The organism is Archangium lansingense (assembly GCF_026626635.1).
GTDB classification, from domain to species: Bacteria; Myxococcota; Myxococcia; order Myxococcales; family Myxococcaceae; genus Archangium; species Archangium lansingense.
In genome coordinates this window covers 13572442-13758192 of sequence record NZ_JAPNKA010000001.1, presented here as the reverse complement: position 1 = coordinate 13758192, position 185751 = coordinate 13572442, and the positions used below count along the sequence as shown (strand labels likewise).

Here is a 185751-nt window from a genome sequence, read left to right as displayed (position 1 = left end):
GTACTTGAGCCCCACCTTGAACGCCCTCGGGTACGCCGTGAGCGCCGTGGTGAGTGAGTACTCGAACTCGCCCATGGTGGAGCCATCGGCCCGCTTCCAGCGCGACTCGTCCTTCTCCTGGTCCAGGTAGTTGATGTGGTGGCCCACCACGTGGTGCAGGAACCAGGCGTGCGACGTGACGCCCGTCTGGAAGCCGAACACCACCTCCAGCAGCCGGTTGGGCAGCGCGTAGCGGAACATCGTCAGGTGCTGGTGGTGGTGGTTCCACGCGCCGATCCACCCCTTGGGAATGATCCAAACGCCGAACCACAGGATGGGCAACCACCAGTTGCTCGCCAGGAAATACACCGTCAGGTCGAGCGCGAACACGCACGCGAACAGCAGGACGGGGATGCGATCCTCAGGATGTCGGAACAGGGTCATGCGCTTTGAGAAAGGGGCCGGAGGGGCAGAAGGTCCTCCAGTATACAGAACAGACCGGCTTCCCGGGATGGCTACCCGGAAAACAGGCTTCTCCCAGGGAGGGTGTCCAGCTCCTCGAAGAGGGAGAAGACGTCGGCGGAGACCCCTCGGTCATCCAATTGCTGTTCCGCGTCGAGCCCGTAACGCCGTGCGAGGTACTCCGTGTACGCACAGGCGAAGAACTCGTCCTCGTTCTGCTTCTGGTACTCGGAGCCAACGTAGCCGGCCCGCTCGGCCCGCCGGAGCAACCGCTGGACGCGGAAGCGGAGCGTGTCGGGTCCAGCAATGAGAACGAGGTGCGCGAACTCGTGGGCGAGCACCCACCCGCTCGCCCCGGGCGCCAGGCTCAATAGCCCCTCTACCTTCGCTACGGCCAGGTTCCCGTAAGTCACCCCATCCAGCGCCTCGAAGGTTCGATGGTCCCCCTCCCCCGCGCGCTCCTCGCGCAGCGGGGCCAGTTCGGGCACGTCCGAGACACGCACGTCCAGAGGGAGGAGCCGGGCGCGGAAGCCCCTCGCGGCCAGTCCCGGGAGGAACTGGCGCAGGGGAAGCACCGAGGCATGCACAACGCGGCGCTCCCGCGCTGTGAGCACCGGCCAATCCGGAAACACGCGCTCGAGCCCCTCCAGCGGGCTTACGTCGGGCAGGTGTTTCAAGCCCCCGAGGACATCCTGTTGGTCGAGCTCGAGTGCCATGCCCTTGCCGAGGAGCGGAGCGAAGTCGCCCGGAGCCAGCTCATGGGCCCGCTCGAAGTGCTTCACGGCGTCGCTGAACCGGCCCTCGCGCAGGGCCACCCCGCCCCGCTGAACGAGCCCCACGGTATCCGAGGCGTCCCCGCGTAGCCGCTCGTCCGCCAGCGCCCGCATCCGCTCCAACGGGAGCAGCGCGAGGCTGGGGGCCCGACACGGCGCCCCCACCATCTGGTGCGCCGCGAGCAACAGGAAGTTCACTCCCGCGCGCGCATCCAGCTTTCGCCGGCGCGCCGCGTCCACGATCAACGCCTCGTGGCCATGCAGGGAGGCGAGCACCTCTGAGTGGAGCGCTTCGAGCTCCACATACGCGTCATCGCGCACGGCCTGGCCATAGGGATCTCTGTGAATCATCTCCTCGTACAGCGCCATGGCCCGGTCCAGCGGGGGCAGAGCCTCCTGCAGACGCTCCTGGGCGAAGCGAGCCTTGCCGAGCAGACACAGGAGCCGCGGCTCCGGAGACTCCTCCCATTCCGCCAGGAGTTGCTCCGCCTCGGAGGCACGCTCCAGCGTGATGAGCTGATCCGCCAGCTCGGCCAGCACGTCGACGCGGCGGGGATGACGGACCCGGAGTGCGCGCAGCCGCTCGACAGACGAGCGCACCCGACCAGCCCGGGCCTCCATCCGAGCCAGCAGCCACGTGACATCATCGTCCTGGGGGGAGCGTGCCAGCGCATGCTGGAGCAACTCACACGCGAGCTCCGGCTCGTCCTCGTCGCAGTCCCTCGCCAGGTCCACCAGGGCGCTGGCCCGGAGCTGCTCGCCCACGCTGGAGACGAGGATGAACGCGTTCTTCCGCTCCCCGGCGATCAGCAGCCGGCGCACCTCACGCGAGAGCCACCACGAGCGAAACGCATCTCCCAGTCCCATGCTCGCTCACATGCCCGAGATGGTCCGCGCCCTCAAGTCCAGACCTACGGACGGGGCGGAACGGAGAGGCCGAAGAGCCGCCCGACTTCGCGGAAGAGCTTGTCGAAGGAATCCGAGCGTCGCGCCGCGGTCAGATCAAAAAAGCTCGTCAAGGCAGGCTGGTCGATCGTCTCTCGATAGCCATCCGACATCTGCTGGCTCAGCCAGCCCTTCGCGTCGCGGATGGCCTCGGGAGCAGCAGGCGGAGCGAGATCTCCAGGAAGTCCTCTGCGGCCACGAAGCGATTCCGCTGCCGTGAGGAACCAGGCTTCGTACTCACGCTTCGCGACGACCACCGAGATCTCGCGATCCGGTCGAAAACCTCTCGCCAGAGCGAGGAGCCTTGGCCCCAGCACACAGGGGAGATCATCATCGGCATCCAGAAGGAGGAGGATGCGCCCATCGTTCCCCACCTTCCGCGCCATGAACTCGATGGCGTGCTGGAGTCCCTCGTTTTTGGTGAGTTGCCCCCGGGAAACGCGATGCGGCGCCAGGATGGAAGGACTCAATGCTGGCGCCAGCTCTTGCAAAATCCTCCTCACGAGAAGGGGGGCCGAATGAACCTCGCCATGACCTTCGACGATGAGCCCGACCTTCATCCAGGCTCCAGTTCGAAGAGGCGAAGCTGCTTGGGTTCGGGAACTTCATTGAGATCCGGCGACAGCTGGTTCGTCTTCAGCAGCTCCCCAGCCGTGTAGAGCCGATCCTTGAGTGTGGAGCGCGTGGCCTCATCCAGAGGCGCAATCAGGGTCTTCCCCTGCTCGGCCATGACCGAGATGATCTCCTCGGGGGAGACATCGGACGCATCGAGGAGATCCGGGCTATGGCTCGTGACGATTACCTGAGCATGTCTCGAACCATCACGGAGGGCATCGCGCAGAATACCCGCCGCCGCGGGATGCAGGGCAACCTCGGGTTCCTCGATACCGACCACCCGCACGCGATCCACGACCCGCGCCTGCAGGAGTGCGACGAGAACGCCCAACGCGCGCAGCGTCCCATCGGACATGTTGATCGCCGGGAAGCGCAAGGGAACCTTGGCTCCCTCGACCTGCTGACGGAACTCCAGCGTCTCCATGTGCCCGACGCGTTTGGGCTCCACGCCTTCCAACCCCGGCACAATGCGGCTCAGGTACTCCTCGATGCGGCGCTTCGTGCTGCCGTCATCCAGCGTTTCCAGGCGCTCGAGCACGCTCGACAGATTGAATCCATCACGTGCGAGCAGCTCGCCCTTGTCGGGTGACTGAAGCGCTCGAATCTTGTCCGGGTTCAGGTTGTAGAACCCCATGTTCGAGAGCGCGTCGAACACAGGACGGAACTCCTGCAGACCCGCGGCGTTGACCAGATACAGGCGGTCATCCGAGCCTGGTGGCGCAACGGACGTAGGCTTGACGATGACCTCGCCTTCTCGCACGAGGTACTTCGCGTCCCCTACCGCACACTCCTCTTTCTGGACGACATAGTCGCCATGGGAGCGTGCGCCGACCTCGAAGGAGAAGTGCCCTACTGCGCCCTCGGGGAGTTGGAAATCGAGCCGGATACTGAAGTGGGTAGGATGACCGCTCGATCTCCGGCGCACCTCATGTACGCCTCCGCGATCGCGCAGTGCGTGCTCGAGCGACGTACGCAGCGCATCCGTGGTGAGCCTCAGTGCATCCAGGAAGTTGCTCTTCCCGGACCCGTTCGGGCCCACCAGAAAGGTGAGGGGTCCGAGCCGCACGTCACACGCGGCGATGCTGCGGTAGTTGCGTAGCTGTACCCGTGTCAGGAACGGGACGCGTTTCGCCGGCACATGGAAGAGGGAGGTCTGCCCGGGATTCTCAGGCGGTGGCATCAGGGCTCTCTAAAAGAGGGAGCGTAGACGAATGTGCGCAGCCCGCAAGCTTACGGGCAAGCGCACCTTCACCACCTGGTAACGGCGGTCATCCGCCCCTGCTCGCGCCTACCGGTCCAGCACCATCGTCCGGATGAAGCCCCTCGGGTGCCTCGCGTACGAGCGCAGGTGCATGGCCACGTCCACCATCCACGGCACCCAGTCCCCCGTGTCGATGACCGCGTCCACCGCCCGCTCCTGGTTGCGCGCGTACCACTCGCGCCAGTGCTTCACCTCGTCCGGCTTCAGCCGCCCCGACAGGCTCTGTGCCCTCAACAGCAGCTCGAAGATGCCACGGTGGCAGTAGATGTACTGGCCTCCCCCCTTCCACCCCAGCGCCTCCCTCGCCACCTCCCCCAGCCGATCCTCGTGCCCACACGCTGCCTCGTACACGAACAGCGGCAGCGGGCTCCCCCGGGCAATATCGAACCCCATCTGGCTGTAGAAGCGCGGATTGAAGTCGATGAGCAGCTGCTTCCCACCCGCCCGGATGAACTCCACCTCGAACGTGCCGTGGTAGCCCAGCTTCAGGCACAGCGCTCGCACCTTCTCCGCGAGCTCCGGCTCCACCGGCACCTCCTCGAAGCACAGGCCAATGCCCAGCTTGCGCGGACGCTGCAGCACCTTCAGCGCCCCGCGGGCCACGAACAGCTCGCCCGTCCGGTCCACGAAGCCGCTCAGGCTGAAGATGTTCTGCGCCGCCTCCGTGTAGAAGGCCTGCACCATCGGCCGGTTCGCCTTGCTGTCGTAGTCCAGCAGCTTCCGCCCGTACTTGTTGCGCTCCAGGAACTCGCGGTAGCGCGGCAACAGCTCGCTCGCGCGCTCCACCTGCGAGCCCTTCACGTGGCTCTCGAACAGAATCTGCGTCTGCGGCTTGAGCAGCACCGGGAAGCGCGCCTCGGCCGCCACCTTCTCCAGGTCCCCCTCGCCCTCGGGGAACCAGGTGTCCGGCACGTCCAGCCCCACGTCCTTGCACAAGTCATGGAGCCGCTTCTTGTTCAGCAGCCCGTAGATGACGTCCACGCCCGGCTGGTACATCCGGAAGTGCTTGCTCAGCTCCTCGCGGTGCAGGGCGAACAACCACGCCATGTCATCGCTCGTCGGGTAGAGCACGTGGCCGGGCTCGGCCTCGCCAAAGCGCCGCAGCCACTCCAGGAAGGCGTCCGAGTCCCCGACGTCCGGGCACTCCACCCGCCTCGTCACGTAGCGGCTCCAGCGCGCGGGCGCCAGCAGCTTGGACTCGGCCACGGTGACCGGTATCCCCAGCCGGCCGAGGCTGCGCACCGCAGCCAGCGTGCCGTAGTAGTCGGCCATCGTCAGCAGGATGGGAGGACGGGCCTGCGTCGTCATGATGTCGGATTCCTCGTGTCTCTCAGCCCGGGTTGACCGGGGTGCTCACCACCGGCTGCGCTTCCGCCGCCGGCTTCTTCCCGCGCCAGTCGAACCGGTCCTTCAGCTTCAGGAAGGGCTTCTCGAAGTAGCGGTAGCTCAGCGTCGCGAAGCCGATGCTCAGCGCCAGCGTCAGCACGTAGTACAGCGGCAGGTTGTGCGGCACCACCCGGCGCACGATGTTCAGCGAAATCATGTGCATCAGGTAGATGCCGTACGTGATGGAGCCCACGTAGCGCAGCCACTTGTGGTCGATGAGCGGCGCCAGCACGTGGTGGGGCCGGATGCACATCGCGATGACCATCAGCGTGAGCAGCAGCGAGGACAGCCACAGCGGCGTGTCGTAGTTGTAGATGGCGAAGAACACCAGCACCACCATCAACGGCACGCTCCACACCTGCCCCAGCACCTTCCACGTCCACTCGAAGGGCTTGGGGTAGTGCACCAGGTACGCCGACAGACAGCCCATGCACACCGAGATGGAGATGCTCGCCAGCATCCGCACCCAGAGGTGCTTCGTGTCCAGGTAGCCCGTCTTCGTCGCCCAGCCCATGAAGATGCCCACCACCAGCATCCCCGACATGAACACCACCGGCCCCCACGTGCTCTTGAAGTAGCGCACCACGAAGGGCCACAGCAGGTAGAACTGCTCCTCGGTGGCCATGGACCACGCGAAGTAGAAGATGATGCGGCCCTCTTCCAGGTTGATGAACCAGTTCGACGTGTACGTGAGGTAGTACTTCACGTTGTCGAAGAAGGCCCCGCGCACCACCATGTCCGTCTCGAAGAGAGAGACGAGCACGATGTAGAGCGCCGTCACCGCGTAGTAGAGCGGGAAGATGCGCAGCGAGCGCCGCGCGTAGAAGCCCTTGAGCGAGATGGTCCCCGTCTGGGCGCGCTCGCGCAAAAGCAGCGTCGTGATCAGGAAGCCGCTGATGGCGAAGAAGAGCGAGACGCTCAGGTAGAAGCGCCCCACCAGTCCCTCGCGAGCCTCCAGCACGTGGTAGAGCACCACCGCGAAGATGGCGAGGGCTCGCAGCCCGTCCAGGGCTCCGAAGGTCTTGGTGCGAAGGAAGGCCTGATGGGCGGTCTGGGCGGAGTCCATGGACGCCTTTAGGAACGCAGAATTCCCGACGCGCCACAAGGGTCACTCGGGAGGCGCGCTCCGGACGTACGGCTAGCGCACCGCTCGCCCGCCCGGCGGCTCGCCCGTCTCACCGGACCGGCGCACCTCCGCCACGTGCGCGAAGTAGATGGGGATGCCCAGTACGTAGCGGCTGAAGAGCCGCTTCGGCTCCACCGCCAGCCGGAACAGCCACTCCATCCCCACCTTGCGCATCACCACCGGCGCCCTCGGCACCTTGCCGCCGATGTAGTCCAGAATCGCGCCCCCATTCACGATGAGCACCGGGTGCGCGAGCAGCTCGCGCAGCTTCACCGACACCTCCTCCTGCTTGGGCATGCCCATCGCCATGATGATGAGCTCCGGCTTCGTCTCCTCCGCCAGCCGCAGGTACGTCTCCGGCGGCTCAAAGCCGTCATGGCACGCCACGATGTTCAGCCCCCACTCCTCCAGCTTGCTCCGCGCGTTGTCCAACCACGGCGAGCGCGTCCCGAAGAGCGCCACCCGCCTTCCCTTGTACGCACGGGCAATCTTGGGGATGAAGTCCGTGCCGTTCATGTTCAGCCCGTAAGGCCGCTGGAACGCCTTCAGCCCCAGCTTCACCCCAATGCCGTCGCGCAGCACCAGGTCCGAGCGCAGCAGCCCTTCCAGCATGCCTGGTTGATTCCACCCCAGGTTCACCGCGTGGGCGTTGAGGAAGGAGAGGATGAAGGGACGCGAGGGGCGGGTGAGCTCGTCGAGGAGCGCCTGCTCGGCCGCCTCGTCAGCAATGATGTGGACGCGGTTCATCAGCGCCATGAAGTTGCGCGCACGCTCGGACTTCGTGGCCTCCTGGCTCGCCATGCTTCCTCCTGAGGAGCCGGAGGATAGTGGACCCGGCGGGTGACCGGCAGCGGTTTGACAGGGGGGTGCAGCGCCGACCCGCGCCGGGTGTGCCCTGACCTCGCCGAGTGTCCTCGGCCAACAGGGAACCCCAACTGCTCCGCCAGATGGTGAACGGGTGGAAGAGACTTCCGGACAGTGGAGGACGGTGTCGTCGTGGCCCGTGTCTAGCTTTCGGAGTCCACGACGCAACGCAGTTCGTGCGAAGGACGGAGCCTTATGCAGGAGCTCAACTTCCTTCCGGCCCACCGGCTCGCGGCCTTGGTCCGCGCGCGTGAAGTGTCGGCCCGGGAGTTGCTGGAGGCCCACCTGTCTCAAGTGGCTCGGCACAACCCGCGCCTCAACGCGCTCGTCACCTTGGACGAGGAGCGTGCCCGCGAGCGCGCCCGCCAGGCCGACGAGGCCACCGCCCGCGGCGAGTCCTGGGGCCCCCTGCACGGGGTGCCCATCACCATCAAGGACTCCTTCATGACGGCCGGGGTGCGCACCACCAGCAGCTACAAGCGGCTGCGCCACCACATCCCCTCGCACGACGCCACCGTGGTGGCCCGGCTCAAGGCCGCCGGCGGCATCCTCCTGGGCAAGTCGAACCTGCCCACGCTCACACTGGATTTGCAGACGAGTGGACACCTCTTCGGCCGGGCCAGCAACCCCTGGGATGAGTCTCGCACCCCCGGAGGAAGCACCGGCGGTGGCGCCGTCGCCGTGGCCGCGGGCATGTCCCCCTTCGAGGTAGGCAGCGACCTGGGCGGCTCCATCCGCGTCCCCTCGCACTACTGCGGCGTCTTCGGCTTCAAGCCCACCGAGCACCGCGTCCCCATCTCCGGCCACATCCCCCCGCTGCCCGGCCGCCCCCGCGGCGTGCGCTACGAGGGCGCCGCCGGGCCACTCGCGCGCTGCGTGGAGGACCTGAAGCTCGGGTTGAAGCTGCTCGCCGGCCCGGATGATGAGGACTTCGATGTGCCTCCCCTGCCCGTCCGAGAGGTGCCCCCGCGCGAGCCACGCCACTACCGCATCGCCTGGACGGAGGACTTCGGCGGCCTGCCCGTCACCCGCGAGACGCGCACCGCCCTGGAGAAGCTCGCTCGCACCCTCGAGGGACTCGGCTGCCGTGTGGAGCGCGCTGCCCCCAAGGGCATCAACTTCGACGAGCTGTGGGAGGTGTGGGGCCGCGTGCTCGGCGCGGAGATTGGTGCAGAGATGCCGTTTCTGTTCCGCTTCGCCATCAGCGTGCGCTTCAACGCCATGCGCGGCGAGGCCACCCTCAACCGCGGCGTCATCCGCGGAATGCAGATTGAGATGCCCGAGTACATTGAAGCGCTCGCCATCCGCGACCGCATCACCGGGCAGGTGGAGTCCTTCTTGGCCGATTGGGATGCGTGGCTGTGTCCCGTCGCCGTCGGCCAGGCGTTTACCCATCGGCCCAGCGGCGAGTGGATTGAAGTGGATGAGCAGCGAGTGCCCTATATGGCCGGCACCGCGGGATATACGTCCGTGTTCAACCTCACCGGCCATCCCGTGGTGGTGCTGCCGCTCACGCAGCTCGTGGACTCGCCCCTGCCCCTGGGCATCCAGGTGGTCGGCCGCCGGTGGCTCGACGAGGAGCTGCTCGCCCTCTCCGAGTCCCTCGCCCATGTGACGGGCTCGTTCCGCAAGCCCCGGGGGTACTGAGGTTCTCTCCCCCCCATTTCCCCTCTCCCTCTGGGAGAGGGACGGGGTGAGGGTTTACGTGAAGAGGGTTTACGTAATGGGGACTACCCTCACCCTAGCCCTCTCCCAAAGGGAGAGGGGACATACACGGGTTCAATCCACGTGCGCGTCCGGGTCGCCCTCCCCGAGAGCCTCGAGCACCAGCTCCGCTGCCTTCTCCAACGCGTGTCCCGGCGCCAGCTCCTTCGCCACGAACAGCACCGAGTGCACCTTCTCCGCCAGCTCCCTCGTCCCCACCGTCTCCCCCTTCACCGCCTCCTCACACAGGTGCAGCGCCAGATCCACCAGCAGCAGCCTCCTCCGGTCCACCCACCCCTGTGACAACTTCGGGCTCGCGCCCTCTGGCTGCGCCGCGTACACGCGCTCGTGCACCTCCTTCAGCGCGCTCAGGATGGCGTCGCGGTGCTCTTGCTTCAGTCGGCTCTCTCGGGGCGTCCGGCGATCCTCCGGGTCCGCTTCGTTGCTCATGGAACTCTCTTCGGTACTGGGATGGGAACCCGGGGCGCTCGATACCCTCACCCCGTCCCTCTCCCGGAGGGCGAGGGGATATTGGGGGCACGGAGGCACATCGAGTGTCCTGGCAATGCGTCCTGGCGATGCGTCCTGGCGATGGCGTTCTACGGCGCCGCGGGCTTCGGGGTACCTACCGGCGCCGCGGCCGGCTTCGGGGCCTCGGCCGGCGGGGCCTCGGGACGCGGCAACACTCCCGGCACCTCCGCCAGCACGTAGCCCACCCACGCCACCGCTGCCGTGCTCTGCGCCAGTTCCTTCGGGTCCACCTTGTCCAGCGTGTCCGCCCACGAGTGGTGCACGTCGAAGTATCGGCTGCTGTCCACCCTCACCCCCACGAAGGGAACTCGCGCCGGAATCAGCGGCGAGATGTCCGCTCCGCCCGCGTCCCCTTGCAGGACGCTCCCCGCTCCCAGCGCGTCTAGCGGCTTCAGCCACGGGGCCACCAGCTCCGCTCCTCCAGGGCCCGCTCGCAGCGTCACCCCCAGCGGCTTGAAGCCTCCCGCGTCCATCTCCAGCGCCGCCACGTGGTTGGCCAGCTCTCCCGCATGCGCCTCGGCGTAGGCCTTGCCTCCTCGCAGCCCGTTCTCCTCGTTCGCGAAGAGCACCACCCGCACCGTGCGCCTCGGCGCCGGCTTCAGCTTCCCAATCAGCCGCGCCGCCTCCATCACCATCGCCACCCCCGCGCCGTCATCGTGCGCCCCCGTCCCCACGTCCCACGAGTCCAGGTGCGCTCCCAGCAACACCACCTCCTGCGGCTTCTCGCGCCCCTTCACCTCCGCCACCACGTTGAACGAGTCCGCGTCCGGCAGCGTCTGGCAGCCCAGCTTCAGCTCCACCTTCACCGGCCCTCCCGCCAGCAGCCGGTGCAGCAGCTCCGCGTCCTCCACCGACACCGCCGCCGCCGGAATCTGCGCCACGCCCTCGTCGTAGCGCATCGCCCCCGTGTGCGCCGAGCGCAGCGACGCCGTCGCCAACGAGCGCACCAGCATCCCCACCGCCCCCGACTTCGCCGCCACCGACGCGCCCCGCGTCCGCAGCCCCGCCGCCTTGCCGTAGTCCGCTGCCACCGTCATCGAGTGGTTGAAGAGGACAATCTTCCCCTTCACCTTCTCCCCCAGCGCCGCCACCTCCTCCAGCGAGCGCACCTCGATGACCTCCGCGGTGAGCCCCTCGGCCGGCGTGCCCACGCTCCCGCCCAGCGCCATGATGGACAGCGGGTGCGCACGGTGACGCTCCGAGCCCACCACTCGCGCGCTCTCTTCGCCTCGCACCCAGCGCGGCACCTTCACCGGCTCCAACCACACCTTCACGCCATCCGCTTCGAAGCTCCGCTTCGCCCATTGCACCGCGGCTTGCTCGCCCTCCGAGCCTGACAACCGCGGGCCGATGCCATCGGTGAGCTCAGCGAGCCGCGCATACGCGTGGCCCTCGGTGAGCGCTGCGCCGATGAGCCGCTCCGCCACCTGGGGCGAAGGGCCCGTCACGGGTGCAGGTGCTGGGGCCTTCGGCGCGGCGGTAAGCAGGGACAGGAGCGCGGCGGACAGAGGGAGGGCCGTGGGCACGTCGTGACTCCGGAAGAGAGGGGGGCCTGCACTCTCGTTCCGCGAGCGCTTCCTCGCAAGCACCACGGTGCACGGGTGAGCCCCCGCGCCCGGCTCCTCCCCGGCCAGACAGCCCGTTTCTTCCCGGGCCTTCACCACCGGTATGGGCTACTGCAAGCGGGCCCCGGACGCCATGAACGGCCCCCCACGGTCCCCCAGACGCCCGGGGCCCGCTCCTACTGCTTCTCCGCCGGAGTGCGGAAGGTGAGCACCGGGCACGGCGCCAGCCTCACCACCTTCTCCGCCACACTCCCCAGCAACAGGTGCGACATGCCCGTGCGCCCGTGCGTCCCCATGATGAGGAGCTCGTACCCGCCCTCACCCGCCACCCGCGCGATGACACGCGCCGGGTCTCCCGCTTCCAACAGCTGCTTCGAGTGCGGCACGTCCTTCAGGAAGGCCGTGAGCTGCTGGTCCGCGTGGTTGCGCAGGAAGGTGGACAGCGTCAGCTCCGGCTCGCTGCGCGTCATCACCACCATCTCGTCCCCCGCGTACTCGGACGGACGCCATACGTGCAGCACGTCCAGCTTCGCGTCGAAGCGCTGGGCGAACTGGTACGCGTACTCCAGGGCCTTCCTCGAGGTCTCCGAGAAGTCCACCGGCACGAGGATTCGCTGAATCTTGCTCATGGCTCTACTCCAGATCGGGTCTCCCCGCCCTGTGCAATGGCCGTTCCCACCCGGGCTCACTCGGAGGCCGCCCCTCGCGCGGCGCAAATGCTGCGCACGATTCACTCCCACGCAATTCCTGCACCTGTCCTCCGGATGGCCAGCCCGCGCGCGTGACGCTCCCCGCCCGCTACGCGATACTTCGCCGCCAGGAGGAGAAACGAATGCGCCTCTCCCACCACTTGTCCTGGCTGCTGCCCGTCCTCTTCATGGCTGGCTGCGAGCCCTTCGAGCCCTGGTTCGACTACGCCCCCGATGAGAAGCAGCTGCAGCACATCGGGCGCATGGACTGGAGCACGGAGCTTGGCCCCACGTATGCCCACTCGGGGGTCACCATCCGCTTTCGCTGCAACTGCACCGGCGTGGACGTGGCCTTCGAGGAGGACCCCGACGGCATCGGCGTCGAGCACAACAACTGGGTCAACATCATCGTCGACGGCAAGACCCAGGCGAAGGTGGAGATCCTCCCCGGACGCAACATCCTGCGCGGCGCTCGCAACCTCCCCCGGGGCGAGCACACCATCGAGATCGTCAAGCGCACCGAGCCCTTCGCCGGCCGGGTGAAGTTCCTCGGCCTCAGCCTCCAGGGCGTCCTGTTGGATCCGCCCCCCTGGCCCGAGAAGAAGATGGAGTTCATCGGCGACTCCATCACCTGCGGCTACGGCAATGAGGTGGACATCTACGCCCCCACCTATAGCGAGCCCAACACCGGCTACCACTCCAAGAACGAGGACATCTCCCAGGCGTACGGCTCGATCCTCGGCCGCCGGTTCAACGCCGAGGTGGTCACCACCTGCATCTCCGGCACCGGCGTCTACCGCAACCTCGACGGCACCACCGAGGGCAAGGCGTACCCCTACCTCTACAAGCGCATCTTCCCCGATTCCGAGAAGCCCGAGTGGAAGCCCGAGTGGTTCGTTCCCGACGTCATCGTCATCAACCTGGGCAACAACGACTTCAACTTCATGGTCGAGGGGACGCCCACCGCCCCACCCGCCGAGGAGTTCAAGGCGGCCTACAGGAAGTTCGTCCTGGATCTGGTCGGGTACTACCCCTCGACGAAGATCATCGCCTCCGTCGGGCCGATGATGAACGACAACTACCCGGAGGGGGCCGAACACTGGACCAAGATGCAGAGGTACGTCCGCGAGATGGTCGAGGGCCTGCAGGCCGAGGGGAAATCCAACGTGCAATACTTCGCCTATACCCCCATCGTCAGCGACCCGTACGGCGAGGACTGGCACCCCACCAACGAGGCCCACGCGAAGATGGCCGATGAGCTGGCCGTGCGCCTCGAGGAGATTGGTTTCTGACCTGCTGACAGGGGGGAACTCGGGGCCCGGGTACCCTCACCCTGTCCCTCTCCCGAGGGGAGAGGGGAAATGCTGGGGTGAGCGGATTCAGCGGATGAAACGCAGGAAGACGGAGGAGTCCGGCGGCACGGTCACCGGCCCGTGGCCGAAGTCCGTCGCTCCCTCGACTCTCGAGAGCAGCACCGCTTCGCCCTCGCGTGTCACCGCCAGCGACCCCGCTCGCAGCTCTCCCTCCGAGACGAGCCCTCGCGACCACTCGTGCCCCCCCGAGCCTCGGTAGAGCTTCACCACGAAGAGGTGATTGTCCGGCGTGCCTCCCTCTCGCCAGGGCAGCCTGGGCCCTCCCACGCTGTCTCCCGGCCGGTACTGGCCTGTCACCACCACCCGGTTCTCCTCGTCCACCGCCACTCCCGTGGCGCTCTCCCCAAAGTGGCGCATCCACAGCTCCCCACCCGTCGGGCTATACACCGCCACGAAGCCGTCCTTCCCCTCCGTCCTCTGCTTCCGTCCTCGGAAGGTGATGTCGCCTGTGTACTCGCCCACCACGAGGACTCGCCCCGGCTCCACCGCCACCCCCGTCGCCGTGCCCTCCGCTCCCGTCAGCCCTCGCGACCACACGTGGCCCATCTCCGGTGTGAAGCGCGCGATGAACGGGCTGCGCGGCAGTGTCGTGGAGATGGGGCTTCCTCCCAGGTCCACCTCGCCCTCGAAGAAGCCCACCACCGAGATGTGGCCGGTGGACTCCAGCGCCAGCGACGTCACCGACAGCCGGCCCCGGCGCACCACCGGGCTCAGCGAGTGCACCACGCCATCCGCCACGCCCACCCGGCCCACGAGCGCCGCGCCCAGCGGCTGGCCCTTGTCCAGGAAGTTCACCGCCGCCACGAGCTGCCCCCGGTGCTCGTCCACTGCCAGGGCCTTGGCCGGCAACAGGCCCACGCCTGGCAGCCCCGAGGTGCGCGACCACTGGTGCGTGCCATCCGGCGCGTATTTTGCCAGGAAGGGCCCCGGGGGTAACGGCTCGCCACCGAGGCTCAGCGTGGGCTCCCGGTGCTCCCCCGCGATGTAGAGGTTGCCCGCTCCGTCCGTCACCATCGCGGACACCGTGGGCCGCCCCCCGTTGTAGGTGGAAAAACCCGTGGACCAGAGGTGCGTGCCGTCCGGCGCGTACTTCACCAGCGCCAGTCCCGCGTCCCCCGGCAGCGCGCCGCCTCCCAGGTCCACCCCGCTCCGCTCGTATGTGAGCGAGGCGAAGGCGTTCCCTGTCCGGTCCACGCTCACCGTCCACCCGAAGACCGAGCCCTCCATCACGCGCACCTGACGTGTGGCGCCGCGGTCGACTCGCTTCTCTTGCGTGTGGAGCCCCAGGGGTCGCGCGGGCTCCGGTGTCTCCACCACCGCTCCACACCCCAATCCCAGACACACGGCAATCCCCATTCCCCAGCCGCGCCTCACGCCCGCCCCCCTCCGTCATGCCCGCGGTCTGCGGACCTCGCGAGCTTGTGCATACTCGGAGCGAGCGCCATCGTCTGGCGGGGTGGGAGTGATTACCGCATGCTGGCCCCCCTCCAGGCAGGCGAGCGTCACATGCTCCCGGAGGACGGAGACCCTCACCCCAGCCCTCTCCCAGAGGGAGAGGGGGCTTACACGGGCTCAACCTGGGGTCCGGATACCCTCACCCCGTCCCTCTCCCGAGGGGAGAGGGGATATTGCTTCGCCCCTCTCTTCCTCGGTGCTTCTTGTTCTTCTTTGCTTCTGGATGGGGGACCTTGCTCAGTCCTCGTGCGTGCTCACCGTCGTCGTCGGGCCCCACGCCTCCTGGCCCTCTCGCTCGAAGAAGAGCGGCTCCCGCTTGCGCGCCGCGCCTCCCACCTCGTTCAGCGACAGCGCGTCGTACAGCCGCCCGCCCACCATCGTGTACTGGATGGACGTGCTGTTCTTCAGGTCCTCCAGCGGGTTCTTCTCCAGCACCAGCAGGTCCGCCAGCTTGCCCTCCTCCAGCGAGCCGATGTCCCCGTCCAACCCCAGGTACTGCGCCCCCGACAGCGTCGCCGCCTTCAGCGCCTGCAGCGGCTTCATCCCGCCCTGCCCAAACATCCACAGCTCCCAGTGCGCCCCCAGGCCCTCCCGCTGCCCGTGCGCCCCCAGCTGCACGCTCACGCCCTTGTCATTCAGCTCCTTCGTCACCCGAGCGATCTGCAGGTGGTTGAACTCGTCGTCCGGCGCCATCACCGGCCTCCGACTCCGTGCGTCCACCACCCGCCTCGGCGCGAATGCCAAGAGCCGCTTGTCGTCCCACACGTTCGTCTTCTGGTACCAGTAGTTCTCACCCCACACGCCCCCGTACGCGACAATCAGCGTCGGCGTGTAGCCCGTCCCACTCCGGCTCCACAGCTGCTGCACGTCCGCGTACACCTTCGACACCGGCACCGAGTGCTCCACTCCCGTGTGCCCGTCCACCACCATCGTCATGTTGTGCTGGTAGAGCGAGCCTCCCTCCGGCACCACCATCATCTGCAGCTCGCGCGCCGCCTGGAGCACCTTCTGCCGCTGATCTCTCCGCGGCTGGTTGTAGCTCTTCACGCTGAACGCCCCCACCGCCTTCATCCTCCTCAGGTGCGAGCGCGCGTCCTCCAGCGTCTCGATGGGCGCACGGAAGGCCCCCGCCGCGCCGTACAGGATGGTGCCCGTCGAGTACACCCGCGGCCCCACCATCGCCCCGGTCTTCACCAGCTCGCTCGTCGCGAAGATGGATCCCGTGTCGTTCGACGGGTCGTGCACCGTCGTCACGCCGAACGCCAGCGACGACAGCAGCTTCCAGTTCTGCTCCGGCAGCACGCCCTCGTCCCCCATCGCCCCGTGCCAGTGCACGTCCACGATGCCCGGCATCAGCGTCTTGCCCTTGACGTCCACCACCTTCGCCCCCGCCGGCACCGCCACCTTCCCCCTCGGGCCCACCGCCACGATGCGGCTGCCCTTCACCACCACCACTCCATCCTCCAGGACCTCGTCCCCCTTCATCGTGATGACGCGGCCTCCCACCAGCGCCACCGTCCCCTCCGGCACGTCCGTCTTCGTCTGGAAGCCGATGTCCTGCCCCTTCTCCGGCACCTCCGGCAGCTTCTCCGGCGCTCCCTCCTGGAAGCGGAAGCTGTCCTTCAGCTCACGCGTGTACAGCTCCGGCCCCAGCGCCCAGTGCAGCTTCTTCCCGTCCCCCGACCAGTGCAGCCACTCGCCCGCGTCACGCGACACCTTCGCCACCGGCAACGCCTTGCCCTCGGGGCTCGCCACCGCCCCCTTCGCCCCGCGCGGCAGCGGCATGAGGAACGCGTTGAAGTTCTCCCGGAACGCCAGCCACTTCTCGTCCGGCGACACCCGGTACTCCGTCGCCTCGTCGCTCGTCAGGTGCGTGCGCTGCTCGCTCCCGTCCAGCCGGATGCTCTTCAGCGCCCGCTCGTCGTCCTTCTCCCGCTGCTCCACCGTCAGGAAGAACACCCGCTCCGCGCTCGCCCCGAAGTGCGGCTGCTCGCCGTCCTTCACCAGCCGCATCGGCGTGCCTCCCGCCGCCGGAATCACGAACAGCCCCTGCTCCCGGCTGTAGAGCCCCGTGCGCAGGTAACCTCCGCCCATCGCCCGGTACACGATGAAGCGCCCGTCCGGAGACAGCGCCGGCTCGATGTAGTGCCCCGGCTTCGCGCTCACCACCTTGCCCTCGCCGCCCGTCACCGGCACCACCCGCACCGTGCCCAGCTTCTCGTCGTCCCACGTCGTGTAGACGATGCTCTTTCCGTCCCGCGAGAATGCCGGGTACAGCTCCGTGTGCTCCGTCTGCTTCGTCAGCCGCTTCGGCGTGCCATTCGGCAAGTCGCGCACGTACAGATGCCCGAGCGCCTGGTACACCACCTTGTCTCCCTTCGGAGACACCTGCACCCAGCGCAGCATCTTCACGTGGAACTTCTCGGGCGCCACCGCCTGCGGGAAGCGCACCGCCTCGTGAATCGTCCGGGTGCCGCGCACGCGGAAGGGAATTGGCGTCACCTTCTTCGTCGCCACCTCAATCCGGTGCAGCTTGCCGCCCGCCCAGAACACCAGGGACTTGTTGTCCGGCGTCCAGGCCATCACCGGGTACACGCCGTGGATGGCCCACGTCTCCTGCATGTCCCGCTCGAGCCCGTCATACAGGGGCCGCTCGGCGCCGCTCGCCAGGTCCGTCACGTACAGCGTGCTCTTGCCGCGCACCCGGCGGATGAAGGCCAGCGACTTGCCGTCCGGCGACGGCGTCGGCCGGATGGAGCCGCCCGGGCCCGTCAGGAAGCGCTCCGTCTCCCGCGTGTCCAGGTCCAGCCGCTGGATGACGTAGATTTCCCCGTTCGGGTCCTTGTTGTACTCGAACACCTTCCCCGGCGTGATGTCCTGGCTGTAATAGACATACCGCCCGTCCGGAGCGAACGCCGGCTCGCCCACGTCCTTCTGATCATTGGGGCGCTCGGTGAGCTGCACTCCGTCACCGCCGGAGCGGTGGTACATCCAGATTTCCCCCGCGCCCAGCGAGCGCCGCGAGGTGAAGTGCTTGCGCGCGATGAGGAACTGCCCGTCCGGCGACCACGCGGGGCTGTTGAGCAGGCGGAACTTCTCCTGCGTCACCGCCGTGGGCTCGCTGCCGTCGCGCTTCATCACCCAGATGTTGTCGCCGCCACCGCGATCGCTCGTGAAGGCGATGGACTTCCCATCCGGGCTGTAGCGCGGCTGCATGTCCCAGGCGACGCCGCTGGTGAGCACCTTCGCCTCGCCACCGCCGATGGGCAGCGTGTAGAGGTCACCCAGCAGGTCGAAGACGAGCTCGTCGCCCTTGGGGCTCACGTCCAGGCTCATCCACGTGCCCTCGGTGACGTCGAGCTCCACCTGGGTGGCCGGGAAGCCGGGCGCGTTCACGTCCCACTTCTCCTCGGGCTTCTTCTCCTCGGGCTTGCCTGCGTCCTTCGTCGGCTGCGGGGCCTGGGGCGTGGGGGCCGGCGCCTGCGCGCGGGCGGACAGGGGCAACGCGCTCGTCAGCACGAGCGCGAGGCAACGGAGGCTCAATCGATTCACCGAGGTTCCTCGTCTGGCGGAATGGGGTGCGCAGCCTACCCCGGCGAGGACGCATGTGGAGTCCGTTGAAGCGGGCGAGCAGGCACCCACCGGAGGCCCCCAGTGCCCCTCCTGTTGATTCGAGCGGCGTGGAAGGGGAGGCTCTCGCCCTACCGCTCCTCCTCCCGGCGGCCTTGTTCGAGCAGCAGCATGCCCATGACCCCTCGCCAGAGCACGCCCCCTGAGCTGGGTTCTCCGCATCGCGCCCGGGTAGCCAGGGGGCTCATGTCGAGGCTCCGCATCGGTTGGCTGGGACGTGGCAGCCCGCTGGGCCGACAGTTGCTCGCCTCCATCATGCTCTTCAGCGCCGTGGTCAGTTGCATCGCCACCGCGGTGCAGCTCTTCACGGACTACCAGCGCGACGTCCAGGCCCTGGAGGACCGGCTCGAAGAAATCCACACCAGCTATGCCCCCGGCATCGAGGAGAGCATCTGGCTGCTCGACGAGGCCCAGCTCCAGGTCCAGCTCGAGGGCATCACGACGCTCCCCGGCATCGCGTTCGCACGGGTGGACAGTGCGATTGGCACCCACTACCTGGCCGGCAGCACGCCCGGAGCAAAGCGCGAGCTGACGCGCTCCATCCCGCTGTTCCGCGGAAACATGTACCTGGGGCTGCTCCAGGTGGGTGCCAGCCTGGAGGACATCTACGTCCGCCTCCAGAGCCGAGTGCTCATCATCCTGATGACCCAGGCGGTGAAGACCTTCCTGGTCGCCCTCTTCGCCCTGTTCATCTTCCATCAGCTGGTGACGCGACACCTGGCGACCATGGCCGCGTACGCGCGCGGCCTGCATGTGGAGCGCCTGGACATCCCCCTGAAGCTCGAGCGCAGGCCGCCCAAGGAGAACTCCCGCGATGAGCTCGATGACGTCAGCGCGGCCTTCAATGAGATGCGCGAATCGCTCCAGTGTGAGCTCCACGAGCGCCAGCGAGCCGAGCGGGCTTCCTTCTTTCTCTCCGAGGCCGGCGCGGTCCTCATGGAGTCGCTCGACCAGGAGAAGATCCTTCCGCGCATCGCCGCGCTGAGCGTCCAGACCCTGGCCGACTGGTGTGTCATCGACCTGCGCGAGGGAGAGAAGCTCCACCGGGTGGGGGGTGCACACATCGACGCGACGAAGCTGCCCCTGCTGGATGAGCTCCAGCGGCGCTACCCTCCCCTGCCCGACTCAAAGGCCCTGCCCGCCACGGCGATGAGGACGGGAAAGCCAGTCCTGGTCAGCCACGTCTCACCCACCGAGCTGCGCGCGCTGTGCGTCGACGATGCGCACTTCCAGCTCCTCCTGGAGATCGGACTCACGAGCTGCCTGTCGGTTCCTCTCATCTCCCGAGGGCAGGTGCTCGGTGCCATCACGCTCAGCCTGGCCTCACCGGAACGGAGCTATGGGCCCGCCGACCTGGAGCTGGCCCAGGAGCTGGCGCGTCGAGCAGCCATCGCCATCGAGAACGCGCGGCTCTACCAGCAGGCAGAGCGGGCCATCCGACTGCGAGACGTCTTCGTGTCCGTGGCCGCGCACGAGCTGCGCACGCCCCTGCTGCCGCTCCGGCTGCGTCTGCAGAGCATCCTGCGCAAGTCCGCCCGGGCTCCCTCCGCCCTGGACCTGGACTGGCTCGTCCGGGAGCTCACCGTCGCGGAGCACCAGACCTGGCGGCTCGGACAGTTGGTGGATCAGCTCATCGACGCCTCCAGTCTCAGCTCGGGCCAGCCGTTGGAGCTGCACCGCAAGCAGGTGGACCTGTGCGCGGTGGTGGAGGGCGTCCTCGATTCGATGCAGCAGCAGATCCACGCCAGTGGCAGCGAGCTCATCCGGAAGCTGCAAGGTCCAGCCGTGGGTGATTGGGACCCGCGCCGACTCGAGCAGACGGTGAGCCAACTGGTGCACAACGCACTGAAGTTCGGCCAGAGGAAGCCCGTCGAGGTGAGCGTGGTGCCGGGAGCGAAGTCGGTGCGCCTGGTGGTGCGCGACCACGGCCTCGGGATGCCCGAGGGCAATATGGCCCGCCTCTTCGAGCGGTTCTCACGTGGCGTGTCGGACCGGCATTACGGAGGGTTGGGCATTGGCCTCTATCTCGTGAAGCATCAGGTGGAGGCCCACGGTGGGACGCTCTCCGTCGAGAGCCAGCCGGGAGAGGGCTCCACGTTCACGGTGGAGCTGCCGGTGAGTGGAGCTGCTTGAACAGGGCCTGGAGGGAGAAGTCGTAGTGCTTCAAGGTGGGGTTGGCCACCTTCGAGAAGGCGCGAAAGTCGATCTTCTTCCAGCTCGGGTCACCGAGAAGGCGAAGGTGTTCGTCCACGTTGCCGCGCGTGATGGCGACCATCTCCGTGCGCCAGTCGAGCCGCTCGGCCGCGAAGTCCTTGCCATGGTGGTAGTCGTAGAGGAGCACCAGGGCCCATGCTCCCTGAAGGAGCTGTCCCCCGAGACTGGTCACCAGCTTTCCTTCACGCACGGCCTGGAGGGCCTGCGGTGTCCACCCGATGCCGCCCACCATGACATCCACTCCTGGACGGCGGCCTGCCTCCTCCAGTGCCTGCACGGCCCCCAAGGCCATCACATCGTTGGAGGCCCAGACGAGCTGGAGCTCGGGATAGCGGCGCAACAGCAGAGACACCCGGCGCTGGGCCATCGCCGGGTCCCAGACGATGACGTAGACCCCTTGGAGGAATTCGACGTCTGACAGCTCGGCCAGCGCCTGGTTGAGGCCCTCGGAGCGCTTCACCGCGTAGTCATCACTCCGTCCCTTGAGCGCAACGAGTCCCTTCCGACCCTCTGGCGGACCGGGTTGCAGGCCGTGAGCCGCGTCCCGCAGGAGGTGGGCGAGCCGATGACCGGCCGCCGTATCGTCCGGCACCATCTGGCCGAGCCAGGACTTGAAGTGCTGACGAGGCCCTCCGAAGCGAGTCTGCTCCTCGGGGGTCAGGCCGGTGATGATGACGAACACCGGGACATGGGCCTGCTCGGCGATCTCGAGGATTTGGACACCAATGCCACGGTGCATCGAGATGATGAGGTAGTTCGGCTTCTGAGAGCCGTTCACCAGCCGGCGTAGCAGCTCGAGGTTCTCTCCCGGCCAGTACGCCGCGTTGTACTGGTCGAGCTGGATTCCCAAATCATGAGCCGCGGCCTCCATGACCTCCGCGATGCTGCGCTGCATGGGATTGGACGGCGCCAGCATGTTGAGGAAGGCGACCCGCATCTTCCCGCTCGCTGCTGGAGGCGAGACCGGGGACGGGAGAACCTGCTGCGGGAGGGCCTGAGCCCTCGCCCCCGCCGGGAGCCAGAGGAACAGGACGACAACCAGGAACAGCGGTCGCGCAACGGACATAGGCAGACGTCCCCGCATCGATACGGCCGAGTGGAAGAGACCTGGGAGGGGCGCGCGCTCTTCGCAACCCGCCCGGCAAGGCATGTAGGCCGTCCGCCGGAACAGCGGTTAGCCCTCGAGGCCGTCGAAGAACTCGACCTCACCGGTGTCCAGTGAGTAGTCGGCGCCGACAATCAGCATCCCCTCCTCCTGGATGAGCCGCTCCAGCAGCCGGCTGCCATGGCGCAGGTGGGCGCACGACTGGCGCACGTTGGCGCGCACCGCCTCGTGCATCAGCCGGGCCTTGTCCACACCCGGGCCCGCGGCATGCACCACGCTCTCCACCGCGGGCCGGCACCGGTCCACGATGTCGTGGATGTTCTCCGACGGCGAGTCCACGTCGTGTTGGATGAAGTCCAGCGTGGCCTTGATGGCTCCGCAGCGCGAGTGGCCCATCACCACCGCCAGCCGCGTCCCGAAGGTGGCGGCCGCGAACTCCACGCTCCCCACCAGCGAGGGTGCCACCACATTGCCCGCCACGCGGATGACGAAGAGGTCTCCCAGGCCCTGATCAAAGACAAGCTCCGACGGCACCCGGGAGTCCGCGCACGAGAGGATGATGGCGTGCGGCCGCTGCCCCTCGGCCAGCGCCGCCCGCTCTTCCTCCGAATCATGGGTGCGCACGTGCTGGACGAAACGGCGGTTGCCCTCGCGCAGGAGCTGGAGCGCTTGCTCGGCAGGCAGGGGGGCGGGGGGAATGCCAGCAATGGTCATGGCTGAAAGCCTCTCCGTCATGCGTGGTGCCGTCCAGAGGGATTCGCACCGGACGGCCGCCGGTCCGCCACCTTCCTTGTCGCCGCTCGGGTGGGGATCTACCTCTCTGTATGCCATGGAGCGCGAATAGGGCCGAGCGTCACTGGGCAAAGCGCTTCTGGCTGGACGCGCTCGCCTGGCAAGGCACGGTGACACCGCTCGTGATGCCTCGGGTGCTGCTGTTCGGACTCTACGGTCTGCTCGTCGGGCTTGTGCATGAGGTGCTCGACTGGCGCGCCTTGGGCAGCGGGCCCGTGCAATTCACCGCCGCATTCCTCGCGCTGCTGCTGGTGCTGCGCACCAACGGGGGCTACGAGCGCTGGTGGGAGGCGCGCAAGCTGTGGGGCGGCATCGTCAACCAGTCGCGGAACCTGGCCATCGCGGGTCTGGCCTACGGCCCGAGAGACACGGAGTGGCGGGAGCGCTTCGTGCGCTGGACGGCGGCCTTCAGCCATGTGGCTCGGCGCAGCCTGCGCGGCGAACGGGAACTGTCCGAGCTGCTCCCCTTGCTGCGCGACCCAGACGCGGTGGACCGACTTGCCCGCGCTCAGCACATGCCCTCCTTCGTCGCCCAGATCCTCGCCGGTCTGCTGCGCGAGGCCGTCGAGCACGGGGAGATGGACCGCGTGGCCTTCCTCGCCGTCGACCGCGAGCGGGTACAGCTCATCGACCACGTGGGCGGGTGCGAGCGCATCCTCCGGACTCCCCTGCCGCAGGTCCACACCACCAAGCTGCGGCGCTTCATCGTCCTCTATCTGATGGCCCTTCCCATCGCTGTCGTGGGGACATGGTGGTTCCCCGGGCTGGTGACGATCCTCGTCGCCTACCCGCTCCTGGCCATCGACCAGATCGCCGTCGAGCTGGAGAACCCTTTCTCCCCGAGGAACCTCAGCCACCTGCCCCTCGGAGCAATCTGCGACACCATCCAGGGCAACCTGCTCGCGCTGCTCGCGGCCGAGGCCGTACTCCCGGTGTCACGGGATTGGGACTCGGCGACACGGTTCTCCCAGTCCCCACACACGGATGGATGACGGGCCCTCGATACTCGCGCTCCCAAGCGAACACCTCCGCCCCTCGTTAGAAGTAGGGTCAGCTCAGGCCCCCTCCCCTCTCCACATGTCCTCACATGTGTCCAGGGGCTCGGCAGCCCGGCTGCAAGACGGAGATGGCTCTTTGGGTCATGATGCATTGCGGTGTACAGAACAGTGTTCTTCTTGGACCTGGATCAACAACCTTCCTGTTTTTTCGAGGTTGTAATATTCTGTTCTCGTCACAGAACGAGGGCCTGACGTCGTCAGGGGGATGGCAGTGGAGAGCCTGAAGCGGTCCCAGCCGGAGCAGCAGGCTGCCCTACCGGAAACGGCGGGTGAGCGGCAGCCGGACGACCGCGCAGGTGAGCCCGACAACTTCGCGGACGTGCTGGAAGAGGAGCTCCTGCGCGCCCACGCGCGCATCACCGAGGGTGAAACCGAGCCCACCCGCGTTGTCGGCCCGCCCGTGCCCCTCGTCACGCCCGAGGAGGCCCAGCCCCTGCCCCGGGGTACCTCGGTGGGGCGCTACCTGGTGCTGGAGCGGCTGGGTGCCGGCGGCATGGGCGAGGTGTACGCGGCGTTTGATCCGCAGCTCAACCGCCGGGTGGCCATCAAGCTGCTGCTGCCCGGGGGCGAGGGGCTGGACGGAGGCGAGGCGCGCCTGCGGCTGCTGCGCGAGGCCCAGGCCATGGCCCGCCTGTCCCACCCCAACGTGCTGCCCGTCTATGACATCGGCGAGCACGGGGACCAGGTCTTCATCGCCCTGGAGCTGGTGGAGGGCAGCACGCTGCGGCAGTGGCTCAAGGAGCAGCCGCGCGGCCCGCGTGAGGTGGTGGAGGCACTCACCCTGGCGGGCCGGGGACTGGCCGCCGCTCACGCCGCTGGGCTCGTCCACCGCGACTTCAAGCCAGACAACGTGCTGGTGGGACGCGACGGGCGCGTGCTCGTCTTCGACTTCGGCCTGGCCTGCGAACAGGGCACCGGTGCCCCCGGCGCGCCCACCCCTGTGGACCTGGCGGAGCTGCTGCGCGCCGAGCTGCCCGCGGGCGCCGACAGCGGCTCCATCTCCGGCCTTCGCACGCGCGAGCCGCGAGAGACACCCGTCACGCGCCACGGCCTCATCATGGGCACCCCGGGCTACATGGCCCCGGAGCAGTACCGCCAGGAGGCTGTCACCTCCCGCGCCGACCAGTTCGCCTTCTGCGCCACGCTCTACTACGCCCTCTACCGCGAGCATGCCTTCGAGGGCAGTGGAGCCGCCGCGCTCGCCCGCAGCACGCTCGAGGGCCGCCTGCGCCCACCGCCTCGCGACGCGGGCGTGCCAAGCTGGCTGCGGCGCATCGTCCTCAAGGGCCTCAGCCTCCACCCCCAGGAGCGCTACGTCTCCATGGAGGCACTGCTGGATGCGCTCCATGACGACCCGCGCACCCGCCGCCTGCGCCAGGCCTTCGTCGCCGTGGCCGCCGCCTTCCTCGTGGCCGTGGTGGCCGGCGCCGTGGGCGAGTGGCACCAGCGCCAGGGCCTCTGCCAAGGCGTGGCCACGCGTCTGGATGGGGTGTGGGACGCGCCGAGCCAGGAGGCTGTGCGCAAGGCCTTCCTCGCCACTGGCACGCCCTACGCGGCCGATGCGTGGAACGGGGTGAAGGGCGCGCTCGATGCCTACGCCTCCCAGTGGGTGGCGGAACAGCGTGGCGCGTGCGAGGCCACGCGGCTGCACGGTAAGGCCTCCGAAGAGCTGCTCGCCGCGCGCACCTCCTGCCTGGAGCGCCGACGCTCGGAGCTCAAGGCCCTCACCGGAGTGCTCGCCGAGGCCGACGCCCTGGTGGTGGAGCGCGCCGTGGAGGCCGTGCGCGGCCTGTCCGAGCTGGGCCCGTGTGAGTCGGCGGACCCGCTCGCCGCCAGCGTGGCGGCGCCCGCGGATGCCCAGGTGGCCGCCCGAGTGGAGGGGCTGCGCGCCTCGCTCTCGCGCGCCCGAGCACTGCGCATCTCCGGTCAGTACGCGGCGGGGCTCGCCGTGGCCGCCCCAGTGGCCGCGGAGGCGCACACCCTGGGCTATCGCCCGCTGGAGGCCGAGGCCCTGTTGGAGCTGGGCCAGCAGCAGGTGGGCTTTGGCCACGCCGAGGCCGAGCGCACCCTCAAGGAGGCCATGTGGACGGCCGACGAGGTGCGGCTGGACGAGGTGCGCGCCGAGGCCCTGGTGGCCCTCACCCAGCACGTGGCCTACGACGCCGCGCGCGTGCAGGACGGCCATGACTGGTTCCGACAGGCGCGCGCCCTGCTGGTGCGCACCCACCGCCAGGGCCGCCTGCTGGCGGAGCTCGAGAGCGCGCACGGCCTGGTGTACGCCGCCCAGGGCGACGCGTCCGCCGCGGAGACCTCGCAGCGCAATGCGCTCGTCGCGCTGGAGAAGGTGGCCCCGCCGGAGAGCCCCGAGGTGGCCATGGTGCTGCGCCGGCTGGGCAACACGCTGAGCGCCCAGGGACGCCATGCCGAGGCTCTCGACGCGTACCAGCGTGCGCATGCGGCCTTCCGCCAGGCGCTCGGCGCCGAGCACCCCCGCGTGGGCAGCTCGCTGGTGAACCTGGGCACCACGCTCAGCGCGCTGGGCCGGAATGCCGAGGCGCTACAGCCACTGCGCCAGGGTGTGGAAATCGTGGAGCGCTCACTGTCTCCGCGCCACCCCTTCCGCGCCGTGGCGCTGGACGCGCTGGGCAGTGCCCTGTGGCGGGACGGGAAGACGGATGAGGCGCTGACGGTGCTACCGCGGGCGGTGGAGGGCGCGGAGCGGGCGCGCGGGCCGGAGCACCCGGACGTGGCCGCGCCGAGCAGCACGCTGGGCCTGGTGCTGGTGGATGCAGGGCGTCCCACCGAGGCGCTGCGTCACTTCGAGCGGGCACTGGCCCTGCGCGAGCAGGCGCTGGGGGCGCAGCACCCGGAGCTGGCCGTGCCGCTCACTGGCCGGGGCGAGGCGCTGCTGAAGCTGGGCCGCGCCACCGAGGCGCTCGCGCCGCTGGAGCGGGCGCTGGCCCTGCGCGAGACGCATGCAGTGGCACCGGTGGAGCTGGCCGAGACGCGCTTCGCCCTCGCCCGCGCGCTGTGGGACTCGCGCCAGGACACCGCGCGCGCCCGTGAGCTCGCCCAGAAGGCCTCGAGTGTCCTGGAGCAGCCCGGCACCGAGGCCCTGCGCACCCGCGTCCAGACGTGGCTCGCCGCCCGGCCGCCTCACGGGTAGCGCGCCCCTCCCCCACGGTGCGGATGTCGCGCGCTGCCAGGTAGCGAGCCCCGGAAGGCAAGCCAGAGCCCGGTCGGGGCCTGCCCACGTCTCAGGGGATGGATGGGTTGTTCACACTTCAGGAAGCTGGAATTCCTCTACCCGTGGAACTCCCCGGAAGATGTGAGCGACGTGTGAACAGCCGGGTCCTCTCCGAGGGGTCGATTTTCCATCACTTCCCCCGCATCCCAATCGCGGCTTGGGGGGAATCCCAGGCCAGCCAAGGAGCAATGCAATGCGTTCTCAGAAGAACTGGCATCAGTGGTTCGCCGCGGCGCTCGCCGTGACCCTCGCCCCCGTGACGTCGCTGGCCGAGGACCATGACCGTGACGACGCCAACGCCCGGCGTGAGTTCCGGGAGCAGTGGTACAACGAGGCCTACGGCAAGTCCGCGAAGAAGGCCAAGAAGGGCGGGCCGTGGTCCGCCGAGTTCCGCAAGTTCATGAACGACGCGGCGCGCAAGGAGCGTGAGCGCTATGCGTCGCAGCTCCCGGGCACTTCCACCCCCATCACCGCGGTGACCAACCCGAACGCGACCGTCGCCGCCACGGGCACCACCTGGGTGAACATCGGCCCCACCAAGGCCGACTACCTGGAGAACGGCAGCTACAAGCTGACCAAGACGGACGCGGGCCGGGTGCGCAACATCATCATCGATCCGACCAACACCAACACCCTCTACGCCGCCTTCTCGGGCGGCGGCGTGTGGAAGTCCACCGATGGCGGCACCACCTGGGCTCCCATCACCGAGACGCTGGGCAGCCTGTCCGTGGGCTCGCTGGAGCTGGATCCCAACAACAGCCAGACGCTCTACCTGGGCCTGGGTGACCCCTTCGACGGCACCGGCATCGGCCTGGTGAAGTCCACCGACGGCGGCGCCACGTGGATGAACCCGGTGTACCTGGGCAACGCCACCTCCATCACCGACCTCCAGGTGGTGCCTGGCAACAGCAACATCGTCCTGGCCACCACCAACGCGGGCATCTTCCGCTCGGTGGACGCGGGCGCCACCTGGACTCAGGTGAGCCTGAGCACCGGCTACACCGAGACCCCCTCGGGCTGGTCCATCGCCCACGCCGGCGGCACGAAGTTCGTCATCACCCTCGAGGCCCAGCCCTCCGCGGCCAGCGGCAACACGCAGGGCCAGGTGTGGGTGACGGCGGACAGCGGCGCCACCTGGACGCGCGCCACCGGAGTCACCGCGACCGTCGGCCTGGAGCGCATGACGGTGGCCACCGCGCCCTCCAGCCCCACCACCGTGTACGTGCTGGCCTCCGACCCCGGCGGCAACCTGGCGGACATCTTCAAGTCCACCAACGGCGGCACCAGCTTCACGGCGCTCGGCGCGGCCAAGAAGCGCTACTCCAATGGCAACACCGAGGCGCGCAACGTCAGCGCCCTCTTCAACACCCAGGGCTGGTACGACCAGATGCTCATCGTCCACCCTACCAACCCGAACCTGGTGTACTTCGGCGGCGCGCTGCACATGGCGAAGACCACCGACGGCGGGTCCTCGTACTCGCAGGTGTCCAACTGGCTGGGCCAGTTCTCGCTGCCCTACGTGCACGCGGACTTCCACGCCGCGGCCTTCAACCCGGCCGGCACCAAGCTGTTCGTGGGTAACGACGGCGGAGTCTTCACGACGACCGACGGCGGCGCCACCTTCAGCGACAGCATCAACGTGGGCATCGCCTCGCACCTCATCTACGACATCGGCAGCTCGGGCAACAACCGCAGCGCCGTCATCGCGGGCCTGCAGGACAACGGCACCCGCGTGCGCGTGGGCAGCGGCACCGTCTACAACCAGGAGCTCGGCGGCGACGGCTTCGGCTGCGACATCCACGCCACCAACGCCAAGCAGATGCTCGGCACGCTGTACTACGCCCGCATCTACCGCAGCACCGACGGCGGCCTGAACTTCGCCTCGGCGAGCACCGGCATCACCGAGAGCAACAACAGCAGCACCGCGCCGTTCAACACCGTGCTGCACTCGTGGAAGGGCGACGCGACGGGCAACACCGTCTACACCTTCGTGAACGCCAAGGTGTACAAGTCCACCAACTACGCCACCTCGTGGACCGCGCTCGGCACCACTGGCTTCCCCACGGACATCTTCATCCGCGGCATCGGCACGCGAAGAGCAACGCCAGCGTGGTGGGTGTCGTCGCCAACGCGGGCCGCGTGTTCCTCACCAACAACGGTGGCACGAGCTGGACGCAGGCCAGCGCGCTGCCCAACAACGGCCTGAGCACGAGCGACATCGAGTTCGACCCGACCGACCCCAACACCGTCTACGTGACGTCGGTCGCGCCGGACGGGACCAAGGCCCACACCTGGAAGTCCACCGACTTCGGCGCCACCTGGACGGTCATCGAGAACGGCCTGCCCGCTGGCGTCCCCGTCAACGCCCTCACCGTGGACCCGGGCAGCAACACCACGCTGTACGCCGCCACGCACCTGGGCGTGTACCGCTCCACCGACGCGGGCGCCTCCTGGACGCGCTTCGGCACCGGCATGCCGCTGGTCAACGTGACGGACCTCGAGATCCTCCCGGACTCGAGCCTCGTGCGCGCCGCCACCTTCGGCCGCTCCGTGTGGGAGCTCACGCCTTAATTCGAAACACCTCGCGCTGAAGTAACAGGGGTCCGGGCCACACCGCCCGGGCCCCTTCTCTTTTGCGGGGCCGCTACTCCGCGCAGGTGCCGCCGAGCCCGTTCTCGTCCGCGCCCTCACACGTCCCGGCGGCGCAGTCGCGGTCCTGGAAGCACGCCTCGCCCAGGCCGTGCTTCGGCACACACTGGCCATAGCGCGTGTTCGGCGTGAAGTGGTTGGAGCACGTCAGCGCCGTCTGGCACTCGGCGGCCTGCGAGCAGGGCTCCCCCTCCGCCTTCAGCGGGTAATCACAGACACCCTGGGGATCCTCCACCGGCCCACTCCGGGGCGGCGGCGGGAAGGAACACTCCAGCCCCTCGGGGCAGGCCGTGTCCGCGTCACACCGGTCCCCCACGCCCTCGTTGCACCCCACGGCGCCGAGCATCACCGCCCACAGCAGCCACGTCTTCACAGACTTCACAGGCTTCCCTCCAGCGCGAGCGTCACCGAGCGGCCCGGCGCATCCACCCCCGAGGCGTGGAAGCGGTACGAGGCGTCCGTGAGGTTGCGCAGCTCCAGTGTGGTGGTGAACCAGCGCCAGCGAGCCCCGGCCCGCAGGTGCACCGCTGCCCAGCCTGGCGTCCCCTGGCAGTCCGGCGACTCGGGGCACATGCGGATGTCCTCACGGTCCGCCGCGCTCAACCGTTCCTGATTCGCCGCCCACTGAAACACCCCCTCCACGAAAGCGAAGTCCACCGGCTCCCAGGTGGCGCGCACCAGCCCGTTGAGCGGCGGAGACTTGCTGAACGGCTCCGTCTGCGGCGGCGCCGCGGGCTCGAGCGGATCCAACCGCTTCTGCGTGGAGAAGACCCACGCGGCCTGCGCCAGCAGCGTCAGCGAGCGCACCGGCCGCACCTGCCCGGAGAGCTCCACCGCGTGCACCTGCGCGTTGTCCGCGTTCGTCCGCGCCAGGTACGGCAGCCCGTCCGGCGTGTGCGTCTCACCGTTGAACTGGGTGGGCACCGCCGTCACCATGTTGTCGATGAAGGTATAGGCATACACGGCCTGCACCCGCGCCACCTCGCCACGCTGGAAGCGCCCGCCCACCTCGGCGGTGTAGGAGAACTCGGGGACCAGGTCTCGGCCGGGCAGCACGAAGCCCGGGCCCTCGACACCCAGGCGCAGGTAGTCATCCACGTTGGGCGCGCGGAAGCCGGAGCCCAGGTTGGCGAAGAGCGTCACGTCCTCACTCGCCCGCTGCTGGAAGCCCAGCTCTCCCGCCACGCCCAGCGCCTGCTCGGTGGTGGCCGGCAGCACGGGGCTGCCCGGGAATTGCAGCGACAGCCGGTCGTCCTCGGGCAGGTGCGTGCGGTTGAGCTGCGCCCGCGCCCCCACGTGGCCCGTCGCGTTCGTCCCCAGGTCCATCTGGAAGAAGCCGAAGAGGCCCGCCGCCAGCGCGGTGGGCGAGCCCGGGTAGCGCGCCAGCTCCGGACGCGGCTCGAACTCCGCCGGCACGAGGATGGTGCTCCGGCTCGCCGCGCCCGTCACCTTGTCGTGGAAGACATCCGCGCCCACGCGCAGGCTCGCGTTGTTGAACGAGAGCGACCGCTCGCCCTCGGCGCGCAGGCCGAGCGTCCACACACTCGCGTCCTCGCGCTCGATGCGGTCGCGGGCGACACGGTAGCGGTCCGTGCGCTCGCTCTGCCGCAGGGCGCTCGCGTCCACGCGAATGCGGTGGAAGGGCCCCGCTCCGCTCACCGCGAGCTGGCCGTGGAGGAAGTCGCGCTCCTGCAACGAGAAGATGCGGAAGTCGCCGGGCACCGAGCGGTCCGTGCGCGGCGCGTCGCTCTGGCGCGCGGCCTGGTACTGGAGCTGGAGGATGGTGCCGGGGGACAGCCGCTGGCGCACCTTCACCGCCGCGTCGTACTCGGTGTAGCCGGTGTAGTGCTGGACGCCGATGTCCGCCCCGCCTCGCAGGTCATTGAAGTCCCGCCCCGTCACCACGCCGAGCGCCGCGGTGTTCTGCAGCTCCACGCCCAGGCGCAGACTGCCCTGGAGGCTCAGGTCCGCGCTGCCCCCCATGAGCCGCACGCCGGCCGGAAAGCGATTGCCGCCGCCCTCGGAGGCGAAGCGCGGCGTGAGGGTGAGCACGTTGACGACGCCACCAATGGCATCCGAGCCGTAGAGCACCGAGGACGGGCCGCGCACCACCTCCAGGCGCTCGACGAGGAAGGGGTCCACCGTGTTGAGGTACTGGTTGGGGCCCGCGCGCGTGACGGCGTTGTTGAGGCGCACGCCGTCCACGAGGATGAGCACCTGGTGGCCGAGCAGACCGCGGATGATGGGGTGGCCACCGGCGTGGTTGGTGCGCTGGAGGAAGATGCCCTCCTCCTCCATCAGCGCCTCCGGTGTGGAGCGCGCGGGACGGCGGGACAGCTCCTCGGCCGTCACCTCCGAGCCCACGCGCGAGGCGGGCATCAGCGGCTTGGGCAGGCTGGTGGACTGCACCAACGTCTCCCCGGCGGACTCACCGGACGCGTCCGGCTTCGCGGCCTCCGCGGGGGGCGAGGGCGGGGCCTCAGCGGGAGGAGGAGCCTCTGCCGGGGGCTGCTCCTGCGCCCCCGCGGGGAGAGCGTGGCACAGCAGGGAGAGGGAGCACGACCAGAGGAGAGCGCGCCGGGCGCGTGGAGGTTGACGCATGGTCAGGTGTCGCGTGGAGGTGGGGAGGAACGGCGGGCCAGCTTCGGGCCCCACCAGAGCCAGAGGCCCGAGAAGGAGAGCAGCAGGAGTCCAAGTCCCAGCACGGTGCTCACCGTGGCGCGGGAGGCCTCGCCGAGGATGGAGCCATCATGAAGGGTCTCGATGAAGTCCGAGGCCCGGCGGTCCACCGAGAGGACCCGGGCGGTGGTGAGGTCCACCTGCACCTCCCAGAAGCCCTCGCGGAAGAGGACCTTGGCCACGCCCTTGGAGGGACGCACGTCGAGCCGGTCGATGGGACCAGGAGCCGAGCCCAGGTGGTCGCGCAGCCCCGCCTCCGCGGCCGAGGAGATGAGGTGGAGCGGCTGCCAGTCCAGGGCCTCGAGCGAGGCCCCGCGCTGGAGGGGTGGCTGGAGCACGGCCACGTACTTCTTCCAGCCCAGGAGGATGCCTGTCAGGCTGCTGCTCAGGATGAGGAGCGTGAGCGGGACGCCCACCCAGCGATGCAACGGGCGCAGCCGGCGCAGCCAGACCACCACGCGCGAGGGACCCGGGCGGGGAGGAGCGGAGCTGGACGTGGGAGTGGGGGCCTCGGCTTCCGAGGGGCGGGGGACGCGGGAGGTCGACGGCATGGGAGGCGCGGAGGGAGGAGGAGCGCACGGCCCTGGCCTCGTCTCGGTCGCGCGGAACTATAGCGAATCGGGTGCGGGCGACCAAGGCGGCCTCCTTGCACCCCGGGAGTGGAAGCAATGACGGAGCGCAACGGGCGCGAGGCGTGGCCGCCGGAGCTCACCGAGCTGCTGCGCAAGGTGGACAAGCTGCGGCGCAGCGGGCGCCACACGGAGGCGCTCTCGCGCATGCGCCAGCTCACCGAGACGTACCCGCGGCAGGTGCGCGTGCTGCTGGAGATGGGGTTGACGCTCGGCATCTGGGGGAGTGCTCCCGCCGAGGCCCTGCCCTGGTACGAGCGCGCCCTGGAGCTGGCGCCTGGCCACGCCTCCGCGCAGCTTCACCGCGCCCTCTCGCTGGCCCGGCTGGGCCGTCACGCCGAGGCCGTGGCCGACTTCAATGCGCTGGAGGCCGGGAGCTTCCGCAAGGCGCTCGTCCTCCACATGAAGCGCGCCGAGTCCCTGGAGGTGCTTTGCCGGCACGCGGAGGCCGAGCGCGACTGGACGCTCGCGCTCGCGGAGGAGCCGGGCAATCCCTGGTTGCTGCACCAACGGGCCTCGGTACGCGCCCGGCTGGGCCGGCTGGAGGAGGCGGTGCGAGACATCACCGACTCGCTCGCCGCCTCCGCACGGGAGGGCGAGCCCGTGGACGCGGAGCTGCTGCGCGACCGGGGCGTGCTGCGCGCGCGCTTGGGTGACACGGCAGGGGCTCGCGCGGACTTCGAGGCGGGGCTCGCCGCGCTGCGCGAGGGAGACCCGCCTGGGCTCGCAGATGACTTGCGGAACAGGCTTCAGGAGCTGGCTTGACGCTTCAATCCCTGACGCCCTTTTCCTGTCAGGGAATGTAGATGCTCTGGCCGATCGACAGGAAGTCCGGGTTCGCTTGCAGCGACTGATTGGCGTTGATGAGGTCCTGCACGGTCACCCCCGCGCGGGCCGCGATGGAGCTCAACGTGTCACCGGACTGGACGGAGTAGTTCTGACCCCGGGTGACGGGCTGACCCGCGATCGGCGCGGAGCCGCCCACCGGATTCGTCGACGGGGTCCCGCCCGCGGCGACCGAGGGATTGTAGAACCCGACGCCCGAGGGGAGCGCCGCCTCTCCATCCGGCTCGGCCTCGACGGTGAAGGTCCGCAGGGAACGGTCGTTGTTCCCCGTCCCGCTCGCGTTCGCCTCGCTGATGGTGACGGTGTACGAGAGGAGGTCGCCGTTGGGATCTCCGGGAGGATCGTAGTTCGGAATCACATCCTCCACGTAGCCGACGTGTCCCAGGGAGCTGTTCGTGCTGCCGACGATGTCGTCGCCCGCCCCGGAATCCCAGACAATGAGCGAGCCCTCCGCCGGCACGCGGGTGTTGGTGGGAATCTCCTCGGCCTCGAGGAACGTGTCGGTGGGCGCGTTCGCCATCGCCAGGTTCTCGATGAGCCCCTTGTACTGAGGCATGTCGTGGATGTACCCGACACACTCCCGATAGGGGTCCGTCGCGCTGTGCGCGGGCGTGTTGTGAATCTGGAAGTTGGGATTGTCGATGGTGGTGTTGGGGCCCAGGGCGGGACCCTGCGTCCCCGTGGGGGCCGGTGCGCCCGAGTCCACCGGTGCATTCGGGTTCAGCGGAACGAACCCCACTCCGTTGGGGAGCGACAGGGTCCCGTCAGGGTTCCGGGACAACCGGATGTCGCGGAAGGGGACTCCGTTCTGCGTCCCGTCGTTGTCGTTCCAGTTCTGCTCGGCGACCCGGACCGTGACCGTTCCATCTCCGTTGTCCGTGACGCCCTGGACGACGCCCATGTGCCCGGCCTGATCCGCCTGGCCGACCGCTGAGTTCATGCTCCCAGCGTTGGGACCCCAGACCATGACATCGCCCACCTGGGGCACGGCAGTGGAGACGGAAGGCGTCTGCCCCGCCTGGATTTGAGCGATGACGCTCTCCAGCGCAGCCGCCGCCTCGGGGCCGAACTGCTCGAAGGTCGAGTGGAGCGCGTACTCGAACTCCTGGGTGGGATCGTAGGGATTCCGGGCCTCGGCAGCGCCCCCCGCCGAACCGGCCCCCGCGCCCGAGCCCGTCACGGGCACCTGGGCCGAGCCCATCCGCAGGAGGCTGGAGGCACTGAGCGTGTTCCCCTGCTGGGAGACCGGGAGCTGCGGAGCGCCGTCGAGGGAGAGTGCCCGCCGGGTGTTCCCCGCCGAGAAGCCGCTGGAGGAGCTGAAACCAGTTGCGGCAGAAGGTGTCTGGGGCCGCGGTGCGGAGGGCCTGGCCTGGGTTTCCGCGGTTCGAGGCTGGAGAACGGGCGTACCGGACTGGATTTTGAGGGCCATTCGCATGCTCCTTGCGCACTTGGGTGAAGTGGGCGGGGACTCCCAGTGTACCCGATTTCCCTGGAATTTACATATTGGGGCCAATGTATTTCCCGCCCGTACATGACGAGGCTTGCGGGAGGTGTCCTGCGGAGTCACTCATGCGGAGGTGACGGCTGAGGTGGTTTCGTGCTTGCCCTGGGGAATCGGCCCCTCCTAGCGTGGGCCGCGAGTGCGCTCCGGTTCCTGGCTCCTGTGCCTGTCCCTCCTGCTGTCCACCCCGGCCGCCGCCCGGCAACCCTCCGGCGGGCCCTCGCTCCGTCAACGAACGCTCGTGGCCCCCGCCCGGCCCGGCGAGGTGCCACCCCTGGTGCTGCACGTGGCGGCCGGCGTGCCCACGCTCCTTCAGCTCGAGGCGCCACTACCTCCGTCGACTCTGCGGCTACCGGTGGACGAGGCCCGCATCCGGCTCGTCGCGCTGGGCCCCGGCTCGTGGCTCCTCTTGCTCGCCACCTCCCTGCCCGAGGGCGAGCAAGTGCCGCTCACCCTGGAGGCCGGACCCGGTATGGAGCCCCTCCGCTTCACGCTCGTCACCCGGCCCGAGGTCGCGGACGTTAGGGTGCGCGTGGTGCGCGCCGGAGCCTCCACCGAGGACGCAGCCGCGGAGTCGCTGGCGCTCCACCTGCTCGCCACGCCGCCGTCCCGTGTCGCGCTCGACTCGCCTCGCGCGGTGGCGCTCGATGAGGGGAGCATCCGTGCGCGGGTGGAGTCCGTGCTCTGGATGGACCGGCGCTTCTTCTCCACCGCGTTCGTGAGGGACAGCCAGAAGCGTGCCCCGCTGTGGCGACTGGTGCAGGTGCGGCTGCGGGTCACCCTTGCGGACGGCTCGCTTCAGGAGTGGCCCGCCCGCCTCGTCTCCGGAGCACCGGGAGCCAGGGGCCAGCGCTACATCTTCACCGGCCTGCTTCCCGAGAGCGCCACGCACCTGGAGGTGGCGATGGACGGAGAGGACACCCCGGGCGGATTTCGCCCGCTTCCAGAGCAGGAGCTGCAGCCATGAGGAGACCGCGTCGCCCGGACCAGCTCCGCACGGGCCACCGCGTGCGGGACTTCCGCGTCGTGCGTCGGTTAGGGGTGGGAGGCTTCGCCTTCGTCTTCCTGATGGAGCGCGAGGGCCAGCGCTACACGATGAAGATGGCGGCCCGACCCGCTTCGGAGAAGGACCCGGACCAGGTGGATGCCTGGATGCGCCGCGAGGTGAGCTCGCTGGAGCACCTGCGCCACCCCCACCTGCTGCCCGTACTGGAGTGGGGCCGGTGGCCCGAGCCGGAGACGGGCTACGGCTACTACGTCACCCCCTACATCTCCGGAAGCACCTTCCACGTCTGGCGTTGGCGGGAGCGCGCCCCACTGGACCGGGTGGTGGGCGTGCTGTGTGAGCAATTGAAGACGCTGGAGGCCCTGCACGAAGACAAAATCGTCCATCGTGACGTGAAGGCAGACAACCTGTTGGTGAGGCAGGGGGATGACACGCCGTTCCTCATCGACTTCGGCACGGCGCACCTGCCCTGGGCCCGAGTGCTGACGGAGGGGCTCGCACCGGGAACGCTCTACTGCCAGCCACCCGAGGCCATCCTCTTCCTCGCGTCCCTGCTCTCAGAAAAGCCTCCGCCCCCGGGCTCACGGCTGGAGGCTCGGCCCACCGCCGACCTGTATGCCTTTGGCGTGCTCCTCTACGAAGCCCTCACCAACTGCCACCCCTTCAGCACCCGGTTGCCGCTGGACGAGTTGCTGCCCACCATCGCCTCCACGCCTCCGGTGGAGCCCGGGCAGCTCGCTCCCGAGATACCCGCCTCGCTGGGTGCATTGGCCCTGCGGCTGCTGGCGAAGGACCCCGGGCAGCGGCCCCAGAACGCCCGCGCCGTACGGGAGGAACTGGAGCGGCTGCGTGAGCAGGAGGGACGCTCGACCCCCTGGCAGGCTCCGGCGAAGCGGCCCTCGGAGTGCGCATGGGTGAGGGAACGGTTTCCGGACGTGGACATGCTGGAGGAGTCTCCCGAGTTGGAGCTCTCGGCCGCACGAGAGCTCCGCCCCGGTGAGACAGCACGGATGAGGAGCCGGTGGCCGGTGCGCCTCGTCACGCTGGCCATCGGGCTGGGGCTCCTCGGGATAGGGTGGGCACTCCTCCGCTTGACGCGGGCCCCTCCTCGGGAGGACGGCCCTCGCGCGGAGGCCACCGCGCCGGCTCCTCCGGCGCCTCCCGAGAAAGGAACACAGCCCGTGCCCTCCTCCCCTTCCGAAACGCCTCCCGCATCCTCCGAATCGACACCCTCGCGCCTGTGCTCCGTGCTCACCCGCTTGTTGGGAGGCGTGGCCGCCGCACAGCTCGCCGGGTGCGTCACCACGCCCACGCGACCCGACCCCGCCAGCTACCTCGCGCAGTGCCCTCCCGAGGCCATCGCCACTCCCGTCAAGCTGGGCTTCGATTCGCGGGAGAACGCCACGTTCCTGGAGACGGGCACTCCGGCCTCGAACGACCCGATCGAGGAGGGCGGCTCGATGAACGTCAAACCCGGCCCCGTCACGGCCACCATGTTCGCGGAGGTGAAGGGGAAGGAGGTGGAGACGAAGGTCACGGGCATGGCGGTGACGACACCGAACCGCCTCTACATCCAGTTCGACCAGATGCAGTTGCCGGACGGCACGTGGTGGCCCATCTGCGGCGTGGCGGTGGATGACTTCACATCCTACGGCGTGCCGACGCACGCGAAGGAGCCCATTCCTGGCTCGGTGGTGGACCCGGCGAAGGTGGACAAGAGCCCTGGCAACGTGGTGCTCAACGACCCGCGCTTCGAGACGGTGCTGCAATACCCCAAGGGCCACCCGATGCCGCGCCTCACCACGGCCCCGCCCGACTGGCTCTGAGGTTCCGGCCCGGGGCCGCTCGTGCTCCCGCTCCAAACCATCTGAAGCAGATTCCTTCAGGGGGGTCCTTGCAGGAAAGGACGGAGCCCCTTCCGGCCGCGCGGCGCGCCGACTGGTCCGACCATCGGACCAGTTGCTCCCGGGCGCCGCCGGAACCTCCCCCCTGAAAGGACCTCTGGTTCGGCTGGCTTGGAGAGGGGAAGAGTGACAAGACACCGTGAGCAGCACGCGCCATGACAGGGTCATCCACCGCTCAACACGTCAAGCTTCTCTTCCACCTCGAGCAGGACGAGGATGGTTATCCTCCCGCCAGCGCGGAAACGCTCTGGGCCATCACGGTGGGTGAGGGGCTCTACAAGATCGACAACATCCCATTCTTCGCTACGGGCGTCGCCGTGGAAGACATCGTCTCGGCGGAGTTGGAAGCGGGCCAACTCGTCTACAAGGATGTCGTCCACCCCTCGGGGCACAGCACGCTCCGTGTCGCCGTGTACAACCACGAAGAGGTGCCCAGGGTTCATGAACTCTTCAAGCAACTCGGCTGTGCGACGGAACAGAGCCATCTGCGTGGCCTGATTGCGATCGATGTGCCTCCCTCCGTTTCCTGGGATGAATTGCGGCGAGTGCTGGATATGGGCCGCGAGCAGGACCGGTGGGACTACGAAGAGGCCTGCCTGGCACGCTCCTGACGGCCCAAACGGGAGCATCCCAGGCTTGGTGATGGGCCGGCTCACACCAGGAGATAATGAAGTCCAGGTGCAGGCCTCGATTCATCGTCTCAGTGCGCGGAGCCGTCTCCGAACTCGTCGTGCAGTTGTTTGACGAGATCCGGGCGGTCAATGCTTTCCCACGCCTGTCGTGCAGCGGTGATGTGGCGACGGCGCTCCTCGGCGGATGGAGCAGAAGAGATCGAGCGCGGCCTCGTCGTCGAGCCGCGTCACCTCGATGGGAGGACGACTGCGTGGCACATAGGGTCGCTCCCCGCCTCGCACCGAGCCGACGAGCGCCAGCCCGGAAAGGTCACTCAGCTCGGCCAGCAACGCCTCCGTCCCCGAGCGATCCGCATGCCAGGGGGTCTCGACATTATCGAGGACGAGCAACGCTGGAGCCGATTGGAGCATCTGCTTCACGGCTCCCCAGAGGTCGGTCTCCGACTTGATGCCGAGAACCGCGGCCACGGCGCTCACCATCAAATCCCTGCTGTTGGCGCCATCGAGCCGGACGAAGTAGCGCCGGTTGCCGTACCGCCTGGCCACCTCGGGATGATGGTACGCCTGGATCGTGAGGGTGCTCTTGCCGATGCCCGGTGGGCCGAGCACCATCGTCGGACGGGGCTCCTCCTCCAGGACCGCCGCCACGAGCTGGCGCGTCAGCTCCTCGCGGCCGAAACAGTCCCCTCGGGAGGGGGCCGCCGGTGGCGCGCTCACCCTGGCGGGCGAGGCGGGAGTGCCCACGACAGCGGGGGCGGCGGGAGTGCTCACCCCGGTTCCACCCGGGGATGAGGCGAAGTCCTCGGGTCTGAAGAGCGGCCTCCGGGTCTGGTCCAGCTCCGCGAGTTCGCGCATTCGTGCGCCCGCCTTCTTCCAGATGGACTTGAAGGAGCGCTCGATCGCGGGCTCAGGGCCATGGCGGACGATGATGTCGTCGAACTCCTCTTCATGCTTCGGGTGCTTCTCCTCGTCGAGGAAGGCGACCTTGTAGGCGCCGTCCTTGACGCGCTTCACGGAGAGCCCTCCCGACTCGTAGCGCACGCTGCCCAGCTTCATCAGCCGGGCAGTCAGGAAACGGTTGAGGATGCTGGCTCGCGCGCTGAGCGGGAACGCGTCCCTGGCGTTGAGCACGGCCGTGGTGTCGCCTCGCAGGTCCTCACGCAGGCGCTCATCGAGCTTCTCGCAGCCGGGAAGCTTCTTGTACTCACTGAAGAAGTTCCGCTCCGGGAGCCGGCCCTTGCGGAACTCCTCCTCCAGTTCGAGCAGCTTCGCCTTCACCGCTCCCAGCGAGTCCTCCCGGAGATAACGCTGGATGATGCGCTCGTGGCGGAAGTCCCGAAGGCGGACGCGGAGCAGATCGATCAACCCCCCGTCTCCCGTGCCCGAGATGAGGTAGCGCCTGGGCGTGCTCGACGCGTGGAGGCGATCCAGGTTGTCGTCCTCCCAGTACGAGCGGGAGGGAGCCCCCTTCAGCGTCCGCTCCGTACCGAAGCCCACCGCCAGGAGGACGGCCTCGAAATCCCCCTCATCGAAGGAATCCGTGTTCCACGTGAGCCGGCGTGGGGCGCTGGACCCGGGGAGGAGCTGGAGCCGCTGAACGCGCGTGTGGACCTCGATGCCATACTTCTGTTTCAGCGGTTGCCATTGCGCGAGGAGCCGCTCCGCCACGTTGCCCGCGAGGTCCGCCTCCCAGTCGAGCACGGGAAGGTTGGCCTGCTCCTCCTCCGAGCCCTCCTCGGGCCAGTCGTAGAGGTGGGGGTGGAGCCAGCGCTGCCGGTTGTTGCGGAACATGGGCAGCAGATCGCTCGCCTGTTCGAACACGGTGACCCGAGCCCCACGGATGGCGGCCCCCGCGGCGGCCGTGAGACCGGCGGCGCCTCCACCGATGACCGCCAGCCTCGAGCCCGACTTCAACCGCTCCTCGACGAAGAGGGAGTGCACGAGGTTGAGCGCGCGAACCTGCTGCGTGTAGAGCGTGATGCGCCGCTCGAAGCATCCGAGGACGTAGACGCCGGCCTCCTCGCGTACGGCCATCTGCTGGAGGATGTCGCGTTCCGTGACCGTGGCCATGCACTCTCCCCAGGGGAGAAGCTAACAGCGGCTCCAGGCGGAGTGAACGGCCGTGGTACGAGAAGCCCAGGCGCTTCCCTCTTACTCGTCATGCCCCATCCGGCCGTTGCACCTCGGCTTCTCGCTCCTTGAACGACGGGCTCGAGACTCAACCGCATGAAATTCTACGAACTGGAGAGAGACCCGTCGCCCCGCTACACGGGCAACCTGAACGCTGCCCACAAGTGGGGGCTGCCCGGTGTGGAGCGCTGCTCTGTCTGCGATTTGCCGCCAGAGGAGTACACGATGGGCCAATACCCTTGCGTGGACCTGTCGGCTCTGCCACCCGAGGACCAGAAGAAGCTGCTGGATTCCTGGCCCGTTCCGCGTGAGGAGTTCATCCGGCTGCGTGAGCTGGTGCGGCCCCTGGCGCCTGCCTATGCCGTGCTGACATCGGGGGCGGTCTTCGGTCCGCTCCAAGGAAGTGGCCTGGGTTACTTCGGCCAGCTCGTCATGCAGAACCCCTGGTCCCTCTGCATGCGCCGCGAGGCCCTGGAGAAATTGCAGAGCGCGGGCGTGCGGGGCCTCACCGGCTGCCCCACCCAGGTGCGGATCCGCACCAAACACGCACCCGACCTGCGGGACATCCAGCTCGAAGTCCATGGGCGTTTCCACCCGGACTGCCTGCCGCCCCCGAATCCTCCGTGCCCCACCTGTGGCGTCGCCATGGGCCACAGCGTCCCGGACCCGTATCTGCTCGACGTCTCGTCGCTCCCACAACACGTGGACATCTTCCGGCTGGCCGATGCCTCGACGCGAATCATCGCCAACGAGCGCCTGGTGGACGCGGTGCGCCGCCTGGAGCTGGACGGCGTCGTCTTCAAGGAGTTGGAGGCCCGCTGAGCAACACCGGGCCAGGCACCAAACCGCCTCTACATCCAGTTCGACCAGACCGTCATGCGCAACTCCTTTCATTGGCGAGCGCGGCGGCAACAAGCTCCTGACTCGTTCGGAGGAGCTCGTCCTGATGCGCGACCTTGCCCGTGACCTCCCAAATCAACAGGCCCATCAAGGCGGTCCAGTCATTGCCTCGAGGAGGGTCCACCCAGACGGTGCACTCATCCACCCAGCGAACACGCGCTGCCCCGAGGAGCTCGAGAAAGCGATGGAATGGCACACAAGCCCAGGCCGTCTCCGACTCTCTCAACGCCACGTAATCCGACACCGGAAGCAAGGCCGGACCTGGAAGAGCGATCGTGTAGTGAGCCTCGTCCCTGAGCTCCCTGCCGAACATCATCACGTCTCTCTCGTGACAGGAGGGCGGCATCAACGAGTCCATGGCACTCGCCGACCACTTCGCAGTCCGTGGGAGCTTGACGTCCGAGGTCATGAGGCGAGGCCGCAAGGGCAGCTCACTCATGAGGCGTTCTTGCGCCCCCATCAGGACTTCGAGCAATTTCGGAACAGCTTCATCGGGATCGAGCTCGTTCCTACGAAAGAGCTTCGACAGGAACCCCTTCGGAGCCTGGGCTCCCGAGAGTCTCGACATCACCTGACGTCCGACGAACGTCCGCCGGAACGGACCCGACACCAGCGAGGCACCACCCATCTTCGCCATCTGGGACACGCCTAGAAACCCAGCGATGTTCTGGTCGTGGAACCACCCGGACGGCCACTTTTCGACCTCCTCTGGCGCGAACAGAAAGAGCCCCTCGAACCCTTCCGGTGCGGCAGGTGCCAGGCCCTCCGCGGGCTCGATGCCCTCGGGCGGCTCCTCGACATCGATGGGCATCCCCCGGGCCCGCGCCAACCGCACGGCGAGCTCCTGGGCAAGCGCCACATCATCGTCCGACGACAGGGTCATCAGCTTGATGTGCGCGGTCCCCTCCTCCTCGAACACGAAGACGCCCCTGGCAGGCCGTCCACGCCATGCGAGCCAACCGGGACCCTCTTCCGGCGCCAACTCCTTGAACTCCGCTCCTGCATCGCGAAGAAGCTGAGAGTCGGGCCCCCCTCCAGGAATGATGAACTCGAAGCTCATGAAGTGCCCCACTACCACATGCGGGGTCAGCTCCAACGGAGAGATCGAGACCTACCGAGCCCCCGAGAACGACCCGGGCAACATCGTGCTCGCGAGTACCCGGCGCAGAGTGCAGAGCACGTGGGACCGGCTCATCCCCGGCTTCTACACGCTCTTCGCCGAGGCCCTGAGCCTGCTCTTCTACGACCGGACCGCGGGGCTCCCCCAAGCAGGTACGGAGGAGGCGAGCGTGGCGCCTGAGGCAGCGGCCAGGAAGGAGCCGAAGTTGGAGCTGGACGGCGTCGTCTTCAAGCAGCTGGAGGTCCTGGAAAGAACGCCTCGGGGGTCTGAACGTCATGTGGGTTCCTGGTAGAACTGCTGCGCATGAAGCCCAGGGACAAGAAGCCGCGACTGGATCAGGACCGCACGGACCAGAGCCTTCGCCAGGAGAGGGAGAGGACCGACGAGGAGTTCAGCAAGAAGCAGGACTCCATCGAAGAGCATGCGGATGAGGTCGTCCAGAAGGCGAGGACCCACGTGGACTCATCGTTGAAGGTATCCCGGGCAAAAACGGATGAGAGGTTGGCGCAAAGCGAGGCACCGCAACAAGAGCGCCAGAGCGTCGCCAGCGAGCGGGTCCACGAGGACGCGGCCCTCCGGCACGAGCGGTCCATCTCGGACGAAAAGCTCCGCGAGGAGCGCGAGGCGCGTAAACGCGCCCTGGCGAGCCTCCTCCAGCTAGAACGAGAGACGACGGACCAGCACCTGTTGACCGAACGGGGGCGCTCAGATGAAGCCCTGGCGGCGCGCGACGACTTCCTGGGGATGGTGAGCCACGATCTGAGGACGCTGCTCGGGGGCATCGCCATGCGCGCGGCCATGCTCCTCAGGAACGCGGCCGACGATGAGGTCGGGCAGAGAACCCGCAAGGACGCGGCGAGCATTCAACACTTCACTGCTCGAATGAACCGGCTCATCGGAGACCTGCTGGACATCGTCAGCATCGAGGCAGGCAAGCTCACGGTGGAGCCTCGGCCAGAAGATGCGATCCTCCTCGTCCGGGAAACAGTGGAAGCCTTCCAGCCCACCGCGTCGGCCAAGGGCATCTCGCTCGATTCGGAAGTGGCCAGGGACTCACTGCTGGCCCGCTTCGACCATGATCGGATCCTTCAGGTGCTCGCGAATCTTCTGAGCAACGCCATCAAGTTCACTCCCGAGGGAGGCAGGATTTCGATTCGCGTCGAGCCCGTGGAAGAAGAAGTCCGGTTCTCCGTCACTGACACGGGCTCGGGTATCGCCGAGGACGATCTGCGGCGAATCTTCGAGCGCTTCTCGCAAGTCCTCGCGAGCGACAGACGCGGGCTCGGCCTTGGGCTCTACATCTCCAAGTGCATCGTAGAGGCTCACGGCGGAAGGATATGGGCCGAGAGCCAGCCGAAGGCGGGCAGTACCTTTTTCTTCACCCTCCCTGGGGCTCGGACCTCCGGGTAACTGTAGGCACGTGTTTCCCCATACTCCGGGCCAGGGAATGAGCCCCTGGCCCGGCGGGGAGGCAACTCAGCTCTCGGCAGAAGCGGACTGCTCCGCGGACGGCTGCTCCTCGCTGCACACCTGCGACGACGCATCGTCCTGCGCCACCGAGGCCGTCACCTCGGTGGGCTCGGCGCGACCAGCGCCGCAGACACCGTAGACCCCACAGGTCGTGATGCGACCGTAATAACAGGTATCACTGCAGCCCGCCCACTCGTCACAGACATCTTCGCAATCCGGCGGAAGGGCCGACGCGGTGTTGGGGGCGAGGGTGAGGAATGCGGCGGCAACCAGCAAAGACTTCAGAAGCTTGCTCATGGTTCCTCCTTCGGGGGGCCACCACGCTACGGTGAAGACATCCACACTTCAAGCAAAGACTTCACATACGTGGTTTCCGCCGGGTGTACCTCTTGTCTTTGATTGACGACCTAAGGAATACTCCCCGGAGGAACATTCCAATGGGCCAACACCCCTTCGTGGGCTTCCCCACCGGGAACACGGTCGGGTCCAGGAAGGGACGCACGGCCTCCAGCGAGTCGGAGAGCTCGCTCGCGGCATCGAGGACAATCCACTCGAGAATCTGGCGGCTGTCCTGAAGGCCCGTCTCGAGCAACTGCCTGAGCAGGAGGGGCGTGCAGTCCTGCGCACTCTCTCTCCGTGCGACACGTGCGAGCGCCTCGAGAAGCCGGGTGTGGAGTTCCATCCACGGGGCAGTCCAGGCGCGAGACCCGGCTCCTCGCTCCTGGCCGCACTCCGCGTGAGGAAATGGACGCCCCCCTGTGCTCGGCCGCCTTCGCATTTGAAGGGGCCCGCGGTGCTGTGAGACGTTCCGCCACGCCATGGATGACGTCACGCTCGCTTCCCTCAAGGCCGCGCTCGCCGCGAGCCCCGACAACGCGCCGCTGCGCGGGCTCGTGCTCAAGGCCCACCTGGACCGCAACGAAGTGAAGGAGGCTCGCGCCATCCTCGGCGACAGCGCCCCGGACCTCTTCTCCGAGCCGGATCGGCTCCACGCCGCCCGCACGCTCGTCCAGGCCGGCGAGCCCGAGCGCGCCCTGCTCTTCTGCGCCAACCACCCCTCCGCCGAGGCCGCCCTGCTGTCCGCCCGCGCCCTCGCCGCGCTCGGCCGCAAGGACGAGGCCCGCTCCGCCTACCAGCGCGCCGTCTCGCTCAACCCCACGCTGGAGGACCGCGACCTGCTCGCCCAGCTCACCGCCTCCGTGCGCGACGTGCAGCCCTCCGCGGCCGGCGGCCCCCGTCTGCGCGTCATCTCCAACGACGACACCGCCGCCAACGAGGTGGACCGCGTCCTCGCCCCTCCGCAGCCGCCCCTCACCTTCGCCGACGTGGGCGGCCTGGAGGAGATCAAACAGCAGATTCGCAAGCGCATCATCCTCCCCTTCCAGAAGCCCAGCCTCTTCGAGCGCTTCAAGAAGAAGGCCGGCGGCGGCATCCTCCTCTACGGTCCGCCGGGCTGCGGCAAGACGCTGCTGGCGCGCGCCACCGCCGGCGAGTGCGGCGCCACTTTCTACAACATCGCCATCTCCGACATCCTCGACATGTACATCGGCGAGTCGGAGCGGAAGCTGCACGCCCTCTTCGAGAAGGCCCGTCAGACGACGCCCGCCGTCCTCTTCTTCGACGAGCTGGAGGCGCTCGCCGCCAAGCGCCAGTTCAGCCGCGAGGGCACCAGCGCCAAGCTCGTCAGCCAGTTCCTCGCGGAGATGGATGGCTTCGCGCAGAACAACGCGGGGGTGCTGATTCTGGGAGCCACCAACACGCCCTGGGCCATCGACCCGGCCTTCCGCCGTCCCGGCCGCTTCGACCGCGTCCTCTTCGTTCCTCCGCCGGACGCCGTGGCGCGCGAGGAGATTCTCAAGCTCCTCATCAAGGACCGGCCCCAGGAGTCCAACCTGGACCTGGGCTTCGTGGTGAAGCACACCAGCGCCTTCTCCGGCGCGGACCTGGCCAACGTGGTGGAGACGGCCAGCGACTCCGCCATCGAGCGCTCGCTCGCGCAGGGCACCGAGGCCCCCATCACCTCGGCGGACCTCAAGGGCGCCCTCAAGGAGGTGAAGCCCACCGCGCTGGAGTGGCTCACCACCGCGCGCAACTATGCGCGCTACGCCAATGACTCCGGCCAGTACGATGAGGTCCTGGCCTTCCTCCAGGCCCACGGGAAATCCTGAGCATGAGCGCCACCTACCGCATCCTGGACGAGCCGCGCCCCGGAGCCCTGGGGCACCTCGTCGTCAATCCGGTGTTCCCCCTGCTGTCCCTCATGATGGCCGGGGCCTGGCTGGGAGTGCCGTGGTTCGTCTTCAACAGCTTCGCCATGGGCAGCACCACGCGCCGCAAGGAGACGGTGCTCGCGGTGCTGGTGGTGCCCGGGACGCTGCTGCTGTTCATGGTGCTCGGTACACTGTTGAAGATGGAGGTGCTGACGAAGTCCTCCATGCCCTATGCCCTGGTGGGCGTCATCGTGTGGAAGCTGGCCGTGGGCTACGCGCTCTACAACCTCCAGCAGCGCAGCTTCGCGCTGCACGAGTACTACGGCGGCGTGGTGCGCAACGGGGCGCTCGTCCTGGTGGCCAGCATCTTCCTGGGCTCACAGATTCTCATGGCGCTCACCGGCGGCACACCGCTGCTGATGGTGCTGCTCGGGTGACCTCATGACTGACTCTCCCTCTCACTCGTGGCGCCACTACGCGCTGCAGCAGCTCCACCGCGGGGACCACCGCGGCGCCATGGAGACGCTGCGCCGTGCCCTCAGCGAGGATCCGGAAGACCCGGAGGCGCATGCCCTGTTGTCGCTGGTGCTGCTGGCCCTCAAGCGCCCGCACGCCGCCGAGCACGAGGCCGGCATCGCCCTGTCGCTGGAGCCGTTGTTGCCCTTGGCCCATACCGCCGCGGCCTCGGCGGCCATGGCGCGCCGCCGCTTCAAGGACGCCGAGCAGCACCTCCACAACCTGCTGGAGCTGGAGCCTGACGATGCGGACAACCTCGTCCTCCAGGCCCGCTTCTTCGACCTGACGGGCCAGAAGGAGCGCAAGCGCGAGGTGCTGCAGCGGGCCATTGCCCTGGCTCCGGACGATCCGGACACGATGGTGGCGCTGGGCGAGGACGCACTGGAGCGAGGAGAGGTGAAGCGCGCCGAGCAGTGGGCCCGCGATGCCCTCACCGCCCGGCCCGAGTTCCAGGACGGACTGGTGCTCATGGGGCACGTGCACCTGCGCCAGGGCAGCATCGAGGACGCGCGCGAGCACGCCCTGTGGGCCCTGCGCCAGAATGCCACCGACGAGGGCGCGCTGCGGCTGCTGGCCAGCATCAAGGCGAGGCAGAGCCCGCTGCTCGGCCTGTGGTGGCGCTATGCCATGTTCATGGGCTCGCTGGGGGACACCCGGAGCACCCTCGTGCTGCTGGGTGCCTTCGTGGTCTACCGCTTCGCTACCCAGGCCACGAAGGACCTGGGCCAGCCCCAGCTCGCCTCCATCATCCAGCTCGTCTGGCTGGGGCTCGCCATGTACACCTGGGTGGGCCCCGCCCTCTTCCAGCGCATGGTGCGTCAGGAGTTGGAGACGGTGCGGTTGGATCCCCGCTTCTGAACCGCGCTCGCTCCGACCGTGGTGGTGTCCCAGCGCCCTAGCTGGTATCCACCTTCTCGTATGGCGAGCGACGACGCGTTCCCCGAAGACAAGCAGCAGATGATGGAGAGCATCAACCGCTTCATGAATGACTCCGTCCCGCACAACCACACGCTGGGCCTGAGCGTGGTGGACCTGGGGGCCGCGGAGGCCACCATGCGGCTGCCCTACTCGGAGAACCTGGTGGGCAACCCCGAGACAGGTGTGCTGCACGGCGGTGCGGTGACGACGCTCATCGACGCCACGTGTGGCATCTCCGTCTTCATGAAGATGGCGCGGATGGCGCGCATCGCCACGTTGGACCTGCGCATCGACTACCTGCATCCCGCCACGCCGGGGAAGGATCTGCTCGCACGCGCCGAGTGCTACAAGCTCACGCGCGCGGTGGCCTTCGTGCGAGCGCTCGCGCACCACGGTGACCCCAACAACCCGGTGGCCTCGGCGCAGGGCACCTTCATCATCGTGGAGGACTGAGCCATGGAGAGCACGCCCCCCAGCCCCCCCACCCGCATCGCCAACCTCCTGCGCCAGGTGCGCCACACGGGTGACTACCACCTGCTCACCGAGGCGATTCCCTACACGCGCTTCCTCGGCATCGGCGTGGAGAACACCACCGGTGAAGTGCTGTGCCGCATGCGCTACGCGCCCATGCTCATTGGCAACAGCTCCATCCCCGCGCTGCATGGCGGCACGCTCGGCGCGCTACTGGAGTCCGCCGCCATCTTCGAGCTGCTGCTGCGCACCCAGACGGACCGCGTGCCCAAGATCATCAGCATCACCGTGGACTTCCTGCGCTCGGGAAGGCCGCAGGACACGCTGGCCAAGGCCACGATTACGCGGCTCGGCCGGCGCGTGGCGAACCTGCAGGTACAGGCCTGGCAGGAGGATCGGAGCAAACCCATCGCCAGCGCCAACGCCCTGTTCCTGCTGTCGTGAGGACCGGTGACTCCCTCTCCCTCTGGGAGAGGGCGGGGGGTGAGGGTAGTCCCTGCGTGTAGACCCTCACCCTGACCCTCTCCCAGAGGGAGAGGGAATGGCGCTGGGAATGGCGCTACAGCTGCTGTCCATCGTGGCGCGCGGGTTGTGCCTGCCGCGCCTCCTCGGCGAGCGCCCGCAGCGTCTTCTCCGCGAGCTGCACGCCCCACTTCTCACCCACCTCCTTCGCCTCCTCCATCACCCGAGGCTGGGCCGCGAGGAAGCGCTTGCCCGCGGGCGACTCGTGGAAGGCGATGGCCGCGTCCAGGTCCTCCTCGGTGAAGTGCTTCATGTACACGGGCACCAGCATGTCCACGATGGACTCCTGCCGCGCCACCTCGCGGAACTTCTCCAGGAAGCCCGGCGGCACGCTCGTCGACATCTGCTCGAAGTGGCTCGTCATGATGTCCAGCATCTGCTGGCCCGTGTCCTCCGCCCCCGTGAGCGCCATCAGCCTGCGCACCTTCTCCTGTTTGCGCTTCGAGGCCTGGGCCTCGGGGCCAAACATCTTGTCGGCGAGCTCCCGGGCCTCGGCGTGATTGGCATCGGTGCGAGGGGCCTCGGAGGAAGCAGCCGTCGGGGCAGCGCTCGTGCCCGTGCTCGAGTGCGCGCAGCCCACCGCGAGGACCGCCAGGAGACACCACCGCCAGGACGCCAGGGGATTGATGGAGCGCAACGAGCAGCCCTCCACAGCGAGAGGACTCCCACGATAGTCCCCTCGCCCACGCGCCCGTAAAGGGGGGAGCCTCGGCTCAGTGTGGGGCCACCGACACGGTGTACTCCCGGCGCTCACCGTTCCGCATCCACACCAGCACCTTGGTGGTGCCCACCTCGAGCGGCTCGAGCCGCAGCGTGTCGTCGCCCACCACGGTCGCATCCACGACGCCGATGGCGCCCACCGCCACGCGCGTCACCCCGGGGAGCACGATCGCCGAGGGCGTACCCTTCACCAGCGAGAGCGGCAGGGACTCCTGCTTCGACGAAGCCACCGGCTCCCGCGTCCGCCACACCACGACGTCCGCCCCCGCGAGCAGCAGCCCCAGCCCCGCCACCACCGTCACCACCGGAAGCCAGCGTGGACCGGATGGACGGGATAGCGCCACCAGCATCGCATCCATGGAGGGGAAGCGTGCCTCCGGCTCCAGCGCCAGCCCCCGGTCGAGCGCGGCCCGCACATACCCTGGCAGGCGAGGGCCTCGCGGCATCGGCACCCGGCTCCAGCGAGCCTCTCCACGCACTCGTACGTCGAAGGGGCGAAGGCCATACAGCGCCTCGTGGAGCGCCACGCAGAAGCTGAACTGGTCTCCGCGAGCGTCCACCTCGCGGCCCGCGAGCTGCTCGGGGGACATGTACGCGGGTGTTCCTGGCACTGCTCCCGCGCGGGTGAGCGACTCACCTGTGTCTCCAGACGCGATGTCTCCTGGGAATCCCTCGTCCCCTCCGGCCCCGTGCCGCACCAGCCCGAAGTCCGTGACGCGTGGCCGCCCATCCGTGCCCACCAGCACGTTGGCTGGCTTGAAGTCCCGGTGCACCAGTCCCGCCCGGTGCGCCGCCGCCAGCCCCTCGCCCGCCTGGAGGAACAGGGAGAGCACCTCGCGCCACGGCCGCTCGCGCTCGCGCAGCCAGCCCGCCAGCGTGGGGCCCTCCACCCGCTCCATCGCGAGGAAGACACTCCCTCCCTCCGTCCCCATCTCGAACAGGGGCAGCACGTTGGGATGCGCCAACCGCGCCATCGCCTGGGCCTCTCGCACCAACCGCGCCCGGCCCTCGTCTCCGCCCCCACCCGGACGCAACAGCTTCAGCGCCACCGTGCGCCCCAACCCGGGGTCCCTCGCCGCGTACACCACGCCCATGCCGCCCTCGCCGAGAGGCCCCTCGACGACGTAGCGGCCCACCTGGGCCCCCGGAACCAGCGCATGCGCTCCGGGATGCATGGGCAGCGTGGGCGCGCCCGTGTCCAGGCACGTGGGAGCGCTCGAAGCACCCGGCCCCGAGACCTCGGCTGCCACCGCCGCCACCAACGCCCGGCACGCGGCGCACCCGTCCAGGTGTTGCTCCAGGCGCGGCGTATCCGCATGGGACAGCGCGCCCGAGGCGAAACCTGCGAGCACGTTCTCGTCCGGGCACCCGTCCGGCGCGCGGAACCTCGATTCCAGGGACATCGGGTCCCGATTCTCGCAGGCGCGCGCCGCCACGGGAAGCCACCGGGCCCGGCTCAGCCCTGGACGATGAGCGTGTACGCCTTGCGCTCCCCGTCCTTCGTCCACACCAGCAGGGTCGTCGAGCCCTTCGCGCGCCCGGAGATGCGGATGCGCGAGCCGCCCACCACGGAGACGTCGGCCGTACTCGAGTCCCCCACCGCGATGCGCACGAGCTCCTTCACCTCCAGGGTGTGCACCCCGCCCTTCTTGAGGCTGATCGTCTCAGCGGGGGCCTCGGCGCTGCCCTGGGCCGCCGGGGGAGCCGCCTCCTCCGCGCCCGCCACCGTGCCGAACACCGCCACCGCCGTCACAGCCAGCACTCCCATCATCTTCTTCACGTTCATGGTGTCCTCCGTTGTTCCTGCGTTCTGCCCGGATGACACCGGTGGCCGCGCGGTGTTGCACGGCGGCGCGAAAAAAAATCACGAGCCCTCGTTGCGCCCGGTGCTGGCCAGCAGCGAGGAGAGGCTCTGGTCGAGCTGCGCGGGCACGTCACGCAGCAGGCTGTGCAGCTCGCCGGAGGACAGGCGCAGGCGCTCGGCGAGCCGGGAGCGGGTGCCAGCGAGCACCTCCTCACGGGCGTGGGCCAGCCACCGGGAGACGGTGGACTTGTGGGTGCGGTACACGGTGCCAATGCGCTCCAGGCTCAGCCCCTCGACGAGGTGGAGACGCAGGACGGTGCGCTCGCGCGAGGGCAAGGCGGCGAGGGCCTCGGCGAGGGCGGCCTGGAAGTCAGCCCGGTGGCGCTGGCGCAGGTGCTCCAATTCGGGGTGGGTGCCCCCAGGGAGGGTGGCGTCGGCGAGGGCCTCCTCCTCGGCACGGGCCTGGCGTTGGGCGGTGCGGCGCAGGTTGAGGGCGGTGCGGACGGCGGCGGCGCGCAACCACGCGGCAAGAGGGCCCTGGCCCAGGTAGCCGGCGAGGCGGGGCGGCTGGCCCGCTTCGGAGGTGAGGAGCTTCTCGCGCAGCACCTGGCACACCTCGGAGGCAGCATCGGCGCCCGGGTGCACGCGTGCGACGGCGGCGGTCACCTTGGGGAGGAAGTGCGCGTCCAGCGCGGCATGGGCGGCGGCATCCCCGTGCACGCAGGCACAGGCGAGGAAGAGGTCCGCAACAGGGAGGGCGCGCAGGGTGCGCTCGGGCTCGGAGGCTGGGGCGAGACGCTCGGCGAGGTAGCGGAGGAAGACAGCGTCCTCGAGTCGCGCCCGGGGCCACGCCGCGCGGGCCGAGGCGAGCAGCTCGGAGAGCACCGACTCCAGCGAGGGCAGCTCCGCGTATGCGGTGCGGGCCTCGGACCGAAGGTGGGGGATGAGCAACCGGGCGAGCGAGGACGAGTGGGACATGGGGGGAGTGCGAAGCCGGCCGCGAATTACAGGCTGGAGCGGGGCCGCCCTCCCTTCTTACAGGGTCCGGGAAGGCGGTTTGAACCGGGAGCCACCGGAATCCTCCGGGTAGGGCGCGGACCGACCTTCGGGCTGCCGGGAGGAGAACAGCGGGAATGCTGGAGTGAGGACGGAGCTCTCGTCCCGGGGAACACCCTTGCCCGGACAGGCCCCGGCACAGCCCATGCTTGTACCTCCGGCGGACAGGGCTGGCGAAAGTGGTTCTCGGGGGCAGGGCCGGGGGTGGTGATGGGTGTGCGGGAGTTGAAGGAGCGAGCGCTGGACCTGTACTCGAGGCGGAAGTTCGCCGAGTGCGCGCGCACCTACGGGAAGCTGTTGGAGCTGGAGCCGAGGGACCCGCACCTCTACGTGCGCCACGCCGAGGCGTGGAGGCGAGCGGGAGACAAACAGAAGGCACTCAACTCTTACCGGACGGCGGCGGAGCTGTTGCTGCAGCTTGGGTGTGAGGCGCGAGCGCGAGCGGCGTTGAAGGTGGCGCTGGAGCTGGACCCGAGGGACAACGAGGTGGCGCGGGCCCTGGAGCAGCTATCTCCCGCACACGCGCAGCGCCAGGCAGTGCACGTGCCCCCACCGATGCCGCCGCCCTCGCGCATCCCCGAGCACAAGCGAGACATGGTGGAGCTGCACACGCGGCAAGCGAACGTCCCGGGGCGGCTGGCCCTGCCACCGTCTCCAGCCTCGACCTCGGAGCCCCTGCCGTCTCCGGCCGAGGTGCGGAGGCTGTCGGGGAACACGCTCGCGCTGAGGGCGGCGCCGGGGACGCGCTGGGTGGTGATCTCCTCGCGCACGCCGCTGACAGCCTACGAGGTGGACGACCTCGAAAGGGTGATGTCGCGGGAGTTCACGCTGGAGGTGACCGTCACACCCGAGGAGTGAGCCCCTCCGGCGGCCCGCTCGAGCAGTTCCACGGCCGCCGCCAGGGAATCCCTCTCACGGACCCGCTCGCCGACCCGGGCGGCGCGCTCGCGCATGGCGGAGTCCTCGCGGATGTGGATGAGCGCGCGCACCAGTCGCTCCACTCCGAGCTGCCCGCGGGTGAGCGAGGTCCCAATCCCGGCGGTGCACACGTAGTGCGCATTCATGAACTGATCCACCATGTGGGGAACGACGACCTGGGGAACACCCGCCCGAGTGGAGGCGGAGGTGGTGCCCGCGCCGCCGTGGTGGACGATGCCGGCCAGCCGGGGGAAGAGCTGCCCGTGGGAGAGCGGCCCCACCACCAGGACGTGTGAGCCCAGACTCTCACCGCCCAGGCCAGCCCAGCCCGAGGACAGCAGGGCGCGGCACCCGGCGCGCCGAGCGGCCTCGGCGAGGGTCAGACTGGTCCGCGCGGCGTCCGAGTCCGGCATGCTGCCAAAGCCGATGTAGATGGGGCGCTCCCCGTCGGCGAGGAACCGCTCGACCTCGGCGGGCAGGGGCCGGGGATCCTCGAGGTGGAAGGCGCCGACTTGAGGCACGGGGAGATCCGGCGGTGCCGGAGCCACCTCCGGGTCGGCGGCCAGCAGCGAGGTGTCAGGGGAGAAGACGTGGCGGATGGCACAGGGGACGGGAGGGAGCCCCTCGCTCTGGCGCCACGTGTTGAGCGAGGGGAGCAGGACGCGGTTGTAGATGGAACGGATGCCCGCCCAGCAGAGCCGGTTGAGCCAGCGCGGCGTCCCGGTGAGGGGAAGCATCACCGGCGGGTGCCAGACCGAGGGCAGGATCTGCGGCGTATACGCGACGTAGCGGTAAGGGACGTGGGCGGCCTCGGCGACACTGCGCGAGGTGAGCGTCGCCCCCGCGCCAACGACCAGGTCGGACCCGCGAGCCAGGGGACGGAGCGACTCCCACTCGGCGCGGACCCCCTCCGGGATGAGGCGGTTCATCAAACGGATGGCGCTCAACGGCCGGTGGGGCTGCAGCTCCGAGCGATGGCGTGTAATCAGCTGCTGGAAATCCATGCCCACGGGCGCGAAGGGCACCCCAAGGGCGCTGGCCTCGGAAGCAAAGGTGGGCGTGGCCGCCAGCAGCGCCTCGTGCCCGGCCCGGCGCAGCGCCAGGGCGAGCGCCAGCATGGGTTGGAAGTCACCACGAGTGCCACACGCCACGACGAGGATGCGCATGGGGCGGAAGTCTATCCGCCCCACCCAATTGGCCGTGAACCAGGCAGGCTAGAGGGTGGCGAAGTCCACCGGCTCCTGCTCGGTGGTGGGCTCCGGCTCGTGGGAGAAGAGCTCCTGCTCGGTGGAGACGTTCTGCTCGGTGGGCTCGAAGGCCTGCACCATGGCCTCACAGTGGTCGCTCTTGCGCTTGGGATGACAGTGGCGCACACCGTAGACGTGGTGGCAACCGCACGCATCCACCCGCTTCTTGCTACACACTGCGGGGTTGAACACCGGGGCCGTCTTCACGTCGACGGGTCCCGCGTTCACGGTGACAGCCACCAACAGCGCTCCGAGAATCCCCATCTCCCTACCCCCCTTGAAGCTCCGGAATAGGAATGGGAATTCTTCAGTGAAGGGGCAACTGCGGGCGCACTATGAACGACACCTGCGACACGCCAGCCGTGGATCGCTCGCAAGGCTGCCCGCTTGCTCTGTCCGTCAGCTTCCAATGGACGGTTCCGTCGCTGCCAACGGTTGAATGACTCCGGGAGAAATCGCCATGAGCTGGACGCAAAGGTTGGAGAAGGTCGCGGAGGGTCACTTCGTCCTGCCCAAGACCAAGACGATGCGGGTGGATGCGCACCTGTTCCTCTCGGACAAGCTGCTGTGGGGCGAGGGTCCCGAGCTGCCCGGCTTGGAAGAGGGCGTCTTCGACCAGGTGGTCAACGCGGCGTCCTTCCCAGGGGTGACGCGGGTGGCGGTGACGCCGGACTGTCACCTGGGCTACGGGGTGCCCATTGGCACGGTGGTGGAGACGGACGGCATCCTGCTGCCCACGGCGGCCGGGTACGACATTGGCTGTGGCATGGTGCAGCTCAAGACGACGCTGACGGCCGAGGACGTGGCGGACAAGGCGAAGCGCCGCCAGTGGATTGACGAGGTGACGAAGCGGATTGCGGTGGGCGTGGGGGCGTCACGGGTACAGAAGCAGCGGAGCGTCAGCGCGCGCACGTTCGCCGAGGTGGTGCGCCACGGGGCGAAAGCACTGGGCCGCAGTGCGTCCACGACGGAGCGCGACTTCATCCCGGTGGAGGATGACCGGGTGGACATCCCGGAGAAGGCCTACGACAAGCGGGACCAGCTGGGGAGCCTGGGCGGGGGCAACCACTTCACGGAGATGCAGGTGGACGAGGACGGCCGCGTGTGGGTGATGTTGCACACGGGGAGCCGAGGCTTCGGGTGGAACATCGCGAAGCACTACTTCGTGGAGGGAGCGGCGGCGCTGGGGCTGAGCAAGCGCAGCGAGGACTTCATCTGGCTGGACGCGGACAGCCGGCTGGGGCGCGAGTACTGGAACCTGCACAACATGGCGGCCAACTTCGCGGTGGCCAACCGGCTCATCATCGGCGAGGCGGTGTGCGCGGCGCTCGAAGAGGTGTTCGGCGGGACGGCGGACATCTACTACGAGATTTCCCACAACCTCATCCAGAAGGAGGCGGGGAAGTTCGTGGCGCGCAAGGGAGCCACGCGAGCGTTCCCGGGAGGGCACCCGGCGCTGCGCAAGACGCAGTGGGAGAAGACGGGACACCCGATTCTGATTCCGGGCTCGATGGAGACGGGCAGCGCCATCCTCTTCGCGGAGGAGGGGGCGGAACGGTCCATCTACTCGGTGAACCACGGCTCGGGACGGAGGATGTCGCGAGGCGAGGCGAGGCGGGTGCTGAACCAGTCCGAGACAGACCAGCGCATGGCGGAGGCGGGCATCCTGCTGAACACGCGGACGACGCCGCTGGACGAGTCCGGGCCCTGCTACAAGAACCTGGACGACGTGCTGGACACGGTGGAGATGGCGGGACTGGCGAAGGTAGACAAGCGCCTCAAGCCCATCGCCTGCATCAAGGGCGCGGACTGAAACCCAAACCGCTGTCCCCATACCCCTTCAGAGCCCCAACCCCTCTCCCTTCGGGAGAGGGACGGGGTGAGGGTACCCGAACCCTGGGTTGTTTCTGTGTCCGTGAGCCCTTTAGCTCGCGCTGTGCGCGGCCCAGGACAGGGCGTGGTGGGCCTCTTCGTCGTGAAGCTGGAGGCCAAGGCGCTCGAGGACAGGGGCCACATATAGGCGGAACAGGTTCTCGTCGGGCACCTGCCAGCCGGGACGGCCCTCTCCGCCACAGTCGAGACAGTGGGGCTCACCGAAGCAGGTGCACGCGCCACATGCGGCGGCGAACTCCGCATTGCGCTCGGCGACGGTCTCATAGGCGGCGAAATCCAAACGCCTGCGAGCCTTGCGACGCCGCTCGCCGCGCAACCGGCCCGCCCTCACGGCCTGATCCTCATTGGTCTGCATCCCTGCCGCGAACTGTCGAGCGTCCATCTGTCCTCCCTGGCGGAGTGAACTGCCCACGTCTTGCGCGTCCATGAGACCCCCTCCCCCCCCGTGCGGGGTGACAGCGCGACAGGCCGGAGCCGTCCGTCTCACCCAACGAACACAGGATAAAGGCTTCTTATGAAAAGCCATATCCCTGACCGTCGATTTGTGGGGTTTCTGGCCAGAAGAGACGTATGGTTTGCTCGTATCAAACAGATACAGTAGCGAGAGCCGGAAATAAGGCTCACCTTTTTTCCATGTCTTCCAATTATTTCACTCTCAAAACCCGAGCGCCGAAGAGCCGGCGCGAAAAGGGAGCATGCCGCGCGAGGTATCACCTCGGCCGTGCCTTGAGAGCCGCTGCGGCGGAGCCCTCTACGCCCCGGGTACGGGAGCGCCCCCACTCTCGGGGCAGGCAGGGAGGCCCGGTGGGCTCGTCGGCACCCGGGAGGACGCGCTAGAGTGGACAGCCGAGATGAACGCGCCGTCCACCGCCGCCGCCCCCACACCCTCCCGCGAGACCGAGCTCGCGCGTGCCGAGTCCGAGCTGGCCAGCCAGGAAGCACGACTCGGTGAGCAGCTCAGCCGAGCGGCTGCGGAAGCCGAGACCCACTCTCACCGGCTGATGGAGCTGCGGCAGCAGGTGGAGCGGGGATTGGCCGAGCGCCCAGCAGACGAGCATGTGCGAGGAGCAGGCGCGCGGCTCGAATCGGCCTCGGTGCACACGGGCTCCACGGAGGACGCGCGGGAGCGGGCGCTGTCGGCCCGGCACGAGGCGCTGGAGGCCCGGCGCCGGGGGCTGGAGGAAGCCCAGCGGGCGCTGCAGTCGCTGCAACACCTCAACACCCGGGCGCAGCAGGACCTGGCCGAGGCCGAAGCGGGGTTGAAGCGCTCGACGGAGGCAGCGGCGCGGGCCCAGCGGGAGAGGGAGGCTGCGGCGCGTCAGCGCGAGCGCGAGGCCACCCAGGCGAAGGCGGCGCGCCCGGTGGAGAGGGCGCAGGCGAAGGGGAACACGACGCAGGTGGATCCAAACCCGCAGGGCGCGCGGACACGGGTGCGGATGGTGGCGGCGATCGACCAGGGCAGCGACTCGAACTTCTTCACGGGCTTCACCACGAACATCAACGAGGGCGGCATCTTCGTGGCAACAGTGCAGTCGGTGCCGCGAGGAACAACGGTGGACGTGGACGTCCTGCTGCCGGGAACGCGGGCGATGCAGGTAACGGGGGTGGTGCGCTGGACGCGCGAGGTAAACGACAAGACGCCCGAGCTGATGCCAGGGCTGGGCGTGAAGTTCACCTACCTGCCGCCGGAAGTGACCTCGGTCATCTCGGACTTCGTGGTCTCACGCGAGCCGATGTTCTTCCCGGACTGAGGCACCACCAAACCCCTCGGTGTTCCCCAGTCCCCGACTCCGCCCAATTTCCCCTCGCCCTCCGGGAGAGGGACGGGGTGAGGGTGCCACGCGCCCAGAGTTGAACCCGTGAGCCGGCGGCTCAAGCGCTGCGCCAGCCCTCGAAGACCGTGAGAACGGCGGCGAACATCATGAGCCCGCCGACGAGCCGAGCAGCCGCGACGTTGGCGGCGGGATTGGACTCGAGCCAGCCGCGAGCGCGGTCAGCGACCAGAGCGATGGCGCCATAAACAACACACTGCGTCACCGCGATAATGGTGCCGAGCACAATGGCCTGAAGCCAGATGGGTCCGTACTCCGGCCGCACGAACTGCGGGAACACAGCGAGCATGAAGAGGTAGGCCTTCGGATTGAGGAGGCAGGTCAGCACTCCGCGGCGGAACGTGGCCGCGGGTGAGTGCTTCTCCCCGAGGGGAGTGGCCGAGAAGGCGGCGCCGCTCCTGAACAGGGAAACGCCAATCCACGCCACGTACAGGGCGCCGATCCACAGCAACACGTTGAACGCGGACGGCACGACCTTCAGCAGCACGGCGACGCCCGTCGCCCCAGCAGCCACGTGACAGACGCCACCGGCGATGATCCCCGCCACGGCGGAGAAGCCCGCTCTGCGACCACCCGTCAGAGAGCTGGCGAGGACAAACGCCATGTCGAGGCCCGGAAGGATGATGACCCCGAACACCAGGACGAAGAAGAGCCACAGATGAGCGGTCTGCTCCATGAAGAGGACTCCCGAAGAAAGAGATGACCCGTGGCCACGCTGGCGCGCGAGGCGGGGTGACGGAAAGCACGCTAGGGGGTAAATAGGGCGGAATCAGCCCTCATTCGAACCGAGCCTGTCCTCATGTCCCGCCCCACGACGCGCGTGCTCACCGTGCTCGAGCTGCTGCAGACCCACGGCCGGATGAGCGGCGCGGAGCTGGCGCGGCGGCTGGAGGTCGATCGCCGGACGGTGCGCCGCTACATCGCGATGCTGGAGGAGCTCGGCATTCCCATCACCGCCGAGCGCGGACGCGATGGCGCATACATGCTGGTGGCGGGCTTCAAGCTGCCGCCGATGATGTTCACCGAGGACGAGGCCCTGGCCCTATCGGTCGGACTACTCGCGGCGCGAGGGCTGGGGCTCGCGGAAGCAGCGCCCGCCGTGGCCAGTGCACAGGCCAAGCTCGAGCGGGTGATGCCGGCCAGCGTGAAGCGGCGCGTGCGCGCGGTGGACGAGACAGTGACGCTCGACCTCTCTCGCTCCACCGCACCTGGAGACAACGCCGCACTGGTTGCGCTGAGCGCTGCATCCCAGGCCCAGCGACGCGTGCGCCTGCACTATCGCGCGGCGGAACATGAGGAGACCGAGCGCGACTTCGACCCGTACGGCCTCGCCTGGCGAGGCGGGCGCTGGTACGCCGTGGGAATCTGCCACCTGCGCAACGGGCTGCGCTCGTTCCGGCTGGACCGAGTGCGGTCCGTGCAGCCGCTGGACGTGAGCTTCACCCGCCCGGAGGGCTTCGACGCACTGGAACACCTGACGCTGTCGGTTGCGACGCTGCCACGCGCGTTCGCCATCGAGGTGCTGCTCGAGACAGACCTCGAGACCGCACGGCGCGGAGTGTTTCCCTCGTTCGGCGTGCTCGAACAGGTGGCTGAGGGAGTGCTGCTGCGCGGCCAGAGTGATGACCTCGGCTGGTTCGCGCGGGAGCTGGCGCGGCTGCCCTTTGCCTTCGAGATCAAACAGCCGGACGCCTTGCGCGAGGAGCTCGCATCCTGCGCCCGACGATTGCTCCAGCAGGCCAGGGGCTGAGGCTGCATACCAGCTCGAGTGCTATAGACGCCGGCTCCCGACGAGGATTCCTCTCCCGAAGGGAGAGGGAGACGTCACAACGCCACGCCCACCTCGAGCAGGGTGAGTCCGTAGAGCAGTCCGAGCCCGGGCCGATCGGTGCCAAAGCCCACGCCCAGCTCCAATGCGGACACCTGCGCTCGCCCCAACGTGAAGCGCGCGGGCGCCAGCGTCAGTCCGAGCCCCACCGAGGGTCCCGGCACCGGCACGGCGTGCTCGGGTGTCAGGAAGTCCATCCTGTCTCCAAACAGGCCCGTGAGGCTCACCAGCGCCGCGGGCGCCCACCACCCCTGGCGCTGCACTCCCGCGCCCACTCGCACCGAGTACGCCGTGCCCAGGCCCGTGAGCGCACTCGCGTCCACCTGCAACAACCACCGTCCATCCACCGTGTCGCGCAGACCGAAGCCGCCGCCCACCCCACCGTGGGTGCGCGCCGGCGACAGGTACAGCGCCGCCCCCGAGCGCGCGTACAGCGAGAACTGGTGGCGTGAGGGCTCGGCCTCCTCATGCGGAACCGGCGAGGTGGCCAGGGCCGAGAGCACAAGCAGCGCGGAGACGCTCATGGCAGCGGCCCCTCCGCCCAGAAGGAGAGCCCGGCGGCGGACAGCCGGGTGACATCAGTGAGGAAATCCAGGTCGAGCGTGGAAGGCACGTCGGTGTCTCGGTGGTAGTTCGGGTTGCGGAAGTTGGCGGTGTCGGTGAGGAAGAGCGCGCTGTGGCCGGCCATCCAGAAAGGTGCATGGTCGCTGCGCATGAGGTTGCCCGAGGCAGGGCCGGAGCCGTCCTTCGGCGCCACCAGGCCCAACAGGAAGCCGTCGTACCCCAGCCGCGAGGAGATGGCGTACAGCTCCTCCAGCCGAGGACGGGACTGGGCGTTGGCCACCGCGGCGAGGAAGTCTCCCGTGTTGGGCATGGGCAGGCCCGGCAGGCCCTGCTGCGCTCCCGGGCGTGCATCCCTGTAGCCGACGCAGTCGAAGATGATCGACGCGACGATCTCCTCTCCCGGACGGGCCTGCACGTAGCGCGTGCTGCCCACCAGCCCGAGCTCCTCCAGGTCGAAGCCCACGAAGCGCACGGTGCGCGCGAAGCGCTTGCCCGCGGCCAGCCGCGCCATCTCCAGCATCGCGGCCACTCCCGAGCTGTTGTCGTCCGCGCCCGAGTAGTACGCGTCGTAGTGGGCGCCCACCACCACCACCTCGTCGGGGTGCTCGGCACCAGGCAACTCGGCGATGACGTTGATGGTGGGGAAGCGCTCATCCTCCGTCTCGTGCGTGCTGACGGTGTAGCCGAGCGCCTCGAAGCGCTCGCGGACGAGCTGCCGGGCCTTCTCCCGGGTGACGTGGCACACGGGTCGGCGCGTGGTGTCGATCACCGAGGTATCGAAGAGAGCGCAGTCCAGCGGGGTGTCGCTGTCATGGGCCTCGACGAGCGCCTCCACGTCCGTCCCCAGCCTGACCTTCTCCACACCCGCGGAGAAGTCCCCAGCGCGAGAGACGGCAGCGTCTTCGACGGAGGGCCGCGAGGCACAGGAGCTCACGGTGAGCAGCAGGAGCGCGGCGGACAGGGTCCTCACAGCGTCACCCCCAGGTGGACGAGGCCGAACTGCAGGCGCAGGGTAGAGCCGGGCTGGTTGAGCGCGGTGCCCCACTGCACCTCCAGGGCGCTCACGGTGAAGCGCTGAAACGCGAAGCGCAGGGGGGCGGCGTGCACGGCCACGTAGGCGGGCCCGAGCTGCATGGCCTGCTGGCGCGAGAGGTCATCCGGGAAGCCGCCCACGGGCGAGATGATGACGGGCAGGCCGCTCACCCCCAACTCGGGGCCCACGGCGGGCTGCCACCGCCCCAGCTTCGTGGAGAGCAGAGCGCGAGCATAGACCTCGACCGGGAGGTTGCCTCGGCCGGAAGGTGCCCAGCGCAGGCCGCCACCGAGCCGCCAGGAGCCAAGCTCGTACGCGTAGGCGGCCTCGAGACCCAACCGGGGAGCGGTGACGTTGTAGACGCCGCCGTTGGTGAGGGTGACGGCGGTGACGCCGAGGGACACATCGTGTCCGGCGGCTGCGGCACCGGGGAGGAGCGCGGCGGCGAGGAGCAACCAGGGACGCATGGGCGCGGACTGTACTCCGCCGCCCACGGGCGAGCGAGGATGCCTACGTCCCGATGAGGGCCACGGTGGCGATGAACTGGTGCAGCAGCCCGACCACGTACCGCGTGGGCCCGGAGATGAGCCCGCGGCCGAAGAAGACGACGGCGAGCAGCAGCAGGGGCCCGAGCGCGAGCACCTTCTGCCAGTGGCCCTGCAGCCGGTAGGGCAGGAGCCCCTCGACGATGCGGCTGCCATCGAGCGGCGGCACGGGCAGCAGGTTGAAGATGGCCAGACCCACGTTGGCCACCAGCATGATCTGCAGGAAGAACTCGAGCCCGGGGTTGGTGGGGAGGAAGCTCGGGTTGATGCGGAAGGTGATGCCGTAGATCAGAGCACTCAGCGCCGCCAGGATGAGGTTGGAGATCGGCCCGGCCGCGGCGGTGATCATCATGCCGGTGCGCATGGTGACATCGCGGCGGAAGCGCGTGGGGTCCACGGGCACGGGACGGGCCCAGCCAAACGGGATGCCCAGCAGCGGCAGCAGCAGCGTGCCGATCGGATCGATGTGCGCCATCGGATTGAGGGTGAGGCGCCCCTGACGCTCGGCGGTATCGTCTCCGAGGCGCCACGCACTCCAGGCGTGAGCGAACTCGTGCACGGAGAGCGACAGGACGAGCGGAATGAGCATCAACGCCCGTTGGAGCAAGGGGTTCGAATCCATGTGGTACCACCCAATAAAAGAAGGACGGACAGGGCGCCAGGAGAAGTAGACACGACTCCCCAGCAGGCAGCCAGTCGGCCCACCACTCCCCTGCTCCCCGTTCCACAGTCCCTGGCCTGTCCCCGGGCCGCACCCCACCTTTGCGGCGAACGGAGCCAGGGCCAGGCAGGGCTGGCCGAGGGCGGAAGGGAGCCGCGGGATGCGCGTCCACCACTTGAATTGCGTCACCATGTGCCCGCTGGGAGGGCGGTTGATGGATGGGCGTCGCCGGCCGAAGGGCGTGCCCGCAGCGCTGGTGTGCCACACCCTGCTGGTGGAGACGGAGCAGGGGCTGGTGCTGGTGGACACGGGCTTCGGGCTGGAGGACGTGCGCAACCCGAGGCCGCGGCTGAGCCCCTTCTTCCTGAAGCTGAACCGCCCGCGCTTCAACGAGGAGATGACGGCGGTGCGCCAACTCGAGCGCCTGGGCTTCAAGGCCGGGGACGTGCGGCACATCGTGCTGACGCACCTGGACTTCGATCATGCCGGAGGGCTGGACGACTTCCCGGCGGCGCGGGTGCACGTGATGGCGGCCGAGGCGGAAGCCGCGGTGGCGCAGGCAACGTGGCTGGACCGGCGGCGCTTCCGGCCGAGGCAGTGGAGCACGCAGCCGCACTGGATGACGTACCCCATGCCGCGCGGGGGCGAGCGCTGGTACGGCTTCGAATGCGTGCGCGAGCTGGCGGGCCTGCCGCCCGAAATCCTCCTCGTGCCGCTGGTAGGACACACGCTGGGGCACGCAGGCGTGGCGGTCCAGCTCGCCGACAAGTGGCTGCTGCACGCGGGCGACGCGTACTTCTTCCACGAGGAGCTGGACCCGCACCAGCCGCGGTGCACTCCAGGCCTGAGGGCCTACCAGGCGTTCATGCAGAAGGACGGCCGGCTGCGAAGAATCAACCAGGAGCGGCTGAGGGATTTGGTGCGCCTGCATGACCCAGACGTGCGCGTCTTCTGCGCGCACGACGCGGTGGAGTTCGAGCGCCTGGAGGAGGAGTCGCGCATCCGGGAGACCCTGGCCCCGAGTGGCCCGGCCCCGGTGGAACGGACGCCCGAGCTCCCCGAGCCGCCCGTGCCGCACATCCCGACGGTGTGAGCCCTCGGGCTACAGCTTGATGTTCTCGTGCTTCACCAGGGCGGTGAGCGCCTCGTTCCGGCGGCTCAATGCACCATCCCCGAGGGCTGTACGCTGGCATCCACTTCCCTGCTCGCCGAGGCGAGGGGCAGTTCGACGGTGAACGTCGCGCCCTCCCCCTCCCGGCTCTCCACGTGGACGCTGCCCCCATGCGCCTCCACCAACTGCCGGACAATGTAGAGGCCCAGCCCGAAGCCCTCCTTCTTCTCGCCCTTGGCCGGAGCCTTCTTGAAGCGCTCGAAGATGGTGCGCTGCTGCTCCGGGGGAATGCCCGGCCCCTGGTCACGCACGATCAGCCTCCCGTGGTCATCCGTGCGCTCCACGCGCAGCTCGATGGGCCGGCCCCTGCCGTACTTGAAGGCATTGGACAGCAGGTTCGTCAGCACCCGCTCCAGCCGCAGCCGGTCCCACCGCCCCACCACCCCCAGCTCCACGCTCAGCACCAGCCGGCACCCCATCTCCGCCGCCTGCTCGGCGTGCCGCCCCACCGCCTCGTGCGCCAGCTCCGCCAGGTCCACCTCCCCCACCTCCAGGTCCAGCTTCCCCGAGGACAGCCGCGAGAGGTCCAACAGGTTGTGCAGCAACCGCCCCAACCGCTGCGTGTGGCGCACCGCCGAGGTGAGCACCTCGCGCCGCTTCTCCGGGTCCGACGGGGGCGAGCGCTTCAGCTTGCCCAGCATGAGCTGCAGCGCTTGCAAGGGATTGCCCAGGTCGTGCGCCGCCACGCCGATGAGATCCAACGCGGCCTGGGCCTCCCGCAGCAGCCGCGCGTTCTCCAGCGAGAGCGCCGCCCGGCCCGCCAGCTCCTCGACGAACACCTGGTCCGTCTCCGTGAAGCGCCGATCCTCGCTATGGGACAACAGCATCATCACGCCCACCGCGCGCCCTCCCGCGCGCAATGGCACCGACAGGTACGAGACGGTCCCCAGCTTCTCGAAAGCCTCCAGCTCGTCGGCATCGCTGGACGCCTTCTTCCAGATCTCCGGCGTCACCTCGAAGATGCGCTCCGTCTTCCCCAGGTGCAGCGTATTCCACGCCCCATACGGCCGACCCGGCTTCGGCCCGCCACAGTGGCGAATGAGCTCCCAGAAGATGCGCTCCTTCTCCTCGGAGACGTGGATGATCGCATGAGGCTCCAGCTCGCCCGCGGGTGAGAGCAAGAAGAGCAGGCACCCATCCGCCAGCTCCGGCACCAGCAGCTGCGCCAGCGACACCACCGCCTGGTCCGGATCCTTCTCCGTGAGGAAGAGGCGATCTGCCTCGATGAAGAGGTGCTGGGCCCGCTCCAGGCGCTTGCGCTCGGAGCTGTCGCGCGTGAGCGCCGCGAAGCCCTCGAGCCGTCCGTCCGCACCACGCAACGCGGTGACGAGTGACTCGGCCCAGAAGCGCGAGCCGTCCTTGCGCAGCCCCTGGCCCTCCCACTCCAGCCGCCCCTCCCGCGCCGCCCACTCCAAGTCCTTGCGTGGCTGGCCCTCCGCCCGCGCCTCCGGCGTATAGAAGACCGACGCGCTGCGGCCGATGATCTCCTCGGCCCGCCAACCCTGGATGCGCTCGGCGCCGGGATTCCAGCTCACCACCCGGCCCTCCGGGTCCAACATGTAGAGGGCGTAGTCCTTCACCCCCTCCACCAACAGCCGGAAGCGCGCCTGGCTGGCCTGGGCCTCGTGGTGCAGGGGCCTCAGCGCGCGGGTGAGCACCCAGGCCAACCCCATCGCCACCAGCAGCCCCAGCGTGGCCACGAGGATGATGAGCCAGAAGGCCCGCTGCTCGGCCCGGTTGGCCTGCAGGGCCCGCTGGGAGAACGCGTCCTCCGTGTACCAGACCAGCCAGTCCAACACCTCGTACGTCTGGTGGCGGGCCGCGTCCATCCTCTCGCGGCGCGCCGCCAGCTCCTCCCCGGAGACGCCCCGCTGCCGGGCCTCCCTCAGCGCCCAGGTGGCGTCCTCGTGCTCCTGCTCGGCCTGGGCCAGCCCGTCCAACAGCCCATGCTCCTTCTGACCCTCCTCGCGCGAGCGCAGAGCCTGCAGCAGCGTCTGAAACAGGAGTCGGGCCTGCCGCTCCTCCTCCCGGTAGGACTCCGCCCCCGTCAACTCGTAGCTCTGCTGGCTGGCCAGCTTGTCACTGAAGGCCCGGTGCAATTGCTCCACCGCCACCCGGTGCCGCACACAGCTCTCGGAGAGCTGCTCGCTGCCGGTGAGCACCGAGCGCAAGGCGAGCGCGGTGATCGCCCCGATGGCCAAGGCGACCACCAACGAGGCGGCCAGTCCCACCGCGATGCGCCTCGCGAAAGACCAGGGACGCCTCAAGCTTCCCCTCCCCCACGCACACGAGCCAGATCCACCCATACAAAGTGGCGCCCTGGCGCACGTGCAGGAATCAGGGCCGCCGGGCAATGGGACGTTGGAAACCAGGCAACGCGCCTGCGCTCGGGGGCAGGCCCCACCGTTCACCACCTGGAGATACAGGCCCGGAGGACCCTTCCGCTCCGAGGGGAGCCGCCCCAGGTTGTGCCCCCAGGGCCTGGCGGGGAAGGCCGTCCCCTCTCCCAGCGGGAGAGGGGCATGCGCGCTCAGGTCTCGTAGGCCGTCTGCTCGAAGACGATGACCTTCCGAGACTGCGGGAAGAGGATGACGTTGAGCCGGAACCAGCCGGAGGCACCCGGAGCCACCAGGCGAGTGTAGTAGTGCGTCATCACCTGCACGTTCTCCACGCCATTGCCGTAGGTGGAGAGGATCTGCGCGTGCAGCGGCTGGAACTCCGAATACAGGTAGCCGTAGAGCTGGGCATAGGTGAGCGCGGTGCCCGCGTCGTAGCCGTACTCCTGGTACTCCTGGAAGCCAAACACCGCCGCGTCCGCCTGGGCCAGGGTGGGCTCACCCGAGTACGGCCAGGCGAAGTCGAACCGGCGCAGCGAGCCCGACGTGTAATGGTACGCGGCCTCGCCGGTGGCGAGCGTGGACTGGAGCTGCGAGGTGATGGCCTGCTCCGTCAGCGTGAGCTGGTAGCCCGCCGGAGCCGGAGCCAGCGTCGAGCACCCACCGCCCACGCAGCCCGTCTGCAGCCGGAACTGCTTGCCAGAGCCGCTGCCCGCGCTCACCACCACCAGGTACTCGCCCGGCTGCGTCAGCGGGACCGAGGCCAGCTTGCTGAGCTGCCCGTAACCGGCGTCGTCGTCCTGAGCCAGCACCGTGGTGCCGTAGCTGCCGGACGCGTTCTTCGGCCCGTACACGAAGAGGCCCGTGTCCAGGTACATGGAGCTGCCCAGGTGCGTCACCTCCAGGCTCACCAACGAGCTGGCCGGCACCTGCACCTTGAACGAGTAGTACTGGGGATTGGTGGTGAAGGACGTCTGCACCGCGCTGCCCAGGTTCACCGAGCCCAGGTGCGTGGTGGAGTCCAAGATGTTGCCGCTGGCCGGCGCGGGCGGCGCGTACAGCACGCCCTGGGTGTTCTCGCCCAGCTCCATCGCCTGCTCCGTCCCGGCCACGTCACCACCACAGGCAGCCAGCACGGCCACCGGCAGCACGAACAACGCCTCCATCAGCTTGCGACCCATCATCTTCCACCTCGGGGTTGGGGGGGCCCCGGGTGTGGCACGGTCAATCCTGCAATTCAAGCAACATTGGACAAAACCCATGATACTAGAACTATCAACCTATGCTCATCCGTGCTCGCGATCGAGCTTGTCGAGCAGGGAGCGAGCCTGGACGTCCTCGGCCTGGTGGGCCTGGACCTCGGCCACCTCTTGCCAGCGGATCCACCCCTGACTGGCGGCGTGGCGCGCGGCCGTCACGGTGTCGTCCACGGTGAGCATCTCGCTGCCGGCGGCGCGGATGTCCGCGGCGATGAAGGCGAGCTCCTTCTCGCGCCCCGCGCGGTGCCACACGTTGCGGATGTAGACGCAGCGGATGCGACCGGGGAACTCGCGCACGATGGTGCGGTAGTGCTCGGCGTCCTCCTGCCCGCTGTCACCAATGAGGATGAAGGGCAGCGACTCCAGCGTGCCCAGCAGCCCGCGAATCTTCTCCAGCTTGTGCCCGTGCCCGCCACCTGGCGCGAAGCCGGTGCGGCTCAGGCCCCAGTCGCGCAACAGCAGCGGCCCGGCGGGAATGCGGTGCAGCTGGAGGAACTCGTCCAGGTGCTCATAGAGGTTCCACGGGCTGGAGGAGACATAGAAGATGGGATTGCCCGCCGAGCCGGTGCTGCCCTGGTGGAGGGCCTCGTAGAAGGCGTCCACGCCCTCGAAGGGCAGACGCGTGCGGTGCTCGGTGAGGAAGAGCGTCCAGGCGCGCTTGAGGAAGTTGGTGACGTTGGTGACGATGACGGTGTCGTCGATGTCGCTGATGACGCCGAACTGGGCCTCGGAGCCGGCCACGAGCACGGGGGCACGCACCCGCGCCACGCCCTGGGGAGCGGGTGACAGCAGCTCCAGCTCCACGTCGTTCCAGCCCGCCGTCGTCCCGGCGGGAGGCTCCACCCACAGCTCGAGGAATCCCTCCTCGTCAGTGGTGCCCTCCCAGCGGTGGTCCGCCCAGCGCACCACCACCTGCGCCCGGGGAATCTCCACGGTGTTGTAGCGCTTCCACGAGGCGATGGCGCTGCCCAGCAGCGTGTGGCGCTTCCAGGGCGGACGCACATGCCGGTCCTCGAGCACACGCGCCTTGATGACGGCCTGCCGAGCTGTCCCATAGCCGCGATAGGGAAGGATGCGCGGCGGACGAGCCAGCCCCAGCTTGCGCCGAACGCGCCAGCCCCAGGATTCGACATGGTGCTCGACGTGGAAGGCGAGCCGGACGAGGGCGTTGGGTGGCTTCCGGGACATAGCCGCCGGAGTCTACCAGCGGCGTGGAGCACGGCTCGCCCGGATTGGTGGGGGGGTACCTCGAGCGAAGGCTCAGGAGGGTTGGCGCGCGAACAGCACGGTGGGATGGAGGAGCAACGCGGCGGCCTCGCGCACCGTCCAGTAGATGCGGTCGACGAGATTCATGTTGCGCTCGGTGAGGTAGGCGGGGCTGGTGACCACCTCGAAGCCATGGAGCCGGAAGTACTGGCGAGCACGCAGCAGGTGGTACGGGTCGGAGACAACCACCACGCGCCGGGCGCCGAGCGAGCGCAGCATGCCGGTGGAGAAGCGCGCATTCTGCTCGGTGGAGTGGCTCTGCTCCTCCAGGAGACACGCCTCCGCGGGGACGCCGAGCCGCACCGCGAGGTCGCGCATGACACGGGCCTCGGAGGGCGGGTTGACGCCCACGCCGCCGGAGAAGAGGAGCCGGGGAGCGAGTCCTTGGTGGTAGAGCTCGACTGCCTTCTCGATGCGAGCGCGCAGAGAGGGAGAGGGCTCGCCGCCGGGAAGCACACGCGCCCCGAGCACCACCAGGACATCGGAGGGGACGGCGCGCTCGTGCTGGCCAAAGCGGTCCACCACGAAGGCCATGCCGTAGAGGCCGAAGGTGGAGACACCCAGGCCCACGAAGAGCCATTTACGGAAGGGACCTGGCCCCTTCCTGAGAGCAAGCGGAGGCATCGCGCGCAGGCTACGCCATCGGCCGCCGCGTGTCCGGTCAGGGCAGGTTCGCCAGCGTGCCCCGGTCCGCGAAGAAGGCCCCGAGGAGCGTGGGAGGCTCGTACAGAGACTCGACCCGGAGTTCCGGCAGGGGGACGTCGGCCAGTTCCAGCGGGAAGGGCCGATAGCCGAACACCTGCTCGATGAGCCGGGCCAGCGTGCCCGCTGCGGCCTTCGCCTCACCGGTGGGGGAGAAGTCGGGTGGCGGCCGGGGGGAGGTGACATCGGGCCGCACCGTTTCCGTGGTCACGTAGACGAGGTACAGCGGCGCGAGGATGGAGACAGCCCCCACCACCCGGGTCACCACCCGTCCTCCATCCGGCAACGGCTGCTCCAGATACACGCAGCAGCGGGAGCAGGCATCCGCCGAGGGATACGTCACATCAGAAACAGGGTGCCCGGGGAACGTGGACCGCACAGCCCGCAGGAAATCAACCCACTCCTTCCAATCATCCCAGGCCTTATCCCGGAGTTCGCGCCACCGCTGGTACTCGGGCGTCCGTCGGAAGGCGGGTTCTTCCTCCTCGTCGTCCTCCCAGGGGGGATAGCCCGCCGGGTAGTAGTGCCGTGCAACGCGGATGAACTCCGCGGTCCGGGGATCGCTCATGGCCTCGGGACGTGGACGAGGCCTGGCCGGCTCCCGGCTCCCGCCCTGCTCTTCTAGAGGAAAATGCAGCTCGAAGCTCAACGAGACCCACTCTGCCCCGTGAGGTTTCAGCTCCAGGAACACCTGCATCGTGCGCGCCTCGGGGTGCACGGTGACATCAAAGGACCGGATGGCCTCGAGGTACTTGCCAAACCTCCCGGGGATTTCCTCATGCACCACTCGGCGGACAAACTCGGCACGCTGCTGTTCGTCCTCCATATCGAGGAGCACATGAAGCGAGCTGCCGAAATCAGGGTCCTCGAGCCTGTCACCACGTCGATTCCCGAGAAAATACGGAAGGTGCACCTTGAACGCACCCAGCCCAGGGTCTTTGAGGGCACCCACCTTGGGAAAGAGCTGAATGGGCCGCTTCTTGCCATCGGGACCGACGGCGTCGATGGGAAGAGGTTGCGTGAGGGCCTTGTACGTACTCGGCTTCTTCATTCAGTCACGGTCCGTGATGGCGGTCGGCGCGTCACTCATAGTCACAATGATAGGGCTCGTTGAAGTGCACGGTCTTCACGCCCTTCATCATGCACTGCCTCACCCGCGCACCTTTGAGCTTCTCGTCGAGCATCAGCACGTAGAGGTCCTTGAATCTGCGGCAGTGGATACCAAGCACTTCCCCCGGATGGGCTTGCGACAGAACCTTGTACATGGCCCGGTTAGCCATGGCTGCTGCCGCCTCCTGGGCAACCTCCAGAGAGATTTCTCCCTGAAATCTGTTATGCACCGGCACGCCAACCTCGAACTGGCAGACGCTAGTGGCTCCCGAGTCCCCCGCCGTGATTCGAGCGTGGATGCAGACCGCCCACCACCCACCCGGTTCATCCTCCGGCCCCGACTTCTCTACCACCCTGGTGAACTCGAAGTGCGCCGGGGTGATTCGGCCGGTGACGGTGTTGCGGCCAGTGGCACAGCCGGTCAGCCCCCCAGCCCCCAGCATCACGCCCACGAGTACCACCAGACGAGGAACCCGTGCGGCCAGCAAGCCCACCATTCGCTCTCTCCCAGGCTGGAACAGGTCTATTCTGTGGGGCAGACCGAAGCGGGGACAAGAGGGTTGCGTCCCCTCAGCTCACCCCGCCCGGCGGAACCGCGCGTACCGTTCTTCCAGGAAACGCTGTCCCGGTTGGTCCTCGATGCGCCGGGGCAGGTGGAGGTGCTGGCCTTGGAAGGCTTTCACCGCGTGCTCCAGTGTCGGGCCATCCCGCGTGTCGAGCAGTGACTTGGACAGCTCGATGACCCCATCGGGCCGGATGCCCATCAGGTCCGTGTCGAAGACTCCGTGATGCAACCGGCAGAGCGCCAGCCCATTGGGCACCACGGGTGCCCCCGTCTCCTCACGGTCCGCCACGATGTGCGCCGCATCCAGCAACTCCTCCCGAGGCAATCTGCACACCGCGCACCGCTTCTCGTACGCCCTCAGCACCTCCAGCCGGAAGCGCGCCTGATGCAGCCTCCGCTTCGTCTGCACCGTGACGTACTCGCGGCGGATCTCAATGGCCCTCGCGTCCGCCACCATCGGTACACGCTGCTCCCGCTCCGCCAGCGCGGCATCATCCACGGAGAGCGTGCACTCCAAACGCTCTCGATCGATGCCCCGGATGAAGATGGGCCAGAGGGGTTGGTAGATGCCCGGCTCGACGGCGAGGAAGTAGATCAGCGGCGTGGACGCCTTCCACGCCTGCTGAAGCAGCCGGTTGTCGTGATTGTCCGGGTCGTCCCCTCGCAACTTGTACGTGAAGACACCGTCCTCGCCCGCGGAGTCCTCGTAGGGCACGGGGCGGTTGCCCCGCGGGATGATGGTCTTGATGGAGAGCGCGGCGCCTCGCATCTCCTTCGGCCGGAAGATGCCTTTCGCCTTGGTGGCGAAGTAGAGGTGCTGGCCCTTGAACTCGAAGCCCTCCTGGATGGTGTCCCACCTCAACGTCGGCCCGTGGCGCGCCACCAGCCACTCCAGGGCCTGGAAGGCGGCGGCGCGGATTTCCCAATCTGGATCGACCGTGGGGAGGACCATCGAGGCCCGGCCAGGCTAACGGGCCAGTCCCCGTTCCACAACCTACCCCCCGGGTCCCCAGCGGGACAGGAGACTCGCCCGTGGGTCCGCTCTTCCACCCCGGGCCTTCGTCGCGTGGCGAGGGAGTGCCCTCCGGCTGCGGTCTTCCGCAACTGGTCCGACCATCGGACCAGTTGGTGCACCTCGCGGCCAGAGGACACCTGCTTCGAGCCCACTCTCTACTCCGGGAAGCGGCGGCCGGGGAGCTGGACGTACGTGTCCACCAGGAGTGTATCGAGAATGGCGGCATCGGGGCCGCGGTACACCACCTTGGCCGGATCGGCGAACTGGATGTTCGTGGGCATGCCGAGCTCGAAGTTCTTCACCCCGAGCTTCCTCCAGTTCCTGTTGTCCACGGCCACGGCACAGAGGGGTGATGGAACGCGACCGGGTGTCGGGTGGAGCGCATCGAGGTAGATGCGGTCGAACTCCATGTAGATGCGCCCCTGATACACCCTCGCCTCACCGGTCACCCAGTGGATCCTCCCGCCGGGAATCACTATCCATCCCTCCACGGGACCGCTTCTGAAGTTGATCACGTTTTCAATCGACCCGGCACCGACCTGGATGCCAGTCGCCAATTCGACATCCGTGAAGGGCTTCTTCTCGAAGCCCAGCTGCACGGCCGTCATGCGGGCCTCGGGAGGACACCGTTCCAGAAACCCCTCGGGGTCGGGGCGCACGGGCGCTCCCGTGCAGGCCAGGAAATGCACCGAGGCGGCACAGACCAGCGTCAGGGTTTCTCCAAAAGACTTCGGCGTGGAGAAGTGCAAGGCTTCGCATCCTTTCTCGAAGGGCGCTGGCGGAACCAGCGCGGTGGGCGCCGCGCCGGAACACACCGCCTCCAGGGCGGACGCGGACACCGTGCGGACGTGTCCCCACCCTATCCCGAGCAGCAGCAGGAAGAGGGCGAGCCCTCCGAGCACCCACTTCCACTTCCCGCGTGACCGCCCGGCCTCCCTCTCCGCATCGCCAGACCCGGACACCCGAGTGCCCTTCTCGGGTGATGAGGGCGGCTCCGCTGCCTCCCGGGCGCCACCCGCTTCCTCCTGCCCGGCCTCCACGGCTGGCACACCGTCCTCGTGCGTGGCGAAGGCATACGGCACCTTCCAGGGCTCCGTGTCCGCCTCGCTTTCCAACAGCCGCATCAGCTCCTCGTGGGCGGCCCTGGCGCTCGGGGGCCGTTGAGCGGGGTCCTTGGCCAGCAGCCGCATCACCAGCCCGCCCAGTCCCGGCGGTACACGCGGCTCCAACCGGCCAGGGTCCACCGGCGGGACGAGCTCGATGGCGAGCAAGAGCTTGTCCAACGGGAGGCGCGGGTTGAAGGGGTGGCAGTCGGTGAGGGCCTCATAGAGCAGGGCACCGAACGCGTACAGGTCCGCCGCGGGGCTCGCGGGGAAGTGCGCGCCCTGCTCCCACTCGCCCCCTCGCAGGAAGGCGGCGACCTCGGGCGGCATGTTGTGGAACGTCACCGGGGGCAGCTCCCGCGTCAGCGTGTACGCCCCAGGCAGGAACACCGCGCCGAAGTCGATGAGGAACGGCTTGTCGTCCCCGTCCCTCACCAGGACATTGTCAGGCTTGATGTCACGGTGGCACACGCCGCGCTCGTGCAGCTCCGCCATCACCAGGGCCAGCTCGCCCGCCACGCGGATGAACCGGCACAGCGGGGCCCGCATCGTCCAGCGCCACACGTTGAAGGTCGAGCCGGGAACGTAGTCGGTGACGAAGAAGAAGTGGCCTCCCTCCAGCTCCGGCCAGCGGCCCAGCTCGCGGACGGTCAGCAGGTTGGGGTGGCGGAAATGCCCCAGGGAGATCGCCTCGCGAAAGGCCCGCTCGTCCTCCCGGGCCTCGTCTTCATCACCCGGCGGGCGCGCCGCGATCTTCATCGTGTAGGACCGCCCTCCACTCTCCACCAGGAAGACGTTCGCGAAGCCACCGCTGCCCAGACGGCGCACCACCTTGTAGTGCCGCACCATGTCCCCGGATTGGAGCAGGTCCGGGTGGAAGGGCTTCGTCATGGAGGAAGTCTCCAGTCCTGGAGTTGCAAAGTCCGCGGGCCGTCCTCCTCCAACATCAAGGACAGACACCCCGCCCCTTCTGGGAGTCGGGTGGAGAAGGTATGGCGTTGCTCCTTTGAACCAGGCACGGAGGAGGTGCTGAAGATGGGCAGAGGCACTTCCTCCCCCGTGCGACCGGCCCAGCATCCTGCTTCCAACCGAACCCGGGTGAGTCGCCATGGAGGAGTGGCTAGACCTGTGGTCTCGATGGCCACGGTGACGAAGAGGCGTCCCCGATCCATCCGGAGAATGGATTCGATCCACCCCCGGACCGGGCCTGAGTGCATGCGCGTCTCACTCTCGTCAGGCATGACGAGCGCCAGCCCCGGGCCCGTGCCCCGCTCATGGCTGGCGAGCAACATCTCCGCCACCGTGCCCACCGCGTCCTCCTCGGGGGCCTCGGGCCTTCGGGCCTCGTGCGGCAGGAAGGACACCAGGGCCTGCAAGTCCACCTCGTCCTCCCGGGTGACGAGCGTCAGTGTCACGGTGCGGGGCTCGCCCGCCTCCGTCCGCCCCGTCACCGGCAGCAGCACGCGCTCGCCCCGCGCCAGGTCGCGCACGGGCACCACCACCAGGGAGCGCGCTCCCACCTGAAACACCCCGATGCGCCCGCTCAGCTCGGGCGTCAGCGTCGCTCGCGGTTCGAGCAGCCCCTCGAAGTCCACCAACGTGGACAGGCGCGCGGCCACGTACAGCACGGGCGGCTCTCCCTCCGGGGTGCCCGCGACGAGCACGGTCCCCTGCCTCGTCTCCCGCCCGGTGGCCGCAGTGGAGAAGAGGAGGACCCAGAGCAGGGCGGACCAAGGACGTGGGCTCACGCGGACTCCATGGGGAGGGCCGCAGGGTAGAGGAGCCCGCCTGCCCGGGCAAGGACTGCTCGACCTCGGCGGTCACTCCGTCACATGTGACTCGCGAAATCACCTCCGGGCCCATAGACTGTGTTCCATGTCCATGACCATCGACCGGTTCATCGAAGCGATTCGTCGCAGCCACTTCCCCAATCCCCCGGCCTCGCCAGAGCAGCTCCAGCACTTCGAGAAGCGCATGGGCTGGCGTCTGGATGAGGAGCTGCGCGCCTTCTACCTGCGCTCCAATGGCGCCGCGCTGTTCCGCCGGCCGGACCCGCCCTACCGCATTCTCTCTCTATCGGAGATCGTCCGGGCGCGGGTGGCCCTCTTCGGCGGCACCGGGGATGGCGACGCGTACGGTGCGGCATCCTGGTTCGTCCTCTGCTCCGTGCAGGACGGGGACTACGCCGCCATCGACGTGCGCCGCGCCGAACACGACCTCCACTCCCTCTTTGACTGCTCCCGGGATTCGCGGCCCGGCTCTTCCGGCTGCACGCAGATCGCCTGGTCCTTCTCCGACTTCCTCGAGCGAGCCCTGGACAGCGACGGCCGCGTCTATTGGCTGGCCAGGGGCTGGACACTCATGACCCCGCCGCGCCCGCCCACGCCCTCCCGGAGGAGGTGAAAGCGGTAAACGTTCCTGGTATCGGCCTGTACCCCGTCGAGGGGACGGGTAGGAGCCAGCCGAGCAGCCCCGGGTGGCCGCACGTGACCGCCGAGGTCATATTCTGGCTACCTATGGCTGAAGTCCACCCATCCCATCCCCCAGCGGAGAAGCTGCCCCTCCACGTCTTCCGTGAGGCCGTCGAGGCCCGGCTCGAAGACTGTTCCCCCGAGGAGCTGCGCGTTCTCCTCCGCGTCCTCGCCAGCCGCGTCCGGCCCTCCGAGCGGCTCGCCTTCCTGCAAACCCTCCGCGCTCCCTCGGACCCCAACGCCCAGGCCGCGTTCCCACACGCGCTGCTCGATGACATCACCGAGTTGGCCCACGCGCTCCCAGAGAAAGCAAAGGAATGGGAGGACTTCTGGACCGAGGACGATGTCCTCGGCCCCTACGCCGAGTTCCTCGAGCCCCTCACCGCCCTCTTCCAGCGCGCCCAGGAGTCCTCCGAGCGCGGCCAGTACCCGCTCGCCCGCAATGCCTATCAGGCACTCTTTTCCCTCCTCGAATTCGAGGACGACCAGGGCCGAGGTCTCCGCGCCGAGCACCTCTCTCAGGTGGACATCCCCGAGGCCCGTGCCCGCTACCTCCGCGCCGTCTATGCCGTCACTCCTCACGAGCAGCGGGCCTCCCAACTCCTGAAGGAGATGCGCTGGATGCGCGAGCTGCTTCCCCGAGGGCCTCGGCCCCTCATGCAGGAGTGGCTCGACATCTCCTCCGAGCCTCTGCCTGACTTCGACGCCTTCCTGCGCGACTGGAGCGCCCTCCTCCGACAGCAGGAGGACCCCGATGCCGAGGCCTGGTTGCGCGAGGCCATCCGCCTCTCACAGGGCACACGCGGGCTGCGCGAGCTCGCCTTCTCGGAGCCCTCTCGCCATCCTCGCGCCTTCGTGGATCTCCTCGCCGCGCTGGAGCGCGAGGGCCAGACGCAAGCCGTGCTCACCACCGCCCGTGAGGCCCTCGAGGCATTGCCCGCCGCCCTCCCCCTGCGTGCCACCGTCGCCAGCGTCCTCGCCTCCGCCGCCGAGCGGCTCGGCCAACCCGACACCGTGCGCTCCGCTCGCTGGGAGGCCTTCGTCTCTCAACCCACCCTCCCGCGTCTCCTCGACCTTCGAGACACCCGCCCCTCCGAGCCCGAGCGCGCTCCCCTCATGGCCCAGGCCGCCCGCCACCTCGAGGCCGTCCTCCAGCAGCCACGCCAGCTCTCAGGCTCCATGGCCGCGCCGCCCGGCGATGAAGACAGCTTCGAGGTCCTCGCTCACGCCGACCGCCGGCTGCTGGCTCAAGCCTGGTTGCTCGCTCATGACTGGGAAGCCGCCCATGCGCTCGCCGCGAAGGAGAGCGCGCTCGGCTGGACGTATGGCGACAACCCCCAGGGTCTCGTGGTGCCGGCCTTCCTCGTGCTCCTCTCGGGCCAGCCCCTGCACAAGCTGCCGCGCAACGTGGACGCGCTCTGGCACCAGGCGCTGGAGTCGGGCACCCAGGCCGGAGCCTGGTACTCGGACGACAGACGTCACAATGAGGCCCTCCGCGACCGCCTGGCGCGCACCTACGCCGAGGCCCTCCCCGCCATCTCACTGGAGCCCTCCGAGCGGGAGCGGCTGCGCGAATGGTGTCTGGAGCTCGCCCGCAAGCGCGTGAGCACCATCGTCAGCCGCCAGCACCGACGCAGCTACGCCAAGGCCGCTCAACTGCTCGCTGCTGGGGCCGAGGTCCTCTGGCTGCACGGCGAGCAGGCGCGCGGCAACCTGCTGCTCGCCGGCTTCCGGGAGAGCTTCCGCCGCCACCGTGCCTTCCAGGCCGAGCTAGATGCAGCTGTAGGCTCGCGCGCTCCCGCCCTCCCACGCTGAAATCCCGCTGGAGCCCTGCTCGTGGCACACTCCCGCCATCCGCATGCGCGCCCCTCCCCGCTCCACTCCCGTCCCCAACGGGTTCGACGTCCTCTACGGGGAGACCGTCCTGCACATGGAGTCCCGGGTGGCCCACGTCGCCACCACCGCCGGCGTCATCGCCACCGCGCTGGTGCTCGCCTCCATCGCCTCCGGCTCCTCCATCCCCCGCATCATCCTCGCCGCCACTCTCGGGTTCCTCGCCTGGTACACGTGCGTCGTGCTGCTCATGCGCACCGGCCGCTTCCGCCCGTGGATGCGCTATGCGTCCTCGCTCGTGGACGTGTCCATGGGCACCGTCGTCGCCCTGTTGGACTTGCACGTCAACGGCCCCGTCTTCGCCCTGTCCGCCGGCGGGCCCGCCCTCTACGCCATCGGCGTCGCCATGGCCACCCCGCGGCTCCAGCCCCGGCTGTGTCTCTTCTCCGGCCTCGCCGCCGCCTCCCAGCTCATCATCGTCGTCCAGTTCATCCTCCGGCCCGCCGCCTCTCCCGAGGCGCTCGCCACCGGCGCCTACGACTTCTACGTCACCCTCGCCAAGGCCATCTTCCTCGTCACCATGGGCGCGCTCGGCATGGTGGCCAGCGGCTCCATGCGCTCGCTGCTCCTGCGCCTCACCGAGAGCGCCGTCGAGCGCGAGCGCGTGCGCGGTCTGCTCGGCATGCACGTGAGCGAGCAGGTCATGGAGCACCTGCTCTCCGGCCGCATGCCCGAGGGCGGCGAGCGCCGTGCCGTCACCGTCTGCTTCACGGACATCCGCGGCTTCACCCGCCTCTCCGAGTCCCAGCCCCCAGAAGAGACGCTGCGCCTGCTCAACCTCTACTTCGGGCGCATGTGCGAAATCGTCGCCTCCCACGGCGGGCTGGTGAACAAGTTCCTCGGGGACGGGATGCTCATCGTCTTCGGCGCGCCCACGCACCAGCCGGACGACGCGCGCCGGGCCCTGGCCGCCGCACGCGAGATGCTCGCCGAGGCCTCTCGCATGCGCGAGCAGGGCGAGTTCCCCGACCTGCGCATCGGCGTGGGCCTGCACCGCGGCGAGGCCGTGGTGGGCAACGTGGGCGGCGCCCAGCGCCAGGAGTACACCGTCATCGGCGACACGGTGAATACCGCCTCGCGGGTGCAGGATCTCACCAAGGTGCTCGGCCGCTCCCTGCTGCTCTCCCGCGAGTGCCGCGAGGCCCTCGGCGAGGGCGAGGACTTCGAGCCGCTCGGCGCCCATGGGGTGAAGGGCCGGCTCCAGCAGCTCGAGCTCTTCGGCGTCCCCGAGCAGGACTCATGGCAGGCCGCGTGAACTGACGAGCAGCGGACACCCGTACCGCACCTCCGTCCCCTGTCCCCCCACGGCCCACCCGGAGCATGACTGCGCCCATGGCGGCGTGGCTTGGACCTGGCCGCCGGGGGGAAGACGCACATGGCCGAGACGCGCGTGGGTGGGGCTCGCATCCGTTACGACGACGTGGGGCAGGGAGAGCCCGCCCTGCTCTTCATCCCAGGTTGGTGCACCAGCCGCGAGGTGTTCCGCAAACTCGCCCCCTGGTGCTCCGTCCTCCACCGCGCGCTCGTCGTGGACCTTCCCGGCCACGGCGAGTCCCAGAAGCCTGGCCCCGACTTCGGCAACACCACCGTGGTGGACACCCTGCGCGCCGTCATCGACGCCAGTGGCGCGCGCCAGGTGATACCCGTGGCCCTCTCCCACGGCGGCTGGTGGGCCATCGAGCTGCGGCGTCAGCTCGGACAGCGCATCCCCGCCCTCGTGCTGCTGGACTGGCTCGTGCTGGAGCCGCCCCCGCCCTTCCTCCAGGCCGTCAAAACGCTCCAGTCGTCCCAGTGGAAGCAGGCCCGCGACGGCCTCTTCTCCTTGTGGCTGCAGGGCGTCAGCTCGCCGGAGGTCATCCGCTTCGTCCGCGACGACATGGGCTCCTTCGGCGAGGACATGTGGAAGCGCGCCGGGCGGGAGATTGAGAAGGTGTACGCCCAGTACGGCAGCCCGCTGCAGGCGCTCGCCACCCTCTCGCCCCCCGTCCCCACCCTGCACCTCTACTCCCAGCCGGAGGACAGCGCCTGGCTGGAGGCCCAGCGCTCGTTCGCCTCCTCGCACCCCTGGTACCAGGTGCAGAAGCTTCCCGGGCGCAGCCACTTCCCCATGCTGGAGCTCCCAGAGGAAATGGCCGCCCGCATCGGCCGGTTCCTCGATTCCGCGCTGGGCACCCGCCCTGAGGGGTTGGCTCCTACTCCCACTTGATTCTGCCCCCCTCGGAGAGTTAGTTAGTTAGCACTAGCTAACCAATCAACGAGTGGAGTCATGGCACGTCCCCGACAGGTCCTGGACGAGGAGATTCTGGAAGCGGCACGCGCGTGTTTCATCGAGCACGGAGTCTCGGTGAGCACGGAGACGATCGCCGCGCGTCTGGGGGTGTCTGGGCCGGCGTTGCTCAAGCGGTTCGGCAGCAAGCGGGAGCTGCTCAAGGCGGCGTTCTCCATCGGGAAGGCGCCGCCGTGGCTGCCCATGGTGGAGGTGGGTCCGGATGCACGCGAGCTGACGGTGCAGCTGCGCGAGGTGGCCGGGGCCATCGACACCTTCTTCCGGGCGATGGTGCCGGCCTTCGCGGTGATGCGCGAGGCGGGCATCACCCCCGAGGAGCTGCGGGGTGATGACAAGGAAGCGCCCGCCCCGGCGCGCACCTACCTGGCGCTCGCGGGTTGGTTCCGCCGGGCCCAGGAGCAGGGCCGGCTGCGCGAGGGAGACCCCGGCGTGATGGCCAGCCTCTTCGTGGCGGGCCTGCAGTACCGCTACTTCCTGGCGCACGTGACGAACGAGAGCGTCCCGACGGAGGCAGAGGTCCCCTGGTTGGAGCGCATGGTGGACATCTTCTGGCGCGGGGTGGCGCCAGGGGCCCAGGAAGGCGCGGCCTCCGCCGAGAAGACACGTGCCTCGCGGGGCAAGGGTGAGTCGAAGCGGGGCTGAGTGGATGTGACGGTGGCCCCTGGGGCTCGCCTCACGCATCTCGGCGCGGAAGACGCGGCCGTGCTCTTCACAAACGAGGTCGCAACCTGATTTGACCCGGCGGACTTCGACGGGTACGGTCGTCGTTGCTCATTCGAGCCCTGACGAGGGCGACCCGTACCAGGAAGGAACGACGGGCCGTGGAGGTGTTCCATGGCTTGGTTCGTCCTGATGCTCGCGGGTGTTCTCGAAGTCGTCTGGTCGCTCGGGCTCAAGTACACGCAGGGCTTCACACGTCCGGTTCCGAGCGTCATCTCCGGGACGGCCATCGTCGCGAGCATGGTCTTGCTCGCACGAGCCGCACGCACGCCGTGGCGTCGATCGTTGGCTTGAAACTGACATCGACCACGTAGCGGCTGCGTGAATTTCTCGAAGACCTACCTCCTCACGCCCGAGAAGGTCGTCGTCATTGTCTCTGGTGACTGGCACGGGCCCTAAGGAAAGAAGGCAGCATGAAGAACAAAGATGCGAGCACAAGCACGGACCTACCTCTCGCGAAGATCTCGTCCGCCGAGTCATTGCTCGTCGCGGCAGGACGCGACCGACGCCCGGGGGCGCCGCTGAACCGGCCGCCCGTTCCCGCCTCGAACTTCATCCTCGGCACCGAGCGCGCCTACTCGCGAGACGACGGCACGCCAACGTGGGAAGCGCTGGAGGAGATCGTCGGACTCCTGGAGGGAGGCCACACCGTCGCATTCTCCTCAGGCATGGCCGGTGTCGCCGCGGTCTTCGATCAACTGCGCGTCGGGGCGCAGGTCGTGCTCCCAGACGATTGTTACCAGGGCGTGGTCGGGCTCGCCGAACTTGGGAACCAGAAGGGCCTCTGGAGTCTCCGCAGGTTGGCCGTTGACGATACAGCCGGGTGGGTGCGGGCTTGCACGGACGCAGATCTCATCTGGCTGGAATCTCCGTCGAACCCATTGCTGACGGTGGCCGACGTGCGCACCATCTGTTCGGCCACCCGAAAGCCATCTGCCCTCTTGGCGATCGACAATACGTTCGCGACCTCCCTGAATCAGCGACCGCTCGACCTGGGCGCTGACGTCTCCTTCCAGTCGGCAACCAAGTTCATCGGTGGGCACTCGGACCTGCTCGCTGGGGTGGTCACCGTGAGACGTGACGATCTCCGCGCGGCCTTGCGGCGCTCACGTGAGCTGAACGGAGCCACGCCCGGCGCACTCGAGTCATTCCTCGCGGTGCGTGGTGCGCGCACGATGGCGCTCAGGCTCGAACGCGCCCAGGCCAACGCGATGATCCTCGCTGAGCGCCTGCATGCGCACCCTCGTGTCGCGCTTGTCCGGTACCCGGGACTGAGCAGCCACCCGACGCACTCGGTTGCGCGCGACCAGTTGAAAGGTTTCGGCACCATCATCTCGTTCGATGTTCGTGGCGAGGCCGCGGCGGCCGACAAGGTGTGTTCGCGGGTCAGTCTCATTCATCACGCCACGAGCTTGGGGGCTGTGGAGTCGACGATTGAACGCCGTGCAGGCATCCCCGGCCAGGAGCATCTGCCCCCATCGCTCCTCAGGTTGAGCGTCGGAATCGAGAATGTCGAAGAGCTCTGGGAAGACCTCGCAGCGGCCCTGCGAGACGAGTAGGTCGCAGCTATTCCAGATGTGACGCGGGCGCGCCTCACAGCGGCCGCGGCGGCAGGAAGATGATGAACTCGGTGCTGCGCTGAACGAGCGCCGAGTGCGGCACACTCTCTGGCGTCGTCAGCCCCAGTTCCTCGAACACCTGGAACCGGGCCACGTGGACATGGGCACGGTGGAGCCGCAGGCGCTCGTGCCACACGGAGTACGTGCCGGGCCTGCCGTCCCTCCGCGTGTAGAAGCCTCGCAAGGGGTGGGTGAGGACCACCGCGGTCTCCTCCTCGTCGCGGAAGCCATCCAGGCACCCCATGGGTGTCTCGGTTCCTACGAGCTCCAGCTCCGCCCGGCCCCACGTGCCCTGGGTGTCCAGACGGTAGTGCTCGCAGGGCCCGCCCTCGCCGGACCAGCGCGTCTGGAAGCGCATGCGCGCCGGGTGCCACGGGAGCTTCCAGAGGGAGCGCGGCACTCCCACCCAGAACGAGTCGAGCGATGTCCCGAAGAACCACACCGCGCGCTCGCCCCGGTAGCGCACATAGGCCCGGTAGTTGGTCTGCCCCATTCGCGCCCGGAAGAAGGGAGCGAAGCCGAAACGGAACTCCTCGTCCCGGAAGGGCACGGCCGAGACGAAGGCCACCCGGCGGCCGTCCTTCAACACGAACGTGTCGGGCTCGAAGTCCGGCGGCAGGTGACGCGCGAGCGCCTCGGGCGGCACCGCGTACGTGATGATGGCGAAGTCGAGCAGGAGCGTCGTCACGTCCCACGGGCCGCTCGCGGGGCGCGGCACGAAGGGAGACGGCGTGGGTATGTCTGTTCCGGGCGCCTCGGGCTGTGCGGTCATCTCGTGCCGGATGCTAATCCCCTTCAGCGAAGTGACCGAATGCTCCCTCTCCCTTCGGGAGAGGGGAAGGGTGAGGGTGTCCGAACCCGTTCTTCAACCCGTGGCACTCAGTGTGTGCACGGGGTTCAACCCGGTTTCACCCGATACCCTCACCCCGTCCCTCTCCCGAGGGGAGAGGGGAAATGGGCGCGGGAAAGGTGTCAGTGTCCCCAGGGGCACTCTCGCGAACCTACCTGAAAGGGATTAGCCCCGATGCGCCCGTTCGTCCTGCTCGTAACCCGCCCGGGCCTCCTCGGGAGTCTCGAGCAGGTAGCGCTGGCGCTGCTCCGGCGTCAGACAGCCCGTGACCGCCTCGCGCAGCAGGGCCTGCAGCCGGGCGGTTCCCACCGTCCAGAGGCGGAGCGTCCCGTCCTCCGACACGCAGAGCACCCGCTCGCCGTCCGCGCTGAATGAGTACCGAACCTTTCCTTCCTGCCCACCACCGAGCACCACGGGCTCCCCGGTGCCATCCGCCCGCCACACGCGGGCCGTCCCATCCTCCGAGGCCGTGAGCACTCGCTGCCCGTCCGCGCTGAACACCGCGCGCTCCACCCGTCCTGCATGGCCTCGGAGCGCGAGCGGCTCTCCAGTGCCATCCGCCCGCCACACCCGCACCGTCCCATCCCGCGACGCCGTGAGCACCCGCTGCCCGTCTGCGCTGAACGCCGCGAGCTCCACCTCCGCCTCCGGGCCCGCGAGCACCAGCGGCTCTCCGGTGCCATCCGTCCTCCACACCCGCACCGTCCCGTCCTCCGCCACGGTGACCACCCGCTGTCCGTCCGTGCCAAGTTCCGCGGACCTCACCCCGCCCGAATGGCCCGCGAGCACCACGGGCGCCTCCGCTCCCTCCACCCTCCACACCCGCGCCGTCCCATCCTGCGACCGGGTGAGCACCCACTGTCCGTCCGCGCTGAAGTCCGCGGACCACACCTCTTCTTCATGGCCTCGCAGCACCACGGGCTCGCCGGTGCCGTCCACTCGCCACACCCGCACCGCCCCTTCCTGCGACCGGGTGAGCACCCGCTGCCCGTCCGCGCTGAGCTTCGCGGGCCACAGCACCGCCAGGTAGCCCTGGAGCACCACGGGCTCTCCGATCCCATCCGCCCTCCACACCCGCACCGTCCCTGCCCGTGAGGCGGTGACCACCCGCTCGCCGTCCGGACTGAAGGCCCCAGCATCCACCTCGCCCTCGGGGCCCGCGAGCACCACGGGCTCTCCCGCCCCATCCGCCCTCCACACCCGTACCGCCCCGTCCTCCGACGCCGTCAGCACCCGCTGCCCGTCTGCGCTGAACTCCGCGCGCGTCACCCTTCCTACGTGGCCCGCGAGCACCACGGGCTCTCCAAAGCCATTCCACACCCGCGCCGTCCCGTCCTCCGACGCCGTGAGTACCCGCTGCCCGTCTGGACTGAACTCCGCCGAGCGCACCCCCGCCGCGTGGCCTCGCAGCACCACGGGCGCTCCCGTGCCATCCGCCTGCCACACGCGCGCCGTCCCATTCTCCGACGCCGTCAGAACCCTCTGCCCGTCCGAGCTGAACACCGCGCTCGCCACCGCTCCCGCATGGCCCTCGAGCACCACGGGCTCTCCTGTGCCGTCCGCCCTCCACACTCGCGCCGTCCAGTCCTCTGATGCCGTGAGCACCCACTCGCCGTCCGCGTTGAACTCCGCGCTCGCCACCGCTCCCACGTGCCCTGCGAGCACCACCGGCGCTCCCGTGCCGTCCGCTCGCCACACTCGCGCCGTCCCGTCCTCCGACGCCGTCACCACCTTCTGCCCATCCGCGCTGAAGGCCGCCGACCGCACCCCGTCCCCGTGGCCCCGCAGCACCACGGGCCTCCCCGCGCCGTCTGCCCTCCACACCCGCGCCGTCCCGTCCTCCGACGCCGTCAGCACCCACTGCCCGTCCGCGCTGAACTCCGCGCTCGTCACCCGTTTCCCATGGCCCCGGAGCATGACGGGCTCGCCCGAGCCATCCGCCATGGCCACCCGCACCGTGCCGTCCTCGGACACGATGAGCACCCGCTGCCCGTCCGGGCTGAACTCCGTCGGCCACAGCCGATCCTCGTGCGCCGCGAGCACCACCGGCTCTCCGCTCCCGTCCGCCCTCCACACCCGCACCCGCCCCTCCTGCGACGTGGTGAGCACCCGCTGCCCGTCCGCGCTCAGCTCCGCGGACCACACGCCTCCTTCATGGCCCGCGAGCACCACCGGCTCTCCCGTGCCGTCCGCCCTCCACACCCGCGCCGTCCCATCCTCCGCACCGGTGAGCACCCGCTCGCCGTCCGCGCTGAACACCGCGAGCTCTACCCGTCCCTCGTGCCCCGCGAGCACCAGCGGCTGCATCGCCCCCCGGTGCAGCGCCTCGAGGGCGCTCTGGTGCCACTCCGGCGCCGTCTCCGGCTCCGCCACCTCGCGCAGCACCAGCACCGCCAGCGCCAGGTCCCACTCCATCAGCCGCCGTGCCTGGAGCACCCGCGCCACGTCCCGCGCATACCGCGCCCGCTCGCGCTCCCGCGACTCGCCCTCGTTGGCTCGCGGCTCTCGCTTCCGATCCTCCCGCACCCACTCCACCAACCGGCCCCACCGGCGGATCAACGTCTCGTGCGCCAGCCGCAGCCACGGCTCCGGCGGCTGTCCCCCCTCCTCGCCCCGCACCACCAGCCGGTGCCGCACCAGTTTCTCCACCACCGCGTCGAACGCCGCGGCGTCCTCCTCCCGCTCTGGGCGCAGCAGCTTCAATCCCTCGCGCCGCGCGTGCGGGCTCATCTCCTCGCGCAAGTCCACCAGCCGCACCAGCAGCCGGCGAGCCTGGTGCCGCTCGGCCTCGGACAACGACTCGTAGAGCCGGTCCCCCGTGCGCGCCATCGCCCCCACCACGCCACCGAGCTCCTCGTATGCTTCCCGCGTCAGCCGGCTCCCCGCTCGCCGCTCCCACAACTGGTCCAACGCATGCTGCAAGAGCGGGAGTGCCCCCGGCTCCTGCTCCACGTCCCGCCGCAGCGCCTCCACCAGGCCCGGCTCCAGCTCCAGCCCCACCACACGCGCGGGCCCCTCGATGACGTCCGCGAGCTGCTCGGCCCGCAGCGGGCCCACGAAGAGCCGGTGCGCCGCCGAGTACACCACCGACTCCAGCTGCGGGCCCGGGTGGTCCACCCGCACGTGCTCGCAGCGCCCGAGCGCATCCACTCGCAGCGTGGCCACCACGAGCACCCGGAGCGCTTCGGTCCGCGTCAGCCTCCACAGCGCCCGCATGAGGGCCTCGCGCTCCTCCACGGTGGGCACCTGGGTGAAGAGCTCCTCGAGCTGATCCACCACCACCAGCAGCCACCGGTCCGGCCGGGCCTCGCGCAGCAGCCGCGCCTCCCAGAGGACCTCGGCGACCGTGGCCCCCTGGGCCGTGAGTGCCCCGCTCTGGCGATGCAGCCCCGACAGCAGCGCGCGCAGCCTGCCGAGCGAGCTGAACCGGCCCGGTCCCTCCTCCACCTCGAGCATCCGGGGTGCGCCAGCCTCGCCGGGGCGCAGCACGACGACGTCCCAGGGCTCACGCGCGTCCTCGTGCAGCCGAGGCACCAGCCCGGCCAGCACCAGCGAGGACTTACCGCTGCCCGAGGCGCCCACCACCACCTGGAAGCGCGAGCCCCAGCCCCCCATCGCCGCGCGCACGCGCAGCACCAGCTCGCGCTCCAGCTCACCGCGCCCGAAGAAGAAGCGGCGGTGCTCCGGCTCGAAGGCGAGCAGGCCCCGGTAGGGCCGGGCGTCGAGGGGGGTTGGGTTGGCCGCGAGGGGCTCGTTCCGCACGGCCGCAGTCTAGCAGCCGCAGGCCCCTGGCAGGGGACCTCTGGCTGTCCGGGTGGCGGGCGGGCAGGCGCGGTGATGCGCAGGTACACTCCGCGCATGGCCAACGATGCTCGTGACTACTTGCTCCGGCAGTTCGAAACAGCGTGGGCGCTCACCCAGTACCACCTCGAAGGACTCACCACCGAGGAGTGCTTGTGGCGCCCTGCGCATAAGGGATTGCACGTGCACAAAGAGCCTGAGGGTCGGTGGCGCGCCGATTGGCCCGAGAGCGAGGGCTATGACATCGGCCCGTCGAGCATCGCGTGGCTGTCATGGCACTTCGGCTTCTGGTGGTCCATGGTGCTCGACCACTCCTTCGGTGACGCGACGCTGTCCCGCGAGAACGTGGTGTGGCCCGGCACTGCCGACGGCGTCCGCGAGTGGCTCGGCCGGCTTCAGGGACAGTGGCGAGCGAAGCTCGAGCAGCTCACGGATGAAGACCTGCGCTCGACCCAGCGCACACGATGGCCCTTCCAGGATCGTCCGTTCGGCGACGTCGTCGCCTGGGCCAATGTCGAGCTCACGAAGAACGCCGCCGAGCTCGGCTACGCACGCTTCCTCTACGCTGTCCGTGCTCGCTGAGGCGGCCTCAGCGCTCCCTGCCCGGTAGACGCCACCGGAAGACCCGGCCCCCGGGCAGGCGCACTGCCAGCACCCTCCGCCTCGCCCTGCCCACCCGAGCTGTCTTCAGCACCACGCCCCACCGCGCCGACACTCCTCCCTCGTCCGTCAGCCTCCAGCGCAGCTCGAAGGCGAGCCACTCCTCCTCTGCTTCCGCCGGGAAGGCGCCCGAGGCACGCAGGCTCCCGGCGAAGCGCCGTCCATCCGCCAGCGGATTCGGCTCCACTCCCAACAGCGGGTTCTCCCGCGCCCAGCGCTCGAAGCGCGCCGCGAAGCCCTCACCCAACGCCGCCGCCAACACCGGCCACGTCCGCTGCACCAGCCTCCGGCGCTTCATCCCCAGCGCCTCGGCCGCCGCCCCCACCCGCTCCGCATCGAAGCCCGCTGGCACCGGCTCTCCCATTCCCAGCGCACGGGCCAATTCCGCCTGAGCCTTCGCCAATCTCTCTCGCGCGCTCATGGCGCCCCGCCCTCCCAGCGCGCCACGCCTCGCGCCAACGCCGCCCTCATCGCCTCCAGCTCCGCGCCCAACACCTCCGACGGTGGGAAGTGGTCATCCCACTCGAGCAGCGCTGGCACCGGCCCCACCCTCGCCGCGAGTGTCTCCAGCAGCGCTAGCGGACCCTCGGGCACCGCGTGCGCGTGCGTGTCGTGGTACAGGCCCCCTCGCTTCACCCCTCCCGCCACGTGCACGTACGCCAGCCGCTCGCGAGGCACTGCCGCCAGCACCGCCTCCGCGTCCGTCCCGTGGTTGAGCGCGTTCGCATACAGGTTGGCCACGTCCAGCAGTACTCCCACTCCCGTGCGCTCCAGTACGCCCGTCAACCACTGTGCCTCGGAGAGGGCCGCGCCGGGCCACTCGAAGAGGCTCGCCACGTTCTCCAGTGCCAGCGGCACCGGCAGCGCCGCCTCCGCCAACCGCACGTTCTCCGCCAGCACCTCCAGCATCTCCTCCGTGCGCGGCAGCGGCAGCAGGTGTCCGCTCTCCACGCCTCCCGCTCGCACGAATGCCAGGTGCTCGCTCACACAGACCGCGCCCAGCCGCTCGGCCAGCCGCGCCAGGGTGTCCAGCCGCTTCCGCTCCGGCGGCTCCGCGCTCCCCAACCCCAGTGACACCCCGTGCAACACCACCGGAACTCCCCGCTCCTTCAACCGCTTCAGGGGCTCCGGCAGCGTGCCCTTGGGGTCCAGGTGCTCGGCCAACACCTCCACGAAACCCACGCCCTGCGCCTCGTCGAGGTAGTGCGCCAGTTGCCGCCTCCACCCCAGCCCCACCCCCGCTGGCAGCTTCAATCGCCGCCCCCGCCACAACCGCCGCAGCCTCCGCCGCAGCCACCACCCCCGTCGCCTCCTCCGCTGTCACCCCCGCCCCCGCCCCCGTCCACGCTCCCGCCCCCGCTGCCCGGTGGCACCAGGTAGGCCCGCAGGTCCGCCATCCCCGCGGCCGCCAGCAGTCCCGTGCCGAAGAGCGCCACCGACATCGCCACGCTCGCGCTGTTCATCGTCCCCCACGCGCCATCGGCCTTCGCCGTCGTGCGCAGCGGCTCGTTGTCCTGCCGGAGCTTCGCCAGCGCCTTGTCACCCCTCCTCGAGCGCCGGGGCTTGCGCCCCAGCACCCAGAAGCCGAGCACCGCGCCGAGGACGAGCAGCATCAGCAGGAACCCCACCGGCCTGTCTCGTGAGATGCCCACCATCAGCTTCATCAGACCCAGGCCCAGCCCCGCTCCGAAGTAGAGCGCCATCGGGTACTGCCTGCACCGGGCCGCCACCTCGGGGTTCATCAGGAAACCTCGGCGGCGCAGCCCCTCCTCCAGTCCGTCCAGCTCCCTGTCCACCTTCTCGTGCAGCGTCGCGACCTCTCCCACCGGCGAGGAGAGCGCCGCGTGCACGGCGCGCTCGAAGGGCCCCGCGCTCGCGGGCGGCTGGCCTACCGCCCTCAGCACGCCTCCGTCCTCCCAGCGCAGCACCCCGTCATGCACCAGCGACGCCACCGCCGTCGTCACCGCGCTCTCCCGGTGCTGCAGCGCCGCCACCTGGTAGGGGTCCAGCTTCAGCTCGGCGCTCTGCGGCTCCTCCGAGGGCTGGTTCAACGTGGACTGCCACACCTTCGCGGCGATCAGCAGCACCACCACGTAGGGAATGTAAGCTGCCAGGAACTCCCCACCACTCCAGTCCAAGGGATTCACGACTTCCCTCCTCCGGGCCTTCGCCCTTCTTGGGTTTCGCTTTCCTCTGAAGCAATGACAGCCAGAGGTAACAGCTCCCCCTGTGACATCTCTGTGACCGGAGTGGGGCGGACCGGTGACTCGTGGCTCTCAGAACCGCACGGTATCCGAGGACCTGCGCAGGGAGCCAACCTGGGGCTCGGATACCCTCACCCCGTCCCTCTCCCGAGGGGAGAGGGGATGTGTCTCAGTCGCGGTGGCCCAATGCCTTGTCCAGGTTGTACGCCGCGCTGATGAGCGACAGGTGTGTGAGCGCCTGCGGGAAGTTGCCCAGCGCCTCTCCCGAGGGCCCCGTCTGCTCCGCGTACAGCCCCACGTGGTTCGCGTAGCCCAGCATCCGCTCGAACGTCAGGCGCGCCTCGTCCAGCAGCTCCGGCTTCGTCACGCTCGCCCGCGTCATCGCCTCCACCAGCCAGAAGGTGCACAGGTTGAACGTGCCCTCTCGCTGCCTCGACACCCCGTCCTCCGTCGCCTCCGCGTCGTAGCGGAACACCAACCCATCCGAGGTCAGCCCTCCCTGCGCCGGCGGCTTGCGGAGCATGTCCAGCGTCGACAGCATCCTCGGGTCCACCGGCGACAGGAAGAACACCAGAGGCATCAGCAGGTTCGCCGCGTCCAGCGAGCTCGTCTCATAGGACTGGATGAACGCGCCCCGCTTCGCGCTCCAGCCCTTCTGCATGATCTCCTCGAACATGACGTCGCGCGTCCGCAGCCACCGCGCTCGGTCCGCCGGGAAGCTGCGCTTGTCCGCCAGCCGGAGGGCCCGGTCCAACGCCACCCAGCACATCATCTTCGAGTACACGAAGTTCTGCGACCCTGCCCTCACCTCCCAGATGCTCTCGTCCTTGTCCTGCCAGTGGTCGCACACCCAGTCCACCAGCCGCCGCAGGTGCCTCCAGAAGTCATACGAGATGGGCGCTCCGTGCTTGTTGTACAGGTACACCGAGTCCATCAGCTCGCCATAGATGTCCAGCTGGAGCTGGTGCGCCGCCCCGTTGCCAATACGCACGGGCCTCGCGCCCCCGTACCCCGACAGGTGCAGCAGCACCTCCTCCTTCGGCACCTCGCCACCATCGAGCGCGTACATGAGAGGCAGCGGCGCACCGTCCGGCAGCTCCGCGATGCGCGCCTCCAGCCAGCGCATGAATGCACCCGCCTCCTTCTTGAAGCCAATGCGCAGCAGCGCGTACACCGTGAAGGCCGCATCGCGAATCCACACATAGCGGTAGTCCCAGTTGCGCACGCCTCCTGGTGACTCCGGCAGGCTGCACGTGGGCGAGGCGACGATGGCCCCCGAGGGCTCGAACGTCATCAGCTTGAGCGCCAGCGCCGAGCGCTGAACCACCTCGCGCCACCGCCCCGTGTAGGAGCACCCCGCGACCCAATGCCGCCAGTAGTCCACCGTGCCCCGGAACAACACCTCCGAGGCCTCGTGCCCCAACACCTTGTCATGGCACGAGTCCGGCGCGCCCTCGCGCAGGCCAAACACCGCCGATTGGCCCTCGCGCAGCGTGAAGCGCCCGCTGACGCGCCGCCCATCCGTCTCCAGCGGCACCGCGGTGGCCAGCGTCAGCTTCAGCGTCTCCGACACGAAGCTCGCCCCGCCGTGCATCATCCGCACATGGTGCGCGTCCCGCCCGAAGTTGAAGGCAGGCATGCACTCCATGAGGAAGGACATCTCCCCACGCACCACGCGGATGCGCCGCACCACCTCGCGCACCCGGCCCACGTGGCCCGCGCGAGTCATTGGCATGAAGTCCACCAGCTCGCCCACGCCGTCCGAGGAGTAGAAGCGCGTCACCAGCACGTTGCTGTCCGGCCAGTAGAACTGCTTGTGCACCACCCGCCCCACGTCCACCTCCGGGGCAATGCTGAAGTGCCCGCCCTTCTCCGGGTCCAACAGCGCCGCGAAGACACTTGGGCTGTCGAAGAAGGGGAAGCACAGCCAGTCCATCGTCCCGTCCGTCGCCACCAGGGCGACCGTGCGCAGGTCCCCGATGACGCCATGGTCCTCGATGGCCGGAGCTCGGGACGTCTTCTGCCCATTCATACAGGCTCCTCCCGCGCACACGGGCCCCGGCGTGGCGGCCCGTGGCATTCAGGAGATGTATGAACGGGAGAGACGGATTGGACCTGGGGAACAGCTCGTGCCCGCCCGGCTACTCCCCGGCCGGGTCACGCATCGCCCGCACCAGCGCCCGGGCCGGCGAGCCCCACTCCGCCTTCACGTTCAGCGGCAGGCACACCAGCTCGTGCACCCCCACCTTCACGTCGCTCAGGTCCAGCCCTTCGATGATCCACACTCCTGCCTCGCGCAGCAGTTGGTGCACGCTCACGCCGTCCGCGTGGAAGCCCGAGCGAGACACATAGTCCACGCCCACGCACGCCACCTGGCGCTCCACCAGCAGCCGCGCGGCCGCCTCCGACAGCCGCACGAAGTCCTCCCCGTGAGGCAGCTTCCACCACTCGCGCTGCGAGTTGCGCGTGCGCAGCAGCAACCGCTCGCCCGGCCTCGGCTCGTAATCGGCCAGCGAGTCGGCCCGGATGCAGTCCACGTCGTCCAGGTGCAGCACCCGCGCCCGGCCCACCGTGGCGCTCAGCGGCAGTCGCTCCATGTCCTCCAGGTCCAGCTCCGTGCTCGGCGGCGCCGTCACGTACGTCCCCATCCACGCCGCGCGCTTGAGCCACTCGGCCTGCTGCGCCGAGCTCTCCGGGAGCTCTGCCCTCAGTGCCGCGTCCTGTCCCTCCGACGGCTCCTCACCGAATGGCACCGAGATGTCCAGCCAGGCTCCCTCCATGTGCTTCCTCCTCTTCGGGACACGGGTGTCCGCTGGGGTTGAGAGACCCTCACCCTACCCCTCTCGCAGGGGCGAGGGGAAATTGCGCCAGCAAGCCCGGATGGCAGGCGGGGCGCCCGCTCAGGTGGAGTCGAACACGAGCTCGAACTCGTCGTCACCCTCTCAGGGGGAGAGACGCAGTGTCACCCGTTTCTCACCCTCGGGAAAAGACGATGACATCCTTGATGGGGCTCTCCTTCCGGCCCGCCACCACCTCGGCGTAGTCCTCCGGAGGGTGCCTCGCGGTGATGAGCCGCTCCAGCCCACCTGGCCACTTCGTGCGGAAGCGCCCGAGGTCCGCCACCGCCGCCTCGAAGTCCTCCGGCGCCGCGTTCACCGTGCCGAGCACCACCTGGTTGTTCATCACCCACTGCTTCATCAGCCCGCCCTCGTCCAGCTCCCCCTCCTCGCTGCTGGGCACTCCGGTGAAGACATACACCCCGTTGGGAGCCAGCGCCTTCATCAGCTCGAAGGCCGCGCTGGCCACGCCCGCCGCCTCGTACACCACGTCCGCCCGCCCCCGCTGCTTCACCAGCTCCTCCACCCGGTGCTGCTTGGAGGACACGTAGGGCACGCCCAGCGACTCGGACACCTCTGCCTTCGGGTTGGGTTTGGGCGAGCGCGAGTACATCGTCGTCTGGAAGCCCGCGCGCATCAGCAACATGGCGCCCAGTTGGCCCACCGGCCCCGCGCCCAGCACCACCGCCCGGCCCCCGCCCTTCTGCTCCCACGGCATGCGCGTCTGCACATGCACCACCTCGCGCAGCGACTTCTCGGCGATGGTGAGCGGCTCCGTCAGCACCGCCACGCCCCGCAGCTCGCGCGGCACCTTGTGCAGGTACTGTGCGTCCTCCACGAAGCTCTCCGCGCAGAAGCCGTGCGCCGCTTGAATCCCCCGCTCCGTGTACTCGCCCGTGACGCAGAAGTCCGGGTACCCCGCGCGGCACGGCGCGCACTCCGCCCGAGGGCACGGCCGGCGCACCCGCGGCACCACCAGGTCCCCGGGCGCGAGGTTCTTTACCTGCTCACCCACCTCCACCACCTCACCCAGACACTCGTGGCCGACGATGAGGTAGTCCTCCCCCTCGGGCGGCTGGCCGTGCTTGCCCTCCACCACCTCCTTGTCGGTGCCACACACCCCCACCTCCAGCGTGCGCACCCGAACCTGCGTGGGCGAGCGCAGCTTTGGCTCGGGCACGTCGATGACCTTCACCTCGTGGCTCTTGGGGAACACCGCCACCGCCTTCATCGCGCCACCTCCTGTGAGACCTGTCGATGCCCTGGATTCACCCCGCGTGCACCCGCCGAGGAGCCCGGAGCCCCGGTGGTGGACACTCGGAGAGGGCCGGGTGCGCACCGGTCAACGGAGGCAGGCGTGAGTTTGCGCGTGCTCCCCACCCGGGAGCGGGTCTATGACGAGGCCGTGAGCGATTCCGCGCCCTCCGTCACCCCCTCGCGCTCCCTGTTCATCGGAGCCATCAGCGTCCTGGCGCTGTCCGTGCCCTTCTTCATCTTCGGGCTGGTGTTCATGAACGTGAAGGCCCGCATCGAGTTCCAGTGCCAGCGGGGAGGGCCCTGTTCCCTGACCCGCATCGGCCTGCTCACGCGGGAAGAGCCCATCACCTTCACGATGGAGGAGATGCAGAGCGCTCGCGTCGAGCGGGACCGCAGTCCCCGGGGCGAGCAGCAGAACATCTACCGGCCGGTGCTCGTCACCACGCGAGGCGAGTTTCCCCTGTCGCACCACTGGGTAGCGGAGGAGCGGGAGGCCAATCGCGCCGTCATCTCCATCAACCAATTCCTCAAGAGGCCCGGGACGCCGGGCTTCACCATGTGGCACGACGATCGGCCGCGCGCCAGCCGCATGGGCATCATGTTCACCGTGGCAGCGGTGCTGGTGTTGCTGTTCGGGCTGTGGCTCACCTGGCGCGCCGTGCGCCGTCGTCGCCAGGAGCGCGCCCAGAGCACAGTTCCGGGGGTGTAGAAGCTGGCATGGTTGCGTCGTTGCCGCGGCTGCGTTGTACGCCCGGCAGCAAAGCATCAGACCCAGCTTCATGTGGCCTGCGCCTGACTGCCTGCAGTTCACACGCCTTGGGGGAACGGCCAGAATGCGGAGACACAATGGCGTCCTCACGGAAACGCACACAACGTGATTCGAAGAGCCCTGCTCCATCTGAAACCGGAGCGACACGGGCCTATGCTGGCTACGAGTACCAGATCCTCGTCAGCCTCTGGGTCGCCCTGGTGCTCATGTTCGAGCAAGAGGGAACGAATCACATCGAACTCGAGCCCGCCTCACAGGAAGACATCGAGGCGGATCTCCTCGTGAAATCGGAGGAGGCCTCATCGCCGCTCGTGGTCGCTCGAAGGCTGATCTTCCAGGTCAAGCTCCACTCCACTCCATGGACGGTGTCAGAATTCGAGCGGGTGCTGAAAGGAAGCGCCTCCTCGGGGGGAAGCCGACGATCCGCGCTGCAGCGCCTGATTGACGAGCCACAACACCACTACGTCCTGATCACCAACGCACAGCTTCCCCGAAGCCTTCAGGGATTCCGCATCGAAAGTCCGATGGAGCAGTCTTCAAATCCCTCGCTCTCGAAGAAGGTGCACCTACCCGAGGGAGTGGACCGAACTGCCCTTGCCCGACGGATCGGCATCCTCGATCAACAAAGGGACGAGTGGGTATCCACGCAGATCCACAAGCTGCTCTCGCAGAGGCTTTTCGTTCCGTCCACGGCAGTAGACGCTTGCGTGAAGCAGCTCATGGAGCACGCGCGTGACAGACTCCTGAACCGAGCACCGCGAGAGTGGACTCGAGCGGAGATTCTCCGGACCGCCGAATCGTTCGGTGGGAACCCCTTGGGAAGCAGCGAACTCCGGGCCTTCGTCCCACCGCTGAATTATGCGGACATCCAGAACCGGCTCGGCAAGGACCATGCGGTGCTTCTGCAGGGCCCACCCGGTGCCGGTAAGACCCAGGTCCTGGAGAAGCTGAAGCACGAGTACCGGATACTGAAGGATCCGTTCGCGGTATGTGCACCGCAGACGCCCAGAGAGCTTCGGGAGGCGGTACACAAGCCGGGGCGCATCTTCATCGAGCTGGAAGATCCTTGGGGCAAGTTCCGGCAGGAGCCAGGAGGACCCCGCTGGTACAGCGAGCTCCCCTCGCTTTTGAAACTCGCAAGTGACGACAAGAAGATCGTGGTCACGACCCGAGAAGCCATCCTCCACGAGAGTGGTGAGGACCCACCCGGAACATTCCAACGGTTCGCAGTCTCCCTGACGTACGAGCACTATGACGAGGAGGCTCGGCGGCGCATCCTCGAGAACAAGCTCGTGGGGGCACGCCCCTGGCAGGTCGAGCTGGTCGCCGCATTCGAGCAGCGGATCCTCAAGGAGCTCCAAGCCCCTCTTTCACTCGATCACTTCGCCGACAGGATGAAGGGGCTCAAAACGGACAAGGCTTTCGATCTCGATGAAATGCTGAGAACGTGCTCCGTCGGGCAGCTCGCCCCTCGTTTCGTCGAAGAGGTACTGAGTCTGGAGTGGAAAGCAGTGCCAGCAGCCATCTGGCTGTGGGGACTGCTGTCCCTCTCTCAGCGTTCGACCGTCCACACAGACGAGGCGAACGAATGGAAAGAGTTCCTGAAGCGGCACGAGCACCGCCCGGTTCCCTGGAACAAGCTCCTCGAGTGGATGCTTGCAGGCCGATGGCTGATTCGCGAGGCGGGTCACTACCGTGTCCACTCCACCACGGTGGAAGGGCTTCAGCGCATCCTCCGTGCGGAGTCCGATCAGGCCGAAGCCATATTGAAAGAGCTGCTGCCGAGCCTCGCCGCCGCGAACCGCGTGGACGATGCCTTCAGGTTGATTCGCCAACTCCCAACGGAAGTCATTCAGCTTCCGCCCAAGGTACTCGCGGCGCTCCGTGGCTGCCTCCTGTCCCAACTAGTCACGGGGAACCCGGAGCAATTTGAGTACCTGTTCGAGGAAGCTCGCCAGCAGCTCGCCGAGGCGGATGATGCAGTGTCCCTGCTCGTGATTGGGATTGCCGGTTCCATGGACCGCGCGAATGGCTCGTATCTGATGGGCAGCTTCATTCCACCTGTCTGGACGCCAACACAGAAGGCCCAGGTCCAGGCGTCCGTCGAAGCCCGGAAAGTGGCGTCGCAGTACATCATATGGTTGCTCCCATTCTCCTCGCACCACAAGTGCGCTGGTGAATTGGCCTCGTGGCTCTGGAGTATCGGTTGGGACCTGACGGAGGATTTCCAACTCGCAGTCTGGACCGGGCTTGAGTTCCATGGAGGAAATGGAGGGTTGGGAGAAGCCATCCATGGCGTCTTGATGACCAGGGAGCCCGCGCACGAAAAATGGTTGGACGAGCTGCTGCGGGTCTGGGATGTCGTGGAGCAGGAAGACGAAGCCGTTCACTCCTCTATCCGTCACAAGGCACAACAGCAGATGCTGAACGAGCTGGATGCCGAGCACTGGAGAGAGATCAGCAGCGAGACATACCACATGCTAGATGCGCTCACTGCTGCGGTGAGGGAGCGCAGGAAGCAGCAGGGCTACCGCTGGTTGTTGGAACACCCCCGACGGGAGGATTTGCTGTGGGCCTGGGAGCAAGCGCTCGCCGAGCAACTTCCACCCCTCCACTTCTCGGAGTCAGATGAGGACCAGGAAGAAGATGCAGAGCAGGAGCAGACGGAACAAGCGCTGGTGCAGCTCGTAACAGAAGAGGAACTCCGTGCCTTCTACCAATGCTGCATGCCCGACAACACCTGGGCTCTTTGGAATCTTCTTGAGCGGTCCCATGTCACCAAGCTCGTTCCGGATCTGCTTGATGCGCTGGTGACCGGTCCGCCGCAACACATGGCCAAGTGCCTCAAGACGCTCTGCAAACAAGCGGTGCCAGATAATTTCCGCCAGCAACTGGCTGCCGTCATGCCGCTGGCCTCAAGCACCCGCCGCGACGCAATCCTCTTCCTGTTTGAACGGCAGGAGTGGGATGGGATGCTCCACTCCGAAGCGGCATGGGCCGTCTACGAAGCAATCTCCGAGACGCTGTCGTGCTCTAACAGGCCTGCACTCACTGCATGTCTCCAAGTAGAGGAGAAGGGTGCACCCTCCTCCGATGCACTGGCCAGGCTTGGAGTCGAGGACCGGCACATCCTGCGAGAATGGTCCCGCGACCTGGATGGACGGCTCGGGCGCACGGCGCTCGTTGTGCTGGCAGCATTGGGCGAGGACATCACGGAGCAAGCTCGGGTGGCGATCCACTCTTCGGACACGGCGCTCAGGATGAGCGCGATCAGCGCACTCGGGTGGAGCCGTGATCCGGATGCACGTGCGTACTTGAGGAAGTCACTCGAAGACGCGCACTACGAGTGCCGGCTCCTCGCGATCCGCGGGCTCGCCCCCAGGGCGAACGAAACCGAGCGACAGGCCATTCTTGGACTGGCTCGAGATGGCAGCGCGCCCGTTCGTGAGGCTTGCGTTGATGCCATCCGCGAAGGCCGGTGGACAGAGGGGCTTGACGCGCTTTGCACCCTGCTCTCCGACTCACGAAACCGCCATTACGGCGATTCGGATAGGAATGTTGATCACCATGTAGCCCTTGCCGCTGCCAAGGCCCTGGAGACCTTCAAGCCACTGCCCCCCAAGATTCTGGATTCGCTGCTGGAGTTCTTGGGCAAGGGGTTGACGGCCAACGTGGACCTCCGGGTTCACCGGCACCTCATCCAGTTGTTGGTTCCCATGCCTATCCCCAAGCTCGCAGGCGTGTTGACGGAGCTCCTGGGAAAGCTGGCCCAATCCCCAGGAGAAGGCCGAGCCTACCTGCGTTATGTAGGCCAAGCTCCGGGAGTCGACCCCAATACACTCGAGCTCCGGTATCGCGCTTTGCGTGGCCTCGTGGAACATCTCGTACACAACCCAGAGGCAAGAAGGAAAGTAGAGCTGGCGCCGCTCCTTTCCATGTCCAGCCATCCGCGCGTGGGAATGGCTGCAACAGCATGGCTCGGGCTGGGGTTCATCGGTGACCGAGCTTGGAGTGCATGCCGTGAACTGCTAGCTGCTGGAGAGGAACACGCCAGCGAGAAGGCAGCACTGCTGGTGCTCGCCTCGACGGTGGCTGGACACCCGGTACGGAAAGGGCCTATCGCCGGACTGATCCCTGAAGGTGCCCCCATTTGGAAGGTGGCTAAGTGGCTTGCCGAGCCTGGTTTCCCACCCCCTTCGGCGTGGACTGCCCGCTGGGAGCAGAATCCCGATGTCTTGTCCTGGTTGAAGGCGCTCCGCGACGGTCACCCATGGCAGAAAGAAGTCGGTAGGTGGCTGGCACATTGGCTCCAAGCAGCCTCTGGGGTTGATTCGCTGAAAGCCGGTGCGCTTCCTCGTCGAGACCCGTAAGGACAACAAGGACGTGGAGAAGGTGCGGGATGGGATTCCCTCGTTGATAGCCCAGCGCCTCCGGAAAGAGTTGGAGCGACGGGGCCGGGTGCCCTGGGGTGATGTGGAGCTGTCACGGCAGGGAGTGCACTACCGGCCCTGAGTCAAGGAAGGCTTGAGGCCCAGGAAACTGCTGCCGCTCGCCGCCGTGCGCTCGCGCTTCGAGAAGGGCGAGCTGCTGCTGAGCGAATCGGACACGGCGGAGCCGCTCCTGCGGCGTCCGAGCAGCGCCCCGAACTTCCATCCCGGCTTCCTCCTGGCTCACGCAGCTGGCCGCAGATCCGCACACCCAGGCCGAGCTCAGGTGACCCCTCTCCCCACCATGCTCAGACCGCAGACCCGGCTGCCTCGGAGCAGCTCGCCGAGCCGAACGGAATGAAGAAGCCTACAGCCACTCGGGCAACAACAACTGGGAGGGAATCCCTGGCGTGATGCGCCAAGAAATGGTCACCCACACCTACTGAGGGACTCCATCCATCCGAGATGACACGGCTACCAGGAACGCTCAGGTGGGGCTCACCGGAACGAATCGACCACGAAGACCGAGGCACCCGAGTAATCGAGAATGGCGGTCCCAGGCTTTGATTCTGGGTGCTTCTTGAGTTGATTCGCACCAAGCCGGGCCACCGCACAAATCGGCACCGTATCCGCGCGCGGTGGTCTTGCTTCATAGTACCGGACGACGACTTGTGGCCCACTCGTCCAGACCCGCCCGTACAAGCGGGTTCCGGGGTCGAGCGTGCCAAGCGAACCGTCGAGGAAGCTCTCCACGGGTCCGTCATAAAGCGTGATGGGCCTCGCGTCGATCTGGTTGGCATCAAGTTCCACGTCCGCGGAGTCTCCAACGTACATCCGAAGAATCCGCATCGTCTTGATGGCTTCTTCCGAGCACTTCTCGGGTCCGGGGCTGCCATCCGAGCGCAAAGGCACGCCCCCCGGTGGGCACCCCGCTGTTGCCAGGAGCAGAACGACGGAAGGAAGTAGCGGCGCGCTATTCGACGACATGAGCAACGGTCTTACTCACGAACAAGCCGACGATCCAGGAGGACGTAGGTGTCCAAGAACCCGTCCTGGCGGTAGATCTCCAGCGCGAGGGTTTTGACGAACCCGTCATCCGCCTTGAATGCACTCCTGTCCACGACGATGGCCACATTCCCAGATTCGCCTGGAGCAATCTCGTCCCGGTCCGTGCGCAATGCAAACGGCCTCGCCTCACCGAACAGGAAGGGGGCGCGTGGGTCCTCTCCTGGGCGGGTGGTCCGGAGGCGAGCCTCTGCCAGACTCCAAGGCTTCGACGGGTGGCGGTTCGTCACAGTCAGCAAGACCGCCGCCTTCTCCTTGCCCGCGAAGATTCGGACGACCATTTCGGCCCCGTCATCGGTCTTGACGATCCGCTTTCGTCGCTCGATGAACGAGGTTTGATTGATGGCACCCGTCGTTAGAAGTTTGGCGAGCGCGTGGTCCGCCGTGTCCTCTTTGTAGTGACGGTAGGTTGCCTCCTCGAGCAACCGCTCCCTCTGGCGGATTTCTTTGAGCTGTGATTGGAGTGCTTCTCGGGTTTCCGGTTCGATGAAGACGTTCACCTGTTGGTCTGGCCACTCTCCTTCCTTCCTGGTGGCCCCCATCAAGGTGAAGGACACTTCAGTCCCATCCGCGAGCCTCACGACCAACAGGAATCGGTCCTCGGGGCCAAGGACCTGGAGCGGCTCTATCAGCACCCTCTTTCCGGCACACGCCACCGGCTCGAAGCGACCTTCCCACCCCAGCATTTTCGTCCCCTCCGCATCACAGGGCTGCTGGAACCGGAGCACAGTCACTACATGGGGGGTTACGTGCAGTCGGCGAACCGATTCAATCGGGGGACCCTGAACGTAGGCGCTCCAAACGTTGGGATCGCGTCCACGCGCCACGGCGACGGACGCCATGAGGGCGAGAAGCAGGGTTGACCGGGGAGGTAAGAAGTTTCGCATAACACTGGTCAACCTAACAGAACGGGTAAGCTGCACAAAGAACTTCGTCCGTTGCGAAGACAAAGGCTGGAGAGGGCCGTTACGACTGCATGCGCAGCGCACGAGGTGCCTGGCACTTGAGGAACTGCTGACCACCATGTTAGGCCGAAAGCCATGCCCATGGAAAACTCCCCGGCGCTTGAGTTTCCAGCGATGCTCTACGGCACTAAAGCCATCACTCGCCGCAACGTGAGTGCCGAGAGCCACTGGTGGGCCCGGCAGTACCTCAAGACCGGTGCCTTCCCCCAGCCCCGGCAGATGCGCCACGTGCCGCCCGGCGAAGTGCTGGTGATGCACTCGGGGGCCGACTTCGACACGGGCGACCCCCGCTGGCGGATGCACGTGTTCGTCGAGGTCTTCATGGGCTTGAATGAAGGCGTCCAGAAGGAGGAGCGCCAGCACACGAGGGACGCCTTCGAGTCCTTTTGCCTGAATACTCCCTGGGGGGCTCTCTACCATGCCGTGTCTCCGCCCCCTCCGCAGAGCGCTGAGCGCATGGCGAACCGGCTCGCCTCGGTGCTCCGCTTCTGGGATGTGCTCCAGGGCCTTCGCTACGCGTTCTGGTCGTTCGATCAGAAGTACACGCTGGAAGAGCTCATGGATGACATCTACCGCAAGACCCTGGAGGCCTGGTGCCCCGGAGGCCCTGCCTCGGTCCGCGAGCACATGGCCCTGACGGTGGAGCGCATGGCTCGCGCGACTCGAGAGGATTGCGAGGAGGCCGTGCTCCGGGTGATTCCTGTCGTCGTGGAGGCGAACACCGATCTCAAACACCGCGAGGTGCTCAGCGACCCGGACTTCCTGCGCGAGCGCCTCTCCGCGCTTCCCCTGAAGAAGTTCGAGGATATCTCCAGCGCCTACAAATACGCCGTGAACGGGCAGTTGTACGCCTGGGACAGGGAGCTGGGGCGTCATTAATCAGATGGGCGGCAACTCTCGGTGGTTACGCGAAAGGGTCAAAGCCCTTTCGCCCCAGCACGACTTTTCGGCACAGGTGCCCCAAGTCCTGGACCAGCGGGAGTGCACGGCGCTGAGACTGGCGCACTGTGAGCAGCACCAGCTGCTCTCTCAGGGGCAGCGTCAGCGCCTGCTCGACCCGACCCTTCCCGTCCTTCGCTGGGACGTAGCCCGTCTGAAGAAAGTCGGTGACGAGCGATTCAATTGGCGGCAGTCGTGACACGGTCATCTCGACACTCTAAGGGTTCGAGCAGCGCGGGTTGGCGGTTCCGCGCGGCCCCGTCACTGTCCCCGTGGGCTCATGGGTCCGACTCCCACCCGTCGTAGGAGCAGTTGCGGAGACAAGGGTGTCTGTAGATGCGTATACGCGCCAGGATCGGCGTCCACCGGGGACGGATTCGCCGGACGATGTCTTCTCCCGGGCCCACGTCCACCACCTCGCGATGGACGACCTTGCCATCCTTACCCCGGGTCCCCAACAGGAAGTAGGTGTAGCGCCCGGCGGACAGCCTCGAGGCGGAGGCGTCATCGAGAGGGACTTCCAAAGCCTCGCGCACTCCCGCCAGCATGCTTTCGAATTCAGGCAGGGGAAGGTCACCCGCGACGAGCACCCTGTCATCGATGATGACCCGCTCATCGTCGGGAGCGGGGCCTTCCTCATCGGACAGGAGCAGGGTCAACCGGGAGTCCCCGCGCTGCGCCTGGAAGTTCAGGACGTGTCGTGAGCCGAAAGCCAACACCACGGTCTGGGGCTTGAACCGGATGGGCGTCTTCCCTGGGGCTTCCACCGGGGTGGGAACGACCAGATAGGTTCCCGGGCTGAGCCCATCGAGGTCGTAACGCCCATGGCTGATGATGTCGTCATGCACTCGCACTTCGGATGAGTCGGCGAGCAGCAGGAGAGACGTCTCGACCGGGTGTCTCTCCGAATCCGTCACGGTGCCCTGCAGTCTCGCGCCAGGCGTCATCCGGATGTCCACCCAGGTGTCTCCCGCGCCAATCGGTTGGCGGTGCTTTGGGGAATCATGGTTGAGCTCGACTTCCAGGACGAGGCCATCGGCCTCCACTCCCTCCAGCTCGAAGCTTCCGTCGTGACGGGTGTCGGTGGAGGACTTGAGGTCACGCCCGAAGCCGCTCAACTCTCCCTCCGAGTCCGCGCTTTTGCGTGTGACCCGTGCCCCTTCGATGGGCTCCCCGGTCAGTGCGTGGGTCACCCTGCCGCGCAGCAGCCGTCTGGCCTTCATGACGATGTCGCCCAACTCCTTGAGCTGCCCTGGCTCGACCTCGATCTCGCTCAGCAGGATGGGAGTTCGCTCGGGGGCGGAGATGGCCAACTCGATGGGGCCTGGCCAGCGGAGGTTCTGTTGGAAAGCCCCCTGGGGGTCCCGATGTGAGTAGCTGTTGATGGAGAAGGAGGTGATGGGCGTGCCGTCCTCGTGAACCAGACGCCCGCGGACTCCCCCGAGGTAGCGGAAGGTCAGCGTCACGTCCGTGGAGCCGGCGGGGACCACGAGCTGCTTGCCCCTCGAATCGGTGCCCGCGGCGCGCACCCTGCTCAGCTCGTGGCCTGGGATGTCGATGTCGAGCTCACACGGGCCTGGGAGCAGGTGCCTCACCGTGAAGCGGCCTTGTTCATCCGTGATGGCCTTTGAGGAGGAAGGGGAGTCTCCCCCCTGGGGCCCATAGAGCCCCGTGGCCGACTTTGCCTCGATTTGGACGTGGGGAATGGGGCGGTTCGACTCGTCCACGACGATGCCGGAGACGCTCAGTCCGGTGTCCAGCCGTACCACGGCCTCGAGCGTCTCCGTGCCGATGACCTCGATGGGGAGCGTCGTGCCGTGGGGGGCTCCCTGGTCGAAGCGGGCCAGGAGGATGTAGTGGCCCGGGGCGATCCCCCCGAGCACGAAGCGGCCATGCTCGTCCGAGTCCATGGGCGCGATGACCTCCGGCTCGTCGAGTCCTGTATGGAGCGAGAGCTCGACCTGCGCCAGGGGCAGGCCCTGGGCATCCACGACGCGTCCCTCCACCCGTGCGCCCGGTTGGAGGACCAGGCGCAGGTCGGTGGCTGGCGCAGCCACGAGGGTCTGCAGGGGCAGGCATCGGTCCGAATCGACGCGGAGCGCGAACCGGCCGGGCGAGTCGCGCTCGAACGCGAAGCGGCCGTTCTCGTCCGCGCGGAGCTGGTGCACTCGCGACTCATGGGGATCGTTGATACCGCCCATGGGGCCAGGCTCATCGTTCCCAGCTACCTTCTCCGGCGGGGGAAGCTGGGTGTTGAAGTCCTCATCCACGGCACTCTCCGCGAGCTGGACGATGGCCTTCGGCACGGGATGGCCCTCGGTGTCGACGAGCACGCCACGGACGAGGGCGGTCGGCTTGAGAACCACGTCCAGTGTCGGAGTCGTGGCCGGCGCGACGTGGGGGAAGCGTCTGTCCGAGTAGCCTTCGGCCCTCACCGTGACCTTGTAGTTTCCTGGAGACAAGGCCTCGAAAGTGAAGCGTCCCTGCGTGTCCGAGAGAGTCTTCTCTTTGTCGCTCCCCTCGACCTCGACCACGGCGTCGGGGATGGGGTGTTCCTCCGAGTCCTTCACCGTGCCGCTGAACGAGACGAGTGACCCGAGTTCGATGCGTACCGTGGCCTCCGGGTAGCCTTCTTCCAACGTCACGCTGGCGTGGCCGCGCTTCCGCGAGGTGCTTGCCGTCACCTTGTGCTCACCCGGGGGCATGTCCTCGAGGATGAAGCGCCCGTCCCCGCTCGTTCGAGCGGACTGCCCGAGCTCGGTGGCCACGACCTCCGCGCCGGCGACGGGGTGCTCCCCGTCGAGCACCCGCCCGACGAGGCGCAGGGGCGCATGGAGCGTCACATCACCCAGGTCCTGGAGAGAGGACAGCAACTCGTACGCGGGCAGCAGGTCGGGATGGTGGACGACGAGTCCATGGGGGCGGCCATCGAGCAGCGGGCCGAGCGAGAAGCGGCCCTGTGCATCGGTGGTCGCCTCGAAGTAGCGCGAGTGCTCCGCGAGAAAGAGCGTCACGCTCGCGCCTTGCAGGGGGCGCCTGGCCTCGTCCACGACACGGCCGGAGAGGGTGGCGCTTCTTCCGAGCACGAGTTTCACACCGGTGGCGCCCACTTCCACGCGAGGCTCCACCCTCGCGCCTCGCGCATCCAGGGCCCAGACCGCGACGGCTCCATCCGGCAGTCCCGTGAGAGAGAAGGCCCCATCCGCGGAGGACGTGGTCCTCGCCACCACGGGCGCGGCGCCCAGCCCTTGCTCGATGAGCCTGATGAGCTGCCATCTCGGCGCACCCTCGCAGTTGGGAGAGGACAGAAGGATGTTCGGAGACTCCCCCTCACAGGCGAGGGAGGACAGGGACTTCCCGGGCTGGCTCAGCGTCGCGGAGACCTCGACACCCGCGACAGGGGTGCCGTCCCAGGCGACGACCTTTCCCTGGATGGCCCCGTCACCGCGAGGCGGCGGCGTGGGCGCCTCACGAACGGGCCTGGAACGCTGGGGCGGCACCGCGGGCTTCGAGCCAGGAAGGTCGCCCCAGACCACGGCGACTCCCAGGGCAAGCACCACGAACGCGGAGGCTGCCAGGAGTTGCTTGTGTAATGGGGTTGCCATACCGCCCGGAGACTAGCAGGGCGGGGCAACGCGTATAGGGGGCTCGTAGCCCTCGCCCAAAGGGAGAGGGGACCTCCGGCCGCCTCCTACGGGAGCGGGAGCTCCAGCGTGGCCGTGGCGCCCTTTCCCGGGCCTTCGCTGTCGAGCAGGAGGTTGCCTCCCAGCAGCTTCGCGGCGAGCGCGCTCGAGTGCAGGCCGAAACCATGTCCGTCCCGGCGCGTGGTGAAGCCGTGCGCGAAGAGCCGCTCGCGAATCTCTTTCGAGATTCCCACACCATTGTCCACCACCTGGATGCGAGCCTTGCCCTCCTCGAGCTGGAGGCGCACGAGCATCTGCCGCTCTCCCGGGGGCATCTCATCCAGGGAGTATTTGGCATTGCTGATGAGGTTGATGAGGATTTGAAGCACCTTGTGCCGGTCCACCCGCACCTTGCGAGAGACCTTCAGCTCGCGGGTAACGGTGACGCCGTGGCGCTTGAGCGCCGACATCTGGATGCGCAGCGCGTCCTCGACGAGCTCCGACAGCTCGCACTCGTCGATGAGCAGGGCCGTCTTGGCGTAGTTCTGCTGTACCTGGACGATGGTGCGAATGTGCTCGACATGCCAGCCCATCTCCAGCAGACCGTCGCGTACCTTCGCTTGCTCCTGGAGGAGTTGCTCGGTGAGTGCGGAGAAGTAGTCCGGCATCTGGAGCCCGCGAGGGTCATCGGTGAAGAACTCCCCCAGGCGCCCGCGGTTGTCCTCGAACAACGCCGACACCTGCTTCAGCCGGCCGAGGCGTGACGCGGCCACCGTCTCCCGCATCACCTCGAGGTTGACGACGGCGCTGGTGAGGACGTTGCCCACGTTATGCAACACATTGGAGGCAACCTCGGACATGCCCACCGCGCGCGCGGTGTCCACCAGTCGCATCTGGGCCTCCCTCAGCTCCCGGGTCCGCTCCTCCACGCGCGCCTCGAGCTCGTCATTGGCGCGGCGCAGGGCTGCCTCGGCGTGCTGGACATCGGCGTACAGCCGCGCGTTCTCCATGGAGATGACGGCCTGCGAGGCGATGTGCTCCAGCAGCGCGCGGCGATCCGGAGGGAAGGCGTCGGCCGCCAGGTTGTTCTCCAGGTACAGCACGCCGTAGAGGGCCTCCTGGCGCAGCAGCGGAAGGCAGAGCACCGAGCGAGCCCGGCCTCGCCGGAGGTACGCGTCGGCCGGGAAGGGATGGGCCCGCGTGGCATCCCCGAGGAGCACATGCTCGCGCGTGCGCTTGACGTAGGCGATGAGGGTCCACGGCAGCTCGGCCTGCGCGTCCTCGGGTGGCAGGACGATGGGGTCCTCCGGTGACGCGCCGGAGATGGCCATGACCCGGAGCGTGTCACCCCGCGCGAGCAGCAGGGCACCGCGCTGGGCGCCCGCGTTCTCGATGGCCACCTGCATCAGCGTGGTCACCAGCCGCTCCTGGACGATCTCGCCGGAGATGGCCCGCTGCGCCTTCACCACGGTGAGCGCGTCAATCTGCGTCGAGTCCGTGTCAAAGGTGTGGCGGCCACCGGAGGACACGAGCACCAACTCCGGCCACCGGGCCTCCAGGTGCTTCACCTTGCCCAGGGCCCCCCAGCGCCGGTAGGCCTCCCGGGCCGAGCGCGCATACGTCTCCGCGATGGTCTGGAAGCGCCGCTCGCGCCAGTAGTTCGACGCCAGCTCACATGCCAGTGCGGCGTTCTGGATGAAGCCATGCTCCCGGGCCGAGTGGATGGCCTCTTCATACGCGCCCATGGCCTCCTCCCTCCGGCCCGTCACCCGCGCCAGCTCCGCGAAGAGTATCCGCTCGGGCGCGAGGAAGTTCCCGGCGCAATGGCTCGCCCACTCCGCGAGCTGCTGATGGTGCTGGCGCAGCTCCTCGAGCCAGCGCTCCCGCACCTCGGGCGCCGCCTCCGGCAGACACGCGGCCAGCGTCAGTCCTCGGTAGAGGTGGAAGTCCAGGAGCTGGATGTGACCAACGGAGGCCCAGAGAAGCTCGGCGGCCTTGTCTCCCGCGATGCGTGCCTCTTCGTAGGCGCCGCACATGAAGCGCCCCTGCATCTTGAGGATCCAATACCAGCACCGCATGGTGCTCATGCGCTCGGAAGTGAGCCCGGCTTCGAACACCTCCTCCTCGAAGTCCTCACCACTCAGCGTGTCGAATGAGCGCGTGAGCCCGCGCAGCTGCTGGACGTAGCGCTGCGAGCTGCGGATGACATCCAGCACGTCCTGGTAGCCGGCCCTGCGGACGAAGTCGAAGCGGGCGACCGACTCCGCATGGACATCATTCAGGGGATGCCCCAGCATGAGGCTGTCCGTGACGATGTGGTTGCAGCAATAGCAGGCGACCTGGAAATCCCCAGCCTGCAGCGCGTGATGGAAGGCGCTCCGGATGAGCTCCAGGGAGCGGGCCATCGGCCGAGTCCACGGGTTGATGATCTGCAGGCTGTAGAGCGCCATGCCCCGGGCCGAGGAGAAGCCGTGACGCTCCGCGATCGCGCAGGCGAGCTCACCGAAGGCGTGGCCCTCCCGGTACTTCTTGAAGACATGCCCCAGCACCAGGCCGTACCAGGAGTAGCCCACCACCGCCGCTTCGCTGTTGCCATGCCGCAGGCTCAGGGACACCACCCGGCACAGTTGAAGGATGAGCAGGTTGTTGTCGGTGCAGCACGCCGGGGTGAACAGGGCGGCCAGCACCCCGATGACCGCCTGCATGTCCGGGTCGCTCACCAGGGGCAGCTCCAGGAGGCTCTCGATAGAGCGCTCCCCCATGAGGGCCTCGACCTCCTCTTGGGCGGCCACCACCTCCTCCCACGAGGGGTGGGGCGGCAGGTGCATGCCCAGCGACTCCAGGCCCTCCAGCAGACATGAGACGGCCTCGTCGATCTGCCCAGCCCCCATGCACAGCTGGGCCTTCAGGCGGTAGACGGCCGAGGTGTCCGCGGGGCTCCTCCTCCGGGTGAGCAGCGCGTCCACCAGCCGGCGCGCCCCGGCGGCGTTGCCATTCATCAGCTCGCTGGCCGCCCAATCCAGACACAGCTTGAAGGCGAGCGCCGGGTCCGCCGTCCAGGGATCTCCGGGAAGCAGCTCGAAGGCCATCTTGAAGTACGCGATGGCCGAGCGGTGCGCCGCCGAGCCGCGAGCCTTCCAACCCGCCTCGGCATTCAGCCGCGCCACGCGCAGGCGCTCCTCGGGCGTGTCGAGCAGCTCCGCCCCAACATTGAACTGCCCCACCACGTCGAAGAGCTTCTCGCGCAGCTCCTCGGGCGTCAGGCTCGCCAATAACAGACGGCCGATGCGCAGGTGGACGGCCTTGCGCTCCTGCTCGGGGATGAGCTCCTGCGCCGCCTGCTGGATGCGATCATGCAGGAAGCGGAAGCCCTCTGGTGAGCTGCGCGCCAGCATGCCCTCCTCGAGCGCCGGCTCCAGGGTCCGCTCCACCTCGAGCGGCTCCAGGCCGGAGACGATGACCAGCTTGCGCAGCGCGAAGTCATTGCCCACGCACGCGGCCAGGCGCAGCAGGGACCAGGTCGGGTCAGGCAACTGGCGCAACCTGCCCACCATGAAGTCGACGACGTTGTCGGAGTACCCCTTGGCCCGGACGCCTTCGGCATCCCACCGCCACCGTCCCTCCGGCAGGCGCGCCAGCAACCCGTCCTGGTGCAGCGTCACCATGAGCTGGATGAGGAAGAACGGATTGCCTCCGGTCTTCTCCAGCACGAGCGCCGAGAGTGGCGCGACCACGTCCTCCCCGGCCCCCGGGAGTGCATCGGCGATGAGCTGCTGGAGCTGCGCGAGGCTCAGCGGCTCGAGCTGGAGGCTGGTGATGCACGCGTCCGTCTTGCGCAGCTCCTCCAGCGTCAGCATCAGCGGGTGGGACGGGCTGACCTCGTTGTCGCGATAGGCCCCCACCCACAACACGGGCGGCACCACCGGGCCGCCGATCAGGTGCTGGATGAGTCTCAGGCTCGCCAGGTCCGCCCACTGCAGGTCATCGAGGAACACGACGAGCGGGTGCTCGTGGGGGGAGAAGACGCCGAGGAACTTCTCGATGACCCGGTTGAAGCGGTGCTGGGCCTCGGCGGGTGGCAGCTCGGGGACGGCCGGCTGTCGGCCCACGACGAGCTCGAGCTGGGGCACCAGGTCCACCAGCAGCTGGCCGTGTTCCCCCAACGCCTCCCGCAGCCGCTCGCGCCAGGCCGCCAACTCCTCGTCGGTGCCCGCGAGCAACTGCTGCACCAGCCCGAGGATGGCCTGCGCCAGCGTGGCGTAGGGGATGTCTTGCTTGAACTGATCGAACTTGCCCTGCAGGAAGAAGCCGTGCCGCTCCACCACCGGCCGGTGCAGCTCGTGGATGACGGCCGACTTGCCGATTCCGGAGTAGCCGCTGACGAGCACCAGCTCCGGCCGCCCTCCTCGCGCCGTCCGCTCGAAGCTCTCGAGCAGGGTGGCGACGCACGCCTCTCGCCCGTAGAGCCGCTGGGGCATCTGGAAGTGGTGGGGGAAGTCGTGCTCGCCCAGTGGGAAGGGCTCGCGCTCACCCCGGAGCAACCGCTCCCGGCACCGCTCGAGGTCCGCCTTCAACCCATCGGCCCCCTGGTAGCGCTCGTCGGCGACCTTGGCCAACAGCTTCATCACGATGGCGGACAGGGACGGCGGCACGGACTCGACGAGCTCGTGCGGCGGCTGGGGATGGCTGGCCAGGTGCGCGTGAAACCACCCGAGCGCGTCCCTCGCCTGGAAGGGCAACGTGCCCGTCAGCAGCTCGTAGAACGTCATGCCCAGGGAGTAGAAGTCCGTGCGGTAGTCCACCGCCCGGTTCATCCGCCCGGTCTGCTCGGGAGACATGTACGCCAGCGTCCCCTCGATGAGGTGGGGCACCGCCGACTCCACGTGCTCCACCCGCTGCAGCGTGGCGGTGCCGAAGTCGATGATGCGCCCCTCCCCTTCCGGCGTGAGGATGAGGTTGGAGGGCTTGAGATCCTTGTGAATGACGCCGCGCCGGTGGATCTCCCCGAGCGTCGAGGCCAGGGAGATGGCGAGCCCCAGGAAACCGGTGACCTCGAGCCGCTGGCCCACCCGTTGCGACAGGGGCTCGCCGTCCACCTCTTCCAACAGCAGCAGGGGGCGATCCTGGACGAGCTCGCAGGAATGGACCCGGGGCACGCCTCCGACTTCCCGCAGCCGCTGGAGGATGCCGTGCTCGCGGCGGTAGCGCTCCCACTCGCGCGGACCGGGCGAGGGTTGCGCAGGCGTCTTGACGATGACGGGCCGGTTGTCCGAGCCACAGACCGCGTGGAAGAGAAGATTCGCGCCCGTCGCTCGCAGCGCGCCGCGCAAGGTGTGACCGGGAATGTCCATCATGAGTGCTATGGCCTCGAACCAGCTTCGACGTATTCGGCCGCGCTCATGTCCCCCCCTGTCCGCGGCGAGCCCCGCGCCCCAGAGAGGGAGCAGCGCCCGCTGAGTGAGAACCGTCGCGGCACGAATGCTTGTGACAACAACCACTGATGACATGACTCGCGAGTGTTCTGCAATGAACAATTCCCGAATCCTGGTGCGCTACGCTGAGAGTGCGAGCGGGAGAGGACCATGAGGCACGACGAGCACATCCGGGAGCAGGCGCGTCTAGCTCGGCAGCTTGGCGCGGAGCGGAGCAACCTCTTCGAGCAGGTGCCGTTCGCTCGAGAGCTGGAGCGCGGCGCGCCGGGCCTGGAGCGCATTGCCCGGCCCGTGGTGGCGGTGGCGGGTACCGCCTCGGTGGGCAAGAGCACGCTGCTGCGGGCCCTGGGGACGGACGTGCCCTGGAAGTGGTTGGAGGTGGAGTCCGGAGGCTCCGGGGAGGGAGGCCTGAGCGTGGGAGAGCTGGCCGAGCACTGCTTGCTGGTGCTCGCGGCGGGGGAGGCGCTGTCCCGGGAGGTGCTGGCCTGGCTCCAGCAACTCGCCGAGGAGTTCCCCGAGGGCTCGCTCCAGATCGTCCTCACGCGCTGTGATGCGCTCCCGGAGGGGACGTCTCCCGACGGTGTGCGAGAGCAGCTCGAACAGGTGCTGCGAGAGGTGGTGCCCCACCGGACGCTGCCCGTCTTCACTGTCTCCGGCTCGGTGGGTGAAGGAGTGGAGTCACTGCGCGCAGCGCTGGCCGAGAAGCTGGCGTGGCGGCAGCGGGTGCTGCTCGAGGAGGCGTTGAAGGACTGGAGCAACCTGCTCGCCGACGTGCACGCGCTGCTGGAGATGCGCGACCTGGCGAAGCTCCAGCCGGAGACACTCGAGCGCCTGCGGCTGTGCCTGGACGAGTTGCTGCGGGAGGAGAGCCAACGGCTGGAGGAGGAGCTGCCCCGGCTCGCGGAGGACAGCGTACGCGAGCTGGAGTCCCAACTGCCCAAGACCCAGCGCGCCCTGACCCAGGCCTTCCGGGAGAAGCTGAACGCCCGAGTGGAGCCCCGGTCGCGAGCGCTGCGCCAGAGACTGGACGCGGTGCTGGCGCGCGAGCTGGCGCGGGACGTGGAGGGCAAGGCCTCCCTGGTGTTGGCGGACCGCTTCGGCCGGCTCGTCGAGCCGCGCTCGCTCTTCTTCGATTGGGGCTTCGCGCGCACGGGAGGACTGGCCGGAGTGGGCGCGGCGATGCTGATGGGCGTGGCGCGCAAGCATGGAGGATGGGCTGTGATGGGAGCGGCGCTCCTCGGGGGTGTGCTCGCGGGGCTGCTGGGCAAGGGCACCCGGGTGAACACCACGGAGGAGTTGAAGCGCGTGGTGGCGGCGCCGCTGCTGGAGGACTCGTTGAAGCGGTTGAAGCAGGCCACCGAGACCTCGCACGCCGATGTCGATCGCCTGTGCGGCCTGCTGCGGAAGGTGGCGGAGATCTTCTCGCCTGCCCGGGCCCAGACGCATGACCCCGAGCGGCTGGGACAGGCCGTCACCCAGGCCGAGAGCCGACGAGAGCAGCTCGGCCGGGAGCTGACGGAGCTGCAGTGGAAAGACGCCCGTACCTAGTGTCTCGAAGCGAGACGACTCTCGGCCCCGGCATTGCACCGTGCGAGGGGCATGATGAAATCCTCTCTCATGGCCATTCGCCGTCCTCCCGAGTCCGAGTCCGCTGAACGAAACGCCCCGTCCGTCGAGGCGGCCTTCCAGGCAGCGCCGGAAGAGAAGGTGGCGCAGATCCTGGACGGTGCACTACACCTCAGCCCGCGCCCGGCCCGCGCGCATGCCAACGTGGCGTCGAACCTTGGCGGCATCCTCACCGCGCCCTTCAAGTTTGGCAGGGGAGGACCGGGCGGTTGGGTCATCATCTACGAGCCAGAACTCCACCTCGGCCCCCGCCCGGACAAGCTCGTGCCAGACCTCGCTGGATGGAGACGCGAGCGACTGCCGCACGCCGTGGGTGGAGACGAGACCCCGGCGCACTACGATCTCGCGCCGGACTGGGTGTGCGAGGTCCTCTCCGAGCGCACGCGGCGCAGGGACAAGGGCCAGAAGATGCGCATCTATGCCCGGGAGGGGGTGCGGCACGTGTGGCATGTGGACCCGCTCGCCCGCACGCTCGATGTGTTCCGGCTCACGCAGGGCGAGTGGCTCCTCGTCCATTCCTTCGCCGGAGAGGAGCAGGTGCGCGCCGAGCCTTTCGAGGCCATCGAGCTCGAGCTGGCTCTCGTCTGGTTCGAGTAGCGGCGCCAGCAGGCTCAGACGCTGCGGGGAAGCAGGACACTGAAGGCCGTGCCCTCCTCCGCTGTGGAGCACACCTCGATACTGCCCCCGTGGGCCCGGACGAGCTGGTCCACGATGAAGAGGCCCAGGCCGATGCTGCGGCGCTCACTGCCTCCCTCCTCGGTGCCGCGCTTCATCGGCTCGAAGAGGGTGGGCAGCACCTCCGCCGGGATGGGCGAGCCCTGGTTTCTCACGGTGAGAATGACAGCCTTTCCCTCGCCCCGCGTGCTCACCCGGATGGGTGTACCATCGGGGCTGTACTGCAAGGCATTGGTGAGCAGGTTGGTGAGCACTTGGGAGATTCGATCCGGATCCCATGCCCCCTGCCCGTCTCCATCGCACTCCACCTCCAGTTCCCGTCCTTCAATGGCCAGCCGCACCTCGTCCACCACCTGATGGGTGAGGGTGTGGAAGTTCACGAGCTGGCGCTTCACCGGCAGCGCCTGACCCATGCGTGCCTGGGTGAAGTCGAGCAGATCCCGGATGAGTCGGTTGGCCCGGTCCGCGGCGTCCAGGATGCGGCAGATGCCTCGGCGCGTCCGGTCATCCAGGTCCGCGCGGCGCAACAGTGTCGCAGCCGACAGGCCAATGGCATTGAGGGGATTGCGCAGATCATGGCTCACGATGCCAATCAATTGCTCGCGCAACTGGGCGGCCTCGCGGGCGTTGAGCAGCAGGGCCTCTCGCCGGTCCAGCTCGTCCTCCAGCTCCAATTGGTAGCCAATGAGCTCCGCGAGGTGGCGGAAGATCTCGATCTTGTCCTCGGAGATGTCGGCCGGCTCCGAGTCGACCGCGCACATCACCCCGAAGAAGCTCCCATCCCGCCGCAGCACGGGCACGGCGATGTAGCTCTCGACGTTGTAGAGCTTCGGCGCCGGGTGGTGCGTGAACCGAGAATCTTTGCTCGCATGGGTGATGAGCAGCGGCGAGGCCAGGTTGCGAACCACGTTGCAGAAGGTCGTGACGAGCTCCAACGAGTCACCCGGGCGCAGTCCGAAGTTGAGCTCATCCAGCACGGCGCAGCACATCCAGGACTCGGACGTGACGCGGGCCACCACTGCCATGCGCAGGCCCGTGGTCTGCAAGAGCACCCGTAGCACCGTTTTGACAGCCTCGATGCGGCCAATGGCTGCGACATCCTCCGCGAGGCGCTCCGCTGAAGTGGGTTGGGCGGGCGACGGGAGGGGCCGGAAGTCAATCATCGAGGCTTGCATCGTACAGGACGAACGCGAGAGCACGGCGGACGCTTCCTTCGCCTCGCCCCGCTCTCCTCTCCCTTGCCCGTTGAGAGGGGACCTACTTCCCCATTCCCTCGCGCCGGAGCTGCCAGGCGGCACGCTTGATCGCCGCTCGGATACGAACGTAGGTGCCGCAACGGCATACGTTGTCACTCATGGCCGCGTCGATGTCTGCGTCGGATGGATCTGGGTTGCGCCGCAGCAGCGCCACCGCGGCCATGATTTGCCCAGGCTGGCAGAAGCCGCACTGCGCGACGTCCTCGTCAATCCACGCCTGCTGCACGGGGTGAAGCCCCTCGCCGCCCAGGCCCTCAATGGTAGTCACCCGGCGGCCCGCCACACCTCCGACGGGTTGGATGCAGGGACGGAAGGCGCCTCCATCCAGATGGCTGGTGCAGGCGCCGCATACGCCCACCCCGCAGCCGTACTTCGGGCCCGTCACTCCCAGCAAGTCTCTCAGCACCCAGAGCAAGGGGGTGTCCTCGGGCGCCTCCACCGAGACCGTGTCGTCGTTGAGGTTGAAGTGGTGGACCGGCATGTTCAGGCTCCTGCGTCGAGGATCGGAAAGCGGGTGGGCAGGGTGCCGGTCGCCCGAGCGATGGCATTGCCCAGGGCAGCGGCCGCGGTGGGATAGCCGAGCTCCCCCACCCCTCCGACACGGTCATCCGACCGGACGAGGTGGACGTCGATGCTCGCCGGCGCATGCTTCATCCGCGCCCACCGGTAGTCGGCGAAGCTGCCCTCTCGCACGGCTCCCGCGTCGATGTGGATGCCGGCGCTCAAGGTTGTCGACATGGCGTCGAGGGTCGCGCCCTGCAGCTGAGCCTCGATGCTCCGGGGGTTGATGGGCAGGCCGACATCCGCGGCGATGACGACCCGCAGGACCTTGGGCTCCGCGCCGCTCACATCCACCTCGACGAGGTGAGCAATGGCACTGTCCCACTCCTCGTGGACGGCGACGCCTTGGGCCACCCCGGGAGGGAGCGCCCTGCCCCACTGCCCCTCGAGCACTACCTTGTCCAGGACAGCCTCTAGCCGCCTCGACGAGAGGTAGGAGCGCCGCAGCTCCACCGCGTCACGTCCCAGCTCCCGGGCCAGCTGGTCCACGAAGAGCTCGTTGGCCACCACCACCTGGCTGCTGTACACGGAGCGGAACGAGGCCGTGGGAATGGGAATCGGCACCTCGCGCAACTGCTGTGTCACCAACCCGAAGCGGTACGGCACCTTCTGCGTGAGGTGGAAGAACGTCTGGCTCGTCACCTCGGGCAGGACCGTCCCGAGCAGGGAGGTGAGAATGTCTCCGAATCCGTGGGGGAGCTCGACGGTGGGGATGACGGAGCGGTGGTGCCAACCGAGGATGGAGCCGCCCAGGCCCAGCCAGGCGAGGAGCCGGTGGTGGCTGACCGGCCGGTAGCGGCCCTGGCGCATGTCGTCGTTGCGGGTCCACATCAACTTTACCGGCCGACCGAGCGACCGGGACACGAGCGCGGCCTCCACCGCGGGCTCGTTGAAGAACCTCCGGCCGAACCCGCCTCCCGCGCGGGTGGTGTGCACCGTCACCCGTTGCGGGGTGAGCGTCCAGCCGAGCGCCTCAGCGACCTCGCGCTGGGCGAACTTTGGATCCTGAGCACCCAGCCAGAGCTCGGCGCGGTCCGCGGTGACGCGAGCGACACAGCTCTGCGTCTCCATGGGCGCGTGGGCGAGGTAGGGGAAATCGAAGCGGGCCTCGAGAGTGCGCGCCGTGAACAGCGGCGGGAGGGGCCGGGGTCCCATCTCCTCGCGCAAGCGGGCTTGGATGTCCGCGTCCGAGAGGTGGCTGGCAGGACCCGGAGCCCAGGAGATGCGCAGGGCCTCACGAGCCGCGAGCGCCTGGGCGAAAGTCTGGGCGGAGACCGCCACACCCGTGGGCAGCGCCACCACGCCCACCACGCCTGGCATCGCCAGCGCCGCTGACGCGTCATGGCTCAGGACCGAGCCGCGCAGTGTGGGAGGCCGGGCAACCACGGTGGGCAGCGCTCCAGGAATGGCCAGGTCGAGGGCGTAGCGCGCCTTGCCGGTGACAATGTCCCGAGCATCAACGCGCCCGGTGGGCTGACCGACAAGCGTGTACGCGTCGACCTCCTTGGGCAGCGGGGAGACCTCGGGCAGAAACACGCTCGCCGCATCCTGAGCCAGCTCGCCGTAGCCGGCCCGGCGGCCATCGGGAGCGAGCACCTCGCCCTGGGCGGTGGTGAGGCGGAAGGCGGGGAGCTGCCAGCGGTGCGCGGCGGCGGTCACCAGGCGAGCCCGAGCACTCGCGGCCGCGGCGCGCAGGGGGCCCGCGAGGTAGCGCATCGTCGACGACAACCCGGTGAGCTGGATGAGCCAGCGCGGATCCGCGTCGGCGGTGCGCACCTCCACCGAGCTGAGGACGGTGTCGAGCTCCTCGGCGACGAGCATCGCCGCGCCCGTGGTGATGCCCTGGCCGGTCTCGGTGCGCGGCAGGGTCGCCACGACACGCCCGTCGGCCTGGATGGCGATGTAGAGGTTGATCGAGGCCTCATCCGTCTCCACCGGGCCGGTCTGCGCGAAGCTGGAGTCGAGTCGCGCCGCCACCATCAACGCCGGCGAGGCCACCACCCAGGTCAGGAATCGACGACGGTCGATCACCACTGGAACGACCGTGTCGGGCTTCAGCGGGTCAGCCATTCGAGAAGTGTGACACACGCCTCGAACCCGCCTCAATGACTCCCAAGGTCGAGCTGGCCCATCTTCTCGATGGCCCGTTGCACCGCATCCTCCAGGGAATCGCAGCGCACGAGGTGCGGATACTGCTTCAGCACCGCCCAGATGTAATTGCGACCCAGTGCCTCCGGCTCGACGTGAACGAAGGTGATGAGGCCTCGGCCCGCGAGCAGGCCCAGCTCGAAGCGGGCCGCAAGCGAGGCCGGAGGCTCCGAGCCACCGGTGAGCTGGTAGACCACACAGCCTGCCCTGAGGAGACCCTGGTGCTCCTCGGCGACCAGCTTGTTGATCAGCACCTGGTGCTGATCTCCATTCTCGTGAGTGATGCCCTGCCAACGAGGATCGGAGGGATCGTGCCAGGGTACATTGGCCGCATCGAGAAGGACCTTGGCGCGACGGCGCCAGTCCTCTCCCGCACTTCCAAAGAGACCAACATAGGAGCCTGCCGGGTGCGCGGGACGGGTCACGATTCCTTCTTCTTTTCCTCGGAAGAGGGAGCCTTGCCCTCGTCCGGACGCGACAGGAGACGATGAATGCGCTGTGGCGGCATGGCGAGGAAGTTGACGTAGAGCCGTAAGGCCCGCGCCCGGTACTGGGTGCGGATCGCCTCCAAACCCATACAGTAGAAGAATATCACCAGCCCTACGAGCAGCAGGGTACCCCGCCAGGAAAGCCAGTGATGGTAGACCCAGGCATTGCCTACCAAGACGATGATGACCGAGACGAAGAAGATTCCCACCGCCTTGGCCGAGTCGACGAAGGAGCGTGTGTCCGTCGGGTCGATGCCCCCGATGATTTCGTAGAGGATGTAGTCAGAGACCTCCTTCAGGTCTTTCAGCTCCTTCAATCCTGGGGATAATTCCGTGAACCGCTGTTCCTGGTCGTTGATCCGCTGCACCACCCTGTTCCGAAGCTCCACCAGGGCTTTCGAATCGCTGGTCTCGAGCCAGCCGAGCCACTTGAAACGCGCCAGCCGAGAGAGCCACCGCGGCTGATGAAAGTTCTCCTTCAGCCAGTTGTCGAAGGCGACCTGCTGGACGGCTTGGAGTCCGTAGCTCAAGCCGATGATCGCCAGAATGGCGAGGGTGAGCAGGATCGCCGGCGACTTCGCCAGGGGCTCGGAGGTCATGAACTTGAGGAAGCGCTCGACATGGTCCCGCGCCAGTTCTCCGTTCAGCTTGACGCGAATGAGCTCGCCCAGGGCCAGGACGAAGAAGAAGGTCACCGAAGGGGCGAGACTTCTCCGGATCAATCCCTCGAAGGTCTGGATTACCTTTTCCATGGCGGAGCGCGATCCAGCCACCGAGCGTGGACAGAGCGCTCCACCCCGTCAAGCAAGGGGCCAGCTCATGGTGGGATACTCAGCGCTCGCGCTCATCGAGTGTCCGCGGGCCGACTCGCCTCCCCACCCCGAGTCCGGAGGAAGAACGGGAGGATAGCTGCTACTGGGGTGCCCCCTGCTTCGTCGCGTACTGGTTCACGATGGCGGTGTAGGCACGCAGCCGATCCGCGAAGAAGCAGGAGTCCGCCGTGGCGTGGGCGGCACGCAGTGCTCCGCTCTCCGCCTGGGCCGTGGCGAGCACCATCGCCGCTCTCGACTTCTCCTGCTCCGAGGAGATCTTCGCGAGCAGCAGCGCGGTGGCCTGCTCGAAGTCCTTCTCCCGAGCCAGTGCGATGACGATCTCGGCCATTAGCGGCGATTTGTCCAACTCCTTCTCCACCAACTGGAGCGCCGTCTCCATCATGTGGGCCTGGACCAGCCGGGGCATCACGAACTTCAGCAGGGGTGTTCTGTTCTCGGTCTGAGCAGCACTGTACATATTGATCAGACGCTCCGCGCCATCCGCATCGCGCACGCTGAGCAGTTCGAAGATGAGCTCGGCCGTGAGTTGAGTCCAGGGCCTTACCTCCATCATGTCGTATGAGGAATAACCGTCGCAGCTGAGCATCTGGTCCACCAGCTCTCGGGTATTCACAGGCTGACCTGCCTGCAGTCGAGCGAGGCCGGCCACCAACAATATTTTCTGGGTATTGGTTGCTTCCGTTTCACAGAAAACCTGGCCCAGCAGATGGGCGTCCTCGAAGCGGTCCGAGCGAGCAAGCTCCTCCACGAGGAGGGCTGCAGCCAGGGAGACGAATTCCATGCCGTTCGTCATGGAATCGAGCTTCTTTATGATCGAAGGCTCGGTTAGGAGAGTAGTGAGTTTCTTTGAGGGCCGGTGAAGGATCCTGCTGAAGGGAAGGGTTCTCGCAGTCGCTGTGGGAGAGCTTCGCCGTTCCCCCTGGTCCTGCGTACCGGGGAAGAGATCCCGGGCTGGGGCAAACACTTGGAGCTCTTTCTCGTTGAGCGACCTGGAGAGCAGGGTCAGCACACTCGGGAGTTCACCTGCCTCGGCGAGACAGTTTCCGAGAGTACTGAATGTATCCCATGTCTCTGTCTTCCGCGTATCATCCACTTGTGCAAGGCGGATCGCGAGTTCCATCACGGTCTCGGGCGATTTCGCCTCGATCAGCAGCGTGCAGAGATAGAAGGCCTCCAAAGGAAAGAACTTGCCCTTCTGTACTTTGGGTTCCATGAAACTGACCACACGCTGGACATCCCCGAGACTGACGAGGGCTCTCGCCAACGACTCCGGATTTTCTTTGAGCAATGATTGCAGTCGGATCGCCAGGGGCTCGCGCAACGGACTTGCTTTGAACGCAGGCGAGAGATTCTCGATGATGAATTCGAGGACGCCACCCCGCCGACTAGGATCGATCTGCTCGGCCTGCTGCAGGAATCCTTCGAGAAGCTGTTGTGAGCGGTCGCTCTGTCCCGCGCGCTGCAGACCATCGGCGAGCGCGGCGAGCGCCTTCGTCCGATTCTCCGGAGACTCGATGTACCGCAGGATCCCCGTAAAGTCGGTGCCGGGAGACGCCCGGGCCAGGGCCTCTGCCAGGCTCACGAGCGTATTCCACCGGCGAGAGCTCCAATCGAAATGATCGCGAGGCCAGCTCGTGCTCAGGGCCGCGCTGGCCCTCTCCAGGCGATTCAGCTTCACGAACTGCTCCACCATGGCCACGACGGCCTCGGCGCGCGTCTCCGGCCACAGCCGCGCAATGGTGTCGAGGGCCTCGGCTTCCTCGCCAGCCCGGACCAGAGCGGCGACCCACTGGATGGACGCCTCGGCGTCCGTCTCATCCACCGTGGATGGCAGCTTCTCATCCGCGACCGTCTGGATGGAATTGCGGAAGCGGTAATGGTCCGTGAACGTCCAGGCGAAGAACACGAGCGCCAGCACCCCCAACGCCACCGCCGGTGCCATGGCCGCCCGGCTCATCCGTTTCGCCAGCGCGCTGGCGTGGATGAAGCCCAGCTCGGCCGGGTTGAGCTCGTCCCGGCGCTGTTCGAGCCATTGCCGGGCCTCGAGCAGGAGCGGCCCTCGCAGCAGGAGCTCCGAGTCCTCCTTCGCCCGCTGCCACTCCGCGATCCGGAACCGCAGGTGCTGGCGCCACACCAGGAAGTCCCGCTGCTCGTCGAGCGCGCGCCTCAGCCGCTCCCAGCTCCGGATGAGCGCCTCGTGGCTGACCTCGACCGTCTCCTCGTTCGTGCCCGGCTCCCGGTCCATCACCAACAGCCGCGCGTCCACGAACTTCCGCGCCACCTGCTGGCCGCGCTCGTCCAGCTCGCGCAAGAGCAGCCGCTGGCGCGTGTCCGTGCCCTCCTCCCCGGCGGTGGCCACCCGCACCAGCCTCGGCAGCATGCGCAGCACCGCCGCCTGCTGATCGCCGGGCAGCGCCTTGAAGGTCGCCTCCGCCACCGTCCCGAGCGCTCCCGCCACCCCCCCCATGGCGTCGAAACGCGCGTTGAGCAGGACTCCGTTCTCGCGCTCCTTCCAGAGCGTGGTGAGGGCGAACTCCACCAGCGGCAGGTTGCCGGGCTGGCCCTCCATCTGGTCGAGAATTCGCTCCAGCAGCCCCGGCTCGAAGCGCAGGCCCCCCTTCGCCGCGGGCACCTCGATGGCCCGCCGCAGCTCGTCCCGTGTCATGGACGAGAGGTTCACCACGCCTTGCTGGATGGCATCGCTCAGCTCCCGGTTGGCGGCGATGGCCCGGCCATAGAAGTCCGCCCGCAGGGTGAACACGAGCTTCACCGGCGCGTCCTTCGGGGCCTGGAGCAACCGGGAGATGAAGGCGTGGGCCTCGGGCTCCCCGGCGAGCGTGAACAGCTCCTCGAACTGGTCCACCACCACGAGCAACCGGTCCGCGCTCCGTGAGTCCCTCAGCGTCTGCTTCAGGGCCTCTCCGAGCGACACCTCTCCCCGGGCGAGCGCCTCCCCGAGCTTCTCCATCTCCCGGAGCTGATCCGTCCGGCTCATCTCCTTCTCCCACAGGGGGATGAGCTGCGCGGCGAGCGAGTGGAAGGGCCGACGGCCGGGCGTGAGGACCACGGCTTCCCAGACGGCCTCCGGAGGCTTCATCCGTCGCAGCAGCGGCAGCAGGCCGGCCTGCACCACCGAGGACTTCCCGCTCCCGGAGGCGCCCACCACCGCCACCAGGCCGTGGCCCTCGAGCTTCTTCCACAGGCTCTCGATGAAGACCTCGCGTCCAAAGAAGAGGTCCGCATCCTCCTCCTGGAAGGCCTGGAGCGAGCGGTACGGGCAGAGGGCTTCGAGGGTGGCCTCCACCGCGGGCGCCGGTTCGCCGCGCAGGGCCCGGACGAGCGCCTCCAGTTGCCGGGGATCCTCTGGCCGCCGCAGGTCGATCCACGTGCCGAGCAGCAGGAACCCAGAGGCCTTCATCAGGTCCGCGCCCGAGAGCAGCACGGGGATGACCGGGAAGCGGCGGCCCGTCTTCTCCTCCGCGAGCTGACGCTCCAGTGCCAGGGCCCGCTCGCGCTTCTGCCAGCTACCGAGCCCCTCCGGGCCCAGGAAGACCGTCACCGCGTGCGCCCCGAGCAGCGCCGTCTCCAGCCCCTCCATCCGAGGCAGGCCGGGGACGAGGCTGTCCTGGTCGTAGAAGGCACGGATGCCCCGCTCGCCCAGGCCGCGACGGATGAGCGCGATGACCGCCCGATCGGCCGGGTTGTAGCTCAGGAAGACATCACAGCCAGCAGAAGCGGGCGCCTGCGCGGGCGACGCGGGTGCCGAGGGGTTCTCCATGGAGGGACAGCATAGTCCTCCAGCGGCCCCGCTTCGAATCAGGCCTCCGGCTCAGCCCTACTTGCGGGACACCGCCACGGCGAAATCGCTGTCCAGGGCATCCGCCTTGAACAAGGGCGTCTGTCTCTCTCCGAGCGTGGACACGAAGGGGGGCACCTTGTCCGAGACGTGGCGGAACAGGTCGAACACCCGCACCACTCCATCCCCCAGCGTCCTCGCCTCGCCGCGGAGCGCCTGGAGCAGGAAGTGGGTGAAGATGCTGTTGCGGCTGCCGCGCTCCGCGAAGGACTTCTCTTCCGGGCGGCACGAGGCCAGCACCACCCGGCCCCGGCCCGTCCGGAGCAGCTGGACGTGCTCCTCGTCGAGACCCGGCTCCAGTCCGTCCAGGCCCTCCTCCGCCGCCTTGGACTCGGCTGCACCCCCAGCGTGGCAGCAGTCGAGCACCACCAGCAGGCGTCCGGCCCGGATGTTTCCGAGCAGCTCCCGGAACTCCTCCATGGAGAGCGCCGTCGCGTCCAGCCTCCCTGGTTCGGCATCGTAGGGGAGGAGGTATTGCCTGCGTCCGTCGGGCGTCCGGCCCCCATGTCCGGAGAAGAAGACGACGGCCGTGTCCTCCGGCCCCGTCCTGGCCGCGAGCTGCTTCAGCTCCGTGCGAATGGCCGTGATGGACGCTTCACCATCGAGCAGCCGCTTCACCTGGGCCTCGGGATAACCGCAGCGGGAGGGATCCGTGAGCAGGGCCGCCATGTCGCTCGCATCGTTGAGCGTGTAGCCGCGCAGGGGCCTGAAGCGGGGATAGTTGGCGACCCCGATGGACAACGCGTGTCCCCGGGGGAAGGACTCCAGCCCGCGGGGCAGCGCTTCCTTCTCCACACGTTCCCGCACGAATCCATCCAGGCGGATCGGTGGGATGCCGAAGATGCCGCACATCAGCATCTTGAAGGCCTGCTCATCATCCAGCGAGGAGAAGCGCACCGGCGTGTACAGCCCCAGGAAACCCTCGGGGTCCTCGGCCTCCATGCCCGGGAGCAGCACGGGGATGACGCGATAGTCCGGGTCCTCCTCCGTCTGGCGCAAGATGGCGAGCTGGATCTGCTTGTCCTGGAAGCCCTTCGGGGAGGCGCCTCCGAGAAAGATGGCGCAGGAGCCCGAGGACTGGAAAGCCTCGAGCATCTGGGGCTGGAGCGGCATGCCGGGCACGGCGTGCCAGGGTTTCAACCAGAACTGGACGCGCACGTCCCCGCGCAGCCGTCTGGCCAGTGTCTCCACCGCGGCGAGATTGGCCTCCGCGTAGCTGAAGAAGACCTGATACGGCTTCGGTTCCATGTGCTCTCCTGCGCGGCGAGCCCGCCTGCCTCGACCGCCGCGGGTACGCCGGGTTTTCCTAGCGGGGCTTGACCTGAATCAACTGCTGCAGCAAGGAGCTGGCCTGCCGCCCGGTGATGACATGGACGATGGCGACCAGACCCTGTGAGCAGTAGCCGGTCAGGAAGGCCTTGGCGAAGTCCTGCTTGTAACCCCAGACATGCCCCGAGTAGAGCTGATCGATCTCGAAGGCCACGGCCAGCAGCAAGGCGATGAGGATCAGGACCACGTCGATCATCCGCAGATCGAGATCGATAATGCCGAAACGTAGACCCAGGTGCTCCCGCACACCCGGAGGTGTCTCATTCACGCGCTGGCCGCTCTCGGTGGGGGCCCAACCTGGGTAAGGCGCGGCCTCGATCCCCCTGGCCGGACCCAGCGTCAGCTCGTTTGACTTCGGCTCCAGCTTCGAGTCCCTGTCCAGCTCCAGGCCAACCTGGTCCAGATCGGCCTGCGCCGTCGTCAGGAGTTCGTTCAGCCCGGCCGTGCTCTTGTTCCTCCCGAGCATGGACTTGGCGCTCTGGAGTTTGGTGCGGATCTCGTCGAGCTTTGGCTCCAGCTCGACCTTCAGCTCGTCCCGTGCCGCGACCTTCTTGCTCAGCTCCTCGAAGCCCTCATCGATCTCCTTCAGTCGACCCGCCAGCCTCCCCCACTCCCCCAATCCCTTCGCCTGCGCGTCGGCATCCTTGCCGAGTTGCACGAAGGTGTCCACCGCGATGGGAGCGCCCTTCAACAGGTCCCCTGCCTTGACGAGGATGAGGGGCTCATCCACGGGGGGCGTCAACTGGTAGCGGAAGTCGGCGGCGCCCTCCTGTGACAGCTTCTGGCTCAAGGACTCATGGGCGGTGGCCAGCGAGCGGAGCGGCTCGGCGAACGAGGCGAACTGGGGCACGAGCTTCTCGAGCTCCACGAGGGCCTTGAAAGCCTCGCTCTTCTGCTCGTCGATGGGCTCGACGGCGCTCCTCGCTTCGGCCAGCACCTTGCGGTCGAGCTCCTCGAGTTGCTTCTGGACGGAGCTCTGGATGTCGTAGTCAGCGAGCCCCTGGGTGTTCTGGAGTTTGTCCTGAAATTCCTTCCGCTGCTGCTCGAGCTGCTTCAGCAACAGCCTCTTGCGCTTGCGGAAGACAGCCACGCTCCGGTGGATTCCGAGGTAGCGCTGGAAGACGAAGACGAAGGTACCCGCCAACAGCGCGGCCAGCGCCCACCCCCAGTGCCGGGAGACCTTCAAGTCGACGTCGACATCCTTGTCCCCCACCTTGATCTTGCCGGTATATTTGCCGGGAGCCTCGAGGCCGTTGAAGGACAGTGTCAGGGTGTGGTTCGCCAGCTTCTCCTCGACGAGCTCGGTGATCATCCCGTGCTCGTTGTACAGGCGCCCACCCACCAGGCTCCGGGTTTTCGGCACTTCCTCGCTCATCGTGGCGAGGGGAATCGACGCGCTGTAGGCGCACGTGCCGGACAGGTCGCACACATGGTCCAGGGCCCAGGTGGTGATCAGCGGGCTGAGCTGCGTCTCCACCTGGCCGAGCGTGAGCTTGAGCGCCTTGTAGAGTGGGGCCTCCGCCGCTCTCTCCTCGAAGGCGTAGAGGGCGCCCACCACCGTCCGGCGCTTCGGGATCTCAAGGTCCTTCGCATTCGGAGCGATGTTCACGTAGGAGACCGTCCTCGGCTCCAACGACAACCGCAATTCCCTCGAGGGCAAGGGGGAGGTACCGCCGGACGGGGCGGGGACGAGTAGCGTCAATGACAACGGAGCCGTCTCGGTTCCCGAGGGAACCCTGTAGGAGACGAGCTTCACCATCACCTGCTTGTTGGAGGTGTTCTTCAGGACGGCCACGGCCTCCCGGGCATCCTCCGGCTGCTCGAGCATCTCCAGCTCGAACGAACCGGCACGGGCACCGGCGGGAAGACACACGGCCAGCAATCCCACCGTGATGGCCGCCATCCGCGCCGCACCTGCCAGACTCTTCCGCCTACGTTCCCCCACTTCAATCCGCATGACGTGCCATCTCCTTCGGCCCTCATGACCGCACGAAGGTCGAAGGTTAGATGATGGAAGGTGATTCCGTCATGTCCCGGTGGTCACAGCACGCGCCGCGTCAGAGGTCTCCCCTCGGCGTCGTCGCCTCGCACAGGTGCTCGATGAAGTCTGGCAGGAGTTGCGCCGAGAGGATCCAGATTCGTCCCTCTCCCAGGTCCACCAGCTTCGCCTTCTCCGTGTACGCCGTGTGCTCCGTCTCCACGTAGTGCACGAAGACGTTCAGCCCTCGCGCCCGGTACCACTCCGCCGCCCCCGCCAGCAGCGCCAGCATCGCCTCCTGCCCCTCCTGCGACGCCTCATCCACCAGGGAGATGACTCGCAGCCCGTCCAGCACGTGGAACAGGTTGAGGCCCGCATGCGCCGTCTCCAGCACCCCCACCGCCAGCGCTCGCCCTCCCTTGCGCGCCACCAGCACGTCCCTCTCCCGCTTCAGCCCCGCCTCCGCCCACTTCGCTTTGAGCGCCTCCAGGCTGAATCGCTCCGGCACCAGGTCCAAGGCCTCCCGGTACGCCTCCGGCCTCGTCTCCTTCAGCCTCTCGAAGAGCGCCGTCTTCTCCTCCTCCGTCGGCGCCCCCACGCTGAAGCCCTCCGGCATCTCCCACTCCCGCCTCGCGTCCGCCTCCATGAACCGGAACGGCACCATGCACGCCTGCCCCGTGTGCTGGTACCACTCCGCGAAGTCGAACGCCGTGAACCTCACCCACCTCACGTTCGCCTCGCAGTACGCCAGGAACCACTTCACCTCCGGGTCCGTCTGCGCCGGCTCAAAGCCTCTCAAATACACGTCCCGCAACGCCTCGCGCGCCGTGCTCCTCAGCTTCTCGTTGCGCGGCTGATACCTCGCCAGCTGGTGCGCCAGCCAGCTCCCCGAGTAGGGCTTCAGCCACGACAGGCTCGCCTCCACCGCCTCGCCCCCCGGCATCGGCCTCACCACCCGGTACCCCAGCCTCCGGTACCCCTCCAGCCGCTCGTGCGCCTCCCGGTACTCCGCCTGCAGCCGCTCGAAGTCCCCAGGGCTCTTCCCCGACAGCCGGAAGTACCCCGAGCGCTCGAACAGCTCCCACGTCCCCCGGTTCCAATCCCCCGCCACCCGCGTGTTCGGATGGCTCTGCTCCTCCACCAGCTGTCTCCAGCGCGCCAGCTCCCGCTCTCCCACCGGCTCCACCTTCATCCCGCACCGTCTCCCCAGCGCCGTGCCCGTGATGTTGCGCACCTCCGCTCGCAGCCTCACCGGCTCCTTCCCCGGCAGCCCTACCTCCAGCTCCGGCAGCACCAGCCCCGGGTACAGCAAGTCCTCCCCTGGCTGCGTCGCGAACGACAGGCCCTCGTACGAGATGTCCGTCAGCTCCCGCTCCACCCTCACCTGCGGCCACAACGGATGGCCAAAGCGCGCCGTGCACCCCCCGCCCGCAGGCGCCCGCCTCAGCTTGCGGTGCCGGTAGCGCACCACCTCGCGCGGCAGCGGCACTCCCCACAGCCCGTCCTCGTACACCGCCTGCTCCACCCGGAAGTACAGCACCGAGCTGAAGCCAAACACTTCCAGCGTGAAGGGCACCGCCGGCAGCATCCCCCTCACGTCCCACGACACCCGCCCGTCGTACTTGTCGTAGAGCGCCGCCTCCAACTCCACGTCCCCACCCGCCGCTCTCGCCATGCCCCGGCACCGTCTCGCCGTCAGCGCCTCGAAGATGCGGCCGATCCGGTCCACCCTCGTAATCCGCTCCTTCCAGATGGGGTGGCTGCTCGGCGCCTCGAGCTGGCCTCGGTCCCTCCAGCCCTCCAGCATCGTCACGATGTGCCGGCCCTGGTCCAACGGTGGCGCCACGAAGCGCAGGCTCAGCTCCGGCTGCTCCTCCGGCCCCGGCACGTACACATTCGTCACCTCCGCCTTCAGCAGCCTCGCCTCTCCCCCCTGCCCCAACACCACGTTCGTCCTCTGCCCGGGCCTCAACCCCGTGGGACTCGTCAGGCTCAACGTCAGGTTCTCCGGCGACAGCTGCACCACCCTCCCCGCCGAGTGCAGCTCCCCTTCCACCTCCGCCACCTCCGCCAGCCCCGGTCCCATTCGGTAACCCAGGCCGCTCTCTCGCGTTCGCACGCGGTCCGCCTTCTCCGTCGCCATGGGAACTCCGTTTGTCCTGGAGAGCCGCTTTACGTGAACACTGAAAGTTTTTTGCCCCACCGTTGTACCGGCCACCTGGATGGAATTTCGGTTCCGCCAATGTGGACACACGCCTCGGGGCTTGCAGCGGCACTCCGGGGTCGGATCCAAGGAAGCGTTGCGGACCAACCCCGCCTCTGTGACGCGCTGGACAGTGAACACCCCCCTCGCACTACCGGTAGGAATTGCACAAACCGCTCCCCGCCCCCAGGGCAGAGGCATTCCGTGCCTCTTGAAGTTTTCTTTTAATTCTCAAGAGCGGGTATCAGCAGGCCTCACGGCTCTGGCTCGCGGTGCGCCTGATGCAGCGACTCGGGAGGGGCGGAGATGTGGGTGGAATCCGCTGTCATTGCGCTCTCACGCGAAAATCACGCTGGCGGCTTTCACGTTGAGGCCACGAGTCCTATAAGCTTGGTTTTCTCGAATGGCTGGGTCGAAGCTCCCCTTCGCGCCGGGTGATGTGCGCGGCCGGCAGATGGGCAACTACGAGGTGCTCTGCCGCCTCAGCACCGGTGGGATGGCGGAGATATTCCTCGCCACCAAGCGGGGCCTGGCCGGCTTCCACAAGCCCGTGGTGCTCAAGAAGATCCTCCCGGACATCCACGACCAGGAGGAGTTCGTCCAGATGTTCCTGGACGAGGCCAAGGTCACCGCGGCCTTCAACCACCCGCACATCGCCCAGGTGTTCGACCTGGACGTGGACGACGACGAGCTCTTCCTCGCCATGGAGTTCGTCCCGGGGGCCACGCTGATTGAGGTGGCCCGCGCCTGCCGCGCCGTCAACGAGCCCATGCCCGTGGGCTTCGGGCTGGCCGCGGTGCGCGACACCGCGCTGGCGCTGCACTACGCGCATACCTTCACGGATGCGCTCGGCCAGTCCTCGCCCGTCATCCACCGCGACGTGGCCGAGAAGAACATCATGGTGACGTACGAGGGCGTCACCAAGCTGCTGGACTTCGGCATCGCCAAGAGCCTCACGGGCGCGAGCCGCACCGCCGCCGGCATGGTGAAGGGCACCAGCGGGTACATGTCGCCGGAGCAGATCCTCGGCCAGCCGCTGGATACCCGCAGTGACTTGTTCAGCCTGGGCGTGGTGCTGCACGAGTGCCTCACCGGCATGCGGCTCTTCCCGGGCAAGGCGCCCATGGCGGTGGTGAACGCGGTGCTCAAGGGCCCCATCCCCGAGCCCTCGCGCACCAACAAGGCCATTCCTCCCGAGCTGGACGCCATCGTGCTCAAGGCGCTGGCGCGCAAGCGCGAGGACCGGTACGCGACCACGCTCGAGTTCGCCCGCGAGCTGGAGCGCGCGGTGGGCCCGCTCATCTGGCTGCCCGAGAAGAGTGGCGAGCTGCTGCGGCGCCTCTTCGCCGAGCGGCGTGAGCAGACGCGTCAGCTCCTGGCCAGCGGCCGGGCCGCCGTGGACAGCACGGGCGTGGTGAAGCTCGCCCAGCTCTTCTCGGACAAGGAGGCCTCCGGCACTCCGCCTCCCCCGCCCCCCGCGCCGCCGTCCCCGCCTGGTGTGGCCGCTCCGGGCAATCCGACCCCCACGCCCGCGCGCTCCACCACGGCGCCGCGCCTGCCCACCATCTCCGCGCCTCACCTCCCAGCGCCCGGCCCCGCACGGCCCGAGGAGACGGAGCTCGTCTCCTACCCCGTCGTCGCGAAGCCTCCCGTCTCGTCCCCCGTGGGGAAGCGGACCAGCTCCGCCTCTCAGCTCCCGGCCACGCCTCCGCCTCCGCCCGAGGAGACGGGTGTCCTCCCTCCTTCGGCACAGGCCACCTCCCGCGTCCGCCCTCCCCGCGCTTCGGTGGACCCCTCCACCCTGCCCTCTCTCCCCGTCCTGGTGGAGCCGCCTCGGGCGCCGGTGGCTGGCCCGGCTCGCGCCTCGGTGGACCCCTCGACCCTGCCCTCCCTGCCCGTCCTGGTGGAGCCGCCCCGTCCGGTCCGGGCTCCCACGCCCCCGGAGCAGGGCCGGACCGCGACGCCAGAGCAGACCCGGGCCGGCTCGCCCGCCCGCGCGCGCAGCCTGAGCCGCTCCGAGGCCGTCCCCGCCGTCCAGGAGACGAAGGAGCCGGGCCTGAAGACGGCCATCATCCGGCCGCCGCGCACTCCGTCCACCAGCGAGCAGCCCGTCACCTCGGACGAGACCGTGCCCCGGTACGACGCCACGCGTGCGGCCCGTCGGCCCTCGCTGTCGCACCTGGACGCCGTCACCCAGCCCACCGGCTCTACGTCCCCGCTCCTTCCCGGGCCTCCCGCTCCCGCGGCGCCCTCCGCCCGCGCCCTGTCGCCCGAGGGCCCCACCGTGCCCGTCATGCGCGCACCGCTGGCCCGGCCGGTACCGACAGAGCCCGAGGACGAGGACGGTCCGGAGTTCCTCACCGCTCCCTACCTCGTACCGCCCTCCGCGTCCTCCTCGCCTCCGGTGGAGCCCGAGGACGAGGACGGTCCGGAGTTCCTCACCGCCCCCTACCTCGCATCACCGGCCGCACCCGCACGGCCCCTCCCGGCACAGCCCCGGAGCCAGGAGCCGGACGAGGAGGACCTCACGCCCGCTCATCCGCAGCCCGTCTCCCGCCGGCACGTCCCGGTGAAGCCCAAGGACGACGAGGGGGAGGAGCTCACCGCTTCCAGCACTCCCTCGCCCGCGCCCTCGCGCCGGGGAGTGCTGTGGGCCGCGCTGCTCCTCCTGCTCCTCGTGGGCGGGCTCGCCACCCTCGTCGTGTTGAGGCTCGATGGAGGGCTGCTGTCCTCACGGCTGTTCCCGCCCCCACCCCCGCCCGAGGCCACCAGAGCGACCGAGCCTCGAACCGAGGGCTCCACGCCGGCACCTCAGGCTGCTCAGGCCCCTTCGGGGGAGACCGCAGGGGCCCCCACGCCCGCTGCCACGCCCGAAGCGGCTGCCCCAGAGGCTGCCTCCGCGAGCGCCACACCGGAAGCCACCGCCCCGAATACCGGCCTGACGCCCTCGCCCACGGAGGTGGCCACTGCCGCCGGTGCGGGCTCGCCCGAGGCGAAGACCGAGGCCCTCCCCACGGGTGGAGAGCCGACCGAGGCCTCCCAGGACGAAGAGCCCCAGGACGAGGCACCCCAGGCCAAGGCCTCGGAGTCCGCACAGCCGGCGAAGCGCGGCAAGGTGGCGCCCTCGCGCCGCACCCAGCGCACCCCCACCGCCTCCAGCGTGGAGAGCTCGCCCGAGCAAGTGACGACCGCCGACGAAGCAGACCGGGCCTGGCAGGCCTTGGAGCGCGAGCGGGCGGGCGCGGCCGAGCCCTCGGGCGAGAAGGGCTCCCTGACGCTCGTCACCGAGCCTTACGCCAAGGTGTACCTGGGCAGCCGCCTGGTGGGCGAGACGCCCCTCTTCCGGATGTCCTTCGCCCCGGGCAAGCACACCCTGCGCCTGGTGGCCCCCAACACCAAACCCCTGAAACTCCAGGTGGAGATCAAGGCGGGCGAGGTCACCTCCATCCGCACGGCGCTCGACAAGCTCGCCCGGGAGTGAGCAGCCGGGCGGCCCGCGTGCAATGGCGCGTGCGGCGGTGCGTACCCTGAAGGACTCGAGGCTCCGCGCGTCCCCTTTTCTCAGAGGTATGCCGCCATGCAGCTGCGCTCCCTGCTCCTCCCCGCCGCCCTCCTGGTGTCCGCTCCCGTCCTCGCGCAGGACGCCAAGGGCAACACGATCGACGTCCCCGACTTCCGCGGTGTGGCGGTGAGCCATGGCATCCGCGCCGAGGTGAAGCCGGGCCCCAAGTCGGTGCGTCTGGAGGGCAACAAGGACGACCTGGCCCGGGTGAAGCTCGAGGTGAAGGACGGCGTGCTGACGACGCAGGTGGAGAAGAGCTCGGGGTTCTTCAACAAGGGGCTCAAGAACGTGCGGCTGTACGTCACCAACCCGCGCGTGGAGAGCGTGGCGGCCAGCGGTGGCTCCGACGTGGACGCCGAGGCCACCCGGGTGGACACCTTCGAGGTGGCGGCCAGCGGCGGCTCCGAGGTGGACCTCACCAAGGTGGACTCGCAGAAGCTCGAGGTGGCGGCCAGCGGTGGCGCTGAGCTGTCGCTCGAGGGCCGTGCGAATGAGCTGAAGGTCACCGGCAGCGGTGGCTCGATCATCGAGGCCGGCAAGGTGCAGACCGAGTCGCTCCACGTGGCGGCTAGCGGCGGTACCCGCGTCGAGGCCTCCCCCGAGCGCAGCATCCAGGGCGCACTGTCCGGTGGCTCAACGGTGAAGTCGTCCAAGAAGCCCGCGAGCATACAGGTGAACAGCTCGGGCGGTTCTCAGGTGCAGTACGAGTAGCTCTTGGAGTAGGAGTCGCTCCCGATAACGAGGTACCGGGGTGGGGACATGGGGCTGGGGGGCTCCATGTCTCCACCCTTCTCGTTTCCGGGCTCAGCTCAGCCGGAAGATGTTCTTCAGCCGGCCGAGGATGTCCACCTCCTCCGTGATGGGCAGCCTCTCGCCCGAGGCCGTCATCGCCGCGTCGAGTTGCATGCGCCGGTGCGCCAGCATCCCCGACAGCTTCGGCGCCAGCTCGGGGTGCTCCTCGAAGAGGCGGGCGAACGCCGGCCGGCCCAGCTCCAGCAGCACCACGTCCGTGAGCGCTACCACCGTGGCCGTGCGCGGCTCGCCCGTCAGCAGCGACATCTCCCCGAAGTAGTTGCCCCGCGACAGCCGAGACACCTCCATCCCACCCGTGCGCACGCTCAGCTCTCCCCGGCCCACCAGGTAGAAGGTGTTGCCCTTCTCGCCCTGCTCGATGACGCGCTCGCCGCGGGCAAAGCGCCGAGGCACCATCTCCTGCCGCAGCCGCGTCCGCTCCTCCTCCTGCAGCACCTTGAAGAGATCCACCCGCCGCAGCATGTCGGCGACCAGCTCCGCGGAGAACTCGGCCCCCGGCGCGCCCATCGCCATGTTCAGCTTGCGCTGCGCGGGCAGCTCGAGGCCCTCGCGCCGGAAGCGGTACCAGATGCGCGTGTAGAACTCCGCCGACACCCCGTCCGCCTGCGAGTAGTCCTCCACGTAGTAGCGCACCTGGTAGCGGATACCGAGCTCCTCGAAGCCCAACGTGCGGCACATCGGCGGCGGCACGCTCAGCACCAGCGGCACCTGCTCCAGCACCTCCAGCACCGCCTCCTTCACCTCGTTGGGCGCTCGGTCGTACGGGCCATGGAAGGACAGGTCCACCCCCACCGGCTGCCCGCCCCGCGAGTAGTTCTTCACCGCCTCCTTGGAGCAGACGTTGTTGGGCAGGGTGATGATCTCCTTGCGCGACGTCTCCAGCCGCGTGGCCCGCCACGCCACCTGCACCACTCGCCCGGTAATCTCCTTGATGGTCACCCAGTCGCCCACCTGGTAGGGGCGCTCGAGCTGCAACGACAGTCCCGCGAACAGGTTGCCCAGCGTGTCCTGCATCGCGAGACCCAGCACCACCGAGACGATCGCCGACGTGGCCAGCAGGCTCGTCAGATCGATGGCCAGCTCCGCCCGCAGGATGGGAACAACCGCGATGATGTAGAGAGAGATCTCCACCACGTCCCGGAGGATCTTCTGGGGCGGGGTCCGGATCCCCAGGCGCGTCAGCGTCAGCACGCCCAGCGACATCGCCGCCCGGATGGAGCCAAAGGCGAAGGTGAGCATCCACGCCACGTGCAGCAGCGGCAGCAGCTTCGAGTGCAGCAGCTCACCGAACTGACTGTCCACCACGCGCAGCGCCAGGAACGTCATCAGGAAGCCCAGCGCTCCGCCCAGCTCCTTGCGGAACTGCGCATCCGAGCTCGCCGCCCGCACGCCCACCACCAGCAGCGTGAGGAGGACTCCCATGATCAGCGACAGATGGCTCTGCAGGAAGGGCAGCACCCCGCGAGCCTGCTCCCCCGTCACTCGGAGGGTCAAGGCACGCGGAGTCTCACTTCACGGGATGAACACGAGCCGTATACCCTCACCCCCCGCCCTCTCCCAGAGGGAGAGGGAGCATGCGAAACCCATGAAACGCCACGCCCCGTCCGCCGAACGCAACCGCGAGCCTCTTCTTCCCGTCCTCCGCGAGCTGTTGCCCTCGCGAGGAAACGTGCTCGAGGTGGCCAGCGGCACCGGTCAGCACGCTGTCTTCTTCGCCCGCGCCTTTCCCGAGCTCACGTGGCAGCCCACCGACGCCGACCCCGACGCGCATCAGAGCATCGAGGCGTGGCGCCAGGAGGAGGCTCTGCCCAATGTGCGCTCCCCGCTCTCGCTGGATGCCAGTTCCTCCATCTGGCCAGTGGAGTCCACGGACGCCATCGTGTGCATCAACATGGTCCACATCTCCCCGTGGGAGGCGTGTCAGGGATTGATGCGTGGCGCCGCCCGGGTGCTGCCCCCAGGAGGGCCTCTCATCCTCTATGGGGCGTATTTCATCGAGGGCCGGCCCACCGCGCCGAGCAACCTCGCCTTCGATGCCTCGCTGCGCGAGCGGAATCCGGCCTGGGGCGTGCGCGAGCTGGGTGCCGTCACGCAGGAGGCCCGGGCGCACGGGCTCGAGCTCGACCGGGTCATCGACATGCCCAGCAACAACTTCACCGTGGTGTTCCGCCCGTGCGGAGGCAGGTGAGACTCAGGCTCACTTCGGCCGGAAGTCGAGGGCCACCGAGTTCATGCAGTAGCGCAGCCCCGTGGGTGGCGGGCCGTCATCGAACACGTGCCCGAGGTGCGAGCCGCAGCGGCTGCACACCACCTCGGTGCGCACCATGAACCAGCCCTTGTCCTCGTGGGTGTCCACGGCGCCTGGGGTAATGGGCTGCCAGAAGCTCGGCCAGCCCGTGCCCGAATCGAACTTGGTCTCCGAGCTGAACAGCGGCTGGCCACACGCGGCGCAGTGGTAGGTGCCCGCGGCCTTCAGGTCCCAATATTTCCCTGTGAAGGCCCGCTCCGTGCCCTGCTTGCGCAATACGTTGTACTGCTCGGGCGTGAGCTGTTGCTTCCACTCCTCGTCTGTCTTCTGGACGGCGTACACCTTCGTGCCCTCCTCGTGTGAAGGCCTGGGCTCCGGGTCTCCAGCCGCTACGGCTCCCCCGAGTAACAACAGTGGCAGGAGCAGCAGCACCCCGCGTCGGCTTCGTCTCTCCTGGCTCATATCTTGTGGATAAGTCGCTCGGCCCCTTTCGGTTACACATAGGTGCCGCGGGTCCGGCTTCTCCCCGGGAAGTGGGCCTCCCTGCTCTGTCCCCAAGTTCTCCACAATTCGGCCGTCCACTCTCCCGCAGTGCCGGCACGCGAGCCTCCCCGTGACAGGCCGCTTCAGGTAGGCAGGGACTCATGCCACGCACCCTCGGGGCCTCCGGGCCCGCCGTGTCTCCCTTGGGCCTTGGACTCGCCGCGCTCGGCCGCCCGATGCTGCCCGCTCCTATGGCCGTGCCGAGGCCTTCCTCGCCTCGTGGCTGAAGGCTTCGCACAAAGTTGTCCAACAGTTGGACAACTTTGTGCGAAGCGCGAACGGCGGGGCTACCGGGGCAGCGGAGCCGTCAGCATGGAGAACATCAGCTTCAACACCATGTCCTGAGACACCAGCAGCTTCGTCAAGCCCACCACCCACTTCACCGTGCGCCGGGAGATCTTCACGGCCTGGCGCTCCAGCACCGCTGCATTCCCATACAGCTTGCGCAGCGTCATCACCGCCATGAACAGCGGCCACAGGCAGAACAGGCGGATGCCCCGCTCCTGTCTCGGCAGCGCCATCACATACTCGAAGGCCTTGCGCAGCTCCCGGTGCGCCACCGCCACCATCTGCCCGTGGGCCTTCATCGCCTCGCCTCGCTTGCCGGGCTCCAGCAGCGTCTCGGGCGTCACTCCGTTCTCGGCCAGCAGCGTCTTCGGCAGCCAGCAGCTCCCACGCTCCAAGTCCTCGCGCACGTCCTTGAGGATGTTGGTGAGCTGCAGCGCGTTACCGAACGCCACCGCCCGTGGCTCCAGCGCCGCCGCGCGCTCGGCGATGGCCGGCGAGTACCACTGGAAGAGCCGCGTCAGCATCTCCCCCACCGTCCCCGCCACGTAGTAGCAGTACTCCAGCGTCTCCTCGAGGCTCGCCAGCCCCAGCCCCCCTCCCGAGGCGCGACCCTTGTCCCCCATCTTCCCCATGCCCTGGGTCATGGTCGCCACGCAGGCCGCCACGTGCTCGCGCACCGGGGCCGCGTGCACCGCCAGCGCCTCCAGCACTCGCGCCGTCCCCTCCACCAGCCGCACTTCCGCCTCCGGTGCCTGCGCCCGCAGCACCCTCGCCCCCTCCTCCGAGAAGCGCCGCGCGTCCGCCTCCCACCCCTCTGGCAGCGTGCTCAGCCTCGCCAGCTCCGCCAGCAACACCTCGCTCGCCGGGCCGTGCGCCTCATCCTCCAGCGTGTCGGCGATCCGGCACAGCAGGTATGCCACCATCACCGCGGTGTCCAACGGGCTCGGCAGCACCGGAATGTTCAGCGCGAAGGTGCGCGACACCGCCGGCAACACCTCCCGGCAGAAGGAGATGGCGGTGGACTCGGTCTGCATCGGCCTCGTGTTCGACGCGAGAGGCTGTGACGGCTCGTCCCTGGACATGAGGACGTACGGACGGTCTTCCATCGCTCTCCCACTCTGCGTCACCAGGCGCGGGATTACCCCAGACCGGACCCGGGTGCACGTAATCCGTTCGCCTCGCTCACTGTTCCGTCGGCGGCTTCGGTGCTGGCACCGGCTCGGCCGGCTCCAGGGCCTTCACCACGTAATCGTCTCCCTTGAGGATGAAGCTCGCCCGTACCTCCTGCCCCGGCTGGAGCGCCTGGCGCTTGTCCGGGGTGAAGCGCGTGTCCTGCGTCAGCTCGAGCGGAAAGACGGCCCCGCCATGCCGCAGCCAGAGTTGGTTGCCCTGCACGTTGACGACCTTGCCCTGGAGCTCGCCTTGCCGCACCTCGTCAAGGCCTGCCATCCCCGAGCCCCCCACTCCCGCCTCTTCGTCCGCGCCTTCCTCCATGACGGGGATGTCATCCGTGTGGGGCGTCTGGCGGAAGTCAGCCATGTTGTCGGGGATGTCCTCTGGCAGGCGCTGCGTGTCGACCTCGCCGCGTCCTCCGCCCAGCACCTCCTGCGCACCCGCCGGGGCCGCCAGCCCGAGCACGGCGAGCCATGCCAACACCTTGCGTGCCATGGGAGCCTCCTGTGTCTGTGTTTCCCTCATGGAGATGGGGTCCCCGAGCCGCCCACGCCCGGTGTCTCCCCCGCGGAGGGAGCCGGAGGGAGGGCCTCGCCCGAGAGCAGGAGGGCCAGGAGGGCGCCTTCCTCGGCGGGGCCAAGCGGCACGACGTCCTCGGGAATCCGCAAAGTCACCGACTCGGGAGGGCCGCGGGTGACGTCGCACGTGCGCCAGCCCGAGTAGCGGTTGCCCGCCATGGCCAGCGAGTAGCTGCAGCCTCCCACGCTGCCGGAAATTCCCGTGGGCGTCAGCGTCAGCTCGGCCGTGTCCGCGCCGAACCAGCCCCGCAGGGACAGCCCAGGTTGGGGCGCGCGAGCAAGCACGGTGAGCTCCACGGAGGCGCCGGCTGCCTGGCCGGTGATGTCGCCGTTCTTGTTCCACTTCAGGTCCACCGGCTGGCCCTTGAAGGTGCCGCGCAGCCCGTTGGGGACACGTCGCAACTGGAAGCCACCGCCGGAGATGGAGTCAGACTCGACGCGGAGCTGGAGGCGGCGCTCGCCTACCTGGAGCAGGAGGGACTCCCGGGCAGAGACGGTGACCTGGGCCGCGGCAGGCGGGCCGAGCCCCAGCAGCAGCACCAGCGCCAGGGGAGCGAGGACGCCGCGCCTCGGGAACGAGGGCTGTGTCACGGTGCACCTGCCTTTCATCGACACCCCTCAAGCTAGGGGCGCGGACGCGGGGCAGGAACGGGTGCTCCCCTGAGTGCTCCACGTGCATCCAGGGCACAGAACGCGTGGGGTGGAATGCGGCCGTGACAAGCTCACGGCGCCGCGCGCACCGGATCCTCGTGGTGATCATGCCCCGGTCCGCCGAACGTGCCCGGCCAGGGCGCCTCGGCCGGCTTCAGCTCCGGCAGCTTGAAGCGCTGGAAGCGCGCCTTGCTGTCCGAGAAGGGAGGATCGCACTCGCCGCACGTCGTCGCTCCGTCCATCAGCGTCAGCGATCCCGGCCCCAGCTCGAAGAGCTGCGGCACCGTCCGAGGCGTGTAGCCCAGCTCGCACCGGAAGGCCTCGCTCCCATCCCCCGCCCTCACCCCCACCAGCACCGGCCTCTGGCCCTCCGCCGCGAAGCCCAGCACCATCGTCCGCCTCACTCCACTCTCCGGCCACGTGCCCAGCCGTAGCTCCTTCGACACGAAGCTCGACCCCACCCCCGGCAGCCGGTACGTCCACGCCGGCTCCAGCCCCGGCACCGCGTACCCCTGCAACCGCGGAGACTCCGGCGGCACCGTGTCTGGGTTCACCGTGGCCCCCTCGGGGCTCGGCACCAGCACCTCGTGCGTCGCCACCGCCCGCCCCAGCTTCAGCGGCAGTGTCCCCACCGGCTCGCCATCCAACGTGCGCAGCGGCTGCGTGCCTCCCTCCGGCATCAGCAGTCCGCGCACCAGCCCCAGCTCACCTCCGGGGAAGGGCAGCGTCCTCCTCCAGCGCGGCACCCCATCCGAGGAGAATGCCATCACCAGCGTCGGCTCTCCGGCCTTCAGCGGCGCCCCTGAGTTCACCGTCGGGGAGAACGTCACGTACAGGTCCCCCGCTGGATCCGACGCCAGCCCGAACGGGTGCGGGTGGTTGCACTCGGACAGCAGCGGATCCTCCAGCAGCTGCGCTGACACCAGCCCTCCCGCCGCGTCCAGCACCACCAGGTAATACAGCCGGCACAGCGTGTTCGAGCCCAGTCCCGCCGGATACGCCTCGAAGAGCGCCGCCAGCCGGTCCGGCGCCATCACCGCCAGCCGCGCCATGAAGAGCGTCGAGGCCTGGCGTGCGATGTCCGGCCTCGCCCTCCCCAAATCGAAGCTCCACCGCGGTGCCGCCGTCGCCCGCTCCATCAGCGACACCTTCCCCTGCTGCGGCAGGTCCATGCACAGCAGCCGCTCGTTCCACAACATGCACCGCCGCCCCGTCACCTGTGCATCCACCGGCGCGTCTCCCGCTGCGTCCAGCATCGGCCTCTCGAAGAAGCCCGCCAGCGTCACGTCCCCCTCGGGGCCCACCAGCAGATCGTGCAGCTTCCGGCCCTCGGCCGCCGCGTCGTACGTCCAGTCCGGCACCAGCGCTGTCGCCGGCGGCCTCACACACACCGAGCCCTGGCATCGGCCCTCGCCCTGGCACGGCGAGGCCGGCGCGCACACGAAGTTGTCCGGAGGGTTGCGCTTCACACACGCCCCCTCCACGCACACGTCCGCCAGATCGCACCCACGCGCCTCACCACAGAAGGTGCCATTCACGGCGGGCTTGAGCTGGCAGCCCCGCTGGGGATCGCACCACCCCTCCTGGCACGCCCCATCCCCCGGACATGGCGGCGCGGGCACCGACTTGCACCCATCCAACGGACTGCACACGTCCGTGGTGCACGCGTTGCCGTCGTCGCACACGCGCTCGCGGCCCCGGCAGCGGCCCTGCTGGCACACCGCGTCCAGTACGCACGTGTTGCCCGGATCACACCCCGTGCCGTCCTCCAGCACCTCCTCTACGCACTCCTCGCGTGCCACATCGAACGTGAAGCGGTGGCAGGCCACCGGCGTGGGACAGGGTGGCGCGAGCCGGGCCTCCCCCGACAGCATCAGCGTCACCGTGCGCCCTCCCTCCTCCGTGCCCACCAACGTGGCCGAGAAAGCTCCAGGCGCACTGGGAGTGAATCCCACCTTCACCGTGGTTTCCTCCGTAGGCCTCACCCGCTGCGGCAGCCCCTCCACCGAGAAGGGCCCCTCCGGCCGGCTCCACTCCACTCGCACCCCGGCGCGGCCCGCGCTCACCACCCGGACCGAGGCCTCCCGTGCGGCACCCACGTACGTGGCCGGAAAGGCCACTGCCTCCTGCGAGAAGCGCACCTGGCTGGAGGAACCCACCAACGGCGGCTTCTCCTCACGGCAGGCCCCCAGCAGCCCCCAGAGCAGCACCACCGCCAGTACCCTCGCCCACCCATCCACTCTGGTTTCGCGCGCCATGCCGTGAGTCCCCGCTCTTCCGGCTATAGCCCTCGCTCCTCCCAGCGACGAGTGGGCCCCGCCCACCTTTGCCGCCGCCCCGTTCACCATCCCACCCTCGGACGTACTGGCGTTTCTACGGTCTGCCTTGGGGAGAGTGCTTCTAAACCCTCGGAAACACGGGCTTCACCCTCGGTATGCTTCTCGCACCTTCCCCAGTCATGGCTTCCATCGAATCCGCCATTTCCGAGCAATTGGCGCAGGCCTTCACGGTCTGCATCCCGTACGAGCTCCAGCCGGGGATGGACCAACTGCCGTCCGATACCCGCCACACCCTGCTGGGCGAGCTCTTCCGCCTCGCCGTCCAGGCCTGGCAGGAGCGCTGCCTGCTGCCCCGCCACGGCCCCGTCACCCTCGAGTTCCTCCTGGCCGGCTGCGACGTGGGCATCGAGCTGGATGCCCCCCGGGCCCGGCTCACCCTCGTCTCGCTCATCCGCGCCCGGCACTGAGGACGGGGGTGGAGAGCCCGGTGGTGGCTCCGATGGCGAGCCCGCTGCGGCACCCGGGAGCCCGGCCCCGTTCTCCACAGTTCCACATGTCCCCAGGGCCCTCTGTTTCTGTACTGAGTGAATAGAGTATTAGATTGATCAGGAGTAACCGTAGGGGCTGTGGGCTTGTGGAAAAGTCAGCAACCTACCGGAACCACTGAGGAATTCAGAATCTGCTACATGTGGGGAACTTGGAGCTTATCCCCGGCCACCCACAGGGGTTGGATCATCCCCAGGGTTTTCCACTGCGGCACCCCCCTTCATCCACAGGCTGTCCACAAGGGGTGTGGGCTATGGTTACACCCATGTCCGCACCGGTTCGGGGCGCCTCCCCGCCACAGAATCCCGCCAATCTCGACGTGCATTGGGGCGAGCGCATCGGAAGGTATCAGGTGCTCACCCAGCTATCGGTGGGAGGCATGGCGGAGCTGTTCCTCGGCTTCACTTCGGGGCCGGGTGGGTTCCGCAAGTATGTAGCACTCAAACGAATCCTCCCGGACGCGCGGGGCGACGAGCAGTTCGAGAAGATGTTCCTGGATGAAGCGCGCATCACCGCGGCACTCAACCACCCCAACATCGGCCAGGTGTTCGAGCTGGGCCAGGACGCCGAGGGCTACTTCCTGGCGATGGAGTTCATCGCGGGGCAGAACCTCAACCAGATCGCCAACGTGTGCCGGCGGAGGGGCCAGTGGCCGCCGGCGGGCTTCGTCCTGTCCGTGATGAGAGACGTGTGCCTGGCGCTGCACTCGGCGCACACCTTCACGACGCCCGGGGGCAAGCCCTACCCCGTCATCCACCGGGACGTGGCGCAGAAGAACGTGATGGTGACGTACGACGGGGTGGTGAAGCTGCTGGACTTCGGCATCGCCAAGGCGCGGGACGGCACGGTGCGCACCCAGGCGGGCACGGTGAAGGGCACCACCGGGTACATGTCTCCGGAGCAGGTGCGGGGCGAGCCGCTGGATGGGCGGAGCGATCTGTTCGCCGCGGGAGTGATGCTCCACGAGCTGCTCACCGGCGAGCGCCTCTTCTCGGCGGAGACCGAGCACCAGGAGATGAAGATGATCCTGGACGCGCCCATCCCGGTGCCGACGGAGAAGGTGCCCACGGTGCCGCCGGAGGTATCGGCGGTGGTGCTCAAGGCGCTGGCGAGAGATCGGGAGCAGCGCTACGTGAGCGGCCGGGAGATGGCGCGGGCGCTGGAGGCGGCGGCGGGCGGCCTGCTCTTCGACGCGGAGCAGCGGGCGGCCTTCATGCGCGAGCACTTCCAGGACCGGATGGCGATGACGCACCGGCTGCTGGAGAGCGCGGAGTCGGTGCAGCAGCCGGTGGACTCGGAGACGGCGCGGATGCTGGGAGGCGGCGAGGGTCCGGGGGATGTGCCCACGGATCCAAGCCCCACGTTGCAGGGTGCGCGTGCGGAGAAGGCGGCGGATCGGTCCATGGCGCGGGATGGGGCGCGGCTGGTGGAGCGGTCGGAGGCGAAGCGGCCGGCGCGGGAGCAGGGAGTGCGGAGGGCGGACACGGGCGAGCCTCCGGCCACGGGAGTGCTCACCACGGGGAGGATGGTCACGCGAGAGCAGCCCGCGGCCACGGAGACCCGAGCCACGCTGCGGCACACGCGCGGAGGAACGGGGAAGTTCTGGGTGGCGCTCATCGCGCTGCTGGTGGTGGGAGGAGGCCTGGGCTTCGGCGCGGTGAAGCTGGTGGCGGCGATAAAGGCGCAAGAGTCCGAGGGGACACCCATTCCCCTGCCGTTGGCGGATCTGTCCCCGATGACGCCCATCCTGCCGCCGGGTCAGAAGAAGGCGGACACGGCGGACCCGGGCCCCAGCAAGCAGGCCTCCGCGCAGGCCCAGCCCTCAGTCGAGGCGCCACCGGAGACTCGGGAGGCAGCGGCGAAGAAGGACGATGACGGCGAGCCCGTGCGCAACGTGAGGCAGGGAGCGCTGACGCTGGTGGTCCTGCCGGAGGCCGAGGTGTTCCTGAATGGGCGCTCGCTGGGGAAGACGCCGCTCATCAAGACGCCGCTGCCGGTGGGCAGGCACTTGCTGCGGATCAAAGGTGCGGACGGGAAGCGGCGGCAGCTGTCGGTGCCCATCCAGGCGGGCAAGACAGCGCAGTTCAAACTCAAGCTGACGGACATCCCCGAGCGCTGAGCCTCCCTGAGACTCCCTCTCCCTTTGGGAGAGGGTCGGGGTGAGGGTGTTGCCTCGAATCACCGCTGCTTGGGTTTCCCCTATTTCCTGGCCGCTGGATCCGCGCCCGGAGGCAGACCCTCCACCAGCAGCATGTCCGTATGGGTGGTCGCCTGACGGAGCGCCTTGGCCTGAGCGTACTCGGGAGAGTTCCACCACTCCTGGGCGCGCTCGTAGCTGGGGAACTCGAGGATGATGAACCGCGGCACGTCCCAGGTGCCCTCGAGTACCTCCGTCCTGCCCCCGCGCGCCAGGTAGCGGCCTCCATAGAGGCCAATCGCCGGTGGCGCGAGCTGCTTGTACCGCTCGTAGTTCTCCGCGTCCTTCACCGTGACTTCGACGACCACGTAGGCAGGCATTCGTTCCCCTTTCGCCGGGGAGCATAGTTCGAGTTTCGCACTTTCTAGTGACGCTCGAGCAGTGGCCTTCAAGGAGCAGGGAGGGGGGAACGAGGGGCCCCGCGCGCCTCACTGCCCGAGCGACGAGGGCGGCGGCTTCGCACTGAAGGAGGGCAGGTAGCACTTGCCCTGGTACTCGAAGAGGGTCTGCGGGCACGGAGCCTTGATCGCGTGCTCCGCCCAGCAGGCGCCGACGAGCTCAGTCTCGACGTAGCGGGTGCAAGGGGGGCGCTTCTGTCCTTTGAGGGGCTCCTTCGGGAGAGGGTGGGCGAGCACGGTTTGCCCGGGGGGAGTGGTGTCCGCGAGCCACGCGTTGAAGTCCGACGTCTCGGCCTCCATCGGCACCTCGTAGCTCATGGGGGCTGGCGGGGCGCTCATGGGTGGGGACACGGAGGCCGGACGCACCAGCGAGAAGAGCAGGGCGCACACCGTGGCGGCGATCACCCCGCTCAATCCCAGACGCCACTGGAGGCGGGGCTCGTGGGGGTCGGACATGGCGCGGACCATGCGCCGCGCCTCATCGAACAGACCTTCCAACGTGAGCAGCAGCGACTCCGCCGACTGCCTCTCCTGGGCCCTGGCCCAGCCGGTGTGCATCACCTCCATGACGGAGTAGCCCTGTGAGGCCGAGGAGCCGACGACCACCCGCCAGTCCTTCCCCGGTGCCCTTCCCTCCTCTGCGGTGTGCTTACGCACCAGGGCCGTGGCCCCGCTCGTCTCGTGCTTGGCCAGATAGAGTTCCTCCTGGCTGTCATTGGACTGTTGTACCTGCTCCTGAATCAGGTACGGCCCCACCCGCTCCGGTTCCTCCTCGATCGCTTCGGGCTTCTTATCCTCGTCCATGCGTGCTCCTCGCGAGCCTCTCCGCCTGCGGGAGGCCAGCTGCGGGTATTCGCATGAACCGCGCCCGGCATCCAGGAGGTACCCGGTTCGTCAGGTGGGGGCCTACTCACAAGTGCCCTCGAGTGGGGTGGGCGAAGGGCCATCAGGAGGCCGTCGAGGCGGTCCTCGCGGCGAGTTGCAGCAGCTCATCATCGGAGAGCTGCTCGGTCGCCAACGCGGAGGGCTCGACCTTGACGCGATCCACCCTGCCGTCGCGTGCGAAGTGGAACTCGCCGGTGGACTGGCCGGGAATCTTCGTCGCATCCACCCGGGCCTCGCTGAGCATGGGCTTCATCTTGTCCAACGAGACCTTCTCCTTCACGCGGCCAATGAACCAGGAGCGGATGGTATCGCGGCACTTGTAGTCGAAGTCGCCAGGGCTCTGGGTGGCCAGCATCAGCCCCACCCCCGCCGAGCGCGCGCGCTTGAGCAGGTTCTCCATCGGCTGCTTCGTGGACGGCTGGCGCATCGCGGGCAGGTACAGGTCCGCCTCGTCGAACATGAGCACGGCCTGCAGCGTCGTGGACGGGTTGCGGTTGAGCCAGCGCGTCGTCTCGATGAGCAACTGAGACACCCAGAAGAGGACGCTGTTGGTGTCGCCCAGGAACTTGGTGCTGATGATGCTCAGGCGCGTCCTGCCGGGTTTCGCATACACACCCCGGCCGAGCAGCAGATCCAAATCAAGCCTCTCGGCCTCGCTGCCCATGAGGTGCTTTGCGTCGATGCGCAGCCGGTCCAGGTCATCGGCGAGCTTGTCGAAGAGCTTCGTATCCAACCGGCCCGCGGCGCTCACCAGGATGGGATCCTTGTTGCCGATGAACTTCACCAGCTTCTCCAGGGTCACTCCCTCCGGAGTGAGCTGAACGAGCTGATCAATCGCCTGGGACAACAGGGTCCTGCAGGACTTGTCGCGAGGGTTCTGCCGGTAGTCCAGCATGCCGGACAACGCCTCGGCGGCATGGCGCGTGGCCTGCTGCCGCTCGTAGTCCGAGAGCGCGGCGAGCCCCTCCGGGACGATGGGAATGCCCAGGGGGCGGCCGTGGGGATGGCCGGGAGTGAAGAAGGCCACGTCGAGCCGCTCGTGCAACAGTGTCCGGCGCTCGGCGCGGCGAGCATCCTCGATGGGGCGCGTCCAGAAGGACTCGGAGGCGTAGCCGGCGAGGTCTCCCTTTCGGTCCACGAGGATGACCGGAATGCCTTGCAGGAGCAGCTGCTCCACCAGGTTGAGTGCCAGGGTCGTCTTGCCGCTGCCAGAGCCTCCCAGGAAGGCGGCATGCCGGGTCAGCTCATCGGGGGTGGCGAGGACGGGCTCACGCAGCAGGCTGTCCGTCTCGCCGATGCGGATGGGCTCCCGCTTACGCGCGGGCGGTGGCGGGGGTTGCACGACCTTCACGACGGGAGGCGCCACCGGGCCCGCGGCCGGCTTCGGAGCCGGGGGTTGCTCGGTCCGGACGGCCTGAGGCGCGGAGACCGTGGGCGCGGGAGTCACGGCCTGTGTCCCGAAGGGAGGTGTCTCCGCGGGGGTGGGCCGGGAACTGGGAGCGGTGGGCGTATGCGAGGAGCGCAACTGCTCCAGGCCGAGGATGTCCCGCAGCGGCTTGAGCTGGGTGAGGGGCTGGTTGGTGCGCAGCCAGTGTGCGAAGTCGGGACGCGACTCATGCTGCTGGCGGAACTCGCGCAGCGCGATCAGGGTGCGGCTGTCGCTGTCCTCGAGCACCGCGCGGCGGCCTCCCCTGCTGATGAGCTTGCCGAGCTGCTCGGCCGTGGTGCTCTTGGGATTGCTCGGGAAGTCACTGGTGCGCACGACGATGGGAGTGCGTGCCTTGCCAGCCTCCTTCCGAGTCTGTTCGATCTGATTGGCGAGCGCCCCTCGCTGGGTGCCCCGGTTGCACAGAGCCACGTGCAGCTTTCCGTCTCCCGGCGATACGTCCACCTGGATGACCTCGCCAGACAGGCGCGCCTCGAAGCGGTGCCCCGTGTCCACCTCGTCCGCGCAGGCCCGGAGTGCCCAGACGAGCAGCTCGGCGAGCTGGGAGTCTGCCTCGGGTGGCGGGGTGGAGTGCGACGAGCGGAAGTCGTTCCACGCCTGGTCCAACTCCAGCGTCTTCTTCTCTTCCTTCTTCTTGAGATGGGAGCCGCCCGGCACGCTCTCCAGGGGGAAGCGCTCCGGCAGTGCGCCTGCGCGGATGGCCTGCTCGCGCCAACGGCGGCACGCGTCCAGCACGTCACGTGTGCTCTTGCCCGAGAGCTGCTCGAAACCCTCATGGGGGAAGGGATAGGTGGGCTCCGCGGGATCGAACGGCGCGTCCTCTATCGAGTAGAGGTGTTCCAGTCGACGCTCGGTGATGAGCCGCGCCTCCTCGGCCGTGCGCAGGTTCTCCAGCTTGATGAGATCCGGATCCCGCTCGATGCGATCCAGGAGCGACTGGGTGAGCTGGCCGCGCAGACCCGTCCAGAAGGTGTGCAGGCAGCTGATGACGATGACCGATGAGGGCGCACGCTCCGCGAAGTCACAGAGCATGTGCATGGCCCGCCGGAAGGCCTGGGCATTCGCGGCGTCGAGATCGAAGCCCTCGAGCTGATCCACGCACAGCACGAGCGAGTGATTGAGGGCCGCCGCGAGCCGGCCGAGGTGCTCCACCATTTCCTGCGGGTGGTTGTCATAGGTGCGAGGCACCAGCCCACCCAACACCTTGCGATCGCTCTCGGACAGGTCCTCGCAGCGCAGGTACTTGAGTACCCGGCTGCGGATGCGCGTGTCGTCCCGCTGGAGGAAGAGCAGCGCACGCAGCAGATCCAGGTCCTGCTTCTTGAAGCGCGGCTGCTTCTGGAGATCGTCCGCGGCGAACTCCACCAGCTTGGGAACCTCCTCGGCGTCCGCTTCGGGGTCCGCCAGCATGGCGGCCACCTGACCACACTCGGACAGCAGCGCGTCGGAGAGCTTCTGCAACCCGGAGCGCGTCTCCGCGGGCTCCTGGTAGGGCTGGTCGAGCGAGTCGATGAGGTTGGAGAGGACGTAACGCCCGTAGTTGGACGTGGACGTCGTCATCTGCATGTAGCCCACGAAGCCGAGCGATCGCTCATGGGCCATGGCGCGGAAGGCACGCAAGAGGTGCGTCTTGCCGCAGCCCGAGTCGCCGAGCAGCAGCAGGATGCGCCCCGAGTCCACTCCAGGAGGCGTGGTGGCACGCAACAGGAGGCGCTCGAAGGTGGCGCGCGCCTCCTGGTGCACAGTCTCCACGTCGAAAGGATCCTCCCGCCAGACCTCATGCCGGTGCTGGATGGAGTGGAAGACCTCGGTGCGATCGGAGAGGAAGGAAGAGAGGCGGAGATCGGTCTGGGTCATCGGCAGTCCCCCGAGTGCCGTACGAGGTGGAGTCCTACAGGGCGATGAAGTGGAAGGTGGAACCGAGGTGGTGGATTTCCGAAGCCTGGACATCCGCTGGATCCATCAGTTCCACCATGTCGGCGCGGCTCAGCGACAGCAGGCGCTTCTGGTTGGCCTCGACGAGCCGGTTCTTGAAGGACTGCTCGTCCAGGCCATGGCTGCGCATGGCGCGCCAGACGTGCGAGATGAAGACCCGGTCGTCCCCGAAGCGCCCGGTCTCGGAAGTGCGGGCAGTCTGCAGCACGCGCTCGGCGAAGGCGGGCAGGCCGTCCTCTGCGGGGCGCGGTGCCGGCGCGGGAGCCTCGGAGTCGCGAGCCGGCGTCGTAGGCTCCGAGGTGGGAATGAGCCAGGACTGGAGGGCTGCTACCCGGAGGCTCTCCGCGTCCATGCGCCGGGCCCCCACGCTCCGTGCCGCGAGCTGCTGCATGGCCTGAGAGGGTTTCACCTCGCGTGAAGCCTGGAGCACCTTGCCGAGCAGGAAGGACTGCACGTTGGCCAGGGTGAAGGGCTTGTCCGTCTCCACGCCGAGCTGCTTCCAGCACAGCTCGTCCCGCACGTCCTTGAGCTTCCGGGTGCCAACCTCCTCGAGGCCGAGCTGCTTCTCCACCAGTACCGCGCGGAGGTTATCCGCCTTGTCCAGCCTGCCCGCGTTGGCAGAGGGCAGCCCCAGCGCGAGCGCCGTCAGGTGGGTGAGCCGGAGCTTCTTCCAGCTGAGGCCCTTGGGCAGCTGCTTCACCCCGAGGAACTCCAGCGCCCGCGCGCGGCCCTCCTTGGTGAGGGACACGCCCTTGCGCGCCGTCTGCTGGAGGAGCCCACCCGATTCGAGCGTTGCCAGCGACTCGTCGAGCCGGGTGCTCCACTCGCCCGGGCTCCACCGGTGCGAGGCGAAGGACTTGAGCGCACTGGACAGTGCACTGCGAGAGCCCTTGCCCTCGGCGCGCGTCAGCAACCACACGAGCACCAGCTCGCCTACGCGAGACACCTCATGCCCCTCCATCTGCATCCTCCCTGTGACGCCGGAGTGAGACTACTTCCAAGATAGTGTCGCGGATTTCCTCCAGGCGCGCCACCACATCCTTGGCGAGGAAGCGGAGCACCAGGTAACCGTGCTGCTGGAGGGCCAGGTCCTTGCGCCGGTCGCGCCGGTAGGCCTCGTCATCCTGGAAGTGGTAGTAGCCGTCCACCTCGATGGCCACGCGCAGCCGGTGCGAGAGGAAGTCCACCTCGACGGGCCGGTTGTTGATGCGGAACTCGGCTCGTTTGTTGAGCTCGAAGAGGCCCTGGGTCGCGGGGAGCGAGTCGAGCAACGAGCGCAGGAAGCTCTCGGCGCTGCTGCGCGCCCGGTCCGCGGCCTCGGGCTCGTGTTTGGAGGCCTCTAGCTCGCGGGCAGCCTCGCCGTAACGGGCCAGCACCTCCTCCGTGACACCATCGGCGGCCAGCCGGGCCAGGGAGTTGGAGAGCACCTCCGTCGCCTGGACGCCGAGCTTCTCCAGCCGCCGTCTCAGCTCCTCGGGAGAGGGGGCCTCCAGCTCCAGCAGTCCCTCGCGCACCAGGGCCAAGGACTGGCTCTCGTGACCTCGCAGATAGGTGTTGAGCGCGGGCCGCTCCGAGTGGAGCGCCACGACGAGCGGAGGCACGGCGTCACACAACCGAGTAGCCACCCGGGCCGCGCTCGTGAGCCACCCGGGGCCGAAGCCGGAGAGCAGGAGGGCTGGAGCCGTGCCCGCGGGAATGAGCGCATGCAGGGCCGTGAGTGCTCGCAGGGGATTGCGCTCGCAAGCGTCGAGCACCGCGCCGAGCGGTTGCCCGGACTTGTGGACAACTTGTGGAGGTTGGAGCAGGCACCTGCACGCGGCGGAGACATCTTCCCCGGTGAGGGCGGGGAACAACTCCTGGAGGAGGATGTCGCGCTCATGCGCGGTCTTTCCGCTCAGGCGCGAGCGGAGCTCACCCGGGGCGAGGCCCGAGGCGGAACCGAGGAAGTCCGCCGCATCGGCTTCGAGGTTCCGGGTGCGGGAGAGCGTCTCCATCCAATCGCGGACCACCTCGGCCTCGCCCGGAGCGAGCGAGACGCAGGAGGATTGGCTGCGGGATTCGAGCCATCGGCGCCAGAGGGACATGGCGCTGCCCGGGGGACCGGCGAGCACGGTGAGCTTGGGGATGCCCTGCTCGCGCCGGCGCTGATGGCGCTCCAGCTCTTGGAGGACCGAGGTGTCACTCCGGGGAGGAGGTCTGGCAGAGGGCACGGACATAAGCGTCCATGAAGTCGAGGCATGGCATCAAGGGGCCCTCCCCCAAGGTTGTGTCCGGCAGTCGTCACGCCGCACAAATGGCGCACTGCTCCATACCGGGGTTCCACTTACTCCTGAGGTAACGCTCCGGTGGAGTATCGAGACTGTTGGTCTCTGCCCTGCGAGGTGTCATGCGAGTGAAGCGGAGCACCTTCCTCAGTCTGCTGCCCGGGTTGCTGCTTCCTGTGCCGCTCCTGCTCATCCTGGGAGCGGCAGCTTGGAATCCCTGGAACGAAAACGGTTCGAGGGCAGTGGCAGCGACTCCCATTCTGGAGTTGGAGGAGACGTGGAAGCTCCAGACCTATTCGCAGAGATGCTGGAGCGGTCAAGACTGCGAGTCGCCACTCGGATGCCTGAGGCTCTCAGTGTCCGAAAGTGAGGGTCTTTGCACCGATAGCTGGTGCACCACGGATCTGCAATGCAGGGAAGGACGAAACTGCCGGACACTGCCCACGATGGGTGATGGACCGTTCGTGCGTGTGTGTGTCCATCCAGGAGAGCGGAAGGAAGGCGAGGCCTGCGTTTCGGCCAGGGGACCTGTCGAGAGCACTTGCGATCAGGGACTTCACTGCAACGCGGGATGGTGCGGGCGCGCCTGCCAACCGGATGAGCCCACGAGTTGTCCACAGGGCTTCTTCTGCCGGGAAGGGCTCGATGGTCCCTCCTGCCTTCCCACCTGCGAGGCGACGGGTTGCTCCGAAGGCCAGGAGTGCATCGCCTTGGGCGAGGGCATCTCTGCCTGCGCGGTGGTGCGCGGGGAGAACTGCCAGAAGGAGCCCTGCTCCGATGGCGGCCTCTGCTCCGTCTGGCCCCCGCGCTACAAGGAGTCCCGTCTGGAGCTGAAGATGGCCTGCTCCCTACTCTCCTGCTCCGACGGCGGGTCCAAGTGCCCCCCAGGCACTTCCTGTGTCGAGGGCCTCTGCCGCCGCCCCTGAGACCCACCGTGTGTCTCCCGCGTCACGGTAGCCTCTGCTTTCCACTCCGCGTGTTTTTTCTGTCGCGCGAGCGCCTCCATGCGTCTACTCACGGGGTATCATCCCTCTCCCCCCAGGAGGCTTCCGCACCCATGGCCGCGCTCACCTTCGGCTTCCTCATGGATCCCCTCGAGACGGTCCGGGTGGACCACGACTCCACCTTCGCCCTCATGCTCGAGGCCCAGCGCCGCGGTCACCAGGTGCGCTACTTCGAGCAGCCTTGGCTCCGCTTCAGCGGCTCCTGCGCCGAGTCCCGCATGCGCACCGTCACCGTGCGTCGCGAGCCCGGCCGCCACTTCGACATCCTCGACGAGCAGGTGCGTCCCCTCTCCAGCCTCGACGTCCTCTTCCTGCGCAAGGATCCGCCCGTCGACGCCGACTTCCTCCAGGCCACCCAGCTCGTCGAGCTGTGCAACGGCCGCGAGCCCATCTTCCTCAACAACCCCACCGGCATCCGCGATGCCAACGAGAAGCTCTTCGGCCTGCGCTTCCCCGAGCTCATGCCCGAGACACTCATCGCCCGGGATCTCACCGCGCTCGCCCAGTTCATCGCGCGCAATCCCCAGGGCACCATCATCAAGCCCGTCGAGGGCTTCGGCGGCCAGGGCATCGTCTTCCTCCAGCCCGGAGACCGCAACACCCGCTCGCTCCTGGAGATCAGCACCCTGGGTGGCAGGAAGGCCATCGTCGCCCAGGCCTACCTCCCCGAGAGCCGCCAGGGTGACAAGCGCATCATCCTCGTGGATGGAGAGCCCTGCGGTGCCGTGCTCCGCGTCCCCGCCCAGGATGATCACCGCGGCAACATGGCCGCCGGCGGCACTCCCGTGAAGACGCAACTCACCGCGCGTGAGCTGGAGATCTGCGCCCGCCTCAAGCCCTCGCTCCAGGAGCGCGGCCTGTACCTCGTAGGCATCGACGTCATCGGCGACTGGCTCACCGAGGTCAACGTCACCAGCCCCACCGGCATCGTGGAGATCGACAAGTTGGACAACACGAACGTGGAGGCGAAGGTGATCGACGTCGCCGAGCGGCTCGTGGGCCAGCGGCGATGAGGGGTTGATTCCACGCATCAGGTGTACATCTCGACCTCTTCCATCTTCTCGCGGAGCGCCTGCTGCTCCTCCGGCGTGGTGCCCAGGCGCTTCATCATCGCCATCTCCGAGGCGAAGCGGTCGTCGGAGCCCTCCCAGGGGAGGAACTCGCGGAGGATCTTCTCGGCGCCTCCGGTTGGCCCCGCGGCGTTGTGGGACAGGACAGCGGTGCGCTTGTAGGCCTCGCGGTAGGCCTCGCGCACGGACTCGGGCGTCTGGGGGCTGGACAGCGCCTCGCGCAGCGCTTCGAGCTCCATCGTCATCCGGAACAGCAAGGTGACGAGGGCCGCGTGGGATGGACCCTGGTGGTAGTGCTCGGCCATGGCACGGTACATCTCATACGAAGTCTTGGGGCGGTCGGGGGCGTTCATGGGCCGCAGCCTATCGGAGCCGGCTCACGTGATCGGAGCCCGGCGGATGAGCTCCTCAAGCGTTGCCTTGAAATGGGGACAGCGTTCCCGAAACCCTCCGCTGAGCTGGGTCGACTCGGCGAGCCTGCGCCAGTGCGAACCAGAGCCACCCATTCCGGAGCACTCTCGCAGGAAGCTTCCGGCGGCGGCTTCGATTCCCGCCGCCTCCACATTCAGAAGCCCAGCAATCTCACCGGGTTGCTGGGCTTTTTCTTTGCCCTCGGTGCCTCATGTGCCCTCAGTGTACCCCTCCGGCGTCTCTGGCCGGTGCGGCGTGAAGCTGGGGCGCGGGGTGGTCGAGCTGCTGCACCGCGCTCTCCCGGGATTCCGGTGCGAGGTGGGCGTACCTCAGCGGCCGATGAGCATGGCGGCGGTCCTCCGCGCCTCGTCGTAGCTCCAGGCAGCGGAGCCGGCCGAGAACGTCCTGGGCCTTCGTGGTGGTCCCCGGTTAGCCTTTATCGAGGTCGCGCCACGCGTCATCCGCCAGGCCCGGCTTGCGACGAGCACGAGCCAGAGAAGGCACGCACGGGAACTCCCGCTGGAGAGGAAGGCCGGCTTGTGCGGCCAGTGTCAACAGCCCCAGTCCCTCGACGGAGACCTGCGCGACTGTGGCCCAGCGCTCCTGGGAAATCTTCTCCCGCTCCAGGAGGCGGTCCTGCCGGGCCTTCTCCGCGGCCAGGTATTGCTCCAATCCCTGCGCGACACCTTCCGCGTCCTGTTTCAAGAAGGCATGGCAGAGCGGGAGGCGTACGTCCTCCGAGCCCTGGAGGACCTGCTCGTATTCCTCCAGGAGCACCTGCAGCCGCGCCTCGGTCTCCCCGAGGAAGAAACGGCCCATCAGGAAATGGGCGTACAGGAAATCCTCCTTGTACTCCATCCCCTGATGCCAGGTGCGCCGAGAGCGCCGGGCAATCTCCGCGGCGCCGTCGAGATCCAGGGCGGCCAGGGCGTCGAAGAACGGCGCCATGCGGCTCGTCACCAACTGGGACTCCGAGAGCTTCCCCATGAGGGACAGGTACGCGCGGCCACTCTTGTAGAGGCACTCATGAAGCCCCTCGGCATCGCCATACAGGAGGAACTGGCCAATTCCACGAATCCGATAGTTCTCACAGAACGTCAGGACCTGCTGAAGGCTCGCCTTGGACGCCATGGCCTTCAGCAGTTCCGCGTTATCAAACCGGGCGTTGCTGACAAATACCTGCAGGAACTTGGAAGACATGCGGTTCAGGCCTCAGCGCCGAGGACAAATGCACCGATCGCGCCATGCTCCGAGCTGGAGACAACCAGGCTCCGAGAACTGGATGCATACTTGCGACGAAAGGACCGTACCGCCACGCAGAGCGCCACGGCCCCACTCGCGGCGCCGGTATCTCCCAGGGAGACGCCGGGGATGACCAGACGAACCGGCTCATCCAGACGGGCCCCGAGCCGCACCCGGGTGGTGCCCCATCCCGAGGCCCGCCAGACCTCGCCATTCAGGTCGCAGACGATGTCTCCCCGGAAGGCCTTCCCGGGGCCCAGTACCTTCGCGAGCGCATCCTCGATAACGTTCGCCAGTGCCTGTCCGACACTCGGCCTGCGGGCCACGGACCGGTCATGCTCCTGTCCCACCGAGACGGCACTCACGAAGGCCTGGGGAGCGACATTCCTCCTGCGCGCGGCTGCGGGGTCCTCCACCAGGATGCATGCCGCGGCCTCGCCAGGCATCAGGCCGACCGGAATGTCTGGAGACTTCAGTCTCCGATGCGCCTGCAGCCACTCCAGGCTGAGCTGATCCAGATAGGAGTCCATGGCCACGATGAGGAAGCGGTCGACCGCCGAGCGGGGGAGCCTTTGCTGGGCATACTGGAGCGCAGCCGCCATGCCCGCGTGCCCCTGATTGATAGCGTGGCACTCGCCAGCGAACGGCAATTCGAGCATCTTCTTCAACTGCGAGAGGAAGGCACTCTTCAGTCCCTCGACGCCCAGCTGCCGTGCCTCCATGAAGCGGGCCCCATCCAAGACGGGCCCCACCCAGATGAGCCCCGTCCGCTGCCAGAACTCCGGAGCCGATCGGCCCGGCACCTGTCCGAGCAACAACAAGTCATCCACACAGCCACGCGCGAGCCGGATCCACCTGCCCACGGGCGCGAACCCATCTGTGAAACCGTGGATGGGGTGGCCCGTCAGCGGCACGAGTTCCTGGTGCTCCTCGTCGATGACCGGGAAATAGACCAGCTGACGAGGCCGTGTGATGCCCGCCCGCAGCGCCGCGCAGGACTGGACGACGTCCAGGCCCACGCTCGAAACCATTCCGAGTCCGGTGATGGAGAGAACCATGCGCGTGTCCGGGCAGGAGCCAGGCCGTCAGGCCCGCTCCAACATACGGAGCGGAGCCAGCAGGACATTCGTGAAGCCCTGCGCCTCGACAGCCTGGACGAAGCGCTCATCCACGACATACTTGCTGGGCTTCTTGTCAATCCGGAACAGCGCGGGGGCGTTTTGCACCTTCGCGGGGTCCAGCACGAACTCCGCGATGTCGACCACACTCCCCTCCTCACCATATTTGACGCCACTGGCCTTCTCATCAAGGCAGTCGAGCGCACCGATGGGATTGATGATGAAGTAGTCCCTGCTGTAGAGCCGCTCACGGTGATCGTACAGATCGAAGGGGAGATATTCGATCTCGCATCCCGCGCAGAGCTGCTCGAACACCTTTTTCACCTCGGAAGAGACGATGAGGTAGCTCTCCGTGTTTCCGAGGAGCGAGGACAGCTTGAGGCCTGGATGCTCTTCGCGCAGGAAGATCTTGGGCTCGGCGGGGTAGAACGCCTTGGCGGGCCTGCCCTTGGTCATCAGGAACCGGCGCAAACCAATCCCCTTGGGAGGATCATCAATCAGGACGAGGTCCTGATCGTTGAGGTCGCCGGTCGTCGACAGCAGAAAATACTTCATCCACCTTCCTCCATGGAGCCCCTACGGCGTATCAACCGTTGGCGGGCGACTTGAAAAGTTCCTTCGTCATGTGATCGAGCGCATCCACCCCATCCGTCCCCGCCTGCTTGATGGAGCCATAGAGACGCTTGGACAGGGCAATGAGCTTGTCCTTGAAGTCCTTGTATTTGGGCGCTTCGTGATCGACGAGGTCCGCGAGGTTGTCAGCCAGCAGGGACTTGAGCTCATCCTTGACATGAGTGCTGTACACCCCGTGGTACATCTTGGGCAGGGTCCGGTGTCTGGGCAGACCGATGACCCTCGCGACGGTCGCGTCGAGAGGAAGCATGATCATGTTGTCCATGTGATTGAGATTGTAGCCGGCCGTCAGCAGCCCACCCCGCACCACGACGACCAGCTCCGGTGAGCCGCCCTCCTCCGGATTGCCCAGATACTCCGCGAGGGTCGTGCTCAGGGTCGAGTTCGGGATGATGTGATGCGCCTCGTGGAAGTAGGGAACGTCACAGTGGGTGTCGAAGTTCCCCGCCTTGACGTCCCAGTCTCCCTTCTTGGGCTTCCCGGCATCATCCTCGCGTCCCTGGAAGAAGGCCTGGCGGACAGCGGGCATGTTCTTGTAACGAGGCCAGTTGTACAACCCTGAATCCGAATCGGCCTTCTTCGTTGCCTGCCAGATATGGCTGCAGGAGTTGTTCGGCTTGCGGTCCTCATGCCGGTTGAGACACTTCCCCCCCTCGGTGTTACTGGTCGTGACATGGTCGAGCTTGTTCTGGATGTCTATTGTGTGTCGCTCTTTCGACATGGCTCGACCTCCTAGGAAAAAGCTGAATCATCGGCCATCATGACGAGGGCGCACGGAAACAACAAGGCGGATGTAGGGAAAGGGGAACTCGGGCCGCTCGCGTCCGTGAGCGGGTTGACCCTATGGGGCCACATGTGCCCCCCGTGTGCCCCTCCAGCGGGGATGAGAACGGGACAAGACGGGGCAAGACGGGATGGGGCGGCACAACGAACCGACGTGAGATCAAGGCGATAGCGGGTAACAGCGCGTCCTGCCTGTGGTTTTCCATCACCTTGTCTGCGGGTTCGATTCCCGCTGCCTCCTCCAAAACAAATCCCTCAGCCGCGGCTACAGAGCGACGCATGGACGAATACGCAGCCACTTGCGTGTGGCGGCTGGGGGATAGCAGTGGGGTGTCGCTGCTGGGGGCTAGAAGGGCCTCCGCCGCGTCGGTGCTTTGGCCGGATGCGGTGGCGAAGGAACACCGGCTCCTGACTTCAAGTATGGGGGAGCTTGCGCAGTACCTCGATAGCCTCCTCGTACACCCTGCCAAGCACGTCGTCTTGGGACTTGTATTCCGTCAGCAGGTCGGCGTCCTCCCGATGTCCCACGTACTCGAGGATGGTCGCAGCTTTGATGATGCGTACAGTCTCCGGGGCCGCAACCATTCTCCGGGCCACCTCGCGCAATCCGGCGCGGGCCTTGGGTGGGAGCGCGGGAAGAAGACGCTCGCGGTGTAGGAGCAGCAGGGTGAACAGGCGATCACAGAAACGCCTTTCCTGCCCCTTACGTGTGGATGCCACTCCAATGATGGACCGGGCCAGGAAGATGAATGAGGAGAGCAAAGGGACCAGTTCATCTGGTACCTCCTCATCCAGCACGGTCAGGACCTTGGTCTTCTGCTCGACAGGCACCGACTCGTCCTCAATCCACACTCGCAGCTCTCCTGAAGAGCTCTCCAGCAAGCGAAGGAGGGCCAGCAGGCCCTCGGAAGCAGGCGGAGCGATCCGCTCCAGGGCCCCGCGAACAGCGGGGATCAACTCTGGATGACGCTTGCGCCAAAGTGCATAGGTCAAGTCATCCACATCGGACCCCTTTGGCGCGCCAGCGGCCAATCGATTCAGCCTTCGTACGAGGGTTGCCCTCGCTCTGGCGCTCTTGAGCTGACCAAGTGCCTGGGTGATGACCTGCACGACAGACGAGGCGTCGTAGCCCCCTCGAGATTCCTCCAGGAGGAGTTGCTGCTCCAAGCGTCTGGCGTTCGCAGGACCACCCAGCTCACCCAGGCCAAAGGCGGCCGCCTGGCGCACCTTCCCGTCAGGAGACTGGAGCATTTGTTCCAGAACACTCTGGACTCTTTTGGGCTGCGCCTCGCGCAATGCCGCCACCAGGGTGCGTGCCCTCTCCTGATCTCCCCAGTGGAAGGCATCAACCAGCTTTGACCGCCACTGCTCCAAATCGATTTCCCATGCCATGCGTCGCTCCAGAATCCAGGCTATGGATACTGAACTCCGGGAGGCACATACCGCCGGACGAGCGTTCCATTGAGCATGTAGAGTTCGTGGATGGCATCCGGGTCCGCCCGGCGCATGGCTTCAAACGCATCCAGCTCACGCTGCAGATCCTTCGCAGTGGAGACATAGTTGGTATTGTGTCGCACACCATCACCCGGAAGCCCACGCCCCCCATTGCCGCTCCGAAGCGCGCCGAGGCCGCCTCCACTTGCTCTGGCGTCCTCGCCGCCTGCGCCTCCTGGTAAAGCCGCAGACACGTTTGTGCTACTCGAGTCAACTCCACCAGCCCCACCACCATCGCCAACCTTACCGTCAACGTCGCCGCGAATGCCTTTGAGAAGAAGGGCTCGGGCATGAGCCACGCGGAGAAGTACAGCATGAGGGACAGGTACACGCTGTGGATGAAGAGCGGCGAGTTGAAGAGTTCCTTGGCAGCCTGTCGGACGCCCTCGCCCATGAAGCGGGGAGACATCTTCAAGGCGGCCCACAAAGGACTCCCCTCAAGGGAATTCGGCAGCGGCAACACGCCAGGTCCGAACTCGGAGAGAAACTCCTCGCGCACCCGTAACTGGAACTGCTGGGGGGCCGATCGCGGCGAGTGCCTCGGCGCAGGCACCTCCAGCAGGTGTAGGCGAGGTTCGGGAGATGACCGCACTGCCGCCAGGGCTTTGCTCAGGGATCGTGCTTCCGCAACGCTCAGAGGATCAAACTCCGGAGGCATAGGGCGCGAAGGGATAAACAGCTTGATGCTCCCGTCCTCCAACTCTCGGATACCAACAGGAAGGGCGGAGGCATAGGAGGCAGGGGCGCTGCGAGCACGTACCGCTGAGGGGCTCTCACGCGCTGGCTGATGAGGAGCAGCCGCTCGGGCCGGGCCCTGGGCATGGGCGGAGCTTGCAGGCAGTGAAATCTGCGCCCCTCCTGGGGGCTGCCTTGGCGGAGTGGCACAAGTGGTTGTCAGCAGCGAGAGGCTTACCACCATGCCAAGTCGCAATAGGGAGGAGGGAAGACCCATGAGCCGTGGAGACTACCTCATGCTCGCCGCACCATGCCGGCGTGGTGTCCGACGACGGCGCCGTGGTGTGGCATCTGGTCGGTGTCTGCGGCGCGCGCGTTCGGGTCCGCGCCGGCCTCGACGTCCTCTTCCTGCGCAAGGATCCGCCCGTCGACGCCGACTTCCTCCAGGCCACCCAGCTCGTCGAGCTGTGCAACGGCCGCGAGCCCGTCCTCCTCAACAACCCCACCGGCATCCGCGATGCCAACGAGAAGCTCTTCGGCCTGCGCTTCCCCGAGCTTATGCCCGAGACACTCATCGCCCGGGATCTCACCGCGCTCGCCCAGTTCATCGCGCGCAATCTTTCACACCTGCCCTGGCTCTGGCTCCCCTTCCAGCCGGAGCTCGGCTGAGCCGACGCCCGCGAATCGGGCGTCAGGTGTACATCTCGACCTCTTCCATCTTCTCGCGGAGCGCCTGCTGCTCCTCTGGCGTGGTGCCCAGGCGCTTCATCATCGCCATCTCCGAGGCGAAGCGATCGTCGGAGCCCTCCCAGGGGAAGAACTCGCGGAGGATCTTCTCGGCGCCTCCGGTCGGCCCCGCGGCGTTGTGGGACAGGACGGCGGTGCGCTTGTAGGCCTCGCGCACGGACTCGGGCGTCTGGGGACAGGACAGCGCCTCGCGCAGGGCTTCGAGCTCCATCGTCATCCGGAACAGCAAGGTGACGAGGGCCGCGTGGGATGGACCCTGGTGGTAGTGCTCGGCCATGGCGCGGTACATCTCATACGAAGTCTTGGGGTGGTCCGGAGAGTTCATGGGCCGCAGCCTGGCGGAGCCGGCTCGAGTAACCGGAGCCCAGCGGATGAGCTCCTCGACCGTGGCTTTGCAGTAGAGACAGCGTTCCCGAAACCCTCCGCTGAGCTGGGTCGACTCGGCGAGCCTGCGCCAGTGCGAACCAGAGCCACCCGTTCCGGAGCACTCTCGCCGGAAGCCTCCGGCGGCGGGTTCGATTCCCGCCGCTTCACAGATCCCCATGGCGAAGACACGGATGAGGCCGGCGGTCGTTATCGGATGTCAGCCCCTCATGGTCCCCTCCCCAACCGCACCGGGGAGGAGCCTGTTGGACATGCAAGACAGTGGAAGCAGGAAGGGAGAGAACAGGCGGGGCGCTACCTGGCGGCGCTCAATGAGGCCGTCGAGCCTGACAAGAAGCTCACGGGAGGCACTGGCTTCGAGGGATCGCTCTTCCTCGAATTCGAGAACGGGGGAGCACTCTGGCAGTTGTCCTGGCGCACGCCAGAACCCGGAGTGACGCTGTACCGCTGGAGCTACCGGAGCAAGAAGCCCAATGCTTCCTGGAAGGAGCGGGCGGCCCAGAAGGCAGAGGAGTTGCCCAGGGAAGAAATAGAACAGCGCGGTGAGTTGGCCGAGCAGGCGATCCGGGCTGCCTATGAAGGGGGCGAACGCCCCAAGGGCTTCCAGGGCCAGGTCTACCTGCCTGGGGACTGCCGCTGAGCGGGCGGGAGGCCTCCGCCGCCCTCGGAGCGCGCGAAGCGCTTGGCGCTTGAGGAGCATCCGACCGCTGTGGTAGGGCGAAAATCCATGACCCCGGAACACTCCCCGGTGCTCGAGTTTCCAGCGTGGCTCTACGACACCACGGCCGCCATCCTCCGCAAGGCGAGAACCGAGGGCCGCTGGTGGGCCCGGGAGCACCTCAAGACCGGTGCCTTTCCCCAGCCCCGGCAGATGCGCCAGGTGCCGCCCGGCGAGGTGCTGGTGATGCACTCGGGGGCCGAAGGGTTCGACTGGAACCGCCCCCGTTGGCGGGTGCACATGTTCCTTAGCGTCTTCATGGACTTGGATGAAGGCGTGCCGGAAGCGGCGCACCAGCGCATGAGGAACGCCTTCGAGTCCTTCTGCCTGAGCACTCCGTGGGGGGCCCTCTACTATACCGTGTCTCCGCCCCCGCTGCGGAGCGCGGAACGCATGGCGAACCGGCTCGCCTCGCTGCTCCGCTTCTGGGACGTGCTCCAGGGCCCTCGCTATGCGTTCTGGTCGTTCGATCAGAAGTACACGCTGGACGAGCTCATAGCGGACATCTACCGCAAGACCCTGGAGGCCTGGTGCCCCGGAGGCCCGGCCTCGGTCCGCGAGCATATGGCCCTGGCGGTGGAGCGCATGGCTCGCGCCACCCGCGAGGAGTGCGAGGAGGCCGTGCTCCGGTTGATGCCTGTCCTGGTGGAGGGGGACAACGACTTGAAGCACCACGAGGTGCTCAGCGACCCGGACTTCCTGCGCGAGCGCCTCTCCGCGCTTCCCCCGAAGGACTTCGACGACCTCTCCAGCGCCGAGAAATACTCGGTGGCCGTACAGTTGGCTGCCTGGGACAGGGAGTTGGGGCGGCATTAGTAGTACCTGGTCAGATGCGAGAAGGCCCGAGAGGAGGCGCACGGGCGCCGACGCTACGCAGGCAGAGAGGGCAGTGACCGATACGGCGTAGCAACAAGTGCTGAAGGCAGCGACGTACCTGGGGCAGCGTCCAGGGTGTTCGCCTCCGGGGAAAAAAGCGCTCAGTGCCCGTACGAGTTGCCTGACACCTTCCCGGCGGCCCGGCCGCCACTTCGACATCCTCGACGAGCAGGTGCGTCCCCTCTCCAGCCTCGACGTCCTCTTCCTGCGCAAGGATCCGCCCGTCGACGCCGACTTCCTCCAGGCCACCCAGCTCGTCGAGCTGTGCAACGGCCGCGAGCCCGTCTTCCTCAACAACCCCACCGGCATCCGAGATGCCAACGAGAAGCTCTTCGGCCTGCGCTTCCCCGAGCTCATGCCCGAGACACTCATCGCCCGGGATCTCACCGCGCTCACCCAGTTCATCGCGCGCAATCCCCAGGGCACCATCATCAAGCCCGTCGAGGGCTTCGGCGGCCAGGGCATCGTCTTCCTCCAGCCCGGCGACCGCAACATGCGCTCGCTCCTGGAGATCAGCACCCTGGGTGGCAGGAAGGCCATCGTCGCCCAGGCCTACCTCCCTGAGAGCCGCCAGGGTGACAAGCGCATCATCCTCGTGGATGGCGAGCCCTGCGGCGCCGTGCTCCGCGTCCCGGCTCACGATGATCACCGCGGCAACATGGCCGCTGGCGGCACTCCCGTGAAGACGCAGCTCACCGCGCGCGAGCTGGAGATCTGCGCCCGCCTCAAGCCCTCGCTCCAGGAGCGCGGCTTGTACCTGGTGGGCATCGACGTCATCGGCGACTGGCTGACCGAGGTCAATGTCACCAGCCCCACCGGCATCGTGGAGATCGACAAGCTGGACAACACGAACGTGGAGGCGAAGGTGATCGACGTCGCCATGAGTTCCTCAACCGTGGCCTTGCAATGGGGACAGCGTTCCCGAAACCCTCCGCTGAGCTGGGTCGACTCGGCGAGCCTGCGCCAGTGCGAACCAGAGCCACCCGTTCCGGAGCGCTCTCGCAGGAAGCTTCCGGCGGGTTCGATTCCCGTCGCCTTCAATCATGGCGCGCACGGCGTTGGGTGCCGTCAGGTACGCCAACACATGGCGCCTGCCCCCACACCAGGCGCAGGTAAAGACATCCACTCGAATTCTTTGACACCCTTCCGGGACACCCTTCCGGCACCGGGGTGGCTCAGCGCTTCGCCCTGGTGCCCTTGTGCGCCCGGCCGGCATCGGCGCCTCTCGCGTCGAACATCCCGGCCAGGTCCTGGCGTTTGAACTCGCTCACGACGAAGTCCACGAACACGCGGGTCTTCGCGGAGAGCTGCCGGTGCCCGGCGTAGTAGAGCGCGATCGGGCCGATGTCGGCGTACCAGTCCGGCAGCAGCCGCACCAGCGCGCCACTGCGCAGGTGCGGCACCGCGTTCATCGTCGCGACGAAGGCGATGCCCAGCCCCATCAGGGCGCAATGACAGACGGCCTCGGGGTCATTGAGAATCATGCGCGCCCGCATGTCGACGGCCACCTGCTCGCCCGCGCGGTTGCGCAGCGGCCAGGTACGGATGCGCCCCGTCAGCGGCGAGCGCAACAGGATGCCTTCGTGGCGCTGGAGGTCCGCGGGATCCTTCGGCGGTGAGATTCGTGCCACGTAGGACGGCGAGGCCACCGCGATCACGTGGGCCCGGGCGAGCTCCCGCGCGGCCAGCCCCGAGGGCAGGTCGAAGCCGCCGCCAATCGCCGCGTCGAAGCCCTCGTTGATGAGGTCCACCGGCCGGTTGTCGAGGTGCCAGTCCGGCACGATATCGGGATAGCGCGCGAGGAAGTCCTGGAGCATCGGCACGAGGTAGCCGAGCCCGAAGGCGGGAGCCATGCTGACTTTCAGCACCCCCGCCGGCCGTTCCGCGGCGAGTGACACGTTGGCGATGGCCGTCTGGAGCGTCTCCAGGCCGCCGCTGACCTCGCGCAGGAAGCGCTCCCCCGGCTCCGTCAGCGTCAGTCCCCGGGTGCTGCGCTGGAACAGGCGCACGCCCAGCCGGGCCTCAAGCCGCGCGACATTCTGACTGACGGCCGCGGGCGTCAGTCCCAACCGGCGCGCAGCCGCTGAGAAGCTCGCTGACTGCGCACTGCGCACGAACGACTCCAGGGTGATGAGCGTCTCCATGCCTTCAACATCCTGTTTAAAGTGATTCAGCGGATTCCCCTCTACTGCAAGAGGAGCCGCGCGGCCATCATCCTCTCCATCAGCCACCGGGCACGGACCGCAGCGTCCGTCCCATTTCCCGCTGTCCCTGGAGAACGACCATGACCACCCCCCGCAACCCGAAGGCCGGCCTCGATGCACTGCTCACGCCCGACAACTGCGTGCTGATCCTCATCGACCATCAGCCCTTCCAGTTCGCCGGCCTGCGCAGTCACGACACCCAGACCATCATCAATAACACCGTGGGACTGGCCCGGTCCGCGAAGCTGTTCAACGTCCCGACGCTGCTGACCACGGTGGTCGAGGAGCGCGGCGGCTACCTCTTCAAGCAGTTGCAGGACGTCTTCCCCGAGCAGAAGCCCATCAACCGCACGTTCATCAACACCTGGGAGGACACCCGCGTCGTCGAGTGGGTGAAGAAGACCGGCAGGAAGAAGATCGTCATGGCCGCGCTGTGGACGGAGATCTGCCTGGCGATGCCGGTGATTCACGCGCTCGGTGACGGCTACGAGGTCTACATCGTCACCGACGCCTCCGGTGGCGTCACCGTCGAAGCCCACGAGATGGCCATCCAGCGGATGATCCAGGCCGGCGCCGTTCCCCTCACCTGGACGGTCTTCGCCTCCGAGCTCCAGCGCGACTGGGCTCGGACGGACACCGTGCCCGGCCTCGCCCGGCTGCTCGTGGACCACATGGGCGTCGTCGGCACCAGCTTCACGTGGGAGCAGCAGCTGCTCAACACGCCCCCCGAGAAGTGAAGGAGCGATTCATGAAGATTGGCATCATTGGCGCGGGCAGCATCGGTCAGGCCCTGGCGGGCCACATGGCGAAGGCCGGCCATGAAGTGATTGTCAGCAACAGCCGGGGCCCGGAGACACTGGCGGGACTGGTGCGCCAGCTCGGTCCCCGAGCCCGGGCGGGCACACGGCAGGAGGCCGCGGCGGCGGACGTGGTGATGCTCTCGGTGCCGTGGGAGCAGGTACGCGAGGCGATGTCGGGCCTGCCCGCGTGGAACGGCCGCATCCTCGTGGATGCCACCAACCCCGTCCTCCTGCCCGGCTTCCGCCTCGCCGACCTGGGAGGGAGCACGTCGAGTGAAATCGTGGCGTCGCTCGCACCGGGCGCGCGGGTGGTGAAGACGGCCAATACGCTCCTCGCCGCCGTGCTCGCGGCGGAGCCCCGGCAGTCCGGAGGTCGCCGCGTGTTGTTCATGTCGGGAGACGATGCGGCCGCCAAGACGGAGGTGAGCGGCCTCTTCGGGCAGGTGGGCTTCGCCACCGTGGACCTCGGCGGCCTGGCGAGCGGCGGAAGGTTGCAACAGTTCCCGGGAGGTCCGCTGCCAACGCTCAACCTGCTCAAGCTGGGCTGAAACCGTTGGGAATCTTCTGAGACGCTCGAGGTCCTCTCCTTCAAGTGCCGCCAGCGGAAGTAGGGGGAGCTCTGTGGCACCGCCGCGGTGGCTGACTCGGACGAGGAGGGGAAACGGGGCCGCTTCTCGAGCAGGCGCACGCGCACCTTCATGGCTCGCGAGGCCGTATGAGCCTCCAGGCGAGGGGCATCCACAGGCCAGCGAGGGTTGCCTTGAGCAACCCTCCGGGGAGGAAGGGCAGGAAGCCCTTGTGCAGGGCCGTGGCGAGGTCGAGCGGGGCCGCCACACAGAGCCAGGGCACGCCGATGGCCAGGATGACGAGCTGGCCAGCGAGGAAGAGCGGGACCGCCTTCCACGCCACCCTGTCGAAGCCGTGCCGCGCCGCGAGGCCCACGAGGAAGGCCGCGGGGATGAAGCCCACCAGGTAGCCGCCGGTCGGCCCGAGCACCTGTGCCCAGCCGCTGGCCCCCTTGGAATAGAACGGCAGTCCCACCGCCCCGAGCAGGACGTAGGCGAGCTGCCCGGCCATGCCACGCACGGGCCCGAGCGCGGCGGCCATGAGGACGACCGCGAGCGTCTGGCCCGTGATGGGCACCGGGGAGCCCGGCACCAGGATGGCGACCTGCGCGAGCAACGCGGTGAACAGCGCGGCGCCAAGCACGAGTGCCCCATCATGGACGCGCGTGCGGGCGAAGACGTCGGCCAGGACGCGAGGCGGTGGAGAACCAGAGGGGCGTGGAGACACGAACCGATGCTCAGCGAGGAGGAGCTCCGATGCAAGACGTCAGCGAGCCTGGCTTCCGAGGTAGACCCGAATGATCTCGAACGGCGTTACGGAGCTCGAGCTGTGGCTCGTCGACCGGCGGGAGCTTGTCGATGCATGGACCGTCGCCTTCGATGGACTGCCCGGCGTTCACATCCGAGAGGGCGATATCCTCGCCATCGCCGAGAACACCATCGTCTCGCTGTTCTGTCCTGGGCTGGCCACGGGCATTGGCGAAGTCGCGCTGGTGGAAGCGGCGGGGGAAATGGCCAGGGCCTACTGGAAGTGGCTCGCGAGAATTGGAGTCGATCCCTCTGGCCGGGTTCCTTCGTAGCAGTGCTGCGTTCAGCCGGTAGCTCGTGTGGCTGTGGGGACACACCCGGCCTACGACCCGAGGAGTTCCAGAGGGTTACACAGCCCTCCGGGGCTGGCTCACGGGCTGCAATGCACCCGGGGCATGAACGCACTGCCTCGCGCCCTCCTGTGCACCCTGCCAGCCCTCCTGCTGCTCACCGCCTCCCCGGCCCGAGCGGATCTGCCCCACGAGTCGATGTACCTGACCCGCTCGGAGATCCCGGACGAGTCGCTCCGAGGTGTCATCGGCATTGGCTTCGTCTCGGTGTTCACCGGCCTGGAGCAGGTGCTCGACGGGCAGGAGCCCCTGCCCATTCGGGGGTTCGATGGGGAGATTCCTGTCTTCGTGCCGGGCGAAGACGGCTTCACTCCCGACGGGACGCGTTCGCTGAGTGCGGCGCGTCCCATCAGCGGCTGGGACTACGACTTCACCGCGCTGCGGAAGTTCCCCGCCGTCGAGCAGCGCGGCGATTACGTCCACGTCGTCATCAACGCTCGGACGAACGAGCGGGCGTGGCTGCGCCTCAACAAGGACAACGGCAAGAAGCCCCAGGTGGGCTTCACCACGTTCGCCTCACGGGAGTGGGCCTGGTCGGGCATCGACGTCCATCACCTGGCTCCGAAGTCGGAGACGCGGCTGTACGGCGCACCCAGGCCCGAGGCCCGCTGGCATTCCCTTTCCCCGTCCCGCCCCGCGCGCAGGGAGGGCGCCGTGGTGGGTGACCTGCGCATCATCAAGACGCACGGGAACTTCATGCAGGTGGGCGAGCTGATCAATCTGGATGAAGAACTCGCCCCGGTGGGCTGGGTTCCCATCAACGATGAGAACGGCGTGCTCCTCATCTGGCCGGTGTACGCGCCGATGTGCTGAGCGCCCTGCTCGACGTCTCAACGCGTGGCACGAAACGGGTGATGAATGCGGCGAATCGACGGAGTCCGGCTTCTGGGCGTCATGGCATGGCTGGGGACCACGGTGGGGCTCGCTGGCCCCCAGAATGTCGAGGCAGGTCCCCTCTGGAACCGGGAGCACGCGGCGGAGCGCTGCCCACAGGTGTGCGCTTCCCTGGGCGGTTGGACGGGTGAATGGTGGACCACGGTCCAAGGCGAGATGTCCGTCTGCCAGTGCGCTGGCGCGGAGCCCACCGGGGAGGAGCGCAAGGAACAGGTCGTGGCCCCCACCGATGCGGGAAGCCCGCCGGTACCCGAGTCCTCGGGCGAGCTCGTCGCCATCGTCTGGGGCGGTGGGAAGGACACCACCGCGGCGTACGAGTCCCTCGCGCAGTGGGAGGCGGAGAAGCGGCTGCTCGGAGACCTCGTCACCTTCGCACCGGGCTTCCCGAAGATCGTCTCCAGTGCCAGCGTGCCGGGCCTCAACCCGGGCTTCGAGATCGTGCTGCTCGGCTTCTGCACCCGTGACGAGGGACGGGACGAGCGCGCCTATCTCAAGGCCCTCTACCCCTTCACCTACGAGAAGCCGGTGAAGGGAGTCCAGGCCGCGTGCCCCACCTGGGTCGAGCGGACGAGCAAGGCCGTGAAACCGCAGCAGACGGTGAAGGGCGAGGGACTCACGCTGTCGGTGGTGGGGCTCGCCAGGCGCGAGGAGCCGGAGGCCTCGGATCTGACGTCCACGCCCGTTGCCGTGCGGTGGCTGAGCGTGGTGGCTCGCGACGGAGCGGGAGCATTGCTCGGCGTGTATTCGCGCAAGGACGAGTCCTCCTACGTCGGCGGCTCCCGAGCCGTGGGGTGCAGGACGGAGGTGAAGTCGGCGCGCAAGGACACGGTCGTGCTGGAGCGCACCTGTAACGGCTCCTCGGGCGCCTGCGACACCGATCCGGGCGAGCGGTGGCGGGTCACCGTGCGCTGGAACGGGAAGGCCTTCATCCCCGAGGAGAAGCTGCTCGCGAAGTGGGAAGCGAAGAACTGCGCCGAGTAGCGCGGCCTGCCTGGCTGGCACCACGACTCATACTCCACGGCCCCTCTGCGCGAGGCGGGCAACCTCTATTGGAAGCGGCGGGAATCGAAGCCGCGCCGGGCGATGCGAAACTCCCAGCAGAATCGCGCCCTTACCTCGCAACCGCCCGGAATGACTTGGAGTCGTTGTCCCGCCGCGTCCCCTGTCGTCCTGTCCTGTCCCACCCCGTTCCGCAGGCTCCTGCGACATACGTGCAACTGCCCTCTCGGCGGGCGTCTCTCGGCCGGTGTCAGACGACTCGAACGGTCCGCGAGCGCCGGCAGGACGCTGGCAAAGGCGGGGGTCCCGGGGCCCCATACCTTGCGGCTCCAAGCAGAAGGAGGCACACCCCGTGGGCGCCCCGCGAAAATTCTTTCTCCGGTCCTGAATCCTTTTGGGCCCTCGCCCGCTCTTGTCCCGCGGAGACCTTTTCCGGTCTCGTCACACGCGAGGAGAACACCATGCTGTACCGTAAGAATCTGGGAAGCACCGAGAGCCGTCTGCGCGTGGCCGGGGGCGCGCTCACCCTGGCCGCCGGCCTCATCGGGCTGGGCCTCACGCCCCTGGGGCTGACGCTGATGGCCGTGGGGGCCACGGGTGTCGTAACCGGGCTGTTCGGCTACTGCCCCGCTTGCGCCATGGTGGGCCGCAAGCCCCTGTCATGAGCGCCACCTCCATGAACGGCCCCGCTCATCGGCGATTGCTGCTGGCCGCCCAGGCCGGCGACAGCGAGGCCATGGAGCGGCTCCTGGCCTACGCGCAGCCCGATATCCGGCGCTACGCACAACGGCACTGCATGGCCACGGCCGCCGATGACGTCGTGCAGGAGACCCTGAGCATCGTGTACCGCCGCATGGGCGCCCTGCGCGACGTGGCCGCCTTTGGCGGGTGGGTGATGCGCATCGTGCATCGCCTGTGCATGCGGCCGCTCCAGGTCTGGCTCAAGGGCGAGCCGCTGGAGCAGGTGGAGGACTCGCCCGCCTGGGCCCGGCGCCCGGTCCATGAGCTGCGCATGGACCTGGCGCGGGCAATCGAGTCCCTGCCGCCCCTGTACCGTGAGGCGCTGCTGCTGCGCGACTTCGAGGAGTTGACCATCGGGGAAATGGCGCAGCGCCTGGGCACGAGCCGTGAGGCCGCCAAGAGCCGCCTCCACCGCGCCCGCGCCCTGGTGCGCGAGTACCTGCAAGGAGAAAGCACGACATGAGCACCTACCAATCCCCCGCCGACATGGCCCACGCCCATGAGCTTGAGGGAGGACGCCCGTGAGCAAGGGCGCCCTCACGCTGAAGATCGAGCCCGAGGCCGGCACCACCGAGAAGGAAGTCCTCGAGCTGTTGCGCTCGCGCATCGAGCGGCGCTTCCGTCCCGACGCCTCCCGGTAAAGCCAGACTGAAGGTTTCGCGTCTGGTTTTACGCCTCGCGGGAAATGATTGCCGGATGGGGCGCTCGATTTGCGCGGGGGCTTCCGCCTCTGCAGGATGCGCGCCCTCTCCAGGGAGCTTCCCACCATGAATTGGAACCGACTCACCCGAGCGGCGCTGCTCGGCTGATTCCTCACGCTCGCCGGTTGCCCGAAGCCGGGCAATACGGATTTCCCCGATGCCTCCACCCCGGATGCCTCCACCGGTGACGAGTGGGATGGCGGCTACGTCCCGCTCGAGGAGGCAGGCAACTGGCCGGGCCCCGAGCCGGAGCGGTACGCGCCCTGCGGCTTCGCCACCAGCAACACGGGCGGCTGTGACTTCGACACCTTCGACCTCTCGGCGTGCGACCAGAACAGCCTCGCGAACGCGGGCACCGAAGGCACGTACATGCTGAGCACCCGCACGGAGTTCGACACGGGCGAGTTCCTGGCCAGTGGCGCCGATGTGCTCACGCTCAGCGGTGACGGAGGCACCTCGTACCTGGTCGGCATCGCCGCCACCGAGTCGCGGCAGGGCAACGCCATGGACTTGAGGCCCTTGCGGCGCAGCGCGCCCACCTTCTGGCCGGACGCCGAGTCCGTGACGTCATAGGTGGCGCTGATGTCGAGGATGTTGCGGGCCTTGATGGAGAAGACCTCCTGCTGCATATCCTCGCCGGTGAAGACGCGCAGGTCCTCCTTGAGCTTGAGCGCGGTGGTTCGGAATTGGATGAGGAAGTGGCGAACGGTGGCCAACGGCTGCGGGTCAGGGATTCTCCGCTACATCAGGCGCCCATGCAGGTCTTCGAGCTGGAGCTCGGCTGAGCCGACGCCCGCGAATCGGGCGTCAGGTGTACATCTCGACCTCTTCCATCTTCTCGCGGAGCGCCTGCTGCTCCTCCGGCGTGGTGCCCAGGCGCTTCATCATCGCCATCTCCGAGGCGAAGCGATCGTTGGCGCCCTCCCAGGGGAAGAACTCGCGGAGGATCTTCTCGGCGCCTCCGGTTGGCCCCGCGGCGTTGTGGGACAGGACGGCGGTGCGCTTGTAGGCCTCGCGGTAGGCCTCGCGCACGGACTCGGGCGTCTGGGGACTGGACAGCGCCTCGCGCAGCGCTTCGAGCTCCATCGTCATCCGGAACAGCAAGGTGACGAGGGCCGCGTGGGATGGACCCTGGTGGTAGTGCTCGGCCATGGCGCGGTACATCTCATACGAAGTCTTGGGGCGGTCCGGAGAGTTCATGGGCCCCAGCCTGGCGGAACCGGCTCACGTGACTCCCTCGCCGCTACCTCAGGCGCCACGCTTGCCTCCTGCTCCCCCTCTTGGGGGAGCTTCATGACGAACCTGGGGGCCGAATGGGGCTACACGACCCTCATCACCCACGCGTGAGCGTTACGGCGAGGCCTCTTCGGACACCACTTTCCCGTTCGGGTCGAGGACCGCCTTCCAGTCGTGCTTCTGCTTGTTTTCCACGTCGTCGTAGTACCGGCCGGTGATCACGACCGAACCGTCGGGCAGCAGCTCGAAATGGTCGCCCAGCGGTGTCCCGGGTCCGCCGTCGCCGCGGAATTGGTGGTCCCAGAGGACCCTCCCTTTCGCGTTGAGCTTCACGAGCCGGGTGACCGGAGGCCGGCCGGGGTGGACGTATGACACGATTTGGGCCACGCAGCCGCCGTCCGGCGTCGCCGCGACGGTGCCGCCCTCGTAGTCGAGGAAGCCCTTCTTCACGAGCACCTTCTGCCAACGCGGCTTGCCGGTCGGATCCAGCCGCGCGACGACCGGCTTCGTCCTCCCCGGCTTGTAATCGGAGTCGGTGTTGCCGCTGAGTGTTCCGATGAGGAGGACGTCGCCGTCCGGCGCGACCACGAACTGCGCGAACGTCGCGGTCGGATCGACCTTGTAGTCCACGTAGCGGATAGCGTGTTTGTCCGCGTACTGCTTGCCGAGGACCACGCCCTGGGCGATCTTCAAGTCGCCGCCCGCGCCGCCGGCGACCTCCGGCGAATTCACGTCGTCGGGCACTTCGTACAGCCGCACTCCCTTCCTGCTGGGCCAACCTTTCTCGTCGACGAACGGGGTCATGAGAAGCCGCCCGTTGAGCCCGACGATGACTTCCGCCGCGACGCCGTCGTTGCCGGGGAAGAGCATCCGCATGGGGATTGACGTCTGGAGGCTCAAGTCAGAGACGCGCCGCACTTCGACGACCTTCGGAGAGATCTGCTGCGTGTTCGAGATCACCAGGAAGCTCTTGCCCGACGGCGTGAGCACGAAGCGGTGGACCTTCTTCATTCCCTGCGTCTTCGCGTCGATCTTTTTCTTCTCGAGGTCGATGCGGATGACATCGCCGAGCTCGTTCGAGCCGAGGAGGAGGTAGCGGCCGTCGGGTGTGAAGGCCGTGCCGTAGGTGGTGAGCGGAACGGGATAGGAGTCCACCTGCTTCGACGGGATGTCGATGACGAGCACTTGTTGTTGCGGCCTGGCGGGGTGGGAGCGCTCGTTGCCTTTGTCGTTGTACTCGACGAGCGCGAGCTTCTTGCCGTCAGGGCTGAACACCTTGGGACCGGATACCAGCTTGATCGGCTTGTCGCGCTTGGGGAAGTCGACCTTCATCGTCCAGTCGATGGCGCGCGTCTCGAGATCGATGCGGGCGAGCTCGAACGAGGTGTAGCCTTCCTTGAGCACGTTGCCCGCGGGGTTCACGGCGGACGCGTAATAGAGGTACGTGTCCGTCGGATCGAACCCGATGTCATGGAAGTAGCGGGTGTTGTCCTTGGGGCCGAGCAGCACGAGGTCGGAGAACTGCCGGGTGCGGTGGTCGTACTGGCAGAAGTAGGTGGCTACCGTCTCGTAGCCCTTCGTCGCGTTGAACGTGAGCGAGGTGACCTGGCCGTCGTGGTGGACGACGGTCGCGGACGGGTTCGTGCGGCCCAGCGTGTCGGTGTGTGCCTTCGGGAGTTGGTGCAACGGCACGGGCACGTCGATGACCTTGCGCTCCTGGAAATCGAACAGCTCGTAATGCGGCATCTTGGGGCGGTTCTTCTCGTCGCGGTCCCACGTGACGCCGACGAGGACGAAGCGCTGCGCGCTGACTTTCGCGGCGTTCGTGTAATTCACGTCGGGTAGCTCGGCCGCGAGTTGCAGGTCCCCGGCGAGAGCGAGCTGCGGACAGAGAAGAAGGAGGAGAGCAGCGATGCGCGTTCGCATGCGGAGGACTGTAATGCCCATCAGTCCCCCCACGTCCAGGGCGTGCCCTGGGAGTTCGCGCGCGCGCGCCTGATGGCAACACCCCACCGCCGTGGAGGCTTGCGGTGGGGCGAGCCCGTCTTCGGCTCAGCGCGTGTAGCGCTGCACGGTGGAGACCGCGGTGCTGCCCGCGGAACCGCCCGTTACCAGCACGTTGCCCGAGTCCAGCAGCGTCGCGGCATGGCCCGTGAGCGGCGCCGACAGCGAGCCCGCGTACCGCCACGACTCCGTCGACGGGGAGTAGATGGCCGCCAGCCCGTTGGAGAACGTCACCAGCACTTCGCCCGAGTAGAGCAGCGTCGCGCTGACGGCGTTGCGGCCGTTGCCGAGCAGGGTGTTCCAGTACCAGCGGTTGTTGTACGGGTCATACATGTCCACCTCGTCGTAGCCGCCGCCCACCAGCATCACGGTGCCCGAGTAGAGCCGGATGGCAATGTGTCCCGAGCGCGCGCGCCCCATGCTCGGCACCGGTGTCCAGGTGTTGGTGGCCGGGTCGTACAGGCGCGCGTCCGTGAGCACGGCTCCCGAGGAGGTCCGGCCGCCCGTCACCAGCACCTGGCCCGAGTAGAGCAGCGTGGCGGTATGGAAGGCGCGAGCCCCTACGCTGCCCGCGCTGCTCCAGGTGTTGGTGGCCGGGTCGTACAGCTCCGCGGTGTCCGTGTCCCCGTTGGTGGTGTTGCCGCCCGTCACCAGCACCTTGCCCGAGTCGAGCAGGGTCGCCGTGTGGTTGCCACGCGGCGTGCTCATGGCGTCCGCCACGGTGAAGGTGTCCGTAGCCGGGTCGTACAGCTCCGCCGTGCGGCGCCAGTAGAGGGGCTCCAGGCCCGACCACCCGCCGGCCACCAGCACCTGCCCCGAGGACAGCCGGGTCGCGGTGTGCTGGGTGCGCGCCAGGAGGCTCCCGTTCGAAACGCGCGACGTGTTGCTGTAGGGGTTGAACAGCTCGGCCGTGGAGTCACTCACCACCAGCACCTCGCCCGAGGTGAGCAGGGTGGCGGTGTGGCCCGAGCGCGCCGTGGTCAGGTTGCCGCTCGCGGCCCAGGAGCCCGTCTGCGTCTGCTCCGCCGTCGCCGAGGCCGTGACGGTGGGCGCCGTGGTGCTGGTGAAGAAGTTCGGATAGAGCGCGGTGTAGTAGGAGCCGGTTCCGACCTCGCCGGGGATGGTGCCGTCCTTGACGCCCTGGACCTTCAGCGTGGTGCCATCGGTCTGGATGGACAGGTCCCCGTTCCAGATGATGCCGGTGCGGATGGAGTAGTACGCGCGGAGCTCCGTCTGGCGCACCACCGCCAGCGTGTCCGGGGCCAGGTTGAAGAGCGTCAGATACATGCCCGAGCTCGACGTGTTCCTCTTCGGGGAGCTCACGGCGACCCCGAGGTCATTCGCGGCGAGCGACAGCGTGGGGATCTCGTACGACTCCACGAGATCCACGGTCGCCTCGCCCCACGGGCAGGTGGAGGACGCCTGCCGGGTGACGCTGGTCACGTACGCGTGGTAGGGGGTGATGATCTCCCGGTACGAGACGGAGAAGGTGCACCCGCGAGAGACGCCGGACGTCAGCGCGGCGGTGCTCGTGGTGAGCGGGGAGGGCTCCTCTGCGGCGGGGCTGCCACAGGCCTGCATCAGCAGGGTGGCGGCAAGGGATGCGGCGAGCTTCACGGTTCGCATGCGTTCTCTGTCTCCTGTCGGGGGTACTCGGGTGCTGCGAGCGGCCGGGCCATATTTCGCGGTTCGAAAGCCTTCCGTCTATTTCTATTTAATACTGAAGATGTCTCCCTTTCCCCTTCGGGCGCCCTCCGTTGCGAAGCGCGGATTCTCCGCTACGGGATGTCCCTGATGGCGGAGCGGGGCACGCTCCCTCTTTCGGGTGAAACGTTTCAGGTGCTTTCGGGTGATTTCCAACAAAGCCTGACGCTCTACCCTGCTCAGCCCAAGGAGAACACGATGAGCACCTTCACGACCGCCGACGGATGCAAACTGGACTACCATCTCGCGGGCTCGAGCTCGAGCGAGCGCACCCTGGTGCTGCTGCACGGCTGGTCACAGTCGCGCGCGATGTTCGATCGGGTGATTCCCATGCTCGCCAGGCATTACCGTGTCGTCAGCTACGACCAGCGTGGCCACGGGGAATCCGATCACCCCACGCACGGCGCTCGCATCGCCCGGCTCGCGCGCGACCTCGACGAGCTCCTGACGCACCTCCACATCGAGCAGGCGGACTTCGCGGGCCACTCCATGGGGGCGTCAGTGCTGTGGAGCTACCTCGACCTGTTCGGCTCCGCGAAGGTGAGCTCGCTCATCATCATCGACCAGCCCAGCGCCTGCACCATCCTGCCCTGGCTCGATCCGGCCGAGGCGGCCAAGGTGGGTGCCATCGTGGACTTCCCCGGCGCCGAGGCCTTCTGCAAGAGCTTCCTCGGTCCCGACGCGGCGAGCGTGCGGCACGACTTCCTCGTCTCCATGCTCACCCGGCAGATCTCCGGCGAGGACCTGGAGTGGCTCTATCAGGAGAACCTCAAGCTCGACGGCGGCTTCGGCTCACGGCTGCTGCTGGACCACATCATGCAGGACTGGCGCGATGTGCTGCCACGCATCGACGTGCCGACGCTGGTGATCGCTGGCGAGGTCAGTCACGTCAATCCGGCGTCGCAGAAGTGGAGCGCCGAGCGAATCCCTGGAGCCCAGCTGCGTACCTTCACCGCCGAGGAGGGGGGGCGCACACTTCCCGTTCTTCGAGCGGCCAGAGCCTTTCGCGGTCGCCTTGCGCTCCTTCCTCGATGCCCAGCCAGCGCCGCGTACCCGGGCACGCGCCGTCTCCTGATGTGCCTATAGGGGTGCTCATGCCGCAAGAACAGGGCACCCTCCGGCCGCGCATCGTGCCGACTGGTCCGACCATCGGACCAGTTGCTCCCGCGCGCGGCCGGAACCTCCCACTGGCTTAGAACAGCTTCGCCATGATCTCGCGCTCGCGCTGGTCGAGCTTGATGGAGTCGATCGCCCAGTCGATGAGCTCGTCGGCGACCGACGCGTCGAAACCGAAGGCGCTGGCGGTCGCCTTCACCGAGGCGCGCTCCTCGTTCGCGATCTCGCCGTCAGCGCACGACACCTCGACGATCATGCGCAGGAGGGCAGCGCGCAGCTCGCGGTTCTGGATCTTGCCGACGATGTCGGTGAGGCGGCCAGGCTTCTGGAATTCCTGCTCGATGAGCGCGGACACCTGCTCGTCGCGGGGCGACAGGCCGATGTGGGCCACCACGTTGTCGAGGTGCTGGCGCTCGTCCTCCGTGATGCGGCCGTCGCTCGCCACCACGTTGGCCATGGCCTGGACGAACGCCATCAACTGATCCTGGGGGTACTCGCGCGTCATGTCGTCTCCTTGGCGAGCGGCTGGCCAGTGGCTCGCGGGTGGATGAGAGGGGCCGGGCTACTCGGCGCGGCACGATAGTCGGCGCCAACGAGGACCGGAAACGGTTTTCGACTGGAAGCAGGTTCAGGTCTGCACCTCGAACTTCTCCGTTTCCGGCCTGCACGAGGTGATGTCGGGCCGCGTCGCCGTCATTCAGTCAGACCCGGAGACTGCTCCTGACGCGGTGCGTGAACTGACGCAAGAGCTGGAAGTCGGTCATGCCATTCCAGTGCACGAACTCGCCATTCAGTACCGCATGGTCAGGTCGAGGCCCAGGAAACACCTCTTGATGCGATCCTCCAGCGGTATCGACAGGGAGATGCCTGGCTGCAACGAATCGTCCTGGCTGATGATGAAGCGGAACGAGCCACCGATGGTGTGATGGAGCTCACTCTTCGAAGAGGGTGTCTCCGCGTATCGGGCGCCGGCCACCTCGAGCGTGGCGACGAAGGGGTGAACGCTATAGGCGAACCCTGCCCCCCACCGAGGAGAGAATTGCAAGGATTTGTAGAAGGGAGAATACGCATCCAGCCCCGCGTCCAGCCGGAGGGAACAGGACGAGCAGAAGGCGCGGCCCAGGAGCATCGAAGCGCCCACCCTTCCGCCCAGGGCTCCCGGCTGGAACAGCACGGCCTGGGTCGGACGCTTCGCCGCCACGGTGGCATTGAGGGAGGAACCCACCTCATCCTCGTCTCCGGTGGGAAGGAGCAGCCCTCCACGGAGCACGAGCCAGGCGTCGGAAAAGACAGACCGGGCCCAGACCATTCCCAGGTCGATGTTGCTCAGCGCCGAGGCCGATCTGGGTGCTCCCGTGAGCTTCGTCAGGGAGACAGTCGCGTAGGGGCCCAGGCCGTACCTCCCCATGAAGGCCATGGAGAGATCGAGCCGGACGGGAACACCGTCACCCTTGCGGTCGAACAGGAACCCTGGCGCGAGGGACAGATGGCCTCTTCCATCGTGCTGCTCCAGCAAGGAGAAGAACGGACCGTAATCCCTTTCAACCGAGTAGGTGGGTTGAATCATCTCCAGCTCTTCCCGCTCGAGCCCCGTGGTGGCCGCCCACTGGGTGAGCACGGGGGAGTCGATCTCGCGGACGAAGGCGTATTTGAACCCGGCCGCGATGGCCGCAGCGGCCTCCCGGCCGAGCTCTTGTTCCAGGAGATAGCCCACCGCGCAGATGCGTCCCCGCGAGTCGATGAAGGTGGGGCGGCGCGCATCGGGATGGTCGTCGTTCCGGGGGAACTCGCCTCGTCGGATATAGGCCTCCAGCCGATCGAGATTGCGTGTCCTGGCGGCGCGCGCATCCGGAGAGAGATGCTCGGTGGGGCGCTGCCGCAGCAGTTCCAGCACGTATTCCAGGTGGACGCGGACCCGGAGCGCCTCATCATCGTGCACCGTGGCGGGCCGACCGAAGCGTGCCTGGAAGCTCTTGTCACCGATGACGAGGCTGACGGAGTCGGTGTGGAGCTGCTCCGGCGTGGATGGAGTTCCGCAAGAGAGGAGACTTGCCAGCAGGAGAATGGCGGAGACAGCCATGCGTCGTGACAGGGTCATGGGAGCAGTACCCTCCAGGAGTGCATCCAGACCGGCCCGAGCCATGGACGGGCCGTTGCTCCACACTGAGGGATTGCCCGGAGCCGAGCCGCATGAGGGGCTCATTCCTCCGTCACGATTCCATCATGACCCGATATGGAATCCAGGCTGGCGTGTGGGGAGCCCCGCCTGCCAATTCACAGAACCGTCCGGCTGTCAATTCAACAAAGAGTTTATACGCCTTTCACATTCCGTGTTGCTACAAGGGAGTCCAACAAGCGGTCTTCCGACGCGTGAAAGGAGTATCAGATGTCGATGGGTGGTTTGATTCCGCCAATTGGTTTGGAAATCCCGATGAGCTGCTACGCGGTCAACGTTCCGCTCATGGTGAACGTTCTCGGGGTCATCACGTTGGACTTCAAGGGAGGATTCAAGGAGAGGGTGGAGGCCAACCTCGGTGCCGGTTTGGGTGGCGTCAAGTTGAAGATGCTCGGCTTCGAGGTGTCGGCCGACAGCCCCGTGGTTGGCAAGGTCACCCTGAGTCTGGCCGATATCGACGTTACGCCGCTCGGCCTGCTCGAGGTTACTGGAAATCTCCCGCCGACCTTCAGGCATACGATCTTTTGGGATTTCAAGGCGACGATCGAAAAGCCGCCGGGCGGCGGCCCTCCCCTCGTGCTGTCGAACACGAAGACGGGCAAGCTGCTCAACAGTCACTTCACCGCGTATCCGCCGCAGGGCAGCGTCTACCAGCTCCAGGAGCCTGTCGACCTCGCGCCTGTTGGCGCGCCGACGCAGGTTGTCGCCCAGCTCCTCCAGTTCCCTGTGACTGTTTCACATAACCCGTGACAAACAGGCCTTGGGGTCGGGTCAGTTCCATCGCTGACCCGCCCCAGGCGCGTGATGCGTCTCCACTTTTGGAGGTATCATCGCCCCAACCAGAGGTACGGCTCACTGGTACTGGAAGTAGGCCCAGGCGGACTGAGGAGCCTGACCCGCGGAGTTCTTGGCCTTCACCGTATAGGTATACGTGCTGCTACGGACGGTGGGCGTCATCGTGAGCGACGTCGTGGTGGTAGTGAAGGTGTTGTAATAAACCCACTGAGTGCCAGTCCAATACTGCATGTACACCTCATACGAGGTGGCACCGGAGGAAGGATTCCAGGAGAGGGTCACGGAGCCGCTGCCCATGTTGGCGTAGCCATCCGGGGACATGCCGGTGACCTGGGCGGGGACGGAGGTGGTACCGGAGACGGAGATGTTCCAGGACTGCTGCTCGCCGAACCACTGGACGCCGTCCTGGACCATCTGGACGGCGAGCGTGGTGGAGGAGCCGCTGGAGGGCGCGCGCACCGAGAAGGTGAAGTCGTGCGTGGCACCCGGGGCCACGTCATTGCAGAGCTCGACGCGGGCATCGGTGGCGCTGTTGGCATAACCGCCGCAGGAGCTGAAGGCGACCCAGGAGATGGAGTTGGAGGCCAGTGCGCCCAGCCGGTGGAGGGAGGACTTCTTCCAGGTGGTGGTGCCCGTGTTCTTCACGCGCACGGTGACGCTGGCGGTGGCACTCGGGGCGAGGGAGGCGGGCACGGAGCTGGCGGTCTCCTGCACCTCGGAGCCGTTGAAGGAGCTGGTGCAGGAGCGGCGGGGCTCGGTCATGTAGAGATCCCCACCCCAGCCCGTATCCCAGTACCCGGCCATGTAGCCCCAGTTCACCCCGTCGTACTGCACGCGGTACCACCAGTCATCCTGGCCGTCCTGGGCCGGCATCACCGAGTCCACCGTGAGGCGCGTCCCGGCCGGGATGGTGGTGAGGGTGGAGGCGGAGCGGTTGGGCGCGCTGCGCACGGCCTGGCTGATGTCGGAGACGGCGAGCGCGGGGAACGCGGGGCGGTGCTGGTAGTAGTAGTCGATGGGATCCCTCCAGCCCTGCTGCTCCGGCTGGTAGGTGCCCTCGGCGTATCCGGGCCCGTAGCAGTTGCTCGTCACGCCGCCCCAGTAGAGCCAGTCACGCACCTCGAAGTGCAGGTGTGAGTTGGTCGACTGGTTGAGGATGGTGGCAATCTGCTGGCCCCTCGTCACCGTGGCGCCGGTGGCCACCGTGGGCGCGTTCATGTGGCCGTACTGTGTGTACACCTTGGCGCCGGTGCCGAGCGTGTGCTCGATGACCACCACCCAGCCCGGGTAGTTGGCGTTCACCACGCAGCGCACCACCCCGTCCGCCACTGCGTACACGGGCGCTCCCGCCGTGCTGCCACTGTTGAGTGCCAGGTCCACGCCCGAGTGGGCCCGGTTGTTGTACCAACTGGCCCCTCCCCGGTTGGCGTAGTTCTGCATCACCCGGACGTTGTAGCCGGGCACCGTCTCCGAGCCCTGCACGCCCGCCATGGGCCAGTCGAAGCAGTCCGACGCCGTCAGGGCGGATTGGCTCTCCTGCCGCGGGGACTCCTCCTCCACTGGCGTCAGCGGTCCACAGGCCGTCCAGCTCGTCAGCGCGACGGCCAACAGGCCTCCGAGCACTCGGGGGTGGTGGGGTGCAGGCCTCATGGACGCTCTCCTCAAGGGAAATGGGGTGGGAAACATTTCCCGTATTATCTATTTTGTTTCTCCGGAGTTGCGTGGTTCTTGGGAAAAGGAGGGCCACCGCTCCCCGAGTGGGGGCGGGTCCTCGTCCTGGTGACGGCGTGGTCAGCGGGGGTTCAGCGGCTGTGGCGCCGCTGGATGCCGTGATCGCTCAGCTTGCGCGCCATCTCCCGGGCGACCTCGAGGTCGAAGGGCTTGCGGAGCCACTGCAGGTCCGCCCGGCCAACGCGCTGAGCCACTTCCTCTCGGGTGATGTCCGAGAAGGCGCTGCAGATGGCCACCTCCAACCGGGGATCCTTTTCCAACATGTGGATAATGGTTTCCAGCCCATCCCAGCCCGGCGGCATCCGCATGTCCACGATGGCGAAGGTGTAGGGCCGCCCCTCCTCCAGGGCGCTGATGACCTTCTGGTAGCCCTCCATCCCCTGCGAGGCGGTGTCGATGGAGAAGCCCACGTCGGGGGACGAGGCGGGCGGGTTGGCCCCGAAGAGCTTCTTCTCGAGGTTGTCCAGGGACGAGGGGCGTGAGCGCTGTCCGAGCACCCGGCGCCAGACGTTGAGGATGGCGGGATCATCGTCGACGACCAGGATGCGCTGGGGCGCCTGTCCGTCCGTCTTGAGCCCACCCTGCGCGGATGAGCGGACACCTGGCCCGTGCGCTCCCTCCTGAGAGCCAATCATCCAGAAGGGGTGCGTGGGTTGCCACGGAAGTAGGGCCGGCGGGGTGCTGCTGTTCGCCATGGGGGTGTCCTCAGGGCCAGTCTACCCGGGTCCACCAGGGGCGACCATTCTGTGAGTGGGCAAGGCGGACGAAGGTCCGCTCGGCTCCTCGGCTGGGTACCTGGGGCGCCACCACCTCCCCTCACCCCGGGGAGCTTGCCCCCTTGGCGAGGGGGGAGCCTCTCCCAGGGGGAGGAGGAGTGGGGCTCAGTCTCCTTCACCTGTAATGGAGAGCGTGATGCTGCAACCCCTGTCCGAGTTGGACTCGGCTGTGATGTCCGTGGTGCTCAGCGTTGCCGTCAGCACCCGGCGGCCCTCGTGCAGCGACACCGCGCCCGAGGCGCTCAGGTTCAGCAGTCGCGACCGCTCGTCCGACTGGTTGGTGGAGCGCACCACGAAGGAGTCGATCCGGAACGAGCCGAGCACCTCCGAGCCATCCTTGGGACCCGGGGCGTAGACGTCACCCGCCAGGGGCACCTCGAGCTGCGTCGTCGGGTCGATGACGTGGAAGAGCGCTCTCCGCCCCTCATCCGTCTGCTGTAGCTGCACGGTGGGTGCGAGCAGATAGGGGCTGAAGGGACACTGTCCCATGGGAGTGGCGCTCTTCACGGAGTACACCCCGGAGATGTCGGGGCAGCCGTCGATACACGGCTCCGGGTCGGCGCCACAGCCGCTGGACGCCAGGGCCAGGAGTACGACAGGAAGGGAGACATGTCTCATGAGGCACGCACGCTGTGCATCTCCTCCCGTGATGCCACCCCAGGTGCCCCGGAAGAGCGCCCTGACCCCATGCTTCTGGACAGCCGGATAGAGTGAGGGCCCTCTGCCCGACACTTCCCGGAGCCCGTTTTGAGCGAGAAGCGCCATTCCTTCGTTCCCCTCGACTACCCCGCCGAGGGCGCCAAGGTGCCGGACCTCCAGAAGAAGCCCTTGCGCGAGGTGATGGTGCGCCGGTGACGCCCGCTTCGGACGAGACGCTCGACTCCATTGGTACCGCGGGCGTGAAGTTGTTGCAGCGCCGGAGCGGCTACCGCTTCACGCTGGACGCGGTGCTGCTCGCGGCCTTCGCGGCCACCGAGGGCCGGGACTCCGGAGGCCCCTTGCTGGAGCTCGGCGCGGGCAGTGGCGTGGTGTCCTTCTTGTTGGCGTGCCAGTTCGGCCTCGGGCCGGTGGACGCGCTGGAGCTGCAGCCCGAGGTGCATGCGCGGCTGGTGCGCGCCGTGGCGCTCAACGCCTGTGAGGGACGGGTGCGGCCTCTGCTCGGAGACTTGCGCGAGGCGCGCTCGCTGTTCGCCCCGGGCGCTTATGCGCACGTGGTGTCCAACCCACCCTTCCGCCCCGTGCAGGCGGGCGTGCGCAGCCCGGATGAGGAGCGCGCCCTGTCCAAGCAGGAGCTGGCGTGTGATGCGCCTTCGGTGGTGGCGGCTGCCCGGCACGCGCTGTCTCCAGGGGGACGGGTGAGCCTCGTCTACCCGGCGGCACGGGTGGCCGAGGTGCTCGGTCTGCTCGTGGCGGCGAAGCTGTACCCGGTGGCCCTGCGCTTCGTGCACGCCCGGGTGGAGGCTCCCGCCACGCGCTTCCTGGTGCACGCGGTGCGCGACAGGCAGCGGGGGCTTGCTGTGCGCCCGCCGCTCATTGCTCATGGCGAGGGCCCTGGTGGTTATTCGCCCGAGGTGGCCTCTCTCATGGAGCCACCCCTCGCCGAGCGCCCTCCCCAGGGCTGAGTCACGGAGGGGAGGACGGGGACGGATACCCTCACCCCGACCCTCTCCCGGGGGGAGAGGGAGAGGAGTTCCTCACGGTGAGACGGGGGGATACAGGTACTTGAGGATGTCCCCGAAGCGCGCGGCCCACGAGGCCTCGTTATGCCCGCCGCCCGCCACCTCGGTGTACTTCAGGTCGTTGTCGAGCACCCATCCCTCGCCCACCAGCTCGTCGCGCAACAGCCGCGTGGTCTCCACCGTCTCCTGGCCGCTGCCCCCCTCCTCGGTGCCGATGTCCAGCCAGATGCGCAGCGGCGGCTTCGCGGACAGCGCGTCCACCTTCGTGAGGATGTCGTTCTGGCCCCAGAACACCGAGGGAGAGATGACTCCCGCCCGGGTGAACTTGTCCGAGTGCTTCGTGCCCAGGTACATCGTCACCAGGCCGCCCAGCGACGAGCCCGCCATGCCCGTGAACTCCGCCTCCGGCTTCGTGCGGTACTCGCTGTCGATGCGCGGCTTCAGCTCCTCGAAGATGAACTGGCCGTACAGGTCCGCCCGGCCGCCGTTCTTCCCGTCCACCTCGGTTTGAGTCTCGTCCGGCACCTGCGTGTACTCGGGGCCTCGGTCCGAGGTGTTGTAGATGCCCACGATGATGAGCGGCTCCACCTTGTTGGTCTCGACGAGCTGCTGGGCCGTCTCGTCCACGCCCCACTCGCCAGCGAAGGCCGTGGTGGCGTCCATCAGGTTCTGCCCGTCATGCATGTACAGCACCGGGTAGCGGCGCGTGGTGTTCGTGTCGTAGTCCGGCGGCAGCCAGATGATGACGTCACGCTTCTTCAGCAGCGTGTTGGTGGGCGTCACGTCGCGCAGGTACTTGATGTTGCCGGTGAGCACCGGCACGGGCGGCACGTAGACCCTCCACCCGCCCACGGTGATGGTGACGCGGCTGAAGCCGCTCCCGGTCTTGTGGGTGTGGTTGGGGACATCCACGCCTCCAGCCGTCTGCTCCACCGTCTCCCAGGAGCCGCGCGTCGCCTTGAACTCGAGCGACGTGTTCGGGTCAAAGGAGAGCACCGTGGCGTAGCTGCTGTTCACCGCCTTGTAGAGCTTCACGCCCGCCCCGTTCCAGTTGCCCAGCTTCTCGTGGTTGCCGGACAGCCAGATGCTGTCGCCCGGCGGAGTCGTCTCCGGGACCGCGACCACGAAGGCCGTCTGCGGTTGGGTGGTGCCACCCTCGGGGCCCCAGCGCTCCACGCTGAAGCTCGCGTTCTCCTCGTTCTCGTGCGCTGTGAGGGTCTGCGCGGGCACCGCCGCTCCCGCTGCGTCGAGCGCCACGTGCGCATCCGGCGCCGTCATCCGGATGCGGTAGGTGAGCTCCTGGTTCTTGGGCATCCGCGCCTTGACCGAGAAGGTGGTGCCTCCCTGGAAGGTGAGCTCCAGGCCCTCCCCCGTGGGGCCCTTGAAGGCCGGATCCTCGCCCATGAGCAGCAGCGTGGCGTCCACTGGCGTCTCCAGCGGCACCGTCACGTCGAACTGCACATCGGAGTAGTTCTGTTCGGGAGGCGGCTGGGGTTTGGGATCGCAGCCGGCCAGGGCCGTCAGCGTGAGCAGGAGGAGAAGCGGGAGCCGCGTGGGGTGTGGGTGCGCCATGTTCGTGGGGGGTACAGTGGGTGGGGAACGTCAGAAGAAGAATCTGGCCAGGGCTCTCAGGCTGCCGCCGACCGCCCAGATGCCCAGTTCGATCAGGTCCACGGCGTCGTCCGCATGCCTCAGCTTGTCCGTGATGCGTGAATCCGAGGTGTTGAGGGTGACGGGTGGAATGGCGTTCGAGCGGTGCTCGGGTTTGTCTCGGGGCTGGGGCCTGGGGTTGAATCCACTCAGCTTCAGCTCGCTCATCAGCAGCCGGGCGGCCACCTCGGGTGCCACGTCCCTGCGCGAGCCGTCTGGCTTCTGCGCGCCGCGCACCGTGTTCTCCACGCACTCTGGGTCCAGGAGCGAGAGGGGCGCCTGGCAGCGCACGCAGGCCGTCAGGTTCGCCAGCCGGACGGGCTCACCACAGTCGGAGCACAGGAGCGTGTCCACGTGCTTGCGCAGCTCGGTGAGTTCCCGGGGCGTGAGGTCGCGGGCGATGCCCTTCTCACGCAGGAACTGGAAGAAGGTGATGAAGTGCCCGTGCTGCTGCGTACAGCGCGAGTACTGGAAGCGGTTGTTGCGCGCCATGTCATGCGCCATCTCCAGCTTCGAGTCGCAGCGCGGGCAGGACAGTGGGCGGTGGTCTCGGTGACGGCGCTCGCCGCTCCGTTCGTACAGCTCGCGGAAGAGCCGCAGGGTTCCACTCGGGGAGAGCTGAAGGCTCTCATGGGTGTCGAACCACAGACCACGGCAGGTGTGGCACACGTCCAGCGTCACCTGCCGTCCATCGCGGGCCTCGAAGGACTGCTCGGCCATCTGCCCCTTGCACTCCGGACACTTCATTGCACCTCCAGTGCGCGACGCATGACGTGGAAGACACTCTTCTTGTTGCCAAACTCGGCGAGCACCTGCTTCACGGGCTGGAAGCCCCTGCGCCGCCAGAAGCGCTGGCCCGCGGCGTTGTGCTCGGACACCGCCAGGCGCAGCCAGGCCGCGTCCCGCTGCAGCAGCCACCAGGTCAGCGCGTCCATCAACTTCGCGCCCAGTCCCTGGTTGCGCTGGTTGGGCTCGAGCACCAACAGGCCCAGGTACCACTCGCGCGGCTCCGGGTAGTCGCGGATGACGTCGATGGCTCCCACCAGCCGGTCCGCGCCATCGAAGACACCCATGCCGAACTTGTCGCCGAGCGTCTTTCCCGGAGGCAGGTCCGTGAGCAGCTCACGAATCATCTGCCCGGGGTCGGGCGGCGAGCCGTAGTGGAGCTCGATGTGTTCCAGACAGCGCTCGCCCAGCGCGCGGATGAGCGGTGCGTCCTCCTCGGAGACCCGCCGAATCCGGTGCTCTCCGACCTCGAACAGGACCTCTCCCCTCGGAGCCATCTTGCGCCACATGCGGCGGGCAACCCTAGCAGGTGAGTGGGGCTCCGGCCCACCCTGGCCCGCTCCATGCTTGGGCACGGCTCACCATGTCTGGACCGCATGACCTCTTTGCCCGCTACACCTTTGGCCATCCCGAGCGGGCCGCCGCCGAATTACGCGCTGTCCTGCCCCCGCATGTTGTCTCCGAGGTGGACTGGACGTCTCTGCGGCGAGAGCCCGGCAGTGTGGTGGACCCGGAGTTGAGGGAGACCGAGAGTGATTTGCTCTTCACGGCGCGCCTGCGCTCGGGCCAGTCGCTGC

At 67.9% G+C, this 185751-nt stretch carries 155 protein-coding genes and 1 pseudogene (1 of these 156 only partly in view); 59 read left to right on the top strand and 97 right to left on the bottom strand.

Annotated elements, in window-relative coordinates; all coding sequences use genetic code 11:
* The 7 genes from OV287_RS55820 to OV287_RS55790 all read right to left on the bottom strand — a co-directional run.
* Positions 1 to 423, bottom strand: a 423-nt coding sequence (locus tag OV287_RS55820; protein ID WP_373371900.1) for a fatty acid desaturase, incomplete at its 3' end; no start/stop codon positions are given.
* A gap of 71 nt (positions 424 to 494) precedes the next feature.
* Positions 495 to 2081 (bottom strand): tetratricopeptide repeat protein, encoded by a 1587-nt coding sequence (locus OV287_RS55815; RefSeq protein WP_267542263.1) that lies wholly within the window; start codon positions 2079 to 2081, stop codon positions 495 to 497.
* Between the two features lie 44 nt (positions 2082 to 2125).
* On the bottom strand, positions 2126 to 2719 hold the full coding sequence (locus OV287_RS55810) for a DUF4276 family protein (RefSeq protein ID WP_267542262.1): 594 nt from the start codon (positions 2717 to 2719) through the stop codon (positions 2126 to 2128).
* Positions 2716 to 3954: an AAA family ATPase gene (locus tag OV287_RS55805; protein ID WP_267542261.1), complete on the bottom strand. Its 1239-nt coding sequence runs from the start codon at positions 3952 to 3954 to the stop codon at positions 2716 to 2718. Before OV287_RS55805 ends, OV287_RS55810 begins: the two co-directional genes overlap by 4 nt.
* A 108-nt stretch (positions 3955 to 4062) precedes the next feature.
* Positions 4063 to 5343, bottom strand: coding sequence for a carboxylate--amine ligase (locus OV287_RS55800; RefSeq protein WP_267542260.1), 1281 nt, complete (start codon positions 5341 to 5343; stop codon positions 4063 to 4065).
* A gap of 22 nt (positions 5344 to 5365) precedes the next feature.
* Positions 5366 to 6487 carry an acyltransferase family protein gene (locus OV287_RS55795; RefSeq protein WP_267542259.1) on the bottom strand — a complete coding sequence of 374 codons (1122 nt, stop codon included), beginning with the start codon at positions 6485 to 6487 and terminating at the stop codon, positions 5366 to 5368.
* Positions 6488 to 6559: 72 nt separating this feature from the next.
* Entirely contained in the window at positions 6560 to 7348 is a 789-nt protein-coding gene (locus OV287_RS55790; RefSeq protein WP_267542258.1) for a WecB/TagA/CpsF family glycosyltransferase, read from the bottom strand.
* A 258-nt stretch (positions 7349 to 7606) separates the two neighbouring features.
* Between OV287_RS55790 and OV287_RS55785 the strand changes: the two genes are divergently transcribed.
* Complete coding sequence (locus OV287_RS55785; protein ID WP_267542257.1) at positions 7607 to 9058, top strand: amidase; 1452 nt, start codon at positions 7607 to 7609, stop codon at positions 9056 to 9058.
* A 132-nt stretch (positions 9059 to 9190) separates the two neighbouring features.
* Here OV287_RS55785 and OV287_RS55780 read toward each other — a convergent pair whose 3' ends face one another.
* The 3 genes from OV287_RS55780 to OV287_RS55770 form a co-directional block, all read right to left on the bottom strand.
* Entirely contained in the window at positions 9191 to 9565 is a 375-nt protein-coding gene (locus OV287_RS55780; RefSeq protein WP_267542256.1) for a hypothetical protein, read from the bottom strand.
* A 149-nt stretch (positions 9566 to 9714) separates the two neighbouring features.
* Positions 9715 to 11172: a M20/M25/M40 family metallo-hydrolase gene (locus OV287_RS55775; RefSeq protein ID WP_267542255.1), complete on the bottom strand. Its 1458-nt coding sequence runs from the start codon at positions 11170 to 11172 to the stop codon at positions 9715 to 9717.
* Between the two features lie 215 nt (positions 11173 to 11387).
* Positions 11388 to 11840, bottom strand: coding sequence for a universal stress protein (locus OV287_RS55770; protein ID WP_267542254.1), 453 nt, complete (start codon positions 11838 to 11840; stop codon positions 11388 to 11390).
* Between the two features lie 203 nt (positions 11841 to 12043).
* Here OV287_RS55770 and OV287_RS55765 point away from each other — a divergent pair, with 203 nt between their 5' ends.
* Positions 12044 to 13192 (top strand): SGNH/GDSL hydrolase family protein, encoded by a 1149-nt coding sequence (locus OV287_RS55765; RefSeq protein WP_267542253.1) that lies wholly within the window; start codon positions 12044 to 12046, stop codon positions 13190 to 13192.
* Between the two features lie 87 nt (positions 13193 to 13279).
* Here the strand turns inward: OV287_RS55765 and OV287_RS55760 are convergent, their stop codons facing one another.
* Positions 13280 to 14647, bottom strand: a complete 1368-nt coding sequence (locus OV287_RS55760) for a hypothetical protein (protein WP_267542252.1) — start codon at positions 14645 to 14647, stop codon at positions 13280 to 13282.
* Between the two features lie 318 nt (positions 14648 to 14965).
* A complete protein-coding gene (locus tag OV287_RS55755; RefSeq protein ID WP_267542251.1) occupies positions 14966 to 18280 on the bottom strand; it encodes an amidohydrolase family protein in 3315 nt (1104 codons plus the stop codon).
* A 264-nt stretch (positions 18281 to 18544) separates the two neighbouring features.
* On the opposite strand from OV287_RS55755, the gene OV287_RS55750 reads away from it, so the two are divergent.
* Entirely contained in the window at positions 18545 to 20491 is a 1947-nt protein-coding gene (locus OV287_RS55750; RefSeq protein ID WP_267542250.1) for an ATP-binding protein, read from the top strand.
* Here OV287_RS55750 and OV287_RS55745 read toward each other — a convergent pair.
* Both OV287_RS55745 and OV287_RS55740 read right to left on the bottom strand, forming a co-directional pair.
* Positions 20457 to 21638 carry an ABC transporter substrate-binding protein gene (locus OV287_RS55745; RefSeq protein ID WP_267542249.1) on the bottom strand — a complete coding sequence of 394 codons (1182 nt, stop codon included), beginning with the start codon at positions 21636 to 21638 and terminating at the stop codon, positions 20457 to 20459. The two genes, OV287_RS55750 and OV287_RS55745, sit on opposite strands and share 35 nt — an antisense overlap.
* A gap of 108 nt (positions 21639 to 21746) precedes the next feature.
* Positions 21747 to 22391 carry a carbonic anhydrase gene (locus OV287_RS55740; RefSeq protein WP_267542248.1) on the bottom strand — a complete coding sequence of 215 codons (645 nt, stop codon included), beginning with the start codon at positions 22389 to 22391 and terminating at the stop codon, positions 21747 to 21749.
* Positions 22392 to 22501: 110 nt separating this feature from the next.
* Here OV287_RS55740 and OV287_RS55735 point away from each other — a divergent pair, with 110 nt between their 5' ends.
* The 4 genes from OV287_RS55735 (at position 22502) to OV287_RS55720 (ending at position 29345) form a co-directional block, all read left to right on the top strand.
* Entirely contained in the window at positions 22502 to 23461 is a 960-nt protein-coding gene (locus OV287_RS55735) for a bestrophin family protein (RefSeq protein WP_267542247.1), read from the top strand.
* 277 nt (positions 23462 to 23738) lie between these two features.
* On the top strand, positions 23739 to 26693 hold the full coding sequence (locus OV287_RS55730; RefSeq protein WP_267542246.1) for a serine/threonine-protein kinase: 2955 nt from the start codon (positions 23739 to 23741) through the stop codon (positions 26691 to 26693).
* Positions 26694 to 26967: 274 nt separating this feature from the next.
* Positions 26968 to 28980 (top strand): beta propeller repeat protein, encoded by a 2013-nt coding sequence (locus tag OV287_RS55725; RefSeq protein WP_267542245.1) that lies wholly within the window; start codon positions 26968 to 26970, stop codon positions 28978 to 28980.
* On the top strand, positions 28884 to 29345 hold the full coding sequence (locus OV287_RS55720; protein ID WP_267542244.1) for a WD40/YVTN/BNR-like repeat-containing protein: 462 nt from the start codon (positions 28884 to 28886) through the stop codon (positions 29343 to 29345). Before OV287_RS55725 ends, OV287_RS55720 begins: the two co-directional genes overlap by 97 nt.
* A gap of 73 nt (positions 29346 to 29418) precedes the next feature.
* Here OV287_RS55720 and OV287_RS55715 read toward each other — a convergent pair whose 3' ends face one another.
* Genes OV287_RS55715 through OV287_RS55705 form a run of 3 tightly spaced genes read right to left on the bottom strand, consistent with a single transcriptional unit; the run spans position 29419 to position 32653 of the window.
* A complete protein-coding gene (locus OV287_RS55715; RefSeq protein ID WP_267542243.1) occupies positions 29419 to 29805 on the bottom strand; it encodes a hypothetical protein in 387 nt (128 codons plus the stop codon).
* A complete protein-coding gene (locus tag OV287_RS55710) occupies positions 29802 to 32024 on the bottom strand; it encodes a TonB-dependent receptor (protein ID WP_308809822.1) in 2223 nt (740 codons plus the stop codon). The genes OV287_RS55715 and OV287_RS55710 overlap by 4 nt, the downstream gene beginning before the upstream one ends.
* 2 nt (positions 32025 to 32026) lie before the next feature.
* Positions 32027 to 32653, bottom strand: coding sequence for a PepSY domain-containing protein (locus OV287_RS55705; RefSeq protein WP_267542242.1), 627 nt, complete (start codon positions 32651 to 32653; stop codon positions 32027 to 32029).
* A 117-nt stretch (positions 32654 to 32770) separates the two neighbouring features.
* On the opposite strand from OV287_RS55705, the gene OV287_RS55700 reads away from it, so the two are divergent.
* The gene (locus tag OV287_RS55700) at positions 32771 to 33496 is read left to right on the top strand and encodes a tetratricopeptide repeat protein (RefSeq protein WP_267542241.1); all 726 of its coding nucleotides are present in this window, start codon (positions 32771 to 32773) and stop codon (positions 33494 to 33496) included.
* 28 nt (positions 33497 to 33524) lie between these two features.
* Here OV287_RS55700 and OV287_RS55695 read toward each other — a convergent pair whose 3' ends face one another.
* Positions 33525 to 35006 (bottom strand): CHAP domain-containing protein, encoded by a 1482-nt coding sequence (locus OV287_RS55695; protein ID WP_267542240.1) that lies wholly within the window; start codon positions 35004 to 35006, stop codon positions 33525 to 33527.
* Between the two features lie 211 nt (positions 35007 to 35217).
* Between OV287_RS55695 and OV287_RS55690 the strand changes: the two genes are divergently transcribed.
* The 3 genes from OV287_RS55690 (at position 35218) to OV287_RS55680 (ending at position 38599) form a co-directional block, all read left to right on the top strand.
* The gene (locus tag OV287_RS55690) at positions 35218 to 36045 is read left to right on the top strand and encodes a DUF2381 family protein (protein ID WP_267542239.1); all 828 of its coding nucleotides are present in this window, start codon (positions 35218 to 35220) and stop codon (positions 36043 to 36045) included.
* Positions 36042 to 37910: a protein kinase domain-containing protein gene (locus tag OV287_RS55685; RefSeq protein WP_267542238.1), complete on the top strand. Its 1869-nt coding sequence runs from the start codon at positions 36042 to 36044 to the stop codon at positions 37908 to 37910. Before OV287_RS55690 ends, OV287_RS55685 begins: the two co-directional genes overlap by 4 nt.
* Before the next feature lie 233 nt (positions 37911 to 38143).
* Complete coding sequence (locus OV287_RS55680; RefSeq protein ID WP_267542237.1) at positions 38144 to 38599, top strand: DUF4265 domain-containing protein; 456 nt, start codon at positions 38144 to 38146, stop codon at positions 38597 to 38599.
* A 147-nt stretch (positions 38600 to 38746) separates the two neighbouring features.
* On the opposite strand, the gene OV287_RS55675 is transcribed toward OV287_RS55680, so the two are convergent.
* The gene (locus tag OV287_RS55675; RefSeq protein ID WP_267542236.1) at positions 38747 to 40690 is read right to left on the bottom strand and encodes an ATP-binding protein; all 1944 of its coding nucleotides are present in this window, start codon (positions 40688 to 40690) and stop codon (positions 38747 to 38749) included.
* Between the two features lie 156 nt (positions 40691 to 40846).
* Here OV287_RS55675 and sitI6 point away from each other — a divergent pair, with 156 nt between their 5' ends.
* On the top strand, positions 40847 to 41572 hold the full coding sequence (sitI6, locus tag OV287_RS55670) for a SitI6 family double-CXXCG motif immunity protein (RefSeq protein ID WP_267542235.1): 726 nt from the start codon (positions 40847 to 40849) through the stop codon (positions 41570 to 41572).
* Between the two features lie 52 nt (positions 41573 to 41624).
* On the opposite strand, the gene OV287_RS55665 is transcribed toward sitI6, so the two are convergent.
* Entirely contained in the window at positions 41625 to 42710 is a 1086-nt protein-coding gene (locus OV287_RS55665; RefSeq protein ID WP_267542234.1) for a hypothetical protein, read from the bottom strand.
* On the opposite strand from OV287_RS55665, the gene OV287_RS55660 reads away from it, so the two are divergent.
* Both OV287_RS55660 and OV287_RS55655 read left to right on the top strand, forming a co-directional pair.
* The gene (locus tag OV287_RS55660) at positions 42709 to 43062 is read left to right on the top strand and encodes a hypothetical protein (protein ID WP_267542233.1); all 354 of its coding nucleotides are present in this window, start codon (positions 42709 to 42711) and stop codon (positions 43060 to 43062) included. The genes OV287_RS55665 and OV287_RS55660 overlap by 2 nt on opposite strands.
* 11 nt (positions 43063 to 43073) lie before the next feature.
* Positions 43074 to 44180, top strand: coding sequence for a sensor histidine kinase (locus tag OV287_RS55655; protein WP_267542232.1), 1107 nt, complete (start codon positions 43074 to 43076; stop codon positions 44178 to 44180).
* 66 nt (positions 44181 to 44246) lie between these two features.
* Here OV287_RS55655 and OV287_RS55650 read toward each other — a convergent pair whose 3' ends face one another.
* A complete protein-coding gene (locus OV287_RS55650; RefSeq protein WP_267542231.1) occupies positions 44247 to 44537 on the bottom strand; it encodes a hypothetical protein in 291 nt (96 codons plus the stop codon).
* A gap of 521 nt (positions 44538 to 45058) precedes the next feature.
* On the opposite strand from OV287_RS55650, the gene OV287_RS55645 reads away from it, so the two are divergent.
* The 5 genes from OV287_RS55645 to OV287_RS55620 are packed head-to-tail and all read left to right on the top strand — an operon-like array spanning position 45059 to position 48799.
* Positions 45059 to 46408, top strand: a complete 1350-nt coding sequence (locus OV287_RS55645; RefSeq protein WP_267542230.1) for an ATP-binding protein — start codon at positions 45059 to 45061, stop codon at positions 46406 to 46408.
* 2 nt (positions 46409 to 46410) lie between these two features.
* Positions 46411 to 46887, top strand: coding sequence for a hypothetical protein (locus OV287_RS55640; protein WP_267542229.1), 477 nt, complete (start codon positions 46411 to 46413; stop codon positions 46885 to 46887).
* 4 nt (positions 46888 to 46891) lie between these two features.
* Entirely contained in the window at positions 46892 to 47824 is a 933-nt protein-coding gene (locus OV287_RS55630) for a tetratricopeptide repeat protein (protein WP_373371899.1), read from the top strand.
* A 60-nt stretch (positions 47825 to 47884) separates the two neighbouring features.
* Positions 47885 to 48337: a PaaI family thioesterase gene (locus tag OV287_RS55625; protein ID WP_267542228.1), complete on the top strand. Its 453-nt coding sequence runs from the start codon at positions 47885 to 47887 to the stop codon at positions 48335 to 48337.
* Between the two features lie 3 nt (positions 48338 to 48340).
* The gene (locus OV287_RS55620; RefSeq protein ID WP_267542227.1) at positions 48341 to 48799 is read left to right on the top strand and encodes a PaaI family thioesterase; all 459 of its coding nucleotides are present in this window, start codon (positions 48341 to 48343) and stop codon (positions 48797 to 48799) included.
* A 115-nt stretch (positions 48800 to 48914) separates the two neighbouring features.
* Here the strand turns inward: OV287_RS55620 and OV287_RS55615 are convergent, their stop codons facing one another.
* The 4 genes from OV287_RS55615 to OV287_RS55600 all read right to left on the bottom strand — a co-directional run bounded on the left by OV287_RS55615 (position 48915) and on the right by OV287_RS55600 (position 52379).
* Positions 48915 to 49514, bottom strand: a complete 600-nt coding sequence (locus OV287_RS55615; RefSeq protein WP_267542226.1) for a DUF2059 domain-containing protein — start codon at positions 49512 to 49514, stop codon at positions 48915 to 48917.
* Between the two features lie 76 nt (positions 49515 to 49590).
* On the bottom strand, positions 49591 to 51000 hold the full coding sequence (locus tag OV287_RS55610) for a protein kinase domain-containing protein (RefSeq protein WP_267542225.1): 1410 nt from the start codon (positions 50998 to 51000) through the stop codon (positions 49591 to 49593).
* 53 nt (positions 51001 to 51053) lie between these two features.
* Entirely contained in the window at positions 51054 to 51383 is a 330-nt protein-coding gene (locus OV287_RS55605) for a pilus assembly protein N-terminal domain-containing protein (protein WP_267542224.1), read from the bottom strand.
* A gap of 78 nt (positions 51384 to 51461) precedes the next feature.
* The gene (locus tag OV287_RS55600; RefSeq protein ID WP_267542223.1) at positions 51462 to 52379 is read right to left on the bottom strand and encodes a sigma-70 family RNA polymerase sigma factor; all 918 of its coding nucleotides are present in this window, start codon (positions 52377 to 52379) and stop codon (positions 51462 to 51464) included.
* 288 nt (positions 52380 to 52667) lie between these two features.
* Between OV287_RS55600 and OV287_RS55595 the strand changes: the two genes are divergently transcribed.
* Positions 52668 to 53315 carry a tetratricopeptide repeat protein gene (locus OV287_RS55595; RefSeq protein WP_267542222.1) on the top strand — a complete coding sequence of 216 codons (648 nt, stop codon included), beginning with the start codon at positions 52668 to 52670 and terminating at the stop codon, positions 53313 to 53315.
* Here the strand turns inward: OV287_RS55595 and OV287_RS55590 are convergent.
* Entirely contained in the window at positions 53240 to 54541 is a 1302-nt protein-coding gene (locus OV287_RS55590; RefSeq protein WP_267542221.1) for a glycosyltransferase, read from the bottom strand. The two genes, OV287_RS55595 and OV287_RS55590, sit on opposite strands and share 76 nt — an antisense overlap.
* Positions 54542 to 54589: 48 nt before the next feature.
* Positions 54590 to 54886: a hypothetical protein gene (locus tag OV287_RS55585; RefSeq protein ID WP_267542220.1), complete on the bottom strand. Its 297-nt coding sequence runs from the start codon at positions 54884 to 54886 to the stop codon at positions 54590 to 54592.
* Between the two features lie 196 nt (positions 54887 to 55082).
* Here OV287_RS55585 and OV287_RS55580 point away from each other — a divergent pair, with 196 nt between their 5' ends.
* Complete coding sequence (locus OV287_RS55580; protein WP_267542219.1) at positions 55083 to 56435, top strand: RtcB family protein; 1353 nt, start codon at positions 55083 to 55085, stop codon at positions 56433 to 56435.
* Positions 56436 to 56546: 111 nt separating this feature from the next.
* Here OV287_RS55580 and OV287_RS55575 read toward each other — a convergent pair whose 3' ends face one another.
* Positions 56547 to 56897 carry a hypothetical protein gene (locus OV287_RS55575; RefSeq protein ID WP_267542218.1) on the bottom strand — a complete coding sequence of 117 codons (351 nt, stop codon included), beginning with the start codon at positions 56895 to 56897 and terminating at the stop codon, positions 56547 to 56549.
* A 469-nt stretch (positions 56898 to 57366) separates the two neighbouring features.
* Between OV287_RS55575 and OV287_RS55570 the strand changes: the two genes are divergently transcribed.
* The gene (locus tag OV287_RS55570) at positions 57367 to 58266 is read left to right on the top strand and encodes a TIGR02266 family protein (RefSeq protein WP_267542217.1); all 900 of its coding nucleotides are present in this window, start codon (positions 57367 to 57369) and stop codon (positions 58264 to 58266) included.
* 121 nt (positions 58267 to 58387) lie between these two features.
* Here OV287_RS55570 and OV287_RS55565 read toward each other — a convergent pair whose 3' ends face one another.
* A complete protein-coding gene (locus tag OV287_RS55565) occupies positions 58388 to 59023 on the bottom strand; it encodes a LysE family translocator (RefSeq protein ID WP_267542216.1) in 636 nt (211 codons plus the stop codon).
* Positions 59024 to 59146: 123 nt separating this feature from the next.
* Here OV287_RS55565 and OV287_RS55560 point away from each other — a divergent pair, with 123 nt between their 5' ends.
* Positions 59147 to 60097, top strand: a complete 951-nt coding sequence (locus OV287_RS55560; protein ID WP_267542215.1) for a helix-turn-helix transcriptional regulator — start codon at positions 59147 to 59149, stop codon at positions 60095 to 60097.
* 74 nt (positions 60098 to 60171) lie between these two features.
* Here the strand turns inward: OV287_RS55560 and OV287_RS55555 are convergent, their stop codons facing one another.
* Genes OV287_RS55555 through OV287_RS55540 form a run of 4 tightly spaced genes read right to left on the bottom strand, consistent with a single transcriptional unit; the run spans position 60172 to position 62939 of the window.
* Positions 60172 to 60699 carry a hypothetical protein gene (locus tag OV287_RS55555; RefSeq protein WP_267542214.1) on the bottom strand — a complete coding sequence of 176 codons (528 nt, stop codon included), beginning with the start codon at positions 60697 to 60699 and terminating at the stop codon, positions 60172 to 60174.
* Positions 60696 to 61709 (bottom strand): M28 family peptidase, encoded by a 1014-nt coding sequence (locus OV287_RS55550; RefSeq protein ID WP_267542213.1) that lies wholly within the window; start codon positions 61707 to 61709, stop codon positions 60696 to 60698. The genes OV287_RS55555 and OV287_RS55550 overlap by 4 nt, the downstream gene beginning before the upstream one ends.
* Positions 61706 to 62239 carry a hypothetical protein gene (locus OV287_RS55545; RefSeq protein ID WP_267542212.1) on the bottom strand — a complete coding sequence of 178 codons (534 nt, stop codon included), beginning with the start codon at positions 62237 to 62239 and terminating at the stop codon, positions 61706 to 61708. Before OV287_RS55545 ends, OV287_RS55550 begins: the two co-directional genes overlap by 4 nt.
* Positions 62240 to 62282: 43 nt before the next feature.
* A complete protein-coding gene (locus tag OV287_RS55540) occupies positions 62283 to 62939 on the bottom strand; it encodes a site-2 protease family protein (protein WP_267542211.1) in 657 nt (218 codons plus the stop codon).
* Positions 62940 to 63138: 199 nt separating this feature from the next.
* Here OV287_RS55540 and OV287_RS55535 point away from each other — a divergent pair, with 199 nt between their 5' ends.
* Entirely contained in the window at positions 63139 to 64071 is a 933-nt protein-coding gene (locus tag OV287_RS55535; RefSeq protein WP_267542210.1) for an MBL fold metallo-hydrolase, read from the top strand.
* A gap of 65 nt (positions 64072 to 64136) precedes the next feature.
* Here the strand turns inward: OV287_RS55535 and OV287_RS55530 are convergent, their stop codons facing one another.
* The 9 genes from OV287_RS55530 to OV287_RS55490 all read right to left on the bottom strand — a co-directional run bounded on the left by OV287_RS55530 (position 64137) and on the right by OV287_RS55490 (position 75253).
* Positions 64137 to 66416, bottom strand: a complete 2280-nt coding sequence (locus tag OV287_RS55530) for an ATP-binding protein (protein ID WP_267542209.1) — start codon at positions 66414 to 66416, stop codon at positions 64137 to 64139.
* A gap of 263 nt (positions 66417 to 66679) precedes the next feature.
* On the bottom strand, positions 66680 to 67669 hold the full coding sequence (locus OV287_RS55525; RefSeq protein WP_267542208.1) for a hypothetical protein: 990 nt from the start codon (positions 67667 to 67669) through the stop codon (positions 66680 to 66682).
* Positions 67670 to 67771: 102 nt separating this feature from the next.
* Complete coding sequence (locus tag OV287_RS55520; RefSeq protein WP_267542207.1) at positions 67772 to 68932, bottom strand: App1 family protein phosphatidate phosphatase; 1161 nt, start codon at positions 68930 to 68932, stop codon at positions 67772 to 67774.
* Positions 68933 to 69004: 72 nt separating this feature from the next.
* Positions 69005 to 69634, bottom strand: coding sequence for a YdcF family protein (locus OV287_RS55515; RefSeq protein WP_267542206.1), 630 nt, complete (start codon positions 69632 to 69634; stop codon positions 69005 to 69007).
* Positions 69635 to 69671: 37 nt separating this feature from the next.
* Positions 69672 to 70763, bottom strand: a complete 1092-nt coding sequence (locus OV287_RS55510) for a hypothetical protein (protein ID WP_267542205.1) — start codon at positions 70761 to 70763, stop codon at positions 69672 to 69674.
* A 31-nt stretch (positions 70764 to 70794) separates the two neighbouring features.
* A complete protein-coding gene (locus tag OV287_RS55505) occupies positions 70795 to 71319 on the bottom strand; it encodes a hypothetical protein (RefSeq protein WP_267542204.1) in 525 nt (174 codons plus the stop codon).
* A gap of 78 nt (positions 71320 to 71397) precedes the next feature.
* A complete protein-coding gene (locus OV287_RS55500) occupies positions 71398 to 72339 on the bottom strand; it encodes an HNH endonuclease (RefSeq protein ID WP_267542203.1) in 942 nt (313 codons plus the stop codon).
* Between the two features lie 218 nt (positions 72340 to 72557).
* The gene (locus OV287_RS55495) at positions 72558 to 74396 is read right to left on the bottom strand and encodes a serine/threonine protein kinase (protein ID WP_267542202.1); all 1839 of its coding nucleotides are present in this window, start codon (positions 74394 to 74396) and stop codon (positions 72558 to 72560) included.
* Positions 74393 to 75253: a DUF2381 family protein gene (locus tag OV287_RS55490; protein WP_267542201.1), complete on the bottom strand. Its 861-nt coding sequence runs from the start codon at positions 75251 to 75253 to the stop codon at positions 74393 to 74395. Before OV287_RS55490 ends, OV287_RS55495 begins: the two co-directional genes overlap by 4 nt.
* 127 nt (positions 75254 to 75380) lie before the next feature.
* Between OV287_RS55490 and OV287_RS55485 the strand changes: the two genes are divergently transcribed.
* The 7 genes from OV287_RS55485 (at position 75381) to OV287_RS55455 (ending at position 82435) form a co-directional block, all read left to right on the top strand.
* Positions 75381 to 75908, top strand: a complete 528-nt coding sequence (locus tag OV287_RS55485) for an SMI1/KNR4 family protein (protein WP_267542200.1) — start codon at positions 75381 to 75383, stop codon at positions 75906 to 75908.
* A gap of 113 nt (positions 75909 to 76021) precedes the next feature.
* Positions 76022 to 77791 (top strand): amino acid adenylation domain-containing protein, encoded by a 1770-nt coding sequence (locus tag OV287_RS55480; RefSeq protein WP_267542199.1) that lies wholly within the window; start codon positions 76022 to 76024, stop codon positions 77789 to 77791.
* A gap of 43 nt (positions 77792 to 77834) precedes the next feature.
* On the top strand, positions 77835 to 79124 hold the full coding sequence (locus OV287_RS55475) for an adenylate/guanylate cyclase domain-containing protein (RefSeq protein ID WP_267542198.1): 1290 nt from the start codon (positions 77835 to 77837) through the stop codon (positions 79122 to 79124).
* 120 nt (positions 79125 to 79244) lie between these two features.
* Entirely contained in the window at positions 79245 to 80075 is an 831-nt protein-coding gene (locus OV287_RS55470; protein WP_267542197.1) for an alpha/beta fold hydrolase, read from the top strand.
* A 60-nt stretch (positions 80076 to 80135) separates the two neighbouring features.
* Positions 80136 to 80798: a TetR/AcrR family transcriptional regulator gene (locus OV287_RS55465; RefSeq protein ID WP_267542196.1), complete on the top strand. Its 663-nt coding sequence runs from the start codon at positions 80136 to 80138 to the stop codon at positions 80796 to 80798.
* A gap of 192 nt (positions 80799 to 80990) precedes the next feature.
* Complete coding sequence (locus tag OV287_RS55460; RefSeq protein ID WP_267542195.1) at positions 80991 to 81170, top strand: SMR family transporter; 180 nt, start codon at positions 80991 to 80993, stop codon at positions 81168 to 81170.
* 119 nt (positions 81171 to 81289) lie between these two features.
* On the top strand, positions 81290 to 82435 hold the full coding sequence (locus OV287_RS55455; protein WP_267542194.1) for a trans-sulfuration enzyme family protein: 1146 nt from the start codon (positions 81290 to 81292) through the stop codon (positions 82433 to 82435).
* A 34-nt stretch (positions 82436 to 82469) separates the two neighbouring features.
* Here the strand turns inward: OV287_RS55455 and OV287_RS55450 are convergent, their stop codons facing one another.
* Positions 82470 to 83267, bottom strand: coding sequence for a YqjF family protein (locus OV287_RS55450; protein WP_267542193.1), 798 nt, complete (start codon positions 83265 to 83267; stop codon positions 82470 to 82472).
* A 243-nt stretch (positions 83268 to 83510) separates the two neighbouring features.
* Entirely contained in the window at positions 83511 to 87107 is a 3597-nt protein-coding gene (locus OV287_RS55445; RefSeq protein WP_267542192.1) for an nSTAND1 domain-containing NTPase, read from the bottom strand.
* A 75-nt stretch (positions 87108 to 87182) separates the two neighbouring features.
* On the opposite strand from OV287_RS55445, the gene OV287_RS55440 reads away from it, so the two are divergent.
* Positions 87183 to 87728: a DinB family protein gene (locus tag OV287_RS55440; RefSeq protein WP_308809821.1), complete on the top strand. Its 546-nt coding sequence runs from the start codon at positions 87183 to 87185 to the stop codon at positions 87726 to 87728.
* A gap of 7 nt (positions 87729 to 87735) precedes the next feature.
* Here OV287_RS55440 and OV287_RS55435 read toward each other — a convergent pair whose 3' ends face one another.
* The 6 genes from OV287_RS55435 to OV287_RS55410 all read right to left on the bottom strand — a co-directional run bounded on the left by OV287_RS55435 (position 87736) and on the right by OV287_RS55410 (position 94078).
* Positions 87736 to 88227 carry an SCO6045 C-terminal-like domain-containing protein gene (locus OV287_RS55435; protein ID WP_267542191.1) on the bottom strand — a complete coding sequence of 164 codons (492 nt, stop codon included), beginning with the start codon at positions 88225 to 88227 and terminating at the stop codon, positions 87736 to 87738.
* Positions 88224 to 89060, bottom strand: coding sequence for an MbnB/TglH/ChrH family RiPP precursor modification enzyme (locus OV287_RS55430; RefSeq protein WP_267542190.1), 837 nt, complete (start codon positions 89058 to 89060; stop codon positions 88224 to 88226). Before OV287_RS55430 ends, OV287_RS55435 begins: the two co-directional genes overlap by 4 nt.
* The gene (locus tag OV287_RS55425; RefSeq protein ID WP_267542189.1) at positions 89057 to 89953 is read right to left on the bottom strand and encodes a TIGR04222 domain-containing membrane protein; all 897 of its coding nucleotides are present in this window, start codon (positions 89951 to 89953) and stop codon (positions 89057 to 89059) included. The genes OV287_RS55430 and OV287_RS55425 overlap by 4 nt, the downstream gene beginning before the upstream one ends.
* 226 nt (positions 89954 to 90179) lie before the next feature.
* Positions 90180 to 92042 carry a glycoside hydrolase family 15 protein gene (locus tag OV287_RS55420; protein ID WP_267542188.1) on the bottom strand — a complete coding sequence of 621 codons (1863 nt, stop codon included), beginning with the start codon at positions 92040 to 92042 and terminating at the stop codon, positions 90180 to 90182.
* A 109-nt stretch (positions 92043 to 92151) separates the two neighbouring features.
* Positions 92152 to 92790, bottom strand: coding sequence for a cyclase family protein (locus OV287_RS55415; protein ID WP_267542187.1), 639 nt, complete (start codon positions 92788 to 92790; stop codon positions 92152 to 92154).
* 193 nt (positions 92791 to 92983) lie between these two features.
* Complete coding sequence (locus OV287_RS55410) at positions 92984 to 94078, bottom strand: glucose 1-dehydrogenase (protein WP_267542186.1); 1095 nt, start codon at positions 94076 to 94078, stop codon at positions 92984 to 92986.
* Positions 94079 to 94204: 126 nt separating this feature from the next.
* Here OV287_RS55410 and OV287_RS55405 point away from each other — a divergent pair, with 126 nt between their 5' ends.
* The 3 genes from OV287_RS55405 (at position 94205) to OV287_RS55395 (ending at position 99385) form a co-directional block, all read left to right on the top strand.
* On the top strand, positions 94205 to 94813 hold the full coding sequence (locus OV287_RS55405) for a hypothetical protein (protein ID WP_267542185.1): 609 nt from the start codon (positions 94205 to 94207) through the stop codon (positions 94811 to 94813).
* Positions 94814 to 94950: 137 nt separating this feature from the next.
* On the top strand, positions 94951 to 99243 hold the full coding sequence (locus tag OV287_RS55400) for a HEAT repeat domain-containing protein (protein ID WP_267542184.1): 4293 nt from the start codon (positions 94951 to 94953) through the stop codon (positions 99241 to 99243).
* A complete protein-coding gene (locus tag OV287_RS55395) occupies positions 99218 to 99385 on the top strand; it encodes a hypothetical protein (protein WP_267542183.1) in 168 nt (55 codons plus the stop codon). Before OV287_RS55400 ends, OV287_RS55395 begins: the two co-directional genes overlap by 26 nt.
* A 413-nt stretch (positions 99386 to 99798) precedes the next feature.
* Here the strand turns inward: OV287_RS55395 and OV287_RS56315 are convergent, their stop codons facing one another.
* Together OV287_RS56315 and OV287_RS55385 are read right to left on the bottom strand one after the other, a co-directional pair.
* Complete coding sequence (locus OV287_RS56315; protein WP_308809820.1) at positions 99799 to 100110, bottom strand: hypothetical protein; 312 nt, start codon at positions 100108 to 100110, stop codon at positions 99799 to 99801.
* A gap of 188 nt (positions 100111 to 100298) precedes the next feature.
* Positions 100299 to 101207: a DUF2381 family protein gene (locus tag OV287_RS55385; RefSeq protein WP_267542181.1), complete on the bottom strand. Its 909-nt coding sequence runs from the start codon at positions 101205 to 101207 to the stop codon at positions 100299 to 100301.
* A 198-nt stretch (positions 101208 to 101405) separates the two neighbouring features.
* Here OV287_RS55385 and OV287_RS55380 point away from each other — a divergent pair, with 198 nt between their 5' ends.
* Positions 101406 to 102209: a hypothetical protein gene (locus tag OV287_RS55380; protein ID WP_373371898.1), complete on the top strand. Its 804-nt coding sequence runs from the start codon at positions 101406 to 101408 to the stop codon at positions 102207 to 102209.
* A 25-nt stretch (positions 102210 to 102234) separates the two neighbouring features.
* Here the strand turns inward: OV287_RS55380 and OV287_RS55375 are convergent, their stop codons facing one another.
* The 3 genes from OV287_RS55375 to OV287_RS55365 form a co-directional block, all read right to left on the bottom strand.
* A complete protein-coding gene (locus OV287_RS55375; RefSeq protein ID WP_267542179.1) occupies positions 102235 to 102477 on the bottom strand; it encodes a hypothetical protein in 243 nt (80 codons plus the stop codon).
* A 70-nt stretch (positions 102478 to 102547) separates the two neighbouring features.
* On the bottom strand, positions 102548 to 105874 hold the full coding sequence (locus OV287_RS55370) for a carboxypeptidase-like regulatory domain-containing protein (protein WP_267542178.1): 3327 nt from the start codon (positions 105872 to 105874) through the stop codon (positions 102548 to 102550).
* A gap of 86 nt (positions 105875 to 105960) precedes the next feature.
* Positions 105961 to 111246, bottom strand: a complete 5286-nt coding sequence (locus tag OV287_RS55365) for a trifunctional serine/threonine-protein kinase/ATP-binding protein/sensor histidine kinase (protein WP_267542177.1) — start codon at positions 111244 to 111246, stop codon at positions 105961 to 105963.
* A gap of 228 nt (positions 111247 to 111474) precedes the next feature.
* On the opposite strand from OV287_RS55365, the gene OV287_RS55360 reads away from it, so the two are divergent.
* Both OV287_RS55360 and OV287_RS55355 read left to right on the top strand, forming a co-directional pair.
* Positions 111475 to 112872: a hypothetical protein gene (locus OV287_RS55360; RefSeq protein WP_267542176.1), complete on the top strand. Its 1398-nt coding sequence runs from the start codon at positions 111475 to 111477 to the stop codon at positions 112870 to 112872.
* 69 nt (positions 112873 to 112941) lie between these two features.
* Positions 112942 to 113547: a Uma2 family endonuclease gene (locus tag OV287_RS55355; RefSeq protein WP_267542175.1), complete on the top strand. Its 606-nt coding sequence runs from the start codon at positions 112942 to 112944 to the stop codon at positions 113545 to 113547.
* Positions 113548 to 113561: 14 nt separating this feature from the next.
* Here OV287_RS55355 and OV287_RS55350 read toward each other — a convergent pair whose 3' ends face one another.
* The 9 genes from OV287_RS55350 to OV287_RS55310 all read right to left on the bottom strand — a co-directional run bounded on the left by OV287_RS55350 (position 113562) and on the right by OV287_RS55310 (position 128217).
* The gene (locus tag OV287_RS55350; RefSeq protein WP_267542174.1) at positions 113562 to 114788 is read right to left on the bottom strand and encodes a GAF domain-containing sensor histidine kinase; all 1227 of its coding nucleotides are present in this window, start codon (positions 114786 to 114788) and stop codon (positions 113562 to 113564) included.
* 94 nt (positions 114789 to 114882) lie between these two features.
* A complete protein-coding gene (locus OV287_RS55345; protein ID WP_267542173.1) occupies positions 114883 to 115362 on the bottom strand; it encodes a (2Fe-2S)-binding protein in 480 nt (159 codons plus the stop codon).
* 2 nt (positions 115363 to 115364) lie between these two features.
* The gene (locus tag OV287_RS55340) at positions 115365 to 117512 is read right to left on the bottom strand and encodes a xanthine dehydrogenase family protein molybdopterin-binding subunit (RefSeq protein WP_267542172.1); all 2148 of its coding nucleotides are present in this window, start codon (positions 117510 to 117512) and stop codon (positions 115365 to 115367) included.
* Between the two features lie 32 nt (positions 117513 to 117544).
* Complete coding sequence (locus tag OV287_RS55335) at positions 117545 to 118015, bottom strand: nucleoside 2-deoxyribosyltransferase domain-containing protein (protein ID WP_267542171.1); 471 nt, start codon at positions 118013 to 118015, stop codon at positions 117545 to 117547.
* Positions 118012 to 118830, bottom strand: coding sequence for a hypothetical protein (locus OV287_RS55330; protein ID WP_267542170.1), 819 nt, complete (start codon positions 118828 to 118830; stop codon positions 118012 to 118014). The genes OV287_RS55335 and OV287_RS55330 overlap by 4 nt, the downstream gene beginning before the upstream one ends.
* 160 nt (positions 118831 to 118990) lie before the next feature.
* Complete coding sequence (locus tag OV287_RS55325) at positions 118991 to 122689, bottom strand: nSTAND1 domain-containing NTPase (RefSeq protein ID WP_267542169.1); 3699 nt, start codon at positions 122687 to 122689, stop codon at positions 118991 to 118993.
* A gap of 57 nt (positions 122690 to 122746) precedes the next feature.
* The gene (locus tag OV287_RS55320) at positions 122747 to 124015 is read right to left on the bottom strand and encodes a caspase family protein (RefSeq protein ID WP_267542168.1); all 1269 of its coding nucleotides are present in this window, start codon (positions 124013 to 124015) and stop codon (positions 122747 to 122749) included.
* A 58-nt stretch (positions 124016 to 124073) separates the two neighbouring features.
* Complete coding sequence (locus tag OV287_RS55315; protein WP_267542167.1) at positions 124074 to 126053, bottom strand: hypothetical protein; 1980 nt, start codon at positions 126051 to 126053, stop codon at positions 124074 to 124076.
* A gap of 100 nt (positions 126054 to 126153) precedes the next feature.
* A complete protein-coding gene (locus OV287_RS55310) occupies positions 126154 to 128217 on the bottom strand; it encodes a PilZ domain-containing protein (protein ID WP_267542166.1) in 2064 nt (687 codons plus the stop codon).
* Positions 128218 to 128680: 463 nt separating this feature from the next.
* Between OV287_RS55310 and OV287_RS55305 the strand changes: the two genes are divergently transcribed.
* Together OV287_RS55305 and OV287_RS55300 are read left to right on the top strand one after the other, a co-directional pair.
* A complete protein-coding gene (locus tag OV287_RS55305; protein ID WP_267542165.1) occupies positions 128681 to 131758 on the top strand; it encodes a protein kinase domain-containing protein in 3078 nt (1025 codons plus the stop codon).
* Positions 131759 to 131854: 96 nt separating this feature from the next.
* Positions 131855 to 132550, top strand: a complete 696-nt coding sequence (locus OV287_RS55300) for a head GIN domain-containing protein (RefSeq protein ID WP_267542164.1) — start codon at positions 131855 to 131857, stop codon at positions 132548 to 132550.
* A 93-nt stretch (positions 132551 to 132643) separates the two neighbouring features.
* On the opposite strand, the gene OV287_RS55295 is transcribed toward OV287_RS55300, so the two are convergent.
* On the bottom strand, positions 132644 to 134146 hold the full coding sequence (locus tag OV287_RS55295) for a mechanosensitive ion channel family protein (protein WP_267542163.1): 1503 nt from the start codon (positions 134144 to 134146) through the stop codon (positions 132644 to 132646).
* Positions 134147 to 134237: 91 nt separating this feature from the next.
* Here OV287_RS55295 and OV287_RS55290 point away from each other — a divergent pair, with 91 nt between their 5' ends.
* Positions 134238 to 134840, top strand: coding sequence for a DUF938 domain-containing protein (locus OV287_RS55290; RefSeq protein WP_267542162.1), 603 nt, complete (start codon positions 134238 to 134240; stop codon positions 134838 to 134840).
* Between the two features lie 9 nt (positions 134841 to 134849).
* On the opposite strand, the gene msrB is transcribed toward OV287_RS55290, so the two are convergent.
* The 5 genes from msrB to OV287_RS55265 form a co-directional block, all read right to left on the bottom strand.
* Positions 134850 to 135242 carry a peptide-methionine (R)-S-oxide reductase MsrB gene (gene msrB, locus OV287_RS55285; protein WP_267542161.1) on the bottom strand — a complete coding sequence of 131 codons (393 nt, stop codon included), beginning with the start codon at positions 135240 to 135242 and terminating at the stop codon, positions 134850 to 134852.
* Between the two features lie 488 nt (positions 135243 to 135730).
* Positions 135731 to 136765 carry a phytoene/squalene synthase family protein gene (locus OV287_RS55280; protein WP_267542160.1) on the bottom strand — a complete coding sequence of 345 codons (1035 nt, stop codon included), beginning with the start codon at positions 136763 to 136765 and terminating at the stop codon, positions 135731 to 135733.
* A 148-nt stretch (positions 136766 to 136913) separates the two neighbouring features.
* The gene (locus OV287_RS55275; protein ID WP_267542159.1) at positions 136914 to 137399 is read right to left on the bottom strand and encodes a hypothetical protein; all 486 of its coding nucleotides are present in this window, start codon (positions 137397 to 137399) and stop codon (positions 136914 to 136916) included.
* A 26-nt stretch (positions 137400 to 137425) separates the two neighbouring features.
* A complete protein-coding gene (locus tag OV287_RS55270; protein WP_267542158.1) occupies positions 137426 to 138073 on the bottom strand; it encodes a hypothetical protein in 648 nt (215 codons plus the stop codon).
* A 131-nt stretch (positions 138074 to 138204) separates the two neighbouring features.
* Positions 138205 to 140391: a tenascin-X gene (locus OV287_RS55265; protein ID WP_267542157.1), complete on the bottom strand. Its 2187-nt coding sequence runs from the start codon at positions 140389 to 140391 to the stop codon at positions 138205 to 138207.
* 200 nt (positions 140392 to 140591) lie between these two features.
* Here OV287_RS55265 and OV287_RS55260 point away from each other — a divergent pair, with 200 nt between their 5' ends.
* Both OV287_RS55260 and OV287_RS55255 read left to right on the top strand, forming a co-directional pair.
* A complete protein-coding gene (locus tag OV287_RS55260; RefSeq protein ID WP_267542156.1) occupies positions 140592 to 140879 on the top strand; it encodes a hypothetical protein in 288 nt (95 codons plus the stop codon).
* A gap of 344 nt (positions 140880 to 141223) precedes the next feature.
* Entirely contained in the window at positions 141224 to 143077 is a 1854-nt protein-coding gene (locus OV287_RS55255; protein WP_267542155.1) for a protein kinase domain-containing protein, read from the top strand.
* Positions 143078 to 143157: 80 nt separating this feature from the next.
* Here OV287_RS55255 and OV287_RS55250 read toward each other — a convergent pair whose 3' ends face one another.
* The 5 genes from OV287_RS55250 to OV287_RS55230 all read right to left on the bottom strand — a co-directional run bounded on the left by OV287_RS55250 (position 143158) and on the right by OV287_RS55230 (position 150030).
* Positions 143158 to 143475 (bottom strand): DUF1330 domain-containing protein, encoded by a 318-nt coding sequence (locus tag OV287_RS55250; protein ID WP_267542154.1) that lies wholly within the window; start codon positions 143473 to 143475, stop codon positions 143158 to 143160.
* 108 nt (positions 143476 to 143583) lie between these two features.
* A complete protein-coding gene (locus tag OV287_RS55245; RefSeq protein WP_267542153.1) occupies positions 143584 to 144357 on the bottom strand; it encodes a hypothetical protein in 774 nt (257 codons plus the stop codon).
* 142 nt (positions 144358 to 144499) lie between these two features.
* Positions 144500 to 147742: a helicase HerA-like domain-containing protein gene (locus OV287_RS55240; protein ID WP_267542152.1), complete on the bottom strand. Its 3243-nt coding sequence runs from the start codon at positions 147740 to 147742 to the stop codon at positions 144500 to 144502.
* A 34-nt stretch (positions 147743 to 147776) separates the two neighbouring features.
* Positions 147777 to 148766: a helix-turn-helix domain-containing protein gene (locus OV287_RS55235; protein WP_267542151.1), complete on the bottom strand. Its 990-nt coding sequence runs from the start codon at positions 148764 to 148766 to the stop codon at positions 147777 to 147779.
* Position 148767: 1 nt separating this feature from the next.
* Positions 148768 to 150030: an endonuclease domain-containing protein gene (locus OV287_RS55230; RefSeq protein ID WP_373371897.1), complete on the bottom strand. Its 1263-nt coding sequence runs from the start codon at positions 150028 to 150030 to the stop codon at positions 148768 to 148770.
* A gap of 1111 nt (positions 150031 to 151141) precedes the next feature.
* Between OV287_RS55230 and gshB (OV287_RS55225) the strand changes: the two genes are divergently transcribed.
* The gene (gshB, locus tag OV287_RS55225; protein ID WP_267542149.1) at positions 151142 to 152101 is read left to right on the top strand and encodes a glutathione synthase; all 960 of its coding nucleotides are present in this window, start codon (positions 151142 to 151144) and stop codon (positions 152099 to 152101) included.
* Between the two features lie 17 nt (positions 152102 to 152118).
* On the opposite strand, the gene OV287_RS55220 is transcribed toward gshB (OV287_RS55225), so the two are convergent.
* The 7 genes from OV287_RS55220 to OV287_RS55190 form a co-directional block, all read right to left on the bottom strand.
* Positions 152119 to 152511 carry a hypothetical protein gene (locus tag OV287_RS55220; RefSeq protein WP_267542148.1) on the bottom strand — a complete coding sequence of 131 codons (393 nt, stop codon included), beginning with the start codon at positions 152509 to 152511 and terminating at the stop codon, positions 152119 to 152121.
* Positions 152512 to 152998: 487 nt separating this feature from the next.
* Positions 152999 to 153769 (bottom strand): Imm49 family immunity protein, encoded by a 771-nt coding sequence (locus OV287_RS55215; protein WP_267542147.1) that lies wholly within the window; start codon positions 153767 to 153769, stop codon positions 152999 to 153001.
* A gap of 5 nt (positions 153770 to 153774) precedes the next feature.
* The gene (locus tag OV287_RS55210; protein ID WP_267542146.1) at positions 153775 to 154869 is read right to left on the bottom strand and encodes a hypothetical protein; all 1095 of its coding nucleotides are present in this window, start codon (positions 154867 to 154869) and stop codon (positions 153775 to 153777) included.
* 27 nt (positions 154870 to 154896) lie between these two features.
* Positions 154897 to 155484, bottom strand: a complete 588-nt coding sequence (locus OV287_RS55205) for an imm11 family protein (protein WP_267542145.1) — start codon at positions 155482 to 155484, stop codon at positions 154897 to 154899.
* A gap of 31 nt (positions 155485 to 155515) precedes the next feature.
* Complete coding sequence (locus OV287_RS55200) at positions 155516 to 156283, bottom strand: AHH domain-containing protein (RefSeq protein WP_267542144.1); 768 nt, start codon at positions 156281 to 156283, stop codon at positions 155516 to 155518.
* Positions 156284 to 156759: 476 nt separating this feature from the next.
* Entirely contained in the window at positions 156760 to 157737 is a 978-nt protein-coding gene (locus tag OV287_RS55195) for a HEAT repeat domain-containing protein (protein WP_267542143.1), read from the bottom strand.
* A 20-nt stretch (positions 157738 to 157757) separates the two neighbouring features.
* Positions 157758 to 157922 carry a hypothetical protein gene (locus OV287_RS55190; RefSeq protein WP_267542142.1) on the bottom strand — a complete coding sequence of 55 codons (165 nt, stop codon included), beginning with the start codon at positions 157920 to 157922 and terminating at the stop codon, positions 157758 to 157760.
* Positions 157923 to 158796: 874 nt separating this feature from the next.
* On the opposite strand from OV287_RS55190, the gene OV287_RS56310 reads away from it, so the two are divergent.
* Positions 158797 to 159183: a hypothetical protein gene (locus OV287_RS56310; protein WP_308809819.1), complete on the top strand. Its 387-nt coding sequence runs from the start codon at positions 158797 to 158799 to the stop codon at positions 159181 to 159183.
* 22 nt (positions 159184 to 159205) lie between these two features.
* Here the strand turns inward: OV287_RS56310 and OV287_RS55180 are convergent, their stop codons facing one another.
* On the bottom strand, positions 159206 to 159586 hold the full coding sequence (locus OV287_RS55180) for a hypothetical protein (RefSeq protein ID WP_267542141.1): 381 nt from the start codon (positions 159584 to 159586) through the stop codon (positions 159206 to 159208).
* A gap of 255 nt (positions 159587 to 159841) precedes the next feature.
* On the opposite strand from OV287_RS55180, the gene OV287_RS55175 reads away from it, so the two are divergent.
* From OV287_RS55175 to gshB (OV287_RS55165), 3 genes and pseudogenes are all read left to right on the top strand, one after another.
* Positions 159842 to 160285, top strand: a complete 444-nt coding sequence (locus tag OV287_RS55175; protein WP_267542140.1) for a hypothetical protein — start codon at positions 159842 to 159844, stop codon at positions 160283 to 160285.
* An 87-nt stretch (positions 160286 to 160372) separates the two neighbouring features.
* Positions 160373 to 161179, top strand: coding sequence for a hypothetical protein (locus tag OV287_RS55170; protein WP_267542139.1), 807 nt, complete (start codon positions 160373 to 160375; stop codon positions 161177 to 161179).
* Positions 161180 to 161345: 166 nt separating this feature from the next.
* Positions 161346 to 162119: pseudogene (gshB, locus tag OV287_RS55165) on the top strand (glutathione synthase); the annotation flags it as partial.
* A gap of 295 nt (positions 162120 to 162414) precedes the next feature.
* Here the strand turns inward: gshB (OV287_RS55165) and OV287_RS55160 are convergent.
* Positions 162415 to 163383: a LysR family transcriptional regulator gene (locus tag OV287_RS55160; RefSeq protein ID WP_267542138.1), complete on the bottom strand. Its 969-nt coding sequence runs from the start codon at positions 163381 to 163383 to the stop codon at positions 162415 to 162417.
* Positions 163384 to 163523: 140 nt separating this feature from the next.
* On the opposite strand from OV287_RS55160, the gene OV287_RS55155 reads away from it, so the two are divergent.
* Together OV287_RS55155 and OV287_RS55150 are read left to right on the top strand one after the other, a co-directional pair.
* Positions 163524 to 164180 (top strand): hydrolase, encoded by a 657-nt coding sequence (locus OV287_RS55155; RefSeq protein WP_267542137.1) that lies wholly within the window; start codon positions 163524 to 163526, stop codon positions 164178 to 164180.
* An 11-nt stretch (positions 164181 to 164191) separates the two neighbouring features.
* Complete coding sequence (locus tag OV287_RS55150) at positions 164192 to 164791, top strand: NADPH-dependent F420 reductase (protein WP_267542136.1); 600 nt, start codon at positions 164192 to 164194, stop codon at positions 164789 to 164791.
* Between the two features lie 148 nt (positions 164792 to 164939).
* Here OV287_RS55150 and OV287_RS55145 read toward each other — a convergent pair whose 3' ends face one another.
* Positions 164940 to 165536: a biotin transporter BioY gene (locus OV287_RS55145; RefSeq protein ID WP_267542135.1), complete on the bottom strand. Its 597-nt coding sequence runs from the start codon at positions 165534 to 165536 to the stop codon at positions 164940 to 164942.
* A 70-nt stretch (positions 165537 to 165606) separates the two neighbouring features.
* On the opposite strand from OV287_RS55145, the gene OV287_RS55140 reads away from it, so the two are divergent.
* From OV287_RS55140 to OV287_RS55120, 5 genes are all read left to right on the top strand, one after another.
* Complete coding sequence (locus OV287_RS55140) at positions 165607 to 165888, top strand: hypothetical protein (protein WP_267542134.1); 282 nt, start codon at positions 165607 to 165609, stop codon at positions 165886 to 165888.
* A gap of 123 nt (positions 165889 to 166011) precedes the next feature.
* The gene (locus OV287_RS55135; RefSeq protein WP_267542133.1) at positions 166012 to 166779 is read left to right on the top strand and encodes a hypothetical protein; all 768 of its coding nucleotides are present in this window, start codon (positions 166012 to 166014) and stop codon (positions 166777 to 166779) included.
* 45 nt (positions 166780 to 166824) lie between these two features.
* The gene (locus OV287_RS55130; RefSeq protein ID WP_267542132.1) at positions 166825 to 167841 is read left to right on the top strand and encodes a mannan-binding lectin; all 1017 of its coding nucleotides are present in this window, start codon (positions 166825 to 166827) and stop codon (positions 167839 to 167841) included.
* 479 nt (positions 167842 to 168320) lie between these two features.
* Entirely contained in the window at positions 168321 to 168524 is a 204-nt protein-coding gene (locus tag OV287_RS55125; protein WP_267542131.1) for a YgaP family membrane protein, read from the top strand.
* Positions 168525 to 168535: 11 nt separating this feature from the next.
* Positions 168536 to 169063: an RNA polymerase sigma factor gene (locus OV287_RS55120; protein WP_267542130.1), complete on the top strand. Its 528-nt coding sequence runs from the start codon at positions 168536 to 168538 to the stop codon at positions 169061 to 169063.
* A 441-nt stretch (positions 169064 to 169504) separates the two neighbouring features.
* On the opposite strand, the gene OV287_RS55115 is transcribed toward OV287_RS55120, so the two are convergent.
* The 4 genes from OV287_RS55115 to OV287_RS55100 all read right to left on the bottom strand — a co-directional run bounded on the left by OV287_RS55115 (position 169505) and on the right by OV287_RS55100 (position 174167).
* On the bottom strand, positions 169505 to 170017 hold the full coding sequence (locus OV287_RS55115; RefSeq protein WP_267542129.1) for a hypothetical protein: 513 nt from the start codon (positions 170015 to 170017) through the stop codon (positions 169505 to 169507).
* 91 nt (positions 170018 to 170108) lie between these two features.
* Complete coding sequence (locus OV287_RS55110) at positions 170109 to 170501, bottom strand: hypothetical protein (RefSeq protein ID WP_267542128.1); 393 nt, start codon at positions 170499 to 170501, stop codon at positions 170109 to 170111.
* A 150-nt stretch (positions 170502 to 170651) separates the two neighbouring features.
* The gene (locus OV287_RS55105) at positions 170652 to 172463 is read right to left on the bottom strand and encodes a YncE family protein (protein WP_267542127.1); all 1812 of its coding nucleotides are present in this window, start codon (positions 172461 to 172463) and stop codon (positions 170652 to 170654) included.
* 126 nt (positions 172464 to 172589) lie between these two features.
* Positions 172590 to 174167, bottom strand: coding sequence for a Kelch repeat-containing protein (locus OV287_RS55100; protein ID WP_267542126.1), 1578 nt, complete (start codon positions 174165 to 174167; stop codon positions 172590 to 172592).
* Positions 174168 to 174443: 276 nt separating this feature from the next.
* Here OV287_RS55100 and OV287_RS55095 point away from each other — a divergent pair, with 276 nt between their 5' ends.
* Positions 174444 to 175331, top strand: coding sequence for an alpha/beta fold hydrolase (locus tag OV287_RS55095; protein WP_267542125.1), 888 nt, complete (start codon positions 174444 to 174446; stop codon positions 175329 to 175331).
* 106 nt (positions 175332 to 175437) lie between these two features.
* Here the strand turns inward: OV287_RS55095 and OV287_RS55090 are convergent, their stop codons facing one another.
* Together OV287_RS55090 and OV287_RS55085 are read right to left on the bottom strand one after the other, a co-directional pair.
* A complete protein-coding gene (locus tag OV287_RS55090) occupies positions 175438 to 175866 on the bottom strand; it encodes a tellurite resistance TerB family protein (protein ID WP_267542124.1) in 429 nt (142 codons plus the stop codon).
* A 285-nt stretch (positions 175867 to 176151) separates the two neighbouring features.
* A complete protein-coding gene (locus OV287_RS55085) occupies positions 176152 to 177459 on the bottom strand; it encodes a hypothetical protein (protein WP_267542123.1) in 1308 nt (435 codons plus the stop codon).
* 288 nt (positions 177460 to 177747) lie between these two features.
* On the opposite strand from OV287_RS55085, the gene OV287_RS55080 reads away from it, so the two are divergent.
* On the top strand, positions 177748 to 178287 hold the full coding sequence (locus tag OV287_RS55080; protein ID WP_267542122.1) for a hypothetical protein: 540 nt from the start codon (positions 177748 to 177750) through the stop codon (positions 178285 to 178287).
* Between the two features lie 102 nt (positions 178288 to 178389).
* Here the strand turns inward: OV287_RS55080 and OV287_RS55075 are convergent, their stop codons facing one another.
* From OV287_RS55075 to OV287_RS55065, 3 genes are all read right to left on the bottom strand, one after another.
* On the bottom strand, positions 178390 to 179982 hold the full coding sequence (locus OV287_RS55075) for a peptidoglycan DD-metalloendopeptidase family protein (protein WP_267542121.1): 1593 nt from the start codon (positions 179980 to 179982) through the stop codon (positions 178390 to 178392).
* A 152-nt stretch (positions 179983 to 180134) separates the two neighbouring features.
* Positions 180135 to 180758: a DNA-binding transcriptional response regulator gene (locus OV287_RS55070; protein ID WP_267542120.1), complete on the bottom strand. Its 624-nt coding sequence runs from the start codon at positions 180756 to 180758 to the stop codon at positions 180135 to 180137.
* A 186-nt stretch (positions 180759 to 180944) separates the two neighbouring features.
* Positions 180945 to 181457 (bottom strand): hypothetical protein, encoded by a 513-nt coding sequence (locus OV287_RS55065; protein ID WP_267542119.1) that lies wholly within the window; start codon positions 181455 to 181457, stop codon positions 180945 to 180947.
* Positions 181458 to 181690: 233 nt separating this feature from the next.
* On the opposite strand from OV287_RS55065, the gene OV287_RS55060 reads away from it, so the two are divergent.
* Positions 181691 to 182461: a tRNA1(Val) (adenine(37)-N6)-methyltransferase gene (locus tag OV287_RS55060; RefSeq protein WP_267542118.1), complete on the top strand. Its 771-nt coding sequence runs from the start codon at positions 181691 to 181693 to the stop codon at positions 182459 to 182461.
* Positions 182462 to 182533: 72 nt separating this feature from the next.
* Here the strand turns inward: OV287_RS55060 and OV287_RS55055 are convergent, their stop codons facing one another.
* From OV287_RS55055 to OV287_RS55045, 3 genes are read right to left on the bottom strand one after another with little or no spacing between them, the layout of a single operon-like run.
* Positions 182534 to 184090, bottom strand: a complete 1557-nt coding sequence (locus OV287_RS55055) for an alpha/beta hydrolase-fold protein (RefSeq protein ID WP_267542117.1) — start codon at positions 184088 to 184090, stop codon at positions 182534 to 182536.
* A gap of 30 nt (positions 184091 to 184120) precedes the next feature.
* A complete protein-coding gene (locus OV287_RS55050; RefSeq protein ID WP_267542116.1) occupies positions 184121 to 184915 on the bottom strand; it encodes a zf-TFIIB domain-containing protein in 795 nt (264 codons plus the stop codon).
* Entirely contained in the window at positions 184912 to 185451 is a 540-nt protein-coding gene (locus tag OV287_RS55045; protein ID WP_267542115.1) for a GNAT family N-acetyltransferase, read from the bottom strand. The genes OV287_RS55050 and OV287_RS55045 overlap by 4 nt, the downstream gene beginning before the upstream one ends.
* Before the next feature lie 86 nt (positions 185452 to 185537).
* On the opposite strand from OV287_RS55045, the gene OV287_RS55040 reads away from it, so the two are divergent.
* Positions 185538 to 185751: the start of an Rpn family recombination-promoting nuclease/putative transposase gene (locus OV287_RS55040; protein WP_267542114.1), read on the top strand. The gene runs 821 nt beyond the window's last position; 214 of the gene's 1035 nt are visible here — the first part of the coding sequence; the start codon lies at positions 185538 to 185540; the stop codon falls past the right edge of the window.

Excerpts from the sequence above, each read along its gene's own strand:
- OV287_RS55485 (WP_267542200.1), top strand. The coding sequence starts at position 75,381 with ATGTCCATGACCATCGACCGGTTCATCGAAGCGATTCGTCGCAGCCAC.
- OV287_RS55675 (WP_267542236.1), bottom strand. The coding sequence starts at position 40,690 with ATGGCCACGGTCACGGAACGCGACATCCTCCAGCAGATGGCCGTACGC.
- OV287_RS55055 (WP_267542117.1), bottom strand. The coding sequence starts at position 184,090 with ATGGCGCACCCACACCCCACGCGGCTCCCGCTTCTCCTCCTGCTCACG.
- OV287_RS55125 (WP_267542131.1), top strand. The coding sequence starts at position 168,321 with ATGCTGTACCGTAAGAATCTGGGAAGCACCGAGAGCCGTCTGCGCGTG.
- OV287_RS55155 (WP_267542137.1), top strand. The coding sequence starts at position 163,524 with ATGACCACCCCCCGCAACCCGAAGGCCGGCCTCGATGCACTGCTCACG.
- OV287_RS55050 (WP_267542116.1), bottom strand. The coding sequence starts at position 184,915 with ATGAAGTGTCCGGAGTGCAAGGGGCAGATGGCCGAGCAGTCCTTCGAG.
- OV287_RS55500 (WP_267542203.1), bottom strand. The coding sequence starts at position 72,339 with ATGGTCCTCCCCACGGTCGATCCAGATTGGGAAATCCGCGCCGCCGCC.
- OV287_RS55120 (WP_267542130.1), top strand. The coding sequence starts at position 168,536 with ATGAACGGCCCCGCTCATCGGCGATTGCTGCTGGCCGCCCAGGCCGGC.
- OV287_RS55355 (WP_267542175.1), top strand. The coding sequence starts at position 112,942 with ATGGCCATTCGCCGTCCTCCCGAGTCCGAGTCCGCTGAACGAAACGCC.
- OV287_RS55130 (WP_267542132.1), top strand. The coding sequence starts at position 166,825 with ATGCGGCGAATCGACGGAGTCCGGCTTCTGGGCGTCATGGCATGGCTG.
- OV287_RS55195 (WP_267542143.1), bottom strand. The coding sequence starts at position 157,737 with ATGGCATGGGAAATCGATTTGGAGCAGTGGCGGTCAAAGCTGGTTGAT.
- OV287_RS55180 (WP_267542141.1), bottom strand. The coding sequence starts at position 159,586 with ATGAACTCTCCGGACCACCCCAAGACTTCGTATGAGATGTACCGCGCC.
- OV287_RS55790 (WP_267542258.1), bottom strand. The coding sequence starts at position 7,348 with ATGGCGAGCCAGGAGGCCACGAAGTCCGAGCGTGCGCGCAACTTCATG.
- OV287_RS55800 (WP_267542260.1), bottom strand. The coding sequence starts at position 5,343 with ATGACGACGCAGGCCCGTCCTCCCATCCTGCTGACGATGGCCGACTAC.
- OV287_RS55625 (WP_267542228.1), top strand. The coding sequence starts at position 47,885 with ATGGCGAGCGACGACGCGTTCCCCGAAGACAAGCAGCAGATGATGGAG.
- OV287_RS55385 (WP_267542181.1), bottom strand. The coding sequence starts at position 101,207 with ATGGCGTCCGTCGCCGTGGCGCGTGGACGCGATCCCAACGTTTGGAGC.
- OV287_RS55280 (WP_267542160.1), bottom strand. The coding sequence starts at position 136,765 with ATGCAGACCGAGTCCACCGCCATCTCCTTCTGCCGGGAGGTGTTGCCG.
- OV287_RS55580 (WP_267542219.1), top strand. The coding sequence starts at position 55,083 with ATGAGCTGGACGCAAAGGTTGGAGAAGGTCGCGGAGGGTCACTTCGTC.
- OV287_RS55585 (WP_267542220.1), bottom strand. The coding sequence starts at position 54,886 with ATGGGGATTCTCGGAGCGCTGTTGGTGGCTGTCACCGTGAACGCGGGA.
- OV287_RS55515 (WP_267542206.1), bottom strand. The coding sequence starts at position 69,634 with ATGCCTCCGCTTGCTCTCAGGAAGGGGCCAGGTCCCTTCCGTAAATGG.
- OV287_RS55495 (WP_267542202.1), bottom strand. The coding sequence starts at position 74,396 with ATGACGAAGCCCTTCCACCCGGACCTGCTCCAATCCGGGGACATGGTG.
- OV287_RS55215 (WP_267542147.1), bottom strand. The coding sequence starts at position 153,769 with ATGTCTTCCAAGTTCCTGCAGGTATTTGTCAGCAACGCCCGGTTTGAT.
- OV287_RS55750 (WP_267542250.1), top strand. The coding sequence starts at position 18,545 with ATGTCGAGGCTCCGCATCGGTTGGCTGGGACGTGGCAGCCCGCTGGGC.
- OV287_RS55575 (WP_267542218.1), bottom strand. The coding sequence starts at position 56,897 with ATGGACGCTCGACAGTTCGCGGCAGGGATGCAGACCAATGAGGATCAG.
- OV287_RS55415 (WP_267542187.1), bottom strand. The coding sequence starts at position 92,790 with ATGGAGGGAGCCTGGCTGGACATCTCGGTGCCATTCGGTGAGGAGCCG.
- OV287_RS55420 (WP_267542188.1), bottom strand. The coding sequence starts at position 92,042 with ATGAATGGGCAGAAGACGTCCCGAGCTCCGGCCATCGAGGACCATGGC.
- OV287_RS55320 (WP_267542168.1), bottom strand. The coding sequence starts at position 124,015 with ATGGAACCGAAGCCGTATCAGGTCTTCTTCAGCTACGCGGAGGCCAAT.
- OV287_RS55785 (WP_267542257.1), top strand. The coding sequence starts at position 7,607 with ATGCAGGAGCTCAACTTCCTTCCGGCCCACCGGCTCGCGGCCTTGGTC.
- OV287_RS55160 (WP_267542138.1), bottom strand. The coding sequence starts at position 163,383 with ATGGAGACGCTCATCACCCTGGAGTCGTTCGTGCGCAGTGCGCAGTCA.
- OV287_RS55700 (WP_267542241.1), top strand. The coding sequence starts at position 32,771 with ATGACGGAGCGCAACGGGCGCGAGGCGTGGCCGCCGGAGCTCACCGAG.
- OV287_RS55290 (WP_267542162.1), top strand. The coding sequence starts at position 134,238 with ATGAAACGCCACGCCCCGTCCGCCGAACGCAACCGCGAGCCTCTTCTT.
- OV287_RS55510 (WP_267542205.1), bottom strand. The coding sequence starts at position 70,763 with ATGAAGAAGCCGAGTACGTACAAGGCCCTCACGCAACCTCTTCCCATC.
- OV287_RS55375 (WP_267542179.1), bottom strand. The coding sequence starts at position 102,477 with ATGACCGTGTCACGACTGCCGCCAATTGAATCGCTCGTCACCGACTTT.
- OV287_RS55105 (WP_267542127.1), bottom strand. The coding sequence starts at position 172,463 with ATGCGAACGCGCATCGCTGCTCTCCTCCTTCTTCTCTGTCCGCAGCTC.
- OV287_RS55275 (WP_267542159.1), bottom strand. The coding sequence starts at position 137,399 with ATGGCACGCAAGGTGTTGGCATGGCTCGCCGTGCTCGGGCTGGCGGCC.
- OV287_RS55150 (WP_267542136.1), top strand. The coding sequence starts at position 164,192 with ATGAAGATTGGCATCATTGGCGCGGGCAGCATCGGTCAGGCCCTGGCG.
- OV287_RS55210 (WP_267542146.1), bottom strand. The coding sequence starts at position 154,869 with ATGGTTCTCTCCATCACCGGACTCGGAATGGTTTCGAGCGTGGGCCTG.
- OV287_RS55725 (WP_267542245.1), top strand. The coding sequence starts at position 26,968 with ATGCGTTCTCAGAAGAACTGGCATCAGTGGTTCGCCGCGGCGCTCGCC.
- OV287_RS55380 (WP_373371898.1), top strand. The coding sequence starts at position 101,406 with ATGCCCATGGAAAACTCCCCGGCGCTTGAGTTTCCAGCGATGCTCTAC.
- OV287_RS55315 (WP_267542167.1), bottom strand. The coding sequence starts at position 126,053 with ATGCGGATTGAAGTGGGGGAACGTAGGCGGAAGAGTCTGGCAGGTGCG.
- OV287_RS55065 (WP_267542119.1), bottom strand. The coding sequence starts at position 181,457 with ATGAGACATGTCTCCCTTCCTGTCGTACTCCTGGCCCTGGCGTCCAGC.
- OV287_RS55460 (WP_267542195.1), top strand. The coding sequence starts at position 80,991 with ATGGCTTGGTTCGTCCTGATGCTCGCGGGTGTTCTCGAAGTCGTCTGG.
- OV287_RS55620 (WP_267542227.1), top strand. The coding sequence starts at position 48,341 with ATGGAGAGCACGCCCCCCAGCCCCCCCACCCGCATCGCCAACCTCCTG.
- OV287_RS55370 (WP_267542178.1), bottom strand. The coding sequence starts at position 105,874 with ATGGCAACCCCATTACACAAGCAACTCCTGGCAGCCTCCGCGTTCGTG.
- OV287_RS55605 (WP_267542224.1), bottom strand. The coding sequence starts at position 51,383 with ATGAACGTGAAGAAGATGATGGGAGTGCTGGCTGTGACGGCGGTGGCG.
- OV287_RS55330 (WP_267542170.1), bottom strand. The coding sequence starts at position 118,830 with ATGGAAAAGGTAATCCAGACCTTCGAGGGATTGATCCGGAGAAGTCTC.
- OV287_RS55085 (WP_267542123.1), bottom strand. The coding sequence starts at position 177,459 with ATGACCCTGTCACGACGCATGGCTGTCTCCGCCATTCTCCTGCTGGCA.
- OV287_RS55805 (WP_267542261.1), bottom strand. The coding sequence starts at position 3,954 with ATGCCACCGCCTGAGAATCCCGGGCAGACCTCCCTCTTCCATGTGCCG.
- OV287_RS55220 (WP_267542148.1), bottom strand. The coding sequence starts at position 152,511 with ATGAACGCCCCCGACCGCCCCAAGACTTCGTATGAGATGTACCGTGCC.
- OV287_RS55645 (WP_267542230.1), top strand. The coding sequence starts at position 45,059 with ATGGATGACGTCACGCTCGCTTCCCTCAAGGCCGCGCTCGCCGCGAGC.
- OV287_RS55705 (WP_267542242.1), bottom strand. The coding sequence starts at position 32,653 with ATGCCGTCGACCTCCCGCGTCCCCCGCCCCTCGGAAGCCGAGGCCCCC.
- OV287_RS55660 (WP_267542233.1), top strand. The coding sequence starts at position 42,709 with ATGAAGTGCCCCACTACCACATGCGGGGTCAGCTCCAACGGAGAGATC.
- OV287_RS55505 (WP_267542204.1), bottom strand. The coding sequence starts at position 71,319 with ATGGTGGGCTTGCTGGCCGCACGGGTTCCTCGTCTGGTGGTACTCGTG.
- OV287_RS55440 (WP_308809821.1), top strand. The coding sequence starts at position 87,183 with ATGCGCAGGTACACTCCGCGCATGGCCAACGATGCTCGTGACTACTTG.
- OV287_RS55340 (WP_267542172.1), bottom strand. The coding sequence starts at position 117,512 with ATGGCTGACCCGCTGAAGCCCGACACGGTCGTTCCAGTGGTGATCGAC.
- OV287_RS55555 (WP_267542214.1), bottom strand. The coding sequence starts at position 60,699 with ATGAGCGTCTCCGCGCTGCTTGTGCTCTCGGCCCTGGCCACCTCGCCG.
- OV287_RS55710 (WP_308809822.1), bottom strand. The coding sequence starts at position 32,024 with ATGCGTCAACCTCCACGCGCCCGGCGCGCTCTCCTCTGGTCGTGCTCC.
- OV287_RS55815 (WP_267542263.1), bottom strand. The coding sequence starts at position 2,081 with ATGGGACTGGGAGATGCGTTTCGCTCGTGGTGGCTCTCGCGTGAGGTG.
- OV287_RS55205 (WP_267542145.1), bottom strand. The coding sequence starts at position 155,484 with ATGAAGTATTTTCTGCTGTCGACGACCGGCGACCTCAACGATCAGGAC.
- OV287_RS55765 (WP_267542253.1), top strand. The coding sequence starts at position 12,044 with ATGCGCCTCTCCCACCACTTGTCCTGGCTGCTGCCCGTCCTCTTCATG.
- OV287_RS55740 (WP_267542248.1), bottom strand. The coding sequence starts at position 22,391 with ATGACCATTGCTGGCATTCCCCCCGCCCCCCTGCCTGCCGAGCAAGCG.
- OV287_RS55300 (WP_267542164.1), top strand. The coding sequence starts at position 131,855 with ATGCAGCTGCGCTCCCTGCTCCTCCCCGCCGCCCTCCTGGTGTCCGCT.
- OV287_RS55110 (WP_267542128.1), bottom strand. The coding sequence starts at position 170,501 with ATGAACTCTCCGGACCGCCCCAAGACTTCGTATGAGATGTACCGCGCC.
- OV287_RS55465 (WP_267542196.1), top strand. The coding sequence starts at position 80,136 with ATGGCACGTCCCCGACAGGTCCTGGACGAGGAGATTCTGGAAGCGGCA.
- OV287_RS55565 (WP_267542216.1), bottom strand. The coding sequence starts at position 59,023 with ATGGAGCAGACCGCTCATCTGTGGCTCTTCTTCGTCCTGGTGTTCGGG.
- OV287_RS55045 (WP_267542115.1), bottom strand. The coding sequence starts at position 185,451 with ATGGCTCCGAGGGGAGAGGTCCTGTTCGAGGTCGGAGAGCACCGGATT.
- OV287_RS55260 (WP_267542156.1), top strand. The coding sequence starts at position 140,592 with ATGGCTTCCATCGAATCCGCCATTTCCGAGCAATTGGCGCAGGCCTTC.
- OV287_RS55780 (WP_267542256.1), bottom strand. The coding sequence starts at position 9,565 with ATGAGCAACGAAGCGGACCCGGAGGATCGCCGGACGCCCCGAGAGAGC.
- OV287_RS55250 (WP_267542154.1), bottom strand. The coding sequence starts at position 143,475 with ATGCCTGCCTACGTGGTCGTCGAAGTCACGGTGAAGGACGCGGAGAAC.
- OV287_RS55255 (WP_267542155.1), top strand. The coding sequence starts at position 141,224 with ATGTCCGCACCGGTTCGGGGCGCCTCCCCGCCACAGAATCCCGCCAAT.
- OV287_RS55770 (WP_267542254.1), bottom strand. The coding sequence starts at position 11,840 with ATGAGCAAGATTCAGCGAATCCTCGTGCCGGTGGACTTCTCGGAGACC.
- OV287_RS55655 (WP_267542232.1), top strand. The coding sequence starts at position 43,074 with ATGAAGCCCAGGGACAAGAAGCCGCGACTGGATCAGGACCGCACGGAC.
- OV287_RS55100 (WP_267542126.1), bottom strand. The coding sequence starts at position 174,167 with ATGCGAACCGTGAAGCTCGCCGCATCCCTTGCCGCCACCCTGCTGATG.
- sitI6 (WP_267542235.1), top strand. The coding sequence starts at position 40,847 with ATGAAATTCTACGAACTGGAGAGAGACCCGTCGCCCCGCTACACGGGC.
- OV287_RS55520 (WP_267542207.1), bottom strand. The coding sequence starts at position 68,932 with ATGTCCCGGAAGCCACCCAACGCCCTCGTCCGGCTCGCCTTCCACGTC.
- OV287_RS55545 (WP_267542212.1), bottom strand. The coding sequence starts at position 62,239 with ATGCGTCCCTGGTTGCTCCTCGCCGCCGCGCTCCTCCCCGGTGCCGCA.
- OV287_RS55590 (WP_267542221.1), bottom strand. The coding sequence starts at position 54,541 with ATGCGCATCCTCGTCGTGGCGTGTGGCACTCGTGGTGACTTCCAACCC.
- OV287_RS55175 (WP_267542140.1), top strand. The coding sequence starts at position 159,842 with ATGTCAGCCCCTCATGGTCCCCTCCCCAACCGCACCGGGGAGGAGCCT.
- OV287_RS55240 (WP_267542152.1), bottom strand. The coding sequence starts at position 147,742 with ATGACCCAGACCGATCTCCGCCTCTCTTCCTTCCTCTCCGATCGCACC.
- OV287_RS55400 (WP_267542184.1), top strand. The coding sequence starts at position 94,951 with ATGGCGTCCTCACGGAAACGCACACAACGTGATTCGAAGAGCCCTGCT.
- OV287_RS55695 (WP_267542240.1), bottom strand. The coding sequence starts at position 35,006 with ATGGCCCTCAAAATCCAGTCCGGTACGCCCGTTCTCCAGCCTCGAACC.
- OV287_RS55345 (WP_267542173.1), bottom strand. The coding sequence starts at position 115,362 with ATGCCGGTCCACCACTTCAACCTCAACGACGACACGGTCTCGGTGGAG.
- OV287_RS55310 (WP_267542166.1), bottom strand. The coding sequence starts at position 128,217 with ATGGCGACGGAGAAGGCGGACCGCGTGCGAACGCGAGAGAGCGGCCTG.
- OV287_RS55795 (WP_267542259.1), bottom strand. The coding sequence starts at position 6,487 with ATGGACTCCGCCCAGACCGCCCATCAGGCCTTCCTTCGCACCAAGACC.
- OV287_RS55470 (WP_267542197.1), top strand. The coding sequence starts at position 79,245 with ATGGCCGAGACGCGCGTGGGTGGGGCTCGCATCCGTTACGACGACGTG.
- OV287_RS55475 (WP_267542198.1), top strand. The coding sequence starts at position 77,835 with ATGCGCGCCCCTCCCCGCTCCACTCCCGTCCCCAACGGGTTCGACGTC.
- OV287_RS55480 (WP_267542199.1), top strand. The coding sequence starts at position 76,022 with ATGGCTGAAGTCCACCCATCCCATCCCCCAGCGGAGAAGCTGCCCCTC.
- OV287_RS55640 (WP_267542229.1), top strand. The coding sequence starts at position 46,411 with ATGAGCGCCACCTACCGCATCCTGGACGAGCCGCGCCCCGGAGCCCTG.
- OV287_RS55450 (WP_267542193.1), bottom strand. The coding sequence starts at position 83,267 with ATGACCGCACAGCCCGAGGCGCCCGGAACAGACATACCCACGCCGTCT.
- OV287_RS55570 (WP_267542217.1), top strand. The coding sequence starts at position 57,367 with ATGAACGCGCCGTCCACCGCCGCCGCCCCCACACCCTCCCGCGAGACC.
- OV287_RS55245 (WP_267542153.1), bottom strand. The coding sequence starts at position 144,357 with ATGGACGAGGATAAGAAGCCCGAAGCGATCGAGGAGGAACCGGAGCGG.
- OV287_RS55810 (WP_267542262.1), bottom strand. The coding sequence starts at position 2,719 with ATGAAGGTCGGGCTCATCGTCGAAGGTCATGGCGAGGTTCATTCGGCC.
- OV287_RS55600 (WP_267542223.1), bottom strand. The coding sequence starts at position 52,379 with ATGTCCCACTCGTCCTCGCTCGCCCGGTTGCTCATCCCCCACCTTCGG.
- OV287_RS55745 (WP_267542249.1), bottom strand. The coding sequence starts at position 21,638 with ATGTCCGTTGCGCGACCGCTGTTCCTGGTTGTCGTCCTGTTCCTCTGG.
- OV287_RS55435 (WP_267542191.1), bottom strand. The coding sequence starts at position 88,227 with ATGAGCGCGCGAGAGAGATTGGCGAAGGCTCAGGCGGAATTGGCCCGT.
- OV287_RS55560 (WP_267542215.1), top strand. The coding sequence starts at position 59,147 with ATGTCCCGCCCCACGACGCGCGTGCTCACCGTGCTCGAGCTGCTGCAG.
- OV287_RS55630 (WP_373371899.1), top strand. The coding sequence starts at position 46,892 with ATGACTGACTCTCCCTCTCACTCGTGGCGCCACTACGCGCTGCAGCAG.
- OV287_RS55365 (WP_267542177.1), bottom strand. The coding sequence starts at position 111,246 with ATGATGGACATTCCCGGTCACACCTTGCGCGGCGCGCTGCGAGCGACG.
- OV287_RS55540 (WP_267542211.1), bottom strand. The coding sequence starts at position 62,939 with ATGGATTCGAACCCCTTGCTCCAACGGGCGTTGATGCTCATTCCGCTC.
- OV287_RS55685 (WP_267542238.1), top strand. The coding sequence starts at position 36,042 with ATGAGGAGACCGCGTCGCCCGGACCAGCTCCGCACGGGCCACCGCGTG.
- gshB (WP_267542149.1), top strand. The coding sequence starts at position 151,142 with ATGGCCGCGCTCACCTTCGGCTTCCTCATGGATCCCCTCGAGACGGTC.
- OV287_RS55455 (WP_267542194.1), top strand. The coding sequence starts at position 81,290 with ATGAAGAACAAAGATGCGAGCACAAGCACGGACCTACCTCTCGCGAAG.
- OV287_RS55305 (WP_267542165.1), top strand. The coding sequence starts at position 128,681 with ATGGCTGGGTCGAAGCTCCCCTTCGCGCCGGGTGATGTGCGCGGCCGG.
- OV287_RS55610 (WP_267542225.1), bottom strand. The coding sequence starts at position 51,000 with ATGTCCCTGGAATCGAGGTTCCGCGCGCCGGACGGGTGCCCGGACGAG.
- OV287_RS55090 (WP_267542124.1), bottom strand. The coding sequence starts at position 175,866 with ATGACGCGCGAGTACCCCCAGGATCAGTTGATGGCGTTCGTCCAGGCC.
- OV287_RS55170 (WP_267542139.1), top strand. The coding sequence starts at position 160,373 with ATGACCCCGGAACACTCCCCGGTGCTCGAGTTTCCAGCGTGGCTCTAC.
- OV287_RS55680 (WP_267542237.1), top strand. The coding sequence starts at position 38,144 with ATGACAGGGTCATCCACCGCTCAACACGTCAAGCTTCTCTTCCACCTC.
- OV287_RS55070 (WP_267542120.1), bottom strand. The coding sequence starts at position 180,758 with ATGGCGAACAGCAGCACCCCGCCGGCCCTACTTCCGTGGCAACCCACG.
- OV287_RS55075 (WP_267542121.1), bottom strand. The coding sequence starts at position 179,982 with ATGAGGCCTGCACCCCACCACCCCCGAGTGCTCGGAGGCCTGTTGGCC.
- OV287_RS55140 (WP_267542134.1), top strand. The coding sequence starts at position 165,607 with ATGATCTCGAACGGCGTTACGGAGCTCGAGCTGTGGCTCGTCGACCGG.
- OV287_RS55095 (WP_267542125.1), top strand. The coding sequence starts at position 174,444 with ATGAGCACCTTCACGACCGCCGACGGATGCAAACTGGACTACCATCTC.
- OV287_RS55325 (WP_267542169.1), bottom strand. The coding sequence starts at position 122,689 with ATGGAGAACCCCTCGGCACCCGCGTCGCCCGCGCAGGCGCCCGCTTCT.
- OV287_RS55525 (WP_267542208.1), bottom strand. The coding sequence starts at position 67,669 with ATGATGGGTCGCAAGCTGATGGAGGCGTTGTTCGTGCTGCCGGTGGCC.
- OV287_RS55200 (WP_267542144.1), bottom strand. The coding sequence starts at position 156,283 with ATGTCGAAAGAGCGACACACAATAGACATCCAGAACAAGCTCGACCAT.
- OV287_RS55135 (WP_267542133.1), top strand. The coding sequence starts at position 166,012 with ATGAACGCACTGCCTCGCGCCCTCCTGTGCACCCTGCCAGCCCTCCTG.
- OV287_RS55080 (WP_267542122.1), top strand. The coding sequence starts at position 177,748 with ATGTCGATGGGTGGTTTGATTCCGCCAATTGGTTTGGAAATCCCGATG.
- OV287_RS55350 (WP_267542174.1), bottom strand. The coding sequence starts at position 114,788 with ATGATTGACTTCCGGCCCCTCCCGTCGCCCGCCCAACCCACTTCAGCG.
- OV287_RS55265 (WP_267542157.1), bottom strand. The coding sequence starts at position 140,391 with ATGGCGCGCGAAACCAGAGTGGATGGGTGGGCGAGGGTACTGGCGGTG.
- OV287_RS55535 (WP_267542210.1), top strand. The coding sequence starts at position 63,139 with ATGCGCGTCCACCACTTGAATTGCGTCACCATGTGCCCGCTGGGAGGG.
- OV287_RS55595 (WP_267542222.1), top strand. The coding sequence starts at position 52,668 with ATGGGTGTGCGGGAGTTGAAGGAGCGAGCGCTGGACCTGTACTCGAGG.
- OV287_RS55650 (WP_267542231.1), bottom strand. The coding sequence starts at position 44,537 with ATGAGCAAGCTTCTGAAGTCTTTGCTGGTTGCCGCCGCATTCCTCACC.
- OV287_RS55410 (WP_267542186.1), bottom strand. The coding sequence starts at position 94,078 with ATGAAGGCGGTGGCGGTGTTCCCCAAGAGCCACGAGGTGAAGGTCATC.
- OV287_RS55735 (WP_267542247.1), top strand. The coding sequence starts at position 22,502 with ATGCCATGGAGCGCGAATAGGGCCGAGCGTCACTGGGCAAAGCGCTTC.
- OV287_RS55360 (WP_267542176.1), top strand. The coding sequence starts at position 111,475 with ATGAGGCACGACGAGCACATCCGGGAGCAGGCGCGTCTAGCTCGGCAG.
- OV287_RS55665 (WP_267542234.1), bottom strand. The coding sequence starts at position 42,710 with ATGAGCTTCGAGTTCATCATTCCTGGAGGGGGGCCCGACTCTCAGCTT.